Source organism: Paraburkholderia bannensis, from assembly GCF_014200455.1.
Taxonomy (GTDB): Bacteria; Pseudomonadota; Gammaproteobacteria; order Burkholderiales; family Burkholderiaceae; genus Paraburkholderia; species Paraburkholderia bannensis_A.
In genome coordinates this window covers 1-227,630 of sequence record NZ_JACHBW010000001.1, presented here as the reverse complement: position 1 = coordinate 227,630, position 227,630 = coordinate 1, and the positions used below count along the sequence as shown (strand labels likewise).

General features: G+C 64.3%; 203 protein-coding genes, 8 tRNA genes and 1 pseudogene. 126 read left to right on the top strand and 86 right to left on the bottom strand.

What is annotated here, in order from left to right:
* Positions 1-4 precede the first annotated feature (4 nt).
* The 9 genes from rpsA (at position 5) to cysM (ending at position 9,169) form a co-directional block, all read left to right on the top strand.
* The gene (gene rpsA, locus F4827_RS01055; protein ID WP_103707055.1) at positions 5-1,735 is read left to right on the top strand and encodes a 30S ribosomal protein S1; all 1,731 of its coding nucleotides are present in this window, start codon (positions 5-7) and stop codon (positions 1,733-1,735) included.
* Between the two features lie 25 nt (positions 1,736-1,760).
* Entirely contained in the window at positions 1,761-2,084 is a 324-nt protein-coding gene (locus F4827_RS01050) for an integration host factor subunit beta (protein ID WP_103707056.1), read from the top strand.
* Positions 2,085-2,426: 342 nt separating this feature from the next.
* A complete protein-coding gene (locus F4827_RS01045; protein WP_183720763.1) occupies positions 2,427-2,720 on the top strand; it encodes a lipopolysaccharide assembly protein LapA domain-containing protein in 294 nt (97 codons plus the stop codon).
* A gap of 64 nt (positions 2,721-2,784) precedes the next feature.
* Positions 2,785-3,960 carry a lipopolysaccharide assembly protein LapB gene (gene lapB / locus F4827_RS01040; RefSeq protein ID WP_183720766.1) on the top strand — a complete coding sequence of 392 codons (1,176 nt, stop codon included), beginning with the start codon at positions 2,785-2,787 and terminating at the stop codon, positions 3,958-3,960.
* A gap of 65 nt (positions 3,961-4,025) precedes the next feature.
* Positions 4,026-5,432, top strand: a complete 1,407-nt coding sequence (locus tag F4827_RS01035) for a UDP-glucose/GDP-mannose dehydrogenase family protein (protein WP_183720769.1) — start codon at positions 4,026-4,028, stop codon at positions 5,430-5,432.
* The gene (rfaE1, locus tag F4827_RS01030; protein ID WP_183720772.1) at positions 5,395-6,387 is read left to right on the top strand and encodes a D-glycero-beta-D-manno-heptose-7-phosphate kinase; all 993 of its coding nucleotides are present in this window, start codon (positions 5,395-5,397) and stop codon (positions 6,385-6,387) included. The genes F4827_RS01035 and rfaE1 overlap by 38 nt, the downstream gene beginning before the upstream one ends.
* 111 nt (positions 6,388-6,498) lie before the next feature.
* A complete protein-coding gene (gene rfaD / locus F4827_RS01025) occupies positions 6,499-7,491 on the top strand; it encodes an ADP-glyceromanno-heptose 6-epimerase (RefSeq protein ID WP_183720775.1) in 993 nt (330 codons plus the stop codon).
* Between the two features lie 78 nt (positions 7,492-7,569).
* The gene (locus F4827_RS01020; RefSeq protein ID WP_183720778.1) at positions 7,570-7,956 is read left to right on the top strand and encodes a helix-hairpin-helix domain-containing protein; all 387 of its coding nucleotides are present in this window, start codon (positions 7,570-7,572) and stop codon (positions 7,954-7,956) included.
* Positions 7,957-8,266: 310 nt separating this feature from the next.
* Positions 8,267-9,169 carry a cysteine synthase CysM gene (gene cysM, locus F4827_RS01015; protein ID WP_183720781.1) on the top strand — a complete coding sequence of 301 codons (903 nt, stop codon included), beginning with the start codon at positions 8,267-8,269 and terminating at the stop codon, positions 9,167-9,169.
* Between the two features lie 112 nt (positions 9,170-9,281).
* Here cysM and mltB read toward each other — a convergent pair whose 3' ends face one another.
* Positions 9,282-10,658: a lytic murein transglycosylase B gene (mltB, locus tag F4827_RS01010; protein WP_183720783.1), complete on the bottom strand. Its 1,377-nt coding sequence runs from the start codon at positions 10,656-10,658 to the stop codon at positions 9,282-9,284.
* Positions 10,659-10,951: 293 nt separating this feature from the next.
* Between mltB and F4827_RS01005 the strand changes: the two genes are divergently transcribed.
* Positions 10,952-11,878 (top strand): histone deacetylase family protein, encoded by a 927-nt coding sequence (locus tag F4827_RS01005; protein WP_183720786.1) that lies wholly within the window; start codon positions 10,952-10,954, stop codon positions 11,876-11,878.
* A 22-nt stretch (positions 11,879-11,900) separates the two neighbouring features.
* Here F4827_RS01005 and F4827_RS01000 read toward each other — a convergent pair whose 3' ends face one another.
* Positions 11,901-12,806, bottom strand: coding sequence for an alpha/beta hydrolase (locus F4827_RS01000; RefSeq protein WP_183720790.1), 906 nt, complete (start codon positions 12,804-12,806; stop codon positions 11,901-11,903).
* A gap of 292 nt (positions 12,807-13,098) precedes the next feature.
* Between F4827_RS01000 and F4827_RS00995 the strand changes: the two genes are divergently transcribed.
* The 6 genes from F4827_RS00995 (at position 13,099) to F4827_RS00970 (ending at position 19,555) form a co-directional block, all read left to right on the top strand.
* Positions 13,099-14,136: a methionine ABC transporter ATP-binding protein gene (locus F4827_RS00995; protein WP_183720793.1), complete on the top strand. Its 1,038-nt coding sequence runs from the start codon at positions 13,099-13,101 to the stop codon at positions 14,134-14,136.
* Positions 14,126-14,779 carry a methionine ABC transporter permease gene (locus F4827_RS00990; RefSeq protein ID WP_167069156.1) on the top strand — a complete coding sequence of 218 codons (654 nt, stop codon included), beginning with the start codon at positions 14,126-14,128 and terminating at the stop codon, positions 14,777-14,779. Before F4827_RS00995 ends, F4827_RS00990 begins: the two co-directional genes overlap by 11 nt.
* A gap of 85 nt (positions 14,780-14,864) precedes the next feature.
* On the top strand, positions 14,865-15,671 hold the full coding sequence (locus F4827_RS00985; RefSeq protein ID WP_183720796.1) for a MetQ/NlpA family ABC transporter substrate-binding protein: 807 nt from the start codon (positions 14,865-14,867) through the stop codon (positions 15,669-15,671).
* A gap of 254 nt (positions 15,672-15,925) precedes the next feature.
* Complete coding sequence (locus tag F4827_RS00980; RefSeq protein ID WP_183720799.1) at positions 15,926-16,675, top strand: electron transfer flavoprotein subunit beta/FixA family protein; 750 nt, start codon at positions 15,926-15,928, stop codon at positions 16,673-16,675.
* Positions 16,676-16,690: 15 nt separating this feature from the next.
* On the top strand, positions 16,691-17,635 hold the full coding sequence (locus F4827_RS00975; protein WP_183720802.1) for an electron transfer flavoprotein subunit alpha/FixB family protein: 945 nt from the start codon (positions 16,691-16,693) through the stop codon (positions 17,633-17,635).
* A 132-nt stretch (positions 17,636-17,767) separates the two neighbouring features.
* Entirely contained in the window at positions 17,768-19,555 is a 1,788-nt protein-coding gene (locus tag F4827_RS00970; RefSeq protein WP_183720805.1) for an acyl-CoA dehydrogenase, read from the top strand.
* Between the two features lie 74 nt (positions 19,556-19,629).
* Here F4827_RS00970 and F4827_RS00965 read toward each other — a convergent pair whose 3' ends face one another.
* On the bottom strand, positions 19,630-21,006 hold the full coding sequence (locus F4827_RS00965) for a D-amino acid dehydrogenase (RefSeq protein WP_311672054.1): 1,377 nt from the start codon (positions 21,004-21,006) through the stop codon (positions 19,630-19,632).
* 98 nt (positions 21,007-21,104) lie between these two features.
* Between F4827_RS00965 and F4827_RS00960 the strand changes: the two genes are divergently transcribed.
* Positions 21,105-21,593: an Lrp/AsnC ligand binding domain-containing protein gene (locus tag F4827_RS00960; RefSeq protein ID WP_183720811.1), complete on the top strand. Its 489-nt coding sequence runs from the start codon at positions 21,105-21,107 to the stop codon at positions 21,591-21,593.
* Positions 21,594-21,704: 111 nt separating this feature from the next.
* Positions 21,705-22,874 (top strand): PA0069 family radical SAM protein, encoded by a 1,170-nt coding sequence (locus F4827_RS00955; protein WP_183720814.1) that lies wholly within the window; start codon positions 21,705-21,707, stop codon positions 22,872-22,874.
* 15 nt (positions 22,875-22,889) lie between these two features.
* Here the strand turns inward: F4827_RS00955 and F4827_RS00950 are convergent, their stop codons facing one another.
* Together F4827_RS00950 and F4827_RS00945 are read right to left on the bottom strand one after the other, a co-directional pair.
* Positions 22,890-23,360, bottom strand: a complete 471-nt coding sequence (locus F4827_RS00950; RefSeq protein WP_183720817.1) for an NINE protein — start codon at positions 23,358-23,360, stop codon at positions 22,890-22,892.
* 135 nt (positions 23,361-23,495) lie between these two features.
* On the bottom strand, positions 23,496-24,695 hold the full coding sequence (locus F4827_RS00945) for a PQQ-dependent sugar dehydrogenase (RefSeq protein WP_183720820.1): 1,200 nt from the start codon (positions 24,693-24,695) through the stop codon (positions 23,496-23,498).
* A gap of 257 nt (positions 24,696-24,952) precedes the next feature.
* On the opposite strand from F4827_RS00945, the gene rpsP reads away from it, so the two are divergent.
* The 6 genes from rpsP to F4827_RS00910 all read left to right on the top strand — a co-directional run bounded on the left by rpsP (position 24,953) and on the right by F4827_RS00910 (position 29,324).
* Positions 24,953-25,213, top strand: coding sequence for a 30S ribosomal protein S16 (gene rpsP, locus F4827_RS00935; protein WP_027817363.1), 261 nt, complete (start codon positions 24,953-24,955; stop codon positions 25,211-25,213).
* Between the two features lie 76 nt (positions 25,214-25,289).
* On the top strand, positions 25,290-26,057 hold the full coding sequence (gene rimM / locus F4827_RS00930; RefSeq protein WP_183720823.1) for a ribosome maturation factor RimM: 768 nt from the start codon (positions 25,290-25,292) through the stop codon (positions 26,055-26,057).
* 34 nt (positions 26,058-26,091) lie between these two features.
* The gene (trmD, locus tag F4827_RS00925) at positions 26,092-26,859 is read left to right on the top strand and encodes a tRNA (guanosine(37)-N1)-methyltransferase TrmD (RefSeq protein WP_183720826.1); all 768 of its coding nucleotides are present in this window, start codon (positions 26,092-26,094) and stop codon (positions 26,857-26,859) included.
* 153 nt (positions 26,860-27,012) lie between these two features.
* Positions 27,013-27,411 carry a 50S ribosomal protein L19 gene (gene rplS, locus F4827_RS00920; RefSeq protein WP_027817360.1) on the top strand — a complete coding sequence of 133 codons (399 nt, stop codon included), beginning with the start codon at positions 27,013-27,015 and terminating at the stop codon, positions 27,409-27,411.
* Between the two features lie 86 nt (positions 27,412-27,497).
* The gene (locus tag F4827_RS00915) at positions 27,498-28,193 is read left to right on the top strand and encodes a CoA pyrophosphatase (RefSeq protein WP_183720829.1); all 696 of its coding nucleotides are present in this window, start codon (positions 27,498-27,500) and stop codon (positions 28,191-28,193) included.
* A gap of 192 nt (positions 28,194-28,385) precedes the next feature.
* Positions 28,386-29,324, top strand: coding sequence for a CobD/CbiB family protein (locus F4827_RS00910; RefSeq protein ID WP_183720833.1), 939 nt, complete (start codon positions 28,386-28,388; stop codon positions 29,322-29,324).
* 81 nt (positions 29,325-29,405) lie between these two features.
* Here the strand turns inward: F4827_RS00910 and F4827_RS00905 are convergent, their stop codons facing one another.
* From F4827_RS00905 to F4827_RS00895, 3 genes are read right to left on the bottom strand one after another with little or no spacing between them, the layout of a single operon-like run.
* Positions 29,406-29,729 (bottom strand): DUF2007 domain-containing protein, encoded by a 324-nt coding sequence (locus F4827_RS00905; RefSeq protein WP_183720836.1) that lies wholly within the window; start codon positions 29,727-29,729, stop codon positions 29,406-29,408.
* 21 nt (positions 29,730-29,750) lie between these two features.
* On the bottom strand, positions 29,751-30,713 hold the full coding sequence (gene rsgA, locus F4827_RS00900; RefSeq protein WP_183720839.1) for a ribosome small subunit-dependent GTPase A: 963 nt from the start codon (positions 30,711-30,713) through the stop codon (positions 29,751-29,753).
* A complete protein-coding gene (locus F4827_RS00895; protein ID WP_183720842.1) occupies positions 30,710-31,993 on the bottom strand; it encodes a M48 family metallopeptidase in 1,284 nt (427 codons plus the stop codon). Before F4827_RS00895 ends, rsgA begins: the two co-directional genes overlap by 4 nt.
* Positions 31,994-32,128: 135 nt before the next feature.
* Between F4827_RS00895 and orn the strand changes: the two genes are divergently transcribed.
* Positions 32,129-32,773: an oligoribonuclease gene (gene orn, locus F4827_RS00890; protein WP_183720845.1), complete on the top strand. Its 645-nt coding sequence runs from the start codon at positions 32,129-32,131 to the stop codon at positions 32,771-32,773.
* A gap of 71 nt (positions 32,774-32,844) precedes the next feature.
* Here orn and mog read toward each other — a convergent pair whose 3' ends face one another.
* Both mog and yjgA read right to left on the bottom strand, forming a co-directional pair.
* Entirely contained in the window at positions 32,845-33,468 is a 624-nt protein-coding gene (gene mog, locus F4827_RS00885; RefSeq protein ID WP_183720847.1) for a molybdopterin adenylyltransferase, read from the bottom strand.
* Positions 33,455-34,066, bottom strand: a complete 612-nt coding sequence (gene yjgA / locus F4827_RS00880; protein ID WP_221303541.1) for a ribosome biogenesis factor YjgA — start codon at positions 34,064-34,066, stop codon at positions 33,455-33,457. Before yjgA ends, mog begins: the two co-directional genes overlap by 14 nt.
* Positions 34,067-34,356: 290 nt before the next feature.
* On the opposite strand from yjgA, the gene pmbA reads away from it, so the two are divergent.
* Positions 34,357-35,727, top strand: coding sequence for a metalloprotease PmbA (gene pmbA, locus F4827_RS00875; protein ID WP_183720850.1), 1,371 nt, complete (start codon positions 34,357-34,359; stop codon positions 35,725-35,727).
* 87 nt (positions 35,728-35,814) lie between these two features.
* Here pmbA and F4827_RS00870 read toward each other — a convergent pair whose 3' ends face one another.
* The 9 genes from F4827_RS00870 to F4827_RS35040 all read right to left on the bottom strand — a co-directional run bounded on the left by F4827_RS00870 (position 35,815) and on the right by F4827_RS35040 (position 44,961).
* Positions 35,815-36,312, bottom strand: coding sequence for a dihydrofolate reductase (locus F4827_RS00870; protein WP_183720853.1), 498 nt, complete (start codon positions 36,310-36,312; stop codon positions 35,815-35,817).
* 161 nt (positions 36,313-36,473) lie between these two features.
* Entirely contained in the window at positions 36,474-38,141 is a 1,668-nt protein-coding gene (locus F4827_RS00865) for a sigma 54-interacting transcriptional regulator (RefSeq protein WP_409258746.1), read from the bottom strand.
* A 17-nt stretch (positions 38,142-38,158) separates the two neighbouring features.
* Complete coding sequence (locus F4827_RS00860; protein WP_183720856.1) at positions 38,159-39,652, bottom strand: hypothetical protein; 1,494 nt, start codon at positions 39,650-39,652, stop codon at positions 38,159-38,161.
* Positions 39,653-39,848: 196 nt separating this feature from the next.
* Positions 39,849-40,703, bottom strand: coding sequence for a peptidase C39 (locus tag F4827_RS00855; RefSeq protein ID WP_183720859.1), 855 nt, complete (start codon positions 40,701-40,703; stop codon positions 39,849-39,851).
* 14 nt (positions 40,704-40,717) lie between these two features.
* Complete coding sequence (locus F4827_RS00850) at positions 40,718-41,437, bottom strand: C39 family peptidase (RefSeq protein WP_183720862.1); 720 nt, start codon at positions 41,435-41,437, stop codon at positions 40,718-40,720.
* A gap of 94 nt (positions 41,438-41,531) precedes the next feature.
* On the bottom strand, positions 41,532-43,115 hold the full coding sequence (locus tag F4827_RS00845; protein WP_183720865.1) for a hypothetical protein: 1,584 nt from the start codon (positions 43,113-43,115) through the stop codon (positions 41,532-41,534).
* A gap of 27 nt (positions 43,116-43,142) precedes the next feature.
* Positions 43,143-43,754, bottom strand: coding sequence for a hypothetical protein (locus F4827_RS00840; protein WP_183720869.1), 612 nt, complete (start codon positions 43,752-43,754; stop codon positions 43,143-43,145).
* Positions 43,751-44,263, bottom strand: a complete 513-nt coding sequence (locus F4827_RS00835; protein WP_409258745.1) for a hypothetical protein — start codon at positions 44,261-44,263, stop codon at positions 43,751-43,753. The genes F4827_RS00840 and F4827_RS00835 overlap by 4 nt, the downstream gene beginning before the upstream one ends.
* A gap of 119 nt (positions 44,264-44,382) precedes the next feature.
* Positions 44,383-44,961, bottom strand: coding sequence for a hypothetical protein (locus F4827_RS35040; protein WP_260174911.1), 579 nt, complete (start codon positions 44,959-44,961; stop codon positions 44,383-44,385).
* A 584-nt stretch (positions 44,962-45,545) separates the two neighbouring features.
* On the opposite strand from F4827_RS35040, the gene F4827_RS00825 reads away from it, so the two are divergent.
* Together F4827_RS00825 and F4827_RS00820 are read left to right on the top strand one after the other, a co-directional pair.
* The gene (locus F4827_RS00825) at positions 45,546-46,937 is read left to right on the top strand and encodes a sigma-54 dependent transcriptional regulator (RefSeq protein WP_183720872.1); all 1,392 of its coding nucleotides are present in this window, start codon (positions 45,546-45,548) and stop codon (positions 46,935-46,937) included.
* 812 nt (positions 46,938-47,749) lie between these two features.
* The gene (locus F4827_RS00820; protein ID WP_183720876.1) at positions 47,750-48,721 is read left to right on the top strand and encodes a thymidylate synthase; all 972 of its coding nucleotides are present in this window, start codon (positions 47,750-47,752) and stop codon (positions 48,719-48,721) included.
* Positions 48,722-48,817: 96 nt separating this feature from the next.
* On the opposite strand, the gene F4827_RS00815 is transcribed toward F4827_RS00820, so the two are convergent.
* Together F4827_RS00815 and F4827_RS00810 are read right to left on the bottom strand one after the other, a co-directional pair.
* Positions 48,818-51,334 carry a DUF6600 domain-containing protein gene (locus F4827_RS00815; protein ID WP_183720879.1) on the bottom strand — a complete coding sequence of 839 codons (2,517 nt, stop codon included), beginning with the start codon at positions 51,332-51,334 and terminating at the stop codon, positions 48,818-48,820.
* A gap of 213 nt (positions 51,335-51,547) precedes the next feature.
* Positions 51,548-52,255 (bottom strand): helix-turn-helix transcriptional regulator, encoded by a 708-nt coding sequence (locus F4827_RS00810; RefSeq protein ID WP_183721359.1) that lies wholly within the window; start codon positions 52,253-52,255, stop codon positions 51,548-51,550.
* A 171-nt stretch (positions 52,256-52,426) separates the two neighbouring features.
* Between F4827_RS00810 and F4827_RS35035 the strand changes: the two genes are divergently transcribed.
* From F4827_RS35035 to F4827_RS00800, 3 genes are all read left to right on the top strand, one after another.
* Entirely contained in the window at positions 52,427-52,561 is a 135-nt protein-coding gene (locus F4827_RS35035; protein WP_260174912.1) for a hypothetical protein, read from the top strand.
* A 116-nt stretch (positions 52,562-52,677) separates the two neighbouring features.
* Positions 52,678-53,706: a GlxA family transcriptional regulator gene (locus tag F4827_RS00805; protein ID WP_183720882.1), complete on the top strand. Its 1,029-nt coding sequence runs from the start codon at positions 52,678-52,680 to the stop codon at positions 53,704-53,706.
* A gap of 158 nt (positions 53,707-53,864) precedes the next feature.
* Positions 53,865-54,368 carry an acyl-CoA thioesterase gene (locus tag F4827_RS00800; protein WP_167058886.1) on the top strand — a complete coding sequence of 168 codons (504 nt, stop codon included), beginning with the start codon at positions 53,865-53,867 and terminating at the stop codon, positions 54,366-54,368.
* 84 nt (positions 54,369-54,452) lie between these two features.
* On the opposite strand, the gene fumC is transcribed toward F4827_RS00800, so the two are convergent.
* From fumC to F4827_RS00775, 5 genes are all read right to left on the bottom strand, one after another.
* Entirely contained in the window at positions 54,453-55,832 is a 1,380-nt protein-coding gene (fumC, locus tag F4827_RS00795; protein ID WP_260184396.1) for a class II fumarate hydratase, read from the bottom strand.
* Between the two features lie 253 nt (positions 55,833-56,085).
* Positions 56,086-57,747, bottom strand: coding sequence for a phospholipase D family protein (locus F4827_RS00790; protein ID WP_183720888.1), 1,662 nt, complete (start codon positions 57,745-57,747; stop codon positions 56,086-56,088).
* Between the two features lie 171 nt (positions 57,748-57,918).
* On the bottom strand, positions 57,919-58,884 hold the full coding sequence (locus tag F4827_RS00785; protein WP_183720891.1) for a bile acid:sodium symporter family protein: 966 nt from the start codon (positions 58,882-58,884) through the stop codon (positions 57,919-57,921).
* Positions 58,885-59,106: 222 nt separating this feature from the next.
* The gene (locus tag F4827_RS00780; protein ID WP_183720894.1) at positions 59,107-60,543 is read right to left on the bottom strand and encodes an MATE family efflux transporter; all 1,437 of its coding nucleotides are present in this window, start codon (positions 60,541-60,543) and stop codon (positions 59,107-59,109) included.
* Positions 60,544-60,763: 220 nt separating this feature from the next.
* Positions 60,764-60,985, bottom strand: coding sequence for an RNA-binding S4 domain-containing protein (locus tag F4827_RS00775; RefSeq protein WP_027817334.1), 222 nt, complete (start codon positions 60,983-60,985; stop codon positions 60,764-60,766).
* A gap of 410 nt (positions 60,986-61,395) precedes the next feature.
* Between F4827_RS00775 and F4827_RS00770 the strand changes: the two genes are divergently transcribed.
* Positions 61,396-61,851, top strand: coding sequence for a hypothetical protein (locus F4827_RS00770; protein WP_183720897.1), 456 nt, complete (start codon positions 61,396-61,398; stop codon positions 61,849-61,851).
* A 230-nt stretch (positions 61,852-62,081) separates the two neighbouring features.
* The gene (locus F4827_RS00765) at positions 62,082-64,229 is read left to right on the top strand and encodes an ATP-dependent helicase (RefSeq protein ID WP_183720900.1); all 2,148 of its coding nucleotides are present in this window, start codon (positions 62,082-62,084) and stop codon (positions 64,227-64,229) included.
* A gap of 66 nt (positions 64,230-64,295) precedes the next feature.
* Here F4827_RS00765 and F4827_RS00760 read toward each other — a convergent pair whose 3' ends face one another.
* From F4827_RS00760 to fdxA, 8 genes are all read right to left on the bottom strand, one after another.
* Positions 64,296-65,048, bottom strand: coding sequence for a DUF4088 domain-containing protein (locus F4827_RS00760; RefSeq protein ID WP_183720903.1), 753 nt, complete (start codon positions 65,046-65,048; stop codon positions 64,296-64,298).
* Between the two features lie 165 nt (positions 65,049-65,213).
* Positions 65,214-65,537: an AzlD domain-containing protein gene (locus tag F4827_RS00755; RefSeq protein ID WP_183720906.1), complete on the bottom strand. Its 324-nt coding sequence runs from the start codon at positions 65,535-65,537 to the stop codon at positions 65,214-65,216.
* Positions 65,534-66,313 (bottom strand): AzlC family ABC transporter permease, encoded by a 780-nt coding sequence (locus F4827_RS00750; protein ID WP_183721362.1) that lies wholly within the window; start codon positions 66,311-66,313, stop codon positions 65,534-65,536. The genes F4827_RS00755 and F4827_RS00750 overlap by 4 nt, the downstream gene beginning before the upstream one ends.
* Before the next feature lie 178 nt (positions 66,314-66,491).
* The gene (locus tag F4827_RS00745; protein ID WP_183720908.1) at positions 66,492-67,364 is read right to left on the bottom strand and encodes an AraC family transcriptional regulator; all 873 of its coding nucleotides are present in this window, start codon (positions 67,362-67,364) and stop codon (positions 66,492-66,494) included.
* Positions 67,365-67,428: 64 nt separating this feature from the next.
* On the bottom strand, positions 67,429-67,932 hold the full coding sequence (locus tag F4827_RS00740) for a CreA family protein (RefSeq protein WP_183720911.1): 504 nt from the start codon (positions 67,930-67,932) through the stop codon (positions 67,429-67,431).
* 419 nt (positions 67,933-68,351) lie between these two features.
* Positions 68,352-68,427, bottom strand: a tRNA-Asn gene (locus F4827_RS00735).
* A 68-nt stretch (positions 68,428-68,495) separates the two neighbouring features.
* Positions 68,496-68,571: transfer RNA gene (locus F4827_RS00730), tRNA-Asn, on the bottom strand.
* A 161-nt stretch (positions 68,572-68,732) separates the two neighbouring features.
* The gene (fdxA, locus tag F4827_RS00725; protein ID WP_183720914.1) at positions 68,733-69,056 is read right to left on the bottom strand and encodes a ferredoxin FdxA; all 324 of its coding nucleotides are present in this window, start codon (positions 69,054-69,056) and stop codon (positions 68,733-68,735) included.
* 391 nt (positions 69,057-69,447) lie between these two features.
* On the opposite strand from fdxA, the gene pncB reads away from it, so the two are divergent.
* From pncB to F4827_RS00700, 5 genes are all read left to right on the top strand, one after another.
* Complete coding sequence (gene pncB / locus F4827_RS00720) at positions 69,448-70,650, top strand: nicotinate phosphoribosyltransferase (RefSeq protein WP_183720917.1); 1,203 nt, start codon at positions 69,448-69,450, stop codon at positions 70,648-70,650.
* 107 nt (positions 70,651-70,757) lie between these two features.
* Positions 70,758-71,429, top strand: a complete 672-nt coding sequence (locus F4827_RS00715) for a lactate utilization protein C (protein ID WP_183720921.1) — start codon at positions 70,758-70,760, stop codon at positions 71,427-71,429.
* Positions 71,419-72,849, top strand: coding sequence for a sodium:proton antiporter (locus F4827_RS00710; RefSeq protein WP_183720924.1), 1,431 nt, complete (start codon positions 71,419-71,421; stop codon positions 72,847-72,849). The genes F4827_RS00715 and F4827_RS00710 overlap by 11 nt, the downstream gene beginning before the upstream one ends.
* 67 nt (positions 72,850-72,916) lie before the next feature.
* On the top strand, positions 72,917-73,906 hold the full coding sequence (locus F4827_RS00705) for a D-glycerate dehydrogenase (protein ID WP_183720927.1): 990 nt from the start codon (positions 72,917-72,919) through the stop codon (positions 73,904-73,906).
* Positions 73,903-75,411, top strand: a complete 1,509-nt coding sequence (locus F4827_RS00700) for a DNA recombination protein RmuC (RefSeq protein WP_409258744.1) — start codon at positions 73,903-73,905, stop codon at positions 75,409-75,411. The genes F4827_RS00705 and F4827_RS00700 overlap by 4 nt, the downstream gene beginning before the upstream one ends.
* A gap of 110 nt (positions 75,412-75,521) precedes the next feature.
* Here the strand turns inward: F4827_RS00700 and F4827_RS00695 are convergent, their stop codons facing one another.
* From F4827_RS00695 to F4827_RS00670, 6 genes are all read right to left on the bottom strand, one after another.
* Positions 75,522-76,019 (bottom strand): GNAT family N-acetyltransferase, encoded by a 498-nt coding sequence (locus F4827_RS00695; RefSeq protein ID WP_183720930.1) that lies wholly within the window; start codon positions 76,017-76,019, stop codon positions 75,522-75,524.
* Positions 76,020-76,027: 8 nt separating this feature from the next.
* The gene (locus F4827_RS00690; protein WP_183720933.1) at positions 76,028-76,303 is read right to left on the bottom strand and encodes a hypothetical protein; all 276 of its coding nucleotides are present in this window, start codon (positions 76,301-76,303) and stop codon (positions 76,028-76,030) included.
* 106 nt (positions 76,304-76,409) lie between these two features.
* Entirely contained in the window at positions 76,410-77,738 is a 1,329-nt protein-coding gene (gene glp / locus F4827_RS00685) for a gephyrin-like molybdotransferase Glp (RefSeq protein ID WP_183720935.1), read from the bottom strand.
* A gap of 151 nt (positions 77,739-77,889) precedes the next feature.
* On the bottom strand, positions 77,890-78,522 hold the full coding sequence (mobA, locus tag F4827_RS00680; protein ID WP_183720938.1) for a molybdenum cofactor guanylyltransferase MobA: 633 nt from the start codon (positions 78,520-78,522) through the stop codon (positions 77,890-77,892).
* Between the two features lie 58 nt (positions 78,523-78,580).
* On the bottom strand, positions 78,581-79,699 hold the full coding sequence (gene moaA, locus F4827_RS00675) for a GTP 3',8-cyclase MoaA (protein WP_183720941.1): 1,119 nt from the start codon (positions 79,697-79,699) through the stop codon (positions 78,581-78,583).
* 224 nt (positions 79,700-79,923) lie between these two features.
* Complete coding sequence (locus tag F4827_RS00670) at positions 79,924-83,319, bottom strand: Rne/Rng family ribonuclease (protein WP_183720944.1); 3,396 nt, start codon at positions 83,317-83,319, stop codon at positions 79,924-79,926.
* An 882-nt stretch (positions 83,320-84,201) separates the two neighbouring features.
* On the opposite strand from F4827_RS00670, the gene F4827_RS00665 reads away from it, so the two are divergent.
* The 4 genes from F4827_RS00665 (at position 84,202) to F4827_RS00650 (ending at position 87,497) form a co-directional block, all read left to right on the top strand.
* Positions 84,202-85,227, top strand: coding sequence for an RluA family pseudouridine synthase (locus F4827_RS00665; RefSeq protein ID WP_183720947.1), 1,026 nt, complete (start codon positions 84,202-84,204; stop codon positions 85,225-85,227).
* A gap of 117 nt (positions 85,228-85,344) precedes the next feature.
* A complete protein-coding gene (locus F4827_RS00660) occupies positions 85,345-86,004 on the top strand; it encodes an HAD-IA family hydrolase (RefSeq protein WP_183720949.1) in 660 nt (219 codons plus the stop codon).
* Positions 86,001-86,399 carry a Rieske 2Fe-2S domain-containing protein gene (locus F4827_RS00655; protein ID WP_183720952.1) on the top strand — a complete coding sequence of 133 codons (399 nt, stop codon included), beginning with the start codon at positions 86,001-86,003 and terminating at the stop codon, positions 86,397-86,399. Before F4827_RS00660 ends, F4827_RS00655 begins: the two co-directional genes overlap by 4 nt.
* A gap of 90 nt (positions 86,400-86,489) precedes the next feature.
* Entirely contained in the window at positions 86,490-87,497 is a 1,008-nt protein-coding gene (locus tag F4827_RS00650; RefSeq protein WP_183720957.1) for a S49 family peptidase, read from the top strand.
* A 90-nt stretch (positions 87,498-87,587) separates the two neighbouring features.
* Here F4827_RS00650 and F4827_RS00645 read toward each other — a convergent pair whose 3' ends face one another.
* Positions 87,588-88,310, bottom strand: coding sequence for an SAM-dependent methyltransferase (locus tag F4827_RS00645; RefSeq protein ID WP_183720960.1), 723 nt, complete (start codon positions 88,308-88,310; stop codon positions 87,588-87,590).
* Complete coding sequence (locus tag F4827_RS00640; RefSeq protein WP_183720963.1) at positions 88,307-88,945, bottom strand: Maf-like protein; 639 nt, start codon at positions 88,943-88,945, stop codon at positions 88,307-88,309. Before F4827_RS00640 ends, F4827_RS00645 begins: the two co-directional genes overlap by 4 nt.
* 331 nt (positions 88,946-89,276) lie before the next feature.
* Here F4827_RS00640 and F4827_RS00635 point away from each other — a divergent pair, with 331 nt between their 5' ends.
* From F4827_RS00635 to nagZ, 22 genes are all read left to right on the top strand, one after another.
* Positions 89,277-89,894: a DUF177 domain-containing protein gene (locus F4827_RS00635; protein WP_183720967.1), complete on the top strand. Its 618-nt coding sequence runs from the start codon at positions 89,277-89,279 to the stop codon at positions 89,892-89,894.
* Between the two features lie 142 nt (positions 89,895-90,036).
* A complete protein-coding gene (gene rpmF, locus F4827_RS00630) occupies positions 90,037-90,216 on the top strand; it encodes a 50S ribosomal protein L32 (RefSeq protein ID WP_018441573.1) in 180 nt (59 codons plus the stop codon).
* Between the two features lie 154 nt (positions 90,217-90,370).
* Entirely contained in the window at positions 90,371-91,537 is a 1,167-nt protein-coding gene (gene plsX / locus F4827_RS00625) for a phosphate acyltransferase PlsX (RefSeq protein ID WP_183720970.1), read from the top strand.
* Entirely contained in the window at positions 91,537-92,526 is a 990-nt protein-coding gene (locus F4827_RS00620) for a beta-ketoacyl-ACP synthase III (protein ID WP_183720973.1), read from the top strand. The genes plsX and F4827_RS00620 overlap by 1 nt, the downstream gene beginning before the upstream one ends.
* A gap of 146 nt (positions 92,527-92,672) precedes the next feature.
* Positions 92,673-93,611: an ACP S-malonyltransferase gene (fabD, locus tag F4827_RS00615; RefSeq protein ID WP_183720976.1), complete on the top strand. Its 939-nt coding sequence runs from the start codon at positions 92,673-92,675 to the stop codon at positions 93,609-93,611.
* 29 nt (positions 93,612-93,640) lie between these two features.
* On the top strand, positions 93,641-94,390 hold the full coding sequence (gene fabG, locus F4827_RS00610; RefSeq protein WP_167058998.1) for a 3-oxoacyl-ACP reductase FabG: 750 nt from the start codon (positions 93,641-93,643) through the stop codon (positions 94,388-94,390).
* 169 nt (positions 94,391-94,559) lie between these two features.
* Entirely contained in the window at positions 94,560-94,799 is a 240-nt protein-coding gene (acpP, locus tag F4827_RS00605) for an acyl carrier protein (protein WP_004197638.1), read from the top strand.
* A 204-nt stretch (positions 94,800-95,003) separates the two neighbouring features.
* Positions 95,004-96,245, top strand: a complete 1,242-nt coding sequence (fabF, locus tag F4827_RS00600) for a beta-ketoacyl-ACP synthase II (protein ID WP_183720979.1) — start codon at positions 95,004-95,006, stop codon at positions 96,243-96,245.
* Positions 96,246-96,361: 116 nt separating this feature from the next.
* Entirely contained in the window at positions 96,362-96,778 is a 417-nt protein-coding gene (locus F4827_RS00595; protein WP_183720982.1) for a protein YgfX, read from the top strand.
* A 234-nt stretch (positions 96,779-97,012) separates the two neighbouring features.
* On the top strand, positions 97,013-97,612 hold the full coding sequence (gene rpoE / locus F4827_RS00590) for an RNA polymerase sigma factor RpoE (RefSeq protein ID WP_167059007.1): 600 nt from the start codon (positions 97,013-97,015) through the stop codon (positions 97,610-97,612).
* Positions 97,613-97,697: 85 nt separating this feature from the next.
* Complete coding sequence (locus F4827_RS00585) at positions 97,698-98,375, top strand: sigma-E factor negative regulatory protein (protein WP_183720985.1); 678 nt, start codon at positions 97,698-97,700, stop codon at positions 98,373-98,375.
* Between the two features lie 5 nt (positions 98,376-98,380).
* Complete coding sequence (locus tag F4827_RS00580; RefSeq protein ID WP_183720988.1) at positions 98,381-99,451, top strand: MucB/RseB C-terminal domain-containing protein; 1,071 nt, start codon at positions 98,381-98,383, stop codon at positions 99,449-99,451.
* A gap of 20 nt (positions 99,452-99,471) precedes the next feature.
* Positions 99,472-101,013 carry a DegQ family serine endoprotease gene (locus F4827_RS00575; protein ID WP_183720991.1) on the top strand — a complete coding sequence of 514 codons (1,542 nt, stop codon included), beginning with the start codon at positions 99,472-99,474 and terminating at the stop codon, positions 101,011-101,013.
* Between the two features lie 65 nt (positions 101,014-101,078).
* Positions 101,079-101,405 carry a glutaredoxin family protein gene (locus F4827_RS00570; RefSeq protein WP_183721368.1) on the top strand — a complete coding sequence of 109 codons (327 nt, stop codon included), beginning with the start codon at positions 101,079-101,081 and terminating at the stop codon, positions 101,403-101,405.
* A 185-nt stretch (positions 101,406-101,590) separates the two neighbouring features.
* The gene (gene lepA / locus F4827_RS00565) at positions 101,591-103,384 is read left to right on the top strand and encodes a translation elongation factor 4 (protein WP_183720995.1); all 1,794 of its coding nucleotides are present in this window, start codon (positions 101,591-101,593) and stop codon (positions 103,382-103,384) included.
* A gap of 32 nt (positions 103,385-103,416) precedes the next feature.
* Complete coding sequence (gene lepB / locus F4827_RS00560) at positions 103,417-104,313, top strand: signal peptidase I (RefSeq protein WP_183720998.1); 897 nt, start codon at positions 103,417-103,419, stop codon at positions 104,311-104,313.
* Positions 104,314-104,491: 178 nt separating this feature from the next.
* Positions 104,492-105,586, top strand: coding sequence for a ribonuclease III (gene rnc, locus F4827_RS00555; protein WP_183721001.1), 1,095 nt, complete (start codon positions 104,492-104,494; stop codon positions 105,584-105,586).
* A gap of 54 nt (positions 105,587-105,640) precedes the next feature.
* Positions 105,641-106,546, top strand: coding sequence for a GTPase Era (gene era, locus F4827_RS00550; RefSeq protein WP_183721004.1), 906 nt, complete (start codon positions 105,641-105,643; stop codon positions 106,544-106,546).
* Positions 106,547-106,802: 256 nt separating this feature from the next.
* The gene (recO, locus tag F4827_RS00545; RefSeq protein ID WP_183721371.1) at positions 106,803-107,624 is read left to right on the top strand and encodes a DNA repair protein RecO; all 822 of its coding nucleotides are present in this window, start codon (positions 106,803-106,805) and stop codon (positions 107,622-107,624) included.
* Positions 107,621-108,388: a pyridoxine 5'-phosphate synthase gene (pdxJ, locus tag F4827_RS00540; RefSeq protein ID WP_183721007.1), complete on the top strand. Its 768-nt coding sequence runs from the start codon at positions 107,621-107,623 to the stop codon at positions 108,386-108,388. The genes recO and pdxJ overlap by 4 nt, the downstream gene beginning before the upstream one ends.
* A gap of 75 nt (positions 108,389-108,463) precedes the next feature.
* Positions 108,464-108,871, top strand: coding sequence for a holo-ACP synthase (gene acpS, locus F4827_RS00535; RefSeq protein ID WP_167059029.1), 408 nt, complete (start codon positions 108,464-108,466; stop codon positions 108,869-108,871).
* A 62-nt stretch (positions 108,872-108,933) separates the two neighbouring features.
* Complete coding sequence (nagZ, locus tag F4827_RS00530) at positions 108,934-109,974, top strand: beta-N-acetylhexosaminidase (RefSeq protein ID WP_183721010.1); 1,041 nt, start codon at positions 108,934-108,936, stop codon at positions 109,972-109,974.
* Between the two features lie 103 nt (positions 109,975-110,077).
* Here nagZ and F4827_RS00525 read toward each other — a convergent pair whose 3' ends face one another.
* The 4 genes from F4827_RS00525 to earP all read right to left on the bottom strand — a co-directional run bounded on the left by F4827_RS00525 (position 110,078) and on the right by earP (position 114,488).
* Positions 110,078-111,463, bottom strand: coding sequence for a sigma-54 dependent transcriptional regulator (locus F4827_RS00525; protein ID WP_183721013.1), 1,386 nt, complete (start codon positions 111,461-111,463; stop codon positions 110,078-110,080).
* Between the two features lie 512 nt (positions 111,464-111,975).
* Positions 111,976-112,188, bottom strand: a complete 213-nt coding sequence (locus F4827_RS00520) for a CsbD family protein (protein WP_183721016.1) — start codon at positions 112,186-112,188, stop codon at positions 111,976-111,978.
* 297 nt (positions 112,189-112,485) lie between these two features.
* Positions 112,486-113,043: an elongation factor P gene (efp, locus tag F4827_RS00515; RefSeq protein ID WP_183721019.1), complete on the bottom strand. Its 558-nt coding sequence runs from the start codon at positions 113,041-113,043 to the stop codon at positions 112,486-112,488.
* Between the two features lie 212 nt (positions 113,044-113,255).
* Positions 113,256-114,488 (bottom strand): elongation factor P maturation arginine rhamnosyltransferase EarP, encoded by a 1,233-nt coding sequence (earP, locus tag F4827_RS00510; protein ID WP_183721022.1) that lies wholly within the window; start codon positions 114,486-114,488, stop codon positions 113,256-113,258.
* A 205-nt stretch (positions 114,489-114,693) separates the two neighbouring features.
* Between earP and uvrC the strand changes: the two genes are divergently transcribed.
* The 7 genes from uvrC to F4827_RS00475 all read left to right on the top strand — a co-directional run bounded on the left by uvrC (position 114,694) and on the right by F4827_RS00475 (position 119,272).
* Positions 114,694-116,949 carry an excinuclease ABC subunit UvrC gene (uvrC, locus tag F4827_RS00505; protein WP_183721024.1) on the top strand — a complete coding sequence of 752 codons (2,256 nt, stop codon included), beginning with the start codon at positions 114,694-114,696 and terminating at the stop codon, positions 116,947-116,949.
* A 137-nt stretch (positions 116,950-117,086) separates the two neighbouring features.
* The gene (pgsA, locus tag F4827_RS00500) at positions 117,087-117,677 is read left to right on the top strand and encodes a CDP-diacylglycerol--glycerol-3-phosphate 3-phosphatidyltransferase (RefSeq protein ID WP_183721027.1); all 591 of its coding nucleotides are present in this window, start codon (positions 117,087-117,089) and stop codon (positions 117,675-117,677) included.
* 223 nt (positions 117,678-117,900) lie between these two features.
* Positions 117,901-117,976: transfer RNA gene (locus F4827_RS00495), tRNA-Gly, on the top strand.
* 70 nt (positions 117,977-118,046) lie between these two features.
* Positions 118,047-118,122 (top strand) — tRNA-Gly (locus F4827_RS00490).
* Between the two features lie 75 nt (positions 118,123-118,197).
* Positions 118,198-118,271 (top strand) — tRNA-Cys (locus F4827_RS00485).
* A 131-nt stretch (positions 118,272-118,402) separates the two neighbouring features.
* The gene (locus F4827_RS00480) at positions 118,403-118,675 is read left to right on the top strand and encodes a DUF2164 domain-containing protein (protein WP_183721030.1); all 273 of its coding nucleotides are present in this window, start codon (positions 118,403-118,405) and stop codon (positions 118,673-118,675) included.
* Positions 118,676-118,759: 84 nt separating this feature from the next.
* Positions 118,760-119,272 carry a GNAT family N-acetyltransferase gene (locus F4827_RS00475; protein ID WP_183721033.1) on the top strand — a complete coding sequence of 171 codons (513 nt, stop codon included), beginning with the start codon at positions 118,760-118,762 and terminating at the stop codon, positions 119,270-119,272.
* A 6-nt stretch (positions 119,273-119,278) separates the two neighbouring features.
* Here F4827_RS00475 and F4827_RS00470 read toward each other — a convergent pair whose 3' ends face one another.
* The 3 genes from F4827_RS00470 to F4827_RS00465 are packed head-to-tail and all read right to left on the bottom strand — an operon-like array spanning position 119,279 to position 121,046.
* Positions 119,279-120,148, bottom strand: coding sequence for a cytochrome c oxidase assembly protein (locus tag F4827_RS00470; protein ID WP_183721036.1), 870 nt, complete (start codon positions 120,146-120,148; stop codon positions 119,279-119,281).
* Positions 120,149-120,189: 41 nt separating this feature from the next.
* A complete protein-coding gene (locus F4827_RS35030) occupies positions 120,190-120,324 on the bottom strand; it encodes a hypothetical protein (protein ID WP_260174914.1) in 135 nt (44 codons plus the stop codon).
* Between the two features lie 26 nt (positions 120,325-120,350).
* Positions 120,351-121,046, bottom strand: a complete 696-nt coding sequence (locus F4827_RS00465) for an SCO family protein (RefSeq protein WP_183721039.1) — start codon at positions 121,044-121,046, stop codon at positions 120,351-120,353.
* Between the two features lie 290 nt (positions 121,047-121,336).
* Between F4827_RS00465 and otsB the strand changes: the two genes are divergently transcribed.
* Both otsB and otsA read left to right on the top strand, forming a co-directional pair.
* On the top strand, positions 121,337-122,095 hold the full coding sequence (gene otsB, locus F4827_RS00460; RefSeq protein WP_183721042.1) for a trehalose-phosphatase: 759 nt from the start codon (positions 121,337-121,339) through the stop codon (positions 122,093-122,095).
* 95 nt (positions 122,096-122,190) lie between these two features.
* Complete coding sequence (otsA, locus tag F4827_RS00455; protein WP_183721045.1) at positions 122,191-123,585, top strand: alpha,alpha-trehalose-phosphate synthase (UDP-forming); 1,395 nt, start codon at positions 122,191-122,193, stop codon at positions 123,583-123,585.
* Positions 123,586-123,673: 88 nt separating this feature from the next.
* Here otsA and F4827_RS00450 read toward each other — a convergent pair whose 3' ends face one another.
* The gene (locus F4827_RS00450) at positions 123,674-125,509 is read right to left on the bottom strand and encodes an ABC transporter ATP-binding protein (protein WP_183721048.1); all 1,836 of its coding nucleotides are present in this window, start codon (positions 125,507-125,509) and stop codon (positions 123,674-123,676) included.
* Between the two features lie 735 nt (positions 125,510-126,244).
* On the opposite strand from F4827_RS00450, the gene F4827_RS00445 reads away from it, so the two are divergent.
* The 3 genes from F4827_RS00445 to F4827_RS00435 all read left to right on the top strand — a co-directional run bounded on the left by F4827_RS00445 (position 126,245) and on the right by F4827_RS00435 (position 129,094).
* Positions 126,245-127,309 carry a glycosyltransferase family 4 protein gene (locus tag F4827_RS00445; protein ID WP_167059081.1) on the top strand — a complete coding sequence of 355 codons (1,065 nt, stop codon included), beginning with the start codon at positions 126,245-126,247 and terminating at the stop codon, positions 127,307-127,309.
* 283 nt (positions 127,310-127,592) lie between these two features.
* Entirely contained in the window at positions 127,593-128,510 is a 918-nt protein-coding gene (locus tag F4827_RS00440; RefSeq protein ID WP_183721051.1) for a hypothetical protein, read from the top strand.
* A gap of 122 nt (positions 128,511-128,632) precedes the next feature.
* Positions 128,633-129,094 carry a DUF2214 family protein gene (locus tag F4827_RS00435; RefSeq protein ID WP_183721054.1) on the top strand — a complete coding sequence of 154 codons (462 nt, stop codon included), beginning with the start codon at positions 128,633-128,635 and terminating at the stop codon, positions 129,092-129,094.
* 95 nt (positions 129,095-129,189) lie between these two features.
* On the opposite strand, the gene F4827_RS00430 is transcribed toward F4827_RS00435, so the two are convergent.
* The 4 genes from F4827_RS00430 to F4827_RS00415 form a co-directional block, all read right to left on the bottom strand.
* Positions 129,190-129,264 (bottom strand) — tRNA-Val (locus F4827_RS00430).
* Positions 129,265-129,313: 49 nt separating this feature from the next.
* The gene (gene dnaQ / locus F4827_RS00425; RefSeq protein ID WP_183721057.1) at positions 129,314-130,060 is read right to left on the bottom strand and encodes a DNA polymerase III subunit epsilon; all 747 of its coding nucleotides are present in this window, start codon (positions 130,058-130,060) and stop codon (positions 129,314-129,316) included.
* 73 nt (positions 130,061-130,133) lie between these two features.
* Complete coding sequence (gene rnhA, locus F4827_RS00420) at positions 130,134-130,583, bottom strand: ribonuclease HI (RefSeq protein ID WP_183721060.1); 450 nt, start codon at positions 130,581-130,583, stop codon at positions 130,134-130,136.
* Positions 130,580-131,401 (bottom strand): class I SAM-dependent methyltransferase, encoded by an 822-nt coding sequence (locus F4827_RS00415; protein ID WP_183721064.1) that lies wholly within the window; start codon positions 131,399-131,401, stop codon positions 130,580-130,582. The genes rnhA and F4827_RS00415 overlap by 4 nt, the downstream gene beginning before the upstream one ends.
* Positions 131,402-131,421: 20 nt before the next feature.
* Between F4827_RS00415 and gloB the strand changes: the two genes are divergently transcribed.
* The 6 genes from gloB to F4827_RS00385 all read left to right on the top strand — a co-directional run bounded on the left by gloB (position 131,422) and on the right by F4827_RS00385 (position 140,484).
* Positions 131,422-132,273: a hydroxyacylglutathione hydrolase gene (gene gloB / locus F4827_RS00410; RefSeq protein ID WP_183721067.1), complete on the top strand. Its 852-nt coding sequence runs from the start codon at positions 131,422-131,424 to the stop codon at positions 132,271-132,273.
* Between the two features lie 153 nt (positions 132,274-132,426).
* Positions 132,427-134,082 (top strand): transglycosylase SLT domain-containing protein, encoded by a 1,656-nt coding sequence (locus tag F4827_RS00405; RefSeq protein WP_183721070.1) that lies wholly within the window; start codon positions 132,427-132,429, stop codon positions 134,080-134,082.
* 632 nt (positions 134,083-134,714) lie between these two features.
* Positions 134,715-135,851: a glutamine-hydrolyzing carbamoyl-phosphate synthase small subunit gene (carA, locus tag F4827_RS00400; RefSeq protein WP_183721073.1), complete on the top strand. Its 1,137-nt coding sequence runs from the start codon at positions 134,715-134,717 to the stop codon at positions 135,849-135,851.
* A gap of 157 nt (positions 135,852-136,008) precedes the next feature.
* Positions 136,009-139,263 carry a carbamoyl-phosphate synthase large subunit gene (carB, locus tag F4827_RS00395; protein WP_183721076.1) on the top strand — a complete coding sequence of 1,085 codons (3,255 nt, stop codon included), beginning with the start codon at positions 136,009-136,011 and terminating at the stop codon, positions 139,261-139,263.
* Positions 139,264-139,470: 207 nt separating this feature from the next.
* On the top strand, positions 139,471-139,947 hold the full coding sequence (gene greA, locus F4827_RS00390; protein ID WP_183721080.1) for a transcription elongation factor GreA: 477 nt from the start codon (positions 139,471-139,473) through the stop codon (positions 139,945-139,947).
* A gap of 78 nt (positions 139,948-140,025) precedes the next feature.
* Entirely contained in the window at positions 140,026-140,484 is a 459-nt protein-coding gene (locus F4827_RS00385; RefSeq protein ID WP_183721374.1) for a DUF4149 domain-containing protein, read from the top strand.
* A gap of 98 nt (positions 140,485-140,582) precedes the next feature.
* On the opposite strand, the gene yhbY is transcribed toward F4827_RS00385, so the two are convergent.
* A complete protein-coding gene (gene yhbY / locus F4827_RS00380; protein ID WP_183721083.1) occupies positions 140,583-141,122 on the bottom strand; it encodes a ribosome assembly RNA-binding protein YhbY in 540 nt (179 codons plus the stop codon).
* A 259-nt stretch (positions 141,123-141,381) separates the two neighbouring features.
* Between yhbY and F4827_RS00375 the strand changes: the two genes are divergently transcribed.
* The 11 genes from F4827_RS00375 to phoR all read left to right on the top strand — a co-directional run bounded on the left by F4827_RS00375 (position 141,382) and on the right by phoR (position 154,061).
* Positions 141,382-142,044 carry an RlmE family RNA methyltransferase gene (locus F4827_RS00375; RefSeq protein ID WP_183721377.1) on the top strand — a complete coding sequence of 221 codons (663 nt, stop codon included), beginning with the start codon at positions 141,382-141,384 and terminating at the stop codon, positions 142,042-142,044.
* A 220-nt stretch (positions 142,045-142,264) separates the two neighbouring features.
* Positions 142,265-144,157 (top strand): ATP-dependent zinc metalloprotease FtsH, encoded by a 1,893-nt coding sequence (ftsH, locus tag F4827_RS00370; RefSeq protein WP_183721086.1) that lies wholly within the window; start codon positions 142,265-142,267, stop codon positions 144,155-144,157.
* A 250-nt stretch (positions 144,158-144,407) separates the two neighbouring features.
* Positions 144,408-145,214: a dihydropteroate synthase gene (folP, locus tag F4827_RS00365; RefSeq protein WP_260174943.1), complete on the top strand. Its 807-nt coding sequence runs from the start codon at positions 144,408-144,410 to the stop codon at positions 145,212-145,214.
* Positions 145,215-145,298: 84 nt separating this feature from the next.
* On the top strand, positions 145,299-146,651 hold the full coding sequence (gene glmM / locus F4827_RS00360) for a phosphoglucosamine mutase (RefSeq protein WP_183721092.1): 1,353 nt from the start codon (positions 145,299-145,301) through the stop codon (positions 146,649-146,651).
* A gap of 400 nt (positions 146,652-147,051) precedes the next feature.
* Positions 147,052-148,083 carry a phosphate ABC transporter substrate-binding protein PstS gene (gene pstS, locus F4827_RS00355; protein ID WP_183721095.1) on the top strand — a complete coding sequence of 344 codons (1,032 nt, stop codon included), beginning with the start codon at positions 147,052-147,054 and terminating at the stop codon, positions 148,081-148,083.
* Between the two features lie 242 nt (positions 148,084-148,325).
* A complete protein-coding gene (gene pstC / locus F4827_RS00350) occupies positions 148,326-149,312 on the top strand; it encodes a phosphate ABC transporter permease PstC (protein WP_183721098.1) in 987 nt (328 codons plus the stop codon).
* Entirely contained in the window at positions 149,309-150,205 is an 897-nt protein-coding gene (gene pstA / locus F4827_RS00345) for a phosphate ABC transporter permease PstA (RefSeq protein WP_183721101.1), read from the top strand. The genes pstC and pstA overlap by 4 nt, the downstream gene beginning before the upstream one ends.
* A 16-nt stretch (positions 150,206-150,221) precedes the next feature.
* Positions 150,222-151,058 carry a phosphate ABC transporter ATP-binding protein PstB gene (pstB, locus tag F4827_RS00340; RefSeq protein WP_027817260.1) on the top strand — a complete coding sequence of 279 codons (837 nt, stop codon included), beginning with the start codon at positions 150,222-150,224 and terminating at the stop codon, positions 151,056-151,058.
* 38 nt (positions 151,059-151,096) lie between these two features.
* Positions 151,097-151,801 carry a phosphate signaling complex protein PhoU gene (phoU, locus tag F4827_RS00335; protein WP_167059141.1) on the top strand — a complete coding sequence of 235 codons (705 nt, stop codon included), beginning with the start codon at positions 151,097-151,099 and terminating at the stop codon, positions 151,799-151,801.
* A 123-nt stretch (positions 151,802-151,924) separates the two neighbouring features.
* Positions 151,925-152,626 carry a phosphate regulon transcriptional regulator PhoB gene (gene phoB, locus F4827_RS00330; protein ID WP_027817258.1) on the top strand — a complete coding sequence of 234 codons (702 nt, stop codon included), beginning with the start codon at positions 151,925-151,927 and terminating at the stop codon, positions 152,624-152,626.
* 121 nt (positions 152,627-152,747) lie between these two features.
* Complete coding sequence (phoR, locus tag F4827_RS00325; protein ID WP_183721104.1) at positions 152,748-154,061, top strand: phosphate regulon sensor histidine kinase PhoR; 1,314 nt, start codon at positions 152,748-152,750, stop codon at positions 154,059-154,061.
* 109 nt (positions 154,062-154,170) lie between these two features.
* Here phoR and ppk1 read toward each other — a convergent pair whose 3' ends face one another.
* Positions 154,171-156,234 carry a polyphosphate kinase 1 gene (gene ppk1, locus F4827_RS00320; RefSeq protein WP_183721107.1) on the bottom strand — a complete coding sequence of 688 codons (2,064 nt, stop codon included), beginning with the start codon at positions 156,232-156,234 and terminating at the stop codon, positions 154,171-154,173.
* 238 nt (positions 156,235-156,472) lie between these two features.
* On the opposite strand from ppk1, the gene ppx reads away from it, so the two are divergent.
* Entirely contained in the window at positions 156,473-158,062 is a 1,590-nt protein-coding gene (gene ppx, locus F4827_RS00315; RefSeq protein ID WP_183721110.1) for an exopolyphosphatase, read from the top strand.
* Positions 158,063-158,160: 98 nt separating this feature from the next.
* Here ppx and F4827_RS00310 read toward each other — a convergent pair whose 3' ends face one another.
* The 4 genes from F4827_RS00310 to F4827_RS00295 form a co-directional block, all read right to left on the bottom strand.
* On the bottom strand, positions 158,161-158,979 hold the full coding sequence (locus F4827_RS00310) for a GNAT family N-acetyltransferase (RefSeq protein WP_183721113.1): 819 nt from the start codon (positions 158,977-158,979) through the stop codon (positions 158,161-158,163).
* A gap of 234 nt (positions 158,980-159,213) precedes the next feature.
* Positions 159,214-159,693: a phosphohistidine phosphatase SixA gene (gene sixA / locus F4827_RS00305; RefSeq protein WP_183721116.1), complete on the bottom strand. Its 480-nt coding sequence runs from the start codon at positions 159,691-159,693 to the stop codon at positions 159,214-159,216.
* Positions 159,694-159,795: 102 nt separating this feature from the next.
* Positions 159,796-161,418: an NAD(P)/FAD-dependent oxidoreductase gene (locus F4827_RS00300; protein ID WP_183721120.1), complete on the bottom strand. Its 1,623-nt coding sequence runs from the start codon at positions 161,416-161,418 to the stop codon at positions 159,796-159,798.
* 271 nt (positions 161,419-161,689) lie between these two features.
* A tRNA-Pro gene (locus tag F4827_RS00295) sits at positions 161,690-161,766 on the bottom strand.
* Positions 161,767-162,003: 237 nt separating this feature from the next.
* On the opposite strand from F4827_RS00295, the gene imuA reads away from it, so the two are divergent.
* The 3 genes from imuA to F4827_RS00280 are packed head-to-tail and all read left to right on the top strand — an operon-like array spanning position 162,004 to position 167,833.
* Complete coding sequence (gene imuA / locus F4827_RS00290) at positions 162,004-162,822, top strand: translesion DNA synthesis-associated protein ImuA (RefSeq protein WP_183721123.1); 819 nt, start codon at positions 162,004-162,006, stop codon at positions 162,820-162,822.
* Positions 162,743-164,377 (top strand): DNA polymerase Y family protein, encoded by a 1,635-nt coding sequence (locus F4827_RS00285; protein WP_183721126.1) that lies wholly within the window; start codon positions 162,743-162,745, stop codon positions 164,375-164,377. The genes imuA and F4827_RS00285 overlap by 80 nt, the downstream gene beginning before the upstream one ends.
* Positions 164,378-164,392: 15 nt before the next feature.
* A complete protein-coding gene (locus F4827_RS00280; protein WP_183721129.1) occupies positions 164,393-167,833 on the top strand; it encodes an error-prone DNA polymerase in 3,441 nt (1,146 codons plus the stop codon).
* A 48-nt stretch (positions 167,834-167,881) separates the two neighbouring features.
* Here F4827_RS00280 and F4827_RS00275 read toward each other — a convergent pair whose 3' ends face one another.
* Together F4827_RS00275 and F4827_RS00270 are read right to left on the bottom strand one after the other, a co-directional pair.
* The gene (locus F4827_RS00275) at positions 167,882-168,799 is read right to left on the bottom strand and encodes an SDR family oxidoreductase (RefSeq protein ID WP_183721132.1); all 918 of its coding nucleotides are present in this window, start codon (positions 168,797-168,799) and stop codon (positions 167,882-167,884) included.
* 15 nt (positions 168,800-168,814) lie between these two features.
* On the bottom strand, positions 168,815-169,015 hold the full coding sequence (locus F4827_RS00270; protein ID WP_183721135.1) for a heavy-metal-associated domain-containing protein: 201 nt from the start codon (positions 169,013-169,015) through the stop codon (positions 168,815-168,817).
* A 227-nt stretch (positions 169,016-169,242) separates the two neighbouring features.
* Between F4827_RS00270 and cueR the strand changes: the two genes are divergently transcribed.
* The 3 genes from cueR (at position 169,243) to F4827_RS00255 (ending at position 170,697) form a co-directional block, all read left to right on the top strand.
* On the top strand, positions 169,243-169,659 hold the full coding sequence (gene cueR / locus F4827_RS00265; RefSeq protein WP_183721138.1) for a Cu(I)-responsive transcriptional regulator: 417 nt from the start codon (positions 169,243-169,245) through the stop codon (positions 169,657-169,659).
* Positions 169,660-169,972: 313 nt separating this feature from the next.
* Positions 169,973-170,119 carry a DUF3563 family protein gene (locus F4827_RS00260; RefSeq protein WP_183721141.1) on the top strand — a complete coding sequence of 49 codons (147 nt, stop codon included), beginning with the start codon at positions 169,973-169,975 and terminating at the stop codon, positions 170,117-170,119.
* Positions 170,120-170,379: 260 nt separating this feature from the next.
* A complete protein-coding gene (locus tag F4827_RS00255) occupies positions 170,380-170,697 on the top strand; it encodes a hypothetical protein (protein ID WP_183721145.1) in 318 nt (105 codons plus the stop codon).
* Between the two features lie 19 nt (positions 170,698-170,716).
* Here F4827_RS00255 and F4827_RS00250 read toward each other — a convergent pair whose 3' ends face one another.
* Together F4827_RS00250 and F4827_RS00245 are read right to left on the bottom strand one after the other, a co-directional pair.
* Positions 170,717-171,562, bottom strand: coding sequence for a 23S rRNA (adenine(2030)-N(6))-methyltransferase RlmJ (locus F4827_RS00250; RefSeq protein ID WP_183721148.1), 846 nt, complete (start codon positions 171,560-171,562; stop codon positions 170,717-170,719).
* Positions 171,563-171,726: 164 nt separating this feature from the next.
* Positions 171,727-172,698 carry an aldo/keto reductase gene (locus F4827_RS00245; RefSeq protein WP_183721151.1) on the bottom strand — a complete coding sequence of 324 codons (972 nt, stop codon included), beginning with the start codon at positions 172,696-172,698 and terminating at the stop codon, positions 171,727-171,729.
* Positions 172,699-172,975: 277 nt separating this feature from the next.
* On the opposite strand from F4827_RS00245, the gene F4827_RS00240 reads away from it, so the two are divergent.
* Together F4827_RS00240 and F4827_RS00235 are read left to right on the top strand one after the other, a co-directional pair.
* Positions 172,976-173,779: a 3-hydroxybutyrate dehydrogenase gene (locus F4827_RS00240; RefSeq protein ID WP_183721154.1), complete on the top strand. Its 804-nt coding sequence runs from the start codon at positions 172,976-172,978 to the stop codon at positions 173,777-173,779.
* A 15-nt stretch (positions 173,780-173,794) separates the two neighbouring features.
* On the top strand, positions 173,795-175,141 hold the full coding sequence (locus tag F4827_RS00235; RefSeq protein WP_260174918.1) for a patatin-like phospholipase family protein: 1,347 nt from the start codon (positions 173,795-173,797) through the stop codon (positions 175,139-175,141).
* 98 nt (positions 175,142-175,239) lie between these two features.
* Here F4827_RS00235 and F4827_RS00230 read toward each other — a convergent pair whose 3' ends face one another.
* The gene (locus tag F4827_RS00230) at positions 175,240-176,439 is read right to left on the bottom strand and encodes an amino acid aminotransferase (protein ID WP_183721157.1); all 1,200 of its coding nucleotides are present in this window, start codon (positions 176,437-176,439) and stop codon (positions 175,240-175,242) included.
* A gap of 466 nt (positions 176,440-176,905) precedes the next feature.
* Here F4827_RS00230 and uvrB point away from each other — a divergent pair, with 466 nt between their 5' ends.
* The 6 genes from uvrB (at position 176,906) to F4827_RS00200 (ending at position 183,180) form a co-directional block, all read left to right on the top strand.
* The gene (uvrB, locus tag F4827_RS00225) at positions 176,906-178,987 is read left to right on the top strand and encodes an excinuclease ABC subunit UvrB (protein ID WP_183721160.1); all 2,082 of its coding nucleotides are present in this window, start codon (positions 176,906-176,908) and stop codon (positions 178,985-178,987) included.
* A 337-nt stretch (positions 178,988-179,324) separates the two neighbouring features.
* On the top strand, positions 179,325-179,873 hold the full coding sequence (locus tag F4827_RS00220) for an iron transporter (RefSeq protein WP_183721163.1): 549 nt from the start codon (positions 179,325-179,327) through the stop codon (positions 179,871-179,873).
* Positions 179,874-179,973: 100 nt separating this feature from the next.
* Positions 179,974-180,306 (top strand): cupredoxin domain-containing protein, encoded by a 333-nt coding sequence (locus tag F4827_RS00215; RefSeq protein WP_183721166.1) that lies wholly within the window; start codon positions 179,974-179,976, stop codon positions 180,304-180,306.
* A 67-nt stretch (positions 180,307-180,373) separates the two neighbouring features.
* Positions 180,374-181,219: an FTR1 family protein gene (locus F4827_RS00210; protein ID WP_183721170.1), complete on the top strand. Its 846-nt coding sequence runs from the start codon at positions 180,374-180,376 to the stop codon at positions 181,217-181,219.
* Between the two features lie 26 nt (positions 181,220-181,245).
* Positions 181,246-182,640: a 4Fe-4S binding protein gene (locus F4827_RS00205; RefSeq protein WP_183721385.1), complete on the top strand. Its 1,395-nt coding sequence runs from the start codon at positions 181,246-181,248 to the stop codon at positions 182,638-182,640.
* 129 nt (positions 182,641-182,769) lie between these two features.
* Positions 182,770-183,180, top strand: a complete 411-nt coding sequence (locus tag F4827_RS00200; protein WP_183721173.1) for a heme-binding protein — start codon at positions 182,770-182,772, stop codon at positions 183,178-183,180.
* 419 nt (positions 183,181-183,599) lie between these two features.
* On the opposite strand, the gene hemP is transcribed toward F4827_RS00200, so the two are convergent.
* The 4 genes from hemP to F4827_RS00180 form a co-directional block, all read right to left on the bottom strand.
* Positions 183,600-183,863 carry a hemin uptake protein HemP gene (hemP, locus tag F4827_RS00195; RefSeq protein ID WP_183721176.1) on the bottom strand — a complete coding sequence of 88 codons (264 nt, stop codon included), beginning with the start codon at positions 183,861-183,863 and terminating at the stop codon, positions 183,600-183,602.
* Between the two features lie 192 nt (positions 183,864-184,055).
* Positions 184,056-184,541: an SRPBCC family protein gene (locus F4827_RS00190; RefSeq protein WP_183721179.1), complete on the bottom strand. Its 486-nt coding sequence runs from the start codon at positions 184,539-184,541 to the stop codon at positions 184,056-184,058.
* A 35-nt stretch (positions 184,542-184,576) separates the two neighbouring features.
* Positions 184,577-184,987, bottom strand: coding sequence for an OsmC family protein (locus F4827_RS00185; RefSeq protein WP_183721182.1), 411 nt, complete (start codon positions 184,985-184,987; stop codon positions 184,577-184,579).
* A 162-nt stretch (positions 184,988-185,149) separates the two neighbouring features.
* Entirely contained in the window at positions 185,150-186,031 is an 882-nt protein-coding gene (locus F4827_RS00180) for a pirin family protein (RefSeq protein ID WP_183721185.1), read from the bottom strand.
* 122 nt (positions 186,032-186,153) lie between these two features.
* Between F4827_RS00180 and F4827_RS00175 the strand changes: the two genes are divergently transcribed.
* Entirely contained in the window at positions 186,154-187,185 is a 1,032-nt protein-coding gene (locus F4827_RS00175; protein ID WP_183721188.1) for a LysR family transcriptional regulator, read from the top strand.
* Between the two features lie 479 nt (positions 187,186-187,664).
* Here F4827_RS00175 and F4827_RS00170 read toward each other — a convergent pair whose 3' ends face one another.
* The 9 genes from F4827_RS00170 to F4827_RS00130 all read right to left on the bottom strand — a co-directional run bounded on the left by F4827_RS00170 (position 187,665) and on the right by F4827_RS00130 (position 195,498).
* Complete coding sequence (locus tag F4827_RS00170; protein ID WP_183721191.1) at positions 187,665-188,084, bottom strand: biopolymer transporter ExbD; 420 nt, start codon at positions 188,082-188,084, stop codon at positions 187,665-187,667.
* A gap of 17 nt (positions 188,085-188,101) precedes the next feature.
* Positions 188,102-188,836, bottom strand: a complete 735-nt coding sequence (locus F4827_RS00165) for a MotA/TolQ/ExbB proton channel family protein (protein ID WP_183721194.1) — start codon at positions 188,834-188,836, stop codon at positions 188,102-188,104.
* Between the two features lie 86 nt (positions 188,837-188,922).
* Positions 188,923-189,654, bottom strand: coding sequence for an energy transducer TonB (locus F4827_RS00160; RefSeq protein WP_183721197.1), 732 nt, complete (start codon positions 189,652-189,654; stop codon positions 188,923-188,925).
* Between the two features lie 264 nt (positions 189,655-189,918).
* On the bottom strand, positions 189,919-190,179 hold the full coding sequence (locus F4827_RS00155) for a bacterioferritin-associated ferredoxin (protein WP_183721200.1): 261 nt from the start codon (positions 190,177-190,179) through the stop codon (positions 189,919-189,921).
* 272 nt (positions 190,180-190,451) lie between these two features.
* Positions 190,452-191,321, bottom strand: coding sequence for a glutamate racemase (gene murI / locus F4827_RS00150; protein WP_311672119.1), 870 nt, complete (start codon positions 191,319-191,321; stop codon positions 190,452-190,454).
* Between the two features lie 111 nt (positions 191,322-191,432).
* The gene (gene bfr, locus F4827_RS00145; protein WP_027817224.1) at positions 191,433-191,912 is read right to left on the bottom strand and encodes a bacterioferritin; all 480 of its coding nucleotides are present in this window, start codon (positions 191,910-191,912) and stop codon (positions 191,433-191,435) included.
* A gap of 253 nt (positions 191,913-192,165) precedes the next feature.
* The gene (locus tag F4827_RS00140; RefSeq protein WP_183721203.1) at positions 192,166-193,689 is read right to left on the bottom strand and encodes a fumarate hydratase; all 1,524 of its coding nucleotides are present in this window, start codon (positions 193,687-193,689) and stop codon (positions 192,166-192,168) included.
* Positions 193,690-193,775: 86 nt separating this feature from the next.
* Positions 193,776-194,393 carry a TIGR00645 family protein gene (locus F4827_RS00135; RefSeq protein ID WP_183721206.1) on the bottom strand — a complete coding sequence of 206 codons (618 nt, stop codon included), beginning with the start codon at positions 194,391-194,393 and terminating at the stop codon, positions 193,776-193,778.
* A gap of 211 nt (positions 194,394-194,604) precedes the next feature.
* Positions 194,605-195,498 carry a DMT family transporter gene (locus tag F4827_RS00130; protein WP_183721209.1) on the bottom strand — a complete coding sequence of 298 codons (894 nt, stop codon included), beginning with the start codon at positions 195,496-195,498 and terminating at the stop codon, positions 194,605-194,607.
* Between the two features lie 287 nt (positions 195,499-195,785).
* On the opposite strand from F4827_RS00130, the gene acs reads away from it, so the two are divergent.
* The 5 genes from acs to F4827_RS00105 all read left to right on the top strand — a co-directional run bounded on the left by acs (position 195,786) and on the right by F4827_RS00105 (position 201,121).
* Complete coding sequence (gene acs / locus F4827_RS00125) at positions 195,786-197,768, top strand: acetate--CoA ligase (RefSeq protein ID WP_183721212.1); 1,983 nt, start codon at positions 195,786-195,788, stop codon at positions 197,766-197,768.
* Positions 197,769-197,876: 108 nt separating this feature from the next.
* Complete coding sequence (locus tag F4827_RS00120; protein ID WP_183721215.1) at positions 197,877-198,242, top strand: DUF4212 domain-containing protein; 366 nt, start codon at positions 197,877-197,879, stop codon at positions 198,240-198,242.
* The gene (locus F4827_RS00115) at positions 198,239-200,257 is read left to right on the top strand and encodes a sodium:solute symporter family protein (RefSeq protein ID WP_183721218.1); all 2,019 of its coding nucleotides are present in this window, start codon (positions 198,239-198,241) and stop codon (positions 200,255-200,257) included. Before F4827_RS00120 ends, F4827_RS00115 begins: the two co-directional genes overlap by 4 nt.
* A gap of 127 nt (positions 200,258-200,384) precedes the next feature.
* Positions 200,385-200,960 (top strand): YebB family permuted papain-like enzyme, encoded by a 576-nt coding sequence (locus F4827_RS00110; RefSeq protein ID WP_183721221.1) that lies wholly within the window; start codon positions 200,385-200,387, stop codon positions 200,958-200,960.
* A gap of 70 nt (positions 200,961-201,030) precedes the next feature.
* Positions 201,031-201,121: transfer RNA gene (locus F4827_RS00105), tRNA-Ser, on the top strand.
* A gap of 105 nt (positions 201,122-201,226) precedes the next feature.
* On the opposite strand, the gene F4827_RS35765 is transcribed toward F4827_RS00105, so the two are convergent.
* Positions 201,227-203,926: a LuxR C-terminal-related transcriptional regulator gene (locus F4827_RS35765; RefSeq protein WP_311672123.1), complete on the bottom strand. Its 2,700-nt coding sequence runs from the start codon at positions 203,924-203,926 to the stop codon at positions 201,227-201,229.
* Positions 203,927-204,270: 344 nt separating this feature from the next.
* On the opposite strand from F4827_RS35765, the gene F4827_RS00095 reads away from it, so the two are divergent.
* On the top strand, positions 204,271-205,452 hold the full coding sequence (locus F4827_RS00095) for a porin (RefSeq protein WP_183721224.1): 1,182 nt from the start codon (positions 204,271-204,273) through the stop codon (positions 205,450-205,452).
* A gap of 86 nt (positions 205,453-205,538) precedes the next feature.
* Here the strand turns inward: F4827_RS00095 and F4827_RS00090 are convergent, their stop codons facing one another.
* Positions 205,539-205,955, bottom strand: a complete 417-nt coding sequence (locus F4827_RS00090; RefSeq protein ID WP_183721227.1) for an HIT family protein — start codon at positions 205,953-205,955, stop codon at positions 205,539-205,541.
* 262 nt (positions 205,956-206,217) lie between these two features.
* Here F4827_RS00090 and cfa point away from each other — a divergent pair, with 262 nt between their 5' ends.
* Positions 206,218-207,378 carry a cyclopropane fatty acyl phospholipid synthase gene (cfa, locus tag F4827_RS00085; protein WP_183721230.1) on the top strand — a complete coding sequence of 387 codons (1,161 nt, stop codon included), beginning with the start codon at positions 206,218-206,220 and terminating at the stop codon, positions 207,376-207,378.
* A gap of 109 nt (positions 207,379-207,487) precedes the next feature.
* Here the strand turns inward: cfa and crcB are convergent, their stop codons facing one another.
* The 5 genes from crcB to F4827_RS00060 all read right to left on the bottom strand — a co-directional run bounded on the left by crcB (position 207,488) and on the right by F4827_RS00060 (position 213,400).
* Entirely contained in the window at positions 207,488-207,868 is a 381-nt protein-coding gene (gene crcB / locus F4827_RS00080) for a fluoride efflux transporter CrcB (RefSeq protein ID WP_183721233.1), read from the bottom strand.
* Between the two features lie 147 nt (positions 207,869-208,015).
* Positions 208,016-208,786 carry an SDR family oxidoreductase gene (locus F4827_RS00075; protein WP_183721237.1) on the bottom strand — a complete coding sequence of 257 codons (771 nt, stop codon included), beginning with the start codon at positions 208,784-208,786 and terminating at the stop codon, positions 208,016-208,018.
* Positions 208,787-208,933: 147 nt separating this feature from the next.
* Positions 208,934-210,412: a phenylacetaldehyde dehydrogenase StyD gene (gene styD, locus F4827_RS00070; protein ID WP_183721240.1), complete on the bottom strand. Its 1,479-nt coding sequence runs from the start codon at positions 210,410-210,412 to the stop codon at positions 208,934-208,936.
* A gap of 24 nt (positions 210,413-210,436) precedes the next feature.
* Positions 210,437-211,411, bottom strand: a complete 975-nt coding sequence (locus tag F4827_RS00065) for a hypothetical protein (RefSeq protein ID WP_183721244.1) — start codon at positions 211,409-211,411, stop codon at positions 210,437-210,439.
* A gap of 9 nt (positions 211,412-211,420) precedes the next feature.
* Positions 211,421-213,400, bottom strand: a complete 1,980-nt coding sequence (locus F4827_RS00060) for a primary-amine oxidase (RefSeq protein WP_183721247.1) — start codon at positions 213,398-213,400, stop codon at positions 211,421-211,423.
* 262 nt (positions 213,401-213,662) lie between these two features.
* On the opposite strand from F4827_RS00060, the gene F4827_RS00055 reads away from it, so the two are divergent.
* The 9 genes and pseudogenes from F4827_RS00055 to F4827_RS00015 all read left to right on the top strand — a co-directional run.
* On the top strand, positions 213,663-214,664 hold the full coding sequence (locus F4827_RS00055; protein WP_183721250.1) for an AraC family transcriptional regulator: 1,002 nt from the start codon (positions 213,663-213,665) through the stop codon (positions 214,662-214,664).
* Between the two features lie 295 nt (positions 214,665-214,959).
* A complete protein-coding gene (locus F4827_RS00050; protein ID WP_183721252.1) occupies positions 214,960-216,420 on the top strand; it encodes an APC family permease in 1,461 nt (486 codons plus the stop codon).
* Positions 216,421-216,557: 137 nt separating this feature from the next.
* Complete coding sequence (locus tag F4827_RS00045) at positions 216,558-217,778, top strand: porin (RefSeq protein ID WP_183721254.1); 1,221 nt, start codon at positions 216,558-216,560, stop codon at positions 217,776-217,778.
* A gap of 152 nt (positions 217,779-217,930) precedes the next feature.
* Positions 217,931-218,674, top strand: coding sequence for a (Fe-S)-binding protein (locus tag F4827_RS00040; protein WP_183721256.1), 744 nt, complete (start codon positions 217,931-217,933; stop codon positions 218,672-218,674).
* On the top strand, positions 218,671-220,104 hold the full coding sequence (locus F4827_RS00035) for a lactate utilization protein B (RefSeq protein WP_183721259.1): 1,434 nt from the start codon (positions 218,671-218,673) through the stop codon (positions 220,102-220,104). Before F4827_RS00040 ends, F4827_RS00035 begins: the two co-directional genes overlap by 4 nt.
* The gene (locus F4827_RS00030) at positions 220,091-220,678 is read left to right on the top strand and encodes an LUD domain-containing protein (protein WP_183721262.1); all 588 of its coding nucleotides are present in this window, start codon (positions 220,091-220,093) and stop codon (positions 220,676-220,678) included. The genes F4827_RS00035 and F4827_RS00030 overlap by 14 nt, the downstream gene beginning before the upstream one ends.
* 82 nt (positions 220,679-220,760) lie before the next feature.
* Positions 220,761-223,025 carry a cation:proton antiporter gene (locus F4827_RS00025; RefSeq protein ID WP_183721265.1) on the top strand — a complete coding sequence of 755 codons (2,265 nt, stop codon included), beginning with the start codon at positions 220,761-220,763 and terminating at the stop codon, positions 223,023-223,025.
* Positions 223,026-223,027: 2 nt separating this feature from the next.
* Entirely contained in the window at positions 223,028-223,837 is an 810-nt protein-coding gene (locus tag F4827_RS00020; RefSeq protein WP_183721268.1) for a hypothetical protein, read from the top strand.
* A gap of 39 nt (positions 223,838-223,876) precedes the next feature.
* Positions 223,877-224,125, top strand: a pseudogene (locus F4827_RS00015) (hypothetical protein); the annotation flags it as partial.
* Between the two features lie 272 nt (positions 224,126-224,397).
* Here F4827_RS00015 and F4827_RS00010 read toward each other — a convergent pair.
* Positions 224,398-225,882, bottom strand: a complete 1,485-nt coding sequence (locus F4827_RS00010; RefSeq protein WP_183721271.1) for an NYN domain-containing protein — start codon at positions 225,880-225,882, stop codon at positions 224,398-224,400.
* Between the two features lie 361 nt (positions 225,883-226,243).
* On the opposite strand from F4827_RS00010, the gene F4827_RS00005 reads away from it, so the two are divergent.
* On the top strand, positions 226,244-227,539 hold the full coding sequence (locus tag F4827_RS00005; protein ID WP_183721274.1) for an alkaline phosphatase family protein: 1,296 nt from the start codon (positions 226,244-226,246) through the stop codon (positions 227,537-227,539).
* Positions 227,540-227,630 lie beyond the last annotated feature (91 nt).

Here is a 227,630-nt window from a genome sequence, read left to right as displayed (position 1 = left end):
AACCATGCAAATCCAGATTTTTATGTCCGACCTGCAAACCTCCACCCCGAATACCGAATCTTTCGCGGCTCTGTTCGAAGAGTCGCTGACCCGCCAGGACATGCGCGCCGGCGAAGTGATTTCCGCCGAAGTCGTGCGCGTCGACCACAACTTCGTGGTCGTCAATGCTGGCCTGAAGTCCGAAGCCTATATTCCGCTCGAAGAATTCCTGAACGACGCGGGTGAAGTGGAAGTGCAGGCGGGCGATTTCGTTTCCGTCGCGATCGACGCGCTGGAAAACGGCTACGGCGACACCATCCTGTCGCGCGACAAGGCGAAGCGTCTGGCTTCGTGGCTGTCGCTGGAAAAGGCCCTCGACAACAACGAACTCGTGACCGGCACGATCACGGGCAAGGTCAAGGGCGGCATGACCGTCATGGTCAACGGCATCCGCGCGTTCCTGCCGGGTTCGCTCGTCGACACGCGTCCGGTCAAGGACACGACGCCGTACGAAGGCAAGACCCTCGAATTCCGCGTCATCAAGCTCGACCGCAAGCGTAACAACGTCGTGCTGTCGCGCCGCGCAGTGATCGAAGCCACGCAAGGCGAAGAGCGCGCAAAGCTGCTCGAAACGCTGAAGGAAGGCGCGATCGTCAACGGCGTGGTCAAGAACATCACCGACTACGGCGCGTTCGTGGACCTCGGCGGCATCGACGGCCTGCTGCACATCACCGACATCGCATGGCGTCGCGTGCGTCACCCGTCGGAAGTTCTGTCGGTTGGCCAGGAAGTCACCGCCAAGATCCTCAAGTTCGACCAGGAAAAGAACCGCGTTTCGCTCGGTATCAAGCAACTGGGCGACGATCCGTGGGAAGGCATCTCGCGCCGTTACCCGTCGGGCACGCGCCTGTTCGGTAAGGTCACCAACATCACCGACTACGGCGCGTTCGTCGAAGTCGAATCGGGCATCGAAGGCCTGGTTCACGTGTCGGAAATGGACTGGACCAACAAGAACGTTGCTCCGTCGAAGGTTGTCCAGCTGGGCGACGAAGTCGAAGTCATGGTCCTTGAGATCGACGAAGACCGCCGCCGCATCTCGCTCGGCATGAAGCAGTGCAAGCCGAATCCGTGGGATGACTTCAGCCGCAACTTCAAGAAGGGCGACAAGCTGCAAGGCGCAATCAAGTCGATCACCGACTTCGGCGTCTTCATCGGTCTGCCGGGCGGCATCGACGGTCTGGTTCACCTGTCGGACCTGTCGTGGTCGGAAACGGGCGAAGAAGCTGTTCGCAAGTACAAGAAGGGCGACGAAGTCGAAGCCGTGGTTCTGGGCATCGACGTCGAGAAGGAACGCATCTCGCTGGGTATCAAGCAGCTCGAAGGCGACCCGTTCAGCAACTTCGTTGCTGTCAACGACAAGGGTTCGACGGTTGACGGCGTGGTCAAGTCGGTTGACGCAAAGGGCGCAGTCATCACCCTGAACGCTGACGTCGAAGGCTACCTGCGTGCTTCGGAAATCGCGCAAGACCGCGTGGAAGATGCTCGCAACGTGCTGAAGGAAGGCGACAAGGTCAACGCGATGATCATCAACATCGATCGCAAGTCGCGCGGCATCAACCTGTCGATCAAGGCGAAGGACTCGGCTGAAACGCAGGAAGCTCTGCGCAGCATGTCGTCGGACACGGGTGCGGCTGCCACCGGCACGACCAACCTCGGCGCGCTGCTGAAGGCCAAGCTCGACGGCCAGAACCAGTAAGCCTCAAACGGGGGCAAGCTGAAGTATGACCAAATCTGAATTGGTCGCGCAGCTGGCTACGCGATTTCCGCAACTTGTTCTCAAGGATGCGGATTTCGCGGTCAAAACGATGCTCGATGCGATGTCCGAGGCGCTTGCCAAGGGCCATCGCATCGAAATTCGCGGCTTCGGCAGTTTCGGACTGAATCGCCGGCCGTCGCGTGTCGGACGCAATCCCAAGTCGGGTGAAAAAGTGTTGGTGCCTGAGAAGTTCGTACCGCACTTCAAGCCGGGCAAGGAACTGCGCGAGCGCGTGGACCGTCGTTCGGGCGAACCGCTGAAGGCGGAAGAGCCGGACGACGATCTGTAAGTGCCGCAAGGTAATTGCAGCGGTTACAGCCGTTGGCGGTCAATGCCAGATGGCCAGTGCATGGACCGAAGAAAGCGCGGGGTTTTTCGAAACCCGGCGCTTTTTTTTCGTCCAGATTTTTTGCGTTGACGGCCAGGCCAGTGCCTTTCCCGGTGTCAGGCCGCGTGAGGCCGTGTAAGGTGTTCTTGTCGTCCCGCATTGTTCGCGTCACCGTGCGGCTTCGCGCACGTGCCGGGTCGCGGGCCGTTCCATTACAATACGGGACACTTCGGCGCGTCCTTTGCTGCGGCGCAGCAAGCCGGCCGCGCCGGCGCTCTCCCGCAACTGCCAAGAGAATCCTTCATGAGATTGATCGCCTGGGTGATCCGTGTGCTGGTCTTCGTGCTGCTGCTCGTGCTCGCACTGGCCAACACGCAAACCACGACGCTGAACTTTCTGGCCGGCTATGCGTGGCAAGCCCCGCTTATCCTGATCGGGCTGGCGTTCTTCGTGGTCGGCCTGCTGGCTGGCCTGCTTTCGGCGCTGCCGGCAATGTTGCGGCTACGCATGGAAAACGGCCGCCTCAAGCGTGAGTTGCGCACTGCGCGCGAAACGCCTGTGGTTGTCGCTGAACCGCCGCTGCCGCCGCTCATCTGATTCGAAACACCCGCCGCGCGCGCATGCCCGCGCGCGTGGCCTGTAACCTCAAACCATCGCTCGCATGGATCTCGATTTCTGGTGGCTCCTCGTCATTCCCGTTGCGTTTGCGCTCGGCTGGATGGCGTCGCGCTACGACCTCAAGGCGCTGTTGTCCGAAAGCGCCAACCTGCCGCGCTCCTATTTCCGCGGCCTGAATTTCCTGCTCAACGAACAGCCGGACAAGGCGATCGACGCGTTCATCGAAGTCGCCAAGCTTGACCCGGAAACGGTCGAGCTGCACTTCGCACTCGGCAACCTGTTCCGCCGCCGCGGCGAAACCGATCGCGCGATCCGCGTTCATCAGAATCTGCTCTCGCGCGCTGATTTGCCGGTGAACGAGCGCGACCACGCGCTCTATGAACTGGGTCAGGATTTCCTGAAGGCCGGCATGCTCGACCGCGCCGAGGAAACCTTCAGCACGCTCAAATCGGGCGATTACGCCCAGGGTGCACAGCGCGCGCTGCTGACGATCTACGAGATAGAGAAGGACTGGAACCGCTCGATCGACACCGCGCGTCAGCTCGAAACCATGGGCGCGCAGCCGCTCGGTCTCGAAATCGCCCAGTTCCATTGCGAACTCGCGCAGGAAGCCCTCCAGCGCAAGAATCCGGAGGAAGCGCGCCGTCAGCTTGGCCTCGCACTCAAGGCGAATCCGCAGAACGTGCGCGCCACGATTCTCGCGGGCGATGTCGATGCGGCAAGCGGCGACGCGCAATCGGCGCTGACGCAGTGGAGGCGCGTCGAGCCGCAAAATCCCGCCTATTTGCCGCTCGTGGCCGAAAAGATCATGAAGGCCTACGAGATGCTCGGGCAGGCGCCCGAAGGCGCGAAACTGCTCACCGACTGGGTCGACCGCCATTCGTCGAACGATCTGCTCGATGTGGCCTATAAATATGTTGCCGAGCTCAACGGCCCCGAAGCGGCCCACACGCTCGCGCGCACGCAGATGCAGAAGTCGCCGAACCTCGCCGGCATGACGCGTCTGCTCGAAGCGCAGCAGGCCGCCGCCGAGGAGCCGCGCCGCAGCGAGCTGGAACTCATGCGCAAGCTGATCCAGCAGCGCACCAAGAATCTGCCGCGCTACACCTGCCAGAACTGCGGGTTCCGTGCGCGCCTGTTCTACTGGCAGTGCCCGGGCTGTAGCGGTTGGGAAACCTACGCGCCGCGCCGCGTCGAGCCGATTCCGGCGTCGAGCTGATGGGCTGACCAGCGTCGGCCTGCGACCCTGCAACATCAATATCCGAATCTGTCACCGGAGCGCGTATGAAAATCACCATTATCGGTACCGGCTATGTTGGCCTCGTCACCGGGGCGTGCCTTGCCGAGATCGGTCACGACGTGTTCTGCCTCGACGTCGATCCGCGCAAGATCGACATCCTGAACAACGGCGGCGTGCCCATCCATGAGCCGGGCCTGCTCGAACTCATCCAGCGCAACCGCAAGGCGCGCCGCATCACGTTTTCCACCGACATCGCCGCGAGCGTCGAACACGGCGAGGTGCAGTTCATCGCCGTGGGCACGCCGCCCGACGAAGACGGTTCCGCCGATCTGCAATACGTGCTGGAAGCCGCGCGCAGCATCGGCCGCCACATGAACGGCTTCAAGGTGATCGTCGATAAATCGACGGTGCCGGTTGGCACGGCGCAGCGCGTGCAGGCCGTGGTGGCGGAAGAACTCGCCAAACGTGGCCTCGACACGAGCGCGGAGCATCGTTTCTCGGTGGTCTCGAATCCCGAGTTCCTCAAAGAGGGCGCGGCCGTGGACGACTTCATGCGACCGGACCGCATCATCATCGGCCTCGACGAGGACGCCAACGGCGAAATCGCGCGCGAGAAGATGAAGCGCCTCTACGCGCCGTTCAACCGCAATCACGAACGCACGATCTACATGGACGTGCGCTCGGCCGAATTCTCGAAGTACGCAGCCAACGCCATGCTCGCCACGCGCATCTCGTTCATGAACGAGATGGCGAACCTGGCCGATCGTGTGGGCGCGGACATCGAATCGGTGCGTCGCGGCATCGGCTCCGATCCGCGCATCGGCTATCACTTCCTCTACGCGGGCTGCGGCTATGGCGGCTCGTGCTTCCCGAAGGACGTGCAGGCGCTGATCCGCACGGCGGCCGAATCCGGCCAGAACCTGCGCATTCTCGAAGCGGTCGAGGACGTCAATCACGCCCAGAAGGACGTGCTAGTGCGCAAGATCGTCAAGTCGATGGGCGACGATCTGACGGGCAAGCACTTCGCGGTCTGGGGTCTCGCGTTCAAGCCGAATACCGACGATATGCGCGAAGCGCCCAGCCGCCGCCTGATCGCCGAACTCGTTTCGCGCGGCGCGACGGTGTCGGCCTACGATCCGGTGGCGACCGAGGAAGCGCGCCGCGTGTTCGCGCTCGATCTTGCGCAGTCGCCCGACCTGCTCGCGCGCATCACCTTCGCGCCGAGCCAGGACGACACGCTCGCGGGCGCCGATGCGCTCGTGATCGTCACGGAATGGACGGCCTTCAAGGCGCCCGATTTCGAAGCGCTCAAGGCGGAGCTAAAGACGCCGCGTATCTTCGACGGTCGCAATCTCTATGAGCCGGACGCGATGGCGGAACACGGCTTCGACTACCACTCGATCGGGCGGCCTCATGTCAAACACGCAAGCGATGCAACCTCAGCAGCCTGATCACACGGCGCTCGCGCCCGATGTTCGGGTGGTGTCGCGCGAGCAGTTCGGCCAGGCGCGCGTGCTGGTGGTGGGCGACGTGATGCTCGACCGTTACTGGTTCGGCGACGTCAATCGGATCTCGCCGGAAGCGCCGGTGCCGGTGGTGCACGTGCAGCGCCAGGAGGACCGCCTGGGCGGCGCGGCCAACGTCGCGCGCAACGCCGCGGCGCTCGGTGCGCAGGCGGGGCTGCTGTGCGTGGTCGGTCATGACGAGCCGGGCGAGCGCATCGTCGCACTGCTCGGCGAAAGCCATGTGCACGCGCATCTCGAACGCGATCCCGCGCTGCCCACCACCATCAAGCTGCGCGTGCTCTCGCGCCAGCAGCAACTGCTGCGGGTGGACTTCGAGAACACGCCCGCGCATGAGGCGCTGCTCGCGGGTCTGGCGCGTTTCGACGCGCTACTGCCCACGCACGATGTGATCCTCATGTCGGACTATGCGAAGGGCGGCCTCACGCACGTCACGCAGATGATCTCGAAGGCGCGCGCGGCGGGCAAAGCCGTGCTGGTGGACCCGAAGGGCGACGACTGGGAGCGTTACCGCGGCGCGAGCGTCATCACGCCGAATCGCGCCGAACTGCGCGAAGTGGTCGGCAACTGGAAGTCGGAAGAAGACCTGCTGGCGCGCGTGACGAAACTGCGCACGGACTTGCAGATCGACGCCTTGCTGCTGACTCGCTCGGAAGAGGGTATGACGCTCTTTTCCGGCGACGGCGTGCTGCATACGCCGACCGTTGCACGCGAAGTGTATGATGTCTCGGGCGCCGGCGACACGGTGATTGCCACCCTCTCAGTCGCGCTGGGCGCGGGTCTTTCGCTTCAGGAAGGCGTTGCGCTCGCCAACCGTGCGGCCGGCATCGTGGTCGGCAAGCTCGGTACCGCCACCGTCGATTACGACGAACTCTTTCAATGACGCTTCGCCTCGCCAGGTTGCGCTGAGCGTAGCGTGGGCTCAACCTGAGCAGACCGGGATTTCTGGAGAGTTTTCCCGGTCTTGCGCGGACTTCATCACCGCAGAAATACCATGACCATCATTGTGACCGGCGCAGCCGGCTTCATCGGCAGCAACATCGTCAAGGCGCTCAACGAACGCGGCGAAGACCGCATCATCGCCGTCGACAATCTCACGCGCGCCGACAAGTTCAAGAATCTGGTCGATTGCGAAATCGACGATTACCTCGACAAGACCGATTTCGTCGAACGCTTCACGCGCGGCGATTTCGGCAAGGTGCGCGCGGTGTTCCACGAAGGCGCCTGTTCGGACACGATGGAAACCGACGGCCGCTACATGATGGACAACAACTTCCGCTACAGCCGTGCGATTCTCGACGCCTGTCAGGCGCAGCGCGCGCAGTTCCTGTATGCGTCGTCGGCGGCGATTTACGGCGGCTCGACGCGCTTCGTAGAAGATCGCGAAGTGGAAGCGCCGCTGAACGTGTACGGCTATTCGAAGTTCCTGTTCGACCAGGTGATCCGCCGCGTGCTGCCCACGGCGCAGAGCCAGATCGCGGGCTTCCGTTACTTCAACGTGTACGGCCAGCGCGAGACGCACAAGGCGCGCATGGCGTCGGTGGCGTTCCACAACTTCAACCAGTTCCGCGCGGAAGGCCGCGTGAAGCTGTTCGGCGAGTACAACGGCTACGCGCCGGGCGAGCAGACGCGCGATTTCGTGTCGGTGGAAGACGTGGTGAAGGTCAACCTGTTCTTCTTCGATCATCCCGAGAAGACCGGCATCTTCAACCTGGGCAGCGGCCGCGCGCAGCCGTTCAACGATATCGCCACGAGCGTGGTCAACACGCTGCGCGCGATGGAAGGCAAGCCGGCGCTCACGCTCGAAGAGCAGGTCAAGGAAGGGCTGATCGAGTACGTCCCGTTCCCGGACGCACTGCGCGGCAAGTATCAGTGCTTCACGCAGGCCGACCAGACGAAGTTGCGCGCAGCGGGCTACGACGCACCGTTCCTGACGGTTCAGGAAGGTGTGGATCGTTACGTACGTTGGCTATCTGGCCAGGTGTAAGCGCAACCGGTCTCTCCCTAAACTGGATTCTCCTCGCCGGCGATGGTCGCCGGCGTCGGTTATCAACGGAGATCCAGCATGATCAGAAAACTTCTCGCACTGTTGGCGTTGCTCGCCGCTTTCGGCCAGGCTTTCGGGGCCGTGGACGTCAACACGGCCAATGAAGACGCGCTGCGCGGCATCAAGGGCATCGGGCCCGCGCGCGCCAAGGCCATTCTCGACGAGCGCGGCGCGCATGGGCCGTTCAAGGACGCTTCCGATCTCGGCAAGCGTGTGAAGGGGCTGGGCGGCCATACGGTCGAACGTCTGCAGGCCGAAGGGTTGTCGGTCGGTCCCGCAACGGGCAAGCCCGGTGCGGCGGCGCAGACGGCGAATGGCGCGGCAGCCTCGCCGAACGCGCCCGCGAAGGGCGGCAACGCTCAGGGCGCGGCCACGGGTTCTACTACGGTTGCGGTGAAGAAGTAGCGTTGGCGCGCGTGATAGCCGCGTCGCGTGTTCACGTTCCTCGCGCGATGCGGCGGCAGTCTCCTTCAGGTGTCGCCACGGCGCTGCGCCAGCAACGCTCAGGCGACGTTGAACCCGCGGTCCAGGCCGCGGGCTTTTTGCTTTCCCGGCATTCGCGCGCCCGCCTGGCTACAGTTCCGCTACAGCCCCGCTGCAACCCCGTTGCAACCCTCCTGCGAACATGGGCAGTCTGGACGCCCCCTGCGCGGGCGGGCCCGCGTGGTTTAGAATCGAAAAATCACGTAAAACGCGCCTGACCGTCCCCCTTTTTATGCCATACAAGACCATTGAAGACACGATTGGCAATACGCCGCTCGTGCAACTCGTCCGTTTGCCCGACGACGAAATCCGCGCCCGCAACAACATCGTGCTCGCGAAGCTGGAAGGCAACAACCCGGCGGGCTCGGTCAAGGACCGCCCGGCGCTTTCGATGATCCGTAAGGCGGAACAGCGCGGCCGCATCAAGCCGGGCGATACGCTGATCGAAGCCACGAGCGGCAACACCGGCATTGCGCTGGCGATGGCGGCGGCAATCCGCGGCTACAAGATGATTCTCGTCATGCCGGAAGACCTTTCGGTCGAACGCCGTCAGAGCATGGCCGCTTACGGCGCGGAAATCATGCTCACGCCGGTGAAGGGCGGCATGGAATACGCGCGCGATCTCGCCGAGCAGATGCAGCGCGACGGCAAGGGCATCATCCTCGACCAGTTCGCCAACCCCGACAATCCGCTTGCACACTACGAAGGCACGGGCCCGGAACTCTGGCGCGAAACCGAAGGCCGTATCACGCACTTTGTGTCGTCGATGGGCACCACGGGCACGATCATGGGCACGTCGCAGTATCTGAAAGAGCAGAACCCGGCGATCGAGATCGTTGGCGCGCAGCCGGAAGACGGCTCGCGCATTCCGGGCATCCGCAAGTGGCCAGAAGCGTATCTGCCGAAGATTTTCGATCGCAGCCGCGTGGATCGAGTCGAGAACGTGAGCCAGGCCGCCGCCGAAGCGATGGCGCGTCGTCTCGCGTCGGTCGAGGGCATCTTCGCGGGCATCTCGTCGGGGGGCGCTTGCGAAGTGGCGATGCGTCTCGCGCGCCAGCTCGAAAACGCGACGATCGTGTTCATCGTCTGCGATCGCGGCGATCGTTATCTGTCGACGGGTGTGTTCCCGGCGTAAGCGTCGACGCCCCGGCGGCACGTTCCGGCCCGCTCCGGCTCGCTCGAATGCAAACGGGCGGTCTGTCCTGTGAGACAGACCGCCCGTTTTTTATGGTGCGACCAGGCGTGAGTTATTGCGGCTGTGGTTGTGTTTGCTGCGGCGCGGGCCGGTTCTGCCGCAGCTGTTGCAGCTGTTGCAATTGCTGCGGCGTGAGCGTGTTCGTACCGTTGGACGGCCCCGCGCCCATGTCCGTATCCGCATCCCCGCCAGCGTCGCTGCCTGCACCAGCACCAACACCAGCGCCCGACTGCGCCGCGAGCATCTGCGCCTTCACGCGCATGCCCAGCTGGTACACCGAAAGCGCGTAGAAGAAGCTGCGGTTATAGCGCGTGAGCACATAGAAGTTCTTCAGACCCAGCATGTACTCGGTCGCACGCCCCGGCGTCGGCAGGTCGATTACGGTGACGGGCGTACCGCCCTCGGCGGCGATGTCCACATTCGGTTCATCGAGCGCGAGCCCCGAGCGCAGCAGTTGCACGAGCGGCCAGCGCGGGTCCGGCTTGCCGTCGGCGGCGGCCTGGGCGATGCCCTGGCTGCCCGGATCGCTCGCGACCTTCCACACGACCGGGCGGCCCGTTTCCCAGCCGTTCTGCTTCAGATAGTTCGCGACGCTGCCGATCGCATCGGCCGTGCTGTTGCGCAGGTCGATATGGTGATTGCCTTCGTAATCGACGGCGTATTGCACGATGCTGCTCGGCAGGAATTGCGGAATACCGATGGCGCCCGTGTACGAACCCAGCACCGACGACGGATCGATCTGCGAATCGCGCGTCCACACCAGATAGTCTTCGAGATTCTTGCGGAATGTCGCCATGCGGTCGGTGCGATTGGGCGTATCCGGATAATCGAATGCGAGCGTGGTGAGCGCGTCGAGCACGCGGAAGTTGCCCATGTAGCGACCGTAGATCGTCTCCACGCCGATGATGCCGACGATCACCTCGGGCGGCACGCCGAACTGTTCGGCGGCGCGCTGTAGCGTCGCCTGGTTCGCGCGCCAGAATTTCACGCCCGCGTTGATGCGCACGGTGTCGAGAAAGCGCCCCTGATACGCGCGCCAGTTCTTCGTGCCAGGCGTAGGCGAGGGCGTGACCAGCTTCACTGCCGTGGCCGAATAGCTCGCGCTTGAGAACAGGGCGTGCAGCGCATCGGCGTTGAAGTCGTAGCGCGCGACCATGTCGTTGATGAAGGCATCGACATTCGGATTATTCGCATAGCGCTGCGGAACGATTTCCTCTTCGAACGTCTGGCCTTGCGAGTTTGCCTGCGACGACTGCGGCTGCGCCTGGGCGAGCGTCGCGGGCTTGCGCTTTGCGGCGGGCGCGGACGTTTGTGCCAGGGCAGTGCCGGTCCACAGCGCCGCTGCAGTGCAGAGCGCGAGGGCAAAAGACGAGATGCGCGGGTGGCCGGAAACAGACAGGGCGGACTTTTGCGCGGACGTGTGCGTCATGGGAGGCGTGCGGTTCTGAACGGGAGGAAGTGGTCCGGGGCAGTATACCCGAGCACTTCGCACGTACCGGGTCTGGATGGGCCTGCGCGCATGGCGTGGCGCGCATCGCACGCCTGCTGGCGCAAGCGTTGCCGGTGGCGTGTGGTAACGTGATGCCGGTCCGCGCTCGATCGCGGCCCGCGCGACTGTTGCCGCATTGTTGTCGACTGGCGTTGACTTGCGCGCAGCACCCCGACGAAAAACCTGATGGAGACCCGCGTGCGCACCACGGCGTCGCGCGGCCAGTACGACACATGACGACCGGTTTTTTCACGCATCCCGACTGTCTGCTGCATGAAATGGGCGAATGGCATCCCGAATGCCCGGCGCGCCTGCAGGCCATCGAAGACCAGCTTATCGCCAGCCGCATCGACGCGCTGATCGAGCGCGACGACTCTGCGCCGCTCGCGAACGAAGCCGCGCTGTTACGCGTGCATACCCAGGCGCATATCGATTACCTGCGCCAGCTTGCGCCGCGGGAAGGCTACGCCGCCATCGATCCCGATACCTCCATGAATCCGCACACCTGGCAGGCCGCTTTGCGCGCGGCGGGCGCGGCCGTTGCCGCTACCGACGCCGTGATCGCGGGCCGCTACGAAAACGCGTTCTGCAGCGTGCGCCCGCCAGGTCACCACGCCGAGCCCGCGCGCGCGATGGGTTTCTGCTTCTTCAACAACGTTGCCGTCGCGGCGCGTCATGCGCTCGACGTGCATGGTTTGTCGCGCGTGGCCGTCATCGACTTCGACGTGCATCACGGCAACGGCACCGAAGCTGCCTTCGCGGGCGATTCGCGCGTGCTCATGTGCAGCATCTTCCAGCATCCGTTTTACCCATTCTCGGGCGCGGACAATCAGGCGCCGAACATGGTCAACGTGCCGCTGGCGGCGCGCACCAAAGGCATGGAAGTGCGCGAGGCGATCGACATTCTGTGGCTGCCGCGTTTGCACGAGTTCAAGCCGGAGATGGTGTTCGTGTCGGCTGGGTTCGATGCGCACCGCGAGGACGATCTCGGCAATATGGGCCTCGTCGAAGACGATTACGCGTGGATCACCGGGCAGATCGTCGATATCGCCAGGCGTTACGCCAGGGGGCGCATCGTCAGCTGTCTCGAAGGCGGCTATAACCTCTCGGCGCTCGGGCGCAGCGTGGTGGCGCATCTGCGCGCGATGGCGGGGATCTGAGCCGGCGCGCGCAGATGCGCGCTTAGCTTCGTTTGTCGATCCAGTCGAGCATTGCAGCGATCACACGCTCTCGGTCCAGATCGTTGAGCGTTTCGTGGAAGCTGCCTTCGTAGAGCGTGAGCGTGCGGTCGGGCGAGCCCACCTGTTCTCCGAATGCGCGGCTGCCTTCGGGCTCCGTGAGTTTGTCTTCGGTGCCGTGCCAGACCAGCACGGGCAGACGCAGTTGCGCGCGGCCCGCTTCGATGCGCTTCATTGCTTCGAGCAACTCTGCGCCGGTGCGGGCGGGAATCGCGCCATGATGGACGAGCGGATCGGCGCGATTGGCCTCTACCACGGCGGCGTCGCGCGCGAGCAGCGCGGCGTCGATCTTCATCGCCGGGAAGCGCGGCCAGATCGCGCTCATCACGCGGCTCGCGGAGATCATCCACTGTGGCACGTCGCGGCCGGGCGCGAGCGCGGCGCTCGACAGCAGCAGGCCGGCGAACTTCACGCCCGCGCGCGGCGCGCGCTCGATCGCGTAAAGCGCGGCAATCGCGCCGCCCATGCTGTGCCCCATCAGGAAGAGCGGCGTGTGGCGCTTCGCGCTTTGCGCGGCGGCGTGGGCAATGAGCGCTTCGGCGTCGTCGAGATAGTCGTCGAAGCGCTTGACGGTGGCGCGCCGTCCGCTCGCGCGTCCGTGACCGCGCAGGTCGATCGCATACACGTCGATGCCTGCGGCGTTCAGCCGCGCCGCCAGCGCCGTATAGCGGCCCGCGTGTTCGGCGAGTCCATGAATCAGGGCGATGGCCGCGCGCGCCGGTGCGGCGTGTGCGCGCCAGACGTAGAGCGGCAACTGCGTGCCGTCGCGGGCGCGCAGCGTGACGGTCTCGGCTGCGCCATATCCGCTCTGAGTCGCGTCTGCAACGGCATTCGACTGGCTTGTCTCCATGTGCGCCTCGTTTCCCTGCATGTGTGGTTATCGGTTTCGGGCTGTCGGGCAGGGTAGCGCTGATTGGGCGAGTCGACATCCGCTTTTCCCCGCACGATTCCTCTAATGATCACAGGTTATGAAAATATCGGAATTGATTATTAAAAGGAATTTTGTCGGCCAGGGTAAAATCGCGAGCTGATTCCAGTCCAGCAAACGGCGGCAGTCTGCCGGTGCGACGCGGCTTGTGCGGTTGAAAGATCGTTGCAAGATTCCAGCGGCGCGCGGCACACCCCGCCGTTTCGTTTTATTCATGATCGAAATTCGAAATGTGTTCCAGCGTTTTGCCGGCCCGAACGGCGGCCAGGTCGAGGCGCTGCACAACGTCAATCTGACGATTCCGCAGGGCGAGGTGTTCGGCATCATCGGCCGCAGCGGCGCGGGCAAGAGCACGCTCGTGCGAACCCTCAATCTGCTTACGCGACCCACCGAAGGCGACATCGTCGTCAACGGCCGCACGCTCACGTCGCTCTCCAGCGGCGATCTGCGCGAAGCGCGCCGTGAAATCGGCATGATCTTCCAGCACTTCAACCTGCTGTCGTCGCGCACGGTGTACGAAAACGTGGCGCTGCCGCTCGAACTCGCGGGCATGAAGCGCGCCCAGATCGACGAAGCGGTGCTGCCGCTGCTCGAACTGGTGGGACTGACGGCGCAGAAGGACCGCTATCCGTCGCAGATCAGCGGCGGCCAGAAGCAGCGCGTGGGTATCGCGCGGGCGCTTGCGAGCAAGCCGAAGGTGCTGCTGTCCGACGAAGCGACGTCCGCGCTCGATCCGGAAACCACGCGTGCAATTCTCGATCTGCTGCGCAAGATCAATCGCGAGCTGAACCTGACCATCGTGATGATCACGCACCAGATGGAAGTGATCAAACAGGTCTGCGACCGCGTGGCCGTGCTGGACGCGGGCCGTGTCGTCGAAACCGGTCCGGTGCTCGACGTGTTCCTGCAGCCGCATCACGAAGTCACGCGCGCGCTGCTCGGCGACGTGATCGCCCAGGAATTGCCGCCCACGCTCAAGGCCCGCGTGGTCGAGCGTCTCGCCAAGGGCAACGCGCACTTGCTGCGCCTGGCGTTCAAGGGCTCGGGCGTCGATCAGCCGGTGCTGTCGGAAACGATCCGCCGCTTCGAACTCGACTTCAACATTCTGCACGGCCAGATCGACGAGATCCAGGGGCAGGCGTTCGGTTCGCTCGCGGTGCTCGCGGGCGGCGATGCGGTGAAGGTGGCGCAGGCCATGGCGTGGCTGCGCGAGCAGGGTGTGGTGGTAGAGGAGCTGTCCCATGTGGAGTGAAATGTTCGATATGTTCGTCCAGTCGTTCTGGGAGACGCTCATCATGGTGGGCATTTCCGGGCTGGTCGGCGCCGCCGTGGGTCTGCCGCTGGGCGTGCTGCTCTATCTGACGGACCGCAACGGCGTGCTGCAGAACGTGGCCGTCAATCGCGCGATGGGCGTGGTCGTCAACGCCGTGCGCTCGACGCCGTTCATCATCCTGCTGGTAGCAGTGATTCCGTTTACGCGCATCATCGTGGGTTCGTCGATCGGCACGGCGGCCGCGATTGTGCCGCTGACGATTTCCGCCGCGCCGTTCATCGCGCGTCTGGTGGAAACGGCGCTGCGCGAAGTCGATCGCGGTCTGATCGAAGCCGCGCAGTCGATGGGCGCGAGCACCAGCCAGATCGTCTTCAAGGTGCTGCTGCCCGAGTCGCTGCCCGGCGTGGTAGCGGGGCTGACCATCACCTTCATCTCGCTGGTTGGCTATTCGGCGATGGCCGGCGCGATCGGCGGCGGCGGTCTGGGCGATCTGGGCATCCGCTACGGCTATCAGCGTTTCGAGCCGGAAGTGATGCTGCTGGTGGTGGTGGTGCTGATCGTGTTCGTGCAGATCGTGCAGTCGTTCGGCGACTGGCTGGTGCGGCGCCTGAGCCACAAATAAGCCGTACTGACTCGTCCAAAGCGACGAGGCCGGCCAGGCGGTTTTTTCGATATAAATAGATAACGACAGAGACAAGGGTTTGGCTATGCAACGTCGGTTTGTGATGAAGATGGCGGCGGCGCTTGGCGCGGTCGCACTCGCCGCGCCTCTGGGCGTTTCGCTTGCGTACGCGGGCGAAACCATCAAGGTGGGCGTGACGGGCGGCCCGCACGAGCAGGTGATGGAAGTGGTGAAGCGCGTCGCGGCGAAGAACGGCCTCGACATCAAGATCGTCGAGTTCTCGGACTACGTGCAGCCGAACGCGGCGCTCGCGGGCGGCGATCTGGACGCCAACAGCTACCAGCACGAGCCGTATCTGGATGCGCAGGTGAAGGACCGTGGCTATAAGATCATCAAGCTCGCGGACACGGTCACGTTCCCTATGGGCATCTATTCGAAGAAGATCAAGACGCTTGCCGATCTCAAGCCAGGCGCGCGGATTGCGGTGCCCAATGATCCGACCAACGGCGGACGCGCCTTGCTGCTCCTGCAGACGCAGGGGCTGATCAAGTTGCGCGCCGACGCGGGTCTGAAGGCCACGCCGATCGACATCGTCGATAACCCCAGGAAGCTGAAGATCGTCGAACTGGACGCGGCGCAGATTCCGCGTTCGCTCGACGACGTGGACGCCGCCGCGATCAACACGAACTTCGCGATGCAGGCGGGCCTGAAGCCGCAGGCCGACGCGATTGCGATCGAAGATCCGCACGGGCCGTACGTGAATATCCTCGCGATCCGTGCCGAAGACCGCAACAAGCCCTGGGCGGCCAAGCTGGTGGCGGCGTACCGTTCGCCGGAGGTCAAGCAGTACATCGAGCAGAAGTTCGGCGGGGCAGTGATCGCCTCCTGGTGATCAGGGTCGGCGGGTGCTGATCTCGACGAATTAGATAGAGAATTCAGTCGGAGCCCGGGCTTGAGCCCGGGTTTTTTCCGACATAAAATCGCACGACCGTTCGCTATCGGCGAACATGGCAGCCGGGCCCTCAAAATGGGGGCGGCTGCGACATAGCGGGTCGTGCGGGAAAAATGCTGGCGGCGCATGCGTGCGGGAACGCTATCGCTATAATGTCCGCCAGGTTGACGTATTCGTAACTTCGGAGCATGTGAATGAAAGTCCTTGTGCCAGTCAAGCGCGTAGTCGATTACAACGTTAAGGTTCGTGTGAAGTCGGACGGCACGGGCGTCGACATCGCGAACGTGAAAATGTCGATGAACCCGTTCGACGAAATCGCCGTGGAAGAGGCGGTGCGTCTGAAGGAAGCGGGTGTGGCGACGGAAGTCATCGCAGTTTCCGCAGGTGTGGCCCAGGCGCAGGAAACGCTGCGCACGGCGCTGGCGATTGGTGCGGACCGCGCGATCCTGATCGAGTCGAACGAAGACCTGCAGCCGCTGGCGGTGGCCAAGCTGCTCAAGGCGCTGGTCGACAAGGAACAGCCGCAGCTCGTCATCCTCGGCAAGCAGGCGATTGACGACGATTCGAACCAGACCGGCCAGATGCTCGCCGCGCTGGCGGATCTGCCGCAGGCAACTTTCGCTTCGAAGATCACGGTGGCAGACGGCAAGGCTACGGTTGCGCGTGAAGTCGATGGCGGCGCGGAAACGCTTTCGCTGACGCTGCCCGCAGTGGTCACGACGGACCTGCGCCTGAACGAACCGCGCTACGTCACGCTGCCGAACATCATGAAGGCGAAGAAGAAGCCGCTGGAAACGATCAAGCCGGAAGACCTTGGTGTGGACGTCACGCCGCGTCTGAAGACCCTGAAGGTTGCCGAGCCGCCGAAGCGAACCGCCGGCGTGAAGGTCGCGGACGTGAAGACGCTGGTCGAGAAGCTGAAGACCGAAGCCAAGGTGCTGTAAGGGAGCGAGAAGAAAATGACGAATCTTGTGAATCTGGTAATCGCTGAACACGACAATCAGTCGATCAAGGCTGCGACGCTGAACACGGTTGCTGCGGCACAGAAGATTGGCGGCGACGTGCACGTGCTGGTCGCGGGCCACAACGCTCAGGCGGCTGCCGATGCAGCAGCGAAGATCGCGGGCGTTTCGAAGGTCCTGCTGGCCGACGCGCCGCAACTCGCGCAAGGTCTGGCGGAGAACGTCGAAGCGACCGTGCTTTCTATTGCGAAGAACTACTCGCACATCCTCGCGCCGGCAACGGCAGCGGGTAAGAACGTGACGCCGCGTATTGCTGCGAAGCTGGATGTCGCGCAGATCAGCGACATCACGGCAGTCGATTCGCCGGACACGTTCGAGCGGCCAATCTACGCGGGCAACGCGATTGCGACGGTTCAATCGGCGGACCCGGTCAAGGTCATCACGGTTCGCACGACGGCATTCGACGCAGTTGCAGCCGAAGGCGGCAGCGCAGCGGTCGAAAAGCTCGAAGCCGCAGCCGACAACGGCAAGACCGCGTTCGTCGGCCGCGAAGTCACGAAGCTCGACCGCCCGGAACTGACCAGCGCGAAGATCATCGTGTCGGGCGGCCGTGGTCTGGGCAGTGGCGAGAACTATACGCAAGTGCTCGAACCGCTGGCTGACAAGCTCAACGCCGCGCTGGGCGCATCGCGTGCGGCAGTGGACGCGGGCTACGTGCCGAACGATTATCAAGTCGGTCAAACCGGCAAGATCGTCGCGCCGCAACTGTACGTTGCAGTCGGCATCTCGGGTGCGATCCAGCATCTGGCCGGCATGAAGGACTCGAAGGTCATCGTCGCGATCAACAAGGACGAGGAAGCGCCGATCTTCAGCGTGGCCGATTACGGCCTCGTCGGCGATCTGTTCACGGTGGTGCCGGAGCTCGTCAAAGAGCTCGGCTAAGTGAGAATATAAGCGGGAACAGAACAACAGACGCATGGCTCGCACATGACGTCTGACGCGGAAAAAGGGGCGCTTCGAGCGCCCCTTTTTGTTTTCCGATATTTCCGGTAAGCGGAGACTGGGAGGACTGACATGTACGACGCACCGATCAAGGACATGCTGTTCGTGATGCAGCAGCTCGCGGGACTCGACGAGATTGCCGCGCTCCCCGGCGGCGAGGACGCCACGCCCGAGACCGTCGAAGCCGTGCTGCAAGAGGCTGCGAAATTCTGCGGCGAAGTGCTCGCGCCGCTGAACGCCGAAGGCGACCGCAACCCCAGTCGCTGGGACAATGGCGCGGTACACGTGACACCCGGTTTCGCGCAGGCGTTTGGCCAGTATGTCGCGGGTGGATGGCAGGGCGTGCAGCATCCTCAGGAATACGAAGGACAGGGGCTGCCCAAGCTCGTCGGCACGCCTTGCGTGGAGATGCTCAATGCGGCCAATCTATCTTTCGCGCTATGTCCGCTGCTGACCGACGGCGCAATCGAGGCGCTGCTTACCGCAGGCACCGAAGAGCAGAAGCAGCGCTTCGTGCCGAAGCTGATCGCGGGCCAATGGACCGGCACGATGAACCTCACCGAGCCGCAGGCCGGCTCCGATCTCGCGGCTGTGCGCACGCGCGCCGAGCCGCAGCCCGACGGCACCTACAAGTTGTTCGGCACCAAGATTTTCATCACCTGGGGCGAGCACGACATGGCGGAGAACATCGTCCATCTCGTGCTGGCGCGCACGCCCGATGCGCCCGAAGGGGTGAAGGGCATTTCGCTCTTCATCGTGCCGAAGTTCCTCATCAACGCCGACGGCTCGCCCGGCGCGCGCAACGACGTCCAATGCGTGTCGATCGAACACAAGCTCGGCATCAAGGCGAGCCCGACGGCGGTGCTGCAGTACGGCGACCACGGCGGCGCGATCGGCGAATTGATCGGCGAGGAAAATCGCGGCCTGGAGTACATGTTCATCATGATGAACGCCGCGCGTTTTGCGGTGGGCATGCAGGGCGTGGCGGTGTCCGCGCGTGCGTACCAGAAGGCGCTGGCCTATGCGAAGGAGCGCGTCCAGAGCCGGCCTGTGGACGGCTCGTCGAAGGCGGCCGTGACGATCATTCATCACCCCGACGTGCGCCGCATGCTTGCGACCATGCGCGCACTTACCGAGGCCGCCCGCGCGCTGGCCTATGTGGCGGCCGGGGAGAGCGATCGCGCCCATCGCGATCCCGACGAGGCGCGGCGCGCGCTGCATCAGGCGCGCTACGAATTTCTCGTGCCGATCGTGAAGGGCTGGAGCACGGAACTGGCCAACGAGGTGACCAGCATGGGCGTGCAGGTGCACGGCGGCATGGGCTTTATCGAGGAGACCGGCGCGGCGCAGTTTTATCGCGATGCGCGCATTCTCGCGATCTACGAAGGCACCACGGCGATCCAGGCCAACGATCTGATCGGCCGCAAGACGCTACGAGACGGCGGGGCGGTGGTGAAGGCCTTGATCGATGAAATTGGCCGGACGGTCACGGAACTGGTCGCGCAGGAAGGCGCGGCGTTCAAGTCGATGGCGAATCATCTGGCGCTCGGCCAGCAGGCTTTGGGCTCGACGGTGGACTTCGTGCTTGCCAATGCGAAGCGCGATCCGAACGCCGTGTTCGCGGGCAGCGTGCCTTATCTGAAGCTCGCGGGCATTGTGCTGGGCGGCTGGCAAATGGCGCGCGCGATGCTGGCCTCGGCGCGGCTCATGCAGGACGATCCGAAGTTCCACGGCGCGAAGATCGCAATGGCGCAGTGCTACGCCGAACATGTCTTGCCGCAGGCGGTGGCGCTGGAGGCGTCGATGGTCAGTGCGAATGGCACGCAAGGCATGCTCGCACTGGCGGAAGATCAGTTCTGAGCAGATTTGGCGGCGCAAAACGCAAAACGGCGGCCCTAAAAAAGAGCCGCCGTTTTTTCTGTGAGCGCGAAGGCTTACGCGTAAGCCGGACGATGCTCGCCCTTGAGTTCGCCGAGATAGCGATGGACCGAGAGATCGTCGGCCTTGATCGCGGGCTTCTTGCCCGAGATGAGATCGGCAAGCAACTGGCCCGAGCCGCACGACATGGTCCAACCCAGCGTGCCGTGGCCCGTGTTCAGGAACAGGTTCGAGAACGGCGTGCGGCCCACCACCGGCGTGCCGTCCGGCGTCATCGGGCGCAGGCCGGTCCAGAAGGTGGCCTTGGTTGTGTCGCCGCCGCCCGGGAACAGGTCATTGACGCACATTTCCAGCGTTTCGCGGCGCGCCTGCTTGAGCGTCTTGTCGAAGCCGACGATTTCCGCCATGCCGCCCACGCGGATGCGGTCGTCGAAACGCGTGATCGCGATCTTGTAGGTTTCGTCGAGCACCGTCGAAACCGGCGCTGCGCCCGTATTGACGATCGGCGCGGTGATCGAATAGCCCTTGAGCGGATAGACCGGAATCTTCACGAGGCCCGCGAGCATCTTCGTCGAGTACGAGCCGAGCGCGACCACATAGGAATCCGCGCGCACGACTTCGTTGCCGCACTGCACGCCATTGATGCGATCGCCTTGCACGACGAGGCCGTCGATCGGCGTGTTGTAGCGGAACTTGACGCCCAGTTCAGCCGCCATGGCGGCGAGGCGCGTGGTGAACAGTTGGCAGTCGCCGGTTTCGTCGCCGGGCAGACGCAGGCCGCCCGTGAGCTTGTGCGAGACGGCGGCGAGCGCCGGTTCGGCGCGATGCAGTTCGGCGGCGCTCAGCAGTTCGTATGGGACGTTGGCGTCCTTGAGCACGGCGATGTCCTTCTGCGCGCCGTCGAATTGCTGCTGGGTGCGGAACACCTGCAGCGTACCGCCGGTGCGGCCTTCGTAGTGAATGCCGGTGTCGGCGCGCAGGGCTTGCAGGCAGTCGCGGCTGTACTCGGCGAGACGCACCATGCGGCCCTTGTTGAGCGCGTAGCGCTCCGGCGTGCAGTTTTGCAGCATCTGCCACATCCACTGCAGCTGGAACCTGGTGCCGTCGAGGCGGATCGCGAGCGGCGCGTGCTTTTCGAACATCCACTTGATGGCCTTGAGCGGCACACCCGGCGCGGCCCACGGCGCAGCGTAGCCCGGCGAGATCTGGCCGGCGTTCGCAAAGCTCGTTTCCAGCGCCGGGCCGGCCTCGCGGTCGATCACGGTCACTTCATGGCCCGCGCGGGCAAGATACCAGGCGCTGGCCACCCCGACCACACCACTGCCCAACACGACGACTCGCATAGCTGCTCCACCAGTTAGTTTGTTTGGGGCTACGCCGCTTTGCCGCGCTTTGTCAGATCGCAACGCCTGTCTGGGGCGTGTGCAGCGCACAAGGCATGAAAAATCGGATGTAGCCAGTGATATCGCCTATGCTATTGTTCTACGTCCAGATTTTGTTATTGTATTTTTCAGATTTTCAGGAAAAAAACATGAGAACGCAGCGTCAGCCGGTCCGTGCGCTCGACCGGCTCGATCACCGCATCCTGAAGCTGCTTCAGCAGGACGGCCGCATGGCCATGAAAGACCTCGCGGAGCAGGTGGGGCTGTCGGTGACGCCCTGCATCGAACGCGTCAAGCGCATGGAGCGCGACGGCGTCATCACGGGCTACTACGCGCGCGTCAATCCCAATGTGCTGGGCGCGGCGCTGCTGGTGTTCGTGGAGATCACGCTCGATCACAAGAGCGGCAACATGTTCGATCAGTTCCGCCGCGAAGTGCAGAAGATCCCCGAGGTGCTCGAATGCCATCTGGTGTCGGGCGATTTCGACTATCTGATCAAGGCGCGCATCGGCGAGATGGCGGACTACCGCAAGCTGCTCGGCGACATCCTGCTGCAACTGCCGGGCGCGGTGCAGTCGAAGAGCTATGTGGTGATGGAAGAGATCAAGGAATCGCTGACGATTGCTGTCGGCGAGTAAGCGGACGGCACGGGGCGGCATCGAGGAATTTCGGCCCCGTTTTTCGCGCTCGACAAAGCGTCTCGATACTGTATATTTGTACAGTACCGAGACGCTTTTTTGCATTGAGCCGTGAACGACCCTGAAACCCGGCGCGAGCCTGATCCCGACGCTGAAAACTGGTATCCCGTCGCCCCGCCCGCACCGCGCAAGGGGCGCGGCGCGGTCACGAACCTGCAGGGGCGCTACGAGGTCGATCAGCGCGAAACCTATGACGACGGCTGGCAGCAGACACACCCCGAAGAGGGCGCCGACCCGCATGAAGAAGGCCACGGCGCCGAGGTATTGCGCACCCAGGTATTCGAGGAGCGCGCGAAAAGCATTCTCACGCGCAACCAGTCGCCCGATATTCCCTTCAACGTGTCGCTCAATCCGTATCGCGGGTGCGAGCACGGTTGCATCTACTGTTTCGCGCGGCCCACGCACAGCTATCTCGGGCTGTCGCCGGGGCTCGATTTCGAGAGCCGTCTTTACGCCAAGATTAACGCGCCCGAACTGCTCGCGCGCGAGATCTCGAAGCCGTCGTACGAGCCGGAACCCATTGCGCTGGGCGTGAACACGGACGCCTGGCAGCCCATCGAGCGCGATCTGCGTCTCACGCGTCGCGTGATCGAGGTGCTGGCGCAGCGCCAGCACCCGTTCGCGGCCATTACCAAATCATCGCTGATCGAGCGCGATATCGATCTGCTCGCGCCGATGGCGCAGCGTCGGCAGTTCATGGCGGCGATCACCATCACCACGCTCGACGCCGATGTCGCCCGCACGCTGGAGCCGCGCGCCGCTACACCTGCGCGCAGACTGCGCACCATTCGCACGCTCGCGCAGGCCGGCATTCCAGTGGGCGTGAGTATCGCGCCGGTGATTCCCTTCGTCACCGAGCCGGACATGGAGCGCGTGCTGGAAGCCTGTGCCGAAGCCGGTGCGACCAGCGCGAGCTATATCGTGCTGCGCCTGCCGTGGGAGGTCTCGCCACTGTTTCAGGGCTGGCTGGAGGCGCATTTTCCGCAGCGTGCGGCGCGCGTGATGAGCCGCGTGCGCGACATGCGCGGCGGCAAGGACTACGAGTCGGATTTTTCACAGCGCATGAAGGGCACGGGCCTCTGGGCCGACCTGCTCAAGCAGCGCTTTCATCAGGCCGTGAAGCGGCTCGGGTTGAACGAGCGGCGTCACGGCATTCTGGATATGTCGGAATTCGTGCGCGATAAGACCGTGCGCGAGAAGCCGCAACTCGATCTGTTCTAGCGCCGGCGCACGCGCTTATTGCGAGAGCGCCTTGGCCGCTTCCACCTGCGATTCGAAATACGTCTGGAGCGACAGCGCGAGTCCCGTCATCAGCAGGAATGCGCCGATCAGCAGCGAAAAGATCACCACGAAGATCACGGTCCAGCCCGAGCCGCTCACGCGCGTGCCCGCGAAGGCGGCGTTGAACTGCGCGTCCCATTTGTCGTCCGGGCGCAGGCCATAGACGATCGCGGCCAGGAACGCGCTGAGCACCGAGATCGCGCCGATCACGGCCAGCACCCAGCCGACGATCGAAGCGCGTTCGGTGGCGAGCAGCAGCATCACGCCCGGAATGCCCAGCAGCGTCCCGGCGATGTGCGCCCAGCCCCATACGTCGCGCGGACCATACAGATAGAAGCGATGAGCGCCGAGACTGCCCAGCAAAAAAGCGAGGGCGGCGGTAAGCGTCTTGTTTCGAAAGCGTGCAGGTTTGTTCTGATTGGACATGGGCGGGCGGGGTTGTCGGGCCAGGCATGGAACGGCAAGCGGGCTGTCTCGGCCCGCGGGCCATTGTACGTGCCGTGCCCGCGCATCAGCAGGTGCCGCGCCTTATGTCCGGTAAAGCCATTGTCGTCGCCGCGCTCAGGGCTGCGTGTAGGTCACGCGATAGATCGCGCCCGCATAGTCGTCGCTGATCAGGAGCGATCCGTCGGGCAAGGGCAACACGTCGGCGGGGCGGCCCCATTGCGTATCGTCGGGATTGAGCCAGCCCTGGGCGAACACGTCCTGATGCGCATTCGCACCGTTGGCATCTGCCGTGACGCGCACAACGCGGTAGCCCACCTTGCGGCTGCGGTTCCACGACCCGTGCTCGGCGATGAAGATGCTGTTGCGGTAGGCGGCCGGGAACATCGCACCGGTATAGAAGCGCATGCCGAGCGCCGGGACGTGCGCGCCCAGCTTCGCCGCCGGCGGCGTGAAGCCGCTGCACGGATGATCCTTGCCGTATTCGGGATCGCTCACATCGCCGCCGTGACAATAGGGAAAGCCGAAATCCTCGCCCGCGTGCGCGAGGCGATTGAGCTTGTCGTCGGGGATATCGTCGCCGAGCATGTCGCGGCCGTTGTCCGTGAACCACAGTTCGTGTGTCTGCGGATGCCAGGCGAAGCCCACGGTGTTGCGCACGCCGCGCGCAATGGTTTCATAGTGCGAGCCGTCGGGGTCCATGCGGCCGATCATTGCGAAGCGCGTGCGCTGCGGATCGCTCGCGGGCAGGCAGACGTTGCAGGGCGCACCTTGCGGCACATAGAGCTTGCCGTCGGGGCCGAAGGCGATGAATTTCCAGCCGTGGTGGCGCTCGCCGGGCAATTGATCCGTAACGACGACCGGTTTGGGCGGATTGTCCAGGCGACTGTCGATGGCGTCGAGCCGCACGATCGACGAGACGGCGGAGATATAGAGCGCGCCGTCGCGCCAGGCGACGCCCACCGGCATGTTCAGGCCGCTTGCGACCACGTGACGCTTCACGAGCTTGCCGTCGCGCAGTTCGAGCGCGTAGACGCGGCCTTCCATGCTGCCCACGTAGAGAATGCCCTTGGGCGAGAGCGCCAATTCGCGCGCGGCGGGCACGTCGTCGCTGAGCACTTCAATATGGAAGCCGGGCGGCAGCTTGATGCGCTCGATGGGCGCCGCCGCCTGAGCGAGCGGTGCGCACAAAAGAAGGAGAAGCGGGATTGCCGCGCTCACATCGCGTAAACTACGCCTCCCCTCGCGCTCACGCGTCGCGGGCGATGCGTACACGCCACAGCGTCCACGATAAGGGGGCGCATCGGCGCGTCGCATGAAACGCCGTCCATGGCCGTGGTTCAAAATAGCCAGGGCGCCCGTCAGAAGCCGCTGCGCCGCCGTCATGCACGCGCTCGCCGCGCGCTTCGCAGCCGGGGTTCGATCGCCTTGCATCGTCGCCTTCCTTGCCGCTTGCATGCGGCCTTTCTGGTTGAGCTGCGCGGTTTTCAGTTAAGTGTTTGTTATGCCATTGGTTTCGGGCTATAATCGCATGTTTCAGTAGTCCCGAACCCCCGGTTTTCAAGGATTCTAGTATGGTTATCATCCGTCTGGCACGCGGCGGCTCGAAGAAGCGCCCGTTCTACAACATCGTCGCAACCGATTCGCGTAACCGTCGCGACGGCCGTTTCATCGAGCGCGTGGGCTTCTACAACCCGGTCGCTACCAAGGGTGAAACGCTGCGTATCGCTCAAGATCGCGTGACGTACTGGCAGGAAAACGGCGCGCAAATGTCGCCGGCTGTCGAGCGCCTCGTGAAGGAAGCGCAAAAGGCTGCAGCTCAACCGGCTGCCTAAGTCTTTAACGTGTTTTACCCCCGTGCGCGCAGCGTAAGCCGCGTGTGCGAATTCAAGCTGGCTGCGAGGTTTGTCCATGCCCGAGCATGACGACGCAAAAGCGGACGCCAAGGCTACGGGCGCAGTGACGCCGCAGGGCAGTGGCCGGGCGAGCAAACGCCCGGCACGTAGCGCACCGGCTTTCGGTGCGTTCGTGCGTAAAGAGCCGGTGCGTGCGCCTGTGCGTGAAAACACACAGGCGAACACTCCGGTAGGCGCGTCCACGGCGCAAGCCGATGGTCTGCGCGTCGAAACGGCACAAAGCTGGCCGGCCGATGCGGTCGAAGTCGGCGCCGTGATCGAAGCCTATGGCCTTAAAGGCGCTCTGAAGATCGCGCCGCACGCGCAAGGCGGCAAAGCCTTGCTGGCGGCCAGGCGCTGGTGGCTCCTCAAGGGCCGCGAACAGCCCGAGCGTCATTCCGCGGTACGTGCGAGCGCCAAGGTGCACGGCGATTCCATCGTCGGGCAACTGGCGGGTCTCACTGACCGCGACACCGCGCTGCTGCTGCGCGGCGCCCGCGTCTACGTGAGCCGCGCCGATTTCCCGGCGCCGGAAGCGGACGAGTATTACTGGGTGGACCTGATCGGTCTCGATGTCGCCAACGAGGCGGGCGTCGAACTGGGCAAGGTCGCCGACCTGATCGACAACGGTGCGCAGTCGGTGTTGCGCATCGAATACCCGGAAACGGGCAAGGACGGCAAACCCACCACCGGCGAGCGGTTGATCCCGTTCGTCGGCGTGTTTGTGAAGACGGTGGACCTGGCGGCGAAACGCATCGTCGTCGACTGGGAAGCCGATTACTGAACCTGCTGTGCTGATTCGCTGAACGGAGAGAGCGATGCAGTTCGATGTCGTTACGCTCTTTCCCGAGATGTTCCGGTCGATCACCGATTGGGGCATCACCAGCCGGGCAGCCAAACAGCAGCGTTACACGTTGCGTACGTGGAATCCGCGCGATTTCACCACCGACAATTACCGCACGATCGACGATCGCCCGTACGGCGGCGGCCCCGGCATGGTCATGCTGGCCAAGCCGCTGGAAGCGGCGATCGGCGCGGCCCAAGCCGCTCAGGCGGAGCAGGGCGTAGCGAAACCGCGTGTGTTGCTGATGTCGCCGCAAGGCAAGCCGCTCACGCACGAGCGCGCCGTGCAGTTCGCGCAGGAACCCGGTTTCGTGATCCTGTGCGGCCGCTACGAAGCGATCGACCAGCGTCTGGTCGACCGTTGCGTGGACGAGGAAGTCAGTCTCGGCGACTTCGTGCTGTCGGGGGGCGAGCTGCCCGCGATGGCGCTGATGGATGCCGTGGTGCGGTTGCTGCCGGGCGTGCTGAACGACGCGCTCTCGGCGGTGCAGGATAGTTTCGCGGATGGTCTGCTCGACTGCCCGCATTACACGCGGCCGGAGGAATACGACGGCGTGCGGGTGCCCGATGTGCTGCTTGGCGGCCATCATGCGGAAATCGAGCAATGGCGTCGCCGCGAAGCGCTGCGCAATACGTGGCAAAAACGGCCTGATCTGATCGCTCGGGCCCGCAAGAACAAGATGTTGAGCCGTGCCGACGAGGCATGGCTTGCTAGTCTCGCGAAGAGCGCGAACGAGGCGTAAGGCTTCGGGCGGGCAGGGCGCGGGGCGCCCAAGGCGGCGCCGCTTCATGCGTGAACGGCGCCAGTTGTGAATCCATCCTCTATCGGGGCCGTCGTTGTCTGGGATTCCAGCAACAGGTACGAACGCCGACAAGATGGCTTACGGAGTCAATCCATGAATCTGATTGCAAAACTCGAGCAGGAAGAAATCCAGCGCGTGCTGGGCGAGAAGACCATCCCCGATTTCGCCCCGGGCGATACGGTGATCGTCAACGTGAACGTTGTCGAAGGCACGCGCAAGCGCGTTCAGGCATACGAAGGCGTCGTGATCGCAAAGCGTAACCGCGGTCTGAACTCGGCGTTCATCGTTCGCAAGATCTCGTCGGGTGAAGGCGTCGAGCGTACGTTCCAGACGTACTCGCCGCTGCTGGCAAGCATCGTGGTGAAGCGCCGCGGCGACGTGCGTCGCGCGAAGCTGTACTACCTGCGCAACCTGTCGGGCAAGAAGGCTCGCATCAAGGAAAAGCTGGTGTCGAAAGACCGTGCAGCTGCTCCGGCTGCAGAGCAGGCGTAAAAGCTGTAAGAAAGAAGCACCCTTCGGGGTGCTTTTTTCTTTTTGGCCGCAAAATAATCAGGTGTGCCCGAACTCCGAGTCAGCCGTTGATCCGTCCAGTATTTGAACCCGAAAGCCTGCCGATCGAATCGACTGGCGCCGATCTGCCGAAGATCGACGCCGGCCGCCTCACGCCCGACGGGCTGCGCGCGCGTTTCAAGCAACGTCTGCCCTGGGACCCGGAGCGGCAGGAATCCCGCGTCACCGACATCCGCGATCCCCGCGAAGCCGCGGTTTTGATTCCGCTCGTGATCCGCGCCTCGGGGCTATCCGTGCTGCTCACGCAGCGCGCCGATCACCTCAGCAACCACGCCGGGCAGGTGAGCTTTCCCGGCGGCAGCCGCGAACCGTCCGATTCCACGCCCATCGCCGCAGCATTGCGCGAGGCGCACGAAGAAGTCGATCTCGATCCGTCGCGCGTGGAAGTGCTGGGCGCATTGCCCGAGTATCTGACGGGCACGGGTTTTCGCGTGACACCCGTGGTGGGCCTCGTGCACGAGCCGTTTTCGCTGGCCGCCGATTCGCTCGAAGTGGCGAGCATCTTCGAAGTGCCGCTCGACTTTCTGATGAACCCCGCGAACCATGAAATCCGCGTGTTCCGCTGGGAAGGCGGCGAGCGCCGGTTTTTCGCCATGCCGTATCCGCAGCAGGGCGGTCAGGCGGGGGCAGTCGGCACCTCGCATTTCATCTGGGGCGCGACCGCCGGGATGCTGCGCAACTTCTATCGCTTCCTGCTCGCCTGACGCACGTCCGAGGCGGTTGCCGATTCCTGCCGATTTCTTGCCGATCTGCGACGCGATCCTGCGTTGCTGCGCCGCGGCTGTTGTGTCTTTGCCGCCAGACGCTCAGGTACATCTGGCCCTGTGATATCGTTGCATCAAATTTCTGAAAGCCCCTGAAACCTTTTTTGCAACCCGACTTGCACGGCGCGTCGCATGACCTTCTTCTCCGTATTGCTGGCTCTCGTCATCGAACAGGTGCGGGCGCTTTCGCCGAATAATCCGGTGATGGCGCTGGTGCGCCTCAATGCGGAATGGGCCGCGCATGGCTTCGACGCGGGCAAGCAGAAACATGGCCTGATCGCCTGGCTGGTCGTGGTGCTGCCCTGGACGGCGGCCACGGCGCTGGTCTACTACGTTCTCTATCACATCAGCTTCGTGCTGGCGTTCTGCTGGAACGTGGTGGTGGTGTACTTCACGCTGGGGTTTCGCCAGTTCAGCCACTATTTCACCGACATCCACCTCGCGCTGAACAACGACGACGTGCCGCGCGCCCGCGAAGTCCTCACCGAATGGACCGGCATCGACGCCGTGGACATGCCCGTGAGCGAGATCGTGCGCCATACGCTGATTCACGCGGTAGTGGCCTCGCATCGGCATGTGTTCGGCGTGTTCTTCTGGTTCCTCGTGCCGATCGGCCCGGCGGGCGCGGTGCTGTATCGCATCTCCGAATACCTCGCGCGCGAGTGGGCGCGTCCCGCCGAAGACCGCACCGAGGCGTTTTCGAACTTCGCGCAGCACGTGTTCTTCGTGATCGACTGGATTCCGGCGCGCCTGACGTCGCTGGGTTTCGCCATCGTCGGCAATTTCGAGGACGCGATCTACGCGTGGCGCAATCACGCGAACCAGTGGCCCGACACCAACGAGGGCGTGTTGCTTGCCGCCGGCAGCGGCGCGCTGGGTGCGCGCCTGTCGGGACCGCTCGCAGAGCAATCGAGCGTCGATGCGCTTGCCCAGCCCGGCGACGGCGGCCCTTATACGGTCGGCGACGACTGCACGCCGCGCACGCTGCAATCGGCGGTTGGCCTCGTCTGGCGCGCCGTGATCCTGTGGATGATCCTGTTGCTGATGCTGACGATCGCCGTTTGGGTCTAAGCGATCTACATCGCTCCCATACCCGCTTCAAACAGAAAAAGCCCGCTTCAAGCGGGCTTTTTTTGCATCGGGCGGCAGCATTCAATCGTCGCGCGGATCGCGCTCGCGCCCGCATTGCCAGCAGACCGTGAACTGCGGCTCCAGTGTCTCGCCGCACTGCGCACAGCGCCACGAAGGCGTGCCGGGCCTGGGGCCTTGCGTTGCGTCGGCGATCAGCTTTCTCGCCAGCGTTTCATCGCGGTCGTCGACGAGCCAGATTTCCGGCGCACACTGTTCGGCCGGAATCTCGCCCATCGCGCCGCTCAGGTAGCGGTTGTGCAGCTCGCAGGGCACGCCCGCCGCGGCCAGGATGTTCATCCAGTGCTGGGCGATGACCACATTGGGCGCGCGCACGAGCTTGAGCATGGACTCTCGCGAAGGCGCGCGTCAGCGCACGACCTGGCTGATTTCGTGCACGAGTTGCGCGTAGAGTTCGTGACGCGCGGGCGCGATGCGGCCATCCTCGACCGCTTCGAGCACTGCGCAGCCCGGCTCGTGCAGATGATGGCAGTTGTAGAAGCGGCAGTGCGCGAGCAGCGGCCTGAATTCGGGGAAGGCGCGCTCCAGCGTGCCTTCGGTGAGGTGATAGAGGCCGAATTCCTGGAAGCCTGGGGAATCGATCAGCGCGCCGGCGCTTTTGCCATGCTCGCCTGGCAGCCTGTAGAGCCGCGTGAACGTGGTGGTATGGCGTCCGCTGTTGAGCGCGGTGGAGATCTCACGCGTGGCGGCCTCGGCGTCGGGAATCAGCAGATTCACGAGCGTCGATTTGCCCATGCCCGATTGCCCGAGCAGGATCGTCTGGTGGCCGTTCAGATGCTCGCAGAGGATCGCGTGCGCCTCTTGCGGATGCTTCTTCTCCGACACTTCCAGTACCGTATAGCCCAGCGCCCGATAGCGCTCCAGCCGCTGGCGCGCGAGCGGCAGCGCGGCCTCCAGGTCGATCTTGTTGAGCAGGATGATGGGCTTGAGATCGTTGGCTTCGGCGGCCACGAGCGCACGCCCGAGCAGATCCTCGCTGAAGTGCGGTTCGGTGGCGAGCACGATCAGCAGTTGATCCAGGTTCGCCGCGAACAGCTTCGACTTGAACTGGTCGGAGCGATAGAGCAGATTGCGCCGCTCGCCAATCGCGACGATCACGCCCTGGTCCGCCGAGGTCGATTGATAATCGACGCGGTCGCCCACGGCCACCTCGCTTTTCTTGCCGCGCGGGAAGCACTGGAGGGCCGGGCCGCCGTCGTCCGGGGCGACCAGGTAGTGACGGCCATGCGCGGCGATCACGACGCCATGCAGCGTCGCGGCGGCGTTCGAGGAGGCTGCGCCGCCGGCGGCTTGAGTCGAGCGCCGCTTCATGCGTGCGCGAGCAGTTTGTCGATCCGCTGCGAAGCCGGCGGATGCGAGTAATAGAACGCGGTGTAGAGCGGGTCGGGCGTGAGCGTCGACGCGTTGTCCTCGTACAGCTTCACCAGCGCGTTGACGAGTTGCTGCGCGTCGGTCTGCGTGGCGGCGAAGGCATCGGCTTCGAACTCATGCTTGCGCGAGCTGAGGCTGTTCAGCGGCGTAATGAAGAACAGGAACACCGGCACGGCGAGGAAGAACAACACCAGCGCCAGGCCTTCGTTGCCGCCGAGCAGCGACGGACGCACGCCCAGGCCCTCGTAGAACCACACGCGCTGCGTGAGCCAGCCCAGCAGGCCGAGCAGCACGAGGCTGATCAGGAACGTCACGACCATGCGCTTGATGACGTGGCGGCGCTTGAAGTGGCCGAGCTCGTGCGCGAGCACGGCTTCGATTTCGCTGCCCGAGAGGCGCGCGAGCAGCGTGTCGAAGAATACGATGCGCTTGGCTGCGCCAAAGCCCGTGAAATAGGCGTTGCCGTGCGCCGAGCGGCGGCTGCCGTCCATCACGAAGAGGCCCTTGGCCGCGAAACCGCAACGCTGCATCAGCGCTTCGATGCGCGAGCGCAGCGCTTCGTCCTTGAGCGGTTCGAACTTGTTGAAGAGCGGCGCGATAAAGGTGGGGTAGAGCACCAGCACGAGCATCTGGAAGCCGACCCAGACCACCCACGTCCACAGCCACCACAGGCCGCCCGCCTGCTTCATGAGCCACAGCACCACGAACAGCAGCGGAATGCCGAACGCCGCGCCGATCACGAGCCCCTTGATGCGGTCCATGAAGAAGATGCGTTTCGTCATGCGGTTAAAGCCAAAGCGCTCCTCGACCACGAACTGGCGGTAGTAATCGAGCGGCAATTCGATCATGCCGCTGACCGCGAGCACCGCGCCGATCAGTGCGATCTGGCCGACGTAGCCGCGCCCGAGCAGATCGGAGACGCCCAGATCGAGCGCCTGCACGCCGCCGAGCAGCGTCAGCGCGATCAGCACGACCGCCGACAGCACGATTTCGACCATGCCCAGACGCGTGCGTGCGACGGTGTAATCGGCGGCGCGCTGGTGCGCCGTGAGCGGGATGGTGGCCGCGAACTGGGCCGGCACCGCATCGCGGTGGGCCGCGACGAAGCGGGTCTGGCGCGAGGCCAGCCAGAGTTTGGTCGCGACCATCGCCAGCACGGCGATCATGAACAGCGCGCTGAAACTCAGCGCTGGGGACAGCGAGGGTGACAAAGTGGGCATCCGGGGAGTCCGTGGTATCTATGCGACAATTATATGTTCTTGGCGGCCCGTACATTGCATCCTGCAGTGGCGACGCGATGGCGCCGTCGACCGCATGCGGCGCGCGCCGCTTTCCTACCGTTTCAGGCGATATTCATGACAGACATCACTTCTGCCGACCCGGCGGGCCAGGCGACTCCGGCTATGGAGCGCACCGACATGAACCTGATCTGGCTCGACATGGAAATGACGGGTCTCGACCCCGATAACGATCGCATCATCGAAATCGCCGTGGTGGTGACGAACTCCACGCTCGACAAGATCGTGGAAGGGCCGGTGCTGGCGATTCACCAGACGCAAGCCGTGCTCGACCGCATGGACGAGTGGAACCGCAACACGCATGGCCGTTCGGGCCTGACCGAGCGCGTGCGCGCCTCGACCGTCACCGAGGAAAGCGCCACCGAGCAGATCCTGGCCTTCCTCTCCCAGTACGTGCCGCCGGGCAAGTCGCCGATGTGCGGCAACTCGATCTGCCAGGATCGCCGCTTCATGGCGCGCTGGATGCCCACGCTTGAGCGATTCTTCCACTACCGCAATCTGGACGTGAGCACGCTCAAGGAACTGTGCCGCCGCTGGCAGCCCGCGATCTACAAGGGTTTCCAGAAGCGCGCGTTGCACACGGCGCTGGCCGACATCCACGAGTCGATCGACGAACTCAAGTACTACCGCGAACATTTCCTGATTCCGTCGGCGCCGGCCGCCGGTGCGACGCAAGCGGCCGCGGGCGGCGACGCGAAGTAAGCCGCTCAGGCTGACCATGAGAAACGGCGCCCGCGGGCGCCGTTTTGCTTTCTTCGCACGGCCTGCGGGGTTCAGGCGCGCGGCGCGCGGATCGCGCTTTTCGGCCGGAACGCGGCCACGATGGCCGGATCGGTTTCGATATACGGACCGCCGATCAGGTCGATGCAGTAGGGCACCGCAGCGAAAATACCGGGCACCTTCGATTTGCCGTTCTCGTCGCGCAGGCCTTCCAGCGTTTCCTTGATCGACTTGGGCTGGCCGGGCAGGTTGATGATGAGCGCCGCGTGATCTGCGGTTTCGCGGATCACGGCCACCTGGCGCGAGAGAATCGCCGTGGGTACGAAATTCAGGCTGATCTGGCGCATCTGCTCGCCGAAACCGGGCATTTCCTTCGTCGCCACCGCGAGCGTCGCCTCGGGCGTCACATCGCGGCGCGCGGGGCCGGTGCCGCCCGTGGTCAGCACGAGGTCGCAGCCCAGACCGTCGACCAGCGCCGTGAGCGTGGCCGAAATCGTGGCGGCGTCGTCGTGGATCAGGCGCGTTTCGGCGCGCCACGGCGACTTGAGCGTGGCGCCAAGCCATTCCATCAGTGACGGAATCCCTTTGTCCTCGTAGACGCCCGCGGTCGCGCGGTCGCTGACCGACACCAGGCCGATCACGAGTTCATCAGGGTGGCTACGTTCAGGCTTCGTCATCTTCGCGGTCCTCGCCGCTGTCGTGATCGGCGTCTTCGGCGTCGTCGTCGCCCTGTTTGCTCACGTCCTTGATCCACTGGAACAGCTCGCGGAAGTACTTCGGCGGCTTGGCCTGCTGCTGCTCGCGGCGGGCGTTGCGGATCAGCGTGCGGCCTTCCTGCGGATCGGCAGCCGGATAGTCGCGGATGAAGGCGGTGAGCGCCTCGTCGTCCGCGAGCAGCTTCTCGCGGGTGCGCTCGATCCAGTGCAGGCGCGCGGTGGCGGCCTTGTTGACGCCGCGGTGCTCTTCCATCGCCTGGCGCAGCGCCGCGACTTCGGTTTCGGTCAGACCGCGCATCATGCGGCCGACATACTGGAGCTGGCGGCGACGGCCTTCGTGATCGGAAATGCGGCGGGCTTCGTGGACGGCGTCTGACAGGTCTTCCGTCATCGGCATGCGCTTGAGGGCGTCCTTGGGCAGCTCGACGAGCGCCACGCCCAACTGCTGCAGGGCTTCCATCTCGCGCTTGAGCTGCGATTTGCTCGGGCGATCGTAACCGTTGTCGTCGACTTCGACGACAGCGTCGTTCATGGGTTGAATGCGGGTTTTGCGTTTCATGACGCATATTGTAGCGTGCGCGCGCGAGCCGATCGGACTCGAGGGCTGCGGCGCATGCCAGCGCGACGCGCTCGAAGCCAGCTTCGAGGCCCCGTTCGAAGCCGCACGGCTTGCCGCATTGCCGCACGTTGCGCCTCGGTGCGCGCGCGCAGTCCTTGCTATGATCGCGAAACGCGTCTGACGCAAAGGCGCAACATGCGCGCCGTATGAACCCGCGCGCGACGCATCACGTGACATCTCCGACTTACGACAAGCGGGCCGCACCGGCCCAAAACCGGACCGTAACGACAATGGCAGCAGACATCGAAGCCCGGCAGCGTTTTTTTCCGCACACCCAGGACGAACTGAAGGAGATCGCCTCGGACATCCTTCGCCACGCGAGGGCGCTCGGCGCAAGCGACGCCGCGACCGAGCTCTCCGAAGGCGACGGTCTTTCGGTGTCCGTGCGGCGCGGTGAAGTCGAAACCATCGAGCACAACCGCGACAAGATGGTCGGCGTGACCGTCTACATCGGCAACAAGCGCGGCAACGCGAGCACCTCGGACTTTTCCGCGCAGGCGCTCAAGGACACCGTGGCGGCCGCGTACAACATCGCGCGCTTCACCGCCGACGACGACTGCGCCGGCCTCGCCGAACGCGAGCTACTGGAAACCGCGCCGCGCGACCTCGATCTCTACCATCCGTGGAGCGTCACCGCCGACGAAGCCGTCGAAATCGCCCGCCGCGCCGAAGACGCGGCGTTCGCCACCGACCGCCGCGTGACCAATTCCGAAGGCGCGAGCGTGTCCGCGCAACACTCGCAGTTCGTGCTGGCGACCTCCAGCGGCTTCATGCATGGCTATCCGTACTCGCGTCACTACATCGCCTGCGCGCCCATCGCGGGCAGCGGCCGCAGCATGCAGCGCGACGACTGGTACACCTCGCGCCGCAGCGCCAGCGAGCTGGCTTCGCCCGAAAGCGTGGGTCGTTACGCCGCCGAACGCGCGCTGTCGCGCCTCAACGCGCGCGGACTCGATACGCGCAAGGTGCCGGTGCTGTTCGAAGCGCCGCTGGCGGCGGGGCTGCTGGGCGCGTTCGTGCAGGCCACCAGCGGCGGCGCGCTGTATCGCAAAACTTCGTTCCTCGTCGATTCGCTGGGCAAGCCGGTATTCGCGCCGCATATCCAGATCGTCGAGGATCCGCATGTGCCGCGCGCGGCCGGCAGCGCGCCGTTCGACGAAGAAGGCGTGCGCACGCAGCGTCGCGAAGTGGTCAAGGACGGCGTGGTGCAGGGCTATTTCCTGTCGTCGTATTCGGCGCGCAAGCTCGGCATGCAGACCACCGGCAACGCGGGCGGCTCGCACAACCTGCGTCTCGAAAGCTCGCTCACGCAGCCCGAAGACGATTTCGAAGCCATGCTGAAAAAGCTCGGCACGGGTCTGCTGCTGACCGAACTGATGGGGCAGGGCGTGAACTTCGTGACGGGCGATTATTCGCGCGGCGCCTCGGGTTTCTGGGTCGAAAACGGCAAGATCCAGTATCCGGTCGAGGAAATCACGGTGGCGTCCACGCTCCAGGAGATGTTCCACCACATCGTCGCGGTGGGCGCGGATACGCTCGCACGCGGCACGCGTCAGACCGGCTCGGTGCTGATCGAGCGCATGACGGTGGCGGGGCAGTAAAACCGTCGCCGGGGCGTTTCAGGCGCCCGGCAAATGCGAAAACGGCACGCTTTGGCGTGCCGTTTTCTGTTGGGGCTGACGAAACGTTCAATCCCGCCGCTCGTAAGTCACAAACGCGAAATCGAAGTCGTTGGGCGCATTCGCGTGCAGCGACTCGCGTGCCGTTTCGCGCCAGATGGCGGCATCCGGAGCGGGGAAGTGCGCGTCTCCGTCAAAATCCGCGGCGATTTCCGTGACGATCAGTTTCTGCGCGAGCGCGATGCCTTCGGCATAAAGCTGCGCGCCGCCAATCAGGAACGCCTCGGGGGCCTGGTCCTGGCCCGCGAGCGCGAGCGCCGCTTGCAGGCTCGTCGCGGTATCGCAGCCGGGAAAACGCTTGCCGGCGTCACGCGTGACGACGATATTTCGCCGTCCGGGCAGCGCACGGCCGATCGATTCGTGGGTTTTACGGCCCATCACGATGGGCGCGCCCATGGTGGTGCGCTTGAAGAATGCGAGGTCTTCGGGCAGCCGCCAGGGCAGCTCGTTGTCGCGGCCGATCACGCCGTTCTGGGCGCGAGCGACGATCAGGGTGAGCGTCGTCATCGAAGGGGGCGGAGAGAGTCGAATTGCGATGGAATTGAAAGGTCGATCCCGTCGATTCTACCCGAGCGCGCGTGTCTACCCGCACCGCGAACCGGCACCTCTACTTCGTGCCGCTGCGGTGGAGCGCCGAAGAACATCGAACCGCAGCGGCGCAGCGGGCCTCATTCGGCAGGTTCGGCCGGCTGCGTGGCGCGTTCGGCCGCCGCTTCGCCGTGGCTTTGGGCCTGGTTCTCCGCTTCGCCGCCGAAAATCGACTTCTCGTCGCGCAGACCATGCGTGCCCATCAGCCGATACAGCGTCACCCGCGAGATCCCCAGGTCCGCCGCCGCCTCGGTCAGGCGATGGCGGTGGCGCAGCAGGGCCGCCTCGATCGCGCGCTTCTCGGCGCACTCGCGCGCCTGCGCGAGCGTGACCGTCTGCTGCTCGGTGAACTGGCCGAGGTCGAGGTCGTCGGCCGAGATCAGCTTGCTTTCGGCCATCACGATCGCACGGCGCACGCGGTTGATCATTTCGCGTACGTTGCCGGGCCAGTTGTAGTTGTACATGGCCTCGATGGCGTCGGGCGTGAAGCCGCGAATCTTGCGCGCGCTGTCCATCTTGAACTTGTGCAGCACGTGATGCGCGAGGATCTCGATGTCCTTGCCGCGCGCGCGCAGCGGCGGTTCGTCCACGCGCAGCACGCACAGGCGATGGAACAGGTCGGCGCGGAAGCGTCCGTCGCGCATGGCCGATTCGAGATCGACGTGCGTGGCCGAAATGATGCGCACGTCCACGGGGATCTGCTCGTGGCCGCCCAGCCGCTCGATCTTGCCTTCCTGCAGGAAGCGCAGCAGGCTCGCCTGGCTTTCCATCGGCAGGTCGCCGATTTCGTCGAGAAACAGCGTGCCGCCGTTGGCCGCTTCCACCCGGCCGATCTTGCGCTGGTTCGCGCCCGTGAATGCGCCGCGCTCGTAGCCAAACAGTTCGGATTGCAGAAGATGATGCGGGATCGCGCCGCAGTTGATCGGCACGAAAGGCGCTTTACGGCGCGGCGAGCGTTCGTGGATCGCCAGTGCGGTCAGCTCCTTGCCGGTGCCCGATTCGCCTGAGATAAACACGCTGGCATCCGTGTTCGCCACCTTGCGGATGGTGCGAAAGAGTTGCTGCATCGCTTCGCAGGTGCCCACCATCTCGTCTTCGTCCTGGCTCGTCGCCGAGGCGGGGGCTTCGTCGAGATCGTATAACGTGACCATGCCGAAGGCGTGGCCGACCAGATAGTCGAGCGTCGCCGGCGCGACCGGCAGATGCACGTAGTCGAAGCAGTAGTGGCGGATCAGGCGGCGCACTTCCGGGTCGGTCAGGCGCTGTGGGTCGGTGAGCGCGATCCAGCCCACCTGTTGCAGACGCAGCACGGCTTCGAGCCCGGCCAGATCGCGCGGCGCGAAGCCGGTCAGATCGACGATGCCCGCGCAGGTCGGCTCCTGCTTCACGAGACGCGTCGCTTCGTGCGCGGACTTGGCCGTGGCGACTTCCCAGCCGCGGCTTTTCAGATACGCGCCAAGCTGGCTGTCAGGCGTGCGGGCAACGTAGAGCAGCATGCGGTCGATGTCTGCAATCGGCCTGCCGTCGCCGGCTTTGGTGGATTTCGCCCCAACCGGAACGTGGGCCACATTCGCGACGCTGGAGGCGTCGGAATTGCGCACCGAAGAAGGACCCGTCGTATCCGCCGACCCTTCGATCGTCGCATCCGCCTGCAAGGCGGCGTGCGGCGACTGTCCCACCGCGGCGAGCCGCTGGCCCGCCCCGGCGAACGACGTCACGTTGGCGCTCAGATGTGAGGATTCGCGCACGATCGACCTCGTATTCATCAGAAGGTGTAGGGGAAGCGCACGCCGACCACGAAGTTCGGCGCATCGGGCGTAAGGCCGACCGATACCGCGCCGTTGATCGTCAGGTGCTTGTTGACCACGTGATTGAGCCCGAAGTTGAGCACCGAGGCGGTCGTCTCGCTGCCCGGCACGCCGGTCCAGCTGCCGCCGGGCGCCTTGGTCTTCGATTGCGGCTCGATGGCCATGGTGTACGAGATGCTGGCGGAATCCTTTTCGGAGAAGGCGAGCGCGACGCCGCCGCCAAACTGGATGATGTCGCCAAGCTTGACATCGGCGGGTTCCGTCTGCCCGATGACCGACGAGATGTCGGAGAACGAGCGCGAGATGTTGTAGGTGTACGAGAAGCTGCCGAACAGCACCACCGGGTCATAGGTCTTCAGTACCGACAGACCGGCCGTGATGTTCCAGAAGCCCGTGCCGGTAGGCAGCTTGGTCGGAGCGACGAGGTTGGTGTTTTCCTGCGAAATCTGCTGCACCTTGATGCCGAACGGCGAGGTGCCGGTCGGCGTTTTCACGCGCAGACTGCCGACCACGTCGGGCAGGTTGTTGGTTTCCTTCAGGAACTGGTAGTACATCCCGAAGTTCACGTCGCCGATGGCGTTCGAATTCACCGACGAATCGGACAACGAACTGGCCGAGCCGCCCGCACCGCCCACGATAAAGCTGCTGTGGCGATAGATGTAGGGCACGTCGACGTCGATGCTCATGCGGTCGGTCAGCCCGTACCGCGTATCCAGATCGGCCATGATCTGGTGCGACTTGGTTTGCCCCAGATTGATGTTGCCGAGGAAAATCGCATCGAGCGCGAGGAAGCCCGACAGTTGAAGCTGGCGGCGATCGTAGTAGGTGTCGCTGATACCCCAGTCGAGCGTGAGCTTGTGGTCGAACAGCGGAGCATGTTCGCGCTGCACCACGGCCTGTTCGGCCTGGGTGCGCTCGGGTTCCGCGTTCTTCTGCGTTTCGCCCACGGTCGGCGCGTTCGGGTTGTTTGGATTGACGCCGACGGGCGCGCCCTGCTGCGGGCCGCTCGATGCCGACGTGCCCGTCGCGCTGCCGCTCGGACCCGCATCGGGCGAGGGCGGATTCACCGGCACGCCCGTGGCGGTGCCCGTGAGCGAACCCGGCGCCGTCGCACCCGGCAAGGCCTGCGCGAGCGGCGGCAGCGGTACGGGCAAGCCGTCCGCGCCAGGCTGCTCGGCGACGCTCGTGCCGGAGGCAGCGTCGGGCGCACCGGCGCCCGGCATGCCGCGGCCGCGCTGCGACATCTCCAGGTTGGTGACCTGGCGTTCGAGCGACTGGATCTGGCGTTGCTGCTCGTCGACCACACGCATGAGCGTGTTGAGCCGTTCTTCCAGCGATTGCCCTTGCAGTGCCTGCGCGTTGGCGTTGTGCGCAAGCGAGAAAAGCAGGACTGCCGTCGGAATGGCAGCCAGCCGCAGTTGCGGCACTGCCGTCTTGAATATCGTGTTCATTTTTTCTTCCCCCGGATCGAAATCGCACGCCTCACCGAGCCCCCTGGCCCCGTACCCGCGCACGTCGATGCACCTCCTCGATACGTCACGCAGGGCCTCGGCCTGCGTGTACTGGTCTCCCCCCTCGATCTCCTTGTGGTTTGTGGCAGCCGCCCATGGCGGTGGGCGGCGTGTCAGGTGGTTGTCGGTAGAGTCGTCAACGGATGTTGCGCAGAGCCTGTAGTACGCCGGCCTGCCGGATCATTTGCGCGCTCATCTGCTGCGTCTGCAGGCTGAGGGATAACTGATTGGCGACCTGCTGGTTATTACCCGCGATCTGGAGCAGCTGGGCGATCGAGCCCGCCTGCGCCGTGTTGCTCGGCATGATGTTTTGGGTGGCAATGCCGGCCGGTGTTTGCAACGTGACGCTGATGCCGTTGCCGCCAAAGGCGATGCCGGCGCGGATGGTGCCGTTGGCGTTCGAAGCCGATGCGCTCGGCGTATTCGCGACATTCGCGAGCTGCGAGTTGCCGCTGCTGCTGGTGTAGTCGATGGTCGCGGCATTGGAACCGACGTTGCCGTTGCCGGCGACCTGGGTGACCTGCGAGACGCCGTTGACCGCCACGTTCTGTCCGCCGGTGGCAGACGTATTCGGCGTGGCGCCACTGTTGGCCGTGGTCGTGCCGCCCGCGACCGGGTCGGTGACCTTGGCGCTGGTCTGTACGCTGGCGCTCAACTGGTTGACGGTGTTCTGCACGACAGTCAGCGCGCCCTGGGCGGTGGCGGTGGCGCCGTTGGGCAACTGCCATTGCGAGATGACGTTCAGGACGACGCCTGAAATCATGTCGTTGCCGGCGTATTTGCCGGTCTGATGCGCGAGCACGTCGTCATCGACGGGTTCGCAGTGCACGGCTTGGGCGTCGGAGCCGGCCGCGGCGAGAAAGGCGGGTGTCAAGGGTTGCGGAGGCTGCGTGGCGGCAAGGCTCTCGGCGGCCCGCGCACCATTCGAATAAGCGCAGGCGAGCGCGCAAAGACCTGCCGCGATGCCAGTCTGTGAGAGGTTGCGATTCATGACTCTTGTGTACTTCAGAACATAACGGCCTTGTCGAGGCCGTATTCGAAGAAGGGAGTCGCTGCCGTGCCATTCTGCAGGGCGTTCTCGCGCAGCTTCAGCGCGAGCGACTCATTGTTCTGCAACAGCGGAGAGTCCTCCAGGAACGGTTTGCCGAGCACCGCGAAGACGAGACCATTCCAGGTCTTCGCAAAGTCGTCCTCGGCAACAATCCGGTTGCCGAGCGCGGGGTCCGCAATGAAGACGCGGCCGTTCTCGGCGTGTTTGACGATCACGAAATGCTCGTAGCCTTCGATATTCATGAGCACGAGCACGGGAATCTGCAGGTGATACAGGGCGTCGGTATTCACGCGGAAGCCGCGCCCGCGCAGGCCGATCGTTTCGACGAACTTCTTCATGTCGAGCATGGAAAAGCCGTTCTTCACGACCACTTCGGGCGTGGAGTACACCATCATCCGGCGAATCAGTTCCGGTTCGGGGATGTCGATGCCGTAGCCATACTTGAGCAGCGTTGCGAGCGCGGCGGCGCCGCAGCTGTAGTCGTATTGCTGGCTGACGATGCTGCTGTAGCGGATATCGCGCATCGAGCGCAGCGGCAGCTTGATCGGCACGCCGACCAGATGCGTTGCGTCGATCATCGATTGCGCGTGCACAGGCATGAAAGCCGCGGTGGCGACGAGCGCCAGCGCGACAGCACACATCCTTGACGCCGGGGACGATGCGAGCCCGGACATGGTGGTCTCCTGCTTCTGGTTTGAGCACCGGCCGCCTGTGGCGGCGGCCGGTGCATCGAGGTACAGCCCTGGTTTGCTTCTACTTGCGGACTGCTTAGTGGCCGTTGCTGATTGCTGCGATGGCCAGGCCGTTGTGCTGCAGGTTGCCGATACCGCCGGCGATGTTCACGCCGATGTTGCCGCTTGCGCCGGCCAGTGCGCCTGCGCCGAGGCTAGCCGTACCCTGGAACTGGCCGGTAGCGTACGTCGCTGCGTTCTGCGAATTGTTGTCGGTCGCGACCATCGCCGTCGTCTTGGCGGTGCCTGCGTTGCTGGAGGTCGTCACGGAGCCGGCGAGGCTGTTGTTCTGTGCGTTGCCGATACCCGACGCGACGTTCACGCCCACGTTGCCCGAGACGCTGGCGAGCGAGCCATCACCCACCGACGCATTCAGGTTGAAGTTCTTCACGCTGGCCTTGCCGCCAGAAGTCTGAGTGTTGAAGATCTGGGCGTTACCGAACACATTGCCCACATCAACCGACGCGAGGGCAACGTTGTTGCTCTGTGCGTTGTTGATACCTTCGGCGATGTTCACGCCCAGGTTGCCCGTCACACCCGTTGCTGCGTTGCTGCCCGTGGTGGCGTCCAGCGTGCCGGCGACTTGCGTGTCGTAGTGCTGCGTGACCGAACCGGTCGTCGTTTCGTTGACCGTGTTCAGCGAGTCGCTCACGCTATAGCCCCACGACTTGCTTTCCTGCGTGGCCTTGGCGTACGAGTGAGCTTCGTTCTTCGTGCTCGAGCTCGATTCGCCATACGAGTGGTTGTACGTCTTGCTAGAGTTGCTCGACTTCGAGCTCGTGCCGTTCTCGTAGGCCGACACGGCTGCGCTGCCCGTGCCGTCGGCGTACGCGGAGTTCGCCTTTTGCGAGGTGTGGCTGGAGCTCTTGTTGTCCTGCGACGTCCAGGCGATGCCCGCGCTGGTCGTGTCGCTGTTGTTATGCGAGTTCGTCTTCGTGTGCGACGTAGCTTCATTGCCGGAGATAGCAATGCCAGCCGTGCCGTTGGCCGGGGTGCCGCTGCTGTTCGTCGTCACTTGCACGGCTGCGCTGCCGGAGCCGCTTTGCGACTTCGTCGACGTGTTGTTGCCGACGCTGTTGTACGACGTAGCGACGGCTGCATCGCCCGTATTGCTGTGCGCGCTGGTCTTCGACGAGCTGCTGGAGCTGCCGCTATCCGTGGCGACGTGGTAGTCACCCGAAATGCCGGCGTTGTAGGTCTTCGAGAAGGCCTTGTTGCTCGACGAGGTCGTCGAGGTCGACGATGCGACGTTGTGCGTCTTCGTCGACGACTTCGACGATGCCGACTCTTCGGCCGTCGCATACGACGAGTTCTTGTAGCTCGAGTTGGTGCCCGTGCCGTTCACGCTCCACGTGTTGTTGTCATACGTGGTCGTCACGTTGCCGGTGATATAGCTCTGGGCCTGGGGCTTGAGCGTGCCGCCCGACGTCGTCTGCGAGTTGTTGATGACGGCGCCTGCGGTGCTCGAGACGCTGACGCATCCGAACAGGCTGACCCAGCCTTCGATGCCGACTTGTTCGCCGACGGCCGTGTAGTTGAACAGGTAAGCGGAGTTCGAGCCTGCAAACGAGGACGTTGCTGCCGTTGCGAGGACTGCCGCTGCGATGAGGGTGCGCTTCATGTTTCGCTCCGATACTTGAGTGGTCAGTTAGAAAAGAGTGCCCGCCGGGGGACGGAGCACAAAACTGTTCGCCGTTGCATTACCGGCTCCGGCCGTCTGGTTCACCTGCACGAGACCCGTTGCATTCCTGAAGGACACACCGTCGATGCGTACCTCACGAATACCGCCTGCCTGGCCTGCCTGGTTAGCCGTATTGCCGTTCTGGGCGGTGACCGCGGACAGTTCCCCGTCCGAGAGCATCGCCACTCCGAACGCCCCAGTGCCGATCTGGGCACTGTTGCGCTGGATATTGCCCACGCCCGCAGCCTGATTGATCATCATGGCGCCCGACGTGTTATTGAAGGCACCCGAGCCGATAATCGCGCTGGCGTTAGCGAGCCGCGCGCGGGTCGAGGTGCTTTGGTCATCGAGATTCACGTTCGCAATCGCGCCGCCGCTGGAGATGGACAGCTGGTTGCCTTGAGCGTTGTCGAGCCCAGCCGCTTCGTTCACGGTCAGTGCCCCGGTCGTCGAGGTCGCGGCGTTCGGCGCGATCACGGCGATGGCGCCGACCGTGGCCTGCGCGTGTGCGCCGGTTGCGAGCGCAACGGCAGCGGTCGCAAGCGCCAGCGTGGCCAGAAGTTTGGGACGACGAATCATTTCACTCCTCCGATGGAACCAAGCGCGCTGGTGAGCGGCGCAAGCGCGCCGGTGACGGTGCTGGAAATCGTGTTGCCAATGCCGCCGATCGCCGAGGCGCTGCCGCCGGCGCCGAGCGCGCCGTTCGAGCCGCCCGCCGGGTTGCCGACGAGGATCCGGTTGATTGCCTGCACGCCTGCTGCTTCGCCGGCCAACGCGCCGCTCGTATTCACGCCTGAGTTGCCGCGGGCGTTGGTCAGATCGGTATCGTTGACGAGCGTGGCCATGGCCGGATCGAACGAGTTCTTCGGGAACGTGGTAGCGCGCACGAGCACGGGGTCCTGGCTCTTCGGCACATTGGCGAACGCGCTGCGCGGGGTGACGTCACGCTCCACGATGATGTCGCCGGGGTTCACCACCTGCTGCGCACTGACGCCTGCCGTGAGCGCCGCTGCGCACAGACCCATCAGGACTCCTGTGATCTGCGCGCAACGCCGGTGCAAGCCTGGCGTCGTAAAGCGAGCTTTCATGTCGGTCTCCGTCTTGCTCCTCGGGGCAGCGACTCTTGTTCGCTGCTCCCGAACCGCGCCGCGTACGGCGCGGGTCCTGTGTCGGAATTACTGCGTCCGGTCTGCTGCGCTAATCTGTTTCACTTGCGCGTGTAGCTGGCGATGTTGCCTTGCGCCGCCTGACCGCTATCCACCGGAATCGGCAGGGGCGCGGGCGGGGCGATTTCGTCCCAGAGCGTCACGCTGTTGCCGCCGCGCATCAGTTGCGGGGTGGCTGCTACCATCAACATGCCGACCGCGCCGCCGCGTTGATGCGAGAGCGTCTGGTCGTCGATCGAGCCGACACCGGCCATCACCGGTTCGTCGCCGGCGGGGCCCGGGTCGGCGGCAAGCGGCGCGGCGCTCAAGTTCGAGCCGGCGGTGCCGTTGTCCTGACTTGCGGACGCGCTGGTGTCGAGCGTCGCCGCCTGCATGCCGGCATCGTTTGCCGAAACGGCTGCAGTCACCGGAGCCACCGTCGCACTGACCGCAGTTGTTGCAGGAACGACATCGGCGTTCACGCTCGCCACGACGAAGGAGGCACTGGCCGCGTCGGTCGCGGTCTGTGCATACACCGACGGCGCGACAGCGAGGAGCGCAGCGGGAATCAGCACGGCCGCAACGGCGGTGACGTGACTGACTGCGTGGCTGAGCTTGGCGTTCGTACGAATGAGTCGCATGGCGTGTCTCCTGGTGCGAGGTCATTTAGCGAAACGTGTGCCATGTCCCGCAAACCCTTGATGCGACGGGGCTCTCGATATTTTCTGCGGATTTTGAATTGCGGATATTCGAGAAAATGTTTCAGCGCTGAAACGTTGGCTGCTTTAAACCCCTGAAATTCGTTTGGGAGTTTCAACGGAGAACGTTTGCGCGATTTTGTGTTACGTCATGACGTTACGTAATGATCCCCCCTGCGGGAATGGGGCGGATGCATGCGCTTGTAATGATTTTCTTCTTATGATTCAGGGTAAAGCGCTAATGGAAACCTTTCCATCGTGCCCTAATCCATTCACGCCGCATATTTTCTATCCAACTCCCGGGTGCATAGAGTAAGCTTCAGAAAAAGCGTAAAGCCGAAAACAAAAAGCTCAGACATGGGCAGGGTGTTGACATACACACGTCGCAGCTCGGGGATTCACTGTCAGCAAATGAAATTGTGTCGTCTGGCCCCACGGTGCCGGACGCGCGGTGCGTTTGCTGCGTGTCTGTACATCAGGAGCGTGCCGTCATTCCGCAACGATGTGTTGGCAAGAGGATCTGAATAATGGAATCCGCAACGCGGCAGTTGGTTTACGTGACGCGCAGTCCCAACGAAGCGCTGAACGAGCGGTTCCACGAGCGCGGCTGGCAGGTGGAGATCGTGGGCAATGCCCGGGATGCACGGCGTGCGCTGCGCGCCGGCATGCCCGCGGGCGGCCTGCTCGACCTGTCGAGCCAGTTCCATCTGCATGAGATCGGCTCGTTCGAGCCTTGCCTGACGCTGCCTAACGTAGGCTGGGTCGCAGCGACCACCACGGGCCAGCTGCAGGACGCCAATCTGCGCCGTCTGGTGCGCGATTACTGTTTCGATTACGTAACGGTACCGTGGAGCGGCGAGCGCATCGTCGATTCCGTCGGTCACGCCTACGGCATGGTTTCCTTGGTCGAAGCCGCCTCCAACGACACCACGGGCGGCACCGAGGGCGAAATGGTGGGCTCGTGCGAGGCGATGCTCGCCTTGTTCCGCTCGATCCGCAAGGTCGCCATGACCGACGCGCCGGTGTTCATCTCCGGCGAATCGGGCACGGGCAAGGAACTCACGGCGGTCGCCATCCACGAACGCTCGTCGCGGCGCAGCGCGCCGTTCGTGCCGATCAACTGCGGCGCGATTCCGCCGCATCTGCTGCAATCCGAACTGTTCGGCTACGAGCGCGGCGCCTTTACGGGCGCGAGCCAGCGCAAGATCGGCCGGGTGGAAGCGGCCAACGGCGGCACGCTCTTCCTCGACGAAATCGGCGACCTGCCGATGGAAAGCCAGGCCAGCCTGCTGCGCTTCCTGCAGGAAGGCAAGATCGAGCGGCTGGGTGGCCATCAGTCGATGCCCGTGGATGTGCGCATTATTTCGGCCACTCACGTCGATATGCGCGCGGCCATGGTGGAAGGGCGTTTCCGGCAGGATCTGTATCACCGCCTGTGCGTGCTGCAGATCGACGAGCCGCCGCTGCGCGCGCGCGGCAAGGATATCGAACTGCTTGCCCGCCATATGCTCGAACGTTTCAAGAAGGACGGCGCGCGCCGCCTGCGCGGCTTCTCGCCTGACGCCATCGCCGCGCTGCATAACTACAGCTGGCCCGGCAATGTGCGCGAACTGATCAACCGCGTGCGTCGCGCCATCGTCATGTCGGAAGGACGTGCGATTAGCGCACGCGATCTGGAACTGGGCGATTACGTCGAAGTCGTGCCGGTGTCGCTCGCACAGGCGCGCGAAGCGGCCGAGCGGCAGGCGATCGAGCTGGCCTTGCTGCGCCATCGCGGCCGTCTTGGCGACGCGGCGCAGGAACTGGGCATTTCGCGTGTCACCCTGTACCGGCTGCTGTGCGCGCACGGCATGCGGCATATGGAGAGCGATCCGCTTGCGCCGCATCCGGGCGGTCTGGTTTCGGGGGGCGGAGCCTGAACGGGCTTCGCAAGAGGGGGACCAAATAGCGGCCACACGCAATCCCGATCCGTGGCCGGCTAGACGTTGATGGCGTGTACGCGTTGATTGTCATCAGAGCGGTTTGAAGCGCTGACGAAGAGCCTGAAGAGGCCATGAGGGTGTCAGGGGTGCAAGCGTACTTGCGCGGGGGCGCGGGTTCGTGCGGGTGGCGGCTCGCGCAGGCGGGCCGCCTCATCCGCGAAGTTCGCCGGGCAATCCGGTTTGCAGCGGTTTCAAGCGGTTCCAGGCGGTTTCCAGCAATTCCCCGTTCCGTTTCGTTCACTCCCCATTTTATTTCCGCACTGCAGGGCGCGATGACGCTTTAAATGGCGCGTGCGCTCGCAGAGTTGCGTCGTGCAGCCTCGCACTCACTGAATCTAGTCGATGCATTATTTTTCACTGGAAGTCTCGAACTTTAAAATTCGGTAGAGCCGAACGATTTGTAAGGTAATTGCCTTTATGAGTGGTGAAATTACGTCGAGGGATTTTTACTGATTATCGCGGTCGGACATTTCAGTATTATTTTCCGTTTCAATCGTCATTCGCCGCGCTATGGCGCGCGACAGCAAATGACGTTCCCACGCTTATTGGGATGTTCCCGATTTATGTTCCGTAACGTCGGGCGTCTGAACTTAATTACGTTTTAGCTAAATTTGTTAAGTGCGATGCAACCTGTCATCGCGTTCGCGCCGACAGCTGCGAAATGGCCCCCGATCAGCGATGCCCGGCTTGCTATAGAATCTCGCTTTTGAAGCCGCACGGGGCACTCGCACCCCGTTCAGGGACTCCGCATGAAACAGTATCTTGAGCTCGTCCGCTCGATCCTCGACACCGGCAGCTGGCAGGAAAACCGCACCGGCATCCGCACCATCAGCATGCCGGGCGCGATGCTGCGCTTCGACCTCCAGCAGGGCTTTCCGGCCGTCACGACCAAAAAGCTCGCGTTCAAGTCGGCCGTGGGCGAGCTGATCGGCTTCATGCGCGCCTCGCGCAGCGCTGCGGATTTCCGTGCGCTGGGCTGCAAGGTCTGGGACGCCAACGCCAATGAGAACGCCCAGTGGCTGGCCAACCCATACCGCCGGGGCACGGACGATCTCGGCGACGTCTATGGCGTGCAGTGGCGCCAGTGGCCGGCATACAAGGTGCTCGACGCGGGCGCGGCGGCGCAGATCGCCGATGCGCAGTCGCGCGGTTACGCACGCGTCACGGAGTTCAGCGAAGACGGCCAGCCGAAGGTGCTGCTTTACAAGGCGATCGACCAGCTGCGCCAGTGCCTCGACACCATCATGAGCAATCCCGCCGACCGTCGGATTCTGTTTCATGCATGGAACCCGGCCGTGCTGGAAGAGATCGCGCTGCCAGCCTGCCACCTGCTTTATCAGTTCCTGCCGAACCCGGCGAAGCGCGAAATTTCGCTCTGCCTGTACATCCGCAGCAATGACGTGGGCCTGGGTACGCCGTTCAATCTGACCGAAGGCGCGGTCTTGCTGAGTCTGGTCGGGCGTTTGACGGGCTATACGCCGCGCTGGTTTACGTACTTCATCGGCGACGCCCACATCTACGAGAACCAGCTCGACATGCTCAATGAGCAGCTGCGCCGCGAGCCGTTCGAGAGTCCGCGACTGGAGATCGCCGATCGTGTGCCCGACTACGCGAAGACGGGCGTGTACGAGCCGGAATGGCTGGAGAAGGTCGAGCCGTCGGACTTCTCGCTGGTCGGCTACCGTCATCACGAACCGCTGAGCGCGCCGATGGCGGTGTAACGTTTTTGATGCACTGAATGGAAAAGCCCGCGAACGGTGACGTTCGCGGGCTTTTGTTTTGCTGGCGGGCCTGGTGTCGGCCCTCAGCGTCCACCCTTAGCCATGATGGTGTTCGTCATGGTTGCCGGCCGCGTGTTCCTGCGGATGCGGCTGGGGTTGCGGCTGCGGATGCGGTTCCGCGCGCGGCTGCGGCTGGGGTTGCGGGTGGAATTCCGCGCGTTGCTGAGGTTGAGGCTGCGGGCGCGGTTCCGCACGCGGTTGGGCTTGCGGCTGCGGGTGGAATTCCTCGCGCGTCTGCTGCTGCGGGCGCGGTTCCGCGCGCGGCTGGGCTTGCGGCTGCGGGTGGACTTCTTCACGCGGCGGCTGGGCCTGGGCCTGCTGCGGGTGGACATCGGCATGGGCCTGCGGCTGCTGTTCCGGCCGTTGCTCAGGACGCTGTTCCTGACGCTGTTCCGGACGCGCCTGTGCTTCGAAGCCGTGTTGCGGCTGTGCGGCTTGCGGTTGCGGCACGGGCTCGTTGCCACGCTCGGGGACGCGCTGCGCCGCTGCCTCGTGCGGCTGCTGCATCGCCGGCGACGGCTGTCGGCCCGCTTCGTTCGCGCCCGGCTGACCGCGCAGGGCCATCGGCGTGTGGGCCTGAGTCCATTCGGGCTGATGCGCCTCGCCCTGCGCACCGGCAGCCGGAGCACGACCGTTCATCGCAGCCTGCGGCTGACCGGCTTGCGGATGACCTGCGAACTGCGGCGGATGCGGCACGCCATGCGCCGCGTCCGCTTGCGCCCCGGCCGGACCGTGGACGTTCGCAGCCATCGCGCTGGCGCCCGGCGCGAAGTTCGGCTGGCCGTGCTGGGCGGCGGGCGCATTGGCCTCATTCGGACCACGGGGCGCGTTCTGCTGCGCGCTGCCCGGCGCACCGTTCGGGCGTGAGGCGCTGATCTCGGGCGAGTGGGGCGGCACGACGCGCACGTTCTGCTGCGGCCAGCCACCATGCGACGCCGTCGAGAACGGTGCGAACGACGCGTGCGCAGGCGCCGAGACGCGCACCACGGGCGCGCCGGCACCCGGCACCGTACCGCCGCCGTGCGCAAAACGTTGCGCCAGGTTGTCATGGAAAGCGGGCGGCGTAATCGGCGCGCGCGTCGCCACGACCTGACGCTGGTTCAGCGTGGCAGGCGGACGATAGTCGGCGCGGCGCATATTCGCTGCGAAGCTGCCCTGTACCGGCGCGATACCCGGCGTGCCCGGCTGGATGCGCGCGTTCTGCCATTGACGCGGATCGACGTGCTGCGCGAAGCGCGCGGTCGGCTGACCGTGCACGAAGGCGGTCGCCGGCACGGCTGTCACGGCGCCCGGCACGTGGTAGTTGATATACGTGTTGTGAACGTTGATGTTGGTGATGTTGACGTTCTGACGGTAGTTGTTGACCACCACCGTCTGGTTCACGCGCTGATAGTAATGCGGGCTCCAGCCGCCCCAGCCCGGATGCCATGCCTCGCCCGGCCCGAGCGCGAACCACGCTACGCCAGCCGCAGCCGCGCCGCCAATCGCCAGATTCACGCCCCAGTCGTCGCCGCCCCCGCCGCCGCCCACGAAGGCGACCAGCGCAGGCGCATAGACAGGCGGCGCGCTTTCGACGATCGGGCCCGGCACCCACGCCCACGAATCGTCCACTTGCGCCCAGCGGCCATAGTGATAAGGCGCGAAGCCCCACGGTGCATCATCGACCCACGTCCAGCCCCACGGCGCCTGCCAGACCCAGTGGCCGTCGTGATAAGGCGCCCAGCCGGTCGGTTCGGCGTTCGGCACCCACACCTCGCCGTACTGCGGGCTTTCACGCCACGTGCCGTTGGCGTCCAGATCCTGATAACCGGGAATATCGCGCGACACGTAACGCGCCGAGACCGAACGGTCTTCAGCCGCGTCGCGCGCGAGCGCCCACTGATCGAAGGCATCGGGCGGCGGGGCCGCGACGCTTGCGACCTGTTGCAGCGCCGTACCCGTGAAGCGGATCTGCTGGCCGGCCTGCATCGGCATCTGGCCGTTTTCGCCGTAGACGGTCACGCTGCCGCTGCGCACGGTCACGGTGGTGGCGCTGCCGTCGGGCGCGACATCCACGCGATAGTCGCCAGGACCGTTGAGGCCGAGCGCGAGATTCGGTGTATCGATTTCGTACGCGGTGCCGGCGGGCAGCGAGCGCACGCGCGTCGACAGCGTGCCTTGCGCGACCTTGAGCTGCGCGCTGGCATCGTCGAGATTGAGGACGTCGAGGCTCGTCTGCGGCCCCATGCGCACGGCCGTCGAGCCGATGTGCATTTCCGAGCGCGCGTTGCTGTCGTTCCAGAGCTGGTCGCCGGTGGTGAGCGGGCGGTTCAGCTGGGCGTAGGACCAGTCGGTCGCGCCGGCGGGTTCGGTGGTGACGTCGCCCGCCATGTAGTCGAGACGCGCCACGCGCGAGGGCGGATCGCCCGCGGGGGCGGCAGCCGGCGCAGCTTGCGGCGCGGACTGCGCGAGCGCCTCGGTGCTGGCGAGATTGAACGCGAAGGCGGCAAGGACCGCGCCCGCGATGAGCGTACGGCGAGCAAAGGTGTGGTGGCTGTATTTTGTCGTTTTCACGGTGTGTTCTCCTGCGCGTTGCAGAGCATGACCTGCTGATGAAATATCGCGAAGCCATGTGGCGCACTTTATCCGTCGCGCGTGTTTCCGGGAGCACAGATTTGTTAAAGCCTATGCACCTTATGTAACAGAACGTGTGATGACGACGTGAAGCCGGTATTTTCGAGGGGATTTGAAGGGAGTTGTTGGGTTTTCGTCAGGCTGACCCGCGTCTTAGACGGCGACGAAAGCGTCGAATTCGCGCTGGCCGAGCGGCGTGATGCGCAGCACGCGAGGGCGACTCGCGCGCTCGACCCAGCCGTTCGAGGTAAAGCGTTCGAGCAGCGCCGCACCCAGCGCGCCGCCCAGATGCGGCCGCCTCTCGCTCCAGTCGAGGCAGGTGCAGGCAAAACGACGCCGCCGCGCGCGCAGTGCGCCAAGATCGACGCCCCAATCCGTGAGCCTGGCGACGCCGGCTTCAGTCGCTTCGAGATCGTCGCCTGCGAGCGCGAGCAATCCGCCCTCAACCAGCCGGTCGAACACCTGGACCGCGACTTCGCCCGCCATGTGGTCATAGCAGGTGCGCGCATGGCGCATCTCCACCGGCACGCTGCGCGCGGGCCGCGTGACGGGCCGCAGCGGCGCGCTGGCGTGCGCGACATTCATCAGCGCCTCGATGGTCTGGGCGATCTCGGGCGTGGCGATGCGGAAGTAGCGGTGCCGCCCGCGCACCTCGGCGGCGAGCATGCCGCCTTCCGTGAGCCGCGCGAGATGCGCGCTGGCGGCGGACGGCGAAAGGCCGGCGATCATCGTGAGTTCGCCGGCGGGACGGGCGCTGCCGTCCATGAGCGCCCAGAGCATGGCGGCGCGGCCGGGATCGGCGAGCAGCGCGGCAACGCGCGCAAGGCCTGGGAAATGGCGGGATTCGTCGGCGGTGGGCAGGGGCATGATCGGCTCTTTGCGTTACGTACCGTGCCACTCTAGCGAAACGCGGCATTCGACGTTTCAGTTTGCCGTGAAATGTTGCACGCTGCCGGGGAAGGCGCGAGCGGAAGGACTGCCGCGCTAGAATCGGCTTCTTTCCGTAGCACTCAGGCAGTTATGAAGGCAGTCATGAAACGCATTCTGGCCCTTGCGGCGCTGACGCTGCTTTGCACAGCCTGCGCCAGCGGCACGCCGGCGTCGAACAGCGCGAGCGGCATCACCATGTACGGCACGATCGACGAAGGCATTTCGATCCACAAATAGCCGGCGCGACAGCAAGGCAGGCACCTCTGTGGCAGGAATTGATGGCAGAATGACGAAACTGCCACGCTCACTCGTGCGAGGATGAGCGCATTCGCTACCAGAAGGCTCCCGCTCCCATGCCTGCCGATACTTCCCGCGCGCGCCATATCGTCTTCGCCGTTGCGCCCGATCTTGTCCTGCTGGACGCCTGCGGGCCCATCGAGGCGTTCTGGCGTGCCGAACTCACGATGCGCGCGCCATCGTCGGCGGCGTCGCCTGCGAGCGAACCTTGCGCTTATCGGGTCACGCTCGCCTCGATCGACGGCGGCGTCCTGCCCACCTTCGCGGGCCTGCCGGTGCTGGCCGAACGGCTCGACGCGCTCGATCCTGCCACCATCGACACGTTGATCGTCCCCGGCGTCCCGATCGACGACAGCACCGTCCTGCAGGCCGAACTCGTCGCCTGGATCGCTGCCAGCGCGCCGCACGCCCGGCGCGTCGCTTCGGTGTGCACGGGTGCGTTCTATCTGGCCGCCGCCGGTTTGCTCGACGGTCGCCGCGCCGCCACCCACTGGCGCAACGCCGCCCAACTCGCGCGGCGCTTCCCTCAAATCGAAGTCGACGACGAACCGATCTTCATCCGCGACGAACGCGCGGGCCGCGTGGTCTGGACCTCGGCGGGCGTGACGGCCGGCATCGATCTCGCGCTGGCGCTGATCGAAGAAGACTGCGGCCACGCGGTGGCGATGCAGGCCGCGCGCCGCCTCGTGGTGTTCATGAAGCGCCCGGGCGGTCAGGCGCAGTTCAGCGAAGCGCTGGCGGCGCAAAGCGCGGCGGGCGGCGCGTTCGACGCGCTGCACGGCTGGATGGCCGCGAATCTGCATCTCGAACTGAGCGTCGAGCGGCTTGCCGAAGCCGCCTGCATGAGCCCGCGCACCTTCGCGCGCCGCTACGTGGATGCGATGGGGCGCACGCCTGCGCGCACGGTCGCGGCGATGCGCGTCGAAGCCGCCGCGCACGCGCTCGCGCAATCGCGTCTGCCGGTCAAACGGATCGCCGCCGACTGCGGTTTCGGCACCGAGCAGAATCTGCGGCGTGCGTTCGAGCGGCGCTATGGCGTGCTGCCCGGCGACTATCGCGCGCGATTCTCCGCGATCAACGCCTGATGTGGCGCGCCGTGGGATCGATGGCTGCTACAGCGCCGGCGGGGGCGGCGCTGTGTTCGACATCATGCACTCGTATAATCGACGGCACCCAGAACGATGTTCCCCCGACGAAGCGTCCGGAACACGCAATCACCGCATACACAAGAGCCGGAGCCGATATGAATACGCCCACGCAGCCTCTCGACCGTTCGGAAACGACGTTCCGTTTCCTCGCCGAGCCGAACTCGGTGAACTTCGGCGGCAAGGTCCACGGCGGCGCGCTGATGAAGTGGATCGACGAAACCGCCTATGCCTGCGCCGCGGTCTGGTCGGGTCGCTACTGCGTGACGGTGAGCGTGGGCAACATCCGCTTTCGCCGGCCGATCCAGGTCGGCAATATGGTCGAGCTGCGCGCGCGCGTGGTGGCCACGGGCCGCACCTCGATGCACATCCACATCACCGTGCACGCGGGCGATCCGAAAAGCGGCCAGTTGCGCCTGACGACCGATTGCCTGATCGTATTCGTGGCCGTCGACGAAAACGGCAATCCGATCCCCGTGCCCACCTTCACGCCCGAAACGGACGAGCAGAAGCGTCTGGCGAAATACGCGCTCGACGTGAAGGAAGCGCTGGACGCGATTGTCGATCTGAAGCCCGAGGAAGTCGCGCGCGGGCAGGTCTGACGCTGTCACGGCGAAGCCAAAAAAACAGGCGGCGAGGCTGGATGCCTCGCCGCCTGTTTTGCATTTCAACCCTTGTTTAAGGGCTTATTTCGAATTGCCAACCATTTCGCCCGGCTTGACCCATTCGTCGAACTGCTGCTCGGTGACGTGACCGAGCGCGAGCGCCGCCGCCTTGAGCGTGGTGCCTTCCTTGTGCGCCTTCTTGGCGATCTGCGCGGCCTTGTCATAGCCGATGTGCGGATTGAGCGCCGTCACCAGCATCAGCGATTCATTGAGCAGCGTGTCGATGCGCGAGCGATTCGGCTCGATGCCCACGGCGCAGTGATCGTTGAACGAGAGCGCGCCGTCCGCGAGCAGGCGGATCGATTGCAGCACGTTGTGCGCGATCATCGGGCGGAACACGTTGAGTTCGAAGTTGCCGCTCGCGCCGCCCACGTTCACGGCGACATCGTTGCCGAACACCTGGCAACAGAGCATGGTCACCGCTTCGGACTGCGTAGGATTGACCTTGCCCGGCATGATCGAGCTGCCCGGTTCGTTCTCGGGAATCGACAGTTCGCCGAGACCACAGCGCGGGCCGCTTGCCAGCCAGCGCACGTCGTTGGCGATCTTCATGAGGCTCGCGGCCACGGTCTTGAGCGCGCCGTGCGCGAACACCAGCGCGTCGGCGGCGGCCATCACTTCGAACTTGTTGGGCGCGGTGACGAAGGGCACGCCCGTGAGTTTCGCAATGGTCTCGGCCACTTTCTGGGCGAATTGCGGATGCGCATTCAGTCCCGTGCCCACGGCTGTGCCGCCCTGAGCGAGTTCGTACAGATGCGGCAGCGACGACTCCACATGCTTGATGCCGTGATCGAGCTGCGCGACGTAGCCGGAGAACTCCTGGCCTAGTGTGAGCGGCGTGGCATCCTGCAAATGCGTGCGGCCGATCTTGACGATATCGGCGAACTGCTTCGACTTGCCAGCCAGCGTTTCGCGCAGCGTCCTGAGCGCGGGCAGCAGGTGCTTGACGATGGCCACGGCCACCGCGACGTGCATGGCGGTCGGGAACACATCGTTGGACGACTGGCCGCGGTTCACATCGTCGTTTGGATGGATCTTGCGCGACTCGCCGCGCTCGCCGCCCAGAATCTCGCTCGCGCGGTTGGCGATCACCTCGTTGAGATTCATGTTGGTCTGCGTGCCGGAACCGGTCTGCCAGACCGCGAGCGGGAATTCGCCCGCATGCTTGCCTTCGACGATTTCGTCGGCGGCCTGCACGATGGCGCGCGCCTTGTTTTCGTCCAGCACGCCGAGCTGCTGGTTGACTTCGGCGGCGGCGCGCTTGATCCAGGCGAGCGCCGTGATCAATTCGGGCGACTGCTTTTCCGTCGAGATGCGGAAGTTCTGCAGGGAACGCTGCGTCTGCGCGCCCCATAGCTGTGCGGCCGGCACGGCGATTTCGCCGAACGTGTCGCGTTCCATTCTGACATTCTCATTGCTGGCGGTCATGTTGACACTCCGATGTGAAAGCGGCGCCGGCGTATCGGCGCGGCGCCGCATGTGACGGGGCGCTTGCGCAGGTTGGCTGGGCAGCGGCGCAGCGTGGCGGCGCCTGGGTGAGCGTCCGTTGAGGACGTCACGCCTGAGCTGGTTCTGGCTAAAGGGCGGATTTCCGGGTTGCACTGGTCGACGGCGCAGTGCGTCGCGAAATTGCCGCTGAACTTCGCGACGCTCGTCACAACTGGCTGTCGACCGGCAACAGCAAGAATAGCCCGGTTAGAAGATTCCGGTAAAAACCCGCACCAGGATCGAGGTTGTAGGTGCGGATCATGCCGTTATCCTCGTCGGTCCAGATGAGCGGCGAACTGGTGGCCGTGCCGCGCTGCGCGGCGATCTGTTCGGGCGTGGCGAGCGTGACGCGATAACTGATTTCGGGCGAGGTCGCGTGTGCGAAGTAGCCCGCTACCTCGTGCGCGATCGGCTGGCTGTCGATGGTGAGCGCGAGTTCGGTGTTCAGGCGCGCTGAGCGCGGATCGAGATTGAGCGAGCCGATCACCAGCGTGCTGTCGTCGATCACATAGGCCTTGGCGTGCAGGCTTGCGCGCGAACGCGATCCCGTGATGCCCAGGCGGCGCGAAGGGGTGCCTTCGGGCTGCGTCGGCTTGAATTCGTAGAGATCGGCGCCGGCCTGCAGCAGCGGCACGCGGTAGGGGCTGTAGCCCGCCTGCACGGCGACGGCGTCGGTGGCCGCGAGCGAATTGGTGAGGATCGCCACGTGCACGCCGCGCGCCGTGAGCTTGCGCACTTCCTGCACGCCCGCGTCGTGCGGCACGAAGTACGGCGAGAACACCAGCACGCTGCTCTTTGCGGCGCGAATGCGGTCGAGCAGCGAGCGCATCGCGTCGCCCAGCTCGCCTTGTTCCGGGCCGCCGATCTTGCCCGGCGAATCGGCCACGAACTGCCACTTCGCCCAGATCAGGCCCAGCTCGCCGCGCGTGATCTGCTGCGCGAGCGGCGTCGCGTTGAGCGGCTTTGCGTTGAACGGATCGGCGGTTTCGCTCCAGTGCTTGCGCAGCTCGTCGCGCGCGGTGTCGAGATCGTGCGCATCGAACTTTTGATGGTTGAGCACGCCCAGCGGATACGAGACGCTGCTGTTCCAGTACTCGTCGAAACTGGCCGACACGCTCGCCGCCACTGGCCCCGCGCCCAGCACGTCGAGGTCGCGGAACTGCAGCGTCGGGCTCGCGCTGAAGTATTCGTCGCCGAGATTGCGCCCGCCCAAGATCACGAGCTCGTTGTCCACGATCGTGGACTTGTTGTGCATGCGGCGCGTGAACTGATCGACGTTCGAAAAGAAGTTGCGCGTGCGCAGGTACATCGATTCGCTGGTGCTGCCGTACGGATTGAACACGCGGATCTGAATGTTCGGATGGCTGTTGAGCGCGGCCATCAGGCGGTCGATATCGTGGAAGTTCAGGTCGTCCACGAGCATGCGCACACGCACGCCGCGGTCGGCTGCATAGAGCGCGGAGCCGAGCAGCAGCTTGCCGGTCGTGTCCTCGTTGGCGATGTAGTACTGCATGTCGAGCGTCCTGGTCGACGCGCGGGCGAGCGCGACGCGCATCTGCAAGGAATCGGTGCCGGTGGCCAGCAGCCGGAAGCCCGATTCGCCCGGATGCGCGGCTTCGGGCGCGGCGAGCGCGACGCCGAGCGCCGTCGCGCTCGCATCGGCGGTGGGCAGCGCGGCGGTGTTCTCGCGCGGGTAGTCGGTCGCGGGCGGGCGCGTGGCGCAGGCCGTGACGAGTGCGAGAAGCGTGATGCTGACGAGCGCGAGGCCGGCACGCCTCAGGGCATGCAGGCGGGCGCGGGACGCATTCGGAACGGTGGGGGCGAGCAAGCGGATTCTCCTGAGCGTTGGGCGCCGGGCGTCCCCCCTGCCGGCCTTGCCCGTGCAGGTCAGATTCGCGTGGTTCGCGTGTTTCGATTACGTTGCGCCGCTGGCGGATTCCTGGCGGATTCTATCTGCCAGCGGCGCAACATGATCTCAGGCGAGCCACGGGGAGCGCGCCTAGCCGTGCGAGGCGCGCGTGCGCTCGCGCGCCTCGTCGGCGTCGCGTTCGCTGCCACGCGCCGGTCTGCCGGCCCAGAACCCAGCAAGCAGCGATCCCGAGAGGTTGTGCCAGACAGAGAACAGCGCGCCCGGCAAGGCCGCGAGCGGCGAGAAATAAATCTTGCCAAGCGTTGCCGCAAGCCCTGAGTTCTGCATGCCCACTTCGATGGCCAGCGTGCGGCACACGGATTCGTCGAAGCCGAGCAGGCGGCCGCCCCAGTAGCCGCCCAGCAGGCCAATGCCGTTGTGCAGCACCACGCCCAGCGCCACCAGCGGACCGACCGTGGCGATGCTCGCATGCGTGCCGCCCACCACGGCGGCGATGATCGCGAGGATCGACACCATCGAGACGAGCGGCAGCGCCGGTTCGGCGCGCCGCACGAGGCCGCCGGCCAGACGGTTCACGATCAGGCCAACGACGATCGGCAGCGCGACGATCTGCACGATGCTCATGAGCATGCCGTGCACGTCGACGACGATCGAGGCGTCCACGTAAAGGCGCGTCAGCAGCGGCGTCGCGAACACCCCCACCAGCGTGGAGAGCGCGCTGATCGTCACCGACAGCGCCACGTCGCCGCGCGCGAGGTAGATCATCACGTTCGACGCCGTGCCGCTCGCCACGCTGCCGACCAGCACCATGCCGGCGGTGAGGTCCGGGCTCATGCGCAGCGCGTGGGCGATGCCCCAGGCGGCCAGCGGCATCACCAGATAGTGCAGGACGATGCCGGCCAGCACGGGCGCTGGGCGTGTGAAGACACGCTGGAAATCGGCGAACGAAAGCGTCACGCCCATCGCCAGCATGATGATGGTGAGCAGCGTGGTGACGTGCGGCGTGACGGGCGCGACCGCGCCGGGATTGAAGTAGGCGAACAGCGAAACGAGGATGGCCCAGAGCGGGAACAGTCGGGTGATGGGGGCGAGCATGGGGCTGTGAGAGTCCGGGAAAGAGGGCGTTCGAGGCTCGGCGCCAGGGCAGGGCAGACGACGGCGCAGGTCGTGCGCGGACGCGCTGTCTGGTTATTTGCCTGGCGTTTGCGAGGCATGCGCCTGGCATTTGCGTATTGTTCTGCGCCCTCGTGGGACGGCTGGCGCACGGCGGTAGCCGCGCCTTGCCAGCCGCGTATTCTAACCGCCCGCCAGGCTGCGTCAGCCTGCCCGCGTGGCGGCTTCGCGCTGCACGCGGCGGCTGATGTGATGGAAGCGCCAGGTCATGAGCAAGGCTACGCTCGCCAGTCCTGCGGCAAGCCCCCACCACAGCCCGAGCGCACCCAGCCCGAAGTGAAACGCCAGCGCATAGCCGAACGGAAAGCCGATCCCCCAGTAGCCGAGCGTTGCGGCCAACATCGGAATGCGGGTGTCCTTGAGGCCGCGCAGGCAGCCCGAACCGACCGTCTGCATGCCGTCGACGATCTGGAAAATGGCGGCCACGCCCAGCAGCGACGCGGCAAGCGCGACGGTCTGCGCATTGGCCGGATCGTCCAGATGCAGATACAGGCCGACGATCCAGTGCGGCGCGAGCACCATCACGAGCGCCGACATCGACATGAAACCCACGCCCAGCGCCAGCGCAACGAAGCCCGCATGGCGCGCCGCGCCCGGCTGGCCCGCGCCGATCCAGTAGCCCACGCGCACATTGGCCGCCTGGCCGATCGACAGCGGCACCATGAACATCACCGAGGCGACGTTCAGCGCGATCTGATGCGCGGCCAGCGGCGTCGAGCCGAGCAGCCCCATGACGATGCCGGTGGCGAGGAACAGCGTCGCTTCGACCGCGAAAGTGATCGCCACCGGCCAGCCGATCGTAAAGAGCTCGCCCATCATCGGCGCGGTGGGACGGCGCGCCACGACGAAGTGCTGGTGCGAGGGCCGCAGATGCAGCAGCGCCATCAGCAGCAGCGTGGTCAGCCAGATGGTGATCGAGGTGGCCGCCGCCGAGCCGAGAAAGCCCAGATGCGGCAGGCCCCACGCGCCATGAATCAGCCCGTAGTTGAGGAAGCCGTTGAAAAACACGCTGCCGATCGACACCCAGAGCAGCCGCCTGGCCGCGCCGATGGCGGGCAGGAACGAGCGCATCAGCCCCACGCCGATCAGGCTTGCGGGCGCGCCCCAGCGCAGCACCGAGGCATATTCGCCGACCTGATGCGCGAGCACCGACGGCTCGCCGAGCGCCAGCAGCAGCGGTCCGGCAAACGAGAGCAGCACGAATGCCGGCACGGCCAGCAGCAGCGAAAGCGCGAAGCCCGTCCAGTAAATATGCGGCACGCGATGCAGATCGTCGGCACCGCGCGCCTGGGCGACGCTCACGCTCACCGAGGTCAGCACGCCCTGCAGCACCGTCACCACCACGAAGAACAGATTCGCGCCAAGTCCGCCGGCCGCGAGCGCGCCCGCGCCCAGCGAGCCGAGCAGCACCGTGTCGGTCACGCTCATGGCCATTTGCGAAAGCTGTGCGATGGCGAGTGGCGCGGCGAGTCGCGCGGTGTCGGCGGCGTGACGGCGAAGCGTTGGCGGGGCGATGGCGCGGCGTGGATCGGGGTTGCCGGGGTTGCTCTGGGCGCGCGTGGATGCGGTGGATCGGGTCATAAAAGCAGACGCGGCGCGAAGAATCGCGCCGCGTGTCCTGTGTTGGGTGCTGCTCGCGTCGTGGTGGGAGTTGGAAGCAAAAGACGAGATTACGCTTCTTTTGGCTAAAAAGCACCTACATGGTGCATTTGCTTTCGAAAGCCTTCGCTTTCGTGCTTGTGCGGCCCGCACGCCGAGGCGAACTGCGGACGCGAACTGTGGACGCAACCCCGCGACCCCACTACTGCGCTTCGTGGATCGCGATGCGCGTGTCGCCGAGCAGCACCGATTGTCCCGCGCGAATCTTGCAGGTCTTGCGCAGTTCCACTTCGCCGTCGACCTTGACCGCGCCGGACGCGACGATCACCTTGGCCGAGCCGCCGCTGTCGGCAAGGCCGGTGATCTTCAGGAGGTTGTGGAGTTCGACGTAGTCGCCGGTCAGGGTGAAATCGAGATTGGGCATGGCAGATCGGGAATCAGGAGCGCGCCGCGCGGGCGCGCGAAGGGTGAGCATGATAAGCGATCCCAGGCTTGCGAGCCGTCCGGGCGCGGTTGATTCGAGGGTGGATCGATGACTGCTACGCAAATGCTACCGGGCGGATACATCTCGGGGCCAGATGTTATGAAATCGTCAGAAAGTGAAACGGTGAGTAACGCTGCGGGACATCACGGGCTTCCTCAGACAAAAATGGCTTCACCCCAGCCGAGAAAACTGCCTCTCGAAGATACGCGCAGCACTGCGCCATCGACGAAGACAAGGAGGCAGATTCATCGAGCGGGAGCCGGATCGCAACAGGGCAATAGAAGCAACAGCGGCACGCAGGTATGGCCGTTGCGAACCGACTCCCGGAACTATTGCAAAGAGGATATGCCATGACTCAGATTCACAAGCTGCTTACCGGTACCGCTCTCGCCACCGCCGCGCTGTTCGCGCAAGGCGCGTTCGCCCAGACTGACGCTGCGTCGGCTGCGCCGACCCTCGCGCCGGCCGCCGCACCCAGCCAGGCGCCGGCCGCAGCCGGCGTCGCGCAACCCGCACCGGCTCCGCAAAACCTGACCGCGCCCACGTCGACGGATCCGCTGGTGCAAAAGCGTGAAGCGAATGCCCAGGCCAGTGCCGAATACCGCAGTGCCAAAAAGTCGGCGAACGCGGAATACAAGGACGCGAAGAAGCAAGCCAAGTCGCAGTACAAGTCGCAGGTCAAGGACGCGAAGATCAACCGCAAGGCTGACCGTGAGGCCAACGATTCGGAAATGAAGGACCAGATGAGCGGCCAGTCGGCGCAGCAGCAAGGCGCGGTGCAGCAGAGCGGTACATCGCAACCGTAAGACTCGCCGGCAGATTTTGAGGCATTGAGCGGCGGCCTCCGGCAACGGAGGCCGCCGTTTGCTTTTTCTGGACGCCAGAACCGGTTCGCGCGACGTTCGCGTGTAAATATCGCCAGATCACGGCGGGTTCGACGCGCTTGCAGCTGCGAGGTGTATGGATATACAGTATGCGTCGCCGCGTCGAGTACGACGCGCTTCTCCTCCGCTTCTCCTCCTTGTGATCCTGCGCCGTGTCCACTGTCACTCTTGCCGACTCCTCCCAAGCCGAAGCGGTCCTGCCCGATGTGACGGCTTATCTCGCGAAGCTCAATGATGCCCAGCGCGACGCCGTCGAGCATGGCGGATCGAACGCCTTCGCGCCAGGGGTGACGCTTCCGGAACCGCTGCTTGTAATCGCCGGCGCGGGTTCGGGCAAAACCAATACGCTGGCGCATCGCGTCGCCCATCTGGTGGTCAACGGCGCCGATCCGCATCGTATCCTGCTGCTAACCTTCTCGCGCCGCGCGGCGCAGGAGATGACGCGACGCGTCGCCCGCATCGCCGCGGGCGTTTCAGGCGTCGCGGCGACGCTGGCGCAAGGGCTGACGTGGGCGGGGACCTTTCATGGCGTGGGCGCCCGTTTGCTGCGCGAATACGCCGAGCAGATCGGACTGTCGCCCGCATTCACGATCAACGACCGGGAGGATTCCGCCGATCTGATGAATCTCGTGCGTCATGAGCTGGGATTGTCGGCGAAAGAGAAGCGATTTCCGGCTAAATCCACCTGTCTGGCGATTTACTCTCGGGTGGTGAATACCGGTGATTCGCTGCCGAACGTGCTGGCGCGCTCATTTTCGTGGTGCCTCGAATGGGAGCCGCAACTGCGCGCGCTGTTCGCCGCCTATACCGATGCCAAGCAGAAACAGAACGTCCTCGATTACGATGATCTGTTGCTATATTGGGCGCATATGTCGGCAGAACCGGCTATCGCCGCCGATCTTGCTGCGCGCTTCGATCACATTCTCGTTGACGAGTATCAGGACACCAATCGCCTGCAGGCGTCGATCCTGCTCGCGCTCAAGCCTGACGGGCGCGGGCTGACGGTGGTCGGCGACGATGCGCAGGCAATTTACTCGTTCCGGGGCGCAACGGTGCGCAACATCCTCGATTTCCCCACGCATTTCGATCCGCCTGCGCGGCAGGTGACGCTCGAACGCAACTACCGCTCGACCGGGCCGATCCTCGCGGCGTCCAACGCGGTCATGGATGCCGCCGCCGAGCGCTATACCAAGAATCTCTGGACCGATAAGGCCTCGCAGCAGCGGCCGCGCCTCGTCACGGTCGCCGACGAAGCCACCCAGGCGCGCTACGTGGTGGAACAGATTCTGGAGGCGCGCGAGGGCGGCATGGCGCTCAAGCAACAGGCCGTGCTGTTTCGCGCCGCGCACCATAGCGCCACGCTCGAAATCGAACTCGCACGCCGCAATATCCCGTTCGTGAAATTCGGCGGTCTGCGCTTTCTGGACGCCGCGCACGTCAAGGATGTGCTGGCCGTGCTGCGCTGGGCCGAAAACCCGCTGGACCGTGTGGCCGGGTTTCGCGTCACGCAGCTGATGCCGGGCGTCGGGCCGGCTACGGCCGCACGGCTGCTCGATCAGGTGGCGGCGTGCACCGGCGCTTACCGCGCCGCGCAGGCGCTCGCGGCCTTCGCGCCGCCGCTGCGCGCGGCGCAGGACTGGCCCGCGTTCACCGCGCTGATCGACAATATTGGCGCGCGCGCCACGCCTTGGCCCGGCGAATTCGAACGCGTGCGGCGGTGGTACGAACCGCATCTGGAGCGCAATCACGAAGATGCTCAGGTGCGCATGGCCGATCTGCTGCAGATGGAAAGTATTGCCAGCACGTACCCGTCACGAGAGCGCTTTTTGACCGAACTCACGCTCGATCCACCGGACGCCACCAGCGCCGAATCCGCCGATCCGCTGCTCGACGAGGACTATCTGATTCTTTCGACGATCCACTCGGCCAAAGGGCAGGAGTGGCGCAATGTGTTCGTGCTCAATGGTGTCGACGGCTGCATTCCGTCCGATCTGGGCGCGGGCAGCGACGAGGAACTGGAAGAGGAGCGCCGGCTGCTTTATGTGGCGATGACGCGCGCGAAGGAAGACCTGCACATCGTCGTGCCGCAACGCTTTTACGTGCATAACCAGGCGGCGGCGGGCGACCGGCACGTGTGGGCATCGCGCACGCGCTTTATCGGCGCGCAGATGCTGCCGCTGTTCGAATCCTGCGCGTGGCCGCCGCCGCCCGTGGTCGGCGCGCCTGGCGCGTCGGGACTGGCCGCGGCGGCGCGCGCAAAAATCGAAATCGGCGCAAAACTGCGCAAGATGTGGGATTAAAAGCGGGGAAGTGAGCGCAAGCAGATGCGGCGGACGCGGCGCGCGATGCCGCGTCTGGCAGGCAAATTAGCGCGGCTGGTTTCTCGGCGTGGGCGGCACAAAGAAGTTGCGCAGCCACGCGGCGAGGCGCGTGAATACGTCGTCCGGTTCCTCGACGAAGATTTCCGGCTTCAGCAGACGCAGATATTCCATGATCTGTTGCGCTTCCTGCTTCTGGAACGTGCCGTGCGTGATGCCCATGCGCAGCAGGCCGCGCAGTTCGCCCAGCCTTTCGCGCGCGAGACTGCCGCTTGCCTGTTCGCAGCCGATCTTCGCTTCATAGACACGCTGGCGCAGCGATTCCGCAAGCCGCCAGGCCGGCGTCTGCATGGTTTCTTCCAGCGTCTGGATGTCCTGCACGCCTGATTTGATCTGCGCGGCGAGCGGGTCGATCAGCGCTTCTTCGCCTTGCGCCTCGGTGACGATTGCGGCTGCCCATTCGCGGCTCTGTTTGGCCAGCTCTTCGGGCGTCCATTCGGGCCGCGACGCAAAGCCGAAGCCGAACTCGCCCGCCTGCCGCAGCAGTATCGACACGACTTCCGGGAATTCCTTGTCGAGCGTGCGCTTGGCCCATGCGTACTGGCCGCCTTGCAGCAGACGCTGCACCGCCTGTTCGGTGAGCGGCGTCATATTGTCGAGCAGCTTCGCGCGCAGGAAGTCCTCGAACGACGGCGTCAGAAACTGCGGGTCGAGCTTGAGCGAGACGCGCAGGAACGCGTCGAAATCCTTGCGCAGCGACGCAAGCGTTTCGTCCTTGAGATTGAGGGTGATGTGCCCCATTGTGGTTGCCCCGGTGTATTCCTGGCGGTGCCTGAATTCGCCTGGCTCGTTTTGAGCAGATCGCGCCAAAGCAGGCCTCGACGGTTTAACGGCGCACGGGGGCGAAACTTGAGTGGAGCGGGCCGAGCGTCGCTTCGAAACCGGCCGGAAGGCCCGCCGCGCGGGCTAGCGCAATACCACGCCCTGCCAGAAAAAGAACACGCCCAGGCCCACGGCGATGGTGAGAAGCGGGCGCTTCGTGAGCGCGCTCACGGCGATCGCCGCCAGTGCGCCGACGAGCTGAGGATTGCGCCAGCTTAACTCGGCATGCTGGCCGTGCGGCGAAACGGCCATCGGCACGATGATCGCGGTGAGCACCGTCACTGGCACGAAGCCTAGCGCCATGCGCACGAGCGGCGGGAACACGAGGCGCTCGCCCAGTACGAACACTGCGGTGCGCACGAGCAGGGTGATGGCGGCCATGCCGAGAATCAAAACGACGTAGTTCATCGCTGGCCTCCGGTGATGGCATGCGGCTCGCGTTGATCGTGCAATTGACGGGGCGGCGCGGGCGGCTGGCGATGCGTTGGAGCGGGCCTTGGGGGATCGCTATCGCTTTCGTCGGCGTCCGCGTTGAGATCAAGCGGCCTGCGCGTGCGCGACAGCATGACGCCCACTGCCACGCCCACCAGCACCGCGCCCAGCAGTCCGAGTTTGTACGGCCACGCCTGCCAGAAGAACGCGAGCGCGCCCGCGGTGATGGCGGCGGCCAGATAGCGCACGGCCACCAGTTGCGGCACGACGATGGCGATAAAGGTGGCGACCATCGCGAAGTCCAGCCCGAGCGACTGAAGCCCCGGAAAGGCCACCCCGAACAGCAGGCCCGCAGCGGTCCAGACCTGCCAGTTCAGATACATCGAAAGTCCCGAGCCGAGGAAGTGCCACGGCGAGACGTCGCCTGGCGCATGTCGGCGGAAATACGCCCAGGCGACGGCAAAGACTTCGTCGGTGAGCACGCCGCCGAGCACGAGACGCCAGCGCAGCGGCAGATGCGAAACATAGGGCGCGAGCGTCGCGCTATAGAGCACATGGCGCAGATTGACGATGAACGTGGTCGCCCAGATCACGGCGAAGCTCGCATGCGAGGCGATCAGCCCGAGCGCGATGAACTGCGCGGAGCCGGCGAACACGGCCAGCGACATCAACTGGCCGTGCCAGAGTGCGAGCGGCCCGGTGGCGACGAGCGTGCCGAAGATCATGCCGAAGGGCGCGGCGCCGATCATCATCGGCACGGTGTCGCGCGCGCCGGCGACGAATTCCTTGAAGCGGTGAGGGTGCGAGGTCAAGCCGTTCTCCTGTAACGGAGAACCAGCTTAGCGAGCCGCGCGGCGCGTGGCTTGTACGATCTTGCGCTTTGGCCGCAAACCCTGGCGGTATAAGGCAGGCCCAGATTCAGGCCCGCATTCAGGCTGTTTGCCAGCGTCCCGGCGGCACGCCGAACATGCGGCGGAAGTGACGCGTGAAGTGGCTCTGATCCGTGAAACCGTGCGCGGCCGCGACATCGGCGACAGCCACGCCCGCCCGCAAGGGCGCGAGCGCGCGTTGCAGCCGCAACTGCGTGCGCCAGGCGTGCGGCGGCAGACCGGTCGCCTGGGTGAAAAGGCGCGACGCGTGAAACGGCGACAAGCCGATCGCCTGAGCGAGATCGGCCACGCGCAGGGGCGTCGTCAGGTCGGCGGCGAGCAATGCCTTCATGACATCGACGCGCGGTTCGTGCGAACTGGCCAGCAGCGGCGTGGCGCGCGTGCGTCCATAGCGTACGAGCAGCGTCGAAAGGGCGTCGATCAGCGCGGCTTCGGCGGCCAGCAGATCGGGGGAATCCGTGCGGGCAGAGGAGTCGGGCGTGGCGCCGCTGGCAGCGTGCGTTTCCATCAGCAAGTGCGCGCGCGAGACGCGGCGGGCCAGATCGCGGTCGCGGATTACTTCGGCATCGAACCACGGTAGAGGCTGTGCGCTGCCAGCGATCTCGTTTGCGAGCGCGTGCAGATAGTCCACCGGCACGTACATGACGCGATAGCGCCAGCCCTCGTCCACAGCGCGCGCGCCCGTGTGAAGCTCGCCCGGATTGATGACGGGCACGCTGCCGGCTTGCGCGACATGATGCGCACCGCTGTAGCGATAGCACTCCGCGCCTTCCTCGATCACGGGAACCGTGTAGGCGTCGTGCCAGTGCGGGGTGAACGCGTGATCGTGATACTCGGCCGTGAGCAACTCCGCGCCGGGCAAGAGCGGCGAGCGCCAGTAACGGGCGTAATCGCGAAAGGCGGAGTGGGCCATGGCGCGGATCCGGCGCGAATCGGACGAGTATGCGAGACGTGAATGCGGCGAAGATCCTTGCAGTTTAGCGCACGGGAATCGTCGTGCCGGTGGGCATCGGTACGGCGGTGACGCTGTTCTTCGCGCTGCCGCTCACGACGCGGTCGCTGTAGGTGAGATAGACGAGCGCGTTGCGCTTCGTGTCGACCACGCGCACCACATGCAACGTTTTGAAGAGGAACGACATGCGTTCGCTGAAGACATCGGCTTGCTGCTTGAGCGGGGCGGCGAAACTGATCGGGCCGACCTGGCGGCAGGCGATCGACGCTTCGGTCGGGTCCTCGGCAATGCCGAGCGTGCCTTTCACGCCGCCGGTGCGCGCTCGCGACACGTAGCAGGTGACGCCCTGCACAGCGGGATCGTCGTAGGCCTCGACGACCACTTTGTCGGAACCGGTCATGCGGAAGTTGGTGTTCACGCTGCCGATCTGCTCAGCGTGTGCAGTGGCCATGACGAGCGTGCTCGCGCAAAGAGCCAGCGCGTGGCGCAGGCTGGCGGCGTGGCGGTTTGATGTCGTGCGCGATTTCATGCGGACTCCCGGAGATGGTGAAGCAACATTATCGGGCAGGGCGACGACAGTGCGCGATCGATAGCCGAATTCGCGCTGATGCCGCAACGCCAGCACATAGACGGCGTCGCGCTCGGGAGGATAGTGATAAAGAGCGATGTGGCCGTAATCGCTCTTTATCGCCGAATGCAATGACGATTACTTGTGGCAATCCGGTGGCGTCCCTTCAGTGTCGGTGCCCCACGTGTCCGCCAGGCGCGCACCGCTTTGCCAGTCGAATGGAAACCCGTCTGCTCGTAGTGTTGCCACGAGTACACCAGACCGGTACGCAGCCCTCATGCCAGTTCGCGAACATTGGATGCGATACCGCAAGGAGTGACGGTTTTCCGACGCTTGAAAAGAAAAAAGCCGTTGCGCAAAAACGCAACGGCTTTATATTTTGGCTCCCCGACCTGGGCTCGAACCAGGGACCTACGGATTAACAGTCCGGCGCTCTACCGACTGAGCTATCGGGGAACAGCAGTACATCTACAGCTTTAACTTCTTTAAAAAGTCCGTTGTGATTAACGGGCTTTTGAAAATTCTGGCTCCCCGACCTGGGCTCGAACCAGGGACCTACGGATTAACAGTCCGGCGCTCTACCGACTGAGCTATCGGGGAATCAACAAAAGCAGAGAACGAGATTCTAGGATGTCTGGCAGGGTCTGTCAACACCTGATCGTCATCTTATTTTCATGCCCGCGAAAAAATTCCGGCAGGGGATGACGAGGCCGCTAAGCGCGCATCAACAGACACGCCAGATGCTCGCCCGGCGCGCTCGATTAGCGGGCCAGCAGTGCGAGCTTTTCCTTCACGTCCTTGAATTCTTCGGCTTCGGGCAGCGCGGGCTTGGTCTTGGTGATGCTCGGCCAGTTCTTCGCCAGTTCGGCGTTCAGTTCGATGAACTGTTGCTGGTCGCCAGGCACGTCTTCTTCAGCGTAAATGGCGTTCACCGGGCATTCTGCGACGCAAACAGCGCAGTCGATGCATTCGTCCGGGTCGATCGCGAGGAAGTTGGGACCTTCGCGAAAGCAGTCCACCGGGCACACATCGACGCAGTCGGTATAGCGGCACTTGATGCAGCTTTCGGTCACAACGTGGGTCATTCAGGCAGCTCCTGCAAGCTTTTGTATTGGGGATGGCGCTGGGGGTGGCCGCGCCAAAAGCGGTATTGTAACTGAATGGGAAATTCCCCATCCACACCCTCGCGGCAGCGTTTATATCGTTTCGTGATTAGTTTATGCAGTGCGGCATGGGCTCGATGAAACGGCGCGATGGGTGGCCCGATAGGTGGCGCGATGAGCCGCTTTCTTGCGCAATATCCCTGCGCCCTCAACGGGCGTGCGAGCATGGCCGCGTCGGAATGCCGCATTCGGGTAACATGGGCGCACCGTTGATGCCCGCCGCCCGACGGCGTCGCCGCATGCCCCACGAGGCGTGCCGGCGGCCCGGAACAGACCGGCGGGCGCCCCCCGATTGCAGTCCGGCTCGTCAATCATGGTCATTACTTCGCTGCTCGATACCGATCTGTACAAATTCACGATGATGCAGGTGGTGCTGCATCATTTCCCCGCGGCCAATGTGGAATATCGCTTCAAATGCCGCACGCCGGACGTCGATCTCGTGCCTTACGTCGACGAGATCCGTAGCGAAATCTCCAAGCTCTGCCGCCTGCGCTTCGCCGAGCCCGAGCTCGAATATCTGCGCAAGATGCGCTTCGTGAAGGGCGATTTCGTCGATTTCCTCGCGCTGTTCCACCTGAACGAGAAGTACATTTCGGTCACGCCTTCGCCGAAGAACAACGGCGAAATCGATATCGAGATCAAGGGACCGTGGCTGCATACGATCCTCTTCGAGATCCCGGTGCTCGCGATCGTCAACGAAGTCTATTTCCGCAACACGCAGCATCATCCGCAGTACGAAGAGGGGCGCGAGCGCCTGCGCCGCAAGATCGAGCTGCTGGGCGCCAAGCCTGAATTCGCTGACTGCAAGATCGCCGATTACGGCACGCGCCGCCGTTTCTCGAAGCGCTGGCACGAAGAGGTGATCCTCACGCTCAAGGAAGATCTGGGCGAGCAGTTCACGGGCACCAGCAACGTGTACTACGCGATGAAGCACAACCTCACGCCGCTCGGCACCATGGCGCACGAGTACCTGCAGGCTTGCCAGGCGCTCGGGCCGCGTCTGCGCGACTCGCAGATCTACGGCTTCGAGATGTGGGCGAAGGAGTATCGCGGCGACCTGGGCATCGCGCTCTCGGATGTCTACGGCATGCAGGCTTTCCTGCGCGACTTCGACATGTACTTCTGCAAGCTCTTCGACGGCGCGCGCCACGATTCGGGCGACCCGTTCGAGTGGGGCGAGCGCCTGCTCAAGCATTACGAAGACAATCGCGTCGACGGCCGCACGAAGACCATGATCTTCTCGGATGCGCTCGATATTCCCAAGGTGCTGCGTCTGTACGAGCGCTTCGGCGACCGCTGCCGTCTGGCCTTTGGCGTGGGCACCAATCTGACCAACGACCTCGGTTATCAGCCCTTGCAGATCGTCATCAAGATGGTCCGCTGCAATGGCCAGCCGGTCGCCAAGCTGTCCGATTCGCCGGGCAAGAACATGTGCGACGACAAGGCTTATCTTGCCTATCTGCGCCAGGTGTTCGGCATCGAACAGCCCACGGAAGAGGAACTCGCCGGGCACTGAAGCGGACCCGGGATGGGCCGTCCGGATAGCCATTCGGCCAGTAAAGCCCGAGGCGACGCGCCGGTATAATCGGCGCGTCGCCTTTATTCATTCTGACGAGGATGTTCATGGATACCACGGCCGCCCGCCGCAGCATACTCGCGCGCATCCGTGCGGCCCAGGGCCGCGACGCTGCGCCTGCGCCGCACGAGCGGGAAGCCGTCGCCGATTACCTCGCGCGCCATCCGCAGGGTCCGCGTCCGCCGCTTGAGGGCGATCTCGTCGCGCACTTCGTCGAGCAGGCGAAAAAGATGGCCACCACCGTCGACGAAGTCGCGCAGCTGGCCGACGTGCCCGCCGCCGCCGCGCGCTATCTCGCATCGCTTAAGTTGCCGACGCAGGCCGTCGCCTGGAAATCGCTCGAATCGCCCGAATCGTTCGACTGGACCGGTGCGGGCCTGAGCGTCGAATTCCGCAAGCCCGAAGACCGCGATCTCGTTGGCCTGACCGGCTGCTTTTGCGCGACAGCCGAAACCGGCACGCTGGTGTTGCTCTCCGGCCCGCACACCTGGGCCTCGGGGGCACTGCTGCCCGAAACGCATATTGCCGTGGTGAGCGCATCGCGCATCGTGGCCGGCCACGAGGATGCTTTCGCGCTGATGCGCGCCGAACGCGGCGAGCTGCCGCGCGCGGTCAATTTTGTCTCGGGTCCGTCGCGTACCGGCGATATCGAACAAACCATCATTCTTGGCGCTCACGGACCGTACCGCGTCCACGTCATCGTCGTGCATGGCGCGTGACGTTCTGCTGCGCATCCTGAAGGGCGGCGCTGCGCTCGCGGCCTGCGCGGCGCCCTGCGCGCAAGCGTCCACGGTCAACGGCGCGACGCTTGGCGCAGCATGGGGCTTGCCGTTCGCCCTGATGCTGTTGTCGATCGCGCTTGTGCCGATGTTCGCGGCCGCGTTCTGGCATCGCCACTTTGGCAAGATTTCGGCGTTCTGGGCGCTCGCGTTCCTGTTGCCGTTCGCGCTCACGCATGGGGTGGGAGCCACGTATCCGCTATTCGTGCATGCGCTCGTCGACGAATACGTGCCGTTCATCGTGCTGCTCGGCGCGCTCTATACGATCGCCGGCGGCATCTGCATCTACGGCAATCTGCGCGGGTCGCCGCGCACCAACACAACAATTCTGCTGCTCGGCACCGTGCTCGCCAGCGTGATGGGCACGACCGGCGCGGCCATGCTGCTGATCCGGCCGCTCTTGCGCGCCAACGACAATCGCCGCCACACCGTCCATGTGGTGGTGTTCTTCATCGTTCTCGTCGCGAACGCAGGCGGCTCGCTCACGCCGCTCGGCGACCCGCCCTTGTTCCTCGGTTTCCTGAACGGCGTGAGTTTCTTCTGGACTACGCAGCATCTTGCCGTACCGATGTTGTTCGTCTGCGCCGTGCTGCTCGCTGCGTTCTGGGTGCTCGATTCGTGGTACTTCCGTCGCGCAGACGAGGTGCGCGACGCCCGAACCGATCCGACGCCCGATAGCGGCGGCATCGCCATCGGCGGCAAGCTCAACTTCGTGCTGCTGGCGGGCGTGATCGCGCTGGTGCTGATGAGCGGCGTCTGGAAGCCGGGCATCGGCGTCGATCTGCCGGGCGCGCGGCTCGAATTGCAGAACCTCGTGCGCGACGCGGGCCTGATCGTGCTGGCGGCGCTCTCGCTCGCTTGCACCTCGCGCACGGCGCGCGCCGACAATGGTTTCGACTGGGCGCCGATCGCGGAAGTGGCCAAGCTTTTCGCGGGCATCTTCGTGACGATCACGCCGGTGATCGCGATGCTCAAGGCGGGCGAGCACGGCGCGTTCGCATCACTGATCCAGTTCGTCAACGATGCGCCGGGCCGACCCAACGATGCGCTCTACTTCTGGGCGACGGGACTGCTCTCGTCGTTTCTCGACAATGCGCCCACGTGGCTGGTGTTTTTCAATCTCGCGGGCGGCGACGCGCCCACGCTCATGACGAGCGGCGCGCGCACGCTGGCGGCGATCTCGGCGGGCGCGGTGTGGATGGGCGCGATGACCTATATCGGCAACGCGCCCAACTTCATGGTCAGGGCCATTGCGCAACAGCGCGGCGTGCGCATGCCGGGCTTCTTCGGCTATCTTGGCTGGTCGTGCGTGCTGCTCACGCCCGTCTTTGCCGCCGCGACCTGGCTCTTTTTCGTCTAGCGCGACAATGCGCTCAGACTGTTTCGACTCGATTCGCGACTCAACCCCAGCAGTGTGGAGAGCAACGATGCAAAAGATTCTCGTGGCGCGCCCGATCTTTCCGGATGTGATCGACCGGCTCAAGCAGTACTTCGACGTCGACTGGAACAACGGCGAGACGCTGTCCGCCGACGCGCTCAAGGCGCGCCTGGCCGACAAGGACGGCGCGCTCACCATGGGCGAGCCAATCGACGCTGCCGTGCTGGCGGCCGCGCCGCGCCTGCGCGTGGTCTCGAACATGGCGGTGGGCTACAACAATTTCGATATCGCGGCGTTCAACGCCGCCAACGTGCTGGGTACCAACACGCCTGACGTGCTCAACGAAACCACGGCCGACTTCGGCTGGGCGCTGATGATGGCGGCCGCGCGCCGCGTCACCGAATCCGAACATTATCTGCGCGCGGGCAAATGGCAGAAGTGGTCGTTCGACATGTTTCTTGGCGCCGACATTCACGGCGCGACGCTCGGCGTGATCGGCATGGGCCGCATTGGCCAGGCGCTCGCACGCCGCGCGCGCGGCTTCAATATGCGCGTGATCTATCACAACCGCTCGCGCGTCGCACCCGGGATCGAGCGCGAACTGAACGCCGAATATCGTTCGAAGGCCGATCTGCTCAAGGAGGCCGATCACGTCGTGCTGGTGCTGCCGTACACGCCGGAGAATCATCACACCATCGGCGCGGCGGAACTGGCGCTCATGAAGCCCACGGCCACGCTCACCAACATCGCGCGCGGCGGCATCGTCGATGACGCGGCGCTGGCAGAAGCACTGCGTACGCACCGGATCGCTTCGGCGGGACTTGACGTGTTCGAGGGCGAGCCTGCCGTGCATCCGGCGCTGCTCGAAGTGGACAACGTGGTTCTCACGCCCCACATCGCCAGCGCCAGCGAAGGCACGCGCCGCGCGATGGCCAATCTCGCCGCCGACAATCTGATCGCCGCGCTAGGGGTTGGGCCGCGCGCGGGGCGGCCGCCCAATCCGGTCAATCCGGGCGTGTTGGGGAAAGCGCGTTCATGAGCGTCGAGTCGTTGATGGCGCTCGTGTTGCTGATACTGGCGATCGCGCTGGCGGTGGCGATTGTCGCGGTCGTTGTGTTGTTGCGCGCGCGTCAGGGTCGGCATGGTCAGGAAGAGGCCACGCTCGATGCGCTCGATCAGTTGAGCGACCGCCTGAGCGGCGCGAGCGAAACGCAGGCGCGCGCGGCCGAGCGCATCGAGCGCGAACTGCGCAACGAGATCGCACGCACTGCACAGGCTTCGCGCAGCGAATTCGGCGGCGGCTTCGCGCAGGTGCAACAGGCGCTCGCGGCGCATCTCACCAGCATCGCGACCGTGCAGAACAACCAGCTCGACGGCTTCGCGCAGCAGCTCGCGAAGCTCAGCCAGACCAATGCACAGCAGCTCGACGCCGTGCGCCAGAGCCAGCAGACGCAGGCGCAGCAGGCGCGCGAAGAGCAGAACGCGGCGCTGCGCCACTTCGGCACCTTGCTGGGTCAGCAGGTCGCGCAGCTGATCGAGTCCAACGATCGCCGTTTGAGCGAAGTGCGTGCGACGCTCGAACAGCGTCTGAAGGATATCGAGGCAAACAATGCGGCCAAGCTCGAAGAGATGCGCCGCACTGTCGACGAGAAATTGCATGCGACGCTGGAGCAGCGTCTGGGCGAATCGTTCAAGCTGGTCTCCGACCGGCTGGAGCAGGTGCATCGGGGGCTGGGCGAGATGCAGACGCTGGCGGCGGGCGTCGGCGATCTGAAAAAAGTGCTGACCAACGTGAAGACGCGCGGCACGTGGGGCGAAGTGCAGCTCGAAGCCTTGCTCGAACAGATGCTCACGCCCGATCAATACGCGAAGAACGTGGCAACGGTGCCGGGCAGCAGCGAGCGCGTGGAGTTTGCGATCCGCCTGCCGGGGCGTGGCATCAAGGCTGGCGAAGGCGATAGCGCGCCGGTGTGGTTGCCGGTCGATGCCAAGTTTCCGCGCGAAGACTACGAACGGCTCATCGACGCCCAGGAGCGCGCCGATCTCGCGGGTATCGAGGAAGCAGGGCGCGCGCTCGAAGCGCGCATCCGCGCCGAGGCTCGCACCATCGCCGAAAAATACGTCGCACCGCCGCACACCACCGATTTCGCGCTGCTGTTCCTGCCCACCGAAGGTCTTTACGCCGAGATCCTGCGCCGTCCGGGCCTCACCGATTTACTGCAGCGCGATTTCCGCGTGACGATTTCCGGGCCGACCACGCTTACGGCCTTGCTCAACAGTCTGCAGATGGGCTTCCGCACGCTCGCCATCGAAAAGCGTTCGAGCGAAGTCTGGCAGGTGCTGGGCGCGGTGAAGACGGAGTTCGGCAAGTTCGGCGATGTGCTCGCGCGCACGAAGTCGCAACTGGAGTCGGTGACGCGCTCGATCGAAGCTGCCGAGGTGCGCACGCGCGCGATGAACCGCAAGCTGCGCGACGTGGAGGCGCTGCCGGGTGAGGAAGCGTCGAATCTGCTGGGCGATGCGCTGGGGAATAGCGACGAGTAACTGCCGCCGCAAGCAGGCAGACAGGCGAACTTGCAAAGACGCAAAAGGGCAAATGGAAAAAGGGCCGTGCGCAGCACCGCGCACGGCCCTTTTTTGTGCACTGGCGGGTTTTAGCCGATGACCGGTTCGCCAGGCGCGGCGAGCTTGTCGAGCGCATCGCCCGTCACGCGCACGATGCGCCAGTCGGAGTACACGGTCGCGCCCATCTTCTCGTAGAAGCGGATCGCCGGTTCGTTCCAGTCGAGCACGCTCCATTCGAAGCGCGCACATTTGCGCTCGACGGCAATCGCCGCGAGGGCGCGCAGCATCGCCGTGCCCAGACCCGTGCCGCGCTGCGTCGGCTGCACGTAGAGGTCTTCGAGATACAGGCCGCGCCGGCCGAGGAACGTCGAGTAGTTATGGAAGAACACCGCATAGGCGACGATCTTGCCCGCGTCCTCGGCGACCAGCGCTTCGGCCGCGGGGTGCGTGCCGAACAGGGCGTCGCCCAGCAGTTCGGGCGTGCCGGTGAAGAGATGCGTGAGCTTCTCGAATTCGGCGAGTTCGTACATCAGCGCGTGAATCGCGCCGACATCGGCCGGCGTGGCGGCGCGGATGGTGGCACTCATCGCGCCCATCACGCTTCCTCGGGGGCGTCGGAGAGGTGGATCTCGATGCCGCCGAAGCGCGAAGCAACCCAGTTGTACAAATGGCAGGCGATCCACAGCAGCACGAAGCCGACGATGGCGTTGAGGATCAGCGCGCTGAATACGGTGCCGAGTTCGAAGGTGCCGTAGCGGAAGAACGCCACCACGGCGACCAGCAGCACGACCGGCACGCTGAACGTGAGGTAGACGAGGATGAGCGCCTTGGCGGTCTGGCCCGCGGCGATGAACGAGATCTGTTTTTTCATATGAGTCGGTCCGTAGGTCGAGTGGACGTAGCGTATCGGTATCGTTGACGAATAAAAACGGCTGCGGCTGCGAAGGAGTCTTGTGGCGATGCGGCGTGATTCGGCTTTATACGAGCCCGTCGAACAGCATGACGTCGACGGTATCGCCAGCATCGAGATCGGCGGTCTCATGGGCGAGCACGATAAAGCAGTTCGCCTCGCTCATGGTGCTTAACGCGCCGGAACTTTGCGATCCCGTCGGGGTGACGCGCCATTGACCGTGCGCGTCGCGTCCGGCGACGCCGCGCTGGAATTCGGTGCGGCCCGCACGCTTGCGGATCGGCGCGTCGCAGCGCGCGGGGATCAGCGGCACAGGCTGAGGCGTCGCGCCCGACATCGCGATCAGCGCTGGGCGCACGATCTGGTAGAAGCTCACCATGGTCGCGACCGGATTGCCCGGCAGGCCGAACAGCAGCGCCGCGCGGCCCACGCCGGGACGGCCGCCCGACCAGATGCGGCCGAATGCGAGCGGGCGGCCCGGACGCATCGCCAGACCCCAGAAGCTCACGTCGCCAAGGGTTTGCAGTTGCGTGCGTGTGAAATCGGCTTCGCCCACCGAAACTCCGCCCGAAGTCAGCACGACATCGGCGCTTTCGGCGGCTTGCAGCAGCGTGGCGGCGAGCGCATCGGGATCGTCGCGCACGCGGCCCAGGTCGATCGGCTCGACCTCCAGACGGCGCAGCATCGCACCGAGCGTGTAGCGGTTGCTGTCGTAAATGCAGCCTGCGTCAAGCGGCTGGCCCGGCGAGCGCAGTTCGTCGCCGGTCGAAAAGTACGCGACGCGCAGGCGCCGCTTCACCTTGACATCGACAAGGCCGAGCGAGGCCATCAAGCCGATGTCGCTGGCGCGCAGCATGCGGCCCGTGCGCAGCGCCACGCCGTCGCGCGCGAGGTCTTCGCCCTGGCGGCGGCGGTTCGCGCCGGGGGCGAGGCCGTCGGTGGTGAAGGTGACCGTCTCGCTGGCGCTGTCGTCATCGGCATGCATGCTCACACGCTCCTGTGGCACCACGGTGTCGCAGCCTGCGGGCATCGGCGCGCCGGTCATGATGCGCACGCAATGACCTGGCGCGACTTCGCCCGGGAACGGATGGCCCGCGAATGCCTTGCCGGCGACCGTTAGCGTGAGCACGGCGGTGTTTGCCGGGTTCGAGAGCGCGGCGCCATCGAACGCATAGCCGTCCATCGCCGAATTGTCGTGCGCGGGCACGTCGATCGGCGAGATCACGTCGGCGGCGAGCACGCGCGCGAGCGCATCGCGCAGCGGCACGCGTTCGCTTTGCGCAAGCGGCGTGACCCATTCCAGCACGATGGCCTGGGCGGCACTGACGGGCAAGGCTTGTGGGTCGAACTGGGTGAGGCTCGCGGCGCTCGCGGAGAAAGTATTCGGCGTGGTCATGGGGTGGAGAAGCGTCGCATCCGCACGCGTTTGCGCAACTTCGCTCAAAGGGTGCGGCGATCGTCCTGCTGAGGTGCCCGAGGCCGGCGGCATGCGGGGCGCATAAGGCTGCGTATAAGGCTGCGCATGAAGCGGCATTCGGCTGTGCCCGTCAGGCACGGTCGAGGTCGGCGAGATCCTGCAGGGAGTTGACATTGTAAAACGCGCGTTCATCGGCAAAGTCCACTTCGGCCGCCGTGTGGCGCGCGTACCACGCGCGTACCTTGCGCTCGCCTGCGTCGAGAAAGGCCGCGAGATCGTCGGCGAGCGAGCTGTGCAGCAAGGCGAAGACGGGATGCAGGCTGACTTCGCCCGCGGCGCTGGTGGTGGTTGCCGTGGCGATGGCGACGCCACGCCCGCGCGCCGCTTCGGCCAGACGCATGGCGAGGTCGGCAGGCAGCCACGGCGAATCGCAGGGCGCGCTCAGGAGCCATTCGGTGCGCGCGGCGCGCAGTCCGGCGAGCAGTCCCGCAAGCGGCCCGGGATAGTCGGGCAGGGTGTCGACGAGGACGCTTGCCTGCCAGGGTGCGCCGAGCGCCGCGTAGGCCTCGCGGTTGCGATTCGCGCTGATCGCCAGCACGCCGACCTGCGGTGCGAGACGCGCGAGCACGTGAGCGGCAAGCGGCTTGCCGTGCAGGCGCTGCAGGCCCTTGTCGGCGCCGCCCATGCGCTGGCCGCGCCCGCCCGCGAGCACCAGGCCGGTAATGGATGAAGCGGGGATGGCGGCGGAATCGGAAATCGGCATGACAGCGCAAGGCGAGGGCGAGGTGGCGCGCGAGCGCGCCGGCGGGGCGGGCAGCGGATCAGCCGCCGATATACGACATCTCGATGCGACGTTCTTCGCTGGTCACCGGTGCGGCGGCGCTGCCGCGCAGTTGCGAGTAGCGGTCGGCGCGCTGTTCCCAGATCTGCGCAATGGCGGCGGAGATGGAGGCATCGCTGGCCTCGCCGCGCACCAGCGCGCGCAGGTCGTAGCCCATCGACGCAAACAGGCACAGGTACAGCTTGCCCTCGGTCGACAGACGCGCACGCGTGCAGTCGCCGCAGAACGCGCGCGTGACGCTGGAGATCACGCCGATCTCGCCCGCGCCATCGGCGTAGCCCCAGCGCTGCGCCGTTTCGGCTGCGCTGTGCGCTTCGAGCGGCACGAGCGGGAAGTGTTCGGCAATACGCGCGACCACCTCGGCGGAGGGCTGCACTTCGGCCATGTTCCAGCCGTTGGTCGCGCCCACGTCCATGTATTCGATGAAGCGCAACGCCACGCCCGAGTGACGGAAGTGGCGCGCGAGCGGCACGATTTCGCTGTCGTTGGTGCCGCGCTTGACGACCATGTTGACCTTGAGCGGCGCAAGGCCGACCGCCTGCGCGGCGGCGATGCCGTCGAGCACGTCGCCGACCGAAAAATCGGCGTCGTTCATGCGGCGGAACAGGGCGTCGTCCAGTGCGTCGAGGCTCACGGTGACGCGTGTAAGACCCGCGTCGCGCAGCGAGCGCGCCTTGCGGGCGAGCAGCGAACCGTTGGTCGTGAGCGTGAGGTCGAGCGGCGCGCCGTCGGGCGTGCGCAGCGCGGCCAGCCGCTCGATCAGGAATTCGATGTTTTTGCGCAACAGCGGCTCGCCGCCCGTCAGACGAATCTTGGTGACGCCGTGCGCGACGAAAAGCCGCGCGAGACGTTCGATTTCCTCAAGCGTGAGCAGCGACGAGTGCGGCAGGAACGGATAGTCCTTGTCGAACACCGCGCGCGGCATGCAGTACACGCAGCGGAAATTGCAGCGGTCCGTCACCGAGATACGCAGGTCGCGCAGCGGCCGCGCAAGCGCATCGAAAAGCTCGCCGCCTGGTGCGCGCGTGGACGCCGCCGCCGGCTGGACGCTGGGCGGCAGGGTGCGGGCATCGGCAACGGGGATGATGCGTCGGGACATGGTTTCTGCGTGCTCGGGACAGTCGGCGAAATCCGCGCGATGCTTCGATTTTAGCCGAAGCGTCCGCCCAACACCGACGAGGGTGAACGTTGATATATCAAAAAAAAGCCCGCCGATATGGGGCGGGCTCTTTGCTGCGGTGCGGTATTGGGCACCATTCAGCGGGGGAAAGGGCGCCGGAAGCGCCCGCGGGGGCGGTTTCCGGTGCCTGACCGCATCGGGGTTCAGCCCTGACGGGTCGTTTCCACTTGCTGCATCGGCGCGGCATCGACCGGCGGCAGCACTTTGCGCTCACGCGGCACGCGCGCGGGCTTGACCACCTGGGCCGCTGCGTCCTGCGCGGCGCGCAGCTTGGCGGAGTCGGTGTTCACCCACACGAGGCCGGCCGATTCGAGCATCGGAGCCAGTGCTTCGCCAGTTGCGGCTGCTGCAGCGGTTGCTGGAGCGGTTGCAGGGGCGACGACGGGGGCGGCCGCAGGTGCTGCCGCAGGTGCCTCAACGACCGGTGCCGGTGCTGCGGTTTCCACCTGTGCCGGTGCGGTTGCCACAGCCGGTTCAATTGCTTGAACGGCTTCGACACGCGTTTCGACCGGAGCCGGTGCTGCGGGCTGGACGGCCTCGACAGCTTCTGCGTGCGGTGCTTCGACACGGTCCTCACGCGCCATCGGCAGTTCGGCTGCGGGGGCTTCGACCGGTGCGGCAGGCGCTTGCGCGACCGGCTCGGCTTCGATCGGTGCGGCCGGCGCGGCCGGTGCTGCGGGAGCAACCGGCTCGACTGCCGGAGCGACTGCCTCAACCACAGCAGCCGCAGCCGCGGGCTCGACCGGAGCCGTAGAAGCAGCACGAGTTTCGACCGGTGTAGCCGGAGCGATCGGAGCAACGGCTTCAACCGGCGCAACGGCTTCCACCGGAGCAACCGCTTCAACTGGCGTTTGCGTCACTTGCACAGGCTGGGCCGCTTGCGCGGCTTCGACTGCAGCAGCGGCGGCCGCGACAGGCAGGGCCGTCGCGACAACCGTCTCGGCGACGGACGTGCGGACGACGGTTTCCGATGCCGGAGCGTGCTCAGCGTGCGTGTCAGCGGGGGCTTCGATCGCTGCTGCTTCATCCGAACCTTCGCCTTCCGCGCCTTCGAGTGCCGCCGTACCTTCTGCATCGCGCTCGCGACGACCGCCACGGCGGCCGCGACGGCGACGACGACGCTCCTCACCTTGCGGTGCCGTACCGTCTTCGTCGAAACCGGCCTGGTTCACGCCATCGGTGAGGGCGGCCTGGGCGGCGTCGGCGCTTTCCGCTTCAGCACCCGCGCTGGCGGCTTCGAGACGGGCTTCCTGTGCTTCGGCGGCTTCATTCGGCTGCTGACGACGGCGCTCGCCACGTTCACGGCGCTCGCCACGCTCTGCGCGTTCATGACGCTCGCCGCGCGGTGCGGCTTCTGCTGCCTCCGTGTGATCCTGGCCTCGCTCGACGCGTTCGATGCGCTGCTCACGTGGCTCGCGTGCTTCGCGTTCAGCACGCGGCTCGCGACCTTCGCGTTGTTCACGCGGCTCACGGGTTTCACGTGCCTCACGCGGTGCGCGCGGTTCACGGGTTTCGCGCGGCTCGCGTGCCTCACGCGGTTCGCGGCCTTCGCGTCCCTCACGCGCTTCGCGCGGTTCACGTGGCTCGCGTGCTTCGCGTTCCGGACGGCCCTGACCTGCGCGCGTGCCGGTCGTGGCTTCGCCACGGCCTGCCGCGTCGCGCCCGCCGGTGCGGCGGTTGCGATTGCGGTCGCCCGCAGCGGCCTTGTCGCCGCGCTCGGTGCGCTCACCGCGCTCGGCACGCGCCGGACGGGCTGCCTTGTCCTGCTGGGCGACCGGTGCCGGTGCGGGCGCCGCTGCCGGCGCGCCGCCAAAGAGGCGCTTGATGAAGCCGAAGAAACCACCGCCGGCTGCTGCCGCCGCAACCGGTGCGGCCACGACAGCGGCCTCGACGGGCTTGACCGGTGCGGACGGCGCCGGACGCTCCGGCGTGATGCCCTTCACCGCGGCTTCCTGCTTGGGCTTGGCTTCGGCGTTGCGCTTGCTGTAACCGGTTTCCGATTCCAGTTCGCGAGCCGCTTCCTCGGCCATCTTCCACGACGCGCGCGGATCGTCCAGACGCACATCGTCGTGGCGCAGACGTTCGAGCTTGTAGTGCGGCGTTTCGAGGTGCTTGTTCGGGATCAGCACGACGCCGACCTTGAAGCGCGACTCGATCTTGTTGATTTCCGAACGTTTTTCGTTGAGCAGGAAGGCGGTCACTTCGACCGGCACCTGGCAGTGGATCGCTGCCGTGTGCTCCTTCATCGCTTCTTCCTGGATGATGCGCAGGACCTGAAGCGCCGACGATTCCGTATCGCGGATATGGCCCGTGCCGTTACAGCGCGGGCAGGTGACGTGGCTGCCTTCCGAGAGGGCCGGGCGCAGACGCTGGCGCGACAGCTCCATCAGGCCGAAGCGCGAGATCTTGCCCATCTGCACGCGGGCGCGGTCATGGCGCAGCGCATCTTTCAGGCGTTGCTCGACTTCACGCTGGCTCTTGGCCGACTCCATGTCGATGAAGTCGATCACGATCAGGCCGCCCAGGTCGCGCAGACGCAACTGGCGAGCGACTTCGTCGGCGGCTTCCAGGTTGGTGCGCGCGGCGGTTTCCTCGATGTCGGCGCCCTTGGTGGCGCGCGCCGAGTTCACGTCGATGGCGACCAGCGCTTCGGTGTGGTCGATCACGATCGCGCCGCCCGAAGGCAGCGGAACGGTGCGCGAGTATGCCGTTTCGATCTGGTGCTCGATCTGGAAACGCGAGAACAGCGGCACATCGTCGTGATACCGCTTCACCTTGTTGACATTGTCCGGCATCACGATATCCATGAAGGCGCGCGCCTGGTCATAGATCTCGGTGGTGTCGATGAGGATTTCGCCGATGTCGGGCTGGAAGTAGTCGCGGATCGCGCGGATCACGAGGCTCGATTCCAGATAGATCAGCATCGGCTGACCGGTCGTGCCCGCCTGCGACGCGGCTTCGATTGCGCGCCACAGTTGCAGAAGGTAGTTCAGGTCCCACTGGAGCTCTTCGGCGGAGCGGCCGATGCCGGCCGTGCGCGCGATGATGCTCATGCCTTCCGGCAGTTGCAGCTGCGCCATGGTTTCGCGCAGTTCCTGACGGTCGTCGCCCTCGATGCGGCGCGACACGCCGCCGCCGCGCGGGTTGTTCGGCATCAGGACGAGATAGCGGCCGGCGAGCGAGATGAACGTGGTCAGGGCTGCGCCCTTGTTGCCGCGCTCTTCTTTTTCGACCTGGACGATCAGTTCCTGACCTTCCTTGAGGGCGTCCTGAATACGCGCGCCGCGCATGTCCACGCCGTCGCGGAAGTATTGACGGGCGACTTCCTTGAACGGCAGGAAGCCGTGGCGATCTTCGCCGTAGTTGACGAAACACGCTTCGAGCGACGGCTCGATGCGGGTGACGATGCCCTTGTAGATGTTGCCTTTGCGCTGCTCGCGACCGGCGGTTTCGATGTCGATGTCAATCAGCTTCTGTCCATCGACGATGGCGACGCGCAGTTCTTCCTGCTGCGTCGCGTTGAACAGCATTCGTTTCATTGAACGACTCCAGTGCGGCTGCACACACCACCCTTTGATACCCTGGAGGTATCCGGCGCTTCGCCGGACGGCACAGGGGCGGGCAGCGGCAAGCCGCGCCTTGTTGTGTTTTCACAAGCACGCTGGAGCGGGAAAGATGGCGGGGAGAATTGCCGTTGAGGCGGCCGGCCGGCGTTGCGTTGCCAGAGACGGGCCGCGTGGGCGCATGCGAAATACGTCTTCAAGAAGCGAAGAGACGTGCCGGCGGGGCACGGATTTTTCCTGCGCTTCCACTGATCCGTGAGTTTCGTCTGCTGCGTGCGCCGGCGGCAAACTGCGCCACGCACGACCGCAACAGGAAACAAACCGCAGCCGCGAACTGCGCGCGCTGCTGGCTGGATCGGCTTCGCGACCTTCGCTGTCTGCAAAAGGGCCGCGTACGGGAAGCTATCAGGAACGCCCGTCTTCCCCCTCGGGTGTCTCGCCACTTTTGACGTCGCCATGTCCCGCGCATTGCCAGGACAAATCGGGCGCTCGCCGTATTTTCGCAGCCGTCGCGTCGTACCGCGGCCGCATCGAAATCGCTTCGGGCGCGCGGCGCGACGCGCCGGATGAATTCTTTATACCAACCTTCCGTTACCGTCGGAGCCCGGTGCGACCGAACGTGCCTGTGGGCGCCGTCCCTGCCGTCGGGTGATCCGTGCGTGCAACTCGTTGCTTCTCTTAAGACAGGGTGAGCAACCAGCCCCGGGCGCAAGTAAAATAACCGTTTATCGCTTGCTGCCTGCGCATTTCGCGTGGTCCAGGTCCGTGTGATCCCCCTTGGATAACCATCGGGCGGATCAGGAACTTTTTGGCCGTTGGGCCAACCTTCGCGTCAGCGTTGGGCAAATTATATTCAGAATGAAAGGGTTAGGCAAAATATCCCAGAATCAGGTCGCAAGTGACCAGGTTTCCTTCGTCGAGATCGACGATGGCGCCGCCGGTCAACGGATCGACAATTTCCTCCTGCGCGTGTGCAAAGGCGTGCCGAAAAGCCACATTTATCGCATTTTGCGCAGCGGCGAAGTGCGTGTGAATAAGGGGCGGATCGATGCGCAGTACCGCCTCGAACTGGGCGATATTGTGCGCGTGCCGCCCATCCGCATCGCCGAAAAAACAGCGCCGGAACAGGCGCCGGTGCCGGCCGCCGAGTTCAAAGTGCTCTTCGAGGACGAAGCGATGCTGGTGATCGACAAGCCGGCGGGCGTCGCCGTGCATGGCGGCAGCGGCGTGGCCTTCGGCGTGATCGAGCAGTTGCGCGAGGCGCGCCCGCAGGCCAAATTCCTTGAACTCGTCCATCGGCTCGACCGTGAAACGTCGGGCGTGCTGATGCTGGCGAAAAAGCGCGCGGCGCTGGTCGGTCTGCACGAGCAGATGCGCGACAACAAGACCGACAAGCGTTACTACGCCTGTGTGCACGGCGACTGGGCGAGCGACTGGGGGCGCCGGCGCGCAGTCAAGGAGCCGCTGCACAAGTATCTGACCCCGGAAGGCGAGCGCCGCGTGCGCGTGCAGGCGGACGGTCAGCCTTCGCATACGGTCTTCAACCTCGTGGAGCGCTGGCAGGAATACGCGCTGCTCGAAGCCGAACTCAAGACCGGTCGTACCCATCAGATCCGTGTCCATCTGGCGCATCTGGACCTGCCGATCGTCGGCGACGCCAAGTACGGCGACTTTGCGCTCAACAAGGCGCTGGCGCGCACCAACGCCAAACCGGGCCTCAAGCGCATGTTCCTGCACGCGCACCGGCTCAAGCTCACGCATCCGATCACCGGCGTGCCGCTGCAGTTCGAAGCGCCGCTGCCGCCGGAACTGCGCCGCTTCGTCGACGAACTGCGCGCGCAGCGTGAGGCGGCGGGGGAAGATGCAGCCGCACAGCCCGAATAAGGGTTGGAGCACGGCGCGGCCGCATTGCCCGCCTTCGGGTCCCAAGGCGGGGCACAATGCGGCGCGACGACAGAAATACACCGGACTTAAGAACAACAGTGTTTGGAGAAGGACCGAATGGCCCGACAGCAATTTGACCTGATTGTGTTCGACTGGGACGGCACGCTGATGGACTCGACCGCCCACATCACGCGCAGCATCCAGGCCGCCTGCCGCGACCTGGGCCTGCCCGTGCCCGGCGACGAGGCCGCGAGCTACGTGATCGGCCTTGGCCTGCGCGAGGCGCTGCAGATCGCCGCGCCCACGCTCGACCCGGCCGACTATCCGCGCCTCGTGGAGCGCTATCGCATCCACTATCTTCTCAAGGATCAGCAGACCGAGCTGTTCAAGGGCGTGCGCGAGATGCTCGCCGAACTGCGCGACACCGGCTATCTGCTCGGTGTGGCAACCGGCAAGAGCCGTGTGGGCCTGAACCGCGCGCTGGCCGACGCCAACCTCACGAGCCTGTTCGACGGCACGCGCTGCGCCGACGAAACTTTCTCGAAGCCGCATCCGGCCATGCTGCATGAACTCACGCGTGAACTGGGGCAGGATCTGGGCCGAACCGTGATGATCGGCGACACCACGCACGACCTGCAGATGGCCGCGAATGCGGGCGCGGCAGCCGTGGGCGTGGGCTATGGCGCGCATTCCGCTGCATCGCTGGAGGTGCTGGCGCCCCGGTTCATCGCCGCCGATGTGGCCGAACTCGCCGCGTGGCTGCGGGAGCACGCATGATTGAAGCCGCGCAAACGAGTACCGCCGTGCGCGTGTGCGCCGCCGGAGAACTCGTCGATGGCGGCGCGGGCGTGCGCATGAACGCAACCTACGCGGGCGGCCCGGCCGTGGTGTTCTTCGTGCGCTTTGGCGGCGAAGCCTATGGCTACCTGAACCGCTGCGCGCACGTGCCAATGGAACTGGACTGGGTGGAAGGGCAGTTCTTCGAGTCGTCGGGGCTTTATCTGATGTGCGCGACGCACGGCGCGATCTACCAGCCCGAGACCGGCAAATGCGTGGGTGGCCCGTGCCGCGGCGGGCGTCTGCGCGCGGTGCGCGTCGAGGAACGCGACACGCCCGATGGCCGTGCGGTATTCTGGCTGCCGGACGCGGACCTGGTTCCGGCCCCAACCTGATTGCCCCGACTATCCGGGTTGTCTTGATTGCCAGTTGCCTTGCTGCGCCGGCTTTTGGCCCGATTCGATCGCTGATTCAAACACTTACGCATGTCAGACAAACCGACCCCCGATTCGAACGAGCCGCCGCGCCCCATGCATTCGGGCAAGGTGGAAGCCGGTAATGGCGGCTGGGAGCGCGAAGCGCTCGAACGCATCGCCATGGCCGCCATCACTGAGCAACGCGCGGCGCGGCGCTGGAGAATCTTCTTCCGCTTCGCGTTCCTCGCCGTGCTGGTGCTGATTGCATGGAGCGTGTTCGACCTTTCCGGCGCGCGCGTCGAAGGCGGCGGCCGTCATACGGCGCTGGTGTCGCTCGATGGCGAGATATCGTCCGATACGCCCGCCAACGCCGAAGACATCAATAGCGCGCTAGACAGCGCCTTCGACGACGACGGCACGGCCGGCGTGATCCTGCATATCGACAGCCCGGGCGGCTCGCCGGTGCAGGCCAGCATCATCAACGACGAGATCCATCGGCTGCGCGCGAAATATCCGGCCATCCCGCTCTACGTGGTGGTGGGCGATATGTGCGCGTCGGGCGGCTATTACGTGGCCGCCGCCGCCGACAAGATCTACGTGAACAAGGCCAGCATCGTCGGCTCGATCGGCGTGCTGATGGACGGTTTCGGCTTTACGGGCCTGATGGACAAGCTCGGCGTCGAGCGCCGTCTGCGGACCTCGGGTGAAAACAAAGGGTTTTACGACCCGTTCTCGCCCGATACGCAGAAGATGGACGCGCACGCTCAGGAGATGCTCGACCAGATTCACCAGCAGTTCATCGACGCGGTGAAGGCGGGGCGCGGCCAGCGCCTGAAGGAGTCACCCGATATCTTCTCGGGCCTGTTCTGGACCGGTCAGAAGAGCGTGGAACTGGGTCTCGCCGATGGGTATGGCGACACCGATTTTGTCGCGCGCGAGGTCATCAAGGCGCCGGACGTGGTCGACTACACCGTCAAGCAGAGCATTTCCGACCGCGTGGCCAAGCGCTTTGGCGCAAGCGTCGGCGCGGGCGCCGTGCATTCGCTCATTTCGGGCGCGAAGCTTTCGGTGCGGTAAAGCGCCGCAGCATTCATCGGGTCGATGCAAAATGGCCGCTGCATTTTTGCGTGCAGCGGCCGTTTATTTGGGGCGCGCTTTCGCGCCGGCTCAATGCGCCAGCAGCAGGAAGATCGCCGGGCGCTTGTGCAGGTCCGGTGTGGGCTTCTTCTTCCAGTCGGACACGGCGCGGCTGAGGATCGTCTCGGTCGGCAGCGTGAGGTCGGCGGCCACGCAGACGAGCGTCGACGGTGCGCAGGTCGACAGCAGCGTATCGAGCATCGATTTGTTGCGATACGGCGTTTCGATGAAGATCTGCGTCTGCTTCGCCTTGCGCGACGTCTGTTCGAGTTCGCGCAGCTTCTTGATGCGCTCGTTGGCGTCCACGGGCAGGTAGCCGTGGAACGCGAAGCTCTGGCCGTTCAGGCCCGACGCCATCAGCGCGAGCAGGATCGAACTCGGCCCGACCAGCGGCACGACCTTGATGCCGCGCTCGTGCGCGCGGCGCACCAGCAGCGCGCCGGGGTCGGCCACCGCGGGCACGCCCGCTTCCGATACGAGGCCCGTGTCGATGCCGCCCAGCAGCGGTTTGAGCAATTTGTCGATTTCGCCCGCGGGCGTGTTGACGTTCAGCTCGTGAATCTCGATTTCCTGAATCGGACGCGTGGTGCCAACACGCTTGAGGAACGCGCGCGTGGTCTTGGCGTTCTCGCCGATATAGCTGGCAAGCGTGCCCGCGCGCTCGCGCACCGGCGCGGGCAGGACGTAGGCGAGGGCGGCCTCGTCGCCGTCGCCGAGCGTGTTCGGGATCAGATAGAGGGTGCCCGTGCTCATGCTTGCGCCTCCAGCAGCGGGAAGCCCGCCGCCAGCAGCATGCGCGTGAGCGCAATGAGCGGCAGACCGATCAGGGCGGTGGGGTCGTCGGATTCGATGGCTTCGAGCAGCGCGATGCCAAGCCCCTCGGACTTGGCGCTGCCCGCACAGTCGTACGGCTCCTCGGCGCGTAGATAGGCGTCGAGCGCCGCGTCCGGCAGATCCCGAAAGCGCACTTTCGTCACCACATCGACGCTATCCGTCTGGCCAGTCGACGTGTCGAGCAGGCTCAGGGCGCTATGGAACAGCACTTCGCGCCCGCGCATGGCCTGCAGTTGTTCGAGCGCGCGCTCGTGCGTGCCCGGCTTGCCGATCTGGCGGCCGTCGAAGGTGGCGACCTGATCGGAGCCGATCACGAGCGTGCGGCCCGTGCCTGCTGGCAAGGCGGCGGCCACTGCCTGCGCCTTTTCGACGGAAAGACGCAGCGCCGTGGCTTCGGGCGTCTCGCCCGCGCGCGGCGTTTCGTCGATGGCGGGCACGGCGGTGCTGAACGGAATGCGCAGGCGTTCGAGCAGTTCGCGGCGATAGCGCGAACTGGACGCGAGGATCAGCGCGGGGCGACCCTGGGTTTGAGCGGGCGAAGAATCTGGCAGCATGGTCGGAATTGAGCTGAGTCTGGGCTGGAATACCACGGGGATACATTAGGGACAGACACTGGCGTAGTGGCCAGTCATCTTGTCGCCTTCGGACAGGAGCTTAAGTGTTTGACTGACAAAGATAAAGGCGCTATGATTTTGGGCTTTTCATCGGTACGTTCGCCTTGCCACGTCTGTCAGGCCGGCAAGGAAGCCAGTAAGGGCGTAAAGCAAGGGCATAAAGCGCGTAGCCGATGCGGTGGGGATCAAGCAGCCAATCGATAAATCAGGCCGTTCACATCAACCGGCTTGCGTCGCTTGCAGGTCGCATGTTTGAAGCAGGAGAGCTCACATGACCGAACAGCTCAACCCACGCGATATCGATATTTTTGAATTTGCGCGCAGTGCACGCGACGCGGCCGGCATGGTTCGCATCGGGCAGTTGCCTCGCATATTGAATGAAGTCCCGGCCGATGCGCCCGATCGCGACACCGCGTTCACCTGGCAGGCCGAAGGCTTTACGCAGCCGGAATTGCAGGATGACGGCACCCATGCTCCGCAGCCGTATCTGCGGCTCGTGATCCACGGCGGCGCCTGGCTCACGTGTCAGCGGTGCCTCGCTCCCTATGAGCAGGCCTTCAATGCCGATGCGGTCTTCCGTATCGTCCAGACGGAAGAAGAGGCGGATGAGTTTCCGCTCGACGACGATGAAGTCGAAGTGATCGTAGGCTCGCGCCATTTCGATCTCGTCGACTTGATCGAAGAGGAGTTGTTGCTCGCCTTGCCGCTCGTGCCGAAGCACGAAGTCTGTCCGGCAATTCACGAAAGCCTCGCCTCGGGTCCCGATGGCGCGGAAGGCGTGGATTCCGTGGACGACGTGCCGGAGCAGGAGATCGAGACGGAAGAGCGCATCAACCCTTTTGCGGCGCTCGAATCGCTCAAGAAGGACGGTCCCGGCAGCAAGCACTGAGCGTCGGTTATTACTGGCTATCAGGCGGCCGCAGGGGCAGCAGTTTCAGATACGTGGGCCTGAGCCCGGAGTCCGGCCATCCCCAGGGTGGCGGCGGCCGGATCGGGCTGTGTTAGAATTCGGAAAATTTTCAGGAGTTATCATGGCAGTTCAACAAAACAAGAAGTCGCCGTCGAAGCGCGGTATGCACCGCTCGCACGATTTCCTCACGGGCGCTCCGCTGGCTGTCGAGCCGAGCACGGGTGAAGTGCATCTGCGTCACCACATCAGCCCGAACGGCTACTACCGCGGCAAGAAAGTCGTCAAGACCAAGAACGACTAATCGTTCCAGTGTGCAGCGCGGCGGCTCCGGGTTCATCCAGCGGCCATCCAGCAGCGCCGCACATGGCGATTCCGTTCGCTTGACCATTGTTCGGCTCGGCAAAAAAGGCGGCATTCAACTGCCGCTTTTTTGTGCCTGAAATTCGTCGCATTCCATGACTGTTACGCTCACGATAGATTGCATGGGAGGCGACCACGGCCCGTCGGTGACGGTGCCCGCCGCAGTCCATTTCGTCCGCTCCCACCCCGACGCGCATCTGCAGCTCGTGGGCATCGAGACGGCGATCCGCGCCCAGCTCAAGAAGCTCAAGGCGCAGGACCTCCCCGCACTTTCCGTCGTTCCCGCCACCGAGGTCGTCGAAATGGACGATCCGGTCGAGGTCGCTCTTCGCAAGAAGAAAGACTCGTCCATGCGCGTCGCGCTCAATCGCGTGAAAGAGGGCGCGGCGCAGGCCTGCGTGTCGGCTGGCAACACCGGCGCGCTGATGGCCGTGTCCCGCTACGTCCTGAAGACGTTGCCTGGCATCGAACGCCCGGCCATCGCCTTTGCGCTGCCTAATCCGCGCGGCTACACGACGATGCTCGACCTTGGCGCGAACGTCGACTGCGAACCGCAACATCTGCTGCAGTTCGCCGAGATGGGCCACGCGCTCGTTGCGGCTCTCGAAGGCAAGGAGCGTCCGACCATCGGGCTCCTGAACATCGGCGAAGAAGTCATCAAGGGCAACGAAACCATCAAGCGCGCCGGCGAACTGCTGCGCGCGAGCACGCTGAATTTCCGCGGCAACGTCGAAGGCAACGACATCTACAAAGGCAGCGTGGACGTGATCGTCTGCGACGGCTTTGTGGGCAATGTCGCGCTCAAGACGTCGGAGGGCCTCGCACAGATGCTCAACGACATGATCAAGGAAGAGTTCGGCCGCTCGTGGTTCACGAAGCTGATGGCGATCGCCGCGTTGCCCGTGCTCATGCGCTTCAAGAAGCGCGTCGATCACCGCCAGTACAATGGCGCGGCGCTGCTCGGCCTGAAGAGCCTCGTCATCAAGAGCCACGGCTCCGCTGACGCCTACGCGTTTGAGTGTGCGATCAATCGCGGGTATGATGCCGTCAAAAATGGCGTGCTGGAGCGTCTTGCCCGCGCCATGGAAGACAACGCCGGTTCCTTCGAACAGGCGTCCGGCAGCCAGAGCGCTGCCCCGTCGACTCCCGACAGCCCGGCCGCGAGCGCAACCGCGAGCGAACCAGGCCCGGCGGCAGACGCCGCCCAGCCCGTCCCGCCCGCCGCGGCATCCACCTCGAAGGCATCATCCTCGAAGGCATAATGGCTCAACCGACTCTCTATTCCCGCGTGCTCGGCACGGGCAGCTTCCTTCCGCCTGAGCGCGTCACCAACCAGGATCTGGCCGAGCGCCTCGCCGCCAAAGGCGTCGAGACGAGCGACGAGTGGATCGTTGCCCGCACGGGCATCCACGCGCGCCACTTCGCCGCGCCGGACGTCACCACCAGCGATCTCGCGCTCGCCGCGTCGCAGCGCGCCATCGCCGCTGCCGACGTCGATCCGCAGTCCATCGACCTCATCATCGTCGCCACCTCGACGCCCGATTTCGTGTTTCCGAGCACCGCCTGCCTGCTGCAGAACAAGCTCGGCATCCGCAATCACGGCGCGGCCTTCGACGTGCAGGCCGTGTGCTCGGGCTTCGCCTACGCCGTTTCGGTGGCCGACAGCCTGATCCGCAGCGGCCAGCACAAGACGGCGCTGGTGGTGGGCGCGGAAACCTTCTCGCGCATCCTCGACTTCAACGACCGCACCACCTGCGTGCTGTTCGGCGACGGCGCGGGCGCCATCGTGATGCAGGCCTCGGAACAACCGGGCGTGCTCGCGAGCGCCCTGCACGCCGACGGCAGCTACGCGCACATCCTGTGCACGCCCGGCAACGTGAACGGCGGCGTGATCGCGGGCAACGCCTTCCTGCACATGGACGGTCAGGCCGTGTTCAAGCTGGCCGTGAACGTGCTGGAGAAGGTCGCCCACGAGGCGCTGGAGAAGGCGCAACTCACGGCCGACCAGATCGACTGGCTGATTCCGCACCAGGCCAACATCCGCATCATGCAGGGCACCTGCCGCAAGCTCGGCCTGCCCGCTGAGCGCATGGTGGTGACGGTGGGCGATCACGGCAACACCTCGGCGGCATCGATTCCGCTTGCCTTCGACGTCGCGGTGCGCGACGGCCGCATCAAGCGCGGCCAGAACGTGCTCATCGAAGGCGTGGGCGGCGGTTTCACCTGGGGCGCATCCGTCATCCGCTACTGATTTCCGCGCGGGCTTTCGCGCTCCCGCCCGGCAGACCGCCCGCACTCGCGTTTGCAACAGGTTTTGCAGCAAGCGCGATGTGCGCGGTCCGCGGCGGTTCACCCGAGCGCATCGCCCATCCGTTTTGACCGAATTTTGAGGAAGCCATGAAATTCGCATTCGTTTTTCCGGGCCAGGGCTCGCAGGCCGTCGGCATGCTCGACGCCTTCGCCGATAACGCCGTCGTGCGCGAGACCGTGCAGGAAGCGTCCGACGCGCTGGGCCAGGACATCGGCAAGCTGATCGCCGAAGGTCCGGCCGAAGAACTCAATCTCACCACCAACACGCAGCCGGTCATGCTCACCGCCGCTTACGCCGTTTATCGCGCGTGGCAACAGGCAGGCGGCGCGGCTCCGGCGATCGTCGCGGGCCATAGCCTCGGCGAATATACGGCGCTGGTCGCCGCGGGCGTGCTCGCGTTCCGCGACGCCGTGCCGCTGGTGCGTTTCCGCGCCCAGGCGATGCAAAACGCCGTGCCGGTGGGCGAGGGCGGCATGGCGGCAGTGCTCGGTCTGGACGACGACACCGTGCGCGCAGTCTGCGCCGAAGCGGCTGCGGCCAGCGGCGGCGTGGTCGAGGCCGTCAACTTCAACGCGCCGGCGCAAGTCGTGATCGCCGGTCACAAGGCCGCGGTCGAGAAGGCCTGCGAGGTCGCCAAGGCGAAGGGCGCCAAGCGCGCGCTGCCGCTGCCGGTGTCGGCGCCGTTCCACTCGTCGCTGCTCAAGCCGGCGTCGGATCAACTGCGCGAGTATCTGGCGAACGTCACGCTGAACGCGCCGCTCATCCCGGTCGTCAACAACGTCGACGTGGCCTTCGAGACCGATCCCGCGAAGATCCGTGACGCGCTCGTGCGTCAGGCCGCGGGCCCGGTGCGCTGGGTCGAGTGCGTGCAGGCGATCGCCGCGCAAGGCGCGACGCATGTGATCGAATGCGGCCCGGGCAAGGTGCTCGCCGGCCTCACGAAGCGCATCGACGGCAATCTGGTTGGCGCTTCGGTGTTCGATCCGAAGTCGCTCGAAGACACGCTCGCGCTTCTGAACGCGTAACACGCGCATAACTCGCAACGGATTCGAAGATGGAAAAGACTCTCGACAATCAAGCCGCGATCGTCACCGGCGCCTCGCGCGGCATCGGCCGCGCGATCGCGCTGGAACTGGCGCGCCAGGGCGCGACGGTGATCGGCACGGCAACCAGCGAAGCGGGCGCGCAAGCCATCACGGCGGCGTTCGAGGAAGCAGGCGTGAAGGGTCGCGGCGCGGTCCTCAACGTCAACGATGCAGCTGCGGCAGAAGCGCTCATCGACGCGACGGTCAAGGAATTTGGCGCACTCGCGATTCTCGTCAACAATGCGGGCATCACGCAGGACAACCTGGCGATGCGCATGAAGGACGACGAGTGGGATTCGGTGATCGACACCAACCTGAAGTCGGTGTTCCGTCTCTCGCGCGCCGTGCTGCGCCCCATGATGAAGGCCAAGGGTGGCCGCATCATCAACATTACGTCGGTGGTCGGCTCGTCGGGCAACCCGGGCCAGGCCAACTACGCGGCGGCCAAGGCCGGCGTCGCGGGCATGACGCGCGCGCTCGCGCGCGAGATCGGCAGCCGCGGCATCACGGTGAATTGCGTGGCGCCGGGCTTCATCGATACCGACATGACCAAGGATCTGCCCGCTGAGCAGCAGGCCGCGCTCAAGCAGCAGATTCCGCTGGGACGTCTGGGCAGCCCGGAAGACATCGCTCATGCGGTGGCATTCCTGGCCTCGCCGCAGGCGGGCTATATCACGGGCACGACGATGCACGTGAACGGCGGCATGTATATGTCTTAACCGGATTCAGGTACTATCCGCGCCTTGAAGCATCCGACGAAAGGATCCGTTAGATGCGGGCGCGGACAGCCGTTCCGGAACCGCAGGTGCGCCGCTTTTCTGCCAGGTCAAACCTGATAAAATGCGCGCACTCGCATTCATGAGCTAACTTTTTTCCCTTGGAGGGGTAATGGACAACATCGAACAGCGCGTCAAGAAGATCGTCGCCGAACAACTGGGCGTCGCCGAAGCTGAAATCAAGAACGAAGCTTCGTTCGTGAACGATCTGGGCGCAGACTCGCTCGACACCGTCGAACTGGTGATGGCCCTCGAAGACGAATTCGGCATGGAAATCCCGGACGAGGAAGCCGAGAAGATCACGACGGTCCAGCAAGCTATCGACTACGCTCGCGCGAACGTCAAGGCCTAATCAGCCTTCTTCCTGTTGGGGCCGGGTGCGCCATCGGCGCGCCAGAAGTACCATCGGCCCGCAAGGACGCTCGCCCGTGAAACCGCGTACGGCCGCCGCACTCGTTGCGGGGCATCTGCCGGTCAACTAGCCACAGGGCTCACAGGAGCATTTCCTGTGGCCTCTGTGGCTTTTGTTTTTGTCATCTATGGAAAAGGGGTTACCGTGAGCCGCCGTCGAGTTGTTGTTACAGGCCTGGGGCTGATTTCGCCTGTTGGCAATAATGTTGCCGACGGCTGGGCCAATCTGGTCGCCGGCAAGTCTGGCATCGCCAACATCACGAAGTTCGACGCCACGAACTTCTCCACCCGCTTTGCGGGCGAAGTAAAGGGCTTCAACGTCGAAGAGTACATGCCGGCCAAGGAAGCGCGCCATATGGATACGTTTATCCATTACGGCATCGCTGCGGGCATGCAGGCGATCAAGGACAGTGGCCTCGAAGTCACCGAGGCGAACGCGGAGCGCATCGGCGTAAACGTCGGCTCGGGTATCGGCGGTCTGCCGATGATCGAAGTCACGCAAACCGAATTGCTCAACCGCGGCCCGCGCCGCATTTCGCCGTTCTTCGTGCCGGCCTCGATCATCAACATGATTTCGGGCCATCTTTCGATCAAGTTCGGCCTCAAGGGCCCGAACCTGTCGATGGTCACGGCCTGCACGACCGGCCTGCACTGTATCGGCGAAGCGGCGCGTTTGATCGAATACGGCGACTGCGACGTGATGATCGCCGGTGGTGCGGAATCGACCGTGTCGCCGCTCGGTATCGGCGGCTTTGCGGCGGCGCGCGCCCTGTCGCAGCGCAACGACGATCCGGCAACGGCGAGCCGTCCGTGGGACAAGGACCGTGATGGTTTCGTGCTCGGCGAAGGCGCCGGCGTGATGGTGCTCGAGGAGTACGAACACGCGAAGGCGCGCGGCGCGAAAATCTACGCGGAAATCGGCGGCTACGGCATGAGCGGTGATGCATTTCACATGACCGCTCCTCCGGAAGACGGCGACGGTGCACGTCGCTGCATGATCGCCGCGCTGAAGAACGCGGGCGTCAACGCCGACGAAGTGAACTGGCTCAGCGCCCATGGCACGTCGACGCCGCTGGGCGACCTCGCGGAAACCATCGCGATCAAGCGCGCGTTCGGCGACCATGCGAAGGACATCGTCGTGAACTCGACCAAGTCGATGACGGGCCACCTGCTGGGCGGCTCGGGCGGGCTGGAGTCGGTGTTCACGGTGCTGGCCGTGCACAACCAGGTGTCGCCGCCGACGATCAACATCTTCAACCAGGATCCTGCATGCGACCTGGACTACTGCGCGAACACCGCGCGGGACATGAAGATCGACGTCGCGCTGAAGAACTCGTTCGGCTTTGGCGGCACGAACGGCACGCTCGTCTTCAAGCGTCACGCCTAAGGCTTCGCGGCCCTGACGTGATCGCCCAGAGCGACACCGCGGCCGCGCCGGCGCAGCAGTCTTCGCCGGCCGGCCGCGACTCTCTTTCTGCTACGCGGCGCGTGCATGCGCCGCGTATGCCGCGTATCGCCTTGCGTCCGTCCTGGGTGATGCAGGCCTTGCTGCTTGCAGGTATTGCCGTTGCCGCGCTGGCGTTTTTTGCAACGCTCGCGCCGTGGTTGGGTGGCATCTGGCCGGCCTTGCCGCCTGCCTGCGCCCTGGCCGCGGCGGGTGGCCTTGCTTTCGCGGCATGGCGCCGTGCGCAGCCGGCTTTCGTCGAAATCGGCATTGACCGTTTCGCGGCGTTTTCGCGCTCCGGAGCCTGCCTCATGGATGGGCGACTGACTGGCGCGGCTCAGTGGGGCGGGGCGCTGCTTTCGCTGGTCGTGGAGGCGGGCGGACGCCGCAGCAGCGTTCTTGTCGCTGCCGATTCGGTCGATGCGGAGTCGTTCCGTCTGCTGGCGGTGGCGGCGCGCAGTGCGTCCGGACGTTGAATTCGCGTCTCTATCCGCGTTTTTCTTCGCGTTCTTCCTTCCGCTTTCTTCCTTCGCTTCGTCCTTTTTCCTTTCGGCTCTTGCGCTTGGGCAGGGCGTCCCCATTTAGCTTGGTTCCACCTCCAGCGGTGCGCTGTAAAGACTGTAACCGCTGTTACGCGCGTAACGTGGCGCCGTGGCGGTAACGCTACAATGAGGCCCCGCGTCCACTTCATGAGCTAACGGACTTTTCAGGTGAGCGAAAAAGAAATTGACCAGGTGCTGGTCGAGCGCGTGCAAAAAGGTGACAAGGCCGCGTTCGAACTGCTGGTCTCCAAGTACCACCGCAAGATCATCCGCCTGATCTCGCGCCTCGTGCGGGACCCCGCAGAGGTCGAGGACGTGGCCCAGGACGCCTTTATCAAGGCGTACCGGGCGCTGCCGCAGTTCCGTGGCGAATCCGCTTTCTATACGTGGTTGTACCGTATTGCGGTCAATACGGCGAAGAACTACCTTGCGACCCAGGGAAGACGCGCCCCCACCTCCACCGAAGCAGATGCAGAAGAAGCGGAAACTTTCTCGGACGCCGATCAACTAAGGGATATCAACACGCCCGAGTCGATGTTGATGAGCAAGCAGATCGCCCAGACGGTCAATGCTGCAATGGCGGTTCTACCGGAAGAATTGCGCACCGCCATTACTCTTCGGGAAATTGAAGGTTTGAGTTACGAGGAAATCGCTGAAATGATGGATTGCCCGATCGGCACTGTCAGGTCGCGAATTTTCCGCGCTCGCGAAGCCATTGCGGCAAAATTGCGTCCGCTGCTGGACACACCGGAAGGCAAGCGCTGGTAAAAAAGCCACGCTCGCGCCGGGCGCGCACGCAAGTCACTAAAGTGAGTGTGTCACTGCGGGGCTTTGTAAGAAAATGGGGAGCATCATGGGGTCGGTTTCGATGCAATCGGTGTCAAGCTCGCACGGCGAGCGTCTGTCCGCCTTTGTCGATGGCGAGTTTTCAGCCGATTTCGCTGCCGGATCGGCGACTGAAGCGCACGCGCATCTGAACGCTATTTTTTCCAGTCTCGACGACGAAGACCGCAAGGTCTGGTCGGCATACCACCTGATCGGCGACGCGCTGCGCTCGGACGACCTGGCGCTGAGCCCGGCCGCGAGCCAGTCGTTCATTGCCGGTTTTGCCGCGCGCTTCGAGGCCCAGCCGCACTTGCTGGCGCCTGCCGCCCTGGCGGCGGATACGGCCGTCAGCACGCATAACAGCCGCGTCGCGCGGATTCTCGCGCTGCGCCGTCGCGTCTTGCCGTCGCTGGCCGTGGCGGCTGCCGCAGCCACGCTCACATGGATCGTGGTGCCGCAGATGCGTGGCGTCGGTATGGCCGGCGGCCCGCAGATCGCCGCCCTGCAACCCGCGGGCGACAATGTCCAGCGCGTGGCCATGAACACCATGCCCGTGCAGACGGCTGCCGTTCAGGATGGCAATATCATCCGCGACGCGCAGCTGGACGCCTATCTCGAAGCGCACCAGCAGTTCGCGCAGCAGCCGGTCATGTCGGATTCGATGCCGCTGATCCGCTCTGCCGCCCTTACCACGCAAGGCCAGTGAGTCTGATGCAGACATTGCGGTTGAATAACAATGCATTCTGGGGGCGGTTGCCGGCATTCCTGTGCTGCGCAGCCGTGATGTTCACCGCGATGTCCGCCGCCACGCGTGCGCACGCACAAGGCACGTCGGCCGTTTCCGTAACGGATCCGGCCACGCGCCAGAGCGCTGCGCAGTGGCTCGACCGCATCCAGCAGGCCGCCCAGCAGCAGAATTACATCGGTACCTTCGTCTATCAGCGCGGCAACTACGTGCAGTCGTCGCGCATCACGCACTACGCGACGAAGAGCGACGGCGAGTTTGAGCAGCTCGAAAGCCTCGACGGCAAGCCGCGCAAGATGCTGCGCCACAACGACGATCTCTACACCTTCGTGCCCGAGCGCAAGCTCTGCGTGGTCGAAAAACGCCAGAACAAGGACGCGTTCCCGGCGTTGCTGGGCACCAGCGGCGAGCAGGTGTTGGCCGTCTACGAGCCGAAGATGCTCGGCACTGACCGCGTGGCCGGCATCGACAGCCAGGTCATCGAACTCGATCCCAAGGACGCTTACCGCTTCGCCTACAAGCTGTGGGCGGACGCGAAGACCGGTTTGCTGCTGCGCTCGCAGACGCTCGATCCGTCGAACGGCCAGGTGCTCCAGCAGCTCTCCTTTACGCAGGTGAGCATTGGCGTGCCGGTCGATAAGGCGCCGATTGCAGCCGGCATGCGTAACATCGCCGGCTGGACGGTGGTGCGGCCGCCGCTGCAAACCGTCGATATGCAAGCGCAGGGCTGGAACTTCGCGCAAACCGTGCCGGGCTTCGTCAAGATCCGCGAACTGCGCCGCCCGATGGCCGCGCGCGACGCCAGCGAGCCGCCGATCCCGGTCGATCAGGCCGTGTTTTCAGATGGCCTGTCCGCCGTCTCGGTGTTCGTCGAGCCGGTCGAGCACAACAGCCGCAAGGAAGGCGCGGGCAGCAACGGCGCGACCCACGTGCTGGTGAAGCGTAACGGCGATTACTGGATCACTTTGCTTGGCGAAGTGCCCCAGGCGACGTTGCAGCAATTCGCGTCTGCCATAGAATACAAGGCTCCCAAGTAACTCCTTCGGCCGACTACGATATGACGATCCTCCCGCTGCGCAAATTCTTCGCGGCCGCAGTGGTGGCGGTGTGCCTGCCTCTCGCCCCGCAGGTGGCAGCGGCGGCGCCTGCTGCCAATCTGCCAGACTTCACCGATCTCGTGGACAAGGTGGGTCCGTCGGTGGTCAATATCCGCACCACCACGCGCGTGACGCTTTCGCAGGGTGGCGGCGCGCTGCCACCGGGAATGGATAACGGCGACATGTCGGAATTCTTCCGTCGCTTCTTTGGCATTCCGTTGCCGCAGGGGCCGCAGGGCGGTCAGGGCGGTCAGGGCGGTCAGTCGCCGCGCGGCGGGCAGGGCGGCCAGGGTGGTCAAGGCAGCCAGGGCGGCCAGGATTCCGGCCCGGATAACGGCGACGAGCAAAACAGCGGCGTCGGTTCGGGCTTCATCATGACGAGCGACGGCTACGTGATGACCAACGCGCACGTCGTCGACGACGCCGACAGCATCTATGTCACGCTCACCGACAAGCGCGAATTCAAGGCCAGACTGATCGGCGTCGACGACCGCACGGATGTCGCCGTGGTCAAGATCCAGGCCAACAATCTGCCGGCCGTAAACGTCGGCGATTCGAACAAGGTGCGCGTGGGCGAGTGGGTGGTGGCCATCGGCTCGCCGTTCGGCCTCGAAAACACCGTGACCGCCGGCATCGTCAGCGCCAAGGGGCGTGACACCGGCGACTATCTGCCGTTCATCCAGACGGATGTGGCCGTGAACCCCGGCAACTCGGGCGGCCCGCTCATCAACATGCAGGGCGAGGTGATCGGCATCAACTCGCAGATCTATAGCCGCACGGGCGGCTTCATGGGTATCTCGTTCGCGATCCCGATCGACGAGGCGATGCGCGTGGCCGATCAGCTCAAGTCCACGGGCAAGGTAACGCGCGGCCGTATCGCCGTGGCGATCGGCGAAGTGACCAAGGACGTGGCCGATTCGCTCGGCCTGCCCAAGGCGCAGGGTGCGCTGGTGTCGAGCGTCGAACCGGGCGGCCCGGCCGAGAAGGCGGGCATTCAACCGGGCGACATCATCCTGAAGTTCAACGGCCAGTCGGTGGACACCGCGACCGATCTGCCGCGTATGGTGGGCGACACCAAGCCGGGCAGCAAGGCGACCGTGACGGTCTGGCGCAAGGGACAGACGCGCGATCTGCCGATCACGATCGCAGAAATGCAGACGGACAAGGGCGCCAAAGCCGACCAGAAGAAGGCACCGGAGCCGAAGCCGCGCGCGGCCAACGCGCTGGGTCTTTCGGTCACGGATATTCCGGCCGACCAGTTGAGCCAGCTCAAGATCAAGGGTGGCGTGGTGGTCGATTCGGTGGACGGTCCGGCGGCGCGCGCCGGTTTGCAAAAGGGCGACATCATCCTGCGCGTGGGCGACACCGATATCGCCAACGCGAAGCAGTTCCAGGACGTCACCGCGCATCTGGACCCGCAAAAGATGGTCGCGATTCTCGTGCGTCGGGGCGACAATACGCAGTTCGTGCCGATCCGCCCGCGCGGTCCGGCGCAGAAATAAGCCAGTAATAGAATCTAAACAATAGAAGCAAAAGCAAGCGAGTCAGCACCATGCCCAGCACGCCCATGCGCACCTCGACCGCCACCCAGCCTCGCGCGGTGGCGCGCGCAAGCGCGCATCTGGTCCTCTACGGCCGGGCGTGGTGCCATCTCTGCGAGGAAATGCGCGAAGCGCTCGAACCGCTAACCGTGGCGGCGGGCGCGCGTCTCGATGTGATCGATGTCGATTCCGACCCCGAACTCGTCGCGCGCTACGACGAACTGGTGCCGGTGCTGGTCTGTGACGGCATCGAACTGTGTCGTTATCGCCTGGACGAGGCGCGCGTGCGCGCCACGCTGGGACTGAGCGCCGACGCGCCCTACGTGCCACAAAAGCCGCCGAGCGGGACCTGACGAAGCGTTTTTGTCGCTCGTCAACCCGGCCGTAAGGTCACGTCCCTGGCACAACACCTGCAGGAGTTCAACGCAGGGTTCGCCTGTGACACCCCTTTTCGGCTAAAATAGTTCGGTTTTTCATCTGTTTACGAGGCGTGCCCAGCTATCGTTGGGGCGCGCCTTTTTCGCTTGATCGGCACTGAATGGATCATATTCGTAACTTCTCGATCATTGCGCACATCGACCATGGCAAGTCGACGCTCGCCGATCGCATCATCCAACTGTGCGGCGGCTTGTCCGACCGCGAAATGGAAGCGCAGGTGCTCGACTCGATGGATCTCGAGCGCGAGCGCGGCATCACGATCAAGGCGCAGACCGCCGCCCTCGCGTACAAGGCGCGTGACGGCAAGGTCTACAACCTGAACCTGATCGACACGCCGGGCCACGTCGACTTCTCCTACGAAGTCAGCCGCTCGCTGTCAGCGTGCGAAGGCGCGCTGCTTGTCGTCGACGCCAGTCAGGGCGTGGAAGCGCAGACCGTGGCGAACTGCTACACGGCGATCGAACTCGGCGTGGAAGTCGTGCCGGTGCTCAACAAGATCGACCTGCCCGCCGCCAATCCCGAAAACGCCATCGAGGAAATCGAGGACGTGATCGGCATCGACGCGACCGACGCCACGCGCTGCAGCGCGAAGACCGGCCTCGGCGTGGAGGACGTGCTCGAATCGATCATCGCCAAGGTGCCGCCGCCCAAGGGCGACCCTGAAGCGCCGTTGCAGGCGCTGATCATCGACTCGTGGTTCGACAACTACGTCGGCGTGGTCATGCTCGTGCGTATCGTCAACGGCACGCTGCGTCCGAAGGACAAGATCAAGCTGATGGCCACCGGCGCCCAGTATCCGGTCGAGCACGTCGGCGTGTTCGCGCCGAAGTCGCGCGACCTGGAATCGCTGTCGGCGGGGCAGGTGGGCTTCATCATCGCGGGCATCAAGGAACTCGCCGCCACCAAGGTGGGCGATACCGTCACGCTCGTGAACCGTCCCGCGCCGGAGCCGCTGCCCGGCTTCAAGGAAGTCAAGCCACAGGTGTTCGCGGGTCTTTATCCGGTCGAGGCGAACCAGTACGACGCGCTGCGCGAATCGCTCGAAAAGCTCAAACTCAACGACGCCTCGCTGCAGTACGAGCCGGAAGTGTCGCAGGCGCTGGGCTTCGGCTTCCGCTGCGGCTTCCTGGGCCTCTTGCACATGGAAATCGTGCAGGAGCGGCTGGAGCGCGAGTTCGACATGGATCTCATCACCACGGCGCCCACCGTGGTCTATGAAGTCGTGCAGGCCGACGGCACGCTGATCAAGGTCGAGAACCCGGCGAAGATGCCGGAGCCTTCGAAGATCGCTGAAATCCGCGAGCCTATCGTCACGGTCAACCTGTACATGCCGCAGGACTATGTGGGTTCGGTGATCACGCTTTGTACGCAGAAGCGCGGCAGCCAGATCAACATGCAGTACCACGGCCGTCAGGTGCAGCTGACGTACGAAATCCCGATGGCGGAAATCGTGCTCGACTTTTTCGATCGCCTGAAGTCGGTGTCGCGCGGCTATGCGTCGATGGACTACGAGTTCAAGGAATATCGCAACGCGGACGTCGTGAAGGTCGACATGCTGATCAACAGCGAGAAGGTCGATGCGCTGTCCATCATCGTGCACCGTTCGCAGTCGCAGTATCGCGGCCGCGAAGTGGCGGCGAAGATGCGTGAGATCATTCCGCGCCAGATGTACGACGTGGCGATTCAGGCTGCGATCGGCGCGCACATCATCGCGCGCGAGAACATCAAGGCACTGCGCAAGAACGTGCTGGCCAAGTGCTATGGCGGCGACATCTCGCGTAAGAAGAAGCTCCTTGAGAAGCAGAAGGAAGGCAAGAAGCGCATGAAGCAGGTTGGCTCCGTGGAAATTCCGCAGGAAGCCTTCCTTGCGATTCTGCGCGTAGAAGATAAATAAGCCCGCAAATAAGCCGAACAACGGACCACTACATGAATTTTGCGCTGATCCTTTTTGTGCTCGTCATCTTGACGGGCATCGCGTGGGTTGCAGACAAGCTGGTTTTCATGCCACGCCGGCGCCTCGCCGCCGATGCGGCCGTTGCCGAGTTCGACCGGCAGCAGCAACGTGTGGGCGAGCGTTTCGCCGACGAAAATGCGCCGGTTACGCGTCAGAACCTGCGTAACGAAAAGCTGCGCCAGCCGTGGTGGCTTGAATACACGGCGAGCTTCTTCCCGGTTATCCTGGTCGTGTTCCTCGTGCGTTCGTTCGTGGTGGAACCGTTCAAGATTCCCTCGGGATCGATGGTGCCCACGCTGCTGGTGGGCGACTTCATCCTCGTGAACAAGTTTGACTACGGCGTTCGCCTGCCGATCACCAACACGAAGATCACGCAGGGCCGTCCGCTCGAACGTGGCGACGTGGTGGTGTTCCGCTACCCGAAGGACGAGTCGGTCGACTACATCAAGCGTGTGATCGGCCTGCCGGGCGACGTGGTGGCGTATCAGGACAAGCAGCTCACGATCAACGGCCAGCCGGTGCCTGAAACACCCCAGGCCGATTACTTCGACGAAGAGCGCATTGGTTACGCGAAGCAGTTCACGGAAGATCTTGGCCATGGCCGCAAGAACAACATCTTGAACAACCCCGCCGTGCCGCCGTTCGTGGTCGGCGCGGATGATTATCCGTATCGCGACAACTGTCAGTACAACGCCCGCGGCGTGATCTGCAAGGTGCCGGCCGGCCATTACTTCATGATGGGCGACAACCGCGACAACAGCGCGGACAGCCGCTACTGGGGCTTCGTGCCCGACGCGAATATCGTCGGCCGCGCGTTCTTCATCTGGATGAACTTCAGCAGCCTGAAGCGCATCGGTTCGTTCGAGTAACACGCATCGTGCGCTGTGCGCGTGACGATTGATGCCTGGTTGATGCTCAATTCGATCGCTACGCGCCACGCATCTTCGCGCGCTACTTGAAGAACCCGCGGCAACGCCGCTTCATTACGGTTTTTCGCCCGCCGCCCCGCGTTTTCGCTGGGGGCGGCGGGCGCGTTATACTCTGCCCATGCCCCAATCTCCGTTGGAAAGCCGGCTGCGCTACGAATTTCGCAATGCGGAATTGTTGCGCCAGGCTCTCACCCACCGCAGTCACAGTGCCACGCATAACGAACGCCTCGAATTTCTCGGTGATTCGGTTCTGAATTGCGCGGTGGCGGCCCTATTGTTCCAACGTTTTGGCAAGCTGGACGAAGGCGATCTATCGCGCGTGCGCGCGAATCTGGTCAAGCAGCAGTCGCTGTACGAAATCGCTCAGGCCCTGAATATTGCCGATGGCCTGCGTCTGGGCGAAGGCGAACTGCGCAGCGGCGGCTTCCGCCGCCCGTCCATCCTGGCTGATGCGCTGGAAGCCATCTTCGGTGCGATTTTCCTCGACGGCGGCTTCGACGCCGCCCAGACGGTCATCAAACGCCTTTACGTGCCGATCCTCGATCACATCGACCCGCGCACGCTCGGCAAAGACTCCAAGACGCTGCTGCAGGAATACCTGCAAGGCCACAAGATCGCGCTGCCCACCTATACGGTGGTGGCGACCCATGGCGCGGCGCACAATCAGCAGTTCGAAGTCGAATGCACGGTGCCCAAGCTCGATGTGAAAGTGTCGGGTTCGGGCGCAAGCCGTCGCGCGGCCGAGCAGGCCGCCGCGAAGAAGGCGCTCGACGAGGTGATGGCCGCGGCTCCCGCGCTGGTCGCCAAGCCGCGTCGCTCGAAAGGTGCACGCGCGCCCAAGGCCGAGCTTGAAGTCGTGCCGGGTGTGACCGGCGTGCAGGGCGCACTCGATCTGCGTGCGCCGGAGCGCCGTGCGCGCGGTGAACGCCCGACAACCGTTGCTGCGGCTGCCGCGGCGGCAGCGAGTACAGAAGCCGCGCCGCTCGCGGTGATCCGTGCCGCGCATGTGCAGGACAAAGCCGCTGAAAAGGGCGCTGAAAAGGCCGACCGCTTCGACGCCGTGCCTTCGGCCGCCTCGATCGCATCGCGTGTTTCGCGCAATCGTGAGACGCAACATGGCGCCCAGGACGACAAGACGTCGTCCGGCACCGCCGAAACCAGCGCCGACATCGGCGCGGCCGTGCCCGTGCGCGCGGCCGATGCCGGCCACTGATTCCACCCGGGCGCGCAACAACTGCGCGCCCCGTTTTCTTTTCCTGGTCCGATCATGAACGCACCTACCACCACTCCTGCCGGCTTCCGCTGCGGCATGGTCGCGATCGTCGGCCGTCCGAACGTCGGCAAATCCACGCTGATGAATGCGCTCGTCGGCCAGAAGATCAGCATTACCTCGCGCAAGGCGCAGACCACGCGCCACCGCATCACCGGCATCAACACGACGGCAGACGCGCAGTACATCTTCGTCGATACGCCGGGCTTCCAGACGCGTCACAGCACGGCGCTCAATCGCTCGCTGAACCGCGCCGTGACCTCGACGCTGAGTTCCGTCGATGCCGTGCTGTTCGTGATCGAAGCGGGCAAGTTTGGCCCGGACGACCAGCGCGTGCTGGACCTGATTCCGCCGAACGCCCCCACGATTCTGATCGCCAACAAGATCGATGTCGTCAAGGACAAGGCCACGCTCTATCCGTTTATCCAGGAAGTGCAGAAGCTGCGCGATTTCCGCGAGATCGTGCCGCTGTCGGCCAAGAACGTCGACGACATCAAGCGTCTGCTGGAGACGCTCAAGCCCTATCTGCCCGAAGGCGAACCGATCTACGGCGAAGACGATCTGACCGATCGCAGCGAACGCTTCCTCGCCGCAGAAATCCTGCGTGAAAAAGTGTTCCGCTGGACCGGCGACGAACTGCCGTACACCAGCACCGTGATCATCGACAAGTTCGAGCAGGAAGGGCGTCTGCGCCGCATCTTCGCCACCATCCTGGTCGAGCGCGACACCCAGAAGGCCATGGTGATCGGCCAGAAGGGCGCCAAGCTCAAGCAGATCAGCACCGAAGCGCGTCTCGACATGGAAAAGCTTTTCGACGGTCCCGTGTATCTCGAAACCTTCGTGAAGGTGAAGAGCGGCTGGGCCGACAACGAAGCTGGCCTGCGCGCCTACGGCTACGAGTAAGGCGCGACCGCGCCGCCTCGACAGCGACAGCAACCCAGCGACAGCAATCTCAAGGTGCGAGTGAGCGGGCATGAGTGACGGCGAGGCCGGAACCCTGAACGACGACTGGTCCGCGCCCGACGCGGGCGCCGACGACGCCGCCGATGCCGGGTTCGAATCGCCCGGCGGCGGCGCCACGCGCGCGCGCCGCGCATCCAGCGCGAAAAGTGGCAGCGGCGGCAACCGCACGCGCGCGTCGTCGGCGGGCGAGCGCGACATGAGCGAAGGCGCCGATGCCACGCTCGAACGCCGTCCGGATGCCCGTACTCCGCGCAAAACCACCGCACGCTCGCAGTTACCGCGCGCTTCACGCAGCGCGGCATCGGATTATCGCGTTTCCGAGCAGCCCGCCTTCGTGCTGCACAGCTATCCGTACCGCGAAACCAGCCTCATCATCGACGTGCTCTCGCGCGATCATGGCCGCGTCGCGCTGGTCGCGAAGGGTGCGAAGCGTCCGCACTCGGCCTTGCGCGGTGTGCTGCAGACCTTCCAGCCGCTCACGCTGAACTGGACCGGCAAGGGCGAAGTGCGCACGCTCACCGGCGCTGAATGGGTGGGCGGCATGCTGCCTTTGGCGGGCGACGCGCTGCTGTGCGGCTTCTACGTCAACGAGCTGCTGGTCAAGTTTCTCGCCCGCGAAGACCCGCATCCCGGGCTCTTCAATCATTACGTCGTCACGCTCACGCGCCTCGCGCACGATCTGCCGGCCGTGCAGGTGCTGCGTTCGTTCGAGCGCGTCTTGCTGCGCGACACCGGCTACGCGCTGGCGCTCAACCGCACCGTCAATCGCAGGACCGTGGTGGCCGAAGGCCGCTACGTGTTCGATCCCGAGCGCGGCGTGCGCGAGGCGTCCGCCGAATGGCCCGCGCAGTGGCCCGTGCTGTCGGGCCAGACATTGCTCGATATGGAAGAGGACGATTACCATCGACCCCAGACCGTCGCGCAGAGCAAGGCGCTGATGCGTTTCCTGCTGAACACTTACCTTGGCGGCACGCCGCTCGCGACGCGCCAGATCCTGATCGACCTGCAGAACCTATGAGCTTCTTCCTGACTTCGCCCAACGTGATCGACCTCGGCATCAACATCGACCACGTCGCCACGCTGCGCAACGCGCGCGGCACGGCCTATCCAGATCCGATCCGCGCGGCGCTGCTTGCCGAAGAAGCGGGCGCCGATGCGATCACGCTGCATCTGCGCGAGGACCGCCGTCACATCGTCGATGCCGACGTGCGCAAGCTGCGTCCGCTGCTCAAGACACGCATGAACCTGGAATGCGCGGTGACGGCTGAAATGCTCGACATCGCCTGCGAGATCAAGCCGCATGACGTTTGCCTCGTGCCCGAAAAGCGCGCGGAACTGACGACCGAAGGCGGTCTGGACGTGGCGGGCCAGTTCGAAGCCGTCAAGGCCGCATGCCGCCAGTTGGCCGATGCGGGCATCCGCGTGTCGCTGTTCATCGACGCCGATGAAACGCAGATTCGCGCCGCGCAGGAAGCCGGCGCGCCGGTGATCGAGCTGCACACGGGCCGCTACGCCGAAGCGCACGAAGCCGCCGAACAGCAGCGCGAATACGAGCGCGTGGTGGCGGGCGTGAATTGCGGCGTGGGTCTGGGCATCAAGGTCAACGCGGGCCACGGCCTGCATTACACCAACGTGCAGCAGATCGCGGCCATCGAAGGCATCCATGAACTCAATATCGGCCACGCCGTGGTCGCGCATGCGATCTTCGCGGGCTGGGAGAACGCGGTGCGCGAGATGAAGGCGATCATGGTGGCGGCGCGCCTCGCCGCCACGCGCGGCTGAGTCCGGCTGCTCTCGAAGCCAACCACGACAAATCACAGCGAATCACGACGCACGACGACGCACAAAGAGGAACGCATGGCGATCTACGGCATCGGCACCGACATCATCCAGATCAGCCGCGTCGCGGCGACGATGGAGCGCACCGGCGGACGTTTTGCCGAGCGCATCCTCGGCCCCGACGAGCTCAAGGTGTACCACGCGCGCAAGGCGCGCTCGGAAGTACGCGGCCTCGCGTATCTGTGCACGCGCTTTTCCGCGAAGGAAGCCTTCTCGAAGGCGATCGGCCTGGGCATCCATATGCCGATGACCTGGCGCGCCGTGCAGACGCTCAACGCACCAGGCGGCAAGCCTTATATGGTGGCCTCGGGGGAACTTGCGCTCTGGCTGGAGGAGCGCGGCATCACCACGCAGGTCACGATCACCGACGAGCGCGACTATGCCGTCTCGTTCGTGATCGCCGAGACCGATCAACCGCAGCGCTGAATCCCATCCGCCGCGCGGCCACGTGCTTGACTTGCCGCGCGGCTTCAAAGAACGAAAAATCGATGAAACGAATTCCCGGACCCGTCATGCTCGACGTGGTCGGCACCACGCTCAACGATGACGACGTGCGCCGCCTCGCGCATCCCTCCACCGGCGGCGTGATCCTGTTTGCGCGCCACTACGAGAACCGCGCGCAGCTCGTCGCGCTCACCGATGCGATCCGCGCAGTGCGCAACGATCTGCTTATCGCGGTGGACCACGAAGGCGGCCGCGTGCAGCGCTTTCGCACCGATGGTTTCACCGTGCTGCCCGCGATGGGGCGCCTGGGCGCGCTTTGGGACAAGGATGTGCTGCTCGCCACCAAGCTCGCGACCGCGGTGGGCTACATTCTGGCGGCGGAACTGCGCGCCTGCGGCATCGACCTGTCCTTCACGCCGGTGCTCGATCTGGGCTACGGCCAGTCGAAAGTGGTGGGTGACCGCGCGTTCCATCGCGACCCGCGCGTCGTCACCCTGCTCGCCAAGAGCCTGAATCACGGGCTCGCGCTCGCGGGGATGGCGAACTGCGGCAAGCATTTCCCCGGGCACGGTTTCGCGAGCGCCGATTCGCACGTCGCGGTGCCGGTGGACGAGCGTCCGCTCGAATCGATTCTTGGCGAAGATGCGCAGCCTTACGACTGGCTCGGTCTGTCGCTAGCGGCGGCGATGCCTGGCCACGTGATCTATCCGAAGGTCGATGCCCGACCGGCCGGCTTCTCGCGCATCTGGGTGCAGGAGATCCTGCGCGATCGTCTGCGTTTCACGGGCGCGATTTTTAGCGACGATCTGTCGATGGAAGCGGCGCGCCAGGGTGGCACGCTGACCGAAGGCGCACGCGCCGCGCTGGAGGCGGGCTGCGACATGGTGCTGATCTGTAACCAGCCGCACGAAGCGGAGAAGGTGCTCGACGCGCTGCGCTCCGAGGAACCGTCTCGCGAGCGCAAGGCGTCCGCGAAACGCATCAAAAAGCTCCAGGGGCGCGGCAAGGCGCTGAGCTGGGACAAGCTGCTAGCCGATCCGGCCTATCTGTCGGCCCTGGCGCTATTGCGCAGCGTGATGCCCTGATTGAACGCGGCGCGGCACACCTGCCGCGCTGAAAGCCAAACGGCGGCGCCTTCGATCACGAAGGGCCGCCGTTTTCGCGTGCGTGGCGTTCAGCTGATTTCCGTCAGTTGAGGCGCATGCGCTGCAACTTGTTGTAGAGCGTCTTTGGGCTGATGCCGAGCAGCGAAGCCGCACGATGGCGCGTGCCGCCCACTGCATCGAGCGTGGCGCGGATCAGCATTTCCTCGACATCGGCGAGCGGCGTGCCCACCGTCACCTGCACGCGGCCGCCATTGGCATCGCGACTCGACGCGCCGCTGCCTTCCTCGGCCTGCAGTGTTTCGAGCACGTCGCCCGAGGCATGCCAGGCGCGTTTCACGCGTTCGTGAAGCTCGCGCACATTGCCGGGCCAGTCGTAGGCCAGACACTCGCGCACGAAGGAGGGCGCCACGAGCCGCGTGATGCCCGTCAGGCCACGCGTATGCGCGTCCAGATTCAGTTCGTCGACGCAGGCTGCGGCGAGCAGCGCGGCGTCTTCCTCGCGCTCGCGCAGCGGCGGCAGTTGCAGTGACGCCGCGTCGAGGCGCAGCCACAGGTCTTCGTGCAGCATGCCCTGCTGCACGGCGTCGCGCGGCACTGCGCGAGTGGCGGCGATGAGGCGGAAATCGGTGCCCACTTCGCTGCTGCCGCCCACGCGCATGAAGGTCTGCGAGTCGAGCGCGCGCAGCAGCGCTTCCTGCTGCTGGCGCGGCAGCTCGGTGAGTTCGTCGATGAAGAGCGTACCGCCGCTTGCCTGATCGACCAGACCCGGTTCGCGCTGCTCGGCGCCATTGAACGCACCGCGCTCATGGCCGAACAGGATGCTTGCCAGCGGGCGACCGCTGGCGGCTTCGGCGGCCAGCGAGCGCGCGTCGCACACCACGAACGGCCCCTTGCGGCGACGGCTCAACTGATGCAGCGTGCGCGCCGCGACTTCCTTGCCGGTGCCGGGCTCGCCGTGCACGAGGATCGCCGATTCCGTGGGCGCGAGTTGCTCGATCGCGTCGTAGACGTGCTGGATCGCGCTGCTGCGCCCGAGCATCGGGCCGAAGCGGCCGAGCAGGCGCAGGTTTTCGCGCAGCGTGCGGACCTCTTCGGTCAGCTCGTACGGACGCGGGATGCGCGCGAGCAGGCTGCGCAGGCGCGGAATGTTGACGGGTTTGAGCAGGTAGTCCCAGATGCCGTGGCGCAGGCCTTCGATCGCGCTTTCGACCGTCGCGTTGCCGGTCATCACGATCACGGGCAGCGCGCCGCCGGGCGGCTGGGCGGGCAGGTGGGGCAACAGTTCGAGGCCGCCGCCATCGGGCAGATTCAGGTCGACGAGCACGACATCGGGGATGAAGCGTCCGAGTGCGGCGCGCGCGTCGGCCAGAGTGGCAGCGGTGTCGACGGAGAAACCGTCGGCGGCCAGGATGGCGGAGAGGCCTGACAGGCTATTAGGATCGTCTTCGACAATCAGGGCGTGTGGCATGGCGGAATCGGCTTACCGATGGGCGAGAAACGGAGCGCAAAGCGACCGTACCGACGCGACCGTACACGCCGGGTCGCGGCACGGTGCGACAGGCGCGACGTAGCGGCGCGACAGGGCGCGGCACGATGCGGAATTAGTCACCGAGAACACCTGCGTGTCTCGATCCAGATTGTTCAGTTCCGGTCCTCCCCAGATTGGCACGTTGCAGACTGCGCTGGCTGCGGATTTTTTCGAATCGCCGGAGGCGCTTCCTGAGTCGATTAAGCGCTCACCGATCCGGTTTGACGTCATTCGCCCGCACACCAGTCGCGCCTTGCTCGGCGCGCAGACCCCGACGTCGCGTGGCGACGTGGGCCGTACTACCCCCATGCTGCAGGTCCGTCGGCAACCGTGTCGCGCATGCGAGCCGCGGTTGTCGCGGACCAACCTGTAACCTGCTTTGTTAGTCCTGCTTTGCTACTCGATTGCCAGTCAATTCGTCGCCAGCCGATGCGCCCAAGTCGCCGACAGGCTCACTCGTCGAACGGCCGATGCGCATCGAACCAGCGCTTCACTTCCAGTTCCGCTTCGTCACGCGTCTTGCCATAGCGCTCCTGGATCAAGCCTGCGAGGCGATCGGCGCGTCCTTCGGCCTTGGTGAGTTCGTCGTCCGTCAACTCGCCCCATGCAGCCTTGGCCTTGCCGATCAGTTGCTTCCACTTGCCTGCTGCGATGTCGTTGTTCATCGTGTTTCTCCTGGTTTCGATTGAAGGACGCGCTCGCGCGCTATCTCAAAAGACAACCAGCAGAAACCATGCCATGAGCGCCTGGCCTTGCTGCTGCACCATGCGGCAATTTCAGGCGACTGCTAGACCGGTAAGGTTTTCCCATGCAGTCACAAACATACACGTTCGGGAAAAAAAGAAAAAGCGCCCCGAGGGGCGCTTTTACGATTGCATCCGCCACGCATGGAAATTCGCGTTTCGGCTGCCTACTCACAGCCGTGCGGCGCATGATGCGCCGCATGGGTGTTGCCGGATGCCTCAGGCGCGGCTGCGGTACTCGTTCGTACGCGTGTCGATTTCGATCTTGTCGCCGATGTTGCAGAACAGCGGCACCTGGAGTTCGAAGCCGGTGTTCAGCTTGGCGGTCTTCAGGACCTTGCCCGACGACGTGTCGCCCTTGACAGCCGGTTCCGTGTACGTGATTTCGCGCACGAGGACCGTCGGCAGTTCGACCGAGATCGCCTTCTCGTTGTAGAACACGACTTCGCAAGCCATGCCGTCTTCGAGGTAGTTGAGGGCGTCGCCCATCATCTCGCCTTCGACTTCGTACTGGTTGTAGTCGGCGTCCATGAACACGTACATCGGGTCAGCGAAGTACGAGTACGTCACTTCCTTGCGTTCGAGGACCACGACGTCGAACTTGTCGTCGGCCTTGTAGACCGTTTCCATGCCTGCGCCGGTCAGCAGATTCTTGAACTTCATCTTCACGACAGCCGAGTTACGACCCGACTTGTTGTACTCGGCCTTCTGCACGACCATGGCGTCGTTGCCGATCATGACGACGTTGCCGACGCGGAGTTCCTGTGCGGTCTTCATAAAAAACTGTCCTGTCCAGATTAAATAGCTTTGAGTGTGCGCGACGGCAAACGTCGCAAGCGATTCGCGTTAGCCGCGCGCTCCCTGCTTTCAGGGAGCGGCGGTGGGTTCGATGCGGTGAACCCGCTGGGAGTCCCGCAGTGAATCACACAGTAAATACCGCTCGGAACCCGATTCCGAAACGCTTGAGACGACTGCCGTCGGGTAACCGCTTATTTTAACTGACTTTTTGCGAATTCGGCTAGATTTCCGCCGAGATCGCCGGCCTGCGCCAGCTCGTGCGCCCACGCCTGCGCGCGCGCCCTGTAGACGGGCAAATGCCGGGCAAAATCGTTCCAGTTCGCGCGCGCCGCGTTCGATTCGGCGGCGGCGTGGCCGTCTTGCGCGCAGTTGCCGTTCCATGCGTGCCAGAACTGTTCGAGCGCGCGCCGCGGCGCTTCGTCGAGTGTGCTGGCGTAGTGTTCGAGCGCGGCGTCCAGCTTGGGCAGATGGGCGTCGTCGCCCTGGGGATAGATGTGCCAGACGAACGGGCGCGCGGCCCATTGCGCGCGCACGAACGAATCCTCACCGCGCACGAAGTTCAGGTCGCTGGCCCACAGCAGCGCGTCGTAGCCGCGTTGCTCCGTAAAGGCGAGTCCGTGCGCGGTCAGCGCGCCGCGCTCGGCGCGCATGCCCGCGCCAAACGATTCCACGCCGAAAAAGCGCGCCAGCGCTCCGGAGATACGCCCTTGCGGCACCAGCAGGACGATAGGCGTGGGGCTGTCGCGCCATTGTTCGAGCAACGCGTCCACGGCGGGATTCTCGTAGGCGAACAGGGAAATCACGGTGGCCTCGGGCGCGGGCGGCGGGCCGCCCGTGACGCTTTGCCACCAGGCGTCGCGCGCTTGCGGAGACGCTTCGAACGCCGCGCGCGCGGCGTCCAGATCGCGCTCCTTGAGCACGCCTCCCGTGCCCTTGCCGAGTCCGGGGAAGAAGAAGTGCTTGAGCAGCGGATAACGCGGGTGCGGCGAGGGGCGCAAATGGAAGTCGGCCACCCAGTCTTCGGCGCTCAGATATTCGAGGTTGAACCACACCGGCTTGCGTTCGCGCCGGGCCATCGCGGCGATATAGATGGGCGGCAGTTCGCAGGCGAACGCCTCGATCACCACATCGGCGATCCGCAGCGTCTCGCCCGCATGGGTGGGCTCGTGCCAGTGCTCGATCACGACGCCTTCGACGCTTTGTGTCGCACGCTGCGCATCGAGCGTGGGACACAGGCGCTGGAACGACGCGAGATCGTCGACGAACAGGCGCACCTCCCAGTCGTGCTCGTGCGCGAGCTGGCGCGCGAGACGCCAGCACACGCCGATATCGCCGAAATTGTCGATCACAGCGCAGAACAGGTCGCAGGCGATGCGCGTCGATGTTGCGTCGGCGGGTTGGGGGGGGCGTGAGTCGTGGGGCATGGTAGCGAATGAGCGCAGGGGCGCGAGGGCGTGGAAGGCGGAGTCGTCGGCAGCGGTTCCTGCGTCGCCGGTGTGCCGGTCGGCGCACCGGCGGGCGGATTCGGGGCCGCACGGAATGATCTAAACTTGCGATTCTAGGACACCGGCATGACGGCGTCGCGAAGGCGGCCGGCTTGCCTCATCAAGCCTCACATAGCCCCACTGGATGACCGCTTCCACCGAACCCGACGTTTTCGACCCGAAAGAGGTGCTCGCGCAGTTGCCGCATCTGCCCGGCGTCTATCGCTATTACGATGCGCAGAACGCGGTGCTCTACGTGGGCAAGGCGCGCGATCTGAAGAAGCGCGTGTCGAGCTACTTCACCAAAACGCAGCTTTCGCCGCGCATCGCCATGATGGTCACGCGCATCGCGCGCATCGAAACCACGGTGACGCGTTCGGAAGCCGAGGCGCTGCTGCTCGAAAACAACCTCATCAAGGCACTCGCTCCGCGCTACAACATCCTGTTTCGCGACGACAAGTCCTATCCGTTTCTCAAGCTCACCGGCCACAAGTTTCCGCGCATGGCCTACTACCGCGGCGCGGTCGATCGCGGTAACCAGTACTTCGGCCCGTTCCCCAGCGCCTACGCGGTGCGCGAGAGCATTCATATCCTGCAGCGCGTGTTCCAGTTGCGCACCTGCGAGGATTCGGTGTTCAACAACCGTACGCGGCCCTGTCTGCTGCATCAGATCGCGCGTTGCTCGGCGCCTTGCGTGGGGGCGATCAGCCAGGAAGACTATGCGCGCGATGTGAGCAACGCGTCGCGCTTCCTGCTCGGCCGTCAGGGCGAGGTGATGAAGGAGCTGGAGACCAAGATGCACGCGTTCGCCGCCGAGCTGAAGTTCGAGCAGGCCGCGTCGGTGCGCAACCAGATGAGTTCGCTCTCGACCGTGCTGCATCAGCAGGCGATCGAGACCGGCAGCGAGAGCGATGTCGATATCCTCGCCGTAGTGGCGCTGGGCGGGCGCGTCTGCGTGAATCTGGCGATGGTGCGCGGCGGCCGGCATCTGGGCGACAAGGCCTATTTCCCGGCTCACGTGGAACGGGCACTGACAGACGAGGAAGGCGGCGTGGCCGAGGAAATCGCCGAAGAGACGGTGGTCGCGGCGGCGGCGCTGAAATCGCTGCCCTCGCTTGCGCGCAAGGCGCTGGTGGCGGGCGCGGCCGCTCACGCGCAGGCCGGCGACGCTGGGGACGCAGGCGCGCACGCCGCGGAGCAGCCCGATCCGCTCGCCATCGCTGCCGATCTTGAGGAGGAAAGCGGTGAGGAGGAAGGCGGCGAGGAGGGCGATGTGCTCGACGCTCAAGACGCCGAACAAGAGGTGGCCGCCGCGCCGAAGCCGTCCACGCGCAGGCCGCGTGCGGCCGGCATCGAATCCGAAGTGCTCGACGCCTTCATCGCCCAGCATTACTTCGGCAATCGCGTGCCGCCGGTGCTGGTGGTGAGCCATCCGCCCGCGAACCGCGAACTCGTCGAGGTGCTGTCAGAGCAGGCTGGCCATAAGGTCGCGGTGCTGCGCCAGCCGCAGGGGCAAAAACGCGCGTGGCTGGCGATGGCCGAGCAGAACGCGCGGCTCGCGCTCGCACGCCTGCTGTCCGAACAAGGCTCGCAGCAGGCGCGCACGCGCACGCTCGCGCAACTGCTCGGGCTCGAACTCGACGACCTCGCCCATCTGCGCATCGAGTGCTTCGACATCAGCCACACGATGGGCGAGGCGACCCAGGCGTCGTGCGTGGTCTATCACCATCACAAGATGCAGTCGAGCGAGTACCGGCGCTACAACATCACGGGCATCACGGGCGGCGACGACTACGCCGCCATGCGCCAGGTGCTCACGCGCCGCTACGAGAAGATGGTCGCGCAATCGGCACGCAACGAAACCGACGAGGCGCAGACGCTGCAGTCCGCATCAGGCGAGGCCGCCGGACCGGGCGCGTCGCCCGAGGGCGCGGAGCCGATCGCCGCGGGCGGCTTGCTGCCCAATATCGTGCTGATCGACGGCGGCAAAGGACAGGTCGCGATCGCGCGGCAGGTCTTCGAGGAACTGGGACTCGACCCTGCGATGCTGGTGGGCGTGGCGAAGGGCGAGGGGCGCAAGGTTGGCCTCGAAACCCTTGTATTCGCCGATGGCCGCGCGCCGCTCGAACTCGGCAAGGAGAGTGCGGCGCTGATGCTGGTCGCGCAGATCCGCGACGAGGCGCACCGTTTCGCGATCACGGGCATGCGCGCCAAACGCGGCAAGACGCGCCAGACCTCGCGCCTGGAAGAGCTCGAAGGCGTGGGGGCGAAGCGGCGTCAGCGCCTGCTCGCTCGCTTCGGCGGCTTGCGCGGCGTGATGGCCGCAAGCGTCGAGGATCTGGCGAGCGTCGAAGGCATTTCCCGCGCGCTTGCAGAACAGATCTACCAGCAACTCCATTGATGCCCCGCGCCCTGCCACGGCTGCATGAGGCTTGCCGCCTGACGTTTGCGCCTTACGTTTGCTTGTAGCAGGTGCAGCGAAGCGGCACAATTGCATCTCCCATAATTGCAATACCCCCTGACAGACTGCGCCGCCCGATGCCGTTCAATATCCCGATTCTCCTGACGTGGCTGCGGATCGTGCTGATTCCGCTCGTGGTTGGCGTGTTCTATCTGCCGCAGACAATGCTGAGCCCGATGCAACAGAACAGTTCGGCGATGCTTATCTTTGTGCTGGCGGCGCTCACCGACTGGTTCGACGGCTTTCTCGCGCGCAAGTGGAACCAGACCTCGTCGTTCGGCGCGTTCCTCGATCCGGTCGCCGACAAGCTCATGGTGACCGCAGCGTTGCTCGTGCTGGTGCACCTGCAACGGCTCGACGCCGTGATCGCGCTGGTGATCGTGGGCCGCGAGATCGCGATTTCGGCGCTGCGTGAATGGATGGCGCAGATCGGCGCATCGAAGAGCGTGGCGGTGAACCAACTCGGCAAGTTCAAGACCGCGTGCCAGATGGTGGCGATCCCGATGCTGCTGTTCTACGCGCCGTTGACGATCGGCGGCTTCACCTTGTTCGACTCGCGGGTGTGGGGCACGTGGCTGATCTACGTGGCTGCCGTGCTGACGATCTGGTCGATGCTCTACTACATGAAGCTCGCGTGGCCGCAAATTCGCGAGCGGGGCAGCCTCTAGGGCTTGATGGAAGGGGCTTGCAGACGGTTGCATGGACGCCGTCGCGAAGCCCCAGCGAAACTTTTTTTAAAAAGTTCGCTCGAAGGTGTTGACAGGATTCTGCGGCTTATACATAATCTCACTTCTCCGCTGCACGACAAGCAGCAAACGAAGCAGATGCGGTGGAGATGGCCGAAGATAGCTGGCAAATCAACGGTAAAGCAGTAAATAAGCAGTAACCCATGCGGGAGTAGCTCAGTTGGTAGAGCGCAACCTTGCCAAGGTTGAGGTCGCGAGTTCGAGCCTCGTCTCCCGCTCCAAATTCAGGTGCAGCGTTTTGCAAAAATGTGAAACGAGGCGCCCGGCAGGACAAGTAGTACGGTAGGTTATGCGGGAGTAGCTCAGTTGGTAGAGCGCAACCTTGCCAAGGTTGAGGTCGCGAGTTCGAGCCTCGTCTCCCGCTCCACTTAGAAAGGGGAAGCAGTGCTTCCCCTTTTGTTTGGCGATGCCGAAAGGCCTTCGTATCAAACAGCCCGCTTCTGGCGCGATAGCAAAGCGGTTATGCAGCGGCCTGCAAAGCCGTTTAGGCCGGTTCGACTCCGGCTCGCGCCTCCAGGTAAGATAAGAAAAGCCACCTTCGGGTGGCTTTTCTTTTTTCTGCGATGGATTTCGTCGTCACGCGTCGGGGGTTCCACGCGTCGTGCGTGCAGGCACAATAGCCGGACATCCTCTTCCGGCCCTTCCCCATGCCCATCGAACTCCCCGAGGACGAACGCACGGCTGCGATCGCATCGATCCAGCGTTACTTCGAAGCCAACATGGAAGAGCCGATCGGCAACATCGCCGCGGGCGGCTTGCTGGCCTTTTTTCTCGAAGAGATCGGGCCGGCCGTGTACAACCGCGCGATTGCCGAGGCGCAGGAGCGCATGCAGGCCCGCATCGTCGAACTCGATATCGATCTGCACGAAGAACCGTTCCAGTACTGGCGCAAGTTCGAAACGCCGCGGCGGCGCAAGTGACGCTACCGGTAGCGCTGTGCGGGGTTCAAGCCCTGCACGCTGCAAGGCATAATCAGCCTTTCAGCAAGCTTTGACGGATATCACATGACTGAGCAGTTCACCGCCGTGCCTTCGGCGACTTCGCCCGCTTTGCCGACAGCGCAACTCGACTGGCAGTGGAGTGCATTCGACGCGCTCAACGCGCGCGATGTCTACGCCATGCTCGAACTGCGTTCGGCCGTGTTCGTGGTGGAACAGAACTGCGTGTATGGCGATATCGACGGTCTCGACGCCGACGCATGGCATCTGTTCGCCTGGGGCGAGCGCGATGGCGTGCGCGAGCTGGCGGGCTATCTGCGCGTGCTGCTGCCCGACGCGAACGATGCCGATGTGCGCATCGGCCGGGTGGTGACATCGCCGGATTTTCGCGGCATCAAGCTCGGCAATGGCCTGCTCGAACGCGCGATCGGCCATATTGCCCAGCAGTGGCCCGGCGTGCCGATGCGGCTCCATGCCCAGGCGCATCTGCAGAAGTTCTACGGAGCGTTCGGCTTCAAGCCGGTCTCGGATATTCATGATGAAGACGGCATTGCGCACGTCTGGATGAGATCCGAATAAAGCGGTTCAGCCGTGCTGCGCGGCGCCCGAAGCGCCACGCGGCGTACGCACGGGCCGCTCGCGCTGGAGCCGTCCCCGCGCCGATAGCCGCATCCAGTGACGCAGCGCGATCAGCGCGCCGACCACGCTCATCATCGATCCCGGAATCCACAGCAACAGGCCGCCGATCTGCTGGTCGCGCATGGGCGAGAGCCAGGTGAATGCGCGTCCGCAGATCGAATAGACCGGATAAAGCTCGCGTGGCGTGAAGAAGATGAACGCGCCCAGAATGATCTGCGGCGGGATCGCGGCGATCACCACCAGCACGCGTTTGCCGGGCGCGAGGCGCGCGGGCGGCGCGGGCCGCGGATCGAGCACGAGCCACCAGAACAGCAGCCCGTCGATCACCATGCTCCAGTTCATGACGCGATAGAGTCGCCAGTCGAGCATCGCGATGAAATGGATCGGCGAGAGCAGCCAGAAGTAGATCAGCCCGACGAATAGCGTGACGGCCACGACTGGATGCATGACGATATCGAGCGCAATACGCACCGGTCGTGCGGCAAGCGCGGGCCGCACGAAGCGCTGGCGCCACGCGAACGGGATGCCGGCGCGCAAGGCCGCGCCCGGATAGGCGAGTGCAATAAAGAACGGCCCGAGGTGATGCAGCACGAGGTGCTGCGCGCGGTGCATGAAGAACTCGTGCTCGAAGAAATAATCGAGCCGTGTATGCAGCGCGACGTAGAGCGCGCCCAGGCCAAACCAGAACGAAATCTGCCGCGCCAGCGAGACCCGCGCGTGGCGTTTGCCGCGCGCGAAAAGGATCGCCGCCAAGGCGATGGCGATGAGGACCGTCGGCGACGGTTCCCAGGGATCGAGCCAGTAGAGCGGGTCCATCGCGGGGTTATCTCGGGTTCATCGAGAATTTCGTAGCGTGATTACTGCTGCCACGGCCGCTTCAACGCAAACGGCGTATCGAGCGCGGCGCCCGCCGCCTGCGCCGACGGCATCCACGCAGCAAACGTGCAGGCGAGGGTGAACGTGACGGCGAAGGGCATCGGGTTCGTGGTCATGGCGGTTACTGTGACGGTCGGGGCGGTCAGGCCGAAGCGTCGATCACGCGCCGCACGTCGTGCGCGATGGCGTCCGGCGTATCCTTGTCGGTGGCGAGCAGGCGCGCGCGGCCCTGTGCGTCGAACACGTAGACCGCCGAGCTATGGGTGACTTCATAGCTGCCGTCCGGGTCGCGCTCTTCCATCTGATAAGCCACGCGATAGCGCTTCGCGAGCGACTCCACCTGGGCGTCGCTGCCGGTCAGCCCAAGCGCGTGCCGCGCATCGAACGCGCCTACGTAGCCATGCAGCGCCGCAGGCGTGTCGCGCGCTGGATCGACGCTGATGAAAAGAATGCGCACGTGCTGCGCGTCGGGGCCGAGTTTTGCTAGCACCTGCATCAGACGCGCCATCGTTTCCGGACAGACATCCGGGCAATGCGTGTAGCCGAAATATACGAGCGTGGTCTCGCCGCGCAGATCCTTTGCGCTCATGGGCTGGCCGTTGTCGGCGGTCAGCGCGAAGTCGAGGTCGGGGAGATGGCCGCTGACGTTCGTGAGCTGCCAGGGCGCGCCGGGTTGCGAGCAGGCGGCAAGCAGCACGGCCCCCGCAAGCGCCGCGCCGACGCCCGTGCGGCGTCCAGGACGAATCAAACTGAGGGCGGGCAACAAGGCGAAGGGCGAAAACAAAGGCTGTCTCGACGGCTCGAATGGCGTTCTGCACGGCGCGGCTGGCTGCGGCATGTCGATGGACTGTAGCAAAATTGACCATTCGCGGTTGCAGGCGGGCTGTTATGGCCGGATTTCGGGGCCCTTAGGCTCCCATCAGGCGGAGCCGCTCCAGCCGCAGGTGTTGGAGCCAAAACACGACAAAACCTGCAGCAAACGGCTGGAAACGACGCTTAAAGCAGCCCGTCAGGCCCGTTTTCTCGAAAATTGAAGTGATGCGCGGTAAGATGCGCTCACTTTGCCCGGCATGGACTCACCCGCCGGACGCTTACCCGGCCAGTGCGCCGAGGGACGACACGAACGCGATGCAACAACCTCCGCAACATCCTTCGCAAGACCTTCCGGATCAATTGCCGTTCGACCGGACGGCGTTTTTCTTCGACTTCGACGGCACCCTTGTCGACCTCGCGCCCACGCCCGACGGCGTGCTGGTGCAGCCCGACATGCTGGCGCTGCTCGCTGCGCTGCGGCGCGCGACGCACGGCGCGGTGGCGATCGTCTCTGGCCGCGGCATCGACAGCATCGACACGTTCCTCGGCATGCCGGATCTGCCGATCGCGGGCCTGCATGGCGCCGAGCGCCGCGACGCCAATGGCGACACCCAGCGCGTGGGCTTCAACGACGAGCGCTTGCTGCACATGGAGCAGGTGCTTGCCGACGTGGTGCGCACCCATCCAGGCATGCTGCTGGAGATCAAGGGCGCCGCGCTCGCGTTGCATTACCGTAATGCGCCGGAGCACGAAAACACCGCGCGCGCGGCCACCGAAAAGCTCGCCGCCGAATTCGCCGCGGCCTACGTGTTGCAGCCCGGCAAGATGGTCTACGAGATCAAGCCGAAGGACGTCGACAAGGGCCGCGCGCTGCGCGCCTTCCTGAACGAGCCGCCGTTCGCGGGCCGTGCACCGGTGTTCGCCGGCGACGACCTCACCGATGAAAAAGGCTTTGTCGTGGTCAACGAAAAGGGCGGGCTGTCGATCAAGGTCGGCGGCGGCGAGACCGTCGCGAAAACGCGTGTCGATTCGGTCCAGGCGCTGCTTGCATGGCTCGCGTCGCTGCGCGCCTGATGTCCTCACGAACGGCTGCAAGCCTGATTCGCGCCCGTATCCGCATCGCCGGCACGGGCACGTTCTGTTTCACCCCAGCACGGAACCTGTAACTCATGAGCCGACTCATCATCGTGTCGAACCGGGTCGCGCCCATTTCCGAAGGCGGTCCGGCCGCCGGCGGTCTAGCGGTCGGCGTGTACGACGCGCTCAAGGAAACCGGCGGCATGTGGTTCGGCTGGAGCGGCGAGGTGCTCTCCTCGGGCGCGCCGCAGATCCAGCTCGAAGAGCGCGGCCCGGTCACCTTCGCGACCATCGGTCTGCTGCGCCGCGATTACGACCAGTACTACCGTGGCTTTTCGAACGCCACGCTGTGGCCCGCGTTCCACTATCGCGCCGATCTGCTCCAGTACGACCGCCACGAATACGAAGGCTATTGCCGCGTGAATGCGTGGCTCGCGCAGCAACTCGTGCCGCTGCTGCAAGACGACGACGTCATCTGGGTCCACGACTATCACCTGATTCCGTTCGCCCAGGCACTGCGCGCGGCGGGCGTGAAAAACCGCATCGGCTTTTTCCTGCACATTCCGTTTCCGGCCTCGCAGGTGTTGCTGGCGGTGCCGCCGCATCGCGAGCTGGTCGACGCGCTGTGTTCGTTCGACCTGCTCGGCTTCCAGACCAAGCCGGACGTGCGCGCGTTCTGCGATTACATCGTCAACGAGGCGGGCGGCACGGTCGAAAAGTGCGAGGACGGGCACACGCGCATCAAGGCTTTCGGCAAGACGCTTTACGCAAACGACTATCCGATCGGGGTCTATCCCGACGAAGTCGCGGAACTGGCCAAGGCGGGCGAGCGCGGCAAGCCGGTGCGCACGCTCAAGTCCACGCTGCATGGCCGCAAGGTCATCATGAGCGTGGACCGGCTGGATTATTCGAAGGGTCTCGTCGAGCGGTTTCGGGCCTTCGAACGCCTGCTCGAACATTCGACTGCGCAGCGCAACAAGGTGTCGTTCGTGCAGATCGCGCCGCCCACGCGTGCCGATCTGCACGCGTATCAGGACATCCGTTTGCGACTGGAAGCGGAGTCGGGCCGCATCAACGGCCGCTTCGCCGAGCTCGACTGGACGCCAATCTGGTACATCCATCGCCAGTACGAACGGGCGGTGCTGGCGGCGCTGTTCCGCGCTTCGCACGTCGGCTATGTCACGCCGCTGCGTGACGGCATGAACCTGGTGGCAAAGGAATATGTGTCCGCGCAGGATCCGGAAAATCCAGGCGTGCTGGTGCTCTCGCGTTTCGCGGGGGCGGCGCAGGAGTTGTCGGGCGCGCTGATTGTCAATCCGCTCGACATCGATGGCATGGCCGATGCGCTGGCCACGGCGCTGGCGATGCCGCTCGCGGAACGGCTCGCACGCTACAACGACATGATGGTGCAGTTACGCGAGAACAATGTCTCGGTGTGGCGCGACCGTTTCATGCGCGACCTGACAGGGCTGACCGCATCCCCCTGAAGGACCTGCCGCGCCGGGCTGCAAAAGAAAAAGCCGCTTCAATTCGAAGCGGCTTTTTTACATCTGCGTGCCGGGAAGGGCGCGGGCGTCAGGCGACGTGTTTTTCGTCGCTTTTCTTGTTGCCCAGATGCAGCGTGGAGTGCTTGCCGTACTGCTTGGCGAGCAGGTCGCGGTAGAGGCCCGGACGATTGCGCAGCTCTTCCGGGCTGCCGTCGTCGATGACCTTGCCCGCGCTCATCACGATGATGCGGTCGAAGTTGTTCAGCGTCGACAAGCGGTGCGCGATGGCGATCACGGTGCGGCCCACCATCAGCCGGTCGAGCGCCTGCTGGATCGCTTCTTCCGAAGCGCTGTCGAGCGCCGAGGTGGCTTCGTCGAGCAGCAGGATCGGCGCGTTCTTGAGAATCGCGCGCGCAATCGCGATGCGCTGACGCTGGCCGCCGGAGAGCTTCACGCCGCGGTCGCCCACGATCGTGTCGTAGCCTTCGGGCATGGCTTCGATGAAGTCGGCGCAGCGCGCCTCGCGGGCCGCCGCGATGACTTCCTCGCGGCTCGCCTCGGGACGGCCGTAGGCGATGTTCTCGTAGATCGAGCGGTGCAGCAGCGAGATATCCTGCGGCACCAGCGCAATCGTATGGCGCAGGCTGTCCTGCGTGACATGAGCGATGTTTTGCCCGTCGATCTTGATCGCGCCGCCCTGGGTCTCGTAGAAGCGCTGCAGCAGCGCGAGCACCGTGGTCTTGCCCGCGCCCGACTTGCCGATCAGGCCCACGCGCTGGCCCGCCTTGATGCTCAGGTCGAAGTGATCGAGGATCGGCTTGCGGTGCGGATAGGCGAAGGTCACGCCTTCGAAATCCACGCGGCCGCCTTGCGCCACCAGTTCGGTCGCATCGTTGCGGTCGGGCATGCCGTGCGGCTCCAGCAGCGTCTGCACGGCTTCGGCCAGCCGCGCGACGTGCTGCGTCACGTCCACCAGCGCCACGGCGAGGTCGCGCGTGCCGTGCAGGATCGTGAAGCCGAGCGAGCTCACCAGCACGATGTCGCCCGAAGTGGCCTTGCCTTCGTTCCAGAGCCACAGCGCCCAGCCCAGCAGGCCGGCCGAGAGCATCGCCGTGATGACGGCGTGCAGCAGGCGCAGCTTTTCCAGATAAAGCAGGCTCTGGCGGCGTGCGTCGAGTTCGGCCTTGACGGTCGCCCCAAAGCGCTTTTGCTCGCGCAACGTCATGCCGAAGGCGCGCACCAGCGCCATATTGCCGATCACGTCGACGAGTTCGCCATCCACGGCCGCCGCTTTCGAGGCGAACGTATGGTGGCGCGCCGAGCCGCGGCCGGCCAGCTTGAAGAGAATGATCGACAGAATCGCCGAGCACAGCAGCAGGCCCGCCGCCATCAGCGGATTGACCGCGGTGATCATGACGATGGCGCCCGCCACCGCGATACACGGCGGCAGCACGTTCCAGGCGGTGGTGTTTTCGGCGGTATAGACGGCGTTCGAGGTTGCGGTGATCCGGCTCGCAAGCGTGCCGGGCTGTTTCTCCGCGTAATAGGTGGGCGAATGCCCGCTCAGGTACTGGAAGAGGTCGCGTCTCAGGTCGCCGGTCACGGCAACGAAGGTGTGGGCGGCGAACCAGCCGCCGACCCGCCAGAGCAGGTTATCGGCGGCAATCAGGCCAACGAGGATGGCGAACGCAGTCCATAACGGGCCGGGATGGTGGCGGCCCGCGCCGAGCACGTCGATCAGATGCTTGATCGCGTACTGCGAAGCGAGTGCGCAGCCAACAGCCGCAAAGACGCTCGCCAGCACGACAGCATGAGCGAACGGATGGCGCTTGATGTAGCGGAAAAGGAACGCGAGCGGATGCCGCGCATAGCTCGCGAGCTTTGCGTTGTGGGCATTACGCTGGGCGATAGTCAGATGTTCCAATTGATCGGTGGTCGGTCTGACGGAGCTACGTCCGTGCAAGGTAGTAAAAGAAGAGGAAAGGCGCCAGCGGCAAACCTTGGTGGATCCCCGCATTGTAAACACGCGTGGCGCATGACGCATCGCTTGTGCCCGGCGGGAGGCGAATCTTATCGCGAGCAGGGGACGGAGCGTGCGCCTTCGGGACAGCATGTCGCGCCAAAGGTTCAGCAAGTTTTCAGGGCGCTTTTAGAGATACAATTACGGATTGCATTCAGGAAAGCCGTGTGCTTGTCCATCTGGCACTTTGTCCTGGTGCATCCGTTGTTGCAATCCGCGTGACGACGTGGCCGGTTGTGATGCAAATCGCGGCCCGCCTTCTGAAAAACGTACCCCCAATTTAGAACTGTCTTTGAAAACAGTGGGTTGCGGAGTGTTTCCGGTTTGTAACAACGTAAAGACTTTGAAATGTTCTAGCCGGTACTGGGTGCAAACCCGGATAATGCCGTCTCGAATAGCGTAGGGAATTTGACAGCTTGTATGTCAACGACCGCGAACCCTGCGCGTTTACCGCCTGAGCCGCCGCATGTGTCTTTCCAACCTTCACAACTGCGTCGGATTCTGTGTGCCGGGCTGCCGGCGCGGTTAGCGGTACGGAACGCCTGGTGAGGCGCGCGGCAAGGATGCCGCAGCACGCAAGGTCGATTGTCAAATTTGTAGCACTTAGCCCGATTTATTACGAGGAAGGAGTTCACCACTATGCGAATCGCTCAAATCGCTCCGTTGCACGAGGCGGTTCCTCCCAAGCTTTACGGCGGCACGGAACGGGTGGTCTCCTACCTGACCGAAGCGCTGGTCGAACAGGGTCACGACGTCACGCTGTTCGCAAGCGGCGATTCGATCACCTCGGCAAAGCTCGAAGCGTTCTGGCCGCAGGCTCTGCGTCTGGACCCGACGATCCGCGATGTGATGGCTCCGCATATGCTGCTGCTCGAAGAAGTCCGCCGCCGCGCCGACGAATTCGACGTGCTGCATTTCCACATCGATTACTACCCGTTCTCGCTGTTCCAGCGTCAGGAAGTGCCGTTCGTCACCACGATGCACGGCCGTCTCGACCTGCCGGAACTGCAGCCCATCTTCAACGCGTTTAGCGACGTGCCGGTTGTGTCGATCTCGGACAACCAGCGCCTGCCGCTGCAGCAAGCCAACTGGCAACAGACCGTCTACCACGGCCTGCCGGAAGACGTGCTCACGCCGATCCCCAACGTCGAACCGGGCTATCTCGCTTTCCTCGGCCGCGTTTCGCCGGAGAAGGGCCTTGACCGCGCGATCCGCATCGCCGGTCAGGCAGGCATGAAGCTCAAGGTCGCCGCCAAGATCGACAAGGCCGACCGCGCCTACTACGAAGAAGTCATCAAGCCGCTGATGGCGCTGCCGCACGTCGAGTACATCGGCGAAATCGGCGAAGCCGAAAAGCGCGAGTTCCTCGGCAACGCGCACGCGCTGGTGTTCCCGATCGACTGGCCGGAGCCCTTCGGTCTCGTCATGATCGAAGCCATGGCTTGCGGTACGCCGGTGATCGCGTTCAAGCGCGGCTCGGTGCCGGAAGTGATCGAAAACGGCGTGTCGGGCTTTGTCGTCGAAGACGAAATCAGCGCAGTCGCGGCGCTCAAGCGCCTGTCGACGCTGCCGCGCGAGAAAGTTCGCGCCGCGTTCGAAGCGCGTTTCTCGTCGAAGGTGATGGCGCGCAACTACGTCGCCGTGTACGAAGAGATGCTGCGTCAGAAGCGCCGTACCGTGCTGCGCGAAGTCAACGCCAGCTAAGTCGCATGTTCCTGGGCGCGCCTGAGCGCGTCCAGCGTCACACCAACGCCCCCGTGCCCGCGCACCGGGGCGTTGTCGTATCTGCGCTACCTCAGAACGGGTTCACTGCGCGGCGTGTCGTCTGCGCCCGCAAGCATGAGGAGCGCGGGCAATGTCCCTATAATGGCCGTTCCGCGCATTTCGCGGCTAGCTCATGAAATCAGCGCAAGACCACAGCGACAGCTTTGCATGGGACCCGAGCAGGGGGCTGAAGCCCCAACTCGGCCCGACACAGGAGAAAGTTTTGGCGAGAACCCGACCCACGCGCGCCGCCACCGTTCCCGGTGCCGGGACGCTGTTCGCGCTGCGCGCGATCGGGCTGATCATTCTCGCGCGCTGGCTGCACTCGATGGGGGAGATGAGCCACTTCGTAACCGCGCTTGAGGCGATGGCCTCGTCGCCGGTGGCGTGCCTCAATATCGTCTTTCTGTTTCTGCTGATTGTGCTCCCCGGCGCGAAGGCGCGCGTCGAGCGGCCGTTCCATCCGCTGCCCCAATGGCTGCGTCAGGCACTGAGATTCTTCGGGCTGCTCGGCTGCCTGTTCGCGCTCTGGTCGATTGGTGCGTTCGTCTGGTTCGCCGGCTGGCGCAGCGCCGTGCATGCGGTCGCCCAGACCAATGGCTGGCTGGTGGTGGCGCCCGCGCTCTATGCCGCGGTCGTGTGGATCTGCCGCCCGCGTGCGCTCTGGCGGACCAATATTGCGGCGCGGCGCTTTGCGATTGGCCGATACGCGGTGTCGATCGAGGCGGCTACGCGCACGACCATCGTCTGGCTGGAAAGTCGCAAGCTCGGGCAATACGATGCGCGCGAGTTGTCGGTGCGCTGGCCGCAGGCCGCGCAGAGTCAGTCGGTGGCGCATCATCCTGTTGCCGCGGCGCCGGTCGTGCCGCCCGAAACCGAAAGCGCAACCGCAACCGCTGCGGTTGCCGATGCGACCGCAGCAATCGCATCGCCTGCTCCCGGCACGAGTCTCGTCCCCGTTGTGCCCGCACGTGCGCAAGCGCACACGCAGACTCGCGAACGCCGTCCGAAAATCGAATTGCTGTGGGATTCGCCGGCGGCGGCTGGCCACAACCGTCAAACCGTCTTCCGTGTGCGTCTTGCGAGCGTGAGCGACCGCGAGGCGGCCCGTGCACTCGACAACGCGTTGAGCCAGGCGTAGTGCGCTGTATCCGGTCGGCTTGAGCGACCGGGTCTATCCAGATTTCAGGCTGCACCGCTTCACGAGTTTGCATTGCGCCTGGCGCATGCTTGCCGATCCCGTCGTCAACCGAAGGAGTCGCGATGCTCATACGCTGGTTGCTTGCCGCCATTCATCTGCTGGCCTTCGGCTTCGCGCTCGCCTCGATCTTGAGGCGCACGCGCGGGCTGCGCCGCTGCACCTCCACCGAAGACCTGCCGATGATCTTCCGCGCCGACAATGGTTGGGGCGGCTCGGCGGTCGTGCTGATCCTGACCGGCGCGGCGCGCGCGTTCGGCGGGTTCGAGAAGGGCGCCGACTACTATCTGCACGAGCCGCTTTTTCACGTGAAGATGGCCGCGCTCGTGCTGATCCTGTTGCTGGAGATCGCGCCGATGCGAGCGCTGATGCGCTGGCGCGCGGCGGTGAGCCGCGGCGATGTGCCGGATCTGACTTCGGCGCCAAAGTACGCGCGTATCGGCCTATGGCAGACGGTGCTGATCGTGGTGATGGTGTTCGCGGCGACGGGCATGGCGCGCGGGATTGGCGTGGAGACGGTGGGGTAGTAAAGAGGGGGCAGCCACAGCAATGAAAAAAGCCCCGTTGCTTGCGCAACGGGGCTTTTTATCTTCGGTGCTTGTCTTTACCAACACCAGAATCCTGGTGGGTAGTACTGGGATCGAACCAGTGACCCCTGCCGTGTGAAGGCAGTGCTCTACCGCTGAGCTAACCACCCGAAGAGATTGAAATTATGCCGGGCATTTTCAATCTTGTAAAGCCCTTTTTTAAGTATTTTGCGTAGTCGCTGCAATTTCTTCTGCGGGCGCCGGTTGGGTGCGCCAGACCGAGGTGCCCTTGACCGCCTTATCGAGTCCATCGAGCAGCGCCTCGTGTGCGCTTAGCTCGTCCGCGCTCGCGGCGATCACGGGGAGCGCAAGTGTATCGAACTTCACGCGCGGCGTGGCAACGTCGCCTGCGGTGTCGGTGGTGCTCGACATATCGATCACGAGACTTTCCTGACCGCGCGTCATCGCCAGGTAGACCTCGGCGAGCAGTTCCGAGTCGAGCAGTGCGCCGTGCAGCGTACGGTGCGCATTGCTGATGCCAAAGCGGTCGCACAGCGCGTCGAGCGAATTGCGCTTGCCGGGGAACATCTGCTTGGCCTGCACCAGCGTGTCGATCACTTCGCCGCAATGCTTGAGCAGGCCAGGCTTGCCGAGCAGCGCGAGTTCGGCGTCGAGAAAGCCGATATCGAACGGTGCATTGTGGATGATGAGATCCGCGCCGGCGATGAAGTCGAGGATCTCGTCGGCGACCTCGGCGAACTTGGGTTTGTCCGAAAGGAACTCGGTGGTCAGGCCGTGGACCGCGAGCGCGCCCGGATCGCTGTCGCGTTCCGGGTTCACGTAGAAGTGCAGATTGTTGCCGGTCAAGCGGCGGTTGAGCAATTCGACGCAGCCGATTTCAATGATGCGGTCGCCCGTGCGGGGATTCAGGCCGGTGGTTTCGGTGTCGAGGATGATCTGGCGCATGGCGTGTATCGGATGTTTCGGGCGTGATGCTATCAAGCGTGATTCGTGAAGAGGCGCGGACGATGCGTGCGGCTCAGCGTTCGTTGAGCGTGGCGACGCCGCGGTTGGCGAGCGCGTCGGCGCGTTCGTTCTCCGGGTGGCCGGCATGGCCCTTGACCCAGCGCCATTCCACCTGATGCTGCGCGACCAGCGCGTCCAGACGCTTCCACAGATCGTCGTTCTTGACGGGCGTTTTCGCGGCCGTCATCCAGTTCTTCTTCTTCCAGCCGTGAATCCACTCGCTGATGCCTTTCTGCACGTATTGCGAGTCGGTGTGCACAATCACCTTGCACGGGCGCTTGAGCGCTTCGAGCGCGGCTATCACGCCCATCAGTTCCATGCGGTTATTGGTCGTGCCTTGCTCGCCGCCGAACAGTTCTTTTTCCTGCGTGCCAAAGCGCAGCAACGCGCCCCAGCCGCCCGGACCGGGGTTGCCCTTGCAGGCGCCGTCGGAGAAGATTTCGACGAAATCGGGTGTGCTCATGAGTCCTTGTTGCGTGTAGGGGAGGGCGTGGTGGCGGCGGCCTTCAGGCTTGGCGCCAGCACGGGTTTCTTGACCTTCAGCGGCCCGACGAGGCGCATGCCGCGCACGCGCTTGATCGCCGTCACCATATAGACCGCGCCGAAGATCGCCCACCAGCGGTCGCCGGCGGCCTCCATGAATTCATAACGGCCCAGCCACTTGTCGGTGGAAAGTGGCGGGCGGTAGCAGCCAAAACGGCCGCGTTCGAGCTCGAAGCCAAGCAGCTTGATCCAGTCCTTCAGTCGCGTGAACGCGATCAGATCCTGGCGCGCGGGCAGGAACGGATGCCCCGTGAGCTTGCCCGCCGATTGCCGCGCGCCCCACAGCGACAGCGAATTGAAGCCGACGATCACGAGCTGGCCTTCGGGCATCAGCACGCGCTCGGCTTCGCGCAACAGACGATGCGGGTCGCTGGTGAATTCAAGCGTGTGCGGCATCACGATCAGATCGACGCTCTGCGCTTCGAATGGCAGATCGAGATAGTCGCACCAGAGCGCGCTTCGGCCATCCGGCGTATGCAAGGCCGGCGCGCGGGGTGGTTCGGCGCTGGGCACGGTGAAAGGCGCACTGGCCGCACTGGCGGCATCGAGCACCAGACCGCGATACGTCATGCGGTTTTCGCGCAGCGCGTCGAGCTGCGGCAGGCCGAGCTGCAGCGCATGGTAGCCGAATACGTTCGACACCATGCGGTCGAGCTGCTCCTGCTCCCAGCCGAGCACATACCTTCCAGCCGGCGAAGCGGACCAGGCGGGCCAGTCTATAATCAATCGGTCAGACATGTCGAAGAATACGTCGCCCCATGAATAGTCCGCTTGAGCAGGCCAGCCACGCCACCGCAGTGGCCGCCGCACTCGAATACGTACCGGTTCCGGCTTTCGAAGATAACTACATCTGGGTCGTGTCGGACGGCCGCAATGCGGTGGCCGTCGATCCGGGCGACGCCGCGCCGGTTCGCGCATATCTGGCGAAGCGAGGCTGGCGGCTCGCCGCTATTTTACTCACCCATCACCACAACGACCATGTTGGCGGAGTCGCCGATCTCCTTTCGGACGAACGCGTGCCGGTCTACGGCCCGCTCGGCGAGGCGCTCGGCGCGGCCGACGCCTTCGTCACGCGGCTCAAGGGCGGCGATGCGGTGCATCTGGACGCGCCCGCGCTCGATTTCAAGGTGATGGACGTGCCGGGTCACACGCGCGGCCACATCGCTTATTTTCAGGACGCAGGGAGTATCGGTGCCGCCGGCACGCCGCATCTGTTCTGCGGCGACACGCTGTTCGCCTGCGGCTGCGGGCGGCTGTTCGAAGGCACGCCCGCGCAGATGCTGGCGTCGCTCGACTCGCTCGCGGCGCTGCCGGGCGCGACCCAGGTGCACTGCGCGCACGAGTACACGCTCTCGAATATCCGCTTCGCACTGGCCTGCGATCCGGGTAATGCCGCGCTGCGCGACTGGAGCCAGAAAGCGGCCGGACTGCGCGAACGCGGCGTGCCGACCTTGCCGACCACGATCGCGCACGAACGTGCGGTGAACCCGTTCCTGCGCGCCGACGACCCCGCGGTACAGGCAAATCTCGCTGAAGCGCTCCATGAAACGGTGTCGGACCGGCTGACCGCTTTCACGCTGATGCGCGAGTGGAAAAACCGCTTCCGCTAACCCGTAAAAGCACGTGGGTATGCTCAACCCAAACGTATGGAACGTCGTCCAAGCTGCGGATTTTCATGGTTTTTTCCCAATTAATCCGATTGACGGAAACGTGTGCGTTACGTACTATCGGCTGCAAATTCCAGCCATTGCAAGTTGACGTTCATGCGATTTATCCTAAGCGCGCTGCTGGTCCTGATGCTCGCCGCCTGTGCGAGCGGGGGACCGAACGCGAATTCAGCCAGTTCCCTTTCTCCCGCCGATCCGCAGGCCCGCGCCGACGCCATCCGCAAGACCTCCGCCGCGAAAGAAACAATTAACGTCGATCAAGGTTCGGTCGATCAGCTCACGAGCGCGGATGCCGACCTGTGGGGCCGCATTCGCCGCGGCTTCCAGATGCCCGATCTGCAAAGCGATCTCGTCGATATGAATGCGCAGTGGTACGCGCAGCGTCCCGACTACGTCGCGCGCATGACCGAGCGTTCGCAAAAATATCTGTACCACATCGTCGAAGAGCTCGAAGCGCGCCATATGCCGACCGAGCTGGCGCTGCTGCCGTTCATCGAATCGGCGTATAACCCGCAGGCGCTGTCGGTGGCGAAGGCCGCCGGCATGTGGCAGTTCGTGCCGGGCACCGGCAAGACCTACAACCTCAAGCAGAACATGTGGCAGGACGAGCGCCGCGACGTGCTGGCCTCCACCAGCGCCGCGCTCGATTACCTCTCGCGCCTGCACGACATGTTCGGCGACTGGTATCTGGCGCTGGCCGCTTACAACTGGGGCGAGGGTAACGTGCAGCGCGCCATCGCGCGCAACCAGGCGGCCGGTCTGCCGACCGACTACCAGAGCCTGCGCATGCCCAACGAGACGCGCAATTACGTGCCGAAGCTCCAGGCGGTCAAGAACATCGTGATGAACCCGCAGCAGTTCGGTCTCACGCTGCCCAGCATCCCGAACCACCCATATTTCGTCACCGTCACCACCTCGCACGACATCGACGTGGACGTGGCCGCCAAGCTGGCGAACATGACGCCCGACGAGTTCCGCACGCTCAATCCGTCGTTCAAGAAGCCCGTGATTCTGGGCGCGACCGATCCGCAGATCCTGCTGCCGTTCGACAACGCCAGCGCCTTCGAGCGCAACCTGAAGTCATATTCGGGCAACCTGTCGTCGTGGACGGTGTACACCACCGACGCGCGCGCCACGCCCGCGGCGATCGCGCAGAAAATCGGCGTGGACGCTGACACGCTGATGTCGGTCAACAAGATTCCGGCGGGCATGCGCCTGAAGCCGGGCTCGACGCTCGTGGTGCCGCGCACCGACGATGCCGACGACGAAGATATCAGCGCAGACGTAGCCGAAAGCGCCGTGCTCGCGATGGAACCGGACGTGCCCGACACGCGCAAGATGCTGATCCGCGTGCGCCGCAAGCAGTCGATGGATGTGATCGCCAGTCGCTATGGCGTCTCGGTCGGCCAGCTCAAGGCCTGGAACAAGACGCGCCGCGACGCCGTGGCGCCGGGCCAGGTGCTCGTGCTGCACGTGCCGGTGGGCAAGGCGATGCCGAGCGAGCCGGGGCCGGAGCGTCTGGCAGCCAATGTCTCGGGCGGCGGCGTGGAGCGCATCGGTACGCGCGTCGCGGAGTCGGGTTCGAAGTCGCGTTATGATAAGAAACACGGTCGCGCGCGCGCGGAAGTCGTCAAGGTATCCGAGCCGGTCAAGGAAAAGTCCTCCAGCGCAGCGCCCAGCAAGGCGTCGAAGGGTGCGGCAAGCCGCCCGAAGGCCGAAACCCACACGCAGAAGCACAAGTCGTCCAAATAGCGGCTGGCTGAGGGTGCTCAGCCATGCGTTGCGGGGGCAACGCATGGGGTAGTTTCGCTCCGATCACTCAGGCTATTTCCACGCCGTCATCCCGCCGGGTGACGGCGTTTTCATTTGTGCGCGCGAAGCGGGCAGACGAAGAGCGGGCTGCGAGACGGTGCTGGCTGTCCCCAAATTGCCGCGCTACGGCATGGGTGAAGGGCGTCTATAGTGATGAAGGTCGCGTCGACGGTGGTTTGTCTGCCCGTCGCCGGTCTGCCCGTTGCCGCCATATTTCACTCGGTTGTCATCTCGAAATTTGGCGGTATAGGTGTTTTCACGCTATAATTTCAAGGTTTGAGCTTATCAACCCGCACCCTAGCGCCTACCTTCCCCCATCCGTTCATCCGCCGCCCGCGCTTTCTTGTTCAAGGCTGGCTGCCGCCCGATCGAGCGTCACAAACGCTTCATTCTGGCAGGCGCCTGACGCAGTCCACCGCGAGCCCCACGACACGGAATAGCCGCGCAAGGCGCGAGCCGCGCGCGCATCCCATCATGCCGATGAAGATGCCGACGCCGCAGCCGCGCCCAGGTCGCAAGATCGCAACGTCGGACAACAGGTCGGCACAGGGTGCTCCCCCAAGGAGTCTCCCGTGTTGCCGTCTTTCTCTCCCGCTCTGCTCGCGCTCGCCGACGGCACGGTCTTTCGTGGTTACTCGATCGGCGCCCCGGGTCATACGATCGGTGAAGTCGTGTTCAATACGGCCATCACCGGTTATCAGGAAATCCTGACCGACCCGAGCTACTCCCGCCAGATCGTCACCCTCACGTATCCGCATATCGGTAACGTCGGCGTCAATGCCGAAGACGTCGAAGCCACGAAAGTCCATGCCGCCGGTCTGATCATCCGTGACCTGCCTGTACTTGCCTCGAACTTCCGCATGGAGCGCACGCTTGGCCAGTATCTGCAGGACGAAGGCGTGGTCGCCATCGCCGGCATCGATACGCGCAAGCTCACGCGGATCCTGCGCGACAAGGGTGCGCAAAACGGCGCAATCCTCGCCGGTTCCGACGACGAAGCCCGTGCTATCGAACTCGCACGCTCGTTCCCGGGCCTCGCGGGCATGGATCTCGCCAAGGTTGTCTCGACCGACAAGTCGTACACCTGGAACACCACGGAATGGCGTCTGGGCGAAGGCTACCGCACGCAATCGGAGCCGAAGTACAAGGTCGTTGCTTTCGACTACGGCGTGAAGCAGAACATCTTGCGCATGCTGGCCGAGCGCGGCTGCGACGTCACGGTGCTGCCGGCGCAATCGACTGCTGAAGACGCGCTCGCGCTGAACCCGGACGGCGTGTTCCTCTCGAACGGCCCCGGCGATCCGGAACCGTGCGACTACGCCATCAAGGCGGCCCAGGCCTTCATCGAGCGCGGCATCCCCACCTTCGGCATTTGCCTCGGTCACCAGATCATGGGCCTCGCCGTTGGCGCGAAGACGCTGAAGATGAAGACGGGTCACCACGGCGCGAACCACCCGGTCAAGGATCTGACCGATGGCCGCGTGGTCATCACCTCGCAGAACCACGGCTTCGCAGTGGACGCCGCCACGCTGCCCGCGAACGCGCGCGTCACGCACGTGTCGCTGTTCGACGGCACGCTGCAAGGTTTCGAGCTGACCGACAAGCCGGCATTCTGCTTCCAGGGTCACCCGGAAGCGTCGCCTGGCCCGCAGGACATCGGCTATCTGTTCGATCGCTTCACGGCGCTGATGGACAAGGCGAAGGCTTAAGCGCCAATCCGCGCCCACGCCAGCAAGAACGAGTAGAGCAGGGTGCGCAGCGAGCCGCAGGCAACACACGCGGCCCACGCGCGCACCGGGGCGGCAGGCAAGGCAGGACGGCCAGCCGCCAGACGTAAAAGACACAGGAATATTTAGCGAGAGCGTTATGCCCAAGCGGACAGACATCAAGAGCATTCTCATTATCGGCGCGGGTCCGATCATCATCGGCCAGGCGTGCGAGTTCGACTATTCGGGCGCGCAGGCATGCAAGGCGCTGCGTGAAGAAGGCTACAAGGTCATCCTCGTCAACAGCAATCCGGCGACGATCATGACCGACCCGAACACGGCCGACGTCACCTACATCGAGCCGATCACCTGGGAAGTGGTGGAGCGCATCATCGAGAAGGAGCGCCCGGACGCGATCCTGCCGACGATGGGCGGCCAGACCGCGCTGAACTGCGCGCTCGACCTGCATCACCACGGCGTGCTGGCGAAGTACGACGTCGAACTCATCGGCGCCTCGCCGGAAGCCATCGACAAGGCCGAAGACCGCCAGAAGTTCAAGGACGCGATGACGAAGATCGGCCTGGGCTCGGCGAAGTCGGGTGTCGCGCACTCGATGGAAGAAGCGCTCAAGGTGCAAGCTGAAATCGCCGAATTCACCGGCACGGGCGGCTACCCGGTGGTGATCCGTCCTTCGTTCACGCTGGGCGGCTCGGGCGGCGGCATTGCGTACAACCGCGAAGAATTCGAAGAGATCTGCAAGCGCGGTCTCGATCTGTCGCCGACGCGCGAACTGCTGATCGAAGAATCGCTGCTCGGCTGGAAGGAATACGAGATGGAAGTGGTCCGCGACAAGGCGGATAACTGCATCATCGTGTGCTCGATCGAAAACCTGGACCCGATGGGCATCCACACCGGCGACTCGATCACGGTCGCGCCGGCGCAGACGCTCACCGACAAGGAATACCAGATCCTGCGCGACGCCTCGCTGGCGGTGCTGCGCGAGATCGGCGTGGATACGGGCGGTTCGAACGTGCAGTTCTCGATCGATCCGAAGACCGGCCGCATGATCGTGATCGAAATGAACCCGCGCGTGTCGCGCTCGTCGGCACTGGCTTCGAAGGCCACCGGCTTCCCGATCGCCAAGGTCGCGGCGAAGCTGGCCGTGGGCTACACGCTCGACGAACTCAAGAACGAAATCACCGGCGGCGCAACGCCGGCATCGTTCGAGCCGACCATCGACTACGTCGTCACCAAGATTCCGCGTTTCGCGTTCGAGAAGTTCCGCGAAGCCGATTCGCGCCTGACCACGCAGATGAAGTCGGTCGGCGAAGTGATGGCGATTGGCCGCACCTTCCAGGAGTCGTTCCAGAAGGCGCTGCGCGGTCTGGAAGTGGGCGTGGACGGTCTGGACGAAAAGACCACCAGCCGCGACGAGATCATCCGCGAGATCGGCGAAGCCGGTCCGGATCGCATCTGGTACGTGGGCGACGCGTTCCGCGTGGGCATGACGCGCGAAGAGATCTTCGAAGAAACCGCGATCGACCCGTGGTTCCTCGCGCAGATCGAACAGATCATCCTGAAGGAAAAGGCGCTCGCAGGCCGCACGCTGGCGAGCCTCTCGAAGGACGAACTGAAGTACCTCAAGCAAAGCGGTTTCTCGGATCGTCGTCTGGCGAAGCTGCTCGGCGCGAACGCGGCCGACGTGCGCAAGCGTCGTATCGAGCTGAACGTGCGCCCGGTCTACAAGCGCGTTGACACCTGCGCCGCCGAATTCGCCACCAGGACGGCCTATATGTACTCGACCTATGAGGAAGAGTGCGAAGCCAATCCGACGAACAACAAGAAGATCATGGTGCTGGGCGGCGGTCCGAACCGGATCGGCCAGGGTATCGAGTTCGACTACTGCTGCGTTCACGCCGCACTCGCCATGCGCGAAGACGGCTATGAAACCATCATGGTCAACTGCAACCCGGAAACGGTGTCGACCGACTACGACACGTCCGACCGTCTGTACTTCGAGTCGCTGACGCTGGAAGACGTGCTCGAAATCGTCGACCTGGAAAAGCCGGTTGGCGTGATCGTGCAGTACGGCGGCCAGACGCCGCTGAAGCTTGCGCTGGATCTGGAGGCGAACGGCGTGCCCATCATCGGCACCTCGCCGGACATGATCGATGCGGCTGAAGACCGCGAGCGTTTCCAGAAGCTGCTGCAGGACCTGGGCCTGCGCCAGCCGCCTAACCGCACCGCACGCGCCGAAGACGAAGCGCTCAAGCTGGCCGACGAAATCGGCTACCCGCTGGTCGTGCGCCCGTCGTACGTGCTGGGCGGCCGCGCAATGGAAATCGTCCACGAGCCGCGCGACCTCGAACGCTACATGCGCGAGGCCGTGAAGGTGTCGAACGATTCGCCGGTGCTGCTCGACCGTTTCCTGAACGACGCGATCGAATGCGACGTGGACTGCATCTCCGACGGCACGGACGTGTTCATCGGCGGCGTGATGGAGCACATCGAACAGGCGGGCGTGCACTCGGGCGACTCGGCCTGCTCGCTGCCGCCGTACTCGCTGTCGAAGGAAACCGTCGACGAACTCAAGCGTCAAACGGCCGCCATGGCCAAGGCGCTGAACGTGGTCGGCCTGATGAACGTGCAGTTCGCAATCCAGCAAGTGCCGCAGGACGATGGCTCGAAGAAGGACATCATCTACGTGCTGGAAGTGAATCCGCGCGCTTCGCGTACCGTGCCGTACGTGTCGAAGGCGACCAGCCTGCCGCTCGCGAAGATCGCGGCGCGCGCGATGGTCGGCCAGAAGCTGGCGGATCAGGGCGTGACGAAGGAAGTGGTGCCGCCTTACTTCAGCGTGAAGGAAGCGGTGTTCCCGTTCATCAAGTTCCCGGCTGTCGATCCGGTTCTCGGACCCGAAATGCGTTCGACCGGTGAAGTGATGGGCGTGGGCAAGACCTTCGGCGAAGCGCTGTTCAAGTCGCAGCTCGCGGCGGGTTCGCGTCTGCCGGAATCGGGCACGGTGTTCATCACCGTGATGGATTCGGACAAGCCCAAGGCCGTGGAAGTCGCGCGCATGCTGCACGAACTCGGTTACGCGATTGTCGCCACGCGCGGCACCGCAGCCGCGATCGAAGCAGCCGGCGTGCCGGTCAAGGTCGTCAACAAGGTGAAGGATGGCCGTCCGCACGTCGTCGACATGATCAAGAACGGCGAGATTTCGCTGGTCTTCACGACTGTCGATGAAACCCGCGCAGCGATCGCCGATTCGCGTTCGATCCGCATGAGCGCACAGGCGAACAAGGTCACGTACTACACCACGATGTCCGGCGCGCGCGCCGCCGTCGAAGGTCTGCGCTACCTGAAGAACCTGGAAGTCTATGATTTACAAGGCCTCCACGCTCGCCTAAACTAAAGCTTCGATTGTCTGTCCAATACGAACGAGGCAGGCAAACATAGCTGAATGTGCCGCGGTTAAGCGGCGTCCCAACAGGGTTCTCAGGCTGCGCCAGCATGCGCCGCCGCCCTTGCGGGATGCACTTAACCGCGGTGATTTTTTTTATGGCCGCAATGTATTTGCATGCGGCATCACTAGGGCCCCAAGCGGCTGAACGAGTTGTTTATGAGCACGATTCCCTTGACCAAGCGCGGTGCGGAGCAGCTTCGCGGAGAACTGCAACACCTGAAGTCCGTCGAGCGTCCGGCGGTCATCAATTCGATCGCCGAAGCGCGCGCCCAGGGCGATCTGTCCGAAAACGCCGAATACGACGCAGCGAAGGAAAAGCAGGGCTTCATCGAGGGCCGCATCGCTGAAATCGAATCGAAGCTGGCCGCTGCGCAAGTGATCGATCCGGCCACGCTCGAAGCCGATGGCCGCATCGTGTTCGGCTCGACGGTCGATCTCGAAGACCTCGAATCGGGCAATACGGTCACGTACCAGATCGTCGGCGACGATGAAGCCGATCTCGAACACGGCCTGATTTCGGTGAGCTCGCCCATCGCGCGCGCACTGATCGGCAAGTCGGAAGGCGACGTCGCGGCCGTGCAGGCGCCCAGCGGCGTGCGCGAGTACGAAGTCATCGAGGTTCGCTACGTCTGACGAGGCGCGATCATGGGTCACGATGTGAGAAATGACGTGAGCGCCGATCTTCGCGCGGCGGCGCCTGGCACATCGCTCGTGCCGCATCGCCTGTTCGCGCTGCTCGCCATGTTGTGGGTGGGCAGCCAGCTGACCATCGGCTATGCGGTGGCGCCGGTGCTGTTCAGCTCGCTCGAGCGCATGTCGGCGGGGGCGCTCGCGGCCCAGCTGTTTCGCATCGAAGGCATGATCGGGCTGGTCTGCGGCGTGCTGCTGCTGGTGTTCGCGAATGTGTTCGTGCGGCGCGGGGAGCTGGGTTATCGCCGCCTGCGCTGGCTGCTGGTGGGCATGCTGCTGTGCGTGGTGATTGGCTACTACGCGCTGCAGCCGTTCATGAACGCCATGCGCATGAACGCGATGCAGGCGGGTGTGGACATTGCACACTCGGCCTATGCGAGCCGCTTCGGCATGCTGCACGGCATTTCGAGCCTGTTCTATCTGGTCGAAAGCCTGCTGGGCGCGTGGCTAGTCTGGCTGCTGCCGTCCACGCGACGCTGATCGGTCAGGGCGCCGGGCTGCCATCCATTGCGGTGGCGCAGGGCGAAAAAAAGCGCGGCACACAGGCCGCGCTTTCTTTTTTCGAACTGGCGTCGAGCTTATTTCGAACCCTGGTGGATGCGCTTCGAGCTGGTCTGACGCTTCTTGGCGCGCTTGATGTTGCCGCCTTGCGTGACGCGCTCATTGCCCTTGACCGTGACCTTTTGCGCCTTCGGCTTGCGCATCGGGTTCTCGCTGGGCTTGACGACCTTCACCACGCGCGGCGCGCGCTTGCCGGCTTCGCGTGCACTGGGCACGTCGCCGGACGGGCGCGTCACGGTGCCGCGGGCACCGGCGCGAGCCGTCGTGGTTTTCGCCTTGGCTTCCTCGGGCTTGTAGATCACGAGCAGCTTGCCGATATGCTGGACTGGCGCAGCGTTCAGGCGGTCGCAGATTTCATCGTAGATCGCGATGCGTTCTTCGCGCTCGTCGCCGAATACGCGGACCTTGATGAGCTGGTGCGCGCCAAGGTGAACCTTGATTTCCTTGATGACGGCGTCGGTCAACCCCTCGGAGCCGATGAGCACGACCGGTTTGAGGGCGTGAGCCTGGGAACGCAGTTCGGAACGCTGTTCGGCAGTAAGAGTGAGGGCGGGCATGGGATGTGGCAGACTCGACTAAAATGACGGCGCTCGTCGGACAGCCTGTCGGACCTCAAGGAAGAGGGGCAGGCACGGAAGGCGAAAGGCGCGTCGGAAACAACGGAAAACCGTGGAGAACGGCGTGGCGCGGGCTGATGCGGGCAGGTGTGGCGGTACGAACACGCTCACTCAGCCGCACGGGCCGCGACGGCCGCACGAATTAAACGCGTATTATCCGCTAAAAGCGCGACATCACGCAGCAAGAGTTCAATCTTTAATGGCAAAAAACCGCTTCAACACGTCGTGGCTGCACGACCATATCAATGATCCGTACGTGAAGCTGGCGCAGCGGGAGGGCTATCGTGCCCGCGCCGCCTACAAGCTCAAGGAAATCGACGAGCAGGACAAGCTGATCCGCCCCGGCATGGTCATTGTCGACCTCGGCGCGGCCCCTGGCAGCTGGAGTCAGTACGCGCGCAACAAGCTCGCGCAGAGCTCGAAGCGCGACGAACAGCGTCAGGGCGGCATCGACGGGACGATCATTGCGCTCGACATCCTGCCGATGGAACCCATTTCCGACGTGACCTTCCTGCAGGGCGACTTCCGCGAGGACAGCGTGCTCGAACAACTGGAAGAAATCGTCGATGGGCGTCCGGTCGATCTTGTAATTTCGGATATGGCGCCCAATCTGTCGGGAGTCGCGCTGGCGGATGCCGCGCGTATCGAACACGTCTGCGACCTCGCGCTTGAGTTTTCGCAGAATCATTTGAAACCCGATGGTGCCCTTTTAGTAAAATGCTTTCACGGCAGTGGTTACAGCCAGATCGTCGAGAAATTCAAGCATCAGTTCAAGGTCGTGGCCGCGCGCAAGCCGAAAGCTTCGCGCGATAAATCGTCCGAAACGTTTATATTGGGCAAACATCTGAAGCGACCCCGTTAACCTCGGGCATTACGCAAGGATCGGTTCCAGCACGTCAGGCGTCTTGCAAGGACTGTAAAAATCCGCCCGGAAATACTCCGGGACGTTGTCCCGGCAAGGCGCTCCGCCTATTTATGCCTTAGCGAAACGTTATGGCGAGGCCCTGCGTACTGGATTAGAATGCTTTGGTGGTGTCGCAAGGCAAATGTAGGCGCCCGTCTATGAGTGAAGGAGTGGTGCTTTGAACAACAACATGTTTTCGAAAGCAGCAGTGTGGCTGGTAATCGCACTGGTGCTGTTTACGGTGTTCAAGCAGTTCGACAAGCCCCGTGTCCAGGAAGGCGTTTCCTATTCGCAGTTCATGGACGACGCGAAGAATGGCAAGGTCAAGAGCGTCGTGGTGCAGGGGCGGAACCTCACGGTCACTCCGGCCGATGGCCAGAAATACCAGATCGTCTCCCCGGGTGACATCTGGATGGTCGGCGACCTGATGAAGTACAACGTGCAGGTGAGCGGCAAGGCCGACGAAGAGCCGAACGCGCTCGTCTCGGCGCTGTACTACCTCGGACCTACGTTACTCATCATCGTGTTCTGGTTCTACATGATGAGGCAGATGCAGGGGGGCGGCAAAGGCGGGGCGTTTTCGTTCGGCAAATCGCGAGCGCGGTTGATCGACGAAAACAACAACGCGGTCAACTTCTCCGACGTCGCGGGCTGCGACGAAGCGAAGGAAGAAGTGTCCGAGCTCGTCGACTTCCTGCGCGATCCGCAAAAATTCCAGAAGCTGGGCGGTCGTATTCCGCGCGGCGTGCTGCTGGTCGGCCCCCCGGGTACCGGTAAGACGCTGCTCGCACGTGCGATTGCCGGCGAAGCGAAGGTGCCGTTCTTCAGCATCTCGGGTTCGGACTTCGTCGAAATGTTCGTCGGCGTGGGTGCGGCCCGTGTACGCGACATGTTCGAGCAGGCCAAGAAGCACGCGCCCTGTATCGTGTTCATCGACGAAATCGATGCGGTTGGCCGTCATCGCGGTGCCGGTATGGGCGGCGGTAACGACGAACGCGAGCAGACGCTGAATCAGATGCTGGTCGAGATGGACGGCTTCGAGGCGAACTCGGGCGTCATCGTGATCGCAGCTACCAACCGTTCGGACGTGCTGGACAAGGCACTGCTGCGTCCGGGTCGTTTCGACCGCCAGGTGTATGTCGGTCTGCCGGATATCCGCGGCCGCGAACAGATCATGAAGGTGCACCTGCGCAAGGTGCCGATCGCCAACGACGTCGACGCAGCGGTGATCGCGCGCGGCACGCCGGGATTCTCGGGCGCCGATCTCGCGAACCTCGTGAACGAAGCCGCGCTGTTTGCGGCGCGCCGCGGCAAGCGCATCGTCGAAATGCAGGACTTCGAAGACGCGAAGGACAAGATCTTCATGGGTCCGGAGCGCAAGTCGGCCGTGATCCGCGAAGAAGCGAAACGTGCCACGGCGTATCACGAGTCGGGCCACGCGGTCGTCGCCAAGCTGTTGCCGAAGGCTGATCCGGTGCACAAGGTCACCATCATCCCGCGCGGTCGCGCCCTGGGTGTGACGTGGCAGTTGCCGGAGCACGACAACGAGACGTACTCGAAGGACTATCTGCTTGATCGTCTGGCGATCCTGTTCGGCGGCCGTGTGGCAGAAGAGCTGTTCATGAACCTGATCAGCACGGGCGCCTCGGACGACTTCAACAAGGCGACGCAGACGGCCCGCGCAATGGTCACGCGCTTTGGCATGACCGACGCGCTCGGACCGATGGTCTACGCCGACGACGAAGGCGAAGGTGGTCCGTTCGGCAAGGGCTTTACGCGTGCGATTTCGGAAGCGACGCAGCAGAAGGTCGACGCTGAAATCCGCCGCGTGCTGGACGAACAGTACAGTCTCGCCAAGCGTCTGCTCGATGAGAACCGCGACAAGGTCGAAGCCATGACCGCCGCGCTGATGGAGTGGGAAACGATCGACGCCGATCAGATCAACGACATCATGGCCGGTCGTCCGCCGCGCTCGCCGAAGAGCACGCCGTCTGCTGGCGATGCGTCCTCGTCGGGCGGCAACGCGGGCAGCGAAGTCAAGCCGGGCAGCAGCGCAACGCAGCCGGCCTGACCCACCGCGGGTTGCCAGATCGAGTAAAGTTGCGGGCCGGTGTGAGTTTCACACCGGCCCGTTTGCATTTCTGAGCGCATCTGCGACGTTGCCGGTGCGCAGCGTGGCTGCGCCGCTACGCCACCACTGGCGGCCGCATTTCGTTACACATCTGACGTTTCTTGACGTGCCCAATCTCATTTCGCAGGGTAATCTGCCCGAACCGCTGATCTGCGGTCGTTTCACGCTGACCTTCGAGCGTCCGCTCGTCATGGGGATCCTCAACGCGACGCCGGATTCGTTCTCGGACGGCGGCAGCTACATCGCCTTCGACGACGCCATGCGCCGTGCCGAACAGATGCTGCGCGACGGCGTCGACATCATCGATATCGGCGGCGAGTCGACCCGCCCCGGCGCACCTCCCGTGCCGCTCGACGAAGAACTCGCTCGCGTGATTCCGCTGGTCGAGCGCCTCAAGGACGCGGGCGTGCCGCTGTCTGTCGACACCTACAAGCCGGAAGTGATGCGTCACGCGCTGGCGGCTGGCGCCGATCTGATCAACGACATCTGGGGTTTTCGCATGCCGGGCGCCATCGACGCGGTGCGCGGGAGCAACTGCGGTCTGTGCGTGATGCACATGCTTGGCGAGCCGCAGACCATGCAGGCGGGCGAACCGGATTACACCGATGTGGTGCGCGAGGTGCGAGAATTTCTGGAAGCGCGCTGCGCCGAACTCGAAGGCGCGGGCGTTGCGAAAGCGCGTATCAGCGTCGACCCGGGTTTTGGTTTCGGCAAGTCGATGGTCGAGCATAATTACGCCTTGCTCGCGCATTTGCCCTCGACCGCGCCGGAGGTTGCCGCTGGCGTCGCGCCGTATCCGATCCTGGCGGGCATGTCGCGCAAATCGATGCTCGGCGCGCTGATCAATCGCCCGGCGTCCGAACGTGTGGCGGCGAGCGTGGCGGCGGCGGTGTGCGCGGCGCACAAGGGCGCGGCAATGATCCGCGTGCACGATGTCGCGCCGACCGTCGATGCACTGAAGGTCTGGGGCGCGATGCGCGAGGCCGAGCGGGCTTGAAGCAGGGCGTCGAAAGAACAGGGCGTGACCGGGCGCCAGAAGGCCCCGGGCGCCGTACAACAGTGTCAATGTGAGGTTTGAGGTATGGGACGTCGTTATTTCGGAACCGATGGGGTTCGCGGCAAGGTTGGCGTTGCGCCGATCACGCCGGATTTCGTGCTGCGTCTCGGCTACGCGGCGGGCAAGGTGCTCGCAGGGGCGGCTCCGGCTTCGGGCCCGCGCCCGGCCGTGCTGATCGGCAAGGACACGCGCATTTCGGGCTATATGCTCGAAGCGTCGCTGGAAGCGGGCTTGTCAGCCGCCGGTATCGACGTGATGCTCGCCGGACCGATGACGACACCGGGCGTCGCCTATCTCACGCGCGCGCTGCGTCTGGCCGCGGGCGTGGTGATCAGCGCCTCGCACAATCCGTATTTCGATAACGGCATCAAGTTCTTCTCCGCCGACGGCAACAAGCTGCCCGACGATGTCGAAACGCAGATCGAGGCACAGCTGGAACAGCCGCTCGATTGCGCGCCTTCCGAGCAACTCGGCCGCGCGCGCCGCCTGGACGATGCGCGCGGGCGCTATATCGAGTTCTGCAAGAGCACGTTCCCGCAGGCGTTCAGCCTGCGCGGCCTGAAGCTGGTGGTGGACTGCGCGAATGGTGCGGCCTACGACATCGCGCCGCACGTGTTCCACGAACTGGGCGCGGACGTGATTCCCATCGGCGTCTCGCCGAATGGCTTCAACATCAACGATGGCGTGGGTGCGACCGCGCCCGACGCGCTGGTGCGTGCGGTGCGCGCGAACCATGCCGATCTGGGCATTGCGCTCGACGGCGACGCGGACCGTCTCCAGATCGTCGATGCTCAAGGCCGCCTCTACAACGGTGATGAACTGCTCTACGTGCTGGTCAAGGACCGCATGGCGACCGACGGCAAGGTCGAAGGCGCAGTCGGCACGCTGATGACCAACCTCGCGGTGGAGCAGGCGCTCGACCGCCTGGGCGTGCGCTTCGTGCGCGCCAACGTGGGCGACCGCTACGTGCTGGAGCAACTGCGCGACAACGGCTGGCAGATCGGCGCGGAAGGCTCGGGGCACATCCTCTCGCTGGATCGGCATACGACCGGCGACGGCATCGTCTCCGCGCTGCTGGTGCTGGCGGCGATGAAGCGCAGCGGCCAGACGCTCGCGCAGATCCTCGACGGCGTCACCCTGTTCCCGCAGAAGCTCATCAATGTGCGCATCGCGCAGGGCGCGGACTGGAAGGGCAACACCGCGATCCAGAAGTCGATCGCCGACGCCGAAGCCGAACTCCAGGGCCGCGGGCGCGTGCTGATCCGCGCATCGGGCACCGAACCGGTCCTGCGCGTGATGGTGGAAGCGCGCGAAGAGCGCGACACCCTCCATTACGCGGAATCGATCGCCGACACCGTCAAGCGCGCGATCGCCTGACTTTTTTGAGTCCGCCCCGGCGGAAAAGGGCGGCATCTTGTCTGCGACAAGGTGCCGCGTCTGTATTTGCGGCCATCGCACCGCGGTCTGGCGCGACGCTTTTTTTGTCGTTCGAGCAAACGTTCCACCGACGGTTTCAGACGCCTTTCAATAGGTCGCACGACCCTCTACGTGTCCGACCCCGCCGTTTCGGCAAACGCCCGCCCCACGGGCTGCCGCATGCGTCAGCGCTCGCGCTGCAGGCATCAATGCGCCTGAAGTGAGCGTCTTCTTCATCTATCCCCCGCCTTTCAGCCGGTAATCGTACTGTCACAACTGCTTCACGAATCGTCACGGTACTGTCACAAAGAGGCCCTATTCTTCGCCCTGTCGTTCATCCGCTCACACATCTGGAGGTCTCATGAAATTGATGCAAACCGCGCTCGCTGGCGTTGCTGGCGCGCTCTTCGCGATCGCAGCCCACGCTGCTGACATCACTGGCGCGGGCAGCACCTTCGCAGCACCGATCTACACGAAATGGGCGGACGCCTATCAGAAGTCGGGCGGCGGCAAGGTGAACTATCAAGGCATCGGTTCGTCGGGCGGTATCAAGCAGATCGTCGCCAAGACGGTTGACTTCGCAGGTTCGGACGCGCCCCTGAAGGACGACGAGCTGGCCAAGCAGGGCCTGTTCCAGTTCCCGACGGTGGTGGGCGGCGTCGTGCCGGCGATCAACGTGCCGGGCATCAAGGCTGGCGAACTCACGCTGTCGGGCGAAGTGCTCGGCGACATCTACCTCGGCAAGATCAAGAAGTGGAATGATCCGGCCATCGCCGCGCTGAACCCGAAGGTCAAGCTGCCGGATCTGGACATCGCCGTGGTTCGCCGCGCCGATGGTTCGGGCACCAGCTTCATCTGGACGAACTACCTCTCGAAGGTCAACGCCGAGTGGAAGAGCAAGGTCGGCGAAGGCTCGACGGTCAACTGGCCGACGGGTACGGGCGGCAAGGGCAACGACGGCGTCGCAGCCTTCGTTCAGCGTCTGCCGGGCTCGATCGGTTACGTCGAGTGGGCATACGCCAAGCAAAATCACATGGTCTACACTGCCCTGAAGAATGAGTCGGGCACGGTCGTCGAGCCGGGCACGGACACGTTCAAGGCCGCTGCTGCTGGCGCAGACTGGAAGAAGTCGTTCTACCAGATCCTGACGAACGAGCCGGGCAAGGATGCATGGCCGGTCGTGGGCGCCACGTTCGTGCTGTTGCACACGGCACAGGACAAGCCGGACCAGGGCAAGGAAACGCTCAAGTTCTTCGACTGGGCCTTCAAGAACGGCACGCCGGCTGCTGACAGCCTCGACTACATCTCGCTGCCGCAATCCGTTGTGAGCGAGATCAAGACGCAGTGGAAGGAAAAGGTCAAGGACGCCAGCGGTAAGGCCATCGCCGAGTAAGGCGAAGGCGGTTTGACCGTGTAGCGCTACGGGCCGCCGCGACATCGCGTGCGGCCCGTGCTGCTTCCTGGTCATTCGTTATGCATCCGTAATCAGGTTGCAAAATATTCGTAAATCACCCGCTACGATGTACCGCCCTTGGGCAGCGTACCGGCCGCCTGGCCGGGCCCTGGCGGCAATCGGTTTCAGAACCGCATCAACGTCGTGAGCCTCGCGCTCGCGGCAACTGGAAACAGGTCACCATGTCCGACGTCCCGCTCGTCTCGAACCCGCCCGGCGGCAACGCGCAGCAACAGGCGCCCAGCCCGGCAGGGGACATCATTTTCGGCGGCCTCGCGCGCGGCGCCGCCATCGTCACGTTGTTGCTGCTCGGCGGCATCATCGTGTCCCTGCTCGTCGCCTCGATGCCGACGATCCAGAAGTTCGGCCTCTCGTTCCTCTGGACGGCCGACTGGGATCCACCCAGCGATCAGTTCGGCGCGCTGGTGCCCATCTACGGCACCATCGCCACGTCGATCATCGCGCTTGTCATCGCTGTGCCGGTGAGCTTCGGCATCGCGCTGTTCCTCACTGAACTCTCGCCCGCCTGGCTGCGCCGCCCGCTGGGCATCGCCATCGAACTGCTGGCCGCGATCCCGTCGATCGTCTACGGCATGTGGGGCCTGCTGGTGTTCGCGCCCATCTTCGCGCAATACTTCCAGCGCCCGCTCGGCCATCTGCTGGGCAACGTGTGGCTGATCGGCCCGCTGTTCCAGGGCCCGCCGATCGGCATCGGCATCCTGTGCGCAGGCGTCATTCTCGCGATCATGATCATTCCGTACATCGCCTCGGTGATGCGCGACGTGTTCGAAGTCACGCCCGTGCTGCTCAAGGAATCGGCATACGGCATCGGCTGCACGACCTGGGAAGTGATGTGGAAGATCGTGCTGCCCTTCACCAAGACCGGTGTGATCGGCGGCGTGATGCTGGGCCTTGGCCGCGCGCTCGGCGAAACCATGGCCGTGACCTTCGTGATCGGCAATACGAACCTGCTGGACAACGTCTCGCTGTTCTCGCCCGGCAACAGCATCACTTCGGCGCTCGCCAACGAATTCGCCGAGGCGAGCCCGGGTCTGCATACCTCGGCCCTCATGGAGCTCGGCCTGATTCTGTTCGTGATTACCTTCATCGTGCTGGCGATCTCGAAGGTCATGCTGCTGCGCCTTGAAAAGTCGGAGGGTGCGCGATGAGCGAGCCAATGCTGAAAATTCCCGGAGCGATCCACGGCTCCGAGCTCGACAAGATGCGCGGCAAGCTGCAAAGCCGCCGCCGCGTGACGAATGCGATTGCGCTGACGATGTCGCTGGCCGCGATGGCCTTCGGTCTGCTGTGGCTCGTCTGGATTCTCTACACGACGCTCTCGCTCGGTGTTGGCGGTCTGTCGGTCGAACTGTTCACGCAGTCGACGCCGCCGCCGAACACCGATGGCGGTGGTCTGGCCAATGCGATCGTCGGCAGCCTGCTGCTGGTGGGCATCGCCACGGCCGTGGGTACGCCGATCGGCATCCTGGCAGGCGTGTATCTCGCCGAGTATGGCCAGAAGGGCTGGCTTGCGAGCGTGACGCGCTTCATCAACGACATTCTGCTGTCGGCGCCCTCGATCGTCGTGGGTCTGTTCGTCTACGCGCTGGTGGTGGCGAAGACGGGCCACTTCAGCGGCTGGGCCGGCGCGATTTCGCTCGCGCTGCTGCAGATTCCGATCGTGATCCGCACCACCGAGAACATGCTCAAGCTGGTGCCCAACGCACTGCGCGAAGCCGCTTTCGCACTCGGCACGCCGAAGTGGAAGATGGTGCTGTCGATCACGCTGAAGGCGTCGATCGCCGGGATCGTGACGGGCGTGCTGCTCGCGATCGCCCGTATCGCCGGCGAAACCGCGCCGCTGCTGTTTACGGCGCTGTCGAACCAGTTCTTCTCGGCGGACATGAATCAGCCGATGGCCAACCTGCCGGTCACGATCTACAAGTTCGCGATGAGCCCGTTCTCGCAGTGGCAGTCGCTTGCGTGGGCCGGTGTGTTCCTGATTACGCTGGGTGTGCTGGGTCTGAATATCCTTGCACGCACCATCTTTTCGAAAAAGTAAGGGCGGAGTCCATCCGATGAATATGGCAGAGAGTCACCTCAACACTACCGCGCCGTCCGGCTTCGACCCCGCCCAGGGCAACCGTGGCGCCATGTCGTCGCGTCCGAAGATCGAGGTCAAGGATCTCAACTTCTTCTACGGCAAGTATCACGCGCTCAAGAACATCAACCTGCAGATTCCCGAAGGCAAGGTGACGGCGTTCATCGGCCCGTCGGGCTGCGGCAAGTCCACGCTGCTGCGCACCTTCAACAAGATGTACGCGCTCTATCCGGAACAACGCGCCGAAGGCGAGATCCTGATGGAAGGCGAGAACCTGCTGACCACGAAGCGCGACATCTCGCTGCTGCGTGCGCGCATCGGCATGGTGTTCCAGAAGCCGACCCCGTTCCCGATGTCGATCTACGACAACATCGCGTTCGGCGTGAAGATGTTCGAAAAGCTGTCGCGCCCGGAAATGGACGACCGCGTCGAATGGGCGCTCACCAAGGCGGCGCTCTGGAACGAAGTGAAGGACAAGCTTGGCCAGAGCGGCTACGGCCTCTCTGGGGGACAGCAACAGCGTCTGTGCATCGCGCGCGGTATCGCGATCCGTCCGGAAGTGCTGCTGCTCGACGAACCGTGCTCGGCGCTCGACCCGATTTCCACCGGTCGTATCGAAGAACTGATCGCCGAACTCAAGAGCGATTACACGGTGGTGATCGTCACCCACAACATGCAGCAGGCTGCGCGTTGCTCGGACTACACTGCGTACATGTATCTCGGCGAGCTGATCGAATTCGGCGACACCGAGAAGATCTTCATCAAGCCGGTCCGCAAGGAAACGGAAGACTACATCACGGGCCGCTTCGGCTGATCCGTCTGGTAGCACATTAAGCGGAAGGGAGAAAAGACATGTCCGACAAGCACCTGTCCAGCCAGTTCGACGCCGACCTGAACCTCATTTCATCGAAGGTTCTGGAAATGGGCGGCCTCGTGGAGTCGCAGATCATCACGGCGATGCAGGCCCTGAACGAATTCGACGGCGAAGCCGCCGAGCGCGTGATCGCCGCCGAAGACCGCCTGAACACGATGGAAGTCGAGATCGACGAAGAGTGCAGCAACATCATCGCGCGCCGTCAGCCGGCCGCGCGCGACCTGCGCCTCGTGCTGGCGATTTCGAAGACCATCACGAACCTCGAACGCGCCGGCGACGAAGCCGAAAAGATCGCCAAGCGCACCAAACGCCTGATGGAAGATGGCAATTCGCGCGCGGTCAACATCGCCGAAATCAAGGTCTCGGGCGAGATGGCCGTGTCGATCCTGCGCCGTGCGCTGGACGCGTTCGCGCGTCTGGACACAGTCGCCGCCGCGCAGATCGTGCGCGACGACAAGGCCATCGACGAGGAATTCCGCGCCTTCGTGCGCAAGCTGGTGAGCTACATGATGGAAGACCCGCGCACGATTTCGGCGGGCCTCGACTATCTGTTCATCGCCAAGGCGATCGAGCGCATCGGCGACCACGCGAAGAACATCGCCGAATTCATCATCTACATCGTCAAGGGCACCGACGTGCGGCACAAGTCGCGCGACGCGCTCGAACGCGAAGCACTGAGTTAAGTGATTGCCGGGGTGGTGTGGAATCGCGCTTTCAAGGCGCTTTTTCACGTCGAGTTCTGAAATCGATACCGCCCCGACATTTTTGTCATCCGTATAAACAGGTCTTAAGGTCAAGAGGTGCCGATGCCTAGCAGCATTCTCGTCATCGAAGATGAGCCCGCCATTTCCGAGCTGATCTCGGTGAACCTGCAGCACGCAGGTCATTGCCCGATCCGCGCCTACAACGCGGAGCAGGCGCAGAATCTGATCAGCGACGTGCTGCCCGATCTCATCCTGCTCGACTGGATGCTGCCGGGCAAATCGGGCGTGAATTTCGCGCGCGATCTGCGCAACAACGAGCGCACGAAACACATCCCGATCATCATGCTGACCGCCCGCGGCGACGAGCAGGACAAGGTGCTCGGCCTCGAAATCGGCGCCGACGACTACGTCACCAAGCCGTTCTCGCCCAAGGAGCTGATGGCGCGCATCAAGGCGGTTCTGCGCCGCCGTGCGCCGCAGCTCACGGAAGATGTGGTGGCGATCAACGGTCTCAAGCTCGATCCGGCTACGCACCGCGTGGCGGCTCATGCGGAAGGCTCGGAGATCAAGCTCGATCTCGGCCCGACCGAGTTCCGCCTGCTGCACTTCTTCATGACGCACCCGGAGCGCGTACACAGCCGCACGCAGCTGCTCGATCAGGTCTGGGGCGATCACGTGTTCGTGGAAGAGCGCACCGTGGACGTGCATATCAAGCGTCTGCGCGCCGCGCTCAAGCCGGCTGGGTGCGATGCTATGATCGAAACGGTGCGCGGCAGCGGCTACCGGCTCGCGAAGAGCGCCTGATTGCACTTGCCGCCGAGCTGATTTACCGTCGTCACACGCTGGCGCTGTGCGAGACGCAGCGCCGGTGCTCCGAATCCGCAGCGCCCCGGTACGGACTGTCACTCTCTTCGAACGCAGGAACATGAACATCATCTGGGCGCGCGCCCTCGTATCGATTGTGCTGCTCGCGCTCGTCTGCACGGGCGTCGGCGCGTTAGTCGGCGTCAAATTCGGGCTGGCCCTCGCCGTGGTAGCGCTGGTCGGCCAAATGGTTTTCAGCACCTTCCACAAGCAGCGTCTGTGGCGTCTGCTCGATGCGCCCGTCTACGGCGAAGTGCCGAGCGCGCCCGGCGTGTGGGGGGAAATCTACTACCGTCTGCACAAGCTCGCGAAGCGCTGGCATGCCCAGGTCCGCCAGGTCGAGCAACAGCATTCGCGTTTCATCCAGGCCATCCAGGCGTCGCCCAATGGCGTGGCCATGCTCGACGATCACGATCAGATCGAGTGGTGCAACGCCATTTCCGAAGTGCATTTCGGGCTCGACGCGAAGCGCGACCTGCGCCAGCACATCACCCATCTGGTCCGTCAGCCCGACTTCGTGCGTTATCTGAATTCGCACGATTACAAGGACATGCTGATCATGCGCGGCATGGGCGCGAAGCGCCAGAACGTGCTGTCGGTGCAGGTGTTTCCGTACGGCGATAACCGCAAGCTGGTGCTCTCGCAGGACATCACCGAACTCGAACGCACGGATGCGATGCGCCGCGACTTCGTAGCCAATGTCTCGCATGAACTGAAGACGCCGCTCACGGTGCTCTCGGGCTTTCTGGAGACGATGCGCGAGCTGCCGCTTTCGGAAGAAGAGCGCATGCGCTACTTCGATCTGATGGAGCAGCAGGCTTCGCGCATGCGCCACATCGTCACCGATCTGCTGGTGCTGGCCAAGCTCGAAGGCGAAGCGCGCCTGCCGGGCGACCAGATCATCGACATGCGCGCGGTGCTGGGCCATGTGCGCGAGGATGCGGAAAGTCTCTCGGGCGGCCATCACATCGTCACTGCCGATTTCGACGATGGCCTGAGCGTGACCGGTTCGGAAACCGAAGTATTGAGCGCGCTGGGCAATCTCGCGACCAATGCGGTGCGCTATACGCCGGAGGGCGGCCGCGTGCAATTGTCGTGGCGTCTGGAAGGCGCCAACGCGGTGTTCTCGGTGACGGACAGCGGCTATGGCATCCCCGCGAGCGACATTCCGCGTCTCACGGAGCGTTTCTATCGCGTCGATCGCAGCCGTTCGCGCGATACGGGCGGCACCGGTCTGGGCCTCGCGATCGTCAAGCATGTGCTGCAACGCCACGACGCGGCGCTCGAGGTGAAGAGCGAGGAAGGGCGGGGCAGTACCTTCACGGTGCGTTTCCCGGCCGCTCGCACGACGCGGCGACAACCCGCGCCGGCCTGAGTTTTACCGCCAGGTTTTAATGCATAAAAAAGCCGCTTCGTCCTGATGACCGAAGCGGCTTTTTCGCATCCAGCGCCCTTGAAACAGGCGCTGGACAGCACGACGCGCATCAAGGGCAGAACTTCGTCAGCAGGCTCATCTGCGCATTGCGGATCGCCTTGCCCGCGCGGCGGCGCTTGTAGTGGCCGTCGCTTTGCATGAGCCACGCCGCCTGGTTGTCGCCAAGGAAGCACGACAGACCTTCGGCGATCACGCGGCGCTTCAGACGCCGATCGTGGATCGGGAACGCCACTTCGACGCGGCGGAACAGGTTGCGGTCCATCCAGTCGGCGCTCGACAGATAGACGTCTTCCTTGCCGCCCGCATAGAAGTAGTAGATGCGATGGTGTTCGAGGAAGCGGCCGACGATCGAGCGCACCGTGATGTTCTCGGACAGGCCCGGCACGCCCGGCTGCAGTGAGCACACGCCGCGCACGATCAGATCGATCTTCACGCCCGCCTGCGATGCTTCGTACAACTCGTCGATCACCGTCGGTTCGAGCAGCGCGTTCATCTTCGCGACGATGCGCGCCTTCTTGCCTTCGCGCGCGGCCCGCGCTTCCGCGCGAATCGCTTCGACGAGTTTCGGATGCAGCGTGAACGGCGATTGCCACAGTTCGTTCAACTGCAGTTCGCCGCCGATGCCGGTGAGCTGCTGGAACACATGGTGCACGTCCTCGCACATCCTCGGCTCCGACGTCATCAGACCGAAGTCGGTATAGAGGCGCGCGGTGCGCGGGTGATAGTTGCCGGTGCCCAGGTGGACATAGCGGCGCAGCTGCATGCGGCCGTTCACGGCGGTGCGCCGCACGATCAGCATCATCTTGGCGTGGCATTTGTGGCCCACCACGCCATACACCACATGCGCGCCCACGGCTTCGAGCTGGGACGCCCAGTTGATGTTGGTCTCTTCGTCGAAGCGCGCGAGCAGCTCCACGACCACCGTGACTTCCTTGCCGTTGCGCGCGGCCTGCATGAGCGCGTCCATCAGCGGCGAATCGGTGCCGGTGCGGTAGATGGTCTGCTTGATGGCGACCACGTTCGGATCGTTGGCGGCCTGCAGCAGCAGTTCCAGCACCGGCTGGAAGCTTTCGTACGGATGATGGAGCAGCACGTCGCCCTGATCGATCACGTCGAACATGCTGCTGTTCGCGGCGATGCGCTGCGGAATCGACGGGACGTGCGGTACGAACTTCAGGTCCGGGCGGTCGACCATCTCGGGCAACTGCATCAGGCGCACGAGATTGACGGGGCCGTCGACGTAGTAGCAGTCCTTCTCATCGAGGCTGCTTTCGTCGAGCAGACGCTGGACCAGATGCAGCGGCGTTTCCGCCGACACTTCCAGCCGCACCGCATTGCCCAGATGGCGCGCGGGCAGTTCGCCCTGCAGCGCCACTCGCAGATTGGTGATTTCGTCTTCATCGACAAACAGTTCGCTGTTGCGCGTAATGCGGAACTGGTTGCAACTGCGCACCACGAGGCTCGGGAACAGTTCGCCCACGAAGCGCTGCAGCAGCGAGCCGAGCAGCACGAAACCATGCTGGAAGCCCGACAGTTCCTGCGGCATGCGCACGAGTCGCGGCAGCGCGCGCGGCGCCTGCACGATGCCCATCACGGCCTGACGACCGAAGGCATCCTTACCTTCGAGTTCGACCACGAAGTTCAGGCTCTTGTTGAGCACGCGCGGGAACGGGTGAGCGGGATCGAGCCCGATCGGCGTGAGGACCGGCAGCAGTTCGTCGAGGAAGTACTGGCGCGCCCAGTTGGTCTGCGCTTCGTTCCAGACATCGGTGCCGTGGAAGTAGATGCCTTCCTGTTCGAGCGCCGGCAGCACGGTGTCGTGCAACATGCGGTACTGGCGATGCACGAGGCGCTGCGCGCGCTCGACCACGAGGTCGTAGACGTGCTGCAGCGACATGCCGTCGGGCGAGAGTGCGCCCGGGTTGTCGCGCATCTGCTCCTGAAGCCCGGCCATGCGGACTTCGAAGAATTCGTCGAGGTTGCTGCTGGTGATGCAGATGAAGCGCAGGCGCTCCAGCAAGGGAACGGATGGGTCGGCGGCCTGTGCGAGCACACGCTCGTTGAATCCCAGAATGCCCAGTTCGCGGTTAAGGAGGGGATAGCGGATGGACATTGGTATTGAAAGCGGAATTTCAGGGGATGATTCGAACGGACGCTCGGAAATTCTCACAGTAATGTGACTTTATTGTGAAATTGAGTGTGTCATAAATTTTACGCTGCCTTTTCACACTTCCGACACCTTGCCAATTAAAGATGCACACTGGGTTAAGGTGTCCGCAAAGGGCGTTCCTTGCCATTCACTGACGATAACCTTCGCGAGAAGCGCCATGGGGAAGTCGGGTACGCTTAAAATGGCATATTTGGATGACGCGGCCACCGCTCAGAGAGCCAGGATGGCCGCGTTCGCACGCATGGAGCCCGCACCCTCGATGGTCACCAATCCGCAACTGCTTGCCGCCGTCGATCTCGGCTCGAACAGCTTTCGTCTGATCGTCGGCCGGGTCGAGGAAACCGACGCCGGCAGCCAGATCTATCCGGTCGATGCCCTGCGCGAACCCGTGCGGCTCGCCGCGGGCCTCTCGAAGGACAAGATGCTCGACCGCGCCTCGCAGGTGCGCGGCTGGGATGCGCTCAAACGCTTCGGTGAGCGTCTGCGCGATTTCCACCCGGATCACGTGCGCGCCGTCGCCACCAACACGCTGCGCGTCGCCAAGAACGCCCGCGAATTCCTTGGCGAGGCCGAAAAGGCGCTGGGCTTTCCGATCGAAGTGATTGCCGGTCGCGAAGAGGCGCGTCTGATTTACGCCGGTGCGGCACATTCCGTGCCCGCGAGCGCCGGCAAGCGCTTCGTGGTGGACATCGGCGGCGGCTCGACCGAGTTCATCATCGGCTCGCACTACACGCCGATCCGCATGGAAAGCCTCTACATCGGCTGCGTGAGCCATAGCCGCCAGTTCTTCCCGGCGGGCAATGTCGACGAATACACCATGCGCCAGGCCGAACTGGCTGCCTCGCGCGAAATCCAGATCATCTCCGCCGACTATCGCAAGACCGGCTGGGATCAGGCGATCGGCTCGTCGGGCACGGCGCGCGCGCTCGCCGAACTGGTCGAGGCGAACGGCTTCAACGATCCGGGCATCACGCACGGCATCTCGCGTGGCGGTCTGGAGCGCCTCAAGCGCGCGCTGATCAAGGCGGAGAACGTCAACCGCCTGAAGCTCGTCGCGCTCAAGCCCGATCGCATTCCGGTGCTGGCGGGCGGTCTGTCGATCATGATCGCGGTGTTCGAGGAACTGGGCATCGACTACGTCGACACCACCGACGGCGCACTGCGTCTGGGCGTGCTGTACGACCTGCTGGGCCGCTCGCAGCACGAAGACATGCGTACCGTCACGGTGGAAGGCTTCATGCGCCGCTACGGCGTGGATCGCGCCCAGGCGGGCCGTATCGGCGAACTGGCGATGAGCTTCTACGACCAGTTCGAGGAAGCCGATGCAGAGCGCCGCGAAGAAAACCGCATGTTCCTGAGCTGGGCGGCGTCGCTGCACGAGATCGGTCTGTCGATTTCGCACAGCGCGTATCACAAGCACTCGGCGTACATCGCCAGCAACGCCGACATGCCGGGCTTCTCGCGCACCGATCAGGCGCGGCTGGCCGCGCTGGTGCTGGGCCATGTGGGCAAGCTCGGCAAGCTCTCGCAGACGCGCGACGTGGAATGGCCGCTGCTGTTCTGCCTGCGCCTGGCCGCGCTGCTGAGCCGCCGTCGCGCCGATGTCGGCCTGCCGAAGATCACCGTGGTGCAGGAGCACAACGGCTACGAAGTCATCCTGCCCAACGCGTGGGTGCAGAACAATCCGCTCACCGACTATAACCTCGTCCAGGAAGCGGCGGAGTGGGGCAAGATCGGCATTCCTTATCGCGTGGTGTATTCGGACGAATAAGCCGACGAGTTTGGCTTGATCCAGAAACGACAATGCCCGGCCTGAGCGCCGGGCATTGCTTTTGAGGCCTGCGTTGCTGCCCAGGCCTCGGATGTGGATTAGCGGCCCGCTGCGTCGCCCAGGAAGTGGCGCGCGTATCGTTCGTTGATGTCCGAGAGGCGGAACAGCGTGAGGAAGTCGGCGGTATTGAAATCGGGATCCCAGGCCGGTGCGCCGCAGATCTTCGCGCCCAGGCGCAGATAGCCCTTGATGAGCGGCGGCGGCACGGCCGACGCGCCGGTGCGCAGTTCCTCGACGGGCAGCGGCGTGTGCGGGAACGCGCGGTATTCGGGGTCCGTCAGCGCGCTTGCACCCAGCGAGCTGTACAGGTTGGCCGCGTAGTGGCCGCCGTCGACCATCGCCACGCTAGCGCAGCCCAGCATCGTCTCGTAGCCGTTGTGCTTCATGTAGGCGCCCAGACCGCCCCACAGCGACATGATGACCGAGCCGCTGCGGTAGTCGGGATGCACGCACGAGCGGCCCACTTCGACCATCTTCGGGCGCAGATGCGCCAGACGCGAGACGTCGAATTCGCTTTCCGCGTACAGGCGGCCGATGCGCGTGGCCTGGTGCGGCGGCAGCACGCGATAGGTGCCGACGACCTTGAGCGTGTCGAGGTCGCGCACCAGCAGGTGATCGCAGTAGTTGTCGAAGACGTCGACATCGAGGCCCGCCGGGCCTGACAGACGTGCGCCCATTTCCTCGGCGAACACGCGGTAGCGCAGACGTTGCGCCTCGCGCAGTTCTTCGTCAGTGCGAGCCCAGGTTACCTGCAGCCGGTGCTGCGGGGTGACCGTTTCTTCGGCACGCGGCAGACTCCGGGTCGACTCGAAACTGCTCAAGGCGAACGGCAGGGAGGGCGTCGGCAGATCTCGCATGGGGCGTCCTGTCAAAGGTAAAGGAACTTTCCCGGCAATGTAGTAAGCCGGGGTTACGGTTCCATGAAAACGCAATGACGATTCGATGACGCGCTGTAAGCCAGCTGGGGCCGGAGCACGGCTGCCGCCCGCGCGAGGCTTGCTGGGCGGGCGTGTGTGCGTTCGCGAGGGAGGCCAGATGCACGCCGCACGGAAGGCGGCGCGAGGTGTGGGGGCGATGCGACGCGGGCTGCTTTAAACGAGCTCGGGTGTGATGGCGGCGAACAGGACGGCTTCGCCGTCGCCGTTGCGCTCGCGGCTCTTGATCCAGTAGACGCCCGACTTTTTGACGGGCCAGCTGCGGCGCACGCTGCCGTCGCTGTTCGTTTCGTTGCCCAGCAGCGTGGCCAGCACCTCGCCAAGGGTCGGCTGATGGCCGACCACCACCACGGTCGAGGCGATGCCCTCGGGCCAGCCAGCGGCCTCCAGCACGGCTTCGACGCTGGCGTTGGGGGCGATCTCGCGCACCACGCGGTATTGATCGGTGAGCGCTTCGGCGGTCTGCATGGTGCGCGCGGCGGGACTCGCCAGGATCACGGCGTCTTCGGGCAGGCGCGTGCGCAGCCAGCGCGCGACATTCTGGGCCTGCTTGCGCCCGCGCGTGGTGAGCTGGCGGGCGAGATCGCTCGCGGCGATCTCCTCGGCTTCGGCGTGGCGCCAGAGGATGAGGTTCATAAGCGGCTCTCCTGGAGGGATGGCGTCATTGTAGGAGGAGGGCAAGGCCGGGCAGTGTCAGGCATTCCCCTCGATTCCTGCGTTCTCCTCGTTGCGCACGGATCAGGCCGCGCCGCCCGACACCATGTCGAGCGCCACCGCCTGCGCCACTTCGATGCCGTCGATCGCCGCCGAATAGATCCCACCGGCATAGCCCGCGCCTTCGCCGGCCGGATACAGCCCCTCGACGTTCATGCTCTGGTAGTTGTCCTTGCGGCGAATGCGCAGCGGCGACGACGTACGCGTCTCCACGCCGGTCAGCACGGCGTCGTGCATGGCGAAGCCGTTGATCTTCTTGTCGAGCTGCGGCAGCGCTTCGCGGATCGCTTCGATCACGTAATCGGGCAGCGCCGTGCTCAGATCGGTCGGCGTCACGCCCGGCTTGTACGACGGCACCACGGAGCCCAGCGAGGTCGACGGCCGCCCAGCGATGAAGTCGCCCACCAGCTGGCCCGGCGCCTGATAGTTGCTGCCGCCGAGTTCGAACGCGCGCTCTTCCCACTTGCGCTGGAACGCGATGCCGGCGAGCGGGCCGCCCGGATAATCCTCAGGCGTAATGCCGACGACGATGCCCGCATTCGCGTTGCGTTCGGCGCGCGAGTACTGGCTCATGCCGTTGGTGACCACGCGACCCGGCTCCGAAGTGGCCGCGACCACCGTGCCGCCCGGACACATGCAGAAGCTGTAGACCGCGCGGCCATTGTTGGCGTGGTGCACGACCTTGTAGTCGGCTGCGCCCAGCTCCTTGTGGCCCGCGAACTTGCCGAAGCGGCTGCGATCGATCACACCCTGCGGATGCTCGATACGGAAGCCCAGCGAGAACGGCTTGGCCTCCATGAACACGCCGCGCTCGTGAAGCATCTGGAACGTATCGCGCGCGCTGTGGCCGACAGCCAGTACGACGTGATCGCACGGCAGCGTCTCGCCGTTCGAGAGCTGGAGCGCGCGCACCTTGCCGTTTTCGATCTCGATATCTTCGACGCGGGTTTCGAAGCGCACTTCGCCGCCCAGTTCATGGATGGTGGCGCGCATCTTTTCGACCATGCTCACGAGACGGAACGTGCCGATGTGCGGGCGGCTCAGATACAGGATGTCTTCCGGCGCGCCGGCCTTGACGAACTCCTCCAGCACCTTGCGGCCGTAGTGGTGGGGATCCTTGATCTGGCTGTAGAGCTTGCCGTCCGAGAACGTGCCCGCGCCGCCTTCGCCGAACTGCACGTTCGATTCCGGGTTCAGCACGGATTTACGCCACAGGCCAAAGGTGTCCTTGGTGCGCTCGCGCACGGCCTTGCCGCGTTCGAGGATGATCGGCCTGAAACCCATCTGCGCGAGGATCAGCCCCGCGAACAGGCCGCACGGCCCCATGCCGATCACCACCGGACGCGGGCGCGTCGAATGTTCCGGCGCCTTCGCCACGAACCGGTAGGTCATGTCCGGCGTCACCCCGCAATGCGGCTTGCCGGCGATCTGCCTGAGCACCTTCGCCTCGTCCTGGACCTCGATATCGACGATATAGGTCAGCTTGATATCCGAGCGCTTGCGGGCGTCGTGCGCGCGGCGAAAGACGGTGTAGCGGATGAGCGCGTCTTTCGCTACGCCGAGGTCCGCAAGGCGTCCCCGAATCGCGGCTTCAAGCTCGCTTTCGGCGTGGTCGAGGGGGAGTTTGACTTCGGATAGACGTAACATGGGTGCCAGGGTGCGGTCGCCACGGGAATCGTGGCCGATCTGTATTTTATAAGCTCGCCGGCTGGATCCGCCGGTGGCCCAGCGGGAACGAAGCCGGCCGTTTGCTTGAGGCCGTTTGCTTGAACTTTGTCTGGCGGGAAGCAGCCGGGCAAGGCTGCGCCTGGGCGTGCTTTCCGCGTTTCTCCGGGCGAGGTCCGAGGTTGATGGCGACCGGGCGGGAGAAAATGAAAAAGGGGCTACAGGCCAATGGCGTGTAACCCCTCGGTATTGCTGGTCGGAGCGATAGGATTCGAACCTACGACCCTCTGATCCCAAATCAGATGCGCTACCAGGCTGCGCTACGCTCCGACGAATCGTGGATTGTATCGTCTCTTTGCGAGCCGCGTCAAATGGGTTTGCATCGGGCGGTTTTTATACGCTCAATGCACCGAACCCGTCCCCCAAAAACCTCCTTCCAGGAAACCTCCTGAATACTGTATAAATATACAGGGTGGCGTTGTCGCTCGATGCGACGATGCCTCGTCCTCGTCATGCCCCATCCAGCGTTGGGCAGGGCTTCCTGTTTTCTTTTTTCAGAGCGCGATCATGGCAGCAGCACTCCAGCTAGCGGCAACACTGCCGCCCCGGCTGCAAAGCCGGATCTGGCAGGGCAATCAGCTTGGGGGCGCGGGCATGCGCACGGTGTCGAGCGGCCATGCCGCGCTCGATGCGCTGCTGCCCGGCGCGGGCTGGCCGTCGGGCAGCCTGACCGAGCTGCTGGTGGAGCAGGGCGGCATCGGCGAGATGCGTCTGGTTGCGCCTGCGGTGCGCGCGCTCACCGCACAGGGGCGATATGTGCTGCTGGTCGCGCCGCCGTGGCGGCCCTATGCGTGCGCACTCGAAGCGTGGGGGATCGCGCTCGATCGCCTCGTCTGGATCCGCGCGGGCGAGGACAAAGCGCCGTGGGCCGCCGAGCAGGCGCTCAAGCAGGACGGCATCGGCGCGGTGATGCTGTGGCAACCGAAGGCGCGCGCCGACGTGCTGCGCCGTCTGCAGGTCGCCGCTCAGGATTCGCAGGCGCTGGCCTTTCTGATGCGAGCGCCAGCGGCGCGCAGCCAGTCGTCGCCCGCGCCGCTGCGCATGGTCTGCACGCCGGTGCCGCCGCCCGTAGCGGATACGCGTCTGAATCGCCGCGAATGGATGCAGCACACCGGTGTCTGCATCGATATTTTCAAGCGCCGCGGGCCGCCGCCCGCCCAGCCACTCGTCGTCACTTTGCCGCTGCAGGAGTCGGTGCTGCCCCAGCCGGGCGCAGCGCCGGTCATGCCGTGGCCCGGGATCAATCATGCTGTGGATCGCCGTCACCTTGCCGTTGTTGCCGCTGGAGGCCGTCAGGCCGCCGCTTCCGTCGCCCGGGTCGTGTGAGGGCGAGACGCGGGTTGCAGGGCAGAGCGATGCAGGCCAGCCCGAACGCTGCTACGCGCTCGCCGATCACGCGCGCATCCTGATCGCCGATCGCGATGCGTTTCGCCTGGGCGTGCAGCCTGGCAGCGCGCGCGCACACGCTCTCGCGCTCGCGCCAGGCCTCGTGCTGCTCGAACCGGACGCGGCGTGCGAAACGCGCGCGTTCGAGGCGCTCGCGCTCGCGTTGCTCGCCTATACGCCGAAGGTCTCGCTCGCGCAGGCGCAGCAGTCGCCTACGCTATTGCTCGAAGTCGGCTCAGGCTTGCGCCTGTTCGGCGGCGTGCGTGCGCTGCTCGCCAGGGTCAAGGCCACGGTGGCCGGCTGCGGCCACGCCGCGCGCATCGCCTGCGCGCCTACCGCGTGGGGCGCGTGGACGCTGGCGCAGGCGCATGCAAGCGCAGGCGCGCATGCTGTGCGGCGCTTCCACGTGCTCAAGGACAGCACGCTCGCGCGCGCACTCGACGCCTTGCCGGTCACGCTCGCGCCGTTCGCCGCGCAGCACGAACATGCGCTCACGCAGATCGGCTGCGCGACGCTGGGCGACCTGCGGCGCCTGCCGCGCGACGGCATCGTGCGCCGCTTCGGCGATGACGTGCTCGTGTGGCTCGCGCAGGCGCGCGGCGAGACGCCCGATCCGCGCGCGTGGTTCGCCGCGCCGCCGTCGTTTCATGCGTCGCTCGAATTGCAGGCGCGCGTGGAAAGCGCCGAAGCGCTGCTGTTCGCCGCGCGCCGTCTCGTGCTGCAGCTGGCGGGCTGGCTCGCCGTGCAATATGGCGCGTTGAGCGGCTTCGAGCTGCGTCTGGAGCACGAACTGGCGTCGCGCCATGCGCCGCGCACGTCGAGCTTGCGGCTCACGTGGGCTGCGCCTTCGCGCGACGCCGACCATCTGCTGTGGCTGCTGCGCGAAAAGCTCAACCAGACCGAGTTGATTGCGCCCGTGATCGGCCTTGCGCTGGTCGCCGATCAGGTGTGCGAGTACGCGCCGCCCACCGACACGCTGTTCCCCTCGCCCGAGGCGTCGGATGCATCGCTGGCGCAGCTGTTCGAGCGCATCGGCGCGCGTATTGGCGAGCAGAACGTGTTGCAGCTGTTCGTCGAGGACGACCATCGGCCCGAGCATGCGATGTCGGCGCGAACGTATCGTGCACCTGCGCGGGCACCCGCGCGCCGCCAGGCCCCGCGCAAATCGCGCAAGTCGAGTGTGCAGGCCGCGGCACAGGAAGACCGCGCGCCGGTGCAGAGCGCCTTCGATCTGCCTGAAGTGCCGTTGCCGGCTCAGCCGCGTCCGGCGTGGCTGCTCGAAAAGCCGCTCAGGCTGGCCACGCGCGACGACCGGCCGGTGTATCGGCGTCCGCTCAAGACGCTCACGCGCACCGAGCGCATCGAGGCGGGCTGGTGGGACGGCGAGGGCGTCGGGCGCGATTACTACGTGGCCGCCGACGACCAGGGCCGCATGTTCTGGCTCTACCGTGAGCGCATCGGCGGCCAGTGGTATCTGCAGGGCTTGTTTGGCTGATTTTCTGAACGCGTCATGTCTAATCGTGGAGCGGGCGCCTCGTTGCCCGCGCAACCATCACCGGCGCAGTTGCCGGAGTATGCGGAGCTGCACTGTCTCACCAACTTCACGTTCCTGCGCGGCGCGTCGCGCCCGAACGAGCTGGTCGAGCAGGCGATCCAGCACGGCTACAGCGCGCTCGCCATCACCGACGAGTGCTCGTTCGCGGGCGTCGTGCGCGCCTGGAGCGCGCTCAGGGATTTCGACGAGGCGCGCCGCAAGGCCCACGAAGCCGACGCGCGCGCCACGCCCTTCGTCCCCTCGCTGCAACTGCTGATTGGCAGCGAACTGAATCTCGTCGATGAAAATAATGAGCCGTTCTGCACCCTCATCGCGATCGCGATGAACCGCGAGGGCTACGGCAATCTCTGCGAGCTGATCACGCTCGCGCGCTCGCGGGCGGACAAAGGCCACTACCGCCTCCATCCCGCGGATTTCACCGATCCGCAGGCCCATCTCACCGATCCGCAAGCCGATTTCACGCATCTTCGCCATCTGCGCGACTGCGTGCTGCTGCTGGTGCCGCAGCGCACCGCCACGCTCGCGCAGACGCTGCGCGCCGCGCACTGGCTCGCGGGCTTCGCGAGCGGGCGCGCGTGGCTCGCGCTCGAACTCTGGCAGGCCGGCGGCGACGATACGCAGATCGAAGTGCTGCGCCACGTCTCGCAGGAAAGCGGCTTGCCGCTCGTCGCGGCGGGCGGCGTGCTGATGCATGCGCGCTCGCGCAAGCCCTTGCAGGACACGTTGAGCGCGGTGCGCATCGGCAAGCCGCTCGCGTCGTGCGGGCGGGCGCTGGAGCCGAATGCGGAACGTCATCTGCGCTCGCGCGTGCGGCTGAGCGCGCTCTATCCGCGCGATACGCTCGATGCGACGCTGGAGGTCGCGCGCCGCTGCACCTTCGACCTGGGCGAACTGGCCTACGAATATCCCGAAGAGCTGGTGCCCGCCGACGAGACGCCCGCCACCTGGCTGCGCAAGCTGGTGATGCAGGGCGCGGCCGAGCGCTGGCCCGACGGCATGACGACAAAGCGCGAAAGCCAGATCGAGCAGGAACTCACGCTCATCACCGAGCTGAAATACGAGAAATACTTCCTGACCGTACACGACATCGTGCGCTTCGCGCGCGAGCAGAAGATCCTCTGCCAGGGGCGCGGCTCGGCGGCCAATTCGGTCGTGTGCTTTTGCCTGAAAATCACCGAAATCGATCCCGTGCGCATGAACATGCTGGTCGCGCGTTTTCTGTCACGCGCGCGCAATGAGCCGCCGGACATCGACGTCGATTTCGAGCATCAACGCCGTGAAGAAGTCATTCAGTACATCTACCGCAAATACGGCACGCGCCGCGCCGCGCTGGCGGCCACGCTCATCACCTATCGCTCGCGCAGCGCGCTGCGCGATGTGGGCAAGGCGCTCGGGCTCGACCACACGCTGGTCGAAAAACTCTCGGGCGCGCATCAGTGGTGGGACGGTCCCGATTCGATCGCGCATCATCTGCAGGAAGCGGGTTTCTCGTCCGATTCGCCCGTCACGCAGCAGTTAATCCGCCTCACGCGCGAGTTGCGCGGTTTTCCGCGCCATCTCTCGCAGCACGTGGGCGGTTTCGTGATCGCGCGCGACAAGCTCTCGCGGCTCGTGCCGATCGAGAACGCGGCCATGAAAGACCGTTACGTGATCGAGTGGGACAAGGACGATATCGATGCGCTGCGTCTGCTCAAGGTGGACGTGCTGGCGCTCGGCATGCTTTCGGCGATCCGGCGCTCGCTCGAATTCGTGGCGCTGCGGCGCGGGTTGCCGCAGTTCGGCGTAAAGGACATTCCGATCGAAGACCCGGCCGTCTACGCAATGTGCAGCCACGCGGATACCGTCGGCGTATTCCAGATCGAGTCGCGCGCGCAGCAGAGCATGTTGCCGCGCCTGCGCCCGCGCACCTATTACGACCTCGTGATCCAGGTGGCGATCGTGCGGCCCGGGCCGATCCAGGGCGACATGGTGCATCCGTATCTCAAGCGCCGGCATGGCGAGGAGCGCGTCGAGTACGCCAGGGACGAACTGCGCCCGGTGCTCGAACGCACGCTGGGCGTGCCGATCTTCCAGGAGCAGGTGATGCACCTGGCGATGGTCGCCGCCGATTATTCGGGCGAGGAAGCCGACAAGCTGCGCCGCGCGATGGCGGCGTGGCGGCGTGACGGCAATCTGAAGCCGTATCAGGAGGATCTGAAGAACCGCATGATGGCGAAGGGGTACCTGGAAGAATTCGCCGATCGCATCTGCGCCCAGATCGAAGGCTTCGGCGATTACGGGTTTCCGGAAAGCCATGCGGCCAGTTTCGCGCTGCTCGTCTACACGAGTTCGTGGCTCAAGCGCTACGAGCCCGCCGCGTTTCTGGCGGGGCTGCTTAACAGCCAGCCGCTGGGCTTCTATTCGCCTTCGCAACTGGTGCAGGATGCGAAGCGTCACGGCGTGCCGGTGCGCGCGCCCGATATCGCGATCAGCGCATGGGAGTCGGTGCTGGAAGTGCGCAGCAAGCCGGGCGTGCGCCTGGACGACGACACGGCGCGCGTGCGCCGCACGCGGGTGGCGCATTACCGTGCGCGTCTGCAGGCCGCCGTGGCGCGCCGCGGCGTGCCGCGCTTGCGCGAACTGATGCGCCGTCATCGATGCATCGAACGCCTGCGCGCCGCGCAAGCGCCGCAGCATTACGGCAGCGGCGGCCCGGCGGTGCGGCTGGGCTTCAGTCTCATCAAGGGCTTTTCGGAGGATGCCGCGCGGCGCGTGATAGCGGCGCGTGCGCAGTCGCCGTTCGCCGATGTCGATGACCTCGCGCGCCGCGCCGCGCTCACGCGCCGCGAACTGGAGGCGCTGGCAGGGGCCAATGCGCTCGCGAGCATCGCGGGCCACCGGCGCGAGGCGTGGTGGGCCGTGACCGCGCAGCATGCGGTGCCCGCGCTACTACGCGACGCGCCCGTGGCCGAGGCGCGCATCGATCTGCCGCGCGCGTCAGAAGGCGCGGAAATCGTCGCCGATTACGCGAGCCTGCGCCTCACGCTCAATCGCCATCCGCTCGAACTGCTGCGCGATGGGCTGGCGAAACAGCGTTTTCTCAGCGCGGCGCAACTGGCGCTGTACCCGCACGGCAAGCCTGCGCGCGTATGCGGCATCGTCACGGTGCGGCAGCGGCCCGGCACGGCCAAGGGCACCATCTTCGTTTCGCTTGAGGATGAAACCGGCTCGGTCAATGTGATCGTGCACGCGGCGCTGGTGGAGAAACAGCGCAAGGAATTGCTGGGCGCGTCGCTGCTGGCGGTGGCGGGTGTGGTGCAGCGCGAAGGCGAGGTCGTGCATCTGGTCGCGAAGCGGCTGGAGGACCATAGCCGTCTGCTCGGACGTCTGGCGACGCAGAGTCGCGATTTTCATTGAGCGTGGGCAAGGGCGCGCGGCCCTGGGTGTGCCGCGCGCCAGAAAGGCTTATGCCCGCGGGTGTTGCGCCTCGAAGGCGTCGAGCACGGCGCGGATGCCCGCATCGAAGGGAGTGCGGCGGCCGATGCCCAGCGCTTCCAGCCGCCCCGAATCGAGATGGCAGTCGCGCGGGCGCGGCGTGGCGTCGGCGGGTTCGGTCTGCGCGATCAGGTTCGCGTCGATGCCGAGCGCACGCGCGATGCGCTGCGCGATTTCGTACTTGGTCATCGGCTCGTCGCCGGACCATTGCGCGATCCCGCGCACGGCGTCGCCGTCGGCGCAGCGTGTGAGCAACTCGCGGATCACGAGGGCCACGTCGGGCGTGAAGGTGGGATAACGCGTGGCCCACGCATCCATCAGGGCAGGCTTGCCGTCCTTCTGCGCGGCAGCGCGGATCGCTGGCACGAGGCTCGTCACCGCCGATTCCTGCCAGCTTACGATCGGCCCGTAAAGCAGCGGCAGACGTAGCACCAGGGCGTTGCCGGTGGCGTCGAGCAACGCACGCTCGCCTTCGAGCTTGCTGCGACCGTAGGCGTTGAGCGGATTCGGCGTGGACTCGGGCAGATAGGGCGGCGCGCTGCCGTCGAACACGTAGTCGGTGGAAATCGACAGCACCCACGCGTTGCGCGCCGTTGCCGCCGCTGCGAAGTGGCGCACCGCGTCGACGTTGAGCGCACGCGCCGCAGCGGGATCGTGCTCGCACACATCGGGGCGACGCTCGGCGGCGGCGATCACGATCGCATCCGGCGCTTCGCGCGCCACGAAATCAACGACCGCGCGTGCGTCGCGCACATCGAGCGCGACCTGCTGCGGACCGACGCGGCTGAAAGCCGTCTGCACGACCTGCCAGCCGGTTTGCGTCTGAAGCTCACGCACGAGCGCGCGGCCGAGCAGACCGGATGCACCGACGATGGCGACCTTGAACATGGCGCGCGCCCCGTGTCAGGCCGTGGCCGTGACGGTGTAGCCGGCTTCGTCGATGGCGGCCTTGAGCACCTCGGCGCTCTGGCTCGATTCGACGCTCACGCGGCCCGTGGCCAGATCGACCTGGACCTTCGCGGCGGCGTCCTGCTCGTGGATCGCGCGCGTGACGGCGCCGACGCAGTGCTGGCAGCTCATGCCTTCGACGTTGAACTGGATCATGGTGAATTCCTTTTAAAGAGAACGGAGGAAAAAGCGTCGCCCGATTATGCCAGCGGAGTTCCGGCGGTCCGGCGTTCCGGCTGACGGGGCGAGGCGGCTGACGGGGCGAGGCGGCTGACGGGGCGAGGCGGCTGACGGGGCGTTCCGGCTGACGGGGCGAGGCGGCTGGACCTTCCCATGATGGGAAGGTGTAGCATCAGAAAATCGGCAAATGGAAGGAGAGCAGCATGAATATCGGCGAAGCGGCGCGCGCCTCGGGCGTTACGGCGAAAATGATCCGCTACTACGAAAGCGTGGACCTGATCGCGCCCAAAGCACGCACGGAGTCTGGCTACCGCGTCTACGGCATGGAAGAGGTGCACGCGCTGCGCTTTATTCGCCAGGCGCGGCGGCTGGGTTTTCTCGTCGACGATATCCGCCGGCTGCTGGCGCTGTGGCACGACCGCTCGCGCGCCAGCGCCGAAGTGAAGGCCATCGCGCTCGAACATGTGGCCGAACTCGACCAGCGTATCGCCGAACTCACGCAGATGCGCGACACGCTGCGCCATCTTGCGGCGCATTGTCACGGCGACGACCGTCCGGACTGTCCGATCATCGAAGGCCTTGCTGACCCGGATCGGGTTGCACATGTTGCCGAAGTTTGAGGTTGCGCAAATCTTCAGCAAAAGGTGCAACCCGTGCGCGCAGCAGATCGCAATTTTTGCCGTTTTGTGCACCGTGATGGTGCGTAAAACGGCATGAATCGCGAGAGTTTTGCGTATCGTCCTGATAATTTGCCGACAAATCATGATGTTGCCAAAGATTTCGCTGTGCACCATTCCAGATTGGAATGCACTGCATGCGAGCAATTCACTGGAAAAGTTGGGTGCAACCGTTATAATGCGGGTTATCCCTTACGAGGGTAATCCCTGATGCAAATCCACCGGGGATAGATCCCGATCCTTGGAGAACACCATCATGTTTGCGTACTTCCTCGAAAAGCTGAGCACCTGGTTCGAAACTGCAGAACGTCGCCGCCGCGAAACGTATCTCGCCTCGTCGGCCGACATCGTGCAACTCGAACAGCGTATCCGCTCGCTCGAATCGAACGGCTACTCGCTGTAAGCAGTCCACCGGCCCGCGTCACACGGCGCATCAAGGCCGCCGACTTGCCTCAAGCCCCGCATCTCGCGGGGCTTTGTCGTTTCTAGGCCGGATTTCCGTATGCCTTGTAGTCTGAACCTTGCCACCACGCTAAGGTAAAGTCCTTTTTGCGATTAGCCGACAACACGTAGGTAAGCACGACCGCTCGCGTCGCACATTCTCTCCGGGGGCTTTACATGGCGTCAGACCGCTTTTTCCGACCAACGCTGGCCGCTGCTTTGATGGCAGCCGCCGTGGCGCTCGCAAGCGCAGGCGCACACGCGGCGGGCAAGCCGTTGATTCTGGATACGGAAACGGGGATCAACGATGGGCAATCGGGCACGGTGCTGCAGACCGCGCCGCTCTCGCATCAGCCGATGGTGCAGATGCAACAGTTGCCCACGCTCGATGGGACGCCCGCGAACGGCTCGCAGCCGATCATCGTCGCGCCTTATGTGGAAGTGCCAGGCGGCGGCGGACGACCGCCTCATCCGCGGCCCATGCAACAGCAGTATTCTCCGCAGCAGTACGTCCCTCAGCAATACGCGCCGCAGCAGTAAGGCGCAGGGATGGCGACGCTCAGTCGCCGCGCGATTCGATCTTGAACTGCGCGCCGTCGTCGATGCCGAGCGTCTTGACGAGGAACGGCATGGTTTCCTTGAGCGACGCCGAGAGCGTGTAGGGCGGGTTCAGGATGAACATGCCGCTGCCGAACAGCCCGAAGCCGTCCTTGGGCGGATGGCTGACCGACAGCGAAACGTGCAGCCAGTTCTTTTCCTGCAGGCGCTTGAGCTGGTCCGGGAAACGCTGCGACTCGGGGCGCGTCACCTGCGGATACCAGACCGCGTAAGTGCCGGTGGCGAAACGTTCGAGACTTTCTTCCAGGCATCTGATCGTGCGCGAATAGTCGCGCTTGTCTTCGAACGACGGATCGATCAGCACCAGCGCGCGGCGCGGCGGCGGGGGCAGCAGCGCCTTGATGCCGTCGAAACCGTCACCGGGATAGATCATCACGCGGCGGCCCGCGTCGCGAAAGCGATGACGCAGCACGTCGATCTCGGTGCTGTGCAGCTCGAACAGGCGCATGCGGTCCTGCTCGCGCATCAGACGCCACGCCAGATAGGGCGAGCCGGGGTAGAAGCGCAGATCGCCGTCCGGATTGAGCGCCGCCACTTCGTCGACGTACTCCGACAGCATTTCGGGCAGATCCGTGCGGCCCCACAGCTTGCCGATGCCGGTATCGAATTCGGCGTTTTTGGTCGCGTAGCCTTCGCGCAGCGCGTAGGCGCCTGCGCCCGCGTGGGTGTCGATATACCAGTACGCCTTGTCCTTCTTGCCGAGATAGTTCAGCAACTGCACGGCGACGGCGTGCTTGAGGACATCGGCGTGATTGCCGGCGTGAAAGGCGTGACGGTAGCTCAGCATGATGGGGCCAAAGGCAAGCCCGGGCGGCAGCGAACCCGTGTGGAGTCGCGCAGACCGGTGGCAGGTGAGACGGACCGGCGGCGCTTCATGTGCGCCGCCGGAGAAAGGCCGCGTATTGTACAGGTGCGGCGCGCTGTAACCAGCGCAAGCCTGAGCGCATGCGCTCAATCGTAGGCTTCGCCGACGATCGCCTCGATCTTCTCCTTCACCTCCGGCGTGATCTTTTCCGCCACGTCGCGCGCTTTCATGTTTTCGCCGATTTGCTCCACGCGCGAAGCGCCGGTAATGACCGTGCTCACATCCGGATTCTTGAGAATCCACGCAAGCGCCAGCTGCCCGACGGTGCAGTCCAGTTCTTTGGCAAAATCCGCAAGCTTGCCGACGATTGCGTTTTTATCAGCATCCGTGACCTGCTTGCGCAGCCAGTCGTAGCCCTGCAACTGCGCGCGGCTGTCGGCCGGCACGCCGCCGCGATACTTGCCCGTGAGCAGCCCCGAAGCGAGCGGGCTCCATGTGGTCAGGCCAAGGCCGATGTCTTCATAAAGACGCCGATACTCGTCTTCCACGCGGCGACGGTGGAACAGGTTGTACTGCGGCTGCTCCATCACGGGCTTGTGCAGATGATGGCGTTCGGCGATTTCCCACGCGGCGCGAATTTCGTCCGCGCTCCATTCCGAGGTGCCCCAGTAGAGCGCTTTGCCGCGCGTGATCATGTCGCTCATCGCCCAGACCGTTTCCTCGACCGGCGTGTTCGGGTCGGGGCGATGGCAGAACACCAGATCGACGTAATCGAGTTGCAGGCGTTTGAGCGAATGGTCGATGGCGTCCAGCAGGTATTTGCGATTGAGCGTGTGGTACTGGTTGGGCGCTTCGTTCAAACCCCAGAAAAACTTGGTGGACACCACGTAGCTCACGCGCGGCCATGCGAGTTCCTTGAGCGCCTGGCCCATGATTTCTTCAGACTGGCCGCCTGCGTAGACTTCGGCGTTATCGAAGAAGTTGACGCCGGCGTCGCGCGCCGCGGCAAGCGATTCGCGCGCAAGATTCCGGTCGACCTGATTGCCGTATGTGACCCACGAGCCGATGGACAGTTCGCTGACTTGCAGGCCTGAGCGGCCCAGTCGCCGATAATTCATGAACGTCTCCTTTGCTTGATGCTGCCGATTGAGCAGGCAAGTTAGCACGATCCGCTTGCGGGCGCAGAAGGCTTGCGCCGCGCTGCGACAGGCGCGCAGCAAACGCACGAAGGCGGCTTGCCAGCTTCACGCGCGTGTCAGGCGGCTTCATGCACAATAGCGCGGTTGATCGCGGCGCAACATTCAGCCGGATGGCATAGGTCGAATGGCTGATTTGACGGCGAATGCGCATCGCGGTCTCATCCTGTCCACGGTATCCATTTTCTGGAGGTGCTCGATGTCGTCTCTCTCACTGAATTCGAAGCTCGATGGCAAGGTCGCGGTTGTCACTGGAGCAGCCAGCGGCATCGGCAAGCAGATCGCGCTCACGCTCGCCCAGGCGGGCGCCGCCGTCGCCATCGCCGACCTGAACCAGAGCGGCGCGGACGCCGTGGCTGAGGAGATCAAGGGCGCGGGCGGCAAGGCCATCGGCGTCGCCATGGACGTGACCAGCGAAGAGGCCGTCAACGACGGCATCGACAAGGTCGCCGCCACCTTTGGCTCGATCGACATCCTCGTCTCGAACGCCGGCATCCAGATCGTCAATCCAATCGAAAACTATTCGTTTGCCGACTGGAAGAAAATGCAGGCGATTCACGTCGATGGCGCGTTTCTCACCACCAAGGCCGCACTCAAGTACATGTACAAGGACGATCGCGGCGGCGTGGTGATCTACATGGGGTCGGTGCATTCGCACGAGGCGTCGCCGCTGAAGTCGGCCTATGTGACGGCCAAGCATGGTCTGCTCGGCCTTGCGCGCGTGCTGGCCAAGGAAGGCGGCAAGCACAACGTGCGCTCGCACGTCGTGTGTCCGGGCTTCGTGCGCACCCCGCTGGTGGACAAGCAGATCCCCGAACAGGCCAAGGAGCTGGGCATTTCCGAAGACGAAGTGGTCAAGAAAGTCATGCTCGGCGGCACGGTGGACGGCGTGTTCACCACGGTCGAAGACGTCGCGCAGACGGTGCTGTTCCTGTCGGCGTTCCCGAGCGCGGCGCTCACGGGCCAGTCGTTCGTCGTCAGCCACGGCTGGTTCATGCAGTAACGCGGAGGCCCGGTCATGGCGCAGCGCAAGAAAGGGCAGGTCCAATCGAGCGCGGTCGGCGAAGAAGCCGGCGCGCATACCGGGGCGGGCACGCAGCCCCAGCAGGCTGGCGAGGCTGGAGCGCAGCACGCAGCGCATGACGCCGCGCATCAGGCAGCCCATCAGGCTGCGCAAGCCCATGCGCGCGCGTCGCGCTGTAGCAGCGACTCCGCGCAATGGGAAACCGTCGCGCTCACGCTGCAGGGCGGCGGTGCGCTGGGCGCGTATCAGGCGGGTGTCTACGAAGGCCTGTTCGAGGCCGGTGTTGCACCCAACTGGATCGCGGGCATTTCGATCGGTGCGCTCAATACGGCGCTGATCGCGGGCAACGCGCCCGAGCATCGCGTGGCGCGGCTGCGCGAGTTCTGGGAAACGATCTGCCAGCCGGCCTGGAGTCCGCCGTTGCCGGCTTTCGTCGAACACGCGCTGTTCAACGCGGGCGACGCGATCCGCAAGACCTTCACGGCCTTCCAGGCGGCGGGCGCGATCGTCGAAGGGCAGAAGGGCTTTTTTACGCCGCGTTTTCCGCCGCCGCTGCCCAATGCTTCGGGTCAGCCCGGCAAGGCGAGCTACTACGACACCACGCCGCTCAAGGCCACGCTCGAACGCCTTTGCGATTTCGATCGCATCAATTCGGGCGAGGTGCGTGTTTCGCTGGGCGCGGTGAACGTGGGCACGGGCAACTTCGTGTATTTCGACAACACCAACACGAAGCTGCGTCCCGAGCATTTCATCGCTTCGGGCGCGCTGCCGCCGGGTTTCGCGGCAGTGGAGATCGATGGCGAGTACTACTGGGATGGCGGCCTGATGTCGAATACGCCGCTTTACGAAGTGATCCAGACCACGCCGCGGCGCGACACGCTCGCCTTCCAGGTCGATCTGTGGAGCGCGCGCGGGCCGGTGCCCGACAATATCACCGACGTCCAGGGCCGCATGAAGGACATCCAGTATTCAAGCCGCACGCGTCTGGTGACCGACATGCTGCAACGCTCGCAGCGTTTCCGGCATGTGCTGCGCGAAGTGCTGGACCGAGTCTCGCCCGAGCATCGGCAGGATAAGTGGGTGGAGCTGGCGGACGAACTCTCGTGTTCGAAGAAGTACAACGTGATCCATCTGATCTATCGGCAGAAGGAGTACGAAGGGCACTTCAAGGACTTCCAGTTCGGCACCACGACGATGCGCGAACACTGGGCGAGCGGTCTGCAGGATATCCGCGCGACGCTGGCGCAGCCTGGCTGGCTTGAGAAGCCGGAGAACGACTCGGGCTTCGTCACGCACGATATCCATCGCGATACGCGCGGTCACGGCAACGGTCCGCGGTAAGGCGCAAGCCGCCTGAGCGCCAAAACAAAAGGCGTCCGTTCGCGCGAACGGACGCCTTTTTTATCGCAACGTCAGCGCAAGGCCGCCGCCGCCGACGCTTACTTCAGCACCGCTGCGACAGCCGATGCGACCGCATCCAGGTTGCGCGTGTTCAGCGCGGCCACGCAGATGCGGCCCGTGCTCACCGCGTAGATGCCGAACTCTTCGCGCAGGCGGTCGACTTGCGCCGCCGTCAGGCCCGAGTACGAGAACATGCCGCGTTGCACGTTGATGAAGCTGAAGTCGCGGTCGACGCCGGCTGCAGCCAGACGCTCGACGAGGCCCGTGCGCATTGCGCGGATGCGATTGCGCATTTCGCCGAGTTCCGATTCCCACATGGCGCGCAGGTCGGCCGAGCCGAGCACCGCTGCGACCACCGAGCCGCCGTGCGTCGGCGGGTTCGAGTAGTTGGTGCGGATCACGCGCTTGAGCTGCGAGAGCACGCGCGACGATTCTTCTTTGCTGGCCGTGAGGATCGACAGCGCGCCGACGCGCTCGCCATACAGCGAGAACGACTTCGAGAACGACGACGACACGAACACGTTGAGTTCCGATGCCGCGAACAGGCGCACGACTTCGCCGTCTTCGGCGATGCCGTCACCAAAGCCCTGGTAGGCGATGTCGAGGAACGGCACGAGCTCACGCGCCTTCACGACTTCGATCACCTGCTTCCACTGGTCGATCGTGAGATCGACGCCGGTCGGGTTGTGGCAGCACGCGTGCAGCACCACGACCGTGCCCGCTGCGTAGCCATTGAGCGCCGAAAGCATCGCCTCGAAGTTCACGCCGTTGGTCTGCGCGTCGTAGTAGGGGTACGCGACCACTTCGAAGCCTGCGCTTTCGAACAGCGCGCGGTGGTTTTCCCAGCTCGGATCGCTGATCGCGACCTTGGCGGCCGGGTTCACGCGCTTGAGGAAGTCGGCGCCGATCTTCAGCGCGCCCGTGCCGCCGATGGCCTGCGCCGTGACGACGCGGCCAGCCGCGATCAGCGGCGAATCGTCGCCGAGCAGCAGCTTTTGCACAGCCGCGTCATAGGCGGCGATGCCTTCGATGGGCAGATAGCCACGCGGCAGGCCGGCTTCCACGCGGGCCTTTTCCGCTTCGCGCACCGCGCGCAGCAACGGAATCTTGCCTTCTTCGTTGGTGTACACGCCCACGCCGAGGTTCACCTTGGTCGCGCGTGCGTCGGCGTTATAGGCTTCGTTCAGACCCAGGATCGGGTCGCGGGGGGCGAGTTCGACAGCGGAAAAGAGGGACATGATGGTTCGGCAAAAGTGAAGGGAGAAGCTCGGTGGTCCGCGCGCCGCGGGTGTTTCTGAGGACTTCTGTGTGCGCCCCGTGATGCAAGGGAGCGCGGGGCGGCCGGCCACGCAACGCGCTATTGTAACGAATCCTCAAGCCGGTTTTTCGCCGACTGCGAGGCCAGCGGGGCCTTTCTGCCCAGCTTTTCGCTATCACTCGATGCAAAAACGCTGTAGCTGGCCTCTTGCAGAGGCGTGCTGAACGCCCCATCTCGATATCACCCGGCCTGACGAAAACACCTCGCGAGGGTTCCCGATGAGGTTCCAGATCCGGTTGTTCGTCCGGTGCCAGATCGGCTCGTCAAGCCGCTGACAGTCGACTGAGAGTCGACTGCCAATCACCGCCACTCCTCAAAAGCGCGTCGCGCCCGTCCGGTGTCGAAACGCTAGAATGTTTGTTTGCTCCGCGCCCAGGATGTCATCCATGTCCGACCACACCGTCGCCGACGCGCCCGCGCTCGACGAGTCGAAGTTCGTCCACTACGACGGCTCGCCGTTCCAGCTTTACCAGCCGTACCCGCCGGCCGGCGATCAGCCGACCGCGATCGAGACGCTCGTGGAGGGCGTGAAGGACGGCCTCTCGTTCCAGACGCTGCTGGGCGTGACGGGCTCGGGCAAAACCTTCACGATGGCCAATACCATCGCGCGGCTGGGCCGCCCGGCCATCGTGTTCGCGCCGAACAAGACGCTCGCCGCGCAGCTCTACGCGGAGTTCCGCGAATTCTTCCCGCGCAATGCGGTCGAGTACTTCGTTTCGTACTACGACTACTACCAGCCGGAAGCCTACGTGCCGCAGCGCGATCTCTTCATCGAGAAGGATTCGTCGATCAACGAGCACATCGAGCAGATGCGGCTTTCGGCCACCAAAAGCCTGATGGAGCGCCGCGACGTGGTGATCGTGGCGACGGTGTCGGCGATCTACGGTATCGGCAATCCGTCCGAATATCACCAGATGATTCTGACGCTGCGTCAGGGCGACAAGCTCGGCCAGCGCGACATCATCGCGCGCCTGATTGCGATGCAGTACAACCGCAACGAGCAGGATTTCCAGCGCGGCACCTTCCGCGTGCGCGGCGACACCATCGACATCTTCCCGGCCGAGCACGCCGAAATGGCCGTGCGCGTGGAACTGTTCGACGATGAAGTGGAAACGCTGCAGCTGTTCGATCCGCTCACGGGCCGCGTGCGCCAGAAGATTCCGCGCTTCACGGTCTATCCGTCGTCGCACTATGTGACGCCGCGCGAAACCGTGCTGCGCGCAGTGGAAACCATCAAGACCGAATTGCGCGACCGGCTGGAGTTTTTCCATGCCGAAGGCAAGCTGGTCGAAGCGCAGCGTCTGGAGCAGCGCACCCGTTTCGACCTGGAAATGCTCGCGGAACTGGGTTTCTGCAAGGGCATCGAGAACTACTCGCGGCACTTTTCGGGGGCGCTGCCGGGCGAGCCGCCGCCGACGCTGGTCGATTACCTGCCCAGCGACGCGATGATGTTCCTCGACGAATCGCATGTGCTGATCGGCCAGTTCAACGGCATGTACAATGGCGACCGCGCGCGTAAGGAAAATCTCGTCAATTACGGGTTCCGGCTGCCTTCGGCGCTCGATAACCGGCCGCTCAAATTCAACGAATTCGAGCGCAAGATGCGCCAGGTGGTGTTCGTCTCCGCCACGCCCGCCGATTACGAGAAGAGGGTCACGGGCCAGATCGCCGAGCAGGTGGTGCGGCCCACCGGTCTGGTCGACCCGGTGATCGAGGTGCGTCCGGCCTCCACCCAGGTGGACGACGTGCTGGGCGAAATCAACGCACGTGTGGAAGTGGGCGAGCGCGTGCTGGTGACGACGCTCACCAAGCGCATGGCCGAGCAGTTGACCGAGTTCCTCGCCGATCACGGCGTCAAGGTGCGCTATCTGCATAGCGACATCGACACGGTCGAGCGCGTGGAAATCATCCGCGATCTGCGTCTGGGCACCTTCGACGTGCTGGTGGGCATCAACCTGCTGCGCGAAGGCCTGGATATTCCCGAAGTCTCGCTGGTGGCGATTCTCGATTCGGACAAGGAAGGCTTCCTGCGCGCCGAGCGCTCGCTGATCCAGACCATCGGGCGCGCCGCGCGTAACGTGAACGGCAAGGCGATTCTCTATGGCGACCGCATCACGGATTCGATGCGCCGCGCCATCGACGAAACCGAGCGCCGCCGCGCCAAACAGATGGCCTTCAACGAGGAGCACGGCATCGTGCCGCGCGGCGTGGTCAAGCGCATCAAGGACATCATCGATGGCGTCTACAACGTCGACGATGCGCGCGCTGAACTGCGCGAGGAGCAGGAGCGTGCACGCTTCGAGGACATGTCCGAGAAGCAGATCGCCAAGGAAATCAAGAAGCTCGAAAAGCAGATGATGGACTACGCGAAGAACCTCGAATTCGAGAAAGCCGCCCAGACGCGCGACCAGTTGGCGACGCTGCGTCGACGCGTGTTCGGGGCAAACGTGGACGATCACCCGGCCTGACGGTCAGTGGCGACGCAAAGAAGGGCGCGCGGTTTCACACCGTCTGCGCCCTTTTTTATTGCTTTTTCATTGCTTCCGAAAGTGCCTAACCAGTCACCCATCTTTCTATTCAGAACTCGCTGAAAAATATTCGATAGCTTGCCGTAAGCCTGCGTTAACCCAGCGCTGCTAAAACCCTGCTGCGAAGGGGTTTTCCTTTCATCGCGATTTGTTCCCCATCGGCTTCGGTGTTAAACTTCGGGATTATTGAGAATTGTTCGCATTAACATTTTCAGGTTGATGTGCTTCGATACACTCGATCATTCGGTGGTACCTCATAAAAAAATCAGGAGTTTCGATGCGGATCCAAACTTTCGTGCGCGGCGCTGCCGTCATCGCGGCTGCGGCCGCAGCGTTCCCGGCCCAGGCGGCCGAATACCCGATCGGCAAGCAGCAGATCCAGGGCGGTATGGAAATCGGCGCGGTCTATCTGCAGCCGATCACCATGGAACCAGAAGGCATGATGCGCAAGGCGTCGGATTCCGACATCCACCTGGAAACGGACATCCACGCGGTCAAGAACAACCCGACCGGTTTCGCCGAAGGCGACTGGATGCCGTACCTGCAGGTGCACTACGAGCTGACGAAGCCCGGTTCGAGCTACGTGCAAAAGGGCGACCTGATGCCGATGGTCGCTAACGACGGTCCGCACTATGGCGACAACGTCAAGCTGGCCGGTCCCGGCAAGTACCACCTCAAGATGATCGTCGAAGCGCCGATGCAGATGGGCCACAATGCGTTCGGCCGTCACGTCGACAAGGAAACCGGCGTGGGCCCGTGGTTCAAGCCCATCACGCTCGAATACGATTTCCCGTTCGCGGGCATCGGCAAGAAGGGCGGCTACTGATCAGCGGCCGTATGAGCGCGCCGCGCGAGCCCGAGGCCGCGCGGCGCGCGAGGTTGCACCAGACGTGCATCAGGCGAACACCAGGAAGCGGATAAGACAGATGACTGGATTGCGGAAGTTTGCGGTGCTGTTGGCGGCGTCGTGTGCGGCAGCGCTGGCGCACGCGGAGGATTTGCCGACCTTCAAGCTCGAAATGACGGACGGCAAGCTCAATCCCGCGCGCATCGAAGTGCCGGCGGGCAAGCGCATCAAGATCGAGGTGCGCAACACCGGCAAGGGCGCGGCGGAGTTCGAGAGCGTTCAGTTGCGCAAGGAAAAAGTGCTGGCGCCGGGCGCGGATTCGTTCGTGGTGATCGCGCCGCTCGATCCGGGCGAGTACAAGTTTTTCGATGATTTTCACCAGCAGGCGCAGGGTGTGATCGTGGCGAAATAAGCGCCGCGAAGTCAGCGTCGCAAAGCAAGAACGCGGCTGGCGGATGACCGGCGGCAGGAGGTGTGGAATGGGTCAGGTATTGTTCATCGTCTGGCGCGAGAGCGTGGAAGCGCTGCTCGTGGTCGGCATTCTGTATGCGTGGCTGAAAAACGGCGACGCCGATGCGCGGCGCGGCTTGCCGTACCTGTGGGCGGGCGTGGGTCTGGGCATTCTGTCGGCGTGCGCGCTGGGCGCGGCGCTGGTCGGCTTCACGGAAGTGCTGTCGGGCGACGCCCAGGACTACTTCCAGACCGGCATGGTGCTGGTGGCCTGCGTGTTGATCGTGCAGATGGTGCTGTGGATGAAGCAGCACGGCCGCACGCTCAAGCGCGAGATGGAAGAGTCGCTGCAAAAGACCACGCGCGACGCCAACTGGTGGGGCATCACGGTGCTGGTGGCGCTGGCCATCGCGCGCGAAGGCAGCGAGACGGTGATCTTCCTGTACGGCCTCGGTTTCGGCCAGTCGGGTCATGTGGATGCGAGCCAGTACGTGGCCGTGCTGCTCGGTCTGGGCCTTGCGTTCCTGACGTTCTATTTCCTGCAACTGGGCGGCAAGGTGTTCTCGTGGCGGCTCTTTTTCCGCGTCACGGAAATCATGCTGCTGTTCCTCGGCGCGGGTCTGTTCCAGACCGGCGTGGACAAACTGATCGACAAGGAAATCCTGCCGACCATCGTCGATCAGGTCTGGAATTCGTCGGCGATCCTCGACGATTCGAGCACCTTCGGCTCGCTGGTGGCGACGCTCACGGGCTATCGCGCCCACCCGGCGCTGATGAACCTGATCGCTTACGCGGTGTACTGGCTGGTGGTGTGGTTCCTCGCGCATCGCGCGAGCGGACGTCACGCCGCCGTGGCGAAGAGGAAGGCAGCATGAGTTGTGCATCGGCCCAGCCGCCCGGGATGCGGCGGCAGGGCAGGCTGGCCCAGGCGGGCCAATGGATGCAGCGGCACGGCGCGATCATTCGCGGCGTGCAGTGGGTCGTGGTCGCGGTCTACGCGTTCCTGATTCTGGTGCCCGCGGTCATGCCGCTGCCCGACGATACCTCGCACCTGTGGAACAACCTCACGCTGGCGGCGCAGTTCGTCTTCTGGGGCATCTGGTGGCCGTTCGTGCTGCTCTCGATGGTGATGCTGGGACGCGTGTGGTGCGGGGTGCTGTGCCCCGAAGGCGCGCTCACCGAATTCGCGAGCAAGTTCGGGCGCGGCCGGGCAATACCGCGCTGGATGCGCTGGGGCGGCTGGCCATTCGTGGCCTTTGGCCTCACCACCATCTACGGCCAGATGGTGAGCGTCTACCAGTACCCCAAGGCGGTGTTGCTGGTGCTGGGCGGGTCGACGCTAGGCGCGATGGTGATCGGCTTTCTGTACGGGCGCGAAAAGCGCGTCTGGTGTAAATATCTCTGCCCCGTGAACGGGGTTTTTGCGCTTCTGGCACGCCTTGCGCCGTTCCGTTTCAAGGTCGACGAAGACGCGTGGCGCAACTCGTACACCCACGGCGAGCACGGCGGACATCGTGTGATTCCCGTCAATTGCGCGCCGCTGGTGCCGCTGCGCAATATGAAAGGCGCGGCGCAATGCCATATGTGCGGTCGCTGCAGCGGTCACCGCGATGCGATTGCGCTGACGTGGCGCTCGCCCGCCGAAGAAGTGGTCGAACTGGGCGACAGCCAGGCCAACGGCTGGGATACCGCGCTCATTCTCTACGGACTGCTTGGCATCGCCATCGGCGCGTTCCACTGGACCGGCTCGCCGTGGTTCATCGGCATGAAGCAGTGGCTCGCGGGCTGGCTGATCGACCGCGATATCACCTGGCCGCTCGACACCAATGCGCCCTGGTTCCTGCTCACGCATTATCCGGAGCAGAACGACGTGTTCTCGTGGCTCGACGGCAGCATGATCGTCGGTTATATCGTCGCGACCGGGCTGGTGTATGGCACGGCGCTGTTCGCGATTCTCGCGGCGTCGACGGCCACGCTCGGACGCTTCGACATGCGCCGTCTGCATCACTTCGCGCAATCGCTGATTCCGCTGGCGGGCGCGGGCGTGTTCCTGGGTCTCTCGGCGACGACGCTTTCGCTGCTGCGCGCCGAACACGTGTCGCTCGACTGGGCCGCCGAAGTGCGCATCGCGATTCTCGTCATCACGAATCTGTGGAGCGCGTGGCTCGCATGGCGCGTCACGGCGCGCTACAGCACGCGCTTCTGGCAGCGCGCGCTGGCGATGGTGGGTTTCGCGCTGGCGCTCGCGGTGGTGGATAGCGCGTGGTGGCTCATGTTCTGGGGCTGGACGCGCTGAGCATTTTTCCTGGGCTGCTGATATAGGCGGTATACGCCGCATTGGGGCGTCGCGGCACAAGTGTGGGTGCTACTCTCAATAAACCGGGTTGACGTTCGTCGCCCGGTTTTTGACTTTCAGGAGACACCCATGCGAACGCGAGCAGTACTGACCGACGAAGACGTGATCCGCGTAGCCGACGCAGCCGTGGCGCACGCCCGCGCGAATGAATGGAACGTGACGATCGCGATCGTCGACGAGGGCGGCCACCTGCTGTATCTGCGCCGCCTCGACGGCGCACCGCCCATCAGCGCCGAGATGGCGCCCGGCAAGGCGCGTACCGCCGCGCTGGGACGTCGCGAAAGCAAGGTGTACGAAGAAGCGATCCGTCAGGGCCGCACGGCGTTCCTGAGCGCGCCGCTCACGGCGATGCTCGAAGGCGGCGTGCCCATCGTCGTGAAGGGCGACGTGATCGGCGCGGTGGGCGTGTCGGGCGTGAAATCCGAGCAGGACGCGATGATCGCGCAGGCCGGCATTGCGGCGCTCGGCGGGCTCGATTAATAGCGTCGATTAACGGCGTCGATCCACGGCGTCAATCAACGAAAGGGTTTACGAAGTGGGGTGGGTGGCGGTTATAATCACGCCCCGGTATCGCTGATTCACATGCGCATAGACGCGTTGAATCACATAAACGCGAACCGCCGCTGCCTTCCCCATGCAGCAAAAGCAACGACCTTCAAAAGCAAAAGCCGCGGACGATGCCGCGGCTCTCGCCAGGACGGCTACGCTTCGCGCGCCGCTCCCGCTATTACAGGTGAGAACAAAAAAATGGCATGGCTTGCTGTGACGGCCGGCTTGAAGCTTGAAGGATGTGTGCACGAAGGGGTCTAGATCTCGCGTGCAAGCCGTCGTTGCTGGCTACTGCCCAACGCCTCTCGATGGAGGCGGTCCCCACAATACCCGGTACTAAAACTCAAACCTCACTTGGTGAGAATCAGCTTGCCCAATCGCGTGGCGCGCAGTTGATACGTCTCGCCGTTGTGCAGGATGCTCACGTGGCTGCGGCCTTGCAGCAGCGCCGCGCTGTCCAGCGTGCGCTCGCTGCTTGCGGGCGTGCTGCCTGCCGGGTCGGTGCTGTTGCGCGTGACAGCGGCGGGAGCGACGGCCTTGGGGGCTCGCGAGCCGGTCAACGCGGAGCCCGAGCGGCGCAGGCTAAGTGTTGCTGAGCGGTTGAATTCAGTCATGAACGTGACGGTCTGTGTGTGTCTCGATTCGATGGATGAATTCTAAATGATAATTGTTCGTATTTTCAATTACGATAAATTGATCGGAATCGGCAAGCGATAGCTTTATGCCCGATGTCCCCGCACCTCCCTGAAAAAACAACGCCCGGCGCAGGGCCGGGCGTGTTGGCGGGATCAGCTTGCGCTGGGAATTCAGTGCAGCGGCGCTTCCGGTTCGCCCGGACCCTGCACGAACTGGCGGATCAGACGCACGGTGTCGATGTCTGATTCGCGATAGGCCGACTTCACGATCTCCGATGTCTCGTGCTCTTCGCCCGAATCCGCGGTCGGCAGCGTGGTGCGGTATTCGAAGCGCAGGAACAGCTGCTGCGCGTGCGGCTCCTCGATCGTCATGGTGAGCGAGCCGCCCACGTACTCGGCGGTCGCGAGGATGTCGTAGCGCACACTTTCATTGGGCGTGAGCGTGACGCGGTCGCGCACCGTGGCGTGACCGTAATGCAGTTCGCGTTCGAGCGTTGCACCTTCGCGCGTGAGGATCGTGCAGCTGTCGAGGCCGAGCACGAAAAGCTGCGGCTGTTCGGCGCGCAGCACGAGGCCCTCCCAGAGCTGCTCGCGCGTCATCGGCTGCACGAGCGGATTCGTCGGGTCGTTGATCTGGATGAGGTGTTCGAAATTCAAGGCGACGGCTTCCTGTGATGTCCGTCCGCAGGCGCTCAGGCGACGAAGAGGCCCGAGCGGATGTGGATCGTGTTCGTGAGGACCTTGTGGACCGGGCAGGCATTGGCGATCTGCAGCAAACGCTCGCGCTGCTCGTCGGAAAGCCGTCCTTCCAGCGCAATCTGACGATCGATCGTGGTGCCTTCGCTACCGGTTTGCATCGAGAGCTTCACGCGCACGCCTTCGAGCGGCCACTCCTTGCGCTGTGCATACATCTTCAGCGTGATGGACGTGCAGGCGCCGAGGCTCGAAAGCAGCAGCGAGAACGGCGAGGGGCCGCGATCGCCGCCGCCGAGCGACACCGGTTCGTCGGCGATCCACGTGTGGGTGCCGTCGTCGAACTGGACCTGATAGTTCGTCGAGCCAATATGAGCAGTGACGTAAGGACTGACTGCCGGTTCGGACATGCGCGCCTCGCGGACGGAACGGTTGAATGGAATGCGCCGCGCACCGGACGCCCAGGCCCGGTAAGCGGCGTGTAAAACCTTATTGTGACAAAAAGCGGCGCAGGCTGTGGGTTAGCTTCGGCGCGCGCATGGCCTATGCCGAAGCTGACGGTCCGGCGCCCTTCAGTGCGAGATTCGCCCCATGCGTCCGGCCTGGTAATCGAGCACGGCCTCGCGGATCTCCTGCTCGGTGTTCATCACGAACGGGCCGTAGCGCACCACCGGCTCGTTGAGCGGCAGGCCGCCGATCAACAGCACTTCCACTGGTTCGGTCGCATCGGCGGGCGCGGCGATCGTCACGGTTGCGCCATCGCCCGCGAACGCCACCATCTGCTGCGCGCCGATGGCTTCGCCCTCATTGCCATAGCGCGCCGTCCCGGCGATGCCATAGGCAAACACATTCCATGCGGCCGGCACCGGCTGCTCCACGCGCGCGCCCGGCGCGAGCGTGAAGTGCAGATAGAGGATGGGCGTGCGCGTTTCGATGGCCGCCTTCGCGCCCAGCGATTCGCCCGCGATCACTTTCACCGTCGCCTTGCCGTCCGCCGAGCGTCCTTGCGGAATGCCCGCGTGCGGCATCTCCTGGTAACGCGGCGCGATCATCTTGTCCGAAGCCGGCAGGTTCACCCACAACTGCAGACCGTGCATGAGCCCGCCCGTGCGGGTGAATTCGGGGTCAGGCATTTCGCTGTGGATGACGCCGGCACCGGCGGTCATCCACTGCACGTCGCCGGGATTGAGCGTGCCCGAATGGCCTGCGGAATCCTTGTGGCCGAAGCGGCCCGCGAGCATATATGTCACGGTCTCGAAGCCGCGATGAGGGTGGTCGGGCGCGCCCTTGGCCGCGCCCGGCGCGTAATCGACAGGGCCCATTTCGTCGAGCAGCAGAAACGGATCGAAATCCATCAGCTGACGGGTAGGGAAGGGGCGATGGACGACGAACCCACCGCCCTCGGTGGTGCGAACGGCGGGAAAAACGTGGGCGATCGAGCGGACGGCCGGCATGGATATCACCTCCGAAAAATGGGAATTGCGCGATATGCGAAACAAACCGCTATTATAGGTAGCCGATTTGGCCTGTTTGACCGCCTGATCGCAATGGATTGTCCCATCGCTGGAACGACGACATGAAAATCGATTCGCACAACCTGAACGACCTGATGTACTTTTCGCAGGTCGTGGAACACGGCGGATTCTCGGCGGCCGAGCGCGTGCTCGGCATTTCCAAGTCGCGGCTGTCGCGCCGCGTGAGCGAGCTGGAGGCGTCGCTCGGTGTGCGCCTGCTGCAGCGCTCCACCCGCAAGCTCGCGCTCACCGAAGCCGGCGAGCTGTTCTACCAGCACTGCCGCGCGATGCTCGCGGAGGCGCAGGCGGCCGTGAACGTGGTGCAGTCGCTGCGCTCGTCGCCGCGCGGCACGGTGCGCGTGAGCGTGCCGGTCACGCTGTCGCAGACCATCTTTTCGCAGATCATTCCCGAATTCATGCATCGCTACCCCGAGGTGCGGGTGGTGATGCGCGTGACCAATCGTGTGATCGACCTGTTCGAGGATTCGGTGGATATCGCGCTGCGGGTGCGCTCCGAGCCGCCGCAGAACGCCAATATCGTGGTGCGCCCGCTATGGCGCACGGAACAGATGCTGGTGGGCGCGCCCAGCCTGCTCGCGCAGAATGCGCCGCCGCTCACGCCGGACGATCTCGCGCGCTTCGAGACGCTCGACACGCCCACGGGCGATGGCCGCCATGTGTTTCATCTGATCGCGCCGGACGGCACACGCCATTCGCACGAACACGAGCCGCGCCTCATCAGCGCCGACCTCACGACAATCCGCGAGGCCGCGCTGCAAGGGCTGGGGATCGCCGCCATGCCGGAGATGATGTATGGCGCCGCGCTGCGCTCAGGCAAGCTCTCGCCGGTGATGCCGGGCTGGACGCTGCCGGTGCCGCAACTCTATGCCGTGTTCCTCTCGCGCCAGGGCATGGTTCCCGCCGTGCGCGCGTTCGTCGACTACCTGGTGGAAGTGCTCGACGCCGACAAGAACCTGAATCAGGAATGCCCGCTCAAAAGCGATATCGATGCACTGATCGCGAAGAACGGCGTGCAGGCGCAGCAGCAGGCGGCGCTACGCGCCAAGGCGCTCAGCAATATCGAAACGGCTTGATCGCGCGCTCGCGCCGTATGAATAGAAACGTTGCGAACGTGCACGCGCGTGCGCTTGTATGAAGGCTTTTTCTCCGTCCATCGCGTATTTGCTTTTTGGCATTTAAGCGCCGCCGGCAATCGTTACTTTCAATGGGCAAAGTCTTGAAGCGGGGCAGCGAGAGGAATATATTGAAGTCCTCTCGCCAAGCACCGGTCTTGTGCGGGAATTGATGGCCGCTATCATAGCGAGCCTTCAGGGCCGAAAGCGCAGTCCGTGTCGCCACGGCAGTCGCATGTGCCGACGTGAACCGATCGATTGTCGGGGAGTGTCGCCACCGCCCGAATGCGCCGCGTGCGCTCGAAAAAAGGCCTTCATCCGACGATGAAGGCCTTTTACTTTGCGCGATGATGATTCGGCATCCGAATGATCGAGCGAAAAAGAAAACGCGCGACACAAAGTGCCGCGCGTTTCATGCGTTGCTTGATGCAGCGCGTGTCTTACTTGTGCGCCGGATCGGTCACGAAACCGAGCTTCGTCAGGCCGCCGCTCTGCGCCGCCGACATCACCTGCGCCACCTTCTCGTACTGGACCTTGCGGTCCGCGTTCAAGTGCAGTTCCGGCTGCGGTTCCTGCTGCGCGGCCGCCGCGATCTTCGCGCTGAGCTGCTCGTCGCTGACGGCATTGCCGTCCCACAGCACCGAGCCGTCCGCTTCGATCGACACGTTGATCTGCGCGGGCTTGGTGTCTTCCTTCTGGCTGCTCGCATGCGGCAGGTCGATTTTCACGGCGTGACGGATCACGGGGATCGTCACCATGAAAACGATCAGGAGAACCAACATGACGTCGACGAGCGGCGTCATGTTGATTTCGTTCATGAGGCCATCGTCATCGTCGCTGGCAAAAGGGCTCATCGCCATGTTGCTTGCCTCCGCGATTAGTGGTTGCGTGCGGCGACGCGCAGGTTGCCGGCGTTGCTACCCTTGGCCGTCGACGACAGGCGCGCACCCGTCACGAAGAACGCGTGCAGACCGTGCGCGAAGCGATTGAGCTTCGTGACGACCGCCTTGTTGGCGCGCGTGAGGGCGTTGTAGCCGAGCACGGCCGGAATCGCCACGAACAGACCGAAGGCCGTCATGATGAGCGCTTCGCCGACCGGACCCGCCACCGCGTCGATCGAGGTCTGGCCCGATGCGCCAATCGCGAGCAGGGCGTGATAGATGCCCCACACCGTACCGAACAGGCCGACGAACGGCGCGGTCGAGCCGATCGAAGCCAGGATCGCGAGGCCCGACTGCATCTTCGCAACCGACTCGTCCATCGTGTCCTTCAGGCAGCGCGTGACCCAGTCCGACACGTCCATGCGGTCATGCAGATGCGGTTGCGTCTGGTGATGGTGATCGGCGGCTTCCTGGCCCGAAAGCGCGAGGGCGAGGAACGGGTTGTCCTCGCGCGTGCCGCTGCCGAGCTTCTTCACGCCATCGGCGAGATCGTCCGAATGCCAGAACTGTTGTTCGGCGTTCTTCGTGAGGCGCTTGAGGCGCGCCACGTTCCAGCCCTTCACGACGATCACGCACCACGACAGCACCGACATGATGAACAGTGCCAGCGCGATGCCGCGCGTCACGAAATCCCCTTGCGCCCAGACGTGGGCGATACCGTAGTTCTGCATGCTTTTTCCTTTAATTCAATTCGTCAAAACAGTGTGATTCTCATTCAGACGCGCTGAGCGAACAGCGCGACCGACCGCCGCGCGCATCAATCATGCAGGCTGAAATCGAACGGTTGCGTGTAAGCGGCGCGCACCGGCTGGCCGTCCTCCAGGTACGGCTTGCAGGAACTGCTGCGCATGGCGTCCATCGCGGCGTCATCGAGGCGGCTGTAGCCGCTGGACTTACGCAGCTCGATGTTTTCGATCTTGCCGGTGAGGCCCACCACGAAGTGCACCATCGCCGTGCCGGTCTCACCACGGCGCTTCGAGAGCGTCGGGTAGTCCGGCTCGACGATGCGGCAATCGAGGTGCGAAACGTTCTTGGGCGCGGATAGCGCCATCACGGGCTTGGCTGGCGCCGGTGCGGCCGCTTGTGGCGGCGGTGCGGCAGGCGCGGGCGGGGCCGGATCGGCGGGTGCGGGCGTTTCGATCGCGTGTTGCGAGGGCGCGGCGGCGACCGGCAGCGGCGGCGTGGGCGTCGGCTTTTGTTTCGGCTGGGCCTTGGGCTTTTCGCGCTTGACGGGCACCGGCTTGGGCGGCGGCGGAGTCGGCGTGGACTGGATCGCGGCTGGCGCGGCAACTGGCTCGGGCTTGAGCAGTTCAGCCGTGATGGCTTGCGATTCGAGTGCGACGGGTTTGGCGTCGTCGTGGTGCGTGAGCACGACGGCGATGAGCGCGGCGTGCAGCGCGAGCACGATCGCTGTCGCGGTTACGACACGGCGATTCGTGCGTAGGGCGGGGAAGCTCAGCGCGTTGGCGGTGGTTTGAGAAGCCTGCATGTTAGCGTGGCCGCCCCGTATTCGACGGCGCAAAAGGCAGACAACGCGTCGCTACGGGCAGCTTTATGGGCGAAAGATCAACAGCGAGATGCACACGGTGGTCACAAATCCGATCAGCAATTCCATCCCGTCCTCCAGAAAAGGGGTGCGAGCGGTAGCTGGCTGGTCGTGAAACTGGCTTGCTGTCGGCGATAAAGCGCTCGGTTATCTGAGCGTTGTTGCGGCGCGCGTCTGAGCAGGCTTGAGGCGCGCGCCGCGGGGAAATCAGGCGGCCTTGCGCTCGTAGAACGTCAGGGGCACGACGTGCGGTACGGCCACCACCGGGTGAGCGTGGTGATGCGACACGCCACAGCGGCTTGCACACACACCGCTTTGCGCCATCACGTCGCGAACGGATTCTTCGCACTTGCCGCAGCAGGTCGCGACGCCGAGCTCGAATTGCAGTTCGTCGAAAGAGTCCATGCCTTCAGCAATCGAGGCACGGATCGTACGGTCGGAGACGGACTTGCACACGCAGACAATCATGATGGAGCGCAATAGAGAGAGTTAATGCGAATTATTATCATTATGTTTGGCCCGTTTGGCAAGCACTTGACAGGCATGCAGGCGGAATTTTTGTAACAAAACCCGATGCTTAGCAGGGATTTTGCTCTGGATCAGACGAACGACGGATGGGACGCAGAGCGGGGCGCGATCGCTCAGGCAGACGGCAAGCGGCTCTCAGGCGGGGCCAGAAGGCGAAGGGCAGACGTCTGTGTTGAGGCCGGAACGAGCGGCGCGCGGACGTTCTGTTGCAGTCAGGCGGCGTCGGATTCGAGTTCGCGAGTGCGTCGCGAGGGAATCTGGACGCGCTCGACTGGAGCGTCGAGCTTGAGTAGCGCCGCTGCGAGCGCGCGCAGGTGCGCGCCGTCGCTGGTCGAGCACAGGCGCACGCCAGCGCACGAGGCATCGCCGGCCTGGGCCGCGCGCAAACCGTGGTGGTCCAGCACGCGTTCGAGCTGGCGCGCGATGGCCACGCTCGTATCCACCAGCGTCATGCGCTTGCCGACGATGGAGCGGATCGCGCCGTCCAGAAACGGATAGTGCGTGCAGCCCAGAACCAGCGTATCCGCGCCGGCGTCGAGCATCGGCTGGAGGTAGCCGCGTAGCAGCGCGACCAGTTCCGGCGAGTCGATATCGCAGCGCTCGACGGCTTCCACGAGACCGTGGCCGGGCTGGCAGAGCACGCGCAGATCATCGGCGTGACGCTCGACGAGCGCCTGGAAGCGCGCGCTGCGCAGCGTCACCTGGGTGGCGAGCACGCCCGCCACGCGCGATTTCGATTGTTGGGCCGCTGGTTTCACGCCGGGCTCCACGCCTACGAGCGGGATCGGCAGACGCGTGCGCACGAACTCGATCGACTGCGCGGTCGCCGTATTGCAGGCCACCACCAGCGCCTTCGCACCCTGCGCCACCAGCCATTCGCCGATGGCAAGCGTGCGGTCGGCGATAAAGTCGTCGTCGCGCTGGCCATACGGCGCATAGCGCGAGTCCGCCACGTAGACGATCTGCTCCGCCGGCAATAGCGCGCGCACGGCGCGCAGCACCGACAGGCCGCCCAGCCCCGAATCGAAGATGCCGACAGGGATGGCGTTAGAAATTGCCTGTTGGGAAGCCGGAGAGTTCACGTGAATCGGAAAAAGAAATGGAGACGCAAAACGGGGCGTCGATGTTGCGAGGGCCGCACCCGCAAGCGCGGATGCGGCCCTTTGGCAATCAGCCAGAAGCCAGTGCCTGGATCAGGATTCTACCGAACCCATCATGGTCTGCTGATAATTCTGGATGCCGACCTTGCCGATCAGATCGATCTGCGTTTCGAGCCAGTCGATGTGCTCTTCGGTGTCGTCGAGAATCTTCGTGAAGATTTCACGCGAGACGAAATCACGCACCGATTCGCAATACGCGATGGCTTCCTTGCAGGTGCCCTGGGAAATGTATTCGAGCTTCAGATCGCATTCGAGCACTTCCTGGGTTTCTTCGCCGATCAGCAGTTTGTGCAGATCCTGCAGATTGGGCAGGCCGTCGAGCATGAAAATACGTTCGATCAGCCAGTCGGCGTGGCGCATCTCGCCAATCGACTCGTCATATTCGTGCTTGCCCAGTTTTTCGAGGCCCCAATGCTTGTACATACGGGCATGCAGGAAATACTGGTTAATGGCGGTCAGCTCGTTCTTGAGCTGCGCATTGAGATATTCGATGACTTTCTTGTCGCCTTGCATAGTTTTTCCTTCCTTGTGGGGCGTGCAGGTTTTAACACTGGTTCCAGACAATAAACGCTCGATACGCAAAAGCCAAGGCGCATTCTTCGATAAATCGCGGCCAATTCAGCCAGTTTGCAGCGTGCTGAGAATTAGTCTCAGTCCGCTTCGCGTTACTCCAAAAAAAACCGGGGCGCGGGGCCCCGGTTTTTAGATCGGCGTTTGAACGGCTGGCCGATTATCTCGCATCAGGATGAATCTCATCCGGCGAATATCAGGCGGTGGCGACCGGAATCTTACCGATCTTTGCCTGCCATTCCGCAGGACCCGTCTTGTGCACCGAGGTGCCCGACGAATCGACCGCGACCGTCACCGGCATATCCTGAACGTCGAATTCGTAGATGGCTTCCATGCCCAGGTCTTCGAACGCCACGACCTTCGAGCCGCGGATCGCCTTCGACACGAGGTACGCCGCGCCGCCCACGGCCATCAGGTACGCCGCCTTGTGCTTCTTGATGGCTTCGATGGCGACCGGGCCGCGCTCGGCCTTGCCGACCATCGAGATCAGGCCGGTCTGCGAGAGCATCAGGTCGGTGAACTTGTCCATGCGGGTGGCGGTGGTGGGGCCTGCCGGGCCGACCACTTCGTCGCGCACCGGATCGACCGGGCCAACGTAGTAGATCACGCGGTTCTTGAAGTCCACCGGCAGCTTTTCGCCCTTGGCGAGCATATCGGCGATGCGCTTGTGAGCGGCGTCGCGGCCCGTGAGCATCTTGCCCGAGAGCAGCAGCGTCTGGCCCGGCGTCCACGAAGCGACTTCTTCCGGCGTGAGCGTGTTCAGATCGACGCGCTTGCTGGTTTCCGTGTTCGGTTCCCAGTTGACCTTCGGCCATGCGTCGAGCGAGGGCGCTTCCAGCTTCGCCGGGCCCGAGCCGTCCAGCACGAAGTGCGCGTGGCGCGTGGCGGCGCAGTTCGGGATCATGGCGACGGGCTTCGAAGCCGCGTGCGTCGGCGCTGCGTGAATCTTCACGTCCAGCACCGTGGCCAGACCGCCCAGACCCTGCGCGCCGATGCCGAGCGCGTTGACCTTCTCGTGCAGTTCGACGCGCAGTTCTTCGATCCAGTCCTTCGGGCCGCGCTTGATGATGTCCTGAATGTCGATGGACTCCATCAGCGATTCCTTCGCCATCAGCATCGCCTTCTCAGCGGTGCCGCCGATGCCGATGCCGAGCATGCCCGGCGGGCACCAGCCCGCGCCCATCGTCGGCACGGTCTTGAGCACCCAGTCGACGATCGAGTCGGACGGGTTGAGCATGACGAACTTCGACTTGTTTTCCGAGCCGCCGCCCTTGGCCGCGACCTGCACGTCGACCTTGTCGCCCGGCACGATCTCGTAGTGGATCACGGCCGGCGTGTTGTCCTTCGTATTCTTGCGGCCGCCTTCGGGCGGCGACACGATCGAGGCGCGCAGCACGTTGTCCGGGTTCAGGTAACCGCGGCGCACGCCTTCGTTGATCATGTCGGTGACGCCCATCGTCGCGCCGTCCCAACGCACGTCCATGCCGACCTTCACGAAGATCGTGACGATGCCGGTGTCCTGGCAGATCGGGCGGCGGCCTTCGGCGCACATGCGGCTGTTGGTGAGGATCTGCGCGATCGCGTCCTTCGCGGCCGGGCTTTGCTCCAGCTCATAGGCGCGACCCAGCGCCTCGATGTAATCCTGCGGATGGTAGTAGCTGATGTACTGGAGCGAATCCGCAACGCTCTGGATCAGGTCTTCCTGCTTGATGACGGTCATGGCTAGCTTCTATGGGGACGGGTGATTCGAATCGTGGAATTTTTTGTTTTGACCTGCCGCTTTTAATGCGACTTAGCGGTCGCTCTTCAGTCTGTTTCCGCAACCTCGCGCGCCGGCGCCGGATGGCGCGCGGCGAGATCGTGATAATGCTCGGGATGCGTATGCGTGGTGATGCGGTCGATCCACGCCATTACCAGCGCGGACAGCAGGAAAGCGACGTGAATGGCCACTTGCCAGATCACGGTGCGTTCCGAAACGGCGTCCGGGTTGATGAAGGTTTTCAGCAGATGAATCGACGAAATGCTGATGAGCGCCATCGCGAGCTTCACCTTCAGCACGCCGGCATTCACGTGATCGAGCCATTCGGGCTCGTCGGGATGGCCTTCGAGGCCCATGCGCGACACGAAGGTTTCGTAGCCGCCGACGATCACCATGATGAGCAGATTGGAGATCATCACCACGTCGATCAGACCGAGCACGGCCAGCATGATGCTGGTCTCGTCGAGCGACATCGCGTGGGTGACGAGGTGCCAGACTTCCTTGATGAAGAGCACGCAGTAGACCGTCTGAGCGACGATCAGACCCAGGTATAGCGGCACCTGGAGCCAGCGGCTCATGAAGATGATGCTGGGCAGGACGCCCATGCGGCGACGGTGAGGGGCGGCAGACTTCGCGGCGGACGGCTTGGGGCGTGCGGCGGACATGGGCGTTTCACGTAGGGCGGAAATCGGGCGGGGCGCACGCGGCGCCGGGCGCGCCGCGCCGAGTCTGCTGTTCCGATGCAGGCTCGCGCCGTTCGCGCCGCGGCGTCACAGGGGCCGGGCGGGCGCTATTGTAACGCGTTGGCGCGACACTTCGCCGCGATGCGGGCAGCATCCTTTCAGGGCCATTACAGTGCCTGGCGCGGCGGCCGTATCAAGATGCGACGGGCGGCAGACGCTTCGTCTTCACGCTGGCGAGCGCAATGCCCGCGATCACGCAGGCAAGCGCCACGCCATGCGCGGGCGTGGGCCGCTCGCCCAGAAACACCATGCCGTAGACCGCGGCGGCCACCGGCAGCACGGCGGTGAACACGCCCGCGATGCTGCCCGGCACATGGCGGATGCCCATCATCCACAGCACGAAGGAAAAAACGCTGGCCGACAGCCCGTACCACAGCACGAGGCCCCAGATGCCCGCCGGCACGCTCGCGTAGTCGAACGAAAGCGCCCCGGCCAGTCCCACCGGCAACATCAGCACAAAGCCAAACAGATGGGTGTACGCGCAGATTTCTAGCGGCGCGAGCGTCTGCGTGAGACGGCGCGACAGGATCACATAAAGCGACTCGCAGCAGACCGCGCCCAGCACCATCAGATTGCCGCTGAAGGAGCCGGGATTGGCGGCGCTCGCATCGGCATGCGCGAGATTGATGACGGCGATGCCGACGATGGCCAGCGCAATCGACGCGAAAGCGCGCGCATCGGGCCGCTCGCGCAGGAACAGCCACGAGAACAACGCGACCACGGCGGGAATCGTGCTGGTGATAACGCCCGCGGCGACGGCGCTGGTGCGATGCACGCCGCCGAGCATCAGCAGCGTAAACCCGAATGTACCGAAGAGCGCCTGCAGGAACAGATTGAGCCATTCCCCGCGCTTCACGCGGCGCATGCGCGCCACGCGCAGGAGGGGCCAGAGCACCGCGAGGGCGATCACGAAGCGCAGCAGCGCGAACAGCTCGACGGGTAAAAATGCAACGATCGTTTTGCCGATGCCGACATTGCTGCCCACGAGCAGCATGGCGGCGACAAGAAAAAGTGAATGACGGTTCAAGCTGGAATCCTGGCGCTCAGATCAGTTAGCATTCTAAATGGACGTTTAAGAGGTCGCTATCGCAGCACGGGCCGCATTGTCATCGGTCGGCCTCGTAAGTAGCGGGTAAGTTGCTTTGCGTAACCTTGAACCGATGGACCGGCGCGCGAGTCCATCGCTTCACAGAATCGTCGTTAGCGCCTGGGCTGCAGAGGGTGCGGCGACACATAGGAGACGGCGGGCGCAGGCATTGAAGATGCCGCGCTCGTCCACGAGTTTGACGTTTCATCTTCACCAAGGGGTTGTCGATGTCTGCGATTGAATCGGTTCTTCAGGAACATCGTGTGTTTGCGCCGTCCGCGCAAACGGTGGCGAACGCAACGGTGTCCGGCATGGACGCCTACAAGGCGCTGGTCGCCGAAGCCGAAAGCGATTACGAAGGTTTCTGGGCGCGCCTCGCGCGCGAAACGCTGACCTGGCAAAAGCCCTTCACCAAGGTGCTCGACGAGTCCAAAGCGCCTTTCTACACCTGGTTCGAAGACGGCGAACTCAACGCCTCGTACAACAGCCTCGACCGTCATGTGGAAGCGGGCAACGGCGAGCGCGTCGCGATCATCTTCGAAGCCGACGATGGCAGCGTGACCAACGTCACCTACAAGGATCTGCTCTCGCGCGTCTCGCGCTTCGCCAACGCGCTCAAGAAACGCGGCGTGAAGAAGGGCGACCGCGTGGTCATCTATATGCCGATGTCGGTCGAAGGCGTGGTGGCGATGCAGGCCTGCGCGCGCATCGGCGCGACGCATTCGGTGGTGTTTGGCGGCTTCTCGTCGAAGTCGCTCAACGAACGCATGGTGGATGTGGGTGCGGTCGCGCTCATCACCGCCGACGAACAGATGCGCGGCGGCAAGGCGCTGCCGCTGAAGAATATCGCCGACGAAGCCATCGCCATGGGCGGCTGCGACGCCGTGCAGACCGTGTTCGTGTACAAGCGCACCGGCGGCAAGGTGGCGTGGCACGAAGGCCGCGACCTGTGGATGCACGAAGTCGCCGCGGCGGAAAGCGACACCTGCGTGCCGGAACCGGTGGGCGCGGAACACCCGCTCTTCATCCTCTACACGTCGGGCTCGACCGGCAAACCGAAGGGCGTGCAGCACAGCACGGGCGGCTATCTGCTGTGGGCCGCGCAGACGTTGAAGTGGACCTTCGACTACAAGCCCGACGACGTGTTTTGGTGCACCGCCGACATCGGCTGGATCACGGGTCATAGCTACATCGCCTACGGACCGCTCACGATCGGCGCGACCCAGGTGGTGTTCGAAGGCGTGCCGACCTTCCCGAACGCGGGCCGCTTCTGGGACATGATCCAGAAGCACAAGGTCACGCTGTTCTATACGGCGCCTACCGCGATCCGCTCGCTGATCAAGGCCTCGGAAGCCGATGCGAAGGTGCATCCGAAGAGCTACGACCTGTCTTCGCTACGTATCCTGGGCACGGTCGGCGAGCCGATCAATCCCGAAGCCTGGATCTGGTACTACGAGAACGTGGGCGGCAAGCGCTGCCCGATCGTCGATACGTGGTGGCAGACGGAAACCGGCGGCCACATGATCACGCCGCTGCCGGGCGCGACGCCGCTGGTGCCGGGTTCCTGCACGCTGCCGCTGCCCGGCATCATGGCCGCGATCGTCGACGAAACCGGTCAGGACGTGCCGAACGGGCAGGGCGGCATCCTGGTGGTGAAGCGCCCGTGGCCCGCGATGATCCGCAATGTCTGGGGCCAGCCGGAGCGCTACAAGTCGGGCTATTTCCCCGAGGAACTCGGCGGCAAGCTGTATCTGGCCGGTGACGGCAGCGTGCGTGACAAGCAAAGCGGCTACTTCACCATCATGGGCCGTATCGACGACGTGCTGAACGTCTCGGGCCACCGCCTGGGCACGATGGAAATCGAATCGGCGCTGGTAGCGAACCCGCTGGTGGCCGAAGCCGCCGTGGTGGGCCGCCCCGACGACACGACCGGCGAAGCCGTGGTGGCCTTCGTGGTGCTCAAGGCCAACCGCCCGCAAGGCGACGATGCCGTGAAGCTCGCCAACGAACTGCGCGCGTGGGTGGGCAAGGAGATCGGGCCGATCGCCAAGCCCAAGGACATCCGCTTCGGCGAAAACCTGCCGAAGACGCGCTCGGGCAAGATCATGCGTCGCCTGCTGCGCTCGCTCGCCAAGGGCGAAGCCATCACGCAGGATGTCTCGACGCTGGAGAATCCGGCGATTCTCGATCAACTCGGCGAATCGCTTTAAGTTCTGCATTTGAGCAGGGCCTGGACGCCGCGCTCAGCGCGGCGTTTTTTATTTCGTCCTCGCATTCCTCCCAATTGCCGCGCCCGCGCCTTTTTGCTAAACAGGCGCATGGCCGCGCCACACACCCAACCGCCGAACAACCTCAATCCCGTGCCCGAGCCGCCGCCGGTGAGCCGCGCAATGGCGCTCGCGCATCGGCGCTATTGGCGCTTCAACCTCGCGCTGATCGGCGTGCTGATGTCGATTGGTTTTGCGGTCTCGTTCGTCGCGCCGCTCTTTGCGCGCGCGCTCGACAACGTGCGTATCGCCGGCTTCAGCCTGCCGTTCTACATCGGCGCACAAGGGGCGATCCTGATCTACGTGGCGCTGGTGGTCATCTATATCGTGCTGATGCAGCGCGCCGACCGCGAATTGCAGGCCGCGCGCGAAGCCGAAGACGCGATCCGCGACGCTCGCCAGGCGCCGCCGCCATGAAGCTCGCGCATCGGCTCATCCGCTCCTACGCGCTGTACACGCTCGGCTTTCTCGGCTTCGTCTATGTGATGTGGCGCATCGAGCGCGTCACCGGCCCCGGCATGTGGATCGGCTACGTGTTCCTGTTCGTGCCGATCGCCGTGTACGCGGTGATCGGGCTGCTTTCGCGCACCTCGGATCTGGTCGAGTACTACGTCGCGGGACGGCGCGTACCCTCGGTGTTCAATGGCATGGCGACCGCCGCCGACTGGCTTTCGGCAGCCTCGTTCATCGGCCTGGCGGGGTCGCTCTACGCGAGCGGCTACGACGGGCTGGCTTACCTGATGGGCTGGACCGGCGGCTATTGCCTGGTGGCGTTCCTGCTCGCGCCGTATGTGCGCAAGCTCGCGCGCTACACCATCGCGGATTTTCTCGGCACGCGCTTTTCGAGCAACCTCGTGCGCGCGCTGGCGGTGCTCGCGACGATACTCTGCTCGTTCGTCTATCTCGTGGCGCAGATCCAGGGCGTGGGACTGATCGCCGTGCGCTTTATCGGCGTGGACTTCGCGATCGGCATTTTTTGCGGGCTGGCGGGCATTCTCGTGTGCTCGTTTCTGGGCGGCATGCGCGCGGTCACGTGGACCCAGGTGGCGCAGTACATCATCCTGATCGCGGCGATCCTGATACCGGTTTCGTTGATCGCGCATCGGGATGGACTGGGCTGGGTGCCGCAGCTCGACTACGGCAAGACGATGCAGCGCGTGGAGGCGCTCGAACACGATGTGCGCGACGCCAGCGCCGAAGCGAATGTGCGCGACGAGTACCACCACCGCGCGGCGCTCTGGCAATCGCGGCTCGACGCCTTGCCGCAGTCCTATGTGGAAGAGAAGACGCGGCTCTTCGATACGCTGGCGGACCTGCGTCGCCACAACGGGCCGCTGCGCGACATCGATGCGCTGGAGCGCGAAATCGCGCATTTCCCGCGCGACGCCGAAGCCGCACGCGCGGCGTGGACCCAGCAGCGCGACGATCTGCTCGCGCGCGCCACGCCGCCCGTGCCGATGCACGAACCGTTTCCCGCCGAAAGCGACGACGCGCGGCGCATCCACGAGCGCAATTTCCTGTCGCTGCTGCTATGTCTTTCGCTGGGCACGGCGAGCCTGCCGCACATCCTCACGCGCTACAACACGACCACATCGGTGGCGTCGGCGCGGCGCTCGGTGGGCTGGACCCTGTTCTTCGTCGCGCTTTTCTATTTGACGGTGCCGGTGCTGGCGGTGCTGATCAAGTTCGAGATTCTTTCGCATCTGGTCGGGCAGCACTTCGACGATCTGCCGCAGTGGGTGATGCAGTGGCGGCGCGTCGAGCCCTACATGATCGGCATCACCGATGTGAACAGCGATGGCATCGTGCATTGGGGCGATATCCAGATGCAGCCCGATATGGTGGTGCTGGCCGCGCCGGAGATTGCGGGGCTGCCTTACGTGATGTCCGGGTTGATCGCATCGGGCGCGCTCGCGGCCGCGCTTTCGACCGCCGACGGCCTGCTGCTGACGATTTCGAATGTGCTGTCGCACGACGTTTATTACCACATGGTCGATCCGAATGCGTCGAGCCAACGGCGCGTGACGATGTCGAAGATTCTCCTGCTGGGCGTGGCCTTGTTTGCTTCGTGGGTGGCATCGCTCAACGCGGGGAATATCTTATTTCTGGTGGGCGCGGCGTTTTCGCTGGCGGCTTCGAGTCTATTTCCGGTGCTCGTGCTGGGCGTGTTCTGGAAGCGCACGACGCGGCTGGGCGCGGTGGCGGGCATGGTGGCGGGGCTTGCCGTGTGCGTGTATTACATCGTTTCGACCTATCCGTTCTTCACGCAACTCACGGGATTTGAAGGGGCGAGGTGGTGGGGGATCGAGCCGATCAGCTCGGGCGTGTTTGGCGTGCCGGCGGGGTTTCTGGTGGCGATTCTCGTGAGTCTGGTGGACCGCAAGCCGGACGACTATACGGTCGCGCTGGTGGACTATATTCGGCATCCTTAGGATTGCGCCGAGGTATCGGGAATTGATACCTCGGGGCGTAGCTTGTTGAGCTGAATGATCGGGATGCGATGGCCTTGCGTGCGGCAAGCAAGAATCCGTTTATTGCTACCCGACTGGAGACGGCTCGATGAAAACCGCTGCGCTGATCGAAGCAGGCGACCTGATTTTTATCCGCGTCAAGGCGAGGCCTTTTCTTGAAGTATCGGCGGCTACCGGATGCTGGAGCAATCACGTTGGGATCGTGGTCGATACATCCGGGGCCGAACCGATCGTTGCCGAAAGCACGTTTCCGTTCTCACGCTATACCACCTTGCAGCGCTTTGTGCGGCGCTCCGAGGCGGGGCGCTTCGCCGTGTGCCGGCTTGCGGGCGGTGGGCTGGAATCGCAGCACGAGGCCATTCGTCGCGCGGCGCAAAGGCGGATGGGCGTGTTCTACGACACGGGCTTCAATCTGCGATCGTCGCGTCAGTTCTGTTCGAGGTTCGTGCGAGAGGTACTGGCCGAGGCGCTGGGCGTCGAGATCGGCTGTGTGCAGACCTTCGACGAACTGTACGCGCGCCAGCCTCAAGCGGGGCTGACGTTCTGGAAGCTGTGGTTCTTCGGGCGAATTCCGTGGGCGCGCGAAACGGTTACGCCGGCCAGTCTGCTGGAGAGTTCGATGCTGCGCGTGGTGGGGGAGGGGCGGCTTACCGTGGGGTGTTGAGAGGTGTTCGGGGACTTGTTTACGCCCATTTCCCGTTCCGCCAGAAGCCTGCTATAATTCGCGTCCCGCAGGAGAGATGGATGAGCGGTTTAAGTCGCACGCCTGGAAAGCGTGTATAGGTTAATAACCTATCCGGGGTTCGAATCCCCGTCTCTCCGCCACCGAATACATCAGAAGCCCCGCACAATCACGCAGATTGGCGGGGCTTCTGGTTTTCGGGCTATCGCCCGCGCGCCTGGCGCACGCAATCACCCAATCACCCAAAATCACCCAATCACCCCCAACTCCCGCCCGATCGCCACCGCCTGGGTGCGGTTCTGCGCGCCGAGTTTCGCGTTGATCTTGCGCAGATGCGCCTTCACCGTCAGTTCCGAGACGAACAGCTTTTCGGCGATGACACGGTTTCGGTGTCCTGCGGAGAGCATGCGCAGCACCTCCAGTTCGCGCGCGCTAAGCGTATGAGCCGCAGCGACCGGTTCACACGAAGCGCCCACCTCAGCGGCCTCCAGCAATTGCGCGACAAACCCCGGAGCCACCCCCGCCGCACGCGTTGCCTGCGCGCCTCGCGCCGACCACCTGGCAAGCAGCGCGAGCAGCGCCGGACCTTCGTCGAGAAACGCCCGCACGAAGCGCTCATGACTCGCGATCCGCAGCGCCTGGGTTAGCTCGTCCAGCGCCGCATCTGCGGCGCCTCGGCCTGCCAGCGCAAGACTCAGCAGGATCCGCAACTTGAGCGCACGCCAATAGCGCTGCTGTCCGAGCGCCGCATCCAGCGCCACGCGCAGCGCCGCTTCAGCCTCCCCATCGCGACGCCGAGCGATATCGAGCCGCGCGCGCACCACCACCGGGCAATCGATTTCGGTGGCATGCCACGCATACCCCGTGTGCGCCCACGCACCGTCCAGTTCGGCGATTTCCAGCGCCTGCCCGGCAGCCTCAAGGCGTCCCTCCAGCGTCGCCACGCGCGCGCGTTCCAGCCAGGCCGCGCTGACGCTACGCCCTGACTCGATCACGCGCCCGCTCTGCTCAAGTTCGGCAAGCAGCCGCAGCCATTGATCGACATCACCCGCGAGCCAGGCCGACCGCGCACTCAACACATGCGTGGCGATCAGCGCATCGGTGGTGCCGGCGCTGCGCGCGCGCGGCAAGGTGTTGGCCAGCAGGCGTCGCAGGGCGTCGAGTTCATTGCGTTCGTACAGCGCGAGCGCCCGCGCGGCGTCCACGCTCGTGTAGCCGCCGGCAATGCCTTCGCTGCCCGCCGCGCCCGCGCCGCGCTGCTCGGCGCGCGCACCTGCAAGCGCGGTATCGAGCCGCGCGAGCGCGGTGCCAAGTCGCCCCTGAAGCAGATCGATGATGCCTTCGATCGTTTCGGCCATCGTGCGCGTCACGGCGAACGGATGTTCGCGGCTGCGACCGAGCGCGCGGGAGAGTACGCCGCGCGCCTCGTCATAGCGCTGCACGCTGACATAGCTGAACGCCAGCGCATTGCATAGCGTGTAGCCCGCGAACGTCGCGCGGTCGGGCAACTCCGCGAGCAGTGAAGCACCCGACGCGATGCAGGCGTCCATCTGGCCCGTGAGCGCGTGCAGTACGGCGCGCAGCACCTGAGACTCAAGTGCCGCGTTCGCATCGCCGACGAGGGTTTGGGTCGCGCGCATCGCGTCGCCGTAGCGGCGGTTGAGCAGCAGCACCCACGCGTAGGTCAGGCCCACTTCCGGTTGCGCGGCGATGAGGTTCGCATCGATACGCTCAAGCCAGCCCATCATCAAACGGATGCGTCCCGCTCCCATCAACGTGCGTGCATGACGCGAAATCTCCGCGAGTGCGCGCTGGGGTTCGCCGGCGTCGAGCAGGTGGTCGATGGCGGGCACGGGGCGCTTCAATGCCAGATACCACTGCGCCGCGAGCGCGTGCATATTGGCTTCGCGCTGGGGTTGCGCGGCGCGCAGGCAATGCCTCAAATAGCTCGCAAAGAGCCGGTGATAGCGATATACCGTGCGCTCGTCGTCGAGCGGCTCTAGAAAGAGGCAGGACCGTTCGAGTTCGTCGAGCCGCTCCCGCGCATCGCCGCGGCCGGTGAGCGCGTCACAAAGCGCGGCCGGGAAATGCGGCAGCACGCAGGTGTCGAGCAGAAAAGCGCGGCACGCTTCGTTCTGTCGCGCGAAGACTTCTTCGGCAAAATAATCGGCGAGTTCCGCATGCGCGCCGGAGAATGCATCGACGAATGCGCCCGGGTCTGGATGCGTGCGCAACGACAGCGTCGCGAGATAGAGCGCCGTCGCCCAGCCTTCCGTGCCGTGATGCAGTGCGGCCAGCTTCGTGTCGTCGAGCGCCAGCCCGCATTTCTCGCGGACGTATTCGCCGGCCTCTGCAAGCGTGAAGCGCAGTGCCGCGCTCTGGATATCGAGCAGCGCGCCGCGTGCACGCAGACGGCCGACGCCAAGCCCCGGCGTCGCGCGCGTGGCGACGATCAGCATCGCGCCGGGCGGCAGCGCATCGATCAGCGTCTGCACGAAGGCCAGCACGCTCGCGCTGTGGATCGTGTCGAAGTCGTCGAACAGGATCGCAAGGGGACGGTCATGGGCCGCGATGTGGTCGATGATCGCGTCGGCGCTCGAGGCGCTGCGTTGGCCGGGCAGGACCGCATCCAGATCCAGCAGCAAGCGCTCCAGATCGTTGTTCGCGCTATGCAGCCGTAGCCAGCTCGCGTCGATGCCATGGGCGCCGCAGTGCGCGGCGTATTGCTGCATCAGGGTGGTTTTGCCGTAACCGGCCGCCGCACGAATCAGCACGATCCGAACCGCCTGCGAGGCATGGGCCCGCGCGAGGGTATCGAGCAGCGCGCTGCGCACCAACTGCGTGGAACTGCCGGCGGGCGGCATCAGCCTGGAGGCGACGATGCCGTTCGTGGCGTGCTGTCTGGGGTGCTCCCGGGTGCTCGTGGCCGGGGCGTCGGCGATATTCACTGGCGTGCTTCCCTGTGTACGGCGTGGGTTGCGAGAACGTTGCGCAAACAACCAATCGGCCCGTGCGGTGTCTCCTGCGATCGTTCAAAAAAAGCGGCATCTGCTTGGGCAGTGTTTTTCGTGCGATCACTTTCATTGAATTGTTTCATATGCCGTTGGCATTCGCGTAGTCCTTTTTAGCGATTCGTGCGGCTGCAACAGTTCAAGCAAACAAACGCCACCTGAATAAAGCTCCGCACTATTGCAAAGCTATGAAGAATTGATTCGTTCACCGCATGGCGTGCGTTCCTTATCGTTTCCAGCCTGAATTCAACAATATCTCGCCTACGCTACGGAGTTCGCCTATGAAACGCCTTTCGCCCCGCGCCAGTTCTCTCGCCATCGCCGTTGCGCTCGCTTCGGCAGCCGCTGGCGTTCACGCCCAGAGTAGCGTGACGCTCTACGGGATCGTCGATGCGGGCCTTGCCGTGGTTCACAATGCGCAGAATGCGAGTGGCCAGAATCAGAGCACGCTGTTCAAATTCAGCAGCGGCAATCTTTCGGGCAGCCGCTGGGGACTGCGTGGCAGCGAGGATCTCGGCGGGGGGCTCGTCGCGATTTTCCAGCTTGAAAATGGCTTCAATGTTGGCACGGGCGTGGCGGGGCAGGGGCAGCGCGAATTCGGACGCAAGGCGATCGTGGGTCTCGCGAGCAAGACGTGGGGCACGCTCACGCTCGGGCGTCAGTACGATCCGCTCGTTGATCTGGTGCAGCCACTCACGCAGGACGGCCCGTTTGGCGGCGTATTCGGCACGCCCGGCGATCTGGACAATTACGATAACAGCCTGCGTGTGAGCAATTCGCTCAAATACACGAGCCCGTTGATTTCAGGCCTGCAATTCGAGGCCCTCTACGGTCTGGGCGGCGTGGCGGGCGCCACCGGCAGCGGCCAGACCTACAGCTTTGGCGCGGGCTATACGAACGGGCCACTCGCGCTTGCGGCGGGTTACTTCTACGCCAACGGCGGCAACACGGTCACGAACGGCGTGCGCTCGTGGACCAGCAGCTCGGACAGTCTTTTCAATACCGTCATCAATCAGGGCTTCGCGAGCGCGAACTCGATTCAGATCGTGCGTGCGGGCGGCAGTTATGCACTCGGCGCGGTAACGCTCGGTCTCGCGTATTCGAATACGCAATACGGCAGCGACGGCTTTTCCACCTTCCATCAAACCGCGAAATTCAATAATGGATCGGCGTTTGTGAATTACCAGTTCAACCCGGCGTTGCGCGCGGGCGTGGGCTACAACTACACGTCGCTGACGGGCCCGGCGTCGGCGCATTACAACCAGGTGAATATCGGCGGCGATTACGCATTGTCGAAACGCACGGAACTCTATGCGCTGGCGGGCTGGCAAAAGGCCAGTGGCCATACGCTCAATGCGAAAGGCGCGGCGATCAATGCGCAGGCATCGATCGGCGATTTCGGCGTGAATTCAGGCACGGATACGCAGGCGCTGGCGGTGGTCGGTATCCGTCATAAATTCTGATGGTAGATGATAGAACCTGCCTGTTGCTAAAAAGCGCGCGAGAGTAATCCGCGCGCTTTTTATTTCGCATCGTACGATAAGCCGATTTACAGCGCGGCGCGAATGCGTTGCGCAACGGCTTCCAGCTCCGCCTTATCCGCCATATCGCGCGCGTGCATGCGCAACTCTTCGCCCTTGCGGCGCGGGATCAGGTGGAAATGCACGTGCGGCACCGTCTGTCCCGCGGCCGCGCCATTGAATTGCGCGATCGTCAGACCGTCTGGCTTGAGCGCGCTGCGCAGCGCCACGGCCATTTTCTGCACCATCGCCATTGCGGCGGCCACCGACTCGGGCGACAGCTCGTAGATTTCCTCGGCGCCTTCTTTGGGCAGCACCAGCACGTGGCCCTCGGATTGGGGCATCACGTCCATGATCGCGACGGCGGCGTCGTTTTCGCAGAGTTTGATGGAGGGAATTTCGCCGCGCAGCAGCTTGGCGAAGATGTTGTTGTCGTCGTAGGCCATGAAATCCTCGGGTCGTGAAAGTCGTGATGAGCGAGCCTGTGCGCTGCCGGCAGTGCATATGCACCGCGTTCGCCGGCTGCAACGCCTATAAAAAAGGGCGCGGTTCGAGAGCGAAGCCTGGCAAGCCCTGCAACCGCAGCGCCTGATTATCACCGAGAGCGGTGGGGGCTTGCCTGTGTTCCTGCACGTTTTTTGAAGCGGGTGCATCATAGAGCTTCACGCAGCGCGCGCGACGACGAATGTCTGATACGGAGCAACACGTATGGCAACGACGGATCTCGATGCAGCCCATTCCGCCCGCGAGGCCACTGGCTCAGGGGCCTGGCGGTTCGCGTCCCAACTATTGGCACGTGCGGATGTAATTTTTAATGGCCCGCGACCGTGGGACATGCAGATTCACGATCCACAGGTGCCCGAGCGCGTGCTGGCGCTCGGCAATCTTGGTCTGGGCGAAGCCTATATGGACGGCCAGTGGGACTGCGAGCAACTCGACGAATTCTTTGCGCATGTTCTGCGCGCCCATATCGACGACCAGATCGATCCGTCGCGTCTGGTATTCCACGCGCTCAAGGCGCGCCTGATGAATCGCCAGACCGTGCGCCGCGCGTGGAAGGTCGGCCAGCAGCACTACGATATCGGCAACGCTTTTTATGAGGCGATGCTCGACAAACACATGGCCTACACCTGCGGCTATTGGAGCGGCGGGGCGAAAACGCTGGACGAGGCGCAGGAGGCCAAGCTCGATATGATCTGCAGAAAGCTGGGTCTAAAGCCTGGCATGCGTCTGCTTGATATTGGCTGCGGCTGGGGCAGCCTGATGAAATTTGCAGCCGCGCATTATGGTGTTTCGTGCGTCGGCGTGACGATTTCGAAGGAGCAGGCCGCGTTTGGCGCGGCGCGTTGTCAAGGACTGCCGGTGGAGTTTCGCCTGCAGGATTACCGGCTGCTCGACGAAAAGTTCGACCGCGTCGCGAGCGTGGGCATGTTCGAACACGTTGGCCCGAAGAATTACCGCACTTATATGGAAGTGGCGCATCGCTGCCTCGACGACGATGGCCTTTTCCTGCTGCATACGATTGGCAAGAATCGCCGCGAAACCCCGCCCGATCCGTGGATCGACAAATACATTTTCCCGAACGGCGAATTACCGACCATCGGCCAGGTTGCGGATGCATCGGGCGGTCTTTTCGTGACCGAAGATCTGCACAATTTTGGCGCCGACTACGACCGCACCTTGATGGCGTGGCACGCGAATTTCGAAGCCGCATGGCCGCGTTTCGAAGCGGAAATGGGGCAGCGTTTTTATCGCATGTGGCGCTACTATCTGCTCTCGTGCGCGGGTGCATTCCGCGCACGCGATATTCAACTTTGGCAATTCGTACTGTCGAAAAACGGTCTGCCAGGCGGCTATCGTCGGCCCTGAATGGGTGGCCGATTGATCGAGCCGATTGATTGAGCCGATTTGCCGAGCCGTAAAAAAGCTGCGAGCGCGCGATGCGCCGCAGCTTTTTTTTCTTTCGAACGCCTGCGAATCAGCGCATGACCGCGGCGACGGTCGCGATGCCCAGTATCGTCATCAGCACCGAAGCGCACACATGAATGGCGATCTCTCCCACAGCCCAAGCCGCGCGGCCATTCTGCAAATGCGCCACCACTTCAGCGGAAAATGTCGAAAACGTCGACAGGCCGCCCATGCATCCGGTGATGACGAACAGGCGCCATTGCGGCGAGACATCGGGTAGACGCGCGAACGCCGCGAGCGCCACGCCGATGACATAGCCCGCGATGATATTGGACGCGAGCGTGCCGAGCGGCAGCGAAGGGAACAGGGCGTTCAGCCGCAGGCCGAGCACCCAGCGCAGCAGCGAGCCGAGCGCGCCGCCGATGCCGACGGCGAGGATGGACAGATACATGGTCGGGAGACGTTGTAGGCGCAATGAAGGCCGGACCGTCATTGCGATACTGTCGCCATGTAACGGCCCGAATTCGACTCCCGAGTTTAGCATTCTGTTTTGCGTCGCGTGGCGCGCGGCTAGTGGCGAGCAGCTGTGAGCGCGGGCTCAGGCCAGTCCGCCATTGGCGCGCAGTGTCTGAGCGTCCACCCAGCCGCTGTCCGGCCCCGCGAGAAACGACACCACGGAAGCGATGTCTTCGGGCTGGCCAAGGCGCTCCAGCGGAGGCAGGCTGGCGAAGTGGCGGATCTGTTCCTCGGTTTTGCCTTCGAGGAACAGGGCCGTGGCGACCGGGCCGGGCGCAACCGCATTCACCGTGATGGCACGCCCGCGCAATTCCTTCGCGAACACGCGCGTGAGCGCTTCGACCGCGCCCTTGGTGGCGGTGTAGATCCCGTAACCCGGCAGATTGAGTGCAAGCGCCGTGGTCGAAAAGTTGATCACGCGTCCGCCGTGCGCGAGTTTCGTGGCGGCTTCGCGCATCGTGTTGAGCGTGCCGCGCACGTTGATGTCGAACATTTCGTCGTAGAGCGCGTCGGTCGAATCGGCGATGGTCGACAGCTTCATCACGCCCGCGTTGTTGACCAGCACCGCCGGCTGGCCGAGTTGTTCGAGCGTGGCGTCGAACAGATGGCGCACCTCAGCGGACTTCGCGATATTGGCTTTCACGGCGATGGCGCGACCGCCCTCAGCGGCGATCTGTGCGACCAATGCTTCGGCCTCCTGTGCGCTGGAGGCGTAATTGACGGCGACACGGTGGCCGTCGCGCGCGAGGCGCAGCGCAACCGCCGCGCCGATGCCGCGCGACGCGCCGGTGACGATGGCGACGCCGCGCGCGCTGGCAGTGATTGGATTCGTGCTGTTTGTCGAGTCGGTCATGATCGGGCTCCGTTGGGATAGGGAAAGCGTGAAGCGTGAACGGGCTCGATCATGAAGGAAATCGCGCCCCCGATCATCGCGCGGGGGCGAGCTTCACCATTCCATTTCGATTAACAATGCCTCTGAATCGCGCCTCTGAATCGCGCCTCAGTAAGCGATGCAGATCGATTTCGTCTCGGTGTACGAGTCGATGATGGCACGGCCATGCTCGCGGCCGATGCCCGAAGCCTTGAAGCCGCCAAAGGGCAGCGCCGGATCGACCATGTTGTGGGTGTTGACCCAGACCGTGCCGGCCTCGATGGCGTCCACCACGCGCAGCGCGCGATCGAGCTGGTTGGTCCACACGCTCGCGCCCAGACCGTATTCCGACGCATTGGCCGCAGCAATGGCTTCTTCGACATCGTCAAAAGGCATGGCCACCAGCACTGGCCCGAACACTTCTTCGCGCACCACGGTGAGCGGCTTGTTGGCCGCGTTGGCGATCACGGTCGGCTCGACAAAGAAGCCGTCGCGATTGCCGTTTCCGCCGCCCGCGAGGATATCGCCGCCTTCGGTGCGGCCTTGCGCGATCATGCCCGCAACCTTGTCGCGATGGCGCGCGGAAACCAGCGGGCCCATCTGCGTGGCCGCGTCGAAGCCGGAGCCGAGCACCGTGTTGCGCGCGACCTGCGCAATGCCGTCGACGATTTCGTCGAAGCGCGCACGCGGCACATAGAGGCGCGAGCCCGCCGTGCAGACCTGACCGTGATTGAAGAAGATCGCGCCCGCCGCGCCCTCGATCGCGCGTTGCGGATCGCAGTCGTCGAGTACGATCACCGGGCTCTTGCCACCGAGTTCCAGCGAAACGCGCTTGAGATCGTCGGCGCACTGGCGGCCGATGATGCGGCCCACTTCCGTCGATCCCGTGAAGGTCACCTTATCCACGCCCGGATGGCGCACCAGTGCCGCGCCAGCGGTTTCGCCCTGGCCCGTGACGACGTTGAACACGCCCGGCGGAAAGCCGGCTTCGTGCGCGAGTTCGGCCAGGCGGATCGCGGTGAGCGGCGTTTCTTCGGCGGGCTTGAGCACGACGGTGCAGCCGCAGGCGAGCGCGGGCGCGATCTTCCACACCGCCATCAGCAGCGGGAAATTCCACGGCACGACGGCGGCCACCACGCCCGCGGGCACACGGCGCGTCGACGCGTTGTAGCGCACGCCCGGCGCAAAGGCGAGCGAAAGATCGACCGTGCTGCCTTCGATCTTGGTCGCCCAGCCTGCCATATAACGCAGCCACTGCACGCTGCCGCCCACTTCGAGCATTTTCGAAAAACCAAGCAGCTTGCCCTGATTGAGCGTTTCTAGCGCGGCCAGTTCGTCGCCGTTGCGCTCGACGAGATCGGCGAGCTTGAGCAACAGGTGTTGGCGCGCTGCGGGCGGCATCCGTCGCCACGAATCGGCCACGAAGGCGCGGCGTGCGGCCTGTACGGCGGCATCGACATCGGCGTTGCTGGCATCGGGCGCTTGCGCGATCTCAGCGCCCGTGGCCGGATTGAACACGGCGAAGCTGCGGTTGTCGGCGCTCGCGCAAAAGCGGCCATCGACGAACATCTGCGTGCGGATCGTATGCGTGAAGTCCTGGCGGTCCATTGCGTCTCCTGATTCAATGAGTGGCTAGCGAAAGTCGATTCCGCTGGATGGGGTGGAGCGGAAATAAGGGGAGGTCGAATGCCGGTTCGAGCGCGTCATCTGTGCCGATGCGCAGATCAGATTGAGCGCGGCGGCGCCTAAAAACAGGCTGCAAAAGCCCTGACCGAAGCCCCACGAGGTGGTGGCGAACGCCGCGCCCGCTAGCATGCCGACGTGATGCGCGACGCCGGAGCAACCGCCGGGCGCAGTGTGATTCGCGGGGCGATTCGCGGGGTGATTCGCGGGGTGATTCGCATGAGCGTCGCGCAACAGCGTGGGTAAGGTGAGCGCATCGAGTACGCCAAAAGCGGGGGCGGCATAAAAGGACCAGGGCGCGAGCGCATCGAGCGTCAATGCCGCGAGTAACGCGCCGCGTATCGAAAACAGCCACGCCAGCGCGTGACGCCGTTCGATACGTTGCAGGCAAGCGCTAGCGCCAATCACCGCGCAGAGCGAGAGAAACAGATGCATGAGCGAGAATGGCCCGGCACCGCACAGCGCGAAGAGTTGAAAACGTGCGAGTACGCCGCTGGACATTCCGGCAAGCAATGCAGCGCCGATCAGTGCGCCGTTTCCAGGGCGGATGAATCCAGGCGCACGGGTGGATAGAAGCGTAAAACCTGAGCTGTTCGAATCAAATCTTCGAACTGCAATCAACAGCGCGAGACCCGCGATCGCGATCGATATCGCATCCTGCATGACGCCCGCGCGCGCCTGCGTCGCAGCGAAGCTCATCGCGCCCGTCGTGAGCACGAGCGCGGCAGCGCAAGGCAGCGTCGCCCGAGCGCCAAAGCGGCGCGCGAATACCGGCGGCAGCAGCGCCATCGCCACCACGGCGACGGCGCTCGCAGCGAACGCGCTGGCGTTCGCGCCGGCCCGCATCGCGCCGAACATGATACTTGCCGCGAGCGCCGCCGCGCCGCCCGTCACCGCGCACCAGATGGTCGCCGCGCGCCACATGATCCGCGCTTACTTCTTGTTGCCGCAGCACGATGGCGCTGCATCCGGCACACCATCCTGCACACTATGCGGATCGCGCCCGCCCGGAAGGTCCATCGCGGGATTGCCTTGGAAGAAGTTATTCGGCTTGAGCATGAAGCCGGCGTATTCCACGGGCATCACCGGGAAATCCTCGGGCTTGCACACATGCGTATGGCCGAAGCTGTGCCACAGCACGATATCTTCGTTCTCCACGTTGCGGTTCGCTTCGATATAGCGCGGCAGACCGTCGCCGCCCGCGTGCTGGTTCGGATAATCGCCGCTGGCGTAGCGTTGCGTCGTGTCATAAGGCGTGACCCACACGTGACGCGTGGCGAAGCCGCCGCGTTGACGTACCTTCGAGTTGGGATCGGCCAGCATCAGCGGCGAATCGTTGATGATGAGCTTGTAGCCGGGATTCGCGCCCACGCGGTTTTTCAGGTTCGGATTGACGACTTTCCAGAAACGGCCGGTCTGACCATTGGCGTTGCGCGCGGCTTCCTTTTCGGTCTTGAGCACGCGTTTGGTGGTGTCGAATACATTGCCGTAAGGGTTGTCGCCGCCCATCGGTCGCGGCACGAATTCGTGTTCCGTGACGGAGTTCTTTTCGCCGTCGACCATCATATGCAGGCGCGCATTGAAGAAGTGCTGATGCGTCGGACCGCCGAGATTCGCGGTCACCATGCCGCCCCACGGATACGTATCGCCATCCGCTACCGCCGAGGTCTGGATGATGCCCGTGAGCTTGCATTCAAGCTGGATCGTGCCGTCCTGGTAGAAGTACCAGTAAAAGCCGTAGTCGTAATTGCCGACCGTGGCGAAGAACGAAATCACGAGGCGGCGCGAGCGGCGCATTTCGAACACGCCGGTGCGGAATTCATAGTGCTTCCAGAGCGTGCCGTAGTCCTCTTCATGCAGGCATACGGCGTTTTTCATCGTGAAGCTGTTGCCGAAATCGTCGGCGGCCGGAATGTCGAAATAGCGGATCGTGCCCAGGCAGTCGCAGCCCAGTTCGAGCTGGTTGGCAAGCTTGCCCAGACCGTATTCGCCCGCATCGAAAGCGCTTTTCCAGTAGTGGTTCGTGGTGGGATCGGAGTAGGGCACGCACATCTCCGTCACGCTGGCGCGGTAGACGATGGGGCGCGGCGCGCTCTTGCCGTCGTCCCAGGCGATCTGGTGCAGCACGAGGCCTTCGCGCGGCGTGAAGCCCACCCGGAATGTCCAGTTCTGCCAGGCAACCTGCCAGCCATCGATGGTGAAGCTCGGTCCCTCGGGCTGGCTGATCGACAGCGGCTTGACCGTATCGCGCGGTTGGCCCAGGCTTGGCGTGTCGTAGTTGTGCTTCGCCCTGGGAACCGGAATGATGCGGCCGTCGTCGACAAGATCGATCACCTTTTGTTCGAGCAGATCGACCACCGCCACCACGCCTTCGATGGGATGCGCGTAGCCGTTGTCTGTCGGGTTCTCCCGGTAATAACTCACGCAGCGCACGAGACGTCGGCCGCTTTCGCTCGGGCGATCGAACGCGCCCGCCGAAAACGGATCGACCTGTACGTTCAGGAGATCGGCATCGGTGAGGCCGCGCTTCTTCACTGCTTCGCGCCATTCGAGGTCCTCCTTGACGATGCGCTCGGCGTTGATGAAGTCCTCGATCATCACGGGCGGCTGGCCGAACGGCGCGCTTTGCAGCGCGAGCGCCTTACGCGATTGCACCTTCTTTTCACGCAGATCGACCACGAATTCGATCGTCTGGCTGCGCGTGCGGTCGATGGCGATCACGAAAGCGCGGCGCGAAAAATACTCGCCCTGTTTCCATGCAACCACTTCGGCCTTGGGCGGCTCCTGCAATTCAGTCACGGGAAAGCGTCCGTATTCATCGAGCTGTTCGGCGGCCTTCACGATGTCACAGGCGAGCTGCATTTCAGCGAGGCTCAGCGGGTCGAGCGGATGCGAGTTCGGATTGTTGTTCATAAGCATTTCGTAAGGATGACGTGGGACCGCAAACGATGCGATGAAGCGGCAGGCCCGCTGCCTCGGTGGGCGTGAAATCGGGGGCGATGTCGTGCAGCAATCGTAAAAACGCCATATTTTTTTCGCGCTTGCAAAACGCGCCAAAGGGGCGATAGAGTGCGCCAGAGACAGAGCGAACGAACCAATGAGAAGCGGCCGCTGCCACAGCCGACGTGCATGGCGACGTGCATGGCGATAATCACGCGGCCCCACGGAGAGAGACATGAAACGAGTCCCTGTCAGCAACGGTTTCCCGATGATTCGGGGCGCCGTGATGGGTCCGATCGTGCGGGCCCTGGACGCTGCCGCAGCGGACTGCGACGCGCTGCTGGCCGAGTTCGGACTGAGCCGCCGGCAACTCTCCGATCCCTATGAAATCGTGCCGCTCGGGCGCTATGTGGGCGCATTCGAGCGCGCGGCCCAGGTGCTCGACGAACCCGGCCTTGGCCTGCGTCTGGGCAATGAATTGCAGCTCACCGAAATGGGGCCGGCAGGTTTGGTGTTCATGTCGTCGCCCACGCTGGGCGCGGCGATCCGCAAGTTCACCGATGCGCTGGCCTCATGGCAGAGCGGCACGCTTGTGGACCTCGTGCGCGACAACGCCTGGCCGATGTGGAGCTATCGCATTGCGCACGCGTCGATCTGGCCGCGCCGACAGGACGCCGAATACAGCATGAGCGCGATGTGCCACATGATCCGCCAGGTGTATGGCGCGTCGTGGATGCCGGTGGAGGTGCACTTCGAACACGCTGCGCCCGCCGATATCAAGCCCTATATGCGCATTTTCCGCGTGCCGGTGCGCTTCCAGCAGCCTGCGAATGGCGTGGTGCTGCATCCGCACGATCTCGACGCCCCGCTCAAGAGCGCGGACACGCAATTGGCGCGCATGATGGAGCGCCACGCCACCGACCTCATCAAACGCGATACCGTGCCCCACGATCTCGTCGATCAGGTGCGCGATCTGGTTACGCGTCGGCTCGCGCGCGAAAAGCTCGTAGTGGCCGATATCGCGCGCGATCTGGGCCTGTCCAATCGCTCGCTGCAACGCCATCTGAGCGAAGCCGGGACGTCCGTGCGCGAGATCATTCGCGAGGAGCGCCAGCGCAGCGTCGCCGTGCTGCGCGAGCAGGACGGCATGACCAACGCCGCCGTGGCCCGCGCAGTGGGCTATGCGGACGCCACGGTGCTCTGGCGCGCGACGCGCAATTGGGGCAGGGCGGATTGATTTTCGTCGGCATGCTTTTGGTGGCAGGGCGAGTTTCGCGATTAAAAATCCATTCGTCATCCGAATCAATTTGCGCGCCAAAATTGCCTTAAGTAAAAACCCGCAGTCGCATTGGCGCACTTTATCGAAAATTTGGCGCAATCAGCCAGGTCGCCGGATTTTTTAGCTGCCTACCATGCGCTCCAATCGAATCTCGAAATGGCTCACGCGAGATCCGGTCCCCAGAGCGCCTGAGGCACGCAGTCCTTCATCGTGTCGTGCGGCGCAATTAGAACAGACACCAGCAGAGGCATCGATGAACGAACCGTACTCAAGCGCCGGACTTGTCGGCGACGCCGAGGCAGACCGCGCGGCCGTCCCGCAGCGCGGCCTGCTCGGCCTGTGGCAAATCGTGTTTCTCGTGATCTCGGCCGCGGCGCCCCTCACCGGCATGCTGGGCGCGGTGCCGCCCGCCATCAGCCTCGGCAACGGCGCGGGCATTCCGGGCGCCTTTGTGATCGCTGGCGTCGTGCTGCTCGTGTTCAGCGTCGGCTTCGCGTCGATGAGTCGCCATATCGTGCGCGCCGGCGCGTTTTACGCGTATATCACCGCGGGTTTCGGCCGGCCGCTGGGCATGGCGGGTGCGCTGGTCGCACTGCTTTCGTACACCTGCATCCAGATTGCGCTGTACGGTCTGTTTGGATTTTTCTGTACCGTCGTGCTCGGGCCGTTGCTGCATAGCGCGATGCCGTGGTACGCATACTCGTTCGCCTGCATCGTCATCGTGCAGATCACGGCGCTGCGCGGCATCGACCTCAACAGCCGCCTGCTGGGCGTGCTGATGTGCCTGGAAATGGGCATCCTGCTGGTGCTGTCGATTGCGATCGTGATTCACCACGGCGGCCCGGATGGCCTCACGCTCGCGCCGTTCTCGCCGCAGCACGTGTTCAGCGGTCATATGGGCATCGCGGTGATGTTCGCGCTGGCGTCCTTTATCGGCTTCGAGGCAACCGCGATTTATGGCAAGGAATGCCGCGACCCGTCGGTGACGGTGCCGCGCGCAACCTATGTGTCGGTCACGCTGATTCTGGTGTTCTTCGCGTTTGTTACGTGGGCCATCGTGTGCGCGTACGGCCTGAAGGATGTGGCCGAGGTGGCGACCAGACAGCCCGGCGACTTCTGGTTCATCCAGTCCAGCAAATACCTGGGCGGCGCGATGACCACGACGATGAGCTTCCTGCTGCTCTCCAGCATCTTTGCGAGCCTGCTGTCGTTCCACAACACCATCGTGCGCTACATCCACGCGCTGTCAGTCGAAGGCATCCTGCCCAGAAAGCTCGACCGTCTGCACGCGAAGTACGCTTCGCCGTATCTCGCCAGCTATCTGCAGACCCTGACGGTGGCCGTGCCGGTGGCGCTCTACGTGCTCGCGGGCGCGGATCCATTCAACATTGTGTTTAGCTGCACCTCGGCGCTTGGCACCATCGGCATCGTGATGCTGCAGGCCGTCACGAGTTTTTCGGTGGCGTCGTACTTCCGAGCCACGAAAAGGGACACGCGTTTGTGGCATTCACGCCTTGCGCCGATTCTTGGCGGTTTCGGGCTGCTGTGGATCGGCTTCGTGCTGATCGGCAACCTCGACGCGCTGAGCGGTTCGGATAGCGCGATCGTGCGCTCGTTCCCGTGGATCGTGCTGGCCGTGGCGGTGGCGGGTATCGCCCTGGGCTTCGTGATCAAGCGCCGTCGCCCGGACGTCTACGCACGCTTTGGCCAGTAAGGCGCATCGAATCGACGGCTGCCGCCGTCCGATTTAATCAATACGTCATCCTGATTAAATAGAAGTCCCAAAGCGGACGGCGCGCGTCAATCGATTCGCGCGTCGCTCTCTCACACTTCGAAACGACAGACAACGACATGGCAGATCAATTCGTCACGCGCACGGCGCTGGCGCTGGCTTCGTGCGCGCTCGCAACTTTGACGATGGGCGCACACGCCCAGTCCTCCGTTACGCTTTACGGCACCGTGGACGCGGGCCTGGTATATTCGACCAACCAGCAGACCACGCATGCGGATGGCCACACCGACGGTCATTCGAACTGGCAACTGGCCGGCGGCAACCTGGTGCCGTCGCGCTGGGGTTTGATGGGCAGCGAGGATATTGGCGGCGGCACCACGGTGAATTTCACGCTGGAAAACAGTCTCTTCACGCAGAACGGCGCACTGCTGCAAAGCGGCACGCTCTTTAATCGCAACGCGTGGGTGGGCGTGGCGAATGGAAGCTACGGCGCGATCACGCTGGGCCGCCAATACGACCCGTTCTCGGACTATCTGGGCGCATACGCATCCAGCAATAACTGGGCGACGCTGTACGGCTCGCATTTCGGCGACGTCGACAATCTCAACGAAGCGTTCAATTTCAACAACTCCATCAAATACATCAGCCCGAGCTTTGGCGGCTTCACCGCGGGTGCACTGTTTAGCTTCGGCGGTGTGGCGGGCGATTTCTCGCAGAACCGCGGCTGGTCGCTTGCGGCAAATTATGCAAACGGACCGCTTGCGCTTTCGGCGGGCTATCTGCAATTGCACAATCCAATGCAGGCCGCGCTAGGCGGCGAAAGCGCCTATATCGGCGATCTGAGTTGCGCCAATACCGATGCCTCGTATTGCGAATTGCAGAACGCACAGAAAGTCGACATCTGGGGCGCGGGCGGCTCGTACGCCTTCGAGAGGATCACGGTCGCGCTGAGCTATACGCATACGCGTTATTCGCAAAGTCAGTATTTTGCGAGCACGACGCAACCGCAGGGCGCGACTATCTCCTTCGATATCGCCGAACTCAATACGATGTGGCAATTCTCGCCCGCGCTGCAATTCGGCTTTGCGTACATCTTTAACGACGCGCACCCAGGCGATGGTTCGTCCACCCGCATCCACCAGATCAATCTGGGCACGGTGTACAACCTCTCCAAGCGCACCGCGCTTTATGCGGTGGCAATCGGCCAGGAGTCGTCAGGGGCAGGACTGGGTATCGACGCGTCGGGCGGCACGCGCAATCTCGCGCAAATCCCCAACCTGGTGAATTCGGATACCGACAAGCAACTGGCGGTGCTCGCGGGCATCCGTCACAACTTCTGAGCGCTCGACCGGGGGCAGGGCGCGCTCGCTGCACTGCGGCACGGCCTTGGGGGAATCCGTGCCGCCGCGCGCCTGTAGTGCCGGACCGCCTAAGCGCTTGCTGAGCGGAACGGCGCTAGAATGAGGCGGTTCGATTTGCGCGCGAGTTCCGTATGAAAGTCGCCCTGTTCGTCCCTTGTTTCATCGACGCGTTTTACCCCGAAGTCGGGATCGCCACGCTGGAATTGCTTGAGCGGCTGGGCTGCGAGGTGGACTACCCGCTCGACCAGACCTGCTGTGGCCAGCCGATGGCCAACAGCGGCGCACAGACCGAAGCGGCGGGCGCGGAGCGCGTATTCGCAAGCGCTTTCGCGGGCTACGACTACATCGTCGGGCCATCGGCGAGCTGCGTGAATCATGTACGCGATCATTTCACCGCGATCGAGCAAACCGACGAAGTGCGCCGCGTGCGCGCCAACACCTATGAACTGGTGGAATTCCTGCACGACATACTAGGCGTGCGCGAATTTCCGTGGGCCGAATTTCCCTGGCGTGTGGGCTTGCACAATAGCTGCAGCGCATTGCGCCATCTGCACGAAGCCTCGTTTTCCGAAATCGCGGGCACGCCGTTTTCCAAGCCGCTGGCCTTGCTGCGCAGTGTAAAAGGCATTGAATTCGTGCAGCCTAAGCGCCCCGACGAATGCTGTGGCTTTGGCGGTACCTTTGCCGTTACGGAGGAAGCCGTCTCGGTGCGTATGGGCCAGGACAAGATCGTCGATCACGTGAGCGCGGGTGCGCAATACATCGTATCGGGCGACATGTCGTGCCTGATGCATCAGCAAGGCTGCGCGGAGCGCATGAAAGCCGATGTGCGTTTCATTCATATTGCGCAGGTCCTCAACGGAGCACGTGAATGAACACGCCGGAGAAGACTTCGAAACGCGTCGAGCACGCGAAACTCGCCGGCAGTTTTCTGGCGCACCCGGAGCACGTCGATTTCCACGACAAACGTCTCTGGGATCTGCGCATGAAACGCGACGCCCAGGCGCACGCGATCGCCGAATGGGAAACGCTGCGCGAACTGGCCTCCTCGATCAAGGCGCACACGCTCTCGCATCTCGCGGATTATCTCGACCAGTTCGCGCGCGTGGCCGAAGCGAACGGCGTCACGATTCATTGGGCCGATTCGGCGGGCGAACACAACGAGACGGTCTATCGCATTCTCAGCGAGCGTGGCATCACGGCACTCGTCAAAAGCAAATCGATGCTCACCGACGAATGCGAAATGCGCCCGTATCTGGAGCAGCGTGGCATCGCCGTGATGGAAACCGATCTGGGCGAGCGCATTCAACAACTCGACGGTGAGCCGCCCAGCCATATCGTCGTGCCGGCCGTACACAAGTTGCGCGATGACGTGGCCGAAGTCTTCGGCCGCACCATCGGCACCGATCCATCGAACAACGACATTCACTATCTGGCGCACAGCCAGCGCATGAATACGCGTCCGTGGTTCGTACGCGAAAAGACCGCCGGCATGACCGGCTGCAATTTCGCCGTGGCGGAAACAGGCACGGTAGTGGTCTGCACCAACGAAGGCAACGCCGATCTCTCGGCCAACGTGCCGCCTGTACATATTGTTTCGATGGGCATCGAAAAGCTGATTCCACGCATTTCCGATCTGGGCGTATTTATTCGCATGCTGTCGCGCAGTGCGCTCGGCTCGCCGATCACGCAATACACTTCGCATTTCCGTGCGCCGCGCGAGGGCGCAGAACTGCATTTCGTGCTGGTGGATAACGGGCGCAGCGCGCGGCTGGCCATGCCGGACTTCTGGTATTCGCTCAAATGTATTCGCTGCGGCGCGTGCATGAATACTTGCCCGGTTTATCGGCGCAGCGGTGGTCTTTCTTATGGCAGTACGTATGCCGGTCCCATTGGCGCGATTATCAATCCGACTTTCGACTTAAAGCGGTTTAGCGCGTTGCCGTTTGCTTCGACGCTCAATGGCAGTTGCACGAATGTCTGCCCGGTGAAGATCAATATTCACGAGCAGATTTACCAGTGGCGCGAAGTGATCGCCGCGCAGCATGCGGTGCCGTTCGTGAAGCAGGAAGTGCTGAAGATGGCGGGGCGCTTGCTCGCCAGTCCCAGGCTCTATCGAACGGCGGTGTCGTCGCTCGATGGCGCGCTGCGGCGTTTGCCCAATTTCGTGCTCTACAACCCGCTCAATATCTGGGGCAAGCAACGCAGCTTGCCGCAAGCGCCGGGCGTGACGTTTCACGCGTGGTATCGCAAGAACCGCAAGAGCGGCGGCGCAGCCAAGGGAGGCGGCGATGGCGAGTCGTGAAGCGTTCCTCGCGCGCGTGCGCGCGGCGCAGCCGGCGCCTCAGGCGCGCCCCGACGTACCCCTCTTCGATACGCCGCCCGGTGAGTTGCGCCCGCGCTTTGCGGCTGCGCTGGCGCTGATGGGGGGCAAGGAAATCGAAGCCGCTTCCGGCGAGACCGTGCTGGCCACGATACGCGAGCGGCTGGGGCCGGCCGTGTCGATCGCGTCGGCTGCGCCCGAGGTGCCCGGCACGCGCGCCATCGGCGCGAGTACGCCGCCCGCATCGCTCGAGGATGTCGATGTGGGCGTGGTGCGCGCGCGCTTTGGCGTGGCGGAAACCGGCTCGGTGTGGCTGAGCGAGCGCGAGTACATCGTCAATGCGCTCGGTTATCTGGTGCAGCATCTTTATGTGCTGCTCGATCCCGGCGCGCTGGTTGCCGGTTTGCAGGACGCCTACCGGCGCGACGACTTTCGCGACGCGCGCTATGCGGCGCTGGTCACGGGTCCGTCTGCGACCGCCGACATCGAAGGCGTCCTGATTCAGGGCGCTCAGGGCGTCAAATCGTTGACCGTGGTGTGGCTGCCGGCGCGCTGAGGGCGCGGCAAACCAGCAGGTGCAGCGGCCACGGCGAATCGTCACAAAAATCGCAGGACCCCTACGCATCGCACGGGAAACGATGGTCATCCACATTCTTCTCTTGAGCGGCTTCCTGCTGGCGAGCATCGCCCTGGTGCAAGCCGTCAGCTTGCGCTTCGCGCTGTCCGAATCGGTGTTGCTGGCGGCGTGGGGCTTCGCGCTCGGCGGTATCTATCTGGTGAGCGGCGAGGCGTGGCCGCATCTGGCCGCGAGCGTCGTCACGCCCGCGCTCGCGCCGCGCCTGCCGCCCGAGGCCTATCTCTGGATCTTCCTGCCGCTGCTGCTGTTTCAGGCCGCGCTGAGCGTGAACGTGCGCGAAATGCTCGGCGACGCCGCGCCTATTTTGCTGCTTGCCGTGGTGGCCGTCTTCGTCGCGACGGCGATGGTGGGCGGTGCAATTCGACTGACCGGACTTGGACCGCTCACGGACGGCCTGTTGCTGGGCGCGATGATCGCCACGACCGATCCCTCTGCCGTGCTCGCCGTGTTCCGGGAGGTGGGCGCGCCCGCGCGCCTCGTGCGTCTCGTCGAAGGCGAAAGCCTGTTGAACGATGCCGCGGCGATCGCCATCGCCAGCGTGCTGATTGCCGCGATGACCGGCGACGCCGCAGCGGCCACCGGCACGGCTGCGTTGCGCACGCTGGGCGTTCAGTTGATTGGCGGCCTCGTGGTCGGCGGCCTCGCGGGCCGCGCCTTCGCGTACCTGCTGCCGGTGCTGGGCGGCGAGGGCAAGGCCGAGATTTCGCTGAGTTTTGCCTTGCCCTATCCGCTTTATCTGTTTGCCGACCAGGTGCTGCATGTGTCGGGTGTGGTGTCGGTCGTGGCAGCGGGGCTCGTCATCAGCGGTCTCGGACGCACGCGTCTGTCACCCGTCAACTGGATGCATCTGCAACTGATCTGGGAACAGGTGGCGGCGATGGCGGGCGCGGCCATTTTTTTGCTCGCCGCCATGCAGATTCCGGCGACGCTGCGCGACGCCCGTCTGATCGATCTGATTGCGCTCGCGGTGGTGGTGGTCGTGGCGTTTGTCGCGCGCCTGGTGGTGGCGTTCGGCATGCTGCCGCTCCTGAGTCGCCTGAAGCTCACCGAACCGGTGAGCGCCGCATACAAACTCGTGATCGCCTGGGGCGGGCTGCGCGGCGCAGTGACGCTGGTGCTCGCGATGGGCCTCGCACAAAACGAGGCGCTGCCGGAGAGCACCCGTCGCTTCGTGGCGATTCTTGCGACCGGTTTCGTGCTGGTGAGCCTGATCGTCAATGGCTCCTCGCTCAAGCTGCTGATCCGCAGGCTCAAGCTCGATCTGCTCTCGCCGCAGGAAGAAGCGATCCAGCAGCAAGCCGTGCAACTGTCGTCGATCAGCGTGTCGCAGCAGGTGCATGCGGCGGCCCGGACGTTTCGTATTCCAGATGAAGTCGCGAACGAAGCCTGCGCCACGTTTCGTCGCAGTATCGACATGTCCGCTACCGCGTTCGATATCGAAGCGGCGCTGTCCGAGCGCGAGCGGCTCGCCATCGGCCTCGTCACGCTCGCGGCCAAGGAGCGCGATCTGATTCCGCAGTACGGAAGCGGCATCGTGACGATCCGCAACCTCGACGCCATGACGCGCAACACCGATGCGATGATCGAGGCCGCGCGCGAGAGCGGGCGCATCGGCTACCAGCGTGCGGCGGCAAAGATTCTCGCCGATACGGCTGAGTTGCGCGTCGCGCGTTTCATCGCGCGCTGGCTGCACATCCGCCAACCGTATTCGGATGCGTTGGCCGATCGCTTCGAACTCCTGATGTGCCGGCGCGTGGTGTTGCACGAACTGATTGCTTTCGCCGATACGAGTCTGACGCCCTTGCTGGGCGAGCGGCTGGCGAAGCTGCTCGGCACGATTCTGCGTGCGCGCATCGCAAAGGCCGAAGGCGGGCTGGACGATGTGCGCAGTTGCTTTGGCCACGGCGCGGACGTGCTGGAACAACGCATGATGCTGCTCTACGCGCTGCGCGAGGGGCGCGCGCGCGTGGTAGCGATGTACGAGGATCGCTCGATTTCGAAGGAGATTTACGACTCGATCCGCCGCGAGCTGGACGTGGCGTGGAAGCGCGCGGTGCCGCGTGCGCATCCAGGCGTGCTGCTGCCGGGCGAGGCAGGGCACAGGGCTGCGCAGAGGCAGTCGAAGCCGATGACTGCGCCGCCGCCATCGGGGAACGAAGTCTCGGGCGTCGCCGCAACCTCGGTGGAGACGGCGGACGGTTCTGCAGTCAACACGGCAGTCAACACGGCAGATGACGCGGCAGATGACACACCCAGGAGCGCCTGAGCATGATGGAGATCGGCATGGCCTCGCTCGTGTTCGTGCTGCTGCTCGGTGGCACGGGACTCGGCATCCTGCTGCGTCCGTTGCTCCCCGAGGAGCATCGCAAGCACGAGACGGTGCAGCTCGTTCAACTGGTGCTGGGGATGCTCGTGACGTTCGCCGCGCTGGTGCTGAGCCTGCTCACGGCGTCGGCGAAAGGCAGCTACGACAATGCCACCAACGATATGCGCGCCTATTCGGCCGATCTGATCCAGCTCGATGCGCGCCTGCGCGACTATGGCCCGGATGCCAACGCCGCGCGCGCTGCGCTGCGCAGTTATACCGCGGCGGCGATTGCTTCGACCTGGCCGCAGGAGCGCGCGCCCGAGGGCAGCTATCCGCGCGTGCCGGGCGCGCGCGACGGCGAACTGGAGAGCGTGCAGCTTGGTGCGCTGCTCAATTCGATTGGGCGCGATATCGGCAGCTTCGCGCCGCACGACCGTTATCAGAGCGCGCTGGCCACGCGCCTGGGCGACGTATTCGGGCGCGTGCGCGATACGCGCTGGCGTCTGATCGAGGAGGCGCACAGCACGCTTTCGCGGCCATTCTTCGTGATGCTCACGCTCTGGCTGATCCTGATCTTTCTGAGCTTCGGCCTGATCGCGCCGCATAACGCGCTGGCCTTGGTGATGATCGGGCTGGGTGCGGTATCGATTTCCTCGTCGATCTACGTGATCGTCGATCTCGACACGCCGTTCACCGGGCAGATCGTGATTCCCAGCGATTCGATGCGCGATGCGCTCTTGCATATGAATCAGCCTGCCGACCTGCGTTAGACTCGCGCCTGATCTTGAGGACGAACAAGGAGGTGCCCGATGCATCGCAAGACACTCAACGCGTCGCGGCTGCAGGACGAAGTGAAGCGCCGGCTGCAGCGCTTGCAGGAAGTGGTCGAGGATGGCGTGAAGATCGTCGTGCCGCGCCCGAAGGCGCAGGAACCCGATCGCAGCGGCTGCAACTGGACGATGCGCCATTTCGGCAATGCGGTGGGTTTCGAAGCGAGTATCGCGGGCGTGCTCGCCCAGGTGCAGCGCGAGTACAACCTCACGGCCGACGCGCAGGAGGAGGCGGATGACGAGCAAGCCACGCACGCTGACGATCCGTTCGGCGGCACGCGCGCGCCCGCGAGAGTGAACCCGTTTGGCGAGTCCGCGCCCAAGGCGAACACGAATCCGTTCGGCGGCGAGGCGCCTGCGAAAGCGGGCGACCCCTTCGGTGCGTCTTCGGGTGCTGCCGGCGAACGCGACGCGAAAGCAGAAACGCCGGGCAAGCGCCCGGCGAATCCGTTTGGTGACTGACTGATCGATGGGGTGCGTGGCGCCAAACCACGCTTCGATCAGCTTTCCTCTGCCGCCTTGCGAGGACGACGCGGGCGAGCCGGGGTCTTCCTTGCCGCCTTCTTCTTCGGTGCATCGGCTGCCGCGGTTTCAGGCGCGGCTTCGAAGGCCGGTTCTGGCTGGGCCACTGCTTCGACGTCGAACGGGGCGGCATCAGCCTGGGCGACGTGCTTCGCGGGCTTTGCCGCCTTTTTACGCGCGGGGCTCTTGCGTGCAGCCGTCTTGCGTGCGCGGCGCGCGGGCGTGGCGGTCTCGAACAGCGGCAGGGCGGACTCGTGCGAGAGCGGTTGCGGCTCGTCATCGATGAAAAGGTCGTCGTGCGATTGCACGGGAGCCGTCCCGGTCTCCTGCAGCGACTCGATATCGAAGATTTCCTGCGTCTGCACGACCTCTTGCGGGTATTGTTGCGAGTCTTGCTGCGCCGCGTGGCGCGGCTGGCGTCCTTCGCGTGCGCCATCCTTCGCATTGCGGCCATTGCGGCGGCCCTTGCGGCGCGAGCGGGTGTCGTCCGTACGCGGCGCGGCGGCGTCTTCCGCCACCGGCGCGGTGACGGTTTCAGCCGTCGTTGGCACATCGGTTGCCACTTCGTTCGAAACTTCGCTCGAAACTTCGGTGACCCCAATCTCCGGTTGGCTCGTGCGCGTCACGAAAGTGCCCGATTTATCGTCGCGGCCCACTTCCAGCAGCCCGCGCGCCTGCGCTTCCTCCAGCAGATTGCCGAAGGCGCGGAAGCCATAGCGCGCCTCGTTGAATTCGGGGCGGCGGCGCTTGATCGCGCTCTTGAGCACCGAAGCCCAGATCTTGCCGCTGTCGCCACGTTCGTAGCCGAGCGCATCGAGCGTCTCCACCACCAGCGTGATCGCCTTGAGCTTGCGTTCCTCGCCGCGGTCTTCGGTGCTGTCGCCCTTTTGCTGGCGCTCGTCGCCGTCCTTGCGTCTGGCGTTCGCGTTGGTATCGCCGCGACCCTTGCCGCGCGCCTGCTGATCGCGGCCAGGGTCGCGCCCGAGTTCGCGCACCAGATCGTCGTAGAAGATGAATTCGTCGCAGTTCGCCACCAGCAGATCGGAGGTCGAATGCCGCACGCCCACCCCAATCACCTTCTTGGCGTTTTCGCGCAGCTTGGAGACGAGCGGGGAGAAGTCCGAGTCGCCGCTCACGATCACGAAAGTGTCGACGTGCGATTTGGTGTAGCACAGGTCGAGCGCGTCCACCACCAGGCGGATGTCGGCGGAGTTCTTGCCGGACTGACGCACGTGCGGAATTTCGATGAGTTCGAAACTCGCTTCGTGCATCGACGCCTTGAAGCCCTTGTAGCGCTCCCAGTCGCAATAGGCTTTCTTCACGACGATGCTGCCCTTGAGCAGCAGCCGCTCCAGTACGGGCTTGATATCGAAGCGGTCGATCTTCGCGTCGCGTACGCCGAGCGCGACGTTTTCGAAGTCGCAGAAGACCGCCATGCTGACGTTTTCTTGAGGGGAGGCCATGTGATTCGTTTGTTCCTTCTACGGTACGAATTCACATGATAGCCGGTCGCGCGCAGGCCGGCCGCGTTTCATCCATGAACTGACATGAGGAGCCGGCTTACGGGTTGAAGCCAGACCGACCGGTTGGTTGCGTGTGCAAGCATAGTTCGTTCGAACGATATGACGGGTATACGGGCGAAACGGCCGGTTTTTTCACGGATCCGTCACAGACGCTCCCTAAGCTTGCGCGGCCCATTCATGGTGCATGGCAGCGCCTCGAACGGGCGAAAAAGATATCGGCTTGAGGGCAAACATACCGCCGGAATAAAGCCGAAAACGACGAACAACCCCAACAACGATTCGACAAAGACAGAGGACACCCATGGCAGTTCGCTTCACCGGCAGGATCGGCGCCAGTTTCGCCGCCATCTTCGCCGCGCTCCTGTGCGCGCTTTTCGTGAGCGCCTGCGGCTCGAACGTCAATTCCACGACCGCGGGAACGACCCAGCAGATCAAGCACGTTTTCATCATCACGCTTGAGAACGAGAACTACACCACGACTTTCAGCCCGACCACCAAGGCGCCGTATCTGGCCAACACGCTCACGGCGCAGGGCGCGCTGGTGCAGCAGTACTACGGCACGGGCCACGTGAGCCTGGACAATTACATTTCGATGATCAGCGGCCAGTCGCCCACGCTGCAGACCGACAACGACTGCACCACCTATGAGGACTTCAGCCTCACGGGCATGACGTCGGACGGCCAGGCCATCGGCACGGGCTGCGTCTATCCTGCCAGCGTGAAGACCATCGCCGACCAGTTGAAGGCGGCGAATCTCACGTGGAAGGGCTACGAAGGCGACATGGGCAACGATCCGGCGCGCGAAGCCGCGACTTGCGGCCACCCGACGCTGGGCGCCGCGGATCTGACCAACACCCAGGAAGCGCCGAACGCCACCACGCCCGCGGGCGATTCGTACGCGACGCGTCACAATCCGTTCATGTACTTCCACTCGATCATCGATTCGCCGGACTGCCAGGCAAACGTGGTCAACCTGAACAAGCTGACGACCGACCTCCAGCAGGTCGCGACGACGGCGAACTTTAACCTGATCACGCCGAGCACCTGCGACGACGGCCACGATTCGCCCTGCGCGAATGGCGCGACGGGCGGCCTGGTGTCGGCTGATGCCTTCCTGCAGAAGTGGGTGCCCATCATCATGGCCTCGCCCGCGTTCAAGCAGGATGGTCTGCTGATCATCAACTTCGACGAAAGCAGCTATGCGTCGGTGACGATGCCAAGCGCCAGCGAAGTGGACTTCACGTTCTCGGGCGACACCTGCTGCAGCCAGCAGGAGGGCCCGAACCTGGGCACCTTCCCGCAATCGTCGGCGATGGGCACGGTGCCGGCCGCGTACCTCACGAAGCTGGGCATGACGGTGCCGGCAGGCCTCACGGGCAACATCAACCTCGTGCTGGCGAAGACCAGCTACGGCGGCGACCGCACGGGTGCGGTCATGATCTCGAAGTTCATCAAGCCGGGTACGGTATCGACGGTGGCCTACAACCACTATTCGATGCTCAAGAGCATCGAGGACATGTTTGGCCTTGGCCACCTGGGCTACGCCGCTCAGGCGGGTCTCACGGGCTTCGGCAAGGACATCTTCACGAATCTCTAGAAGGTGTTATGAACTTTCGGCCAGACCTGGTACCCTGGCGGGATGAAAAAACGCAGACCCTACCCAACGGACGTATCGGACGAAGAGTGGT

Excerpts from the sequence above, each read along its gene's own strand:
- glmM (WP_183721092.1), top strand. The coding sequence starts at position 145,299 with ATGGGACGTCGTTATTTCGGAACCGATGGGGTTCGCGGCAAGGTTGGC.
- F4827_RS00995 (WP_183720793.1), top strand. The coding sequence starts at position 13,099 with ATGATCGAAATTCGAAATGTGTTCCAGCGTTTTGCCGGCCCGAACGGC.
- F4827_RS00110 (WP_183721221.1), top strand. The coding sequence starts at position 200,385 with ATGAAAACCGCTGCGCTGATCGAAGCAGGCGACCTGATTTTTATCCGC.
- nagZ (WP_183721010.1), top strand. The coding sequence starts at position 108,934 with ATGAAACGAATTCCCGGACCCGTCATGCTCGACGTGGTCGGCACCACG.
- F4827_RS00175 (WP_183721188.1), top strand. The coding sequence starts at position 186,154 with ATGAAAATCGATTCGCACAACCTGAACGACCTGATGTACTTTTCGCAG.
- F4827_RS00715 (WP_183720921.1), top strand. The coding sequence starts at position 70,758 with ATGGATACCACGGCCGCCCGCCGCAGCATACTCGCGCGCATCCGTGCG.
- F4827_RS00705 (WP_183720927.1), top strand. The coding sequence starts at position 72,917 with ATGCAAAAGATTCTCGTGGCGCGCCCGATCTTTCCGGATGTGATCGAC.
- F4827_RS00155 (WP_183721200.1), bottom strand. The coding sequence starts at position 190,179 with ATGATTGTCTGCGTGTGCAAGTCCGTCTCCGACCGTACGATCCGTGCC.
- F4827_RS00245 (WP_183721151.1), bottom strand. The coding sequence starts at position 172,698 with ATGAATTATCGGCGACTGGGCCGCTCAGGCCTGCAAGTCAGCGAACTG.
- F4827_RS00910 (WP_183720833.1), top strand. The coding sequence starts at position 28,386 with ATGACCTTCTTCTCCGTATTGCTGGCTCTCGTCATCGAACAGGTGCGG.
- F4827_RS00805 (WP_183720882.1), top strand. The coding sequence starts at position 52,678 with ATGCCTGCCGATACTTCCCGCGCGCGCCATATCGTCTTCGCCGTTGCG.
- cysM (WP_183720781.1), top strand. The coding sequence starts at position 8,267 with ATGCCATACAAGACCATTGAAGACACGATTGGCAATACGCCGCTCGTG.
- F4827_RS00170 (WP_183721191.1), bottom strand. The coding sequence starts at position 188,084 with ATGGCGATGAGCCCTTTTGCCAGCGACGATGACGATGGCCTCATGAAC.
- F4827_RS00855 (WP_183720859.1), bottom strand. The coding sequence starts at position 40,703 with ATGAATCGCAACCTCTCACAGACTGGCATCGCGGCAGGTCTTTGCGCG.
- F4827_RS00655 (WP_183720952.1), top strand. The coding sequence starts at position 86,001 with ATGATTGAAGCCGCGCAAACGAGTACCGCCGTGCGCGTGTGCGCCGCC.
- ppk1 (WP_183721107.1), bottom strand. The coding sequence starts at position 156,234 with ATGTCCATCCGCTATCCCCTCCTTAACCGCGAACTGGGCATTCTGGGA.
- F4827_RS00160 (WP_183721197.1), bottom strand. The coding sequence starts at position 189,654 with ATGCAGGCTTCTCAAACCACCGCCAACGCGCTGAGCTTCCCCGCCCTA.
- F4827_RS00770 (WP_183720897.1), top strand. The coding sequence starts at position 61,396 with ATGACTCAGATTCACAAGCTGCTTACCGGTACCGCTCTCGCCACCGCC.
- acpP (WP_004197638.1), top strand. The coding sequence starts at position 94,560 with ATGGACAACATCGAACAGCGCGTCAAGAAGATCGTCGCCGAACAACTG.
- F4827_RS00970 (WP_183720805.1), top strand. The coding sequence starts at position 17,768 with ATGTACGACGCACCGATCAAGGACATGCTGTTCGTGATGCAGCAGCTC.
- greA (WP_183721080.1), top strand. The coding sequence starts at position 139,471 with ATGAGCACGATTCCCTTGACCAAGCGCGGTGCGGAGCAGCTTCGCGGA.
- F4827_RS00985 (WP_183720796.1), top strand. The coding sequence starts at position 14,865 with ATGCAACGTCGGTTTGTGATGAAGATGGCGGCGGCGCTTGGCGCGGTC.
- fabD (WP_183720976.1), top strand. The coding sequence starts at position 92,673 with ATGAAATTCGCATTCGTTTTTCCGGGCCAGGGCTCGCAGGCCGTCGGC.
- F4827_RS00645 (WP_183720960.1), bottom strand. The coding sequence starts at position 88,310 with ATGAGCACGGGCACCCTCTATCTGATCCCGAACACGCTCGGCGACGGC.
- gloB (WP_183721067.1), top strand. The coding sequence starts at position 131,422 with ATGAATAGTCCGCTTGAGCAGGCCAGCCACGCCACCGCAGTGGCCGCC.
- F4827_RS00470 (WP_183721036.1), bottom strand. The coding sequence starts at position 120,148 with ATGGACCCGCTCTACTGGCTCGATCCCTGGGAACCGTCGCCGACGGTC.
- lepA (WP_183720995.1), top strand. The coding sequence starts at position 101,591 with ATGGATCATATTCGTAACTTCTCGATCATTGCGCACATCGACCATGGC.
- fumC (WP_260184396.1), bottom strand. The coding sequence starts at position 55,832 with ATGGAACGCGACACGTTCGGCGAAATCGCCGTGCCGGCCGCACAGCTA.
- F4827_RS00595 (WP_183720982.1), top strand. The coding sequence starts at position 96,362 with ATGCCGCGTATCGCCTTGCGTCCGTCCTGGGTGATGCAGGCCTTGCTG.
- pstC (WP_183721098.1), top strand. The coding sequence starts at position 148,326 with ATGTCCGACGTCCCGCTCGTCTCGAACCCGCCCGGCGGCAACGCGCAG.
- F4827_RS00050 (WP_183721252.1), top strand. The coding sequence starts at position 214,960 with ATGAACGAACCGTACTCAAGCGCCGGACTTGTCGGCGACGCCGAGGCA.
- rimM (WP_183720823.1), top strand. The coding sequence starts at position 25,290 with ATGCCCGAGCATGACGACGCAAAAGCGGACGCCAAGGCTACGGGCGCA.
- hemP (WP_183721176.1), bottom strand. The coding sequence starts at position 183,863 with ATGACTGAATTCAACCGCTCAGCAACACTTAGCCTGCGCCGCTCGGGC.
- F4827_RS00230 (WP_183721157.1), bottom strand. The coding sequence starts at position 176,439 with ATGTCCCTCTTTTCCGCTGTCGAACTCGCCCCCCGCGACCCGATCCTG.
- F4827_RS00775 (WP_027817334.1), bottom strand. The coding sequence starts at position 60,985 with ATGCCCAATCTCGATTTCACCCTGACCGGCGACTACGTCGAACTCCAC.
- plsX (WP_183720970.1), top strand. The coding sequence starts at position 90,371 with ATGACTGTTACGCTCACGATAGATTGCATGGGAGGCGACCACGGCCCG.
- F4827_RS00055 (WP_183721250.1), top strand. The coding sequence starts at position 213,663 with ATGAAACGAGTCCCTGTCAGCAACGGTTTCCCGATGATTCGGGGCGCC.
- F4827_RS00640 (WP_183720963.1), bottom strand. The coding sequence starts at position 88,945 with ATGCTGCCAGATTCTTCGCCCGCTCAAACCCAGGGTCGCCCCGCGCTG.
- F4827_RS00415 (WP_183721064.1), bottom strand. The coding sequence starts at position 131,401 with ATGTCTGACCGATTGATTATAGACTGGCCCGCCTGGTCCGCTTCGCCG.
- orn (WP_183720845.1), top strand. The coding sequence starts at position 32,129 with ATGACAGACATCACTTCTGCCGACCCGGCGGGCCAGGCGACTCCGGCT.
- F4827_RS00780 (WP_183720894.1), bottom strand. The coding sequence starts at position 60,543 with ATGACCCGATCCACCGCATCCACGCGCGCCCAGAGCAACCCCGGCAAC.
- F4827_RS00060 (WP_183721247.1), bottom strand. The coding sequence starts at position 213,400 with ATGAACAACAATCCGAACTCGCATCCGCTCGACCCGCTGAGCCTCGCT.
- F4827_RS00695 (WP_183720930.1), bottom strand. The coding sequence starts at position 76,019 with ATGAGTGCCACCATCCGCGCCGCCACGCCGGCCGATGTCGGCGCGATT.
- carB (WP_183721076.1), top strand. The coding sequence starts at position 136,009 with ATGCCCAAGCGGACAGACATCAAGAGCATTCTCATTATCGGCGCGGGT.
- F4827_RS00185 (WP_183721182.1), bottom strand. The coding sequence starts at position 184,987 with ATGTCCGAACCGGCAGTCAGTCCTTACGTCACTGCTCATATTGGCTCG.
- F4827_RS00140 (WP_183721203.1), bottom strand. The coding sequence starts at position 193,689 with ATGACCGTCATCAAGCAGGAAGACCTGATCCAGAGCGTTGCGGATTCG.
- F4827_RS00895 (WP_183720842.1), bottom strand. The coding sequence starts at position 31,993 with ATGCCCACTTTGTCACCCTCGCTGTCCCCAGCGCTGAGTTTCAGCGCG.
- F4827_RS00120 (WP_183721215.1), top strand. The coding sequence starts at position 197,877 with ATGGCCGCGCCACACACCCAACCGCCGAACAACCTCAATCCCGTGCCC.
- F4827_RS00405 (WP_183721070.1), top strand. The coding sequence starts at position 132,427 with ATGCGATTTATCCTAAGCGCGCTGCTGGTCCTGATGCTCGCCGCCTGT.
- acs (WP_183721212.1), top strand. The coding sequence starts at position 195,786 with ATGTCTGCGATTGAATCGGTTCTTCAGGAACATCGTGTGTTTGCGCCG.
- F4827_RS00045 (WP_183721254.1), top strand. The coding sequence starts at position 216,558 with ATGGCAGATCAATTCGTCACGCGCACGGCGCTGGCGCTGGCTTCGTGC.
- crcB (WP_183721233.1), bottom strand. The coding sequence starts at position 207,868 with ATGTATCTGTCCATCCTCGCCGTCGGCATCGGCGGCGCGCTCGGCTCG.
- F4827_RS00905 (WP_183720836.1), bottom strand. The coding sequence starts at position 29,729 with ATGCTCAAGCTCGTGCGCGCGCCCAATGTGGTCATCGCCCAGCACTGG.
- F4827_RS01050 (WP_103707056.1), top strand. The coding sequence starts at position 1,761 with ATGACCAAATCTGAATTGGTCGCGCAGCTGGCTACGCGATTTCCGCAA.
- F4827_RS00665 (WP_183720947.1), top strand. The coding sequence starts at position 84,202 with ATGAAAGGGTTAGGCAAAATATCCCAGAATCAGGTCGCAAGTGACCAG.
- F4827_RS00980 (WP_183720799.1), top strand. The coding sequence starts at position 15,926 with ATGAAAGTCCTTGTGCCAGTCAAGCGCGTAGTCGATTACAACGTTAAG.
- F4827_RS00950 (WP_183720817.1), bottom strand. The coding sequence starts at position 23,360 with ATGTCCAATCAGAACAAACCTGCACGCTTTCGAAACAAGACGCTTACC.
- F4827_RS00310 (WP_183721113.1), bottom strand. The coding sequence starts at position 158,979 with ATGCGAGATCTGCCGACGCCCTCCCTGCCGTTCGCCTTGAGCAGTTTC.
- rpsP (WP_027817363.1), top strand. The coding sequence starts at position 24,953 with ATGGTTATCATCCGTCTGGCACGCGGCGGCTCGAAGAAGCGCCCGTTC.
- F4827_RS00250 (WP_183721148.1), bottom strand. The coding sequence starts at position 171,562 with ATGCTGAGCTACCGTCACGCCTTTCACGCCGGCAATCACGCCGATGTC.
- F4827_RS00785 (WP_183720891.1), bottom strand. The coding sequence starts at position 58,884 with ATGCTCGCCCCCATCACCCGACTGTTCCCGCTCTGGGCCATCCTCGTT.
- F4827_RS35030 (WP_260174914.1), bottom strand. The coding sequence starts at position 120,324 with ATGACCACGAACCCGATGCCCTTCGCCGTCACGTTCACCCTCGCCTGC.
- ppx (WP_183721110.1), top strand. The coding sequence starts at position 156,473 with ATGGCATATTTGGATGACGCGGCCACCGCTCAGAGAGCCAGGATGGCC.
- F4827_RS00445 (WP_167059081.1), top strand. The coding sequence starts at position 126,245 with ATGCGAATCGCTCAAATCGCTCCGTTGCACGAGGCGGTTCCTCCCAAG.
- F4827_RS00135 (WP_183721206.1), bottom strand. The coding sequence starts at position 194,393 with ATGTCCGCCGCACGCCCCAAGCCGTCCGCCGCGAAGTCTGCCGCCCCT.
- F4827_RS00475 (WP_183721033.1), top strand. The coding sequence starts at position 118,760 with ATGACTGAGCAGTTCACCGCCGTGCCTTCGGCGACTTCGCCCGCTTTG.
- F4827_RS00575 (WP_183720991.1), top strand. The coding sequence starts at position 99,472 with ATGACGATCCTCCCGCTGCGCAAATTCTTCGCGGCCGCAGTGGTGGCG.
- F4827_RS01020 (WP_183720778.1), top strand. The coding sequence starts at position 7,570 with ATGATCAGAAAACTTCTCGCACTGTTGGCGTTGCTCGCCGCTTTCGGC.
- F4827_RS00860 (WP_183720856.1), bottom strand. The coding sequence starts at position 39,652 with ATGAACACGATATTCAAGACGGCAGTGCCGCAACTGCGGCTGGCTGCC.
- folP (WP_260174943.1), top strand. The coding sequence starts at position 144,408 with ATGGGGATCCTCAACGCGACGCCGGATTCGTTCTCGGACGGCGGCAGC.
- rplS (WP_027817360.1), top strand. The coding sequence starts at position 27,013 with ATGAATCTGATTGCAAAACTCGAGCAGGAAGAAATCCAGCGCGTGCTG.
- trmD (WP_183720826.1), top strand. The coding sequence starts at position 26,092 with ATGCAGTTCGATGTCGTTACGCTCTTTCCCGAGATGTTCCGGTCGATC.
- F4827_RS00020 (WP_183721268.1), top strand. The coding sequence starts at position 223,028 with ATGATGGAGATCGGCATGGCCTCGCTCGTGTTCGTGCTGCTGCTCGGT.
- era (WP_183721004.1), top strand. The coding sequence starts at position 105,641 with ATGAACGCACCTACCACCACTCCTGCCGGCTTCCGCTGCGGCATGGTC.
- phoU (WP_167059141.1), top strand. The coding sequence starts at position 151,097 with ATGTCCGACAAGCACCTGTCCAGCCAGTTCGACGCCGACCTGAACCTC.
- F4827_RS35040 (WP_260174911.1), bottom strand. The coding sequence starts at position 44,961 with ATGCGACTCATTCGTACGAACGCCAAGCTCAGCCACGCAGTCAGTCAC.
- pgsA (WP_183721027.1), top strand. The coding sequence starts at position 117,087 with ATGCCGTTCAATATCCCGATTCTCCTGACGTGGCTGCGGATCGTGCTG.
- F4827_RS00710 (WP_183720924.1), top strand. The coding sequence starts at position 71,419 with ATGGCGCGTGACGTTCTGCTGCGCATCCTGAAGGGCGGCGCTGCGCTC.
- F4827_RS00520 (WP_183721016.1), bottom strand. The coding sequence starts at position 112,188 with ATGAACAACGACATCGCAGCAGGCAAGTGGAAGCAACTGATCGGCAAG.
- F4827_RS00275 (WP_183721132.1), bottom strand. The coding sequence starts at position 168,799 with ATGTTCAAGGTCGCCATCGTCGGTGCATCCGGTCTGCTCGGCCGCGCG.
- F4827_RS00650 (WP_183720957.1), top strand. The coding sequence starts at position 86,490 with ATGTCAGACAAACCGACCCCCGATTCGAACGAGCCGCCGCGCCCCATG.
- F4827_RS00465 (WP_183721039.1), bottom strand. The coding sequence starts at position 121,046 with ATGCCGCAGCCAGCCGCGCCGTGCAGAACGCCATTCGAGCCGTCGAGA.
- rpsA (WP_103707055.1), top strand. The coding sequence starts at position 5 with ATGCAAATCCAGATTTTTATGTCCGACCTGCAAACCTCCACCCCGAAT.
- moaA (WP_183720941.1), bottom strand. The coding sequence starts at position 79,699 with ATGTCCCGACGCATCATCCCCGTTGCCGATGCCCGCACCCTGCCGCCC.
- F4827_RS00010 (WP_183721271.1), bottom strand. The coding sequence starts at position 225,882 with ATGGCCTCCCCTCAAGAAAACGTCAGCATGGCGGTCTTCTGCGACTTC.
- rsgA (WP_183720839.1), bottom strand. The coding sequence starts at position 30,713 with ATGAAGCGGCGCTCGACTCAAGCCGCCGGCGGCGCAGCCTCCTCGAAC.
- earP (WP_183721022.1), bottom strand. The coding sequence starts at position 114,488 with ATGCCCCACGACTCACGCCCCCCCCAACCCGCCGACGCAACATCGACG.
- F4827_RS00960 (WP_183720811.1), top strand. The coding sequence starts at position 21,105 with ATGAGAACGCAGCGTCAGCCGGTCCGTGCGCTCGACCGGCTCGATCAC.
- F4827_RS00945 (WP_183720820.1), bottom strand. The coding sequence starts at position 24,695 with ATGCGACGCGCCGATGCGCCCCCTTATCGTGGACGCTGTGGCGTGTAC.
- efp (WP_183721019.1), bottom strand. The coding sequence starts at position 113,043 with ATGAAGACCGCACAGGAACTCCGCGTCGGCAACGTCGTCATGATCGGC.
- cueR (WP_183721138.1), top strand. The coding sequence starts at position 169,243 with ATGAATATCGGCGAAGCGGCGCGCGCCTCGGGCGTTACGGCGAAAATG.
- pstS (WP_183721095.1), top strand. The coding sequence starts at position 147,052 with ATGAAATTGATGCAAACCGCGCTCGCTGGCGTTGCTGGCGCGCTCTTC.
- F4827_RS00740 (WP_183720911.1), bottom strand. The coding sequence starts at position 67,932 with ATGAAATCGCGCACGACATCAAACCGCCACGCCGCCAGCCTGCGCCAC.
- F4827_RS00035 (WP_183721259.1), top strand. The coding sequence starts at position 218,671 with ATGAACACGCCGGAGAAGACTTCGAAACGCGTCGAGCACGCGAAACTC.
- F4827_RS00090 (WP_183721227.1), bottom strand. The coding sequence starts at position 205,955 with ATGGCCTACGACGACAACAACATCTTCGCCAAGCTGCTGCGCGGCGAA.
- pmbA (WP_183720850.1), top strand. The coding sequence starts at position 34,357 with ATGGCAGCAGACATCGAAGCCCGGCAGCGTTTTTTTCCGCACACCCAG.
- F4827_RS00180 (WP_183721185.1), bottom strand. The coding sequence starts at position 186,031 with ATGCCGGCCGTCCGCTCGATCGCCCACGTTTTTCCCGCCGTTCGCACC.
- F4827_RS00800 (WP_167058886.1), top strand. The coding sequence starts at position 53,865 with ATGAATACGCCCACGCAGCCTCTCGACCGTTCGGAAACGACGTTCCGT.
- fabG (WP_167058998.1), top strand. The coding sequence starts at position 93,641 with ATGGAAAAGACTCTCGACAATCAAGCCGCGATCGTCACCGGCGCCTCG.
- F4827_RS00700 (WP_409258744.1), top strand. The coding sequence starts at position 73,903 with ATGAGCGTCGAGTCGTTGATGGCGCTCGTGTTGCTGATACTGGCGATC.
- recO (WP_183721371.1), top strand. The coding sequence starts at position 106,803 with ATGAGCGAAGGCGCCGATGCCACGCTCGAACGCCGTCCGGATGCCCGT.
- F4827_RS00240 (WP_183721154.1), top strand. The coding sequence starts at position 172,976 with ATGTCGTCTCTCTCACTGAATTCGAAGCTCGATGGCAAGGTCGCGGTT.
- F4827_RS00760 (WP_183720903.1), bottom strand. The coding sequence starts at position 65,048 with ATGGGGCACATCACCCTCAATCTCAAGGACGAAACGCTTGCGTCGCTG.
- F4827_RS00095 (WP_183721224.1), top strand. The coding sequence starts at position 204,271 with ATGAAACGCCTTTCGCCCCGCGCCAGTTCTCTCGCCATCGCCGTTGCG.
- otsA (WP_183721045.1), top strand. The coding sequence starts at position 122,191 with ATGAGCCGACTCATCATCGTGTCGAACCGGGTCGCGCCCATTTCCGAA.
- F4827_RS01000 (WP_183720790.1), bottom strand. The coding sequence starts at position 12,806 with ATGGAGACAAGCCAGTCGAATGCCGTTGCAGACGCGACTCAGAGCGGA.
- F4827_RS00030 (WP_183721262.1), top strand. The coding sequence starts at position 220,091 with ATGGCGAGTCGTGAAGCGTTCCTCGCGCGCGTGCGCGCGGCGCAGCCG.
- F4827_RS01005 (WP_183720786.1), top strand. The coding sequence starts at position 10,952 with ATGACGACCGGTTTTTTCACGCATCCCGACTGTCTGCTGCATGAAATG.
- F4827_RS00745 (WP_183720908.1), bottom strand. The coding sequence starts at position 67,364 with ATGGCCCACTCCGCCTTTCGCGATTACGCCCGTTACTGGCGCTCGCCG.
- F4827_RS00115 (WP_183721218.1), top strand. The coding sequence starts at position 198,239 with ATGAAGCTCGCGCATCGGCTCATCCGCTCCTACGCGCTGTACACGCTC.
- F4827_RS00255 (WP_183721145.1), top strand. The coding sequence starts at position 170,380 with ATGGCAGCCGCCGTGGCGCTCGCAAGCGCAGGCGCACACGCGGCGGGC.
- F4827_RS00270 (WP_183721135.1), bottom strand. The coding sequence starts at position 169,015 with ATGATCCAGTTCAACGTCGAAGGCATGAGCTGCCAGCACTGCGTCGGC.
- cfa (WP_183721230.1), top strand. The coding sequence starts at position 206,218 with ATGGCAACGACGGATCTCGATGCAGCCCATTCCGCCCGCGAGGCCACT.
- F4827_RS00200 (WP_183721173.1), top strand. The coding sequence starts at position 182,770 with ATGCGAACGCGAGCAGTACTGACCGACGAAGACGTGATCCGCGTAGCC.
- sixA (WP_183721116.1), bottom strand. The coding sequence starts at position 159,693 with ATGAACCTCATCCTCTGGCGCCACGCCGAAGCCGAGGAGATCGCCGCG.
- glp (WP_183720935.1), bottom strand. The coding sequence starts at position 77,738 with ATGACCACGCCGAATACTTTCTCCGCGAGCGCCGCGAGCCTCACCCAG.
- F4827_RS00285 (WP_183721126.1), top strand. The coding sequence starts at position 162,743 with ATGCTGTGGATCGCCGTCACCTTGCCGTTGTTGCCGCTGGAGGCCGTC.
- F4827_RS00850 (WP_183720862.1), bottom strand. The coding sequence starts at position 41,437 with ATGTCCGGGCTCGCATCGTCCCCGGCGTCAAGGATGTGTGCTGTCGCG.
- F4827_RS00280 (WP_183721129.1), top strand. The coding sequence starts at position 164,393 with ATGTCTAATCGTGGAGCGGGCGCCTCGTTGCCCGCGCAACCATCACCG.
- acpS (WP_167059029.1), top strand. The coding sequence starts at position 108,464 with ATGGCGATCTACGGCATCGGCACCGACATCATCCAGATCAGCCGCGTC.
- pdxJ (WP_183721007.1), top strand. The coding sequence starts at position 107,621 with ATGAGCTTCTTCCTGACTTCGCCCAACGTGATCGACCTCGGCATCAAC.
- otsB (WP_183721042.1), top strand. The coding sequence starts at position 121,337 with ATGCAACAACCTCCGCAACATCCTTCGCAAGACCTTCCGGATCAATTG.
- rfaE1 (WP_183720772.1), top strand. The coding sequence starts at position 5,395 with ATGTCAAACACGCAAGCGATGCAACCTCAGCAGCCTGATCACACGGCG.
- F4827_RS00755 (WP_183720906.1), bottom strand. The coding sequence starts at position 65,537 with ATGAACTACGTCGTTTTGATTCTCGGCATGGCCGCCATCACCCTGCTC.
- F4827_RS00840 (WP_183720869.1), bottom strand. The coding sequence starts at position 43,754 with ATGATTCGTCGTCCCAAACTTCTGGCCACGCTGGCGCTTGCGACCGCT.
- F4827_RS00075 (WP_183721237.1), bottom strand. The coding sequence starts at position 208,786 with ATGACCGACTCGACAAACAGCACGAATCCAATCACTGCCAGCGCGCGC.
- F4827_RS00825 (WP_183720872.1), top strand. The coding sequence starts at position 45,546 with ATGGAATCCGCAACGCGGCAGTTGGTTTACGTGACGCGCAGTCCCAAC.
- F4827_RS00205 (WP_183721385.1), top strand. The coding sequence starts at position 181,246 with ATGCGGCGGCAGGGCAGGCTGGCCCAGGCGGGCCAATGGATGCAGCGG.
- F4827_RS00870 (WP_183720853.1), bottom strand. The coding sequence starts at position 36,312 with ATGACGACGCTCACCCTGATCGTCGCTCGCGCCCAGAACGGCGTGATC.
- F4827_RS00480 (WP_183721030.1), top strand. The coding sequence starts at position 118,403 with ATGCCCATCGAACTCCCCGAGGACGAACGCACGGCTGCGATCGCATCG.
- F4827_RS00750 (WP_183721362.1), bottom strand. The coding sequence starts at position 66,313 with ATGATGATCGGCGCCGCGCCCTTCGGCATGATCTTCGGCACGCTCGTC.
- mobA (WP_183720938.1), bottom strand. The coding sequence starts at position 78,522 with ATGCCGATTTCCGATTCCGCCGCCATCCCCGCTTCATCCATTACCGGC.
- F4827_RS00975 (WP_183720802.1), top strand. The coding sequence starts at position 16,691 with ATGACGAATCTTGTGAATCTGGTAATCGCTGAACACGACAATCAGTCG.
- fdxA (WP_183720914.1), bottom strand. The coding sequence starts at position 69,056 with ATGACCCACGTTGTGACCGAAAGCTGCATCAAGTGCCGCTATACCGAC.
- styD (WP_183721240.1), bottom strand. The coding sequence starts at position 210,412 with ATGGACCGCCAGGACTTCACGCATACGATCCGCACGCAGATGTTCGTC.
- F4827_RS00635 (WP_183720967.1), top strand. The coding sequence starts at position 89,277 with ATGACCGAACAGCTCAACCCACGCGATATCGATATTTTTGAATTTGCG.
- F4827_RS00375 (WP_183721377.1), top strand. The coding sequence starts at position 141,382 with ATGGCAAAAAACCGCTTCAACACGTCGTGGCTGCACGACCATATCAAT.
- phoB (WP_027817258.1), top strand. The coding sequence starts at position 151,925 with ATGCCTAGCAGCATTCTCGTCATCGAAGATGAGCCCGCCATTTCCGAG.
- lapB (WP_183720766.1), top strand. The coding sequence starts at position 2,785 with ATGGATCTCGATTTCTGGTGGCTCCTCGTCATTCCCGTTGCGTTTGCG.
- yhbY (WP_183721083.1), bottom strand. The coding sequence starts at position 141,122 with ATGCCCGCCCTCACTCTTACTGCCGAACAGCGTTCCGAACTGCGTTCC.
- rfaD (WP_183720775.1), top strand. The coding sequence starts at position 6,499 with ATGACCATCATTGTGACCGGCGCAGCCGGCTTCATCGGCAGCAACATC.
- F4827_RS00165 (WP_183721194.1), bottom strand. The coding sequence starts at position 188,836 with ATGCAGAACTACGGTATCGCCCACGTCTGGGCGCAAGGGGATTTCGTG.
- F4827_RS00620 (WP_183720973.1), top strand. The coding sequence starts at position 91,537 with ATGGCTCAACCGACTCTCTATTCCCGCGTGCTCGGCACGGGCAGCTTC.
- F4827_RS35035 (WP_260174912.1), top strand. The coding sequence starts at position 52,427 with ATGAAACGCATTCTGGCCCTTGCGGCGCTGACGCTGCTTTGCACAGCC.
- F4827_RS01035 (WP_183720769.1), top strand. The coding sequence starts at position 4,026 with ATGAAAATCACCATTATCGGTACCGGCTATGTTGGCCTCGTCACCGGG.
- uvrB (WP_183721160.1), top strand. The coding sequence starts at position 176,906 with ATGTCCGACCACACCGTCGCCGACGCGCCCGCGCTCGACGAGTCGAAG.
- dnaQ (WP_183721057.1), bottom strand. The coding sequence starts at position 130,060 with ATGCGCCAGATCATCCTCGACACCGAAACCACCGGCCTGAATCCCCGC.
- rnc (WP_183721001.1), top strand. The coding sequence starts at position 104,492 with ATGCCCCAATCTCCGTTGGAAAGCCGGCTGCGCTACGAATTTCGCAAT.
- phoR (WP_183721104.1), top strand. The coding sequence starts at position 152,748 with ATGAACATCATCTGGGCGCGCGCCCTCGTATCGATTGTGCTGCTCGCG.
- F4827_RS00690 (WP_183720933.1), bottom strand. The coding sequence starts at position 76,303 with ATGAAAAAACAGATCTCGTTCATCGCCGCGGGCCAGACCGCCAAGGCG.
- mltB (WP_183720783.1), bottom strand. The coding sequence starts at position 10,658 with ATGACGCACACGTCCGCGCAAAAGTCCGCCCTGTCTGTTTCCGGCCAC.
- imuA (WP_183721123.1), top strand. The coding sequence starts at position 162,004 with ATGGCAGCAGCACTCCAGCTAGCGGCAACACTGCCGCCCCGGCTGCAA.
- F4827_RS00835 (WP_409258745.1), bottom strand. The coding sequence starts at position 44,263 with ATGAAAGCTCGCTTTACGACGCCAGGCTTGCACCGGCGTTGCGCGCAG.
- F4827_RS00210 (WP_183721170.1), top strand. The coding sequence starts at position 180,374 with ATGGGTCAGGTATTGTTCATCGTCTGGCGCGAGAGCGTGGAAGCGCTG.
- F4827_RS00025 (WP_183721265.1), top strand. The coding sequence starts at position 220,761 with ATGGTCATCCACATTCTTCTCTTGAGCGGCTTCCTGCTGGCGAGCATC.
- bfr (WP_027817224.1), bottom strand. The coding sequence starts at position 191,912 with ATGCAAGGCGACAAGAAAGTCATCGAATATCTCAATGCGCAGCTCAAG.
- F4827_RS01045 (WP_183720763.1), top strand. The coding sequence starts at position 2,427 with ATGAGATTGATCGCCTGGGTGATCCGTGTGCTGGTCTTCGTGCTGCTG.
- pstB (WP_027817260.1), top strand. The coding sequence starts at position 150,222 with ATGAATATGGCAGAGAGTCACCTCAACACTACCGCGCCGTCCGGCTTC.
- pncB (WP_183720917.1), top strand. The coding sequence starts at position 69,448 with ATGGTCATTACTTCGCTGCTCGATACCGATCTGTACAAATTCACGATG.
- F4827_RS00235 (WP_260174918.1), top strand. The coding sequence starts at position 173,795 with ATGGCGCAGCGCAAGAAAGGGCAGGTCCAATCGAGCGCGGTCGGCGAA.
- F4827_RS00040 (WP_183721256.1), top strand. The coding sequence starts at position 217,931 with ATGAAAGTCGCCCTGTTCGTCCCTTGTTTCATCGACGCGTTTTACCCC.
- rpmF (WP_018441573.1), top strand. The coding sequence starts at position 90,037 with ATGGCAGTTCAACAAAACAAGAAGTCGCCGTCGAAGCGCGGTATGCAC.
- rnhA (WP_183721060.1), bottom strand. The coding sequence starts at position 130,583 with ATGAGCACACCCGATTTCGTCGAAATCTTCTCCGACGGCGCCTGCAAG.
- lepB (WP_183720998.1), top strand. The coding sequence starts at position 103,417 with ATGAATTTTGCGCTGATCCTTTTTGTGCTCGTCATCTTGACGGGCATC.
- F4827_RS00260 (WP_183721141.1), top strand. The coding sequence starts at position 169,973 with ATGTTTGCGTACTTCCTCGAAAAGCTGAGCACCTGGTTCGAAACTGCA.
- F4827_RS00820 (WP_183720876.1), top strand. The coding sequence starts at position 47,750 with ATGAAACAGTATCTTGAGCTCGTCCGCTCGATCCTCGACACCGGCAGC.
- F4827_RS00005 (WP_183721274.1), top strand. The coding sequence starts at position 226,244 with ATGGCAGTTCGCTTCACCGGCAGGATCGGCGCCAGTTTCGCCGCCATC.
- uvrC (WP_183721024.1), top strand. The coding sequence starts at position 114,694 with ATGACCGCTTCCACCGAACCCGACGTTTTCGACCCGAAAGAGGTGCTC.
- F4827_RS00215 (WP_183721166.1), top strand. The coding sequence starts at position 179,974 with ATGACTGGATTGCGGAAGTTTGCGGTGCTGTTGGCGGCGTCGTGTGCG.
- F4827_RS00525 (WP_183721013.1), bottom strand. The coding sequence starts at position 111,463 with ATGCCACACGCCCTGATTGTCGAAGACGATCCTAATAGCCTGTCAGGC.
- F4827_RS00220 (WP_183721163.1), top strand. The coding sequence starts at position 179,325 with ATGCGGATCCAAACTTTCGTGCGCGGCGCTGCCGTCATCGCGGCTGCG.
- F4827_RS00065 (WP_183721244.1), bottom strand. The coding sequence starts at position 211,411 with ATGTGGCGCGCGGCGACCATCTGGTGCGCGGTGACGGGCGGCGCGGCG.
- F4827_RS00660 (WP_183720949.1), top strand. The coding sequence starts at position 85,345 with ATGGCCCGACAGCAATTTGACCTGATTGTGTTCGACTGGGACGGCACG.
- F4827_RS00990 (WP_167069156.1), top strand. The coding sequence starts at position 14,126 with ATGTGGAGTGAAATGTTCGATATGTTCGTCCAGTCGTTCTGGGAGACG.
- mog (WP_183720847.1), bottom strand. The coding sequence starts at position 33,468 with ATGACGAAGCCTGAACGTAGCCACCCTGATGAACTCGTGATCGGCCTG.
- F4827_RS00580 (WP_183720988.1), top strand. The coding sequence starts at position 98,381 with ATGCAGACATTGCGGTTGAATAACAATGCATTCTGGGGGCGGTTGCCG.
- pstA (WP_183721101.1), top strand. The coding sequence starts at position 149,309 with ATGAGCGAGCCAATGCTGAAAATTCCCGGAGCGATCCACGGCTCCGAG.
- F4827_RS00585 (WP_183720985.1), top strand. The coding sequence starts at position 97,698 with ATGGGGTCGGTTTCGATGCAATCGGTGTCAAGCTCGCACGGCGAGCGT.
- yjgA (WP_221303541.1), bottom strand. The coding sequence starts at position 34,066 with ATGAAACGCAAAACCCGCATTCAACCCATGAACGACGCTGTCGTCGAA.
- F4827_RS00300 (WP_183721120.1), bottom strand. The coding sequence starts at position 161,418 with ATGTTACGTCTATCCGAAGTCAAACTCCCCCTCGACCACGCCGAAAGC.
- F4827_RS00670 (WP_183720944.1), bottom strand. The coding sequence starts at position 83,319 with ATGAAACGAATGCTGTTCAACGCGACGCAGCAGGAAGAACTGCGCGTC.
- F4827_RS00570 (WP_183721368.1), top strand. The coding sequence starts at position 101,079 with ATGCGCACCTCGACCGCCACCCAGCCTCGCGCGGTGGCGCGCGCAAGC.
- F4827_RS00435 (WP_183721054.1), top strand. The coding sequence starts at position 128,633 with ATGCTCATACGCTGGTTGCTTGCCGCCATTCATCTGCTGGCCTTCGGC.
- F4827_RS00845 (WP_183720865.1), bottom strand. The coding sequence starts at position 43,115 with ATGAAGCGCACCCTCATCGCAGCGGCAGTCCTCGCAACGGCAGCAACG.